General features: G+C 67.3%; 220 protein-coding genes, 3 tRNA genes and 4 pseudogenes (2 of these 227 cut by a window edge). 82 read left to right on the forward strand and 145 right to left on the reverse strand.

Going from position 1 to position 225,039, the window contains the following annotated elements:
• Positions 1-95 carry the 5' portion of a sigma-70 family RNA polymerase sigma factor gene (locus ACPP3B_RS02390; RefSeq protein WP_299018316.1) on the reverse strand. Its footprint begins 466 nt before the window's first position, so the window shows 95 of its 561 coding nt (coding positions 1-95); it begins with the start codon at positions 93-95; the stop codon falls past the left edge of the window.
• 13 nt (positions 96-108) lie between these two features.
• The gene (gene serS, locus ACPP3B_RS02395) at positions 109-1,437 is read right to left on the reverse strand and encodes a serine--tRNA ligase (protein ID WP_424859609.1); all 1,329 of its coding nucleotides are present in this window, start codon (positions 1,435-1,437) and stop codon (positions 109-111) included.
• A 70-nt stretch (positions 1,438-1,507) separates the two neighbouring features.
• Between serS and ACPP3B_RS02400 the strand changes: the two genes are divergently transcribed.
• The 7 genes from ACPP3B_RS02400 to ACPP3B_RS02430 all read left to right on the forward strand — a co-directional run bounded on the left by ACPP3B_RS02400 (position 1,508) and on the right by ACPP3B_RS02430 (position 10,151).
• Positions 1,508-3,058, forward strand: a complete 1,551-nt coding sequence (locus ACPP3B_RS02400) for a type I restriction-modification system subunit M (protein ID WP_424859610.1) — start codon at positions 1,508-1,510, stop codon at positions 3,056-3,058.
• Entirely contained in the window at positions 3,055-3,279 is a 225-nt protein-coding gene (locus tag ACPP3B_RS02405; RefSeq protein ID WP_424859611.1) for a hypothetical protein, read from the forward strand. Before ACPP3B_RS02400 ends, ACPP3B_RS02405 begins: the two co-directional genes overlap by 4 nt.
• A 90-nt stretch (positions 3,280-3,369) precedes the next feature.
• A complete protein-coding gene (locus ACPP3B_RS02410) occupies positions 3,370-4,737 on the forward strand; it encodes a restriction endonuclease subunit S (RefSeq protein WP_424859612.1) in 1,368 nt (455 codons plus the stop codon).
• The gene (locus ACPP3B_RS02415) at positions 4,734-5,564 is read left to right on the forward strand and encodes a hypothetical protein (protein WP_424859613.1); all 831 of its coding nucleotides are present in this window, start codon (positions 4,734-4,736) and stop codon (positions 5,562-5,564) included. Before ACPP3B_RS02410 ends, ACPP3B_RS02415 begins: the two co-directional genes overlap by 4 nt.
• A 1-nt stretch (position 5,565) precedes the next feature.
• Complete coding sequence (locus ACPP3B_RS02420) at positions 5,566-5,766, forward strand: hypothetical protein (protein ID WP_424859614.1); 201 nt, start codon at positions 5,566-5,568, stop codon at positions 5,764-5,766.
• Positions 5,767-5,964: 198 nt separating this feature from the next.
• Positions 5,965-6,966 carry a RhuM family protein gene (gene rhuM, locus ACPP3B_RS02425; RefSeq protein ID WP_424859615.1) on the forward strand — a complete coding sequence of 334 codons (1,002 nt, stop codon included), beginning with the start codon at positions 5,965-5,967 and terminating at the stop codon, positions 6,964-6,966.
• Complete coding sequence (locus tag ACPP3B_RS02430) at positions 6,966-10,151, forward strand: type I restriction endonuclease subunit R (protein ID WP_424859616.1); 3,186 nt, start codon at positions 6,966-6,968, stop codon at positions 10,149-10,151. Before rhuM ends, ACPP3B_RS02430 begins: the two co-directional genes overlap by 1 nt.
• A 48-nt stretch (positions 10,152-10,199) precedes the next feature.
• Here the strand turns inward: ACPP3B_RS02430 and ispH are convergent, their stop codons facing one another.
• Together ispH and ACPP3B_RS02440 are read right to left on the reverse strand one after the other, a co-directional pair.
• Positions 10,200-11,159 (reverse strand): 4-hydroxy-3-methylbut-2-enyl diphosphate reductase, encoded by a 960-nt coding sequence (gene ispH / locus ACPP3B_RS02435; protein WP_424859617.1) that lies wholly within the window; start codon positions 11,157-11,159, stop codon positions 10,200-10,202.
• On the reverse strand, positions 11,159-11,605 hold the full coding sequence (locus tag ACPP3B_RS02440) for an FKBP-type peptidyl-prolyl cis-trans isomerase (protein ID WP_299020707.1): 447 nt from the start codon (positions 11,603-11,605) through the stop codon (positions 11,159-11,161). The genes ispH and ACPP3B_RS02440 overlap by 1 nt, the downstream gene beginning before the upstream one ends.
• A 1-nt stretch (position 11,606) precedes the next feature.
• Here ACPP3B_RS02440 and radC point away from each other — a divergent pair, with 1 nt between their 5' ends.
• Entirely contained in the window at positions 11,607-12,320 is a 714-nt protein-coding gene (radC, locus tag ACPP3B_RS02445) for a RadC family protein (protein WP_299020712.1), read from the forward strand.
• A 51-nt stretch (positions 12,321-12,371) separates the two neighbouring features.
• Positions 12,372-13,034 carry a Smr/MutS family protein gene (locus ACPP3B_RS02450; protein WP_424859618.1) on the forward strand — a complete coding sequence of 221 codons (663 nt, stop codon included), beginning with the start codon at positions 12,372-12,374 and terminating at the stop codon, positions 13,032-13,034.
• 29 nt (positions 13,035-13,063) lie between these two features.
• On the opposite strand, the gene ACPP3B_RS02455 is transcribed toward ACPP3B_RS02450, so the two are convergent.
• Genes ACPP3B_RS02455 through ACPP3B_RS02495 form a run of 9 tightly spaced genes read right to left on the reverse strand, consistent with a single transcriptional unit; the run spans position 13,064 to position 22,775 of the window.
• Positions 13,064-15,595: an ABC transporter permease gene (locus tag ACPP3B_RS02455; protein WP_424859619.1), complete on the reverse strand. Its 2,532-nt coding sequence runs from the start codon at positions 15,593-15,595 to the stop codon at positions 13,064-13,066.
• Between the two features lie 49 nt (positions 15,596-15,644).
• Positions 15,645-16,289 (reverse strand): uracil phosphoribosyltransferase, encoded by a 645-nt coding sequence (upp, locus tag ACPP3B_RS02460; protein ID WP_424859620.1) that lies wholly within the window; start codon positions 16,287-16,289, stop codon positions 15,645-15,647.
• Positions 16,286-17,167 (reverse strand): formate dehydrogenase accessory sulfurtransferase FdhD, encoded by an 882-nt coding sequence (gene fdhD, locus ACPP3B_RS02465; protein WP_424859621.1) that lies wholly within the window; start codon positions 17,165-17,167, stop codon positions 16,286-16,288. Before fdhD (ACPP3B_RS02465) ends, upp (ACPP3B_RS02460) begins: the two co-directional genes overlap by 4 nt.
• A gap of 27 nt (positions 17,168-17,194) precedes the next feature.
• Entirely contained in the window at positions 17,195-17,533 is a 339-nt protein-coding gene (locus tag ACPP3B_RS02470; RefSeq protein WP_424859622.1) for a hypothetical protein, read from the reverse strand.
• Between the two features lie 16 nt (positions 17,534-17,549).
• Positions 17,550-18,701, reverse strand: a complete 1,152-nt coding sequence (locus ACPP3B_RS02475) for a formate dehydrogenase subunit gamma (RefSeq protein WP_424859623.1) — start codon at positions 18,699-18,701, stop codon at positions 17,550-17,552.
• Positions 18,702-18,717: 16 nt separating this feature from the next.
• On the reverse strand, positions 18,718-18,969 hold the full coding sequence (locus ACPP3B_RS02480; protein WP_424859624.1) for a hypothetical protein: 252 nt from the start codon (positions 18,967-18,969) through the stop codon (positions 18,718-18,720).
• 2 nt (positions 18,970-18,971) lie between these two features.
• On the reverse strand, positions 18,972-19,574 hold the full coding sequence (fdh3B, locus tag ACPP3B_RS02485) for a formate dehydrogenase FDH3 subunit beta (RefSeq protein WP_424859625.1): 603 nt from the start codon (positions 19,572-19,574) through the stop codon (positions 18,972-18,974).
• A gap of 10 nt (positions 19,575-19,584) precedes the next feature.
• Positions 19,585-22,551, reverse strand: a complete 2,967-nt coding sequence (locus ACPP3B_RS02490; protein WP_424859626.1) for a formate dehydrogenase subunit alpha — start codon at positions 22,549-22,551, stop codon at positions 19,585-19,587.
• Between the two features lie 11 nt (positions 22,552-22,562).
• On the reverse strand, positions 22,563-22,775 hold the full coding sequence (locus ACPP3B_RS02495) for a formate dehydrogenase (protein ID WP_424859627.1): 213 nt from the start codon (positions 22,773-22,775) through the stop codon (positions 22,563-22,565).
• Positions 22,776-23,188: 413 nt separating this feature from the next.
• Here ACPP3B_RS02495 and ACPP3B_RS02500 point away from each other — a divergent pair, with 413 nt between their 5' ends.
• The gene (locus ACPP3B_RS02500) at positions 23,189-24,574 is read left to right on the forward strand and encodes a sigma-54-dependent transcriptional regulator (RefSeq protein WP_424859628.1); all 1,386 of its coding nucleotides are present in this window, start codon (positions 23,189-23,191) and stop codon (positions 24,572-24,574) included.
• On the forward strand, positions 24,571-26,616 hold the full coding sequence (locus ACPP3B_RS02505; RefSeq protein ID WP_424859629.1) for a sensor histidine kinase: 2,046 nt from the start codon (positions 24,571-24,573) through the stop codon (positions 26,614-26,616). Before ACPP3B_RS02500 ends, ACPP3B_RS02505 begins: the two co-directional genes overlap by 4 nt.
• A 7-nt stretch (positions 26,617-26,623) precedes the next feature.
• On the opposite strand, the gene ACPP3B_RS02510 is transcribed toward ACPP3B_RS02505, so the two are convergent.
• Genes ACPP3B_RS02510 through ACPP3B_RS02525 form a run of 4 tightly spaced genes read right to left on the reverse strand, consistent with a single transcriptional unit; the run spans position 26,624 to position 30,679 of the window.
• Positions 26,624-27,256, reverse strand: a complete 633-nt coding sequence (locus tag ACPP3B_RS02510; RefSeq protein WP_424859630.1) for a TorD/DmsD family molecular chaperone — start codon at positions 27,254-27,256, stop codon at positions 26,624-26,626.
• Between the two features lie 14 nt (positions 27,257-27,270).
• The gene (locus ACPP3B_RS02515) at positions 27,271-29,373 is read right to left on the reverse strand and encodes a 4Fe-4S dicluster domain-containing protein (RefSeq protein ID WP_424859631.1); all 2,103 of its coding nucleotides are present in this window, start codon (positions 29,371-29,373) and stop codon (positions 27,271-27,273) included.
• Positions 29,370-30,059 (reverse strand): DUF3306 domain-containing protein, encoded by a 690-nt coding sequence (locus ACPP3B_RS02520; RefSeq protein ID WP_424859632.1) that lies wholly within the window; start codon positions 30,057-30,059, stop codon positions 29,370-29,372. Before ACPP3B_RS02520 ends, ACPP3B_RS02515 begins: the two co-directional genes overlap by 4 nt.
• A complete protein-coding gene (locus ACPP3B_RS02525; protein ID WP_424860130.1) occupies positions 30,056-30,679 on the reverse strand; it encodes a DUF3305 domain-containing protein in 624 nt (207 codons plus the stop codon). The genes ACPP3B_RS02520 and ACPP3B_RS02525 overlap by 4 nt, the downstream gene beginning before the upstream one ends.
• Before the next feature lie 173 nt (positions 30,680-30,852).
• Between ACPP3B_RS02525 and ACPP3B_RS02530 the strand changes: the two genes are divergently transcribed.
• Complete coding sequence (locus tag ACPP3B_RS02530) at positions 30,853-31,824, forward strand: IS481 family transposase (RefSeq protein WP_424859633.1); 972 nt, start codon at positions 30,853-30,855, stop codon at positions 31,822-31,824.
• Here ACPP3B_RS02530 and ACPP3B_RS02535 read toward each other — a convergent pair.
• The 9 genes and pseudogenes from ACPP3B_RS02535 to ACPP3B_RS02575 all read right to left on the reverse strand — a co-directional run.
• Positions 31,824-33,830 (reverse strand): annotated as a pseudogene (locus tag ACPP3B_RS02535) (ABC transporter permease); the annotation flags it as partial. The gene ACPP3B_RS02530 and the pseudogene ACPP3B_RS02535 sit on opposite strands and share 1 nt — an antisense overlap.
• Before the next feature lie 49 nt (positions 33,831-33,879).
• Positions 33,880-34,524 carry a uracil phosphoribosyltransferase gene (gene upp, locus ACPP3B_RS02540; protein ID WP_424859620.1) on the reverse strand — a complete coding sequence of 215 codons (645 nt, stop codon included), beginning with the start codon at positions 34,522-34,524 and terminating at the stop codon, positions 33,880-33,882.
• Entirely contained in the window at positions 34,521-35,402 is an 882-nt protein-coding gene (fdhD, locus tag ACPP3B_RS02545; protein ID WP_424859621.1) for a formate dehydrogenase accessory sulfurtransferase FdhD, read from the reverse strand. The genes upp (ACPP3B_RS02540) and fdhD (ACPP3B_RS02545) overlap by 4 nt, the downstream gene beginning before the upstream one ends.
• Positions 35,403-35,429: 27 nt before the next feature.
• Positions 35,430-35,768, reverse strand: coding sequence for a hypothetical protein (locus ACPP3B_RS02550; protein ID WP_424859622.1), 339 nt, complete (start codon positions 35,766-35,768; stop codon positions 35,430-35,432).
• Positions 35,769-35,784: 16 nt separating this feature from the next.
• Entirely contained in the window at positions 35,785-36,936 is a 1,152-nt protein-coding gene (locus tag ACPP3B_RS02555; RefSeq protein ID WP_424859623.1) for a formate dehydrogenase subunit gamma, read from the reverse strand.
• 16 nt (positions 36,937-36,952) lie between these two features.
• Positions 36,953-37,204 carry a hypothetical protein gene (locus tag ACPP3B_RS02560; protein ID WP_424859624.1) on the reverse strand — a complete coding sequence of 84 codons (252 nt, stop codon included), beginning with the start codon at positions 37,202-37,204 and terminating at the stop codon, positions 36,953-36,955.
• Positions 37,205-37,206: 2 nt separating this feature from the next.
• Positions 37,207-37,809 (reverse strand): formate dehydrogenase FDH3 subunit beta, encoded by a 603-nt coding sequence (gene fdh3B, locus ACPP3B_RS02565; RefSeq protein ID WP_424859625.1) that lies wholly within the window; start codon positions 37,807-37,809, stop codon positions 37,207-37,209.
• A gap of 10 nt (positions 37,810-37,819) precedes the next feature.
• On the reverse strand, positions 37,820-40,786 hold the full coding sequence (locus tag ACPP3B_RS02570; RefSeq protein ID WP_424859626.1) for a formate dehydrogenase subunit alpha: 2,967 nt from the start codon (positions 40,784-40,786) through the stop codon (positions 37,820-37,822).
• A gap of 11 nt (positions 40,787-40,797) precedes the next feature.
• Entirely contained in the window at positions 40,798-41,010 is a 213-nt protein-coding gene (locus ACPP3B_RS02575; RefSeq protein ID WP_424859627.1) for a formate dehydrogenase, read from the reverse strand.
• 413 nt (positions 41,011-41,423) lie between these two features.
• Between ACPP3B_RS02575 and ACPP3B_RS02580 the strand changes: the two genes are divergently transcribed.
• Positions 41,424-42,809 carry a sigma-54-dependent transcriptional regulator gene (locus ACPP3B_RS02580; RefSeq protein WP_424859628.1) on the forward strand — a complete coding sequence of 462 codons (1,386 nt, stop codon included), beginning with the start codon at positions 41,424-41,426 and terminating at the stop codon, positions 42,807-42,809.
• Positions 42,806-44,851, forward strand: a complete 2,046-nt coding sequence (locus tag ACPP3B_RS02585) for a sensor histidine kinase (protein WP_424859629.1) — start codon at positions 42,806-42,808, stop codon at positions 44,849-44,851. Before ACPP3B_RS02580 ends, ACPP3B_RS02585 begins: the two co-directional genes overlap by 4 nt.
• A 7-nt stretch (positions 44,852-44,858) precedes the next feature.
• Here ACPP3B_RS02585 and ACPP3B_RS02590 read toward each other — a convergent pair whose 3' ends face one another.
• From ACPP3B_RS02590 to apbC, 5 genes are read right to left on the reverse strand one after another with little or no spacing between them, the layout of a single operon-like run.
• Entirely contained in the window at positions 44,859-45,491 is a 633-nt protein-coding gene (locus tag ACPP3B_RS02590; protein ID WP_424859630.1) for a TorD/DmsD family molecular chaperone, read from the reverse strand.
• 14 nt (positions 45,492-45,505) lie between these two features.
• Positions 45,506-47,608 carry a 4Fe-4S dicluster domain-containing protein gene (locus tag ACPP3B_RS02595; RefSeq protein WP_424859631.1) on the reverse strand — a complete coding sequence of 701 codons (2,103 nt, stop codon included), beginning with the start codon at positions 47,606-47,608 and terminating at the stop codon, positions 45,506-45,508.
• Positions 47,605-48,294 (reverse strand): DUF3306 domain-containing protein, encoded by a 690-nt coding sequence (locus ACPP3B_RS02600; protein WP_424859632.1) that lies wholly within the window; start codon positions 48,292-48,294, stop codon positions 47,605-47,607. Before ACPP3B_RS02600 ends, ACPP3B_RS02595 begins: the two co-directional genes overlap by 4 nt.
• Positions 48,291-48,914, reverse strand: a complete 624-nt coding sequence (locus tag ACPP3B_RS02605; protein WP_424860130.1) for a DUF3305 domain-containing protein — start codon at positions 48,912-48,914, stop codon at positions 48,291-48,293. Before ACPP3B_RS02605 ends, ACPP3B_RS02600 begins: the two co-directional genes overlap by 4 nt.
• Positions 48,915-48,944: 30 nt before the next feature.
• Entirely contained in the window at positions 48,945-50,036 is a 1,092-nt protein-coding gene (gene apbC / locus ACPP3B_RS02610; RefSeq protein WP_299022660.1) for an iron-sulfur cluster carrier protein ApbC, read from the reverse strand.
• A 188-nt stretch (positions 50,037-50,224) separates the two neighbouring features.
• Here apbC and metG point away from each other — a divergent pair, with 188 nt between their 5' ends.
• From metG to ACPP3B_RS02640, 6 genes are all read left to right on the forward strand, one after another.
• Complete coding sequence (gene metG / locus ACPP3B_RS02615; RefSeq protein WP_424859634.1) at positions 50,225-52,312, forward strand: methionine--tRNA ligase; 2,088 nt, start codon at positions 50,225-50,227, stop codon at positions 52,310-52,312.
• Between the two features lie 192 nt (positions 52,313-52,504).
• Positions 52,505-54,175, forward strand: coding sequence for a SulP family inorganic anion transporter (locus ACPP3B_RS02620; protein ID WP_424859635.1), 1,671 nt, complete (start codon positions 52,505-52,507; stop codon positions 54,173-54,175).
• A gap of 35 nt (positions 54,176-54,210) precedes the next feature.
• Complete coding sequence (locus ACPP3B_RS02625; RefSeq protein WP_299022656.1) at positions 54,211-54,423, forward strand: DUF3460 family protein; 213 nt, start codon at positions 54,211-54,213, stop codon at positions 54,421-54,423.
• On the forward strand, positions 54,420-55,268 hold the full coding sequence (locus tag ACPP3B_RS02630; protein WP_424859636.1) for a segregation and condensation protein A: 849 nt from the start codon (positions 54,420-54,422) through the stop codon (positions 55,266-55,268). The genes ACPP3B_RS02625 and ACPP3B_RS02630 overlap by 4 nt, the downstream gene beginning before the upstream one ends.
• 36 nt (positions 55,269-55,304) lie before the next feature.
• The gene (gene nadB, locus ACPP3B_RS02635; protein WP_424859637.1) at positions 55,305-56,924 is read left to right on the forward strand and encodes an L-aspartate oxidase; all 1,620 of its coding nucleotides are present in this window, start codon (positions 55,305-55,307) and stop codon (positions 56,922-56,924) included.
• Positions 56,921-57,877 (forward strand): DMT family transporter, encoded by a 957-nt coding sequence (locus ACPP3B_RS02640; protein ID WP_299022647.1) that lies wholly within the window; start codon positions 56,921-56,923, stop codon positions 57,875-57,877. The genes nadB and ACPP3B_RS02640 overlap by 4 nt, the downstream gene beginning before the upstream one ends.
• On the opposite strand, the gene ACPP3B_RS02645 is transcribed toward ACPP3B_RS02640, so the two are convergent.
• On the reverse strand, positions 57,846-58,517 hold the full coding sequence (locus tag ACPP3B_RS02645) for a sulfite exporter TauE/SafE family protein (protein WP_299022645.1): 672 nt from the start codon (positions 58,515-58,517) through the stop codon (positions 57,846-57,848). The genes ACPP3B_RS02640 and ACPP3B_RS02645 overlap by 32 nt on opposite strands.
• Positions 58,518-58,560: 43 nt before the next feature.
• Positions 58,561-59,955, reverse strand: coding sequence for an oxygen-independent coproporphyrinogen III oxidase (gene hemN / locus ACPP3B_RS02650; protein WP_299022642.1), 1,395 nt, complete (start codon positions 59,953-59,955; stop codon positions 58,561-58,563).
• Between the two features lie 210 nt (positions 59,956-60,165).
• On the opposite strand from hemN, the gene fnr reads away from it, so the two are divergent.
• Positions 60,166-60,888: a fumarate/nitrate reduction transcriptional regulator Fnr gene (gene fnr, locus ACPP3B_RS02655; RefSeq protein ID WP_424859638.1), complete on the forward strand. Its 723-nt coding sequence runs from the start codon at positions 60,166-60,168 to the stop codon at positions 60,886-60,888.
• Here the strand turns inward: fnr and ACPP3B_RS02660 are convergent.
• From ACPP3B_RS02660 to ACPP3B_RS02705, 10 genes are all read right to left on the reverse strand, one after another.
• Entirely contained in the window at positions 60,863-61,186 is a 324-nt protein-coding gene (locus ACPP3B_RS02660; RefSeq protein ID WP_299022634.1) for a hypothetical protein, read from the reverse strand. The two genes, fnr and ACPP3B_RS02660, sit on opposite strands and share 26 nt — an antisense overlap.
• Before the next feature lie 35 nt (positions 61,187-61,221).
• Complete coding sequence (locus ACPP3B_RS02665; protein ID WP_299022632.1) at positions 61,222-61,515, reverse strand: nitrogen fixation protein FixH; 294 nt, start codon at positions 61,513-61,515, stop codon at positions 61,222-61,224.
• 66 nt (positions 61,516-61,581) lie between these two features.
• Positions 61,582-63,000, reverse strand: a complete 1,419-nt coding sequence (gene ccoG, locus ACPP3B_RS02670; protein ID WP_424859639.1) for a cytochrome c oxidase accessory protein CcoG — start codon at positions 62,998-63,000, stop codon at positions 61,582-61,584.
• Positions 63,001-63,085: 85 nt separating this feature from the next.
• Positions 63,086-63,991, reverse strand: a complete 906-nt coding sequence (ccoP, locus tag ACPP3B_RS02675; protein WP_424859640.1) for a cytochrome-c oxidase, cbb3-type subunit III — start codon at positions 63,989-63,991, stop codon at positions 63,086-63,088.
• 22 nt (positions 63,992-64,013) lie between these two features.
• Positions 64,014-64,151, reverse strand: coding sequence for a cbb3-type cytochrome oxidase subunit 3 (locus ACPP3B_RS02680; protein WP_299018954.1), 138 nt, complete (start codon positions 64,149-64,151; stop codon positions 64,014-64,016).
• Positions 64,152-64,163: 12 nt separating this feature from the next.
• Positions 64,164-64,859 (reverse strand): cytochrome-c oxidase, cbb3-type subunit II, encoded by a 696-nt coding sequence (gene ccoO, locus ACPP3B_RS02685; protein ID WP_299018952.1) that lies wholly within the window; start codon positions 64,857-64,859, stop codon positions 64,164-64,166.
• Positions 64,860-64,878: 19 nt separating this feature from the next.
• The gene (gene ccoN / locus ACPP3B_RS02690; protein ID WP_299018950.1) at positions 64,879-66,315 is read right to left on the reverse strand and encodes a cytochrome-c oxidase, cbb3-type subunit I; all 1,437 of its coding nucleotides are present in this window, start codon (positions 66,313-66,315) and stop codon (positions 64,879-64,881) included.
• Between the two features lie 72 nt (positions 66,316-66,387).
• Positions 66,388-66,525 (reverse strand): cbb3-type cytochrome oxidase assembly protein CcoS, encoded by a 138-nt coding sequence (gene ccoS / locus ACPP3B_RS02695; RefSeq protein WP_299018948.1) that lies wholly within the window; start codon positions 66,523-66,525, stop codon positions 66,388-66,390.
• A gap of 14 nt (positions 66,526-66,539) precedes the next feature.
• Positions 66,540-68,852 (reverse strand): heavy metal translocating P-type ATPase, encoded by a 2,313-nt coding sequence (locus tag ACPP3B_RS02700; RefSeq protein WP_424860131.1) that lies wholly within the window; start codon positions 68,850-68,852, stop codon positions 66,540-66,542.
• A 161-nt stretch (positions 68,853-69,013) separates the two neighbouring features.
• Positions 69,014-69,436: a winged helix-turn-helix domain-containing protein gene (locus ACPP3B_RS02705; protein ID WP_299018943.1), complete on the reverse strand. Its 423-nt coding sequence runs from the start codon at positions 69,434-69,436 to the stop codon at positions 69,014-69,016.
• Between the two features lie 77 nt (positions 69,437-69,513).
• On the opposite strand from ACPP3B_RS02705, the gene modA reads away from it, so the two are divergent.
• The 4 genes from modA to ACPP3B_RS02725 all read left to right on the forward strand — a co-directional run bounded on the left by modA (position 69,514) and on the right by ACPP3B_RS02725 (position 72,794).
• Positions 69,514-70,353, forward strand: coding sequence for a molybdate ABC transporter substrate-binding protein (gene modA / locus ACPP3B_RS02710; RefSeq protein ID WP_299018941.1), 840 nt, complete (start codon positions 69,514-69,516; stop codon positions 70,351-70,353).
• 19 nt (positions 70,354-70,372) lie between these two features.
• Positions 70,373-71,053 carry a molybdate ABC transporter permease subunit gene (gene modB, locus ACPP3B_RS02715; protein WP_299018939.1) on the forward strand — a complete coding sequence of 227 codons (681 nt, stop codon included), beginning with the start codon at positions 70,373-70,375 and terminating at the stop codon, positions 71,051-71,053.
• On the forward strand, positions 71,050-72,246 hold the full coding sequence (locus tag ACPP3B_RS02720) for an ABC transporter ATP-binding protein (RefSeq protein WP_424859641.1): 1,197 nt from the start codon (positions 71,050-71,052) through the stop codon (positions 72,244-72,246). Before modB ends, ACPP3B_RS02720 begins: the two co-directional genes overlap by 4 nt.
• A gap of 104 nt (positions 72,247-72,350) precedes the next feature.
• Positions 72,351-72,794: a universal stress protein gene (locus ACPP3B_RS02725; RefSeq protein WP_299018935.1), complete on the forward strand. Its 444-nt coding sequence runs from the start codon at positions 72,351-72,353 to the stop codon at positions 72,792-72,794.
• A gap of 16 nt (positions 72,795-72,810) precedes the next feature.
• Here the strand turns inward: ACPP3B_RS02725 and ACPP3B_RS02730 are convergent, their stop codons facing one another.
• Positions 72,811-74,355 (reverse strand): malonate--CoA ligase, encoded by a 1,545-nt coding sequence (locus ACPP3B_RS02730; RefSeq protein ID WP_299018933.1) that lies wholly within the window; start codon positions 74,353-74,355, stop codon positions 72,811-72,813.
• Positions 74,356-74,357: 2 nt separating this feature from the next.
• On the reverse strand, positions 74,358-75,152 hold the full coding sequence (gene lgt, locus ACPP3B_RS02735) for a prolipoprotein diacylglyceryl transferase (protein WP_299018931.1): 795 nt from the start codon (positions 75,150-75,152) through the stop codon (positions 74,358-74,360).
• Positions 75,153-75,259: 107 nt separating this feature from the next.
• On the opposite strand from lgt, the gene ACPP3B_RS02740 reads away from it, so the two are divergent.
• The gene (locus tag ACPP3B_RS02740; RefSeq protein WP_424859642.1) at positions 75,260-75,526 is read left to right on the forward strand and encodes a hypothetical protein; all 267 of its coding nucleotides are present in this window, start codon (positions 75,260-75,262) and stop codon (positions 75,524-75,526) included.
• Positions 75,527-75,542: 16 nt separating this feature from the next.
• On the opposite strand, the gene ilvD is transcribed toward ACPP3B_RS02740, so the two are convergent.
• Both ilvD and ACPP3B_RS02750 read right to left on the reverse strand, forming a co-directional pair.
• Positions 75,543-77,453, reverse strand: a complete 1,911-nt coding sequence (gene ilvD / locus ACPP3B_RS02745; RefSeq protein ID WP_424859643.1) for a dihydroxy-acid dehydratase — start codon at positions 77,451-77,453, stop codon at positions 75,543-75,545.
• A gap of 95 nt (positions 77,454-77,548) precedes the next feature.
• The gene (locus ACPP3B_RS02750; protein ID WP_299018925.1) at positions 77,549-77,788 is read right to left on the reverse strand and encodes a TIGR04438 family Trp-rich protein; all 240 of its coding nucleotides are present in this window, start codon (positions 77,786-77,788) and stop codon (positions 77,549-77,551) included.
• A 161-nt stretch (positions 77,789-77,949) separates the two neighbouring features.
• Between ACPP3B_RS02750 and ACPP3B_RS02755 the strand changes: the two genes are divergently transcribed.
• Positions 77,950-78,255 (forward strand): c-type cytochrome, encoded by a 306-nt coding sequence (locus ACPP3B_RS02755; RefSeq protein WP_299018923.1) that lies wholly within the window; start codon positions 77,950-77,952, stop codon positions 78,253-78,255.
• Positions 78,256-78,396: 141 nt separating this feature from the next.
• Here the strand turns inward: ACPP3B_RS02755 and acs are convergent, their stop codons facing one another.
• Entirely contained in the window at positions 78,397-80,391 is a 1,995-nt protein-coding gene (gene acs, locus ACPP3B_RS02760) for an acetate--CoA ligase (RefSeq protein WP_299019694.1), read from the reverse strand.
• A gap of 164 nt (positions 80,392-80,555) precedes the next feature.
• Here acs and ACPP3B_RS02765 point away from each other — a divergent pair, with 164 nt between their 5' ends.
• Complete coding sequence (locus ACPP3B_RS02765) at positions 80,556-81,149, forward strand: TIGR00645 family protein (RefSeq protein WP_299019692.1); 594 nt, start codon at positions 80,556-80,558, stop codon at positions 81,147-81,149.
• 44 nt (positions 81,150-81,193) lie between these two features.
• Positions 81,194-82,744 (forward strand): fumarate hydratase, encoded by a 1,551-nt coding sequence (locus ACPP3B_RS02770; protein WP_424859644.1) that lies wholly within the window; start codon positions 81,194-81,196, stop codon positions 82,742-82,744.
• A 68-nt stretch (positions 82,745-82,812) separates the two neighbouring features.
• Here ACPP3B_RS02770 and ACPP3B_RS02775 read toward each other — a convergent pair whose 3' ends face one another.
• Positions 82,813-83,436 (reverse strand): DUF6806 family protein, encoded by a 624-nt coding sequence (locus tag ACPP3B_RS02775; RefSeq protein WP_424859645.1) that lies wholly within the window; start codon positions 83,434-83,436, stop codon positions 82,813-82,815.
• Positions 83,437-83,511: 75 nt separating this feature from the next.
• Here ACPP3B_RS02775 and ACPP3B_RS02780 point away from each other — a divergent pair.
• Positions 83,512-83,596 (forward strand) — tRNA-Leu (locus ACPP3B_RS02780).
• Positions 83,597-83,630: 34 nt separating this feature from the next.
• Here ACPP3B_RS02780 and ACPP3B_RS02785 read toward each other — a convergent pair.
• Entirely contained in the window at positions 83,631-84,980 is a 1,350-nt protein-coding gene (locus tag ACPP3B_RS02785) for an RsmB/NOP family class I SAM-dependent RNA methyltransferase (RefSeq protein ID WP_424859646.1), read from the reverse strand.
• Positions 84,981-85,021: 41 nt separating this feature from the next.
• On the opposite strand from ACPP3B_RS02785, the gene ACPP3B_RS02790 reads away from it, so the two are divergent.
• On the forward strand, positions 85,022-86,641 hold the full coding sequence (locus ACPP3B_RS02790; RefSeq protein ID WP_424859647.1) for a peptide chain release factor 3: 1,620 nt from the start codon (positions 85,022-85,024) through the stop codon (positions 86,639-86,641).
• 37 nt (positions 86,642-86,678) lie between these two features.
• Positions 86,679-87,263, forward strand: coding sequence for a YqaA family protein (locus ACPP3B_RS02795; protein ID WP_132963671.1), 585 nt, complete (start codon positions 86,679-86,681; stop codon positions 87,261-87,263).
• A 52-nt stretch (positions 87,264-87,315) separates the two neighbouring features.
• Here ACPP3B_RS02795 and ACPP3B_RS02800 read toward each other — a convergent pair whose 3' ends face one another.
• On the reverse strand, positions 87,316-87,630 hold the full coding sequence (locus tag ACPP3B_RS02800; protein ID WP_132963670.1) for a cupin domain-containing protein: 315 nt from the start codon (positions 87,628-87,630) through the stop codon (positions 87,316-87,318).
• Between the two features lie 38 nt (positions 87,631-87,668).
• The gene (locus ACPP3B_RS02805; protein ID WP_279388356.1) at positions 87,669-88,055 is read right to left on the reverse strand and encodes a cupin domain-containing protein; all 387 of its coding nucleotides are present in this window, start codon (positions 88,053-88,055) and stop codon (positions 87,669-87,671) included.
• A gap of 172 nt (positions 88,056-88,227) precedes the next feature.
• On the opposite strand from ACPP3B_RS02805, the gene ACPP3B_RS02810 reads away from it, so the two are divergent.
• The 3 genes and pseudogenes from ACPP3B_RS02810 to ACPP3B_RS02820 form a co-directional block, all read left to right on the forward strand.
• On the forward strand, positions 88,228-88,617 hold the full coding sequence (locus ACPP3B_RS02810; RefSeq protein WP_132963668.1) for an AraC family transcriptional regulator ligand-binding domain-containing protein: 390 nt from the start codon (positions 88,228-88,230) through the stop codon (positions 88,615-88,617).
• A gap of 187 nt (positions 88,618-88,804) precedes the next feature.
• Positions 88,805-90,257 (forward strand): annotated as a pseudogene (locus ACPP3B_RS02815) (IS5 family transposase).
• Positions 90,258-90,382: 125 nt separating this feature from the next.
• Positions 90,383-91,342, forward strand: a pseudogene (locus tag ACPP3B_RS02820) (IS481 family transposase); the annotation flags it as partial.
• 271 nt (positions 91,343-91,613) lie between these two features.
• On the opposite strand, the gene ACPP3B_RS02825 reads toward ACPP3B_RS02820, so the two are convergent.
• The 7 genes and pseudogenes from ACPP3B_RS02825 to ACPP3B_RS02855 all read right to left on the reverse strand — a co-directional run bounded on the left by ACPP3B_RS02825 (position 91,614) and on the right by ACPP3B_RS02855 (position 97,154).
• Positions 91,614-91,988, reverse strand: coding sequence for a cupin domain-containing protein (locus ACPP3B_RS02825; protein ID WP_339584963.1), 375 nt, complete (start codon positions 91,986-91,988; stop codon positions 91,614-91,616).
• Positions 91,989-92,113: 125 nt separating this feature from the next.
• Positions 92,114-92,446, reverse strand: coding sequence for a quaternary ammonium compound efflux SMR transporter QacL (qac, locus tag ACPP3B_RS02830; protein WP_000800531.1), 333 nt, complete (start codon positions 92,444-92,446; stop codon positions 92,114-92,116).
• Between the two features lie 178 nt (positions 92,447-92,624).
• Positions 92,625-92,957, reverse strand: coding sequence for a quaternary ammonium compound efflux SMR transporter QacL (gene qac, locus ACPP3B_RS02835; RefSeq protein WP_000800531.1), 333 nt, complete (start codon positions 92,955-92,957; stop codon positions 92,625-92,627).
• Between the two features lie 377 nt (positions 92,958-93,334).
• On the reverse strand, positions 93,335-94,300 hold the full coding sequence (locus ACPP3B_RS02840; RefSeq protein WP_424859648.1) for an IS481 family transposase: 966 nt from the start codon (positions 94,298-94,300) through the stop codon (positions 93,335-93,337).
• 217 nt (positions 94,301-94,517) lie between these two features.
• A pseudogene (locus ACPP3B_RS02845) lies at positions 94,518-95,356 on the reverse strand (AadA family aminoglycoside 3''-O-nucleotidyltransferase).
• 36 nt (positions 95,357-95,392) lie between these two features.
• Positions 95,393-96,220: an oxacillin-hydrolyzing class D beta-lactamase OXA-2 gene (locus tag ACPP3B_RS02850; protein ID WP_001007673.1), complete on the reverse strand. Its 828-nt coding sequence runs from the start codon at positions 96,218-96,220 to the stop codon at positions 95,393-95,395.
• Positions 96,221-96,677: 457 nt separating this feature from the next.
• Complete coding sequence (locus ACPP3B_RS02855) at positions 96,678-97,154, reverse strand: DM13 domain-containing protein (protein ID WP_145867884.1); 477 nt, start codon at positions 97,152-97,154, stop codon at positions 96,678-96,680.
• Positions 97,155-97,427: 273 nt separating this feature from the next.
• Here ACPP3B_RS02855 and ACPP3B_RS02860 point away from each other — a divergent pair, with 273 nt between their 5' ends.
• Positions 97,428-98,468: an integron integrase gene (locus tag ACPP3B_RS02860; protein WP_132963361.1), complete on the forward strand. Its 1,041-nt coding sequence runs from the start codon at positions 97,428-97,430 to the stop codon at positions 98,466-98,468.
• Here the strand turns inward: ACPP3B_RS02860 and ACPP3B_RS02865 are convergent.
• Together ACPP3B_RS02865 and purN are read right to left on the reverse strand one after the other, a co-directional pair.
• On the reverse strand, positions 98,390-99,577 hold the full coding sequence (locus tag ACPP3B_RS02865; RefSeq protein WP_132963360.1) for an alpha/beta fold hydrolase: 1,188 nt from the start codon (positions 99,575-99,577) through the stop codon (positions 98,390-98,392). The two genes, ACPP3B_RS02860 and ACPP3B_RS02865, sit on opposite strands and share 79 nt — an antisense overlap.
• 132 nt (positions 99,578-99,709) lie before the next feature.
• A complete protein-coding gene (gene purN / locus ACPP3B_RS02870) occupies positions 99,710-100,339 on the reverse strand; it encodes a phosphoribosylglycinamide formyltransferase (protein WP_424859649.1) in 630 nt (209 codons plus the stop codon).
• A gap of 177 nt (positions 100,340-100,516) precedes the next feature.
• Here purN and ACPP3B_RS02875 point away from each other — a divergent pair, with 177 nt between their 5' ends.
• From ACPP3B_RS02875 to ACPP3B_RS02890, 4 genes are all read left to right on the forward strand, one after another.
• Positions 100,517-101,689 carry an acyl-CoA dehydrogenase family protein gene (locus tag ACPP3B_RS02875; RefSeq protein ID WP_424859650.1) on the forward strand — a complete coding sequence of 391 codons (1,173 nt, stop codon included), beginning with the start codon at positions 100,517-100,519 and terminating at the stop codon, positions 101,687-101,689.
• 25 nt (positions 101,690-101,714) lie between these two features.
• Positions 101,715-102,827, forward strand: a complete 1,113-nt coding sequence (locus tag ACPP3B_RS02880; RefSeq protein ID WP_424859651.1) for an acyl-CoA dehydrogenase family protein — start codon at positions 101,715-101,717, stop codon at positions 102,825-102,827.
• 235 nt (positions 102,828-103,062) lie between these two features.
• Entirely contained in the window at positions 103,063-104,721 is a 1,659-nt protein-coding gene (locus tag ACPP3B_RS02885; RefSeq protein ID WP_424859652.1) for a GMC oxidoreductase, read from the forward strand.
• 66 nt (positions 104,722-104,787) lie between these two features.
• Positions 104,788-106,254: an aldehyde dehydrogenase family protein gene (locus tag ACPP3B_RS02890; RefSeq protein ID WP_424859653.1), complete on the forward strand. Its 1,467-nt coding sequence runs from the start codon at positions 104,788-104,790 to the stop codon at positions 106,252-106,254.
• A 9-nt stretch (positions 106,255-106,263) separates the two neighbouring features.
• On the opposite strand, the gene ACPP3B_RS02895 is transcribed toward ACPP3B_RS02890, so the two are convergent.
• On the reverse strand, positions 106,264-108,408 hold the full coding sequence (locus tag ACPP3B_RS02895; RefSeq protein WP_424859654.1) for a hypothetical protein: 2,145 nt from the start codon (positions 108,406-108,408) through the stop codon (positions 106,264-106,266).
• Positions 108,409-108,507: 99 nt separating this feature from the next.
• Positions 108,508-109,065, reverse strand: coding sequence for an HNH endonuclease (locus ACPP3B_RS02900; RefSeq protein WP_144328744.1), 558 nt, complete (start codon positions 109,063-109,065; stop codon positions 108,508-108,510).
• Between the two features lie 77 nt (positions 109,066-109,142).
• On the opposite strand from ACPP3B_RS02900, the gene ACPP3B_RS02905 reads away from it, so the two are divergent.
• From ACPP3B_RS02905 to ACPP3B_RS02920, 4 genes are all read left to right on the forward strand, one after another.
• Positions 109,143-110,207: a bifunctional riboflavin kinase/FAD synthetase gene (locus ACPP3B_RS02905; protein WP_424859655.1), complete on the forward strand. Its 1,065-nt coding sequence runs from the start codon at positions 109,143-109,145 to the stop codon at positions 110,205-110,207.
• The gene (ileS, locus tag ACPP3B_RS02910; protein ID WP_424859656.1) at positions 110,204-113,104 is read left to right on the forward strand and encodes an isoleucine--tRNA ligase; all 2,901 of its coding nucleotides are present in this window, start codon (positions 110,204-110,206) and stop codon (positions 113,102-113,104) included. The genes ACPP3B_RS02905 and ileS overlap by 4 nt, the downstream gene beginning before the upstream one ends.
• A gap of 9 nt (positions 113,105-113,113) precedes the next feature.
• Positions 113,114-113,623, forward strand: coding sequence for a signal peptidase II (lspA, locus tag ACPP3B_RS02915; protein ID WP_424859657.1), 510 nt, complete (start codon positions 113,114-113,116; stop codon positions 113,621-113,623).
• A gap of 65 nt (positions 113,624-113,688) precedes the next feature.
• Entirely contained in the window at positions 113,689-114,084 is a 396-nt protein-coding gene (locus tag ACPP3B_RS02920; protein ID WP_299021631.1) for a hypothetical protein, read from the forward strand.
• 16 nt (positions 114,085-114,100) lie between these two features.
• Here ACPP3B_RS02920 and ACPP3B_RS02925 read toward each other — a convergent pair whose 3' ends face one another.
• Positions 114,101-115,090, reverse strand: coding sequence for a quinone oxidoreductase family protein (locus tag ACPP3B_RS02925; RefSeq protein ID WP_424859658.1), 990 nt, complete (start codon positions 115,088-115,090; stop codon positions 114,101-114,103).
• Positions 115,091-115,249: 159 nt separating this feature from the next.
• Between ACPP3B_RS02925 and ACPP3B_RS02930 the strand changes: the two genes are divergently transcribed.
• Positions 115,250-116,188, forward strand: a complete 939-nt coding sequence (locus ACPP3B_RS02930; RefSeq protein ID WP_424859659.1) for a DMT family transporter — start codon at positions 115,250-115,252, stop codon at positions 116,186-116,188.
• Positions 116,189-116,205: 17 nt separating this feature from the next.
• On the opposite strand, the gene ACPP3B_RS02935 is transcribed toward ACPP3B_RS02930, so the two are convergent.
• Positions 116,206-117,012: an SDR family oxidoreductase gene (locus ACPP3B_RS02935; protein WP_424859660.1), complete on the reverse strand. Its 807-nt coding sequence runs from the start codon at positions 117,010-117,012 to the stop codon at positions 116,206-116,208.
• A gap of 115 nt (positions 117,013-117,127) precedes the next feature.
• Here ACPP3B_RS02935 and ACPP3B_RS02940 point away from each other — a divergent pair, with 115 nt between their 5' ends.
• Positions 117,128-118,444 (forward strand): diguanylate cyclase, encoded by a 1,317-nt coding sequence (locus ACPP3B_RS02940; protein WP_424859661.1) that lies wholly within the window; start codon positions 117,128-117,130, stop codon positions 118,442-118,444.
• On the opposite strand, the gene ACPP3B_RS02945 is transcribed toward ACPP3B_RS02940, so the two are convergent.
• Genes ACPP3B_RS02945 through ACPP3B_RS02955 form a run of 3 tightly spaced genes read right to left on the reverse strand, consistent with a single transcriptional unit; the run spans position 118,441 to position 120,612 of the window.
• Positions 118,441-119,217 carry a spermidine synthase gene (locus ACPP3B_RS02945; protein WP_424859662.1) on the reverse strand — a complete coding sequence of 259 codons (777 nt, stop codon included), beginning with the start codon at positions 119,215-119,217 and terminating at the stop codon, positions 118,441-118,443. The genes ACPP3B_RS02940 and ACPP3B_RS02945 overlap by 4 nt on opposite strands.
• 1 nt (position 119,218) lies before the next feature.
• Positions 119,219-119,755: a DNA-deoxyinosine glycosylase gene (locus ACPP3B_RS02950; protein WP_299018910.1), complete on the reverse strand. Its 537-nt coding sequence runs from the start codon at positions 119,753-119,755 to the stop codon at positions 119,219-119,221.
• Entirely contained in the window at positions 119,752-120,612 is an 861-nt protein-coding gene (locus ACPP3B_RS02955) for a TatD family hydrolase (protein ID WP_299018912.1), read from the reverse strand. The genes ACPP3B_RS02950 and ACPP3B_RS02955 overlap by 4 nt, the downstream gene beginning before the upstream one ends.
• A 70-nt stretch (positions 120,613-120,682) precedes the next feature.
• Between ACPP3B_RS02955 and ACPP3B_RS02960 the strand changes: the two genes are divergently transcribed.
• Positions 120,683-121,672: a Bug family tripartite tricarboxylate transporter substrate binding protein gene (locus ACPP3B_RS02960; RefSeq protein WP_424859663.1), complete on the forward strand. Its 990-nt coding sequence runs from the start codon at positions 120,683-120,685 to the stop codon at positions 121,670-121,672.
• A 27-nt stretch (positions 121,673-121,699) separates the two neighbouring features.
• Here ACPP3B_RS02960 and ACPP3B_RS02965 read toward each other — a convergent pair whose 3' ends face one another.
• A complete protein-coding gene (locus tag ACPP3B_RS02965) occupies positions 121,700-122,440 on the reverse strand; it encodes a 2OG-Fe dioxygenase family protein (protein WP_299018916.1) in 741 nt (246 codons plus the stop codon).
• Positions 122,441-122,563: 123 nt separating this feature from the next.
• Between ACPP3B_RS02965 and ACPP3B_RS02970 the strand changes: the two genes are divergently transcribed.
• Entirely contained in the window at positions 122,564-123,433 is an 870-nt protein-coding gene (locus ACPP3B_RS02970) for a DUF2189 domain-containing protein (protein ID WP_424859664.1), read from the forward strand.
• Here ACPP3B_RS02970 and ACPP3B_RS02975 read toward each other — a convergent pair.
• Positions 123,423-124,418, reverse strand: coding sequence for an MDR family oxidoreductase (locus tag ACPP3B_RS02975; protein ID WP_299018921.1), 996 nt, complete (start codon positions 124,416-124,418; stop codon positions 123,423-123,425). The two genes, ACPP3B_RS02970 and ACPP3B_RS02975, sit on opposite strands and share 11 nt — an antisense overlap.
• Before the next feature lie 123 nt (positions 124,419-124,541).
• Here ACPP3B_RS02975 and ACPP3B_RS02980 point away from each other — a divergent pair, with 123 nt between their 5' ends.
• The 6 genes from ACPP3B_RS02980 (at position 124,542) to coq7 (ending at position 130,217) form a co-directional block, all read left to right on the forward strand.
• On the forward strand, positions 124,542-125,054 hold the full coding sequence (locus ACPP3B_RS02980) for a hypothetical protein (RefSeq protein WP_424859665.1): 513 nt from the start codon (positions 124,542-124,544) through the stop codon (positions 125,052-125,054).
• Between the two features lie 527 nt (positions 125,055-125,581).
• A complete protein-coding gene (locus ACPP3B_RS02985; RefSeq protein WP_424859666.1) occupies positions 125,582-126,886 on the forward strand; it encodes a TolC family protein in 1,305 nt (434 codons plus the stop codon).
• Between the two features lie 2 nt (positions 126,887-126,888).
• A complete protein-coding gene (locus ACPP3B_RS02990; protein ID WP_299019290.1) occupies positions 126,889-128,292 on the forward strand; it encodes a multicopper oxidase family protein in 1,404 nt (467 codons plus the stop codon).
• Positions 128,276-128,806, forward strand: a complete 531-nt coding sequence (locus tag ACPP3B_RS02995) for a cupredoxin domain-containing protein (protein ID WP_299019288.1) — start codon at positions 128,276-128,278, stop codon at positions 128,804-128,806. The genes ACPP3B_RS02990 and ACPP3B_RS02995 overlap by 17 nt, the downstream gene beginning before the upstream one ends.
• The gene (locus tag ACPP3B_RS03000) at positions 128,803-129,528 is read left to right on the forward strand and encodes a DUF411 domain-containing protein (RefSeq protein WP_424859667.1); all 726 of its coding nucleotides are present in this window, start codon (positions 128,803-128,805) and stop codon (positions 129,526-129,528) included. Before ACPP3B_RS02995 ends, ACPP3B_RS03000 begins: the two co-directional genes overlap by 4 nt.
• A 14-nt stretch (positions 129,529-129,542) precedes the next feature.
• Positions 129,543-130,217: a 2-polyprenyl-3-methyl-6-methoxy-1,4-benzoquinone monooxygenase gene (gene coq7, locus ACPP3B_RS03005; RefSeq protein WP_424859668.1), complete on the forward strand. Its 675-nt coding sequence runs from the start codon at positions 129,543-129,545 to the stop codon at positions 130,215-130,217.
• A 26-nt stretch (positions 130,218-130,243) separates the two neighbouring features.
• On the opposite strand, the gene ACPP3B_RS03010 is transcribed toward coq7, so the two are convergent.
• Complete coding sequence (locus tag ACPP3B_RS03010; protein WP_299019284.1) at positions 130,244-130,696, reverse strand: OsmC family protein; 453 nt, start codon at positions 130,694-130,696, stop codon at positions 130,244-130,246.
• A gap of 245 nt (positions 130,697-130,941) precedes the next feature.
• On the opposite strand from ACPP3B_RS03010, the gene ilvA reads away from it, so the two are divergent.
• A complete protein-coding gene (ilvA, locus tag ACPP3B_RS03015) occupies positions 130,942-132,537 on the forward strand; it encodes a threonine ammonia-lyase, biosynthetic (RefSeq protein WP_424859669.1) in 1,596 nt (531 codons plus the stop codon).
• 9 nt (positions 132,538-132,546) lie between these two features.
• Here ilvA and ACPP3B_RS03020 read toward each other — a convergent pair whose 3' ends face one another.
• Positions 132,547-133,038 carry a type II secretion system protein N gene (locus ACPP3B_RS03020; protein WP_424859670.1) on the reverse strand — a complete coding sequence of 164 codons (492 nt, stop codon included), beginning with the start codon at positions 133,036-133,038 and terminating at the stop codon, positions 132,547-132,549.
• Between the two features lie 21 nt (positions 133,039-133,059).
• Between ACPP3B_RS03020 and gspG the strand changes: the two genes are divergently transcribed.
• The 15 genes from gspG to ACPP3B_RS03095 all read left to right on the forward strand — a co-directional run bounded on the left by gspG (position 133,060) and on the right by ACPP3B_RS03095 (position 149,290).
• Positions 133,060-133,536 (forward strand): type II secretion system major pseudopilin GspG, encoded by a 477-nt coding sequence (gene gspG / locus ACPP3B_RS03025; protein ID WP_424859671.1) that lies wholly within the window; start codon positions 133,060-133,062, stop codon positions 133,534-133,536.
• Positions 133,511-134,017: a pilus assembly FimT family protein gene (locus ACPP3B_RS03030; RefSeq protein ID WP_424859672.1), complete on the forward strand. Its 507-nt coding sequence runs from the start codon at positions 133,511-133,513 to the stop codon at positions 134,015-134,017. Before gspG ends, ACPP3B_RS03030 begins: the two co-directional genes overlap by 26 nt.
• Entirely contained in the window at positions 134,014-134,412 is a 399-nt protein-coding gene (locus ACPP3B_RS03035) for a type II secretion system protein (RefSeq protein WP_424859673.1), read from the forward strand. Before ACPP3B_RS03030 ends, ACPP3B_RS03035 begins: the two co-directional genes overlap by 4 nt.
• Complete coding sequence (locus ACPP3B_RS03040) at positions 134,412-135,035, forward strand: PulJ/GspJ family protein (protein ID WP_424859674.1); 624 nt, start codon at positions 134,412-134,414, stop codon at positions 135,033-135,035. Before ACPP3B_RS03035 ends, ACPP3B_RS03040 begins: the two co-directional genes overlap by 1 nt.
• Entirely contained in the window at positions 135,035-136,000 is a 966-nt protein-coding gene (gene gspK / locus ACPP3B_RS03045) for a type II secretion system minor pseudopilin GspK (RefSeq protein ID WP_424859675.1), read from the forward strand. Before ACPP3B_RS03040 ends, gspK begins: the two co-directional genes overlap by 1 nt.
• Positions 136,001-136,030: 30 nt before the next feature.
• Positions 136,031-137,263 carry a hypothetical protein gene (locus ACPP3B_RS03050; protein ID WP_424859676.1) on the forward strand — a complete coding sequence of 411 codons (1,233 nt, stop codon included), beginning with the start codon at positions 136,031-136,033 and terminating at the stop codon, positions 137,261-137,263.
• Entirely contained in the window at positions 137,260-137,775 is a 516-nt protein-coding gene (locus ACPP3B_RS03055; protein ID WP_424859677.1) for a hypothetical protein, read from the forward strand. Before ACPP3B_RS03050 ends, ACPP3B_RS03055 begins: the two co-directional genes overlap by 4 nt.
• On the forward strand, positions 137,772-138,542 hold the full coding sequence (gspN, locus tag ACPP3B_RS03060) for a type II secretion system protein N (protein WP_424859678.1): 771 nt from the start codon (positions 137,772-137,774) through the stop codon (positions 138,540-138,542). The genes ACPP3B_RS03055 and gspN overlap by 4 nt, the downstream gene beginning before the upstream one ends.
• 5 nt (positions 138,543-138,547) lie before the next feature.
• A complete protein-coding gene (gspD, locus tag ACPP3B_RS03065; protein WP_424860132.1) occupies positions 138,548-140,668 on the forward strand; it encodes a type II secretion system secretin GspD in 2,121 nt (706 codons plus the stop codon).
• A complete protein-coding gene (locus ACPP3B_RS03070; RefSeq protein ID WP_424859679.1) occupies positions 140,665-142,080 on the forward strand; it encodes a GspE/PulE family protein in 1,416 nt (471 codons plus the stop codon). The genes gspD and ACPP3B_RS03070 overlap by 4 nt, the downstream gene beginning before the upstream one ends.
• 39 nt (positions 142,081-142,119) lie before the next feature.
• Entirely contained in the window at positions 142,120-143,328 is a 1,209-nt protein-coding gene (gspF, locus tag ACPP3B_RS03075; RefSeq protein WP_424859680.1) for a type II secretion system inner membrane protein GspF, read from the forward strand.
• Positions 143,329-143,351: 23 nt separating this feature from the next.
• Positions 143,352-143,963, forward strand: coding sequence for a 1,6-anhydro-N-acetylmuramyl-L-alanine amidase AmpD (gene ampD / locus ACPP3B_RS03080; RefSeq protein WP_424860133.1), 612 nt, complete (start codon positions 143,352-143,354; stop codon positions 143,961-143,963).
• Positions 143,964-144,145: 182 nt separating this feature from the next.
• Positions 144,146-147,052: a ribonucleoside-diphosphate reductase subunit alpha gene (locus ACPP3B_RS03085; RefSeq protein WP_424859681.1), complete on the forward strand. Its 2,907-nt coding sequence runs from the start codon at positions 144,146-144,148 to the stop codon at positions 147,050-147,052.
• 155 nt (positions 147,053-147,207) lie between these two features.
• Entirely contained in the window at positions 147,208-148,461 is a 1,254-nt protein-coding gene (locus tag ACPP3B_RS03090; protein ID WP_424859682.1) for a ribonucleotide-diphosphate reductase subunit beta, read from the forward strand.
• 73 nt (positions 148,462-148,534) lie between these two features.
• Positions 148,535-149,290, forward strand: a complete 756-nt coding sequence (locus tag ACPP3B_RS03095; protein WP_424859683.1) for a histone H1 — start codon at positions 148,535-148,537, stop codon at positions 149,288-149,290.
• 56 nt (positions 149,291-149,346) lie between these two features.
• On the opposite strand, the gene ACPP3B_RS03100 is transcribed toward ACPP3B_RS03095, so the two are convergent.
• The 6 genes from ACPP3B_RS03100 to accB are packed head-to-tail and all read right to left on the reverse strand — an operon-like array spanning position 149,347 to position 153,914.
• On the reverse strand, positions 149,347-150,234 hold the full coding sequence (locus ACPP3B_RS03100) for a carbohydrate kinase family protein (RefSeq protein ID WP_299019219.1): 888 nt from the start codon (positions 150,232-150,234) through the stop codon (positions 149,347-149,349).
• A gap of 30 nt (positions 150,235-150,264) precedes the next feature.
• Positions 150,265-150,804 carry a DUF3426 domain-containing protein gene (locus ACPP3B_RS03105; RefSeq protein WP_424859684.1) on the reverse strand — a complete coding sequence of 180 codons (540 nt, stop codon included), beginning with the start codon at positions 150,802-150,804 and terminating at the stop codon, positions 150,265-150,267.
• A gap of 49 nt (positions 150,805-150,853) precedes the next feature.
• On the reverse strand, positions 150,854-151,147 hold the full coding sequence (locus tag ACPP3B_RS03110; RefSeq protein ID WP_424859685.1) for a zinc-ribbon domain-containing protein: 294 nt from the start codon (positions 151,145-151,147) through the stop codon (positions 150,854-150,856).
• Positions 151,148-151,155: 8 nt separating this feature from the next.
• Positions 151,156-152,094 (reverse strand): 50S ribosomal protein L11 methyltransferase, encoded by a 939-nt coding sequence (prmA, locus tag ACPP3B_RS03115; protein ID WP_424859686.1) that lies wholly within the window; start codon positions 152,092-152,094, stop codon positions 151,156-151,158.
• Entirely contained in the window at positions 152,081-153,433 is a 1,353-nt protein-coding gene (gene accC, locus ACPP3B_RS03120; protein ID WP_299019212.1) for an acetyl-CoA carboxylase biotin carboxylase subunit, read from the reverse strand. Before accC ends, prmA begins: the two co-directional genes overlap by 14 nt.
• A gap of 10 nt (positions 153,434-153,443) precedes the next feature.
• Positions 153,444-153,914: an acetyl-CoA carboxylase biotin carboxyl carrier protein gene (gene accB, locus ACPP3B_RS03125; protein WP_299019210.1), complete on the reverse strand. Its 471-nt coding sequence runs from the start codon at positions 153,912-153,914 to the stop codon at positions 153,444-153,446.
• A 109-nt stretch (positions 153,915-154,023) separates the two neighbouring features.
• Here accB and pilB point away from each other — a divergent pair, with 109 nt between their 5' ends.
• From pilB to ACPP3B_RS03145, 4 genes are read left to right on the forward strand one after another with little or no spacing between them, the layout of a single operon-like run.
• Positions 154,024-155,751 carry a type IV-A pilus assembly ATPase PilB gene (pilB, locus tag ACPP3B_RS03130; RefSeq protein ID WP_299019208.1) on the forward strand — a complete coding sequence of 576 codons (1,728 nt, stop codon included), beginning with the start codon at positions 154,024-154,026 and terminating at the stop codon, positions 155,749-155,751.
• Positions 155,752-155,802: 51 nt separating this feature from the next.
• Entirely contained in the window at positions 155,803-157,017 is a 1,215-nt protein-coding gene (locus ACPP3B_RS03135) for a type II secretion system F family protein (protein WP_424859687.1), read from the forward strand.
• A gap of 2 nt (positions 157,018-157,019) precedes the next feature.
• Positions 157,020-158,717 carry a tetratricopeptide repeat protein gene (locus tag ACPP3B_RS03140; RefSeq protein ID WP_299019204.1) on the forward strand — a complete coding sequence of 566 codons (1,698 nt, stop codon included), beginning with the start codon at positions 157,020-157,022 and terminating at the stop codon, positions 158,715-158,717.
• Positions 158,714-160,360, forward strand: a complete 1,647-nt coding sequence (locus ACPP3B_RS03145) for a tetratricopeptide repeat protein (RefSeq protein WP_424859688.1) — start codon at positions 158,714-158,716, stop codon at positions 160,358-160,360. Before ACPP3B_RS03140 ends, ACPP3B_RS03145 begins: the two co-directional genes overlap by 4 nt.
• 9 nt (positions 160,361-160,369) lie before the next feature.
• On the opposite strand, the gene ACPP3B_RS03150 is transcribed toward ACPP3B_RS03145, so the two are convergent.
• From ACPP3B_RS03150 to ACPP3B_RS03260, 23 genes are all read right to left on the reverse strand, one after another.
• Positions 160,370-161,581: a urate hydroxylase PuuD gene (locus ACPP3B_RS03150; RefSeq protein ID WP_424859689.1), complete on the reverse strand. Its 1,212-nt coding sequence runs from the start codon at positions 161,579-161,581 to the stop codon at positions 160,370-160,372.
• A 174-nt stretch (positions 161,582-161,755) separates the two neighbouring features.
• The gene (nagZ, locus tag ACPP3B_RS03155) at positions 161,756-162,841 is read right to left on the reverse strand and encodes a beta-N-acetylhexosaminidase (RefSeq protein WP_424859690.1); all 1,086 of its coding nucleotides are present in this window, start codon (positions 162,839-162,841) and stop codon (positions 161,756-161,758) included.
• A complete protein-coding gene (gene acpS / locus ACPP3B_RS03160) occupies positions 162,838-163,233 on the reverse strand; it encodes a holo-ACP synthase (protein WP_299019197.1) in 396 nt (131 codons plus the stop codon). Before acpS ends, nagZ begins: the two co-directional genes overlap by 4 nt.
• On the reverse strand, positions 163,230-164,021 hold the full coding sequence (locus ACPP3B_RS03165; RefSeq protein WP_299019195.1) for a pyridoxine 5'-phosphate synthase: 792 nt from the start codon (positions 164,019-164,021) through the stop codon (positions 163,230-163,232). Before ACPP3B_RS03165 ends, acpS begins: the two co-directional genes overlap by 4 nt.
• On the reverse strand, positions 164,018-164,812 hold the full coding sequence (gene recO / locus ACPP3B_RS03170; RefSeq protein ID WP_299019193.1) for a DNA repair protein RecO: 795 nt from the start codon (positions 164,810-164,812) through the stop codon (positions 164,018-164,020). The genes ACPP3B_RS03165 and recO overlap by 4 nt, the downstream gene beginning before the upstream one ends.
• A 1-nt stretch (position 164,813) precedes the next feature.
• A complete protein-coding gene (gene era / locus ACPP3B_RS03175; protein WP_424860134.1) occupies positions 164,814-165,749 on the reverse strand; it encodes a GTPase Era in 936 nt (311 codons plus the stop codon).
• 2 nt (positions 165,750-165,751) lie between these two features.
• The gene (gene rnc, locus ACPP3B_RS03180) at positions 165,752-166,444 is read right to left on the reverse strand and encodes a ribonuclease III (protein ID WP_299019225.1); all 693 of its coding nucleotides are present in this window, start codon (positions 166,442-166,444) and stop codon (positions 165,752-165,754) included.
• 15 nt (positions 166,445-166,459) lie between these two features.
• A complete protein-coding gene (locus ACPP3B_RS03185; protein ID WP_424859691.1) occupies positions 166,460-166,834 on the reverse strand; it encodes a DUF4845 domain-containing protein in 375 nt (124 codons plus the stop codon).
• 41 nt (positions 166,835-166,875) lie between these two features.
• Positions 166,876-167,856: a signal peptidase I gene (lepB, locus tag ACPP3B_RS03190; protein ID WP_424859692.1), complete on the reverse strand. Its 981-nt coding sequence runs from the start codon at positions 167,854-167,856 to the stop codon at positions 166,876-166,878.
• Complete coding sequence (gene lepA / locus ACPP3B_RS03195) at positions 167,853-169,667, reverse strand: translation elongation factor 4 (RefSeq protein ID WP_424859693.1); 1,815 nt, start codon at positions 169,665-169,667, stop codon at positions 167,853-167,855. The genes lepB and lepA overlap by 4 nt, the downstream gene beginning before the upstream one ends.
• Positions 169,668-169,760: 93 nt before the next feature.
• Positions 169,761-171,284, reverse strand: coding sequence for a DegQ family serine endoprotease (locus ACPP3B_RS03200; RefSeq protein ID WP_424860135.1), 1,524 nt, complete (start codon positions 171,282-171,284; stop codon positions 169,761-169,763).
• A gap of 38 nt (positions 171,285-171,322) precedes the next feature.
• On the reverse strand, positions 171,323-172,342 hold the full coding sequence (locus ACPP3B_RS03205; protein ID WP_299021379.1) for a MucB/RseB C-terminal domain-containing protein: 1,020 nt from the start codon (positions 172,340-172,342) through the stop codon (positions 171,323-171,325).
• 18 nt (positions 172,343-172,360) lie between these two features.
• Positions 172,361-173,020 (reverse strand): sigma-E factor negative regulatory protein, encoded by a 660-nt coding sequence (locus tag ACPP3B_RS03210; protein WP_424859694.1) that lies wholly within the window; start codon positions 173,018-173,020, stop codon positions 172,361-172,363.
• Positions 173,021-173,057: 37 nt separating this feature from the next.
• Positions 173,058-173,693, reverse strand: coding sequence for an RNA polymerase sigma factor RpoE (gene rpoE, locus ACPP3B_RS03215; protein WP_424859695.1), 636 nt, complete (start codon positions 173,691-173,693; stop codon positions 173,058-173,060).
• The gene (locus tag ACPP3B_RS03220) at positions 173,690-174,199 is read right to left on the reverse strand and encodes a hypothetical protein (RefSeq protein ID WP_424859696.1); all 510 of its coding nucleotides are present in this window, start codon (positions 174,197-174,199) and stop codon (positions 173,690-173,692) included. The genes rpoE and ACPP3B_RS03220 overlap by 4 nt, the downstream gene beginning before the upstream one ends.
• A gap of 3 nt (positions 174,200-174,202) precedes the next feature.
• Positions 174,203-175,447, reverse strand: coding sequence for a beta-ketoacyl-ACP synthase II (gene fabF / locus ACPP3B_RS03225; RefSeq protein WP_424859697.1), 1,245 nt, complete (start codon positions 175,445-175,447; stop codon positions 174,203-174,205).
• Positions 175,448-175,453: 6 nt separating this feature from the next.
• A complete protein-coding gene (gene acpP, locus ACPP3B_RS03230; protein ID WP_068606668.1) occupies positions 175,454-175,693 on the reverse strand; it encodes an acyl carrier protein in 240 nt (79 codons plus the stop codon).
• Positions 175,694-175,778: 85 nt separating this feature from the next.
• The gene (fabG, locus tag ACPP3B_RS03235) at positions 175,779-176,528 is read right to left on the reverse strand and encodes a 3-oxoacyl-ACP reductase FabG (protein ID WP_424859698.1); all 750 of its coding nucleotides are present in this window, start codon (positions 176,526-176,528) and stop codon (positions 175,779-175,781) included.
• A gap of 40 nt (positions 176,529-176,568) precedes the next feature.
• Positions 176,569-177,522, reverse strand: coding sequence for an ACP S-malonyltransferase (fabD, locus tag ACPP3B_RS03240; protein ID WP_424859699.1), 954 nt, complete (start codon positions 177,520-177,522; stop codon positions 176,569-176,571).
• Positions 177,523-177,548: 26 nt separating this feature from the next.
• Entirely contained in the window at positions 177,549-178,568 is a 1,020-nt protein-coding gene (locus ACPP3B_RS03245) for a beta-ketoacyl-ACP synthase III (RefSeq protein ID WP_424859700.1), read from the reverse strand.
• Positions 178,569-178,608: 40 nt separating this feature from the next.
• Entirely contained in the window at positions 178,609-179,661 is a 1,053-nt protein-coding gene (plsX, locus tag ACPP3B_RS03250; RefSeq protein ID WP_424859701.1) for a phosphate acyltransferase PlsX, read from the reverse strand.
• An 84-nt stretch (positions 179,662-179,745) separates the two neighbouring features.
• Positions 179,746-179,928 (reverse strand): 50S ribosomal protein L32, encoded by a 183-nt coding sequence (gene rpmF / locus ACPP3B_RS03255; protein WP_234266733.1) that lies wholly within the window; start codon positions 179,926-179,928, stop codon positions 179,746-179,748.
• An 82-nt stretch (positions 179,929-180,010) separates the two neighbouring features.
• Entirely contained in the window at positions 180,011-180,643 is a 633-nt protein-coding gene (locus tag ACPP3B_RS03260) for a YceD family protein (protein WP_424859702.1), read from the reverse strand.
• Positions 180,644-180,702: 59 nt separating this feature from the next.
• Between ACPP3B_RS03260 and pdxH the strand changes: the two genes are divergently transcribed.
• Positions 180,703-181,335 carry a pyridoxamine 5'-phosphate oxidase gene (gene pdxH, locus ACPP3B_RS03265; protein ID WP_424859703.1) on the forward strand — a complete coding sequence of 211 codons (633 nt, stop codon included), beginning with the start codon at positions 180,703-180,705 and terminating at the stop codon, positions 181,333-181,335.
• Here pdxH and folK read toward each other — a convergent pair.
• From folK to ACPP3B_RS03290, 5 genes are all read right to left on the reverse strand, one after another.
• The gene (gene folK, locus ACPP3B_RS03270) at positions 181,332-181,820 is read right to left on the reverse strand and encodes a 2-amino-4-hydroxy-6-hydroxymethyldihydropteridine diphosphokinase (RefSeq protein ID WP_424859704.1); all 489 of its coding nucleotides are present in this window, start codon (positions 181,818-181,820) and stop codon (positions 181,332-181,334) included. The two genes, pdxH and folK, sit on opposite strands and share 4 nt — an antisense overlap.
• Positions 181,813-183,282, reverse strand: a complete 1,470-nt coding sequence (gene pcnB, locus ACPP3B_RS03275; RefSeq protein ID WP_424859705.1) for a polynucleotide adenylyltransferase PcnB — start codon at positions 183,280-183,282, stop codon at positions 181,813-181,815. The genes folK and pcnB overlap by 8 nt, the downstream gene beginning before the upstream one ends.
• On the reverse strand, positions 183,279-183,953 hold the full coding sequence (locus ACPP3B_RS03280; protein WP_424860136.1) for an HAD family hydrolase: 675 nt from the start codon (positions 183,951-183,953) through the stop codon (positions 183,279-183,281). The genes pcnB and ACPP3B_RS03280 overlap by 4 nt, the downstream gene beginning before the upstream one ends.
• An 80-nt stretch (positions 183,954-184,033) precedes the next feature.
• Complete coding sequence (hda, locus tag ACPP3B_RS03285) at positions 184,034-184,720, reverse strand: DnaA regulatory inactivator Hda (protein WP_299023143.1); 687 nt, start codon at positions 184,718-184,720, stop codon at positions 184,034-184,036.
• A gap of 1 nt (position 184,721) precedes the next feature.
• Entirely contained in the window at positions 184,722-185,822 is a 1,101-nt protein-coding gene (locus ACPP3B_RS03290) for an AI-2E family transporter (RefSeq protein WP_424859706.1), read from the reverse strand.
• 82 nt (positions 185,823-185,904) lie between these two features.
• Between ACPP3B_RS03290 and purM the strand changes: the two genes are divergently transcribed.
• Complete coding sequence (gene purM, locus ACPP3B_RS03295) at positions 185,905-186,936, forward strand: phosphoribosylformylglycinamidine cyclo-ligase (RefSeq protein ID WP_299023138.1); 1,032 nt, start codon at positions 185,905-185,907, stop codon at positions 186,934-186,936.
• 22 nt (positions 186,937-186,958) lie between these two features.
• On the opposite strand, the gene ACPP3B_RS03300 is transcribed toward purM, so the two are convergent.
• Both ACPP3B_RS03300 and murJ read right to left on the reverse strand, forming a co-directional pair.
• Complete coding sequence (locus tag ACPP3B_RS03300) at positions 186,959-187,810, reverse strand: SirB1 family protein (protein ID WP_299023136.1); 852 nt, start codon at positions 187,808-187,810, stop codon at positions 186,959-186,961.
• 4 nt (positions 187,811-187,814) lie between these two features.
• Complete coding sequence (murJ, locus tag ACPP3B_RS03305) at positions 187,815-189,377, reverse strand: murein biosynthesis integral membrane protein MurJ (RefSeq protein ID WP_299023134.1); 1,563 nt, start codon at positions 189,375-189,377, stop codon at positions 187,815-187,817.
• Positions 189,378-189,414: 37 nt separating this feature from the next.
• Here murJ and ACPP3B_RS03310 point away from each other — a divergent pair, with 37 nt between their 5' ends.
• The 5 genes from ACPP3B_RS03310 (at position 189,415) to ACPP3B_RS03330 (ending at position 193,103) form a co-directional block, all read left to right on the forward strand.
• Complete coding sequence (locus ACPP3B_RS03310; RefSeq protein ID WP_299023132.1) at positions 189,415-190,272, forward strand: 3',5'-nucleoside bisphosphate phosphatase; 858 nt, start codon at positions 189,415-189,417, stop codon at positions 190,270-190,272.
• A gap of 6 nt (positions 190,273-190,278) precedes the next feature.
• A complete protein-coding gene (locus ACPP3B_RS03315) occupies positions 190,279-190,914 on the forward strand; it encodes an L-threonylcarbamoyladenylate synthase (RefSeq protein WP_424859707.1) in 636 nt (211 codons plus the stop codon).
• A 34-nt stretch (positions 190,915-190,948) separates the two neighbouring features.
• A complete protein-coding gene (locus ACPP3B_RS03320) occupies positions 190,949-191,617 on the forward strand; it encodes a site-2 protease family protein (protein ID WP_424859708.1) in 669 nt (222 codons plus the stop codon).
• Between the two features lie 48 nt (positions 191,618-191,665).
• A complete protein-coding gene (locus tag ACPP3B_RS03325) occupies positions 191,666-192,958 on the forward strand; it encodes a tryptophan--tRNA ligase (RefSeq protein WP_424859709.1) in 1,293 nt (430 codons plus the stop codon).
• 52 nt (positions 192,959-193,010) lie between these two features.
• Positions 193,011-193,103, forward strand: a tRNA-Ser gene (locus tag ACPP3B_RS03330).
• Between the two features lie 106 nt (positions 193,104-193,209).
• On the opposite strand, the gene ACPP3B_RS03335 is transcribed toward ACPP3B_RS03330, so the two are convergent.
• From ACPP3B_RS03335 to ACPP3B_RS03375, 9 genes are all read right to left on the reverse strand, one after another.
• Positions 193,210-193,285: transfer RNA gene (locus tag ACPP3B_RS03335), tRNA-Thr, on the reverse strand.
• 88 nt (positions 193,286-193,373) lie between these two features.
• Positions 193,374-193,769 (reverse strand): ClpXP protease specificity-enhancing factor, encoded by a 396-nt coding sequence (locus ACPP3B_RS03340; protein WP_314227176.1) that lies wholly within the window; start codon positions 193,767-193,769, stop codon positions 193,374-193,376.
• Positions 193,769-194,380, reverse strand: a complete 612-nt coding sequence (locus ACPP3B_RS03345; protein ID WP_299023123.1) for a glutathione S-transferase N-terminal domain-containing protein — start codon at positions 194,378-194,380, stop codon at positions 193,769-193,771. Before ACPP3B_RS03345 ends, ACPP3B_RS03340 begins: the two co-directional genes overlap by 1 nt.
• A 97-nt stretch (positions 194,381-194,477) precedes the next feature.
• Positions 194,478-195,248: a cytochrome c1 gene (locus ACPP3B_RS03350; RefSeq protein ID WP_424859710.1), complete on the reverse strand. Its 771-nt coding sequence runs from the start codon at positions 195,246-195,248 to the stop codon at positions 194,478-194,480.
• Positions 195,249-195,271: 23 nt separating this feature from the next.
• Entirely contained in the window at positions 195,272-196,693 is a 1,422-nt protein-coding gene (locus ACPP3B_RS03355) for a cytochrome b (protein ID WP_424859711.1), read from the reverse strand.
• A gap of 41 nt (positions 196,694-196,734) precedes the next feature.
• A complete protein-coding gene (petA, locus tag ACPP3B_RS03360) occupies positions 196,735-197,334 on the reverse strand; it encodes a ubiquinol-cytochrome c reductase iron-sulfur subunit (protein WP_424859712.1) in 600 nt (199 codons plus the stop codon).
• Between the two features lie 137 nt (positions 197,335-197,471).
• Complete coding sequence (pdxA, locus tag ACPP3B_RS03365) at positions 197,472-198,530, reverse strand: 4-hydroxythreonine-4-phosphate dehydrogenase PdxA (RefSeq protein ID WP_424859713.1); 1,059 nt, start codon at positions 198,528-198,530, stop codon at positions 197,472-197,474.
• A complete protein-coding gene (locus ACPP3B_RS03370; protein ID WP_424859714.1) occupies positions 198,530-199,333 on the reverse strand; it encodes a Nif3-like dinuclear metal center hexameric protein in 804 nt (267 codons plus the stop codon). The genes pdxA and ACPP3B_RS03370 overlap by 1 nt, the downstream gene beginning before the upstream one ends.
• Before the next feature lie 63 nt (positions 199,334-199,396).
• The gene (locus tag ACPP3B_RS03375) at positions 199,397-199,543 is read right to left on the reverse strand and encodes a DUF3149 domain-containing protein (protein WP_424859715.1); all 147 of its coding nucleotides are present in this window, start codon (positions 199,541-199,543) and stop codon (positions 199,397-199,399) included.
• A 129-nt stretch (positions 199,544-199,672) separates the two neighbouring features.
• On the opposite strand from ACPP3B_RS03375, the gene ACPP3B_RS03380 reads away from it, so the two are divergent.
• Positions 199,673-200,812 carry a S1C family serine protease gene (locus tag ACPP3B_RS03380; RefSeq protein ID WP_424859716.1) on the forward strand — a complete coding sequence of 380 codons (1,140 nt, stop codon included), beginning with the start codon at positions 199,673-199,675 and terminating at the stop codon, positions 200,810-200,812.
• Here the strand turns inward: ACPP3B_RS03380 and tatC are convergent.
• The 28 genes from tatC to ACPP3B_RS03520 all read right to left on the reverse strand — a co-directional run.
• On the reverse strand, positions 200,809-201,600 hold the full coding sequence (gene tatC, locus ACPP3B_RS03385; protein ID WP_299020848.1) for a twin-arginine translocase subunit TatC: 792 nt from the start codon (positions 201,598-201,600) through the stop codon (positions 200,809-200,811). The genes ACPP3B_RS03380 and tatC overlap by 4 nt on opposite strands.
• Before the next feature lie 3 nt (positions 201,601-201,603).
• Positions 201,604-202,095 (reverse strand): Sec-independent protein translocase protein TatB, encoded by a 492-nt coding sequence (gene tatB, locus ACPP3B_RS03390; RefSeq protein WP_299020849.1) that lies wholly within the window; start codon positions 202,093-202,095, stop codon positions 201,604-201,606.
• A 16-nt stretch (positions 202,096-202,111) separates the two neighbouring features.
• Positions 202,112-202,351: a Sec-independent protein translocase subunit TatA gene (gene tatA, locus ACPP3B_RS03395; protein ID WP_299020850.1), complete on the reverse strand. Its 240-nt coding sequence runs from the start codon at positions 202,349-202,351 to the stop codon at positions 202,112-202,114.
• A 136-nt stretch (positions 202,352-202,487) separates the two neighbouring features.
• On the reverse strand, positions 202,488-202,847 hold the full coding sequence (locus tag ACPP3B_RS03400; protein ID WP_299020851.1) for a histidine triad nucleotide-binding protein: 360 nt from the start codon (positions 202,845-202,847) through the stop codon (positions 202,488-202,490).
• Positions 202,848-202,877: 30 nt separating this feature from the next.
• Positions 202,878-203,240, reverse strand: a complete 363-nt coding sequence (locus ACPP3B_RS03405; protein WP_299020852.1) for a DUF4870 family protein — start codon at positions 203,238-203,240, stop codon at positions 202,878-202,880.
• Positions 203,233-203,637, reverse strand: coding sequence for a phosphoribosyl-ATP diphosphatase (locus ACPP3B_RS03410; protein ID WP_299020854.1), 405 nt, complete (start codon positions 203,635-203,637; stop codon positions 203,233-203,235). Before ACPP3B_RS03410 ends, ACPP3B_RS03405 begins: the two co-directional genes overlap by 8 nt.
• Positions 203,638-204,036 carry a phosphoribosyl-AMP cyclohydrolase gene (hisI, locus tag ACPP3B_RS03415; protein ID WP_299020855.1) on the reverse strand — a complete coding sequence of 133 codons (399 nt, stop codon included), beginning with the start codon at positions 204,034-204,036 and terminating at the stop codon, positions 203,638-203,640. It abuts the gene before it with no gap.
• A 41-nt stretch (positions 204,037-204,077) separates the two neighbouring features.
• A complete protein-coding gene (gene hisF / locus ACPP3B_RS03420; protein ID WP_314227498.1) occupies positions 204,078-204,878 on the reverse strand; it encodes an imidazole glycerol phosphate synthase subunit HisF in 801 nt (266 codons plus the stop codon).
• Between the two features lie 16 nt (positions 204,879-204,894).
• Entirely contained in the window at positions 204,895-205,635 is a 741-nt protein-coding gene (hisA, locus tag ACPP3B_RS03425) for a 1-(5-phosphoribosyl)-5-[(5-phosphoribosylamino)methylideneamino]imidazole-4-carboxamide isomerase (protein WP_424859717.1), read from the reverse strand.
• 23 nt (positions 205,636-205,658) lie between these two features.
• Positions 205,659-206,351 carry an imidazole glycerol phosphate synthase subunit HisH gene (gene hisH, locus ACPP3B_RS03430; RefSeq protein ID WP_424859718.1) on the reverse strand — a complete coding sequence of 231 codons (693 nt, stop codon included), beginning with the start codon at positions 206,349-206,351 and terminating at the stop codon, positions 205,659-205,661.
• Between the two features lie 47 nt (positions 206,352-206,398).
• Positions 206,399-207,016 carry an imidazoleglycerol-phosphate dehydratase HisB gene (gene hisB, locus ACPP3B_RS03435; protein ID WP_299021819.1) on the reverse strand — a complete coding sequence of 206 codons (618 nt, stop codon included), beginning with the start codon at positions 207,014-207,016 and terminating at the stop codon, positions 206,399-206,401.
• The gene (gene hisC / locus ACPP3B_RS03440; RefSeq protein WP_299021821.1) at positions 207,013-208,110 is read right to left on the reverse strand and encodes a histidinol-phosphate transaminase; all 1,098 of its coding nucleotides are present in this window, start codon (positions 208,108-208,110) and stop codon (positions 207,013-207,015) included. Before hisC ends, hisB begins: the two co-directional genes overlap by 4 nt.
• Entirely contained in the window at positions 208,107-209,444 is a 1,338-nt protein-coding gene (gene hisD, locus ACPP3B_RS03445; RefSeq protein ID WP_424859719.1) for a histidinol dehydrogenase, read from the reverse strand. Before hisD ends, hisC begins: the two co-directional genes overlap by 4 nt.
• A 2-nt stretch (positions 209,445-209,446) precedes the next feature.
• Positions 209,447-210,139 (reverse strand): ATP phosphoribosyltransferase, encoded by a 693-nt coding sequence (gene hisG / locus ACPP3B_RS03450; RefSeq protein ID WP_424859720.1) that lies wholly within the window; start codon positions 210,137-210,139, stop codon positions 209,447-209,449.
• A complete protein-coding gene (murA, locus tag ACPP3B_RS03455) occupies positions 210,136-211,410 on the reverse strand; it encodes a UDP-N-acetylglucosamine 1-carboxyvinyltransferase (RefSeq protein WP_299021836.1) in 1,275 nt (424 codons plus the stop codon). Before murA ends, hisG begins: the two co-directional genes overlap by 4 nt.
• Positions 211,411-211,412: 2 nt before the next feature.
• The gene (locus ACPP3B_RS03460; protein WP_299021838.1) at positions 211,413-211,667 is read right to left on the reverse strand and encodes a BolA family protein; all 255 of its coding nucleotides are present in this window, start codon (positions 211,665-211,667) and stop codon (positions 211,413-211,415) included.
• Between the two features lie 44 nt (positions 211,668-211,711).
• On the reverse strand, positions 211,712-212,467 hold the full coding sequence (locus tag ACPP3B_RS03465; protein WP_424859721.1) for an ABC transporter permease: 756 nt from the start codon (positions 212,465-212,467) through the stop codon (positions 211,712-211,714).
• A complete protein-coding gene (locus tag ACPP3B_RS03470) occupies positions 212,464-213,390 on the reverse strand; it encodes an ABC transporter ATP-binding protein (RefSeq protein ID WP_299021843.1) in 927 nt (308 codons plus the stop codon). The genes ACPP3B_RS03465 and ACPP3B_RS03470 overlap by 4 nt, the downstream gene beginning before the upstream one ends.
• Before the next feature lie 12 nt (positions 213,391-213,402).
• The gene (locus ACPP3B_RS03475; protein WP_299021848.1) at positions 213,403-213,699 is read right to left on the reverse strand and encodes an STAS domain-containing protein; all 297 of its coding nucleotides are present in this window, start codon (positions 213,697-213,699) and stop codon (positions 213,403-213,405) included.
• Between the two features lie 6 nt (positions 213,700-213,705).
• Positions 213,706-214,392 carry an MlaC/ttg2D family ABC transporter substrate-binding protein gene (locus ACPP3B_RS03480; protein ID WP_424859722.1) on the reverse strand — a complete coding sequence of 229 codons (687 nt, stop codon included), beginning with the start codon at positions 214,390-214,392 and terminating at the stop codon, positions 213,706-213,708.
• A gap of 63 nt (positions 214,393-214,455) precedes the next feature.
• On the reverse strand, positions 214,456-215,175 hold the full coding sequence (locus ACPP3B_RS03485) for an MlaA family lipoprotein (RefSeq protein ID WP_424859723.1): 720 nt from the start codon (positions 215,173-215,175) through the stop codon (positions 214,456-214,458).
• Positions 215,172-215,642 (reverse strand): outer membrane lipid asymmetry maintenance protein MlaD, encoded by a 471-nt coding sequence (gene mlaD, locus ACPP3B_RS03490; RefSeq protein WP_299021861.1) that lies wholly within the window; start codon positions 215,640-215,642, stop codon positions 215,172-215,174. The genes ACPP3B_RS03485 and mlaD overlap by 4 nt, the downstream gene beginning before the upstream one ends.
• A 21-nt stretch (positions 215,643-215,663) precedes the next feature.
• Positions 215,664-216,446: a lipid asymmetry maintenance ABC transporter permease subunit MlaE gene (gene mlaE, locus ACPP3B_RS03495; protein ID WP_299021864.1), complete on the reverse strand. Its 783-nt coding sequence runs from the start codon at positions 216,444-216,446 to the stop codon at positions 215,664-215,666.
• Complete coding sequence (locus tag ACPP3B_RS03500) at positions 216,443-217,267, reverse strand: ABC transporter ATP-binding protein (protein ID WP_424859724.1); 825 nt, start codon at positions 217,265-217,267, stop codon at positions 216,443-216,445. Before ACPP3B_RS03500 ends, mlaE begins: the two co-directional genes overlap by 4 nt.
• A gap of 96 nt (positions 217,268-217,363) precedes the next feature.
• The gene (locus ACPP3B_RS03505) at positions 217,364-218,830 is read right to left on the reverse strand and encodes a glutamate synthase subunit beta (RefSeq protein ID WP_424859725.1); all 1,467 of its coding nucleotides are present in this window, start codon (positions 218,828-218,830) and stop codon (positions 217,364-217,366) included.
• 37 nt (positions 218,831-218,867) lie between these two features.
• Positions 218,868-223,655, reverse strand: a complete 4,788-nt coding sequence (locus ACPP3B_RS03510) for a glutamate synthase-related protein (RefSeq protein ID WP_424859726.1) — start codon at positions 223,653-223,655, stop codon at positions 218,868-218,870.
• Between the two features lie 90 nt (positions 223,656-223,745).
• Positions 223,746-224,483 carry a transposase gene (locus ACPP3B_RS03515; protein ID WP_424859727.1) on the reverse strand — a complete coding sequence of 246 codons (738 nt, stop codon included), beginning with the start codon at positions 224,481-224,483 and terminating at the stop codon, positions 223,746-223,748.
• 18 nt (positions 224,484-224,501) lie between these two features.
• Positions 224,502-225,039: the end of a deoxyguanosinetriphosphate triphosphohydrolase gene (locus ACPP3B_RS03520; RefSeq protein ID WP_424859728.1), read on the reverse strand. The gene runs 638 nt beyond the window's last position; 538 of the gene's 1,176 nt are visible here — the last part of the coding sequence; the start codon falls outside the window, past its right edge; the stop codon is at positions 224,502-224,504.

Genomic DNA, 225,039 nt, shown 5'->3' on the forward strand with positions numbered 1-225,039 from the left:
AAATCGTCCACCTCGGACGCCAGCGGCCAGCGCGCCGCTAGCCAGCGGCGCAACTCGCCCTCATGACGCGCCCACGCGGCGAGCAGGGTAGGCATGGTGCCCGCGCCTTCAGGGGGCCAGGCGTTCCAGCCCGCCCAGGTAGGGGCGCAACGCCTCGGGCACGGTGATGGAGCCGTCGGCGTTTTGATAATTCTCCAGCACCGCCACCAGCGCCCGACCCACCGCGAGCCCAGAGCCGTTGAGCGTGTGCACCAACTCGGTCTTGCCCTGCGCGTTGCGAAAGCGCGCCTGCAGCCGCCGGGCCTGAAACGCTTCACAGTTGCTCACCGAGCTGATTTCGCGGTACGTACCCTGCGCCGGCAGCCATACCTCCAGGTCATGCGTGCGCGCGGCGCCAAACCCCATGTCGCCCGTGCACAGCAGCACCACGCGGTAGGGCAGCCCCAGCCGTTGTAGGATGGCTTCGGCATGCGCCGTCATCGCCTCCAGCGCGGCGTGGCTGTGCTGCGGGTGCACGATCTGCACCATCTCCACCTTGTCGAACTGGTGCTGCCGGATCAGCCCGCGCGTGTCGCGCCCGGCCGCCCCCGCCTCGGAGCGGAAGCACGGCGTGTGCGCCGTCAGCTTGATGGGCAGGTCATCCTCGGCCAGGATGGTGTCGCGCACGAAGTTGGTCAACGTCACCTCGCTGGTGGGGATCAGGTACATCGCCCCGTCGTCTGCCCCTTCCGCGCCGCCCTTCTTCGCGGCAAACAGGTCGGCCTCGAACTTGGGCAGCTGGCCCGTGCCGCGCAGCGTCTCGGCGTTGACGATGTAGGGCGTGTAGCACTCGGTGTAGCCGTGCTCGGTGGTTTGCACGTCCAGCATGAACTGCGCCAGCGCCCGATGCAGCCGGGCGATGGGGCCACGCAGCACCGCAAAGCGCGCACCGCTGAGTTTGACCGCCGTCTCGAAATCCAGCCCCAGCGGCTCCCCCAGCGCCACGTGGTCACGCGGCTCAAACGGCAGTGGCGCCGGATCGCCCCCCAGCCCGCCCGTCGGGCTCCAGCGGCGCAGCTCCACGTTGCCGCTTTCGTCAGGGCCCACGGGCACCTCGGGCTGCGGCAGGTTCGGCACCGCCAGCAGCAGCGCTTGCAGCTCGGCCTGAATCTGCTCCAGCCGCGCGGCCGATGCTTCCAGCTCGCCCTTGATGGCGCTCACCTCGGCCATCGCGGCCTCGGCCTCGGCGTGCTGGCCGCGGCCCTTGAGCTGGCCGATCTGTTTGGACAGACTGTTGCGGCGCGCCTGCAGCTCCTCGGTACGCACTTGCAGCGCTTTGCGCTCGTGCTCTAGTGCGGTGAAGGCGGCGACGTCCAGGTAGGGTTGCGGGGATTTGCGGGTTTCGAGCCGCGCGACGACGGCGTCGAGGTCGCGGCGCAGGGTGGCGATATCGAGCATGGTGGCGCAATTGTAGGCGGGGCGTTGCGCTAACATGTCCACGACCCATGCACCGACATAGGGAGAACACATGCCCCGCACCGCCAAGGCGCCTGCCGGTCAAGGCGCCCAGCTCGGCTTCGAAGCCGAACTCTTCAAGGCCGCCGACAAGCTGCGCGGCAACATGGAGCCCAGCGACTACAAGCACGTCGTGCTGGGCCTGATCTTCCTGAAGTACATCTCCGACGCCTTCGAGGCCAGGCACCAGGCCCTTCTGGCCGAAGACCCGCAGGCAGCCGAAGACCGCGACGAGTACCTGGCCGACAACGTCTTCTGGGTGCCGAAAGAGGCGCGCTGGTCGCACCTGCGGGCCAATGCCAAGCGGCCGGAGATCGGCCTCCTGATCGACGAGGCCATGCGCGCCATCGAGAAGGAGAACGAATCGCTCAAAGGCGTGCTGCCCAAGGACTACGCCCGCCCGGCGCTCAACAAGGTGATGCTGGGCGAACTGATCGACCTGTTCTCCCGCATCGGCCTGGGCGATGAGGCCCACCGCGCCAAGGACGTGCTGGGCCGGGTGTACGAATACTTCCTGGGCCAGTTCGCCGGCGCCGAAGGCAAGCGGGGCGGCGAGTTCTACACCCCGCGCTCGGTGGTTCGCGTGCTGGTGGAGATGCTCGAACCGTTCCGGGGCCGCGTCTATGACCCCTGCTGCGGCTCGGGCGGCATGTTCGTGCAGAGCGAAAAGTTCGTGCAAGAGCACGGCGGCCGCATCGGCGATATTGCCATCTACGGGCAGGAGAGCAACTACACCACCTGGCGGCTGTGCAAGATGAACCTCGCGGTGCGCAGCATCGATGCCGACATCCGCTGGAACAACGAAGGTAGCTTTCACAAGGACGAACTGCCCGACCTGCGCGCCGACTTCATCCTGGCCAACCCGCCGTTCAACATCTCCGACTGGGGTGGCGAGCGGCTGCGCGAGGACAAACGCTGGGTCTTTGGCGTGCCGCCCGTGGGCAATGCCAACTACGCATGGCTGCAGCACATTTGGTGGCACTTGGCGCCCAACGGCACGGCGGGCGTGGTGCTGGCCAACGGCTCGATGAGCTCCAACCAGTCCGGCGAGGGCGACATCCGCAAGGCGATGGTCGAGGCGGACGCGGTGGACTGCATGGTCGCGCTGCCGGGGCAGCTCTTTTATTCCACGCAGATTCCCGCCTGCCTGTGGTTTTTGGCCCGCAACAAAAACCCTGGCAAAGGCTGGCGCGACCGGCGCGGGCAGGTGCTGTTCATCGACGCCCGCAAGCTGGGCGTGCTGGTGGACCGCACCCGGCGCGAACTCACCGATGACGAGATCAAACGCATCGCCGACACCTACCACGCCTGGCGCGGCGAACCCGGCGCGGGCGAGTACGCCGACGTGCCGGGCTTCTGCAAATCCGCCACGCTGGAGGACATCCGCAAACACGGCCATGTGCTCACGCCCGGCCGCTACGTCGGCGCCGCTGCCCAGGCAGACGACGGCGAGCCTTTCGCCGAAAAGATGGCGCGGCTGGTGGCACAGCTTCGCGAGCAGCAGACCGAGGGCGCGAAGCTCGATGCGGCGATCGCCGCCAACCTGCGGGAGTTGGGCTTTTGAACGCTGCGTTGACTATGGCTTCTGCTTGCGCCTGTATTCAACTCAGCGTTGATCATGCGCGGTCCGTTCAGAAAGATGCGCCGACGAGCGCCAACCAGATCGTGGCGCCGCTTACGGGTATCGGCTTATTCCGCGAGATCACCGGCTACGCCCGCAACCGGCGCTTTGGCTTCGAGCCCTACTTGCGGCTGTTCGAGGAGATGGGGGAGGGGGCGGTATGAGCGAGACGGGGGGCGCAATGCTCTGGGAACGACAGGCTGATGCGGCGAAGCTCGCTGCTGCGATGGCGGCCGACCTGAAGGAGTTGGGGTATGGCGGTTGAGGAATTGGTTGGGCCCGCTCCGAAGGGCTGGAAATACAAGACGCTCGGAGAGGCCTGCAAGGATGGCGGTGGAGATATCCAAACCGGTCCGTTTGGTAGCCAACTACATGCTTCGGACTATGTGCCCGTTGGCGTCCCATCCATCATGCCCCAGAACATTGGCGACAACCGAATCATCGAGGATGGGATCGCGCGGATTACTCCAGAGGATGCTCGGCGCTTGAGCCGTTATCTCGTCCGCAGGGGCGACATCGTCTACAGCCGCCGGGGGAATGTCGAGCGGCGCGCGCTGGTGGGGCATCACGAGGACGGGTGGCTGTGTGGAACTGGCTGCATTCGAGTTCGCCTTGGCGAAAACGGGGCCGATCCACGGTATGCGTCGTACTACCTTGGTCATCCAGTTGTTCGCGAGTGGATCGTCCGGCATGCGCATGGCGCGACCATGCCAAACCTAAACACGTCGATTTTGGCGGCATGCCCATTCTTGGAGCCGCCGCTGGCCGAACAGCGAGCCATCGCCCACATCCTCGGCACGCTGGACGACAAGATCGAACTCAACCGCAAGCAGAACGAGACGCTGGAGGCGATGGCGCGGGCGCTGTTCAAGGCGTGGTTCGTGGACTTCGAGCCGGTGCGCGCCAAGATGGAGGGGCGCTGGCGGCGCGGCGAGAACCTCCCCGGCCTGCCCGCGCACCTCTACGACCTCTTCCCCGACCGGCTCGTCGAATCGGAGTTGGGGGAAATTCCAGAGGGATGGGAGCTGGCGACGCTAGGTGATGTTGCGGAAAATCACCGTCGAGGTGTTCAACCGGAACAAATAGCGCCGGGCACGCCCTACATTGCTCTTGAACACATGCCCAGGCGGTGCATTGCCCTTTCGGAGTGGGGGACGGCCGACGAACTTGAGAGCAACAAATTCCGGTTCAAGAAGGGGGACATTCTGTTCGGGAAGCTCCGGCCTTACTTCCACAAGGTCGGAGTGGCACCAATCGATGGGGTCTGCTCCACCGACATCGTCGTAGCGGCGCCACGGTCCAGAGAGTGGTTTGGGTTTGCTCTCGGCCATGTTTCAAGCGTCGAGTTCGTGGAGTACACAAATGCTGGCTCGACGGGCACGAAGATGCCGCGGACAAGCTGGGCGGATATGGCGCGCTACGAAGTTGTGTTGCCGCCAGGTCCCGTAGCGACTGCGTTCACGGACCTGGTTCAGCCATTGGTCGAACGGATTGTTACCGGCATCCATGAATCCCGCACCCTCGCCGCCCTACGCGACGCCCTATTGCCCAAGCTGATCTCTGGTGAGATTAGGGTTGAGGATGCCGAGACCTTCCTGAAAGAAAGGGGCTTGAACGGATGAGCAGTCTGACGGATATCGAAAAGCGCTACCTCGAAAAAATTCTCGACATGCAGGGTGGGTGGGTACTCGACTACACTGACGCGACGTTCGCTGAATTTTTCAAGCGCCACAAGATCGATATCCACAGCCAGAGATACCAGACGTACGGAACATCGAAGGCCAAGAAGATGCGGGCCTTCTGGGATCAGGAACCCGATGCCGTGGTCGCGCCCGTGTTATCGGAAATGCTCGCCTCCTACACGGCGTACTGTGAACTCAATGGCAGAACGCCCGATCACGCCGTTTTGGAGAAATGCCAAGCGATCGTAGCCCGGCTGTACGGAGGTACAGCGACTACTGCGGCAGCCGAAACGGTCGATAGCTTCTTGAACCGGGAATTCATCATCCCCAATCTGCACAAGCTCCCCGTGGAAGCGCAGGTAGCGGACGTCATCGAAGCCAGGCTTGAAGAGGTGCGAAAGGCACTGGCCGCAGGCGCTCCCCTCGCGGTGATATTTCTGTGCGGAAGCGTTCTTGAAGGCGTGCTACTTGGTGCCGCCCAACAGCACCCGGAAAAATTCAATCGTTGTCCGAGTAGTCCGAAGACCCCAGAAGGCAAGGTCAAGCCCTTTCATGAATGGAGTCTTGCGCAACTCATTGATGTGGCTCATGACGTCGGCCTGCTCAAGCTGGACGTAAAGAAGTTCAGCCACGGGCTGCGGGACTTCCGGAATTTCATTCACCCCTATGAGCAGATGGCGTCGCGGTTTACGCCCGATCAGCACACAGCCAAGGTTTGCTTCCAGGTGCTGAAGGCAGCCTTGGCGAGTTTGGCGGGGGAACGGTGATATGTCTTCGGGTCGCGACTCGGATTGGTTCCCTGGCATCCGCGTGGCCTGTGCCCATTGGCGCGATGCGCCGATGCTGCACCAGACCTTCGAGGCGATGGAGCGCAATCTGGAGCCGAGCAAAGATGCGTGCGTCGACTGCGCCAAAGCTGTGGTCGAGGTGGTGTGTCGCGTGGTGGTGGAAAGTTTCCACACCCAGTAAGCCCTGCTCAAGCCCACGCAAGAGACGCAAGAGATGGAACGCTTTCTCGCGTGTTGTCACTCCTGCGTTCAGGAGAATTAAGACCAATGCGGAGACAATCGCTACCCTCGCCCAACTGCGCGACACCCTGCTGCCCAAGCTCATCTCCGGCGAATTGCGGGTGAAAGATGCCGAAGCCTTCCTGAAGGAGCGCGGATTGTGAAAGCCGATAACCAGGTGGTGATTTACGAAGGCGGCGAGGCGCGCGTCGAGGTGCGTGTCGAGCGCGAAAGCGTTTGGTTGAGCCTTCAGCAACTGGCGGAGCTGTTCGGGCGCGACAAGTCGGTTATCTCGCGGCACCTGAAGGCGATCTTTGCCAGTGGCGAGCTGGAGCGTGCGGCAACCGTTGCAAAAAATGCAACAGTTCAACGGGAGGGCGAACGCGAGGTGGTGCGGGAGATCGAGTACTACAACCTCGACGCCATCATCTCGGTCGGCTACCGGGTGAACTCCACGCGCGCCACGCGCTTCCGCCAGTGGGCCACGCGCGTGTTGCGCGAGCACCTCACCCGCGGGTTTTCGCTCGACCGCGCGCGCTTCGAGCGCAACGCCGCCGAGCTGGAGGCCGCGTTGCAACTGGTGAAAAAGGCCGCCGCCGGCGAGGCCCTCACCGCCGATCAGGGGCGCGGGCTGGTGGACGTGATCGCCCGCTACACGCAGACCTTTCTGTGGCTGCAGCGCTATGACGAAGGGCTGCTGGCCGAACCCCAGGGCAGCCCCGGCGGCGTGTTGCCCACGCTGGACGAAGCCCGCGCCGCGATTGCGCGGCTCAAGGCCGACCTGATGGCACGCGGCGAGGCCTCCGACCTGTTCGGGCGCGAGCGGGGCGATGCCTTCGCGGCGATTCTGGGCAACCTGGAGCAGACGGTGTTTGGCGAGCCGGCCTACCCCACGGTGGAGACCAAGGCGGCGCATCTGCTGTATTTCGTGATCAAGAACCACCCGTTTTCCGACGGCAACAAGCGCACTGGGGCGTTTTTGTTCGTCGATTTTCTGGCCCGCAACGGGCGGCTGATCCGCGCGGGCGAGCCGGTGATCAACGACGTGGGTCTGGCCGCGCTCGCGCTGCTGGTGGCCGAATCGGATGCCAAGAACAAGGACGTGATGATCCGCCTGATCGAAAACATGCTGGCGTTGCCGGTCACGCTAGGAGAACCGTAATGGCGTTTCTGTCGGAAGCCGCCCTCGAATCCGCGCTGATGGAGCAGCTGCACGCGCTGGGGTACGCCGTCGAGCGCGAGGAGGACATCGGCCCCGATGGACGCCGGCCGGAGCGGGAGAGTCACGATGAGGTCGTGCTCCGGAAGCGATTCGAGGACGCTGTCGCGCGGCTCAACCCCGACCTGCCACTGGCGGCGCGGCAGGAGGCGATCCGCAAGGTGACGCAGTCGGAACGGCCCTCGCTGCTCGAAGAAAACCGCCGCCTGCACAGACTGATGACGGAAGGCGTGGACGTCGAATACGACGCGGACGACGGCACGCTGACGGCGGGCAAGGTCGCGCTCATTGACTTCGAGCGCCCAGAGCGCAACGACTGGCTGGCGGTGCGCCAGTTCGTGGTGATCCACGGCCAGCACAAGCGGCGACCCGACGTGGTGGTGTTCGTCAACGGCCTGCCGCTGGCGGTGATCGAGCTCAAAGCGCCGGGCAGCGAAAACGCAACGCTCCTGGGCGCGTTCCACCAGTTGCAGACCTACAAGCAGCAGATTCCGCCGCTGTTTCACACCAACGCGCTGCTGGTGGCGTCCGATGGCATCGCCGCCCGGGTCGGGTCACTCTCGGCCGATTTCGAGCGCTTCATGCCGTGGCGCACCACCGACGGCACGGACGTTGCCCCGAAAGGGGCGCCGGAACTTTCGACATTGATTGAAGGCGTGTTCGAGCATCGCCGCCTGCTCGATCTGCTGCGCGATTTCACGGTATTTGCCAAGACCGGCGCGGGGCTGGTGAAGATCATCGCCGGCTACCACCAGTTCCATGCGGTCAAGAAGGCGGTGGAGCAAACCATCCGCGCGATGCCGCCCGCGAACCTTGTGCGGGAAGACCCGGCCCGCTATGGCCTGCCTTCGGTCAAGGATCAACGCCCGGGCGACCGCCGCGTCGGTGTCATCTGGCACACCCAAGGCTCCGGCAAAAGCCTGTTGATGGCGTTCTATGCGGGGCAGTTGGTCAAACACCCGGCACTGGAAAACCCCACGCTGGTGGTGCTGACCGACCGCAACGATCTGGACGACCAACTCTTTTCGACCTTCTCGATGTGCCGCGATTTGATCCGGCAGACGCCGGTGCAGGCCGAGGGGCGCGAACACCTGAAGGAACTGCTGAATCGCGCCTCGGGCGGGGTGATTTTCACGACGCTACAGAAGTTCGGCGAGATCAACGGGCCGCTCACCACGCGCCGCAATGTGGTCGTGATCGCGGATGAAGCGCATCGCAGCCAATACGGCTTCAAAGCCAAGGTGGACGCCAAGACGGGCGAAGTCTCCTACGGCTTTGCCAAATACCTGCGCGATGCGCTGCCGAACGCATCCTTCATCGGCTTTACCGGCACGCCGATCGAGGCGGCGGACGTCAACACCCCGGCGGTGTTCGGCCACTACATCGACATCTACGACATCAGCCGCGCGGTCGAGGACGGCGCGACGGTGCCGATCTACTACGAGTCGCGGCTGGCACGCATCGAACTCGCCGAGGACGAAAAGCCGAAGATCGATGCGGAAATCGAGGACCTGCTCGAAGACGAGGAAGAGCCGACCCGCGAGCGCGTCAAGCAAAAATGGGCCACGGTGGAAGCGCTGGTGGGGGCCGACAAGCGCCTGCGGCTGGTGGCCGAGGACATCGTGCGCCACTTCGAAGACCGCGTCGCCGCGCTCGATGGCAAGGCGATGATCGTCTGCATGAGCCGGCGCATCTGCGTCAAGCTCTACGACGCGATCATCAGGCTGCGCCCGGACTGGCACAGCGACGATGACAACGCCGGCGTGGTGAAGATCGTGATGACGGGCGCAGCCAGCGACCCGCCCGAGTGGCAGCGGCACATCGGCAACAAGGCGCGGCGGGATTTGCTGGCCAAGCGTGCGCGCGATCCGAACGACCCCTTGAAGCTCGTGATCGTGCGCGATATGTGGCTGACCGGCTTCGATGCGCCGTGCATGCACACGATGTACGTGGACAAGCCCATGCGTGGCCACGGGCTGATGCAGGCCATCGCGCGGGTAAACCGCGTCTTTCGCGACAAGCCCGCCGGCTTGATCGTCGATTACATCGGCATTGCGCAGAACCTGAAAAACGCGCTGGCGCAGTATTCGCCGCGCGACCGCGAACAAACCGGCATCGACGAGGCCGAAGCGGTCGCGGTACTGCTGGAGAAGGTGGAGATTGTGCGCGCCATGTTCCACGGGTTCGACTACCACCCAGCACTCACCGGCACGCCGCAGGCGCGGCTGGCGGTGCTGGCGGGGGCCATCGAGTGGATTCTGGATCAGCAGCATCGATGGGTCGCACAAGAGCACACGCCCGAGGGCAAGAAAGCGGCGCTGCGGCGCTTCCCCGACGCGGTGCTGGCCTTGTCCAAGGCGTTTGCCCTGGCCGCGGCCTCGGATGAGGCCCGCGCCATCCGCGAGGAAGTCGGCTTCTTCCAGGCCATCCGTGCCGCGCTGGTCAAGAGCGGCTCGGGCTCTGGCATCAGCCAACGGGAGCGCGAGTTGGCGATCCAGCAGATCGTCAGCCGGGCGGTGGTCTCGACCGAGATCGTCGATATCTTGAAGGCGGTGGGCATCAAGAACCCCGATATCTCCATCCTCTCGGATGAATTCCTCGCCGAAGTGCAGCAGATGGAGAAAAAGAACCTGGCGCTGGAGGCGCTGCGCAAACTGCTGGCCGACACGATCCGCGCCCGTGCCCGCACCCACGTGGTGCAGGCACGGGCGTTCTCGGAGCGGCTGGAGCAGGCGGTGGCGCGTTACCACAGCAACGCCATCACCACGGCCGAGGTGCTGCAGGAGCTCATCGCCATGGCCCGCGATCTGCGCGCTGCGCAGGCGCGCGGCGAGGAACAGGGACTCACCCCAGAGGAGCAGGCCTTTTACGAGGCCCTGGCAGAAAACCGCAGCGCCGTCGAGGTGATGGGCGATGCCAAGCTGCGCGTGATCGCCCACGAGCTGTTGATGAAGCTGCGCGACAACATCACCGTGGACTGGGCGCGTCGCGAATCCGCCCGCGCCCGCTTGCGGGTGCTGGTCAAGCGCATTCTGCGCAAATATGGCTACCCGCCCGATTTGCAGGATGCCGCCGTCCAGCAGGTGTTGGCGCAGGCCGAGGCAGTGTCGGCCGCGTGGTGCGCCTGACCCAAGCGGAACACCTCGCCGCGACCGGCGTGAGCCACCGCCCCCGCCTTACCCCGCCCGGGCGTCGTCGCCAATCTTGAGCCCCTTGGGCAGCGGAAAGCGCATCGTCTCCACCGGTCCGTCCATGCGCCGCACGGCAGTGGCACCCAGCGCCTTGAGGCGCTGCACGACGCCCTGCACCAGCGCTTCGGGTGCCGAGGCCCCGGCCGTGACACCCACGCGCGGGGCGTGCGCGAACCATGCGTCGCGCAGCTCGGAGGCATCGTCCACCATGTAGGTGGGCACGCCCAGGCGCTCGGCCAGCTCGCGCAGGCGGTTGGTGTTGGAGCTGCTCGGGCTGCCCACCACGATGACCACGTCCACCTGGCGTGCCAGCGCCTTGACGGCATCTTGCCGGTTCTGTGTCGCGTAGCAGATGTCTTGCTGCTTGGGCTCGCGCAGGTTCGGAAAGCGCGCACGCACCGCGGCCAGAATCTCGGCCGTGTCGTCCACACTGAGCGTGGTTTGCGTCACCACCGCCAGGCGCTCGGTCTGCGCGGGCTGCACGCGTGCGACGTCGGCCACCGACTCAACCAGGTGAACGCCGCCGTCGAGTTGGCCCATCGTGCCTTCGACCTCCGGGTGACCCGCGTGACCGATGAGGATGAACTCGTAGCCCTCGCGGCGCAGCTTGGCCACCTCCACGTGCACTTTGGTCACCAGCGGGCAGGTGGCGTCGAAGATGCGAAAGCCGCGCCGTTCGGCCTCGGCCTGCACGGCGCGGCTGACGCCGTGCGCGCTGAAGACGAGCACCGCACCGGCTGGCACATCGGCCAGGTCTTCGATGAAGACGGCGCCACGCTGGCGCAGGTCGTCGACCACATGGCGGTTGTGCACGATCTCGTGCCGCACGTAGATGGGCGCGCCAAACTTGGCCAGCGCGCGCTCGACGATCTCGATGGCGCGATCCACCCCGGCGCAAAACCCGCGCGGCTCGGCCAGCAGCACTTCCTGTACGACCGCCCCCATCACAACACCCCGATGATGTGGACCTCGAACCGCACCGGCTGGCCGGCGAGCGGGTGGTTGAAGTCGAACAGCACGGCGCCGTCGCCACGCACCTCGCGCACGACGCCGGCATACTGTCCCGCCCCATCTGGGGTGGGAAACTGCACCACGTCGCCAACGGCGTAGTGCTCGCTCGGGTCGCCCAGCTCGTCAAGCAGCTTGCGCGAGACCCACTGCAGCATCTCGGGTTGGCGCGGGCCGAACGCTTCGCCCGCGGGCAGCTCGAACGTGGCGTGCTCGCCTTCGGCCAATCCCAGCAGCCGCTGCTCCAGCGCCGGGGCCAGCTCCCCCGCACCCAGCGACAGGGTCGCGGGTTGGGCGGCAAACGTGTCGATAAATACCGCGCCGTCCGGGCCGGACAGGCGGTAGTGCAGCGTTAGAAAGGAACCGGGCTCGACGACGGGCATGATGGTGGGCCAAAATCGCCATTGTAGAAAACAGGGAGGAACCCCAGTGCGCGAATTGCCACCCGACGCTCGACCCCGAGAAAAATTGCTCAGCCGCGGCCCGCAGGCACTGGCCGATGCCGAACTGCTGGCGCTGCTGCTGCGCACCGGCGTCGCGGGCCAATCGGTGTTGCCGTTTGCCCAAAGCCTGCTGGAACGCTTTGGCGGTCTGGCCGCGCTGCTGCAGGCCACACCCGAGCAGCTCGCCGCCATCAAGGGACTGGGCCCGGCCAAACGGGCCGAGCTGCTGGCGGTGACCGAGATGGTGCGTCGCGCGCTGGCACAGCGCCTGCGCGAGCGGCCGGTGTTGGACTCCCCCGCCGCCGTGGCCGACGTGCTGCGGCTGCAACTGGCGCACCGCCCGCACGAGGTGTTTGCGGTGCTGTTTCTGGACACGCAGCACCGGCTGATCGCGCTGGAGGAGCTGTTTCGCGGCACCCTGGACCAGACCAGCGTCTATCCGCGCGAGGTGGCGCTGCGGGCACTGCACCATGGAGCGGCGGCCGTGGTACTGGCGCACAACCACCCCAGCGGGGCGGCCGAGCCCTCGCGCGCGGACGAAGCGCTCACACGCAACCTCAAGGCGGCGCTGGCGCTGTTGGACATCCGGGTGCTGGATCACTTCATCGTCACGCGCGCGGGCTGCACCTCGATGGCCGAGCGCGGCCTGGTCTGATTCGGCTGCCCCCGGCGCGGCCCGGTCGCTTGGCCCAAAATCGGCACCGCGATGAAAGTGCGAACACTGGCCGAACTGCGGCAAATCCATCAAGTGATGACGCAACGTGCGGCGCAAGCCGCGGCTGCGCGCGCCGCCGCCGAGGCCGCCCGCCGCGAGGCCGAGGAGCGCGCCCAGCGCGAGCGGCTGTTGTTCGAGCGTGCGGTCGGCCCTGTGCAGCGACTCGCGCCACATGGCCGCGTCGAGCTGCAACGCCCTCGGCCGCGCCCGGTGCCGCAGCAGCGCCAGGCCGACGAGCGTGCCGTGATGCACGAAGCACTCAGCGACGGCTTCGACGTCGAAACCCTGCTGCACACGGACGAACACTTGAGCTTTCGCCGCCCCGGCATCGGGCCAGACGTGGTCAGACGCCTGCGCCTGGGGCATTGGTCGATTCAGGCAGAAATCGATTTGCATGGCCTGCGCACCGACGAGGCGCGCACGCAACTGGCGACGTTCGTGCGCGAAGCCCAGCGGCGGGGACTGCGCTGCATACGCGTGGTGCACGGCAAGGGGTTGGGCTCGCCCGGCAAGACGCCCGTGCTCAAAGGACGGGTGCACAGCTGGCTCGTGCAAAAGAGTGAGGTGCTGGCCTTCGTGCAGGCGCGGCCGGCCGACGGTGGCGCGGGTGCCTTGATCGTCTTGCTGCGCGCCGGGGGACACCACCGGGCGTAACGGCGGGGGCCACGGCGCCGCAGCCCGCTTCACAGCGCCGCGCGGCGCAGGGTTTGCACCACCGGCGTGCGCAAGACGCCGCGCAGCGTCCACCACCCAGCCAGCAGCGCCAGGGCGGCACCAGCGCCGATGCCGGCCAACGGCACCCAGACGGAAACGCGCCACTCGAAGTCAAAGACGAACCGCGCCAGCGCCCAGCCGACGACGACCGCCACGCCCGACGCGAGCAGCCCAGCGAGTGCCCCCACACCCAACAGCTCGGCCCGCTGCACACGGCGCAACACGGCCGACTGCGCCCCCAGCGCACGCAAAATGGCGTAGTCGCGCTCGCGCTCGGCACGCGTGGCCCCCACCGTCGCCAGCAGCACCACCACGCCTGCCGCCAGGCTGAAAGCAAACAAAAACTCCACCGCGCGGATCACCTGCCCCAGCACGCGCTGCACCTGGGCCACGGCGGCGCTCGTGTCCACATTGGTCACGTTGGGAAAACGCCGCAACAGCTCGCGATCGAAGCCCGCCTGCTCGGGGGCGCGAAAGGCCGCGATGTACGTATAGGGGACGTCGCCCGGCATGGCTGCGACCGGAAAGAGCGCAAAGAAGTTGACGTGCATCGACGCCCAGTCCACCTTGCGCAGGCTCGTGATGCGCGCCTCGTGCGCCACGCCCGCAATGTCGAAGGTCAGGCGCTGGCCCAAGCGCAGCCCCAGTGTGTCGGCCAGCCCGGTTTCGATACTGATGGCACCGGCTTCGTCGGGCTGCCAGCGCCCAGCGGCCAGTGGGTTGTGCGTGGGCAAATCGCGGCTGTACGACAGGTTGAACTCGCGCTCGACCAGCCGCTGCGCGCGGTCGCCCTGGAATTGCTCTGGCCTTACTGGTTGGCCGTCGATGGCCACCAGCCGCCCCCGCACCATGGGGTACCAGTCGTAGCGTGCCACGCCGTGTTCGCGCAGATGAGCACGGAATGCCTCGGCTTGATCGGGCTGGATATTGATAACGAAGCGGTTGGGTGCGTCCGGGGGTGTGGCGCGCCGCCAGCTGTCGATGAGGTCGGTACGCAGCAGCACCAGCAGCAGCAGCGCCAGCAGCCCCACCGCCAGGCTGGCCACCTGCACCACTGCGTAGGCCGGCCGGGCCGTGATCTGGCGCGTCGCCAGCACCAGCCAACGCGGTGCGTGCGATTCGCGCACCAACACCCGCAGCAGCGACAGCGCCCCCCAGGCCACCCCGGCAAACACCGCGACGGCCACGGCAAAGCCCCCCACCGCGATGCCCCCTAGTGTGATGTCGCCGCTGGCAACGAGCAGCAACAGCGCAAACCCGAGCGCACCGCCCACGAGCACCGCGAGGGACGCGGCGCGCACCCCGCCGACGTCGCGCCGGATGACGCGCAGCGGCGGCACCCGCGCCAGTTGCAACACGGGCGGCAGCCCGAATGCCGCCATCAACGTCAACCCCACACCCAGCCCCAGCCCCACGGGGCGCCAGCCCGGCAGCGGCAGGTCGGCCTGCAGCAAGCCGGACAGCCACCACACGAACACGAAGTGCACCGCCCACCCGATGAGCGTGCCCAGGACGGCCGCCGCCAGACCGGCCAGGCCGAACGCCACGGTGTACGAGCGCGCCATCGTGCCTTGAGCCAACCCCAGCACGCGCAGCATGGCGCAATCGTCCAAGTGGCGCTGGGCATACTGGCGCGCTGTCACCGCTACCGCGACCGCCGCCAGCAGCGCCGTCAGCAGCGCCACCAAGCTCAAGAACTGCTCGGCCCGGCGCAGGGTTTGCTGCAACTCGGGGCGACCCGACTCCACGCTCTCGATCTGGGTGCCGCGCTCGCCCGTCGCGGCCACGCGGGCCTTGGCCCAGGCCTCGAAGCGGCGCACCGCCGCGTCGTCACCTGCCACGGCCAACCGGTATTGGATGCGGCTGGCCGGCTGAACCAGCCCCGTGGAGTCCAGGTCGGCCTCGGCGATCAACACCCGCGGCGCAAAGGTCAAAAAACCCGCGCCACGGTCGGGTTCGAACACGATGACGCGCGCGATGCGAAATACCCGCTCACCCAGCCACAAGGGCTGGCCCACGCGCAACCCTAGAATTTCGAGCAGCGCGGCATCGACCCACGCCTCCCCCTGGGCAGGCACGCCCGGGCCGGGTTGGCCCACGCGGTCGTCGGGGTCCAGCGCGGTGCGCAGCTCACCCCGCAACGGATACCCGGGCGCCACCGCCTTGAGCGAGACCAGCCGCGCCTCGCCGCCGTCGGCATCGTCGGCGCGCGCCATGGTTGGAAAGGTCGAGTGACGCGTCACCGACAGCCCGAGCGCTCGTGCCTGTTGCTCGTAATCGGTCGCCAAGGCATGGTCGCTGCGCAGCACCACGTCGCCCCCCAGCAACTGCCGCGCGTCGCGTTGCAGCCCCCCCTGCAGGCGGTCGGCAAAAAAGGCCACGGCCGTCAGCGCTGCCACCGCCAGCGCGATCGCCAGCACCAGCACCGTCAACTCCCCGGCCCGCCAGTCGCGCCACAGCGCGCGCCAGCCCAGCGCCCAGGCTGAGGGTGGGCGCAGCATGGACGGGTAAGCCGTGGATGGATTCACGCCGATACGACCGGCCCGGCGCTCACTTGGTTCCGAAGATACGGTCGCCCGCGTCACCGAGACCCGGGACGATGTAGCCGTGGTCGTTGAGCCCGCGATCCACCGCCGGCGTGTAGATGGGCACGTCGGGGTGATGGCCGTGGAAGTTGGCAATGCCTTCGGGGCACGCCACCAGACACACAAAGCGAATAGAGCGCGGCGTCAACCGTTTGAGCAAATCCACCGCCGCCACGGCCGAGTTGCCCGTCGCCAGCATCGGGTCGAGCACGATGACATCGCGCTCTTCCATGCCCGAGGGCATTTTGAAGTAGTACTCCACGGGCTTGAGGGTCTGCGGGTCACGGTACAGGCCAATGTGGCCCACGCGCGCGCTGGGCAACACCTCCAGCATCCCGTCCAGAAACCCGTTACCCGCGCGCAGGATGGACGCCAGCACGGTTTTCTTGCCATCGATGACGCGACCGGTGGTTTTTTCCAGCGGGGTCTCGATGTCGACCTCTTGCGTGGGCATGTCGCGCGTGACCTCGTAGGCCAGCAGGGCGCTCAATTCATGGATGAGCTGGCGAAAGGTCTTGGTGCTCGTGTCTTTGCGGCGCATCAGCGTCAGCTTGTGCTGCACCAGCGGGTGATCGATGATGTGTACTTGTCGCAGACTGGGTTCGCTCATGGCGGTGGAGTATCCCACACCAGCCGGTGCGCGTGGGTGTAGCACAAAAAGCGGGTGTGGGTGGCGCGGCCGATGGCGCATAGCCCCAGGCGCTCGGCCACCTCCAACCCCATCTGGGTGGTGCCGCTGCGCGACACGACGATTGGCACCCCCATCTGCGCAGATTTGATGATCATTTCGCTGGTCAGCCGCCCCGTGGTGTAGAACACCTTGTCATCACCGCGAGCCACGTCTTCCCCCTGCAACGCCATCCAACCCGCGATCGTGTCCACCGCGTTGTGTCGGCCGACGTCCTCGACGAACAGCAGCAGCTCGTCACCGCGAAACAGCGCGCAACCGTGCACCGAACCCGCCTGCTTATATACCGAATCTTGCTCGCGAATCACGCGCAGGATGCCGTACAACTCAGACTGGCGCAGCCGGGCGTCGGGGTTGAGACGGATGCGCTCGACCTCGTCCATCAGCCCCCCAAAGACACTACCCTGGCCGCAACCGGTGGTCACCACGCGCCGGGCGGTGCGATCCTCGATATCGGCCAGACCATGACGGGTGCGCACCGCCGCAGCCCCCACGTCCCAGTCCACCGTGATCGACTCGATTTCATGTACCGACTGGATCAGGCGCTGATTGCGCAAATACCCCAGCACCAGCCACTCGGGGTGGGCGCCCAACGTCATCAGCGTGATGAGCTCGCGCTTGTCCACGTACACCGTCAACGGCCGCTCGGCAGGGATGCGCAGGGTGCGCCGCTGGCCGTACTCGTCGACGATCTCGACGGCCCGGGTCATCGCAGCGCTGGCCGCACTGAGCCGAGGCAACGGAGGCGCCAACGATCGGGATGGCAGCCCGCCGAAAGCCAGTGGTTCATTGAGCCACATGGAAGACCATCCTTCGAGCGGGCACGTTCAGGATTTTTTCGCCGCGGGCGGCGTCGTTGCAGCCGGCGCCGGCATACCAGCGGCCGTCGGCGGCACGAATGGCCCAGGATCGACACAAGCGGGCGCGTTGGCCGGCTTGGCAGCCTGCGGGTGGTTCTTAAAATAGTGGGCCGCAGCCTTGTCGGCGGCCTTGCAGGTCAGATAGGCGTCGACCTTCGCCTGGTGCGCGGCCTTGGCCTTGGCAACCTCGGCCGCAGCTTTCTGCTCGTCGGTCAGGTTGGGCGCAGGCAATTTGGCATGGGCAATACCCGTACCGAGCGCCGCCAACAGCCCCAGCACCACCGACACACGCAAAGAAGTCTTCATATCTGCATCTCCTTCCTCAAGCGCGAACCTCTGCAGACGAGGCGGCCGAAGCGGTTGAACTGCGCTCGGCTGGAATCCGACCAGCGCGAATGTCTTCGTACCACAGCTCATGGTGTTCGCGCGCCCAGGTCTCATCCACGTAGCCGGTCTTCATCGCTTGATAGGCGCCCTCGGTGCCAAGCGTGCCCATATAGATGTGACCGATAAACAGCGCGATCATCAGAATGGCAGCGCTGGCGTGGATCATGTGCGCAATCTGCATATTGCCCCGAAGGTAGTCGAACCCGGGCACCAGCTTGTCGAGCACCAGGCCGGAGCCCACCACCACCAGCCCCAGCGCGAACACCCCCACCCAAAACACGATCTTCTCGCCCGCGTTGAATCGGTGGGAAGGAACTTCTTCGCCCCCGAACAGGCCGCCGAACCGCTTGATCCACGCCCAATCCTCCTTGCGCGGCAGGTTGTCTCGCACGAAAGTCGCGAACACGATCAGCAACGAGACCGCAAACAACGGCCCGACGAAGTTGTGCACGTTTTTCAGGGCATACGTCAACCAGCCAAAGAGCGTCTTGCCGATGATTGGCAACAGAAGGTACTGACCAAACGCCATCACCAAGCCCGACACGGCCAGCAAAACGAAGGCGCCGGCGTTGGTCCAGTGTGCCGCCCGCTCGAACGCCGTGAAGCGCTCGATCTTGCGTCCCGTCTCGGCCCCATGCAGCTTGAGAGGCCCATGGCTGAAATAGAAGATGGCCACTGCCAGCAGCGCGATGAAAACGAGCGCCCCCCCATACGGCAGGATCCAGCGGTTGCGCACTTGGCGCCATGCCTCACCCGCGTTGGTGGGCGCCACGCCAGGATACTGCACCGTGGGCTGGATCAGCACCCCGTACTCGCGGTACGGAAAGTTGACCGTGCCTTCGACACCCTGCCCGACTTGGCGCCACATAGGCGCGTTGTTGCCCGGCTGAACCTGGGCACGCTCCGCGTTGCTTTGTGCGGCATAGCCTGGCAGCGTGGAGGCGTCGGACACCGCACGCGCAGGGGCTTCCGGCAACGCTGCTGTCGGCGCTGACTGTGCCGACACGGTTGCCGCCGCGACCAAAGTCGCCACGAGCAACCCACTGCGCAACGCAGTGACGGCGCTGGAGAGAAACAGGGCGTTCATGGCCAAGCTCCCGGAATCATTGGGCCGCGCTTGCGGGGCGGCTGTACTCGTTTTGCCCGTACTGTGCCCGCGCGCGTAGGTGCTGCGCCCATGAGGTCTTGTCACCGGTTGTCCAGCCACGTTCGGCAAACGGGCTGCCGCCCGCGCCGGTGTAGGGCGGTTGATCCGACTTGATGCCGCTGGCGGTTTGGGGTTTTTCGCCACAACCTGCCAGGCTCAATGCGATGGCCACGGCCCCCATCATCCATGTCAAACGGCGTGCGCTCATGGTCATGCTCCTGCCTTGGACTGGGCGCCGTACGCGGTACCCCATCCCCACACCTCGGCACCTTTGCCGCGTTGCACGACGCGAGTGCGGAAAATATCGGCGATGACATCGCCGTCACCGGCCAGCAATGCCTTGGTCGAGCACATCTCGGCACACGCCGGCAACTTACCTTCGGCAAGGCGATTGCGGCCGTACTTTTCGAACTCGGCTTGACTGCCGTTGGGCTCGGGGCCGCCCGCACAGAACGTGCATTTGTCCATCTTGCCGCGCACACCAAAGGTGCCCTGCGCTGGGAATTGGGGGGCGCCAAACGGGCAGGCGTAACTGCAATAGCCACAACCGATGCACACGTCTTTGTCGTGCAGCACCACGCCCTCTTCGGTACGGTAGAAGCACTGCACAGGGCACACCGCCATGCACGGCGCGTCCGAGCAGTGCATGCACGCCACCGAGATCGATTTTTCACCGGGCACGCCGTCGTTGAGCGTGACCACGCGCCGGCGGTTGACGCCCCAAGGTACCTCGTGCTCGTTCTTGCACGCGGTCACGCAGCCGTTGCACTCGATGCAGCGCTCGGCATCACAAATAAACTTCATGCGGGCCATGGCGTGCTCCTCAGGCGCGTTCCACGTTGCAGATCGTGGTCTTGGTTTCTTGCATCATGGTCACGATGTCGTAACCGTACGTCGTGGCGGTGTTGACCGCCTCTCCGCGCACGATCGGGTAGGCCCCCTCGGGGTAATAGGGCAACATGTCCTTGCCCTGCCAGCGCCCCGAAAAATGGAACGGCAGAAAGACGTGATCCTGCGCGACCCGCTCGGTTACCAGCGCCTGCACGTTGATGCGCGCTCCGGTGGGGGTGGTCACCCACACGCGGTCGCCGTTGCGAATGCCTCGCTGCGCCGCCGCCGCGGGGTGGATTTCGACGAACATCTCCTGCTGCAACTCGGCCAGCCAGGGGTTGGAGCGTGTCTCCTCGCCGCCGCCTTCGTACTCCACGAGCCGCCCGGAGGTCATGACGAGCGGGAATTTCTCGTGCAGCCGCTCCTCGACGTTCTTTTGCTGCAGGGTTTTGTACAGGATGGGCAGGCGCCAGCGGTTCTTCTGATCGTCGTGCGTCGGGTACTTGGCGATCAAATCGGGACGAGTGCCGTAAATCGGCTCGCGGTGCTGCGGGATGGGGTCGGGGAAATTCCACACGACCGCGCGCGCCTTGGCGTTGCCGAAGGGATGACAGCCGTGGTTCTTCATGAAGACGCGAATCATGCCGCCCGACAGGTCCGTCTTCCAGTTTTTGCCCTCGGCCGCCTTTTTTTCTTCTTCGGTGAGTTCGTCCCACCAGCCCAGCTTCTTGAGCAGGATGTGGTCCAACTCCGGATAGCCCGTGGTGATGTCGGCCCCCTTGGAATGCGAGCCGTCTTCGGCCAGCAAGCTGACGCCGTCGCGCTCGACACCGAAGTTGGCGCGGAAGTTGCCGCCCCCCTCCATGACATGCTTGGACGTGTCGTACAAATTGGGCGAACCCGGATGTTTGAGCTCGGGCTTGCCGAAGCAGGGCCACGGCAGACCGAAATAGTCACCGGTCAAGTCGTATCCGGTTTCTTTGTCGACGACGGTACCCTTGCACTTGAGCGTCTTGACATCGAACGCGTGCATGTGGCGCATGTGTGCCTTGATGCGCTCCGGGCTCTGGCCCGTATAGCCGATCGTCCACACCCCGCGGTTGATTTCACGCAGAATGTCTTCGGGCACCGGCTCGTCCATGCCCTTGACTTTCTGGAACGTGTAGTTCTTGCACAGTTCCTTGTCGAAACCCAGCCGCTGGGCCAGCTGGTACATGATCATGTGGTCGGTGCGGCTCTCCCACAGCGGCTCGATGACTTTTTCGCGCCACTGGATGGAGCGGTTGGAGGCGGTGCACGAGCCGCTGGTCTCGAACTGCGTGGCCGCGGGCAGCAAGTACACCGCGCGGTTGGGGTTGAGATCGGCCGGATCCCCGGGCATGGCTGCCATCGCCGCCGTCGCCGAAGGATACGGGTCGATGACGACCAGCAAGTCGAGCTTGTCCAGGGCTTTTTTCATCTCCAGCCCGCGCGTTTGCGAGTTGGGCGCATGCCCCCAAAAAAACATGCCGCGGATGTTGGGCCCTTGGTCGATCAGCTCGTTTTTCTCCAGCACCCCGTCGATCCAGCGCGAGACGGTGATGCCGGGTTTGGTCATCATGCCCTCGGCGTAGCGGGACTTGATCCAATCAAAGTCCACGCCCCACACGGTCGCGTAATGCTTCCACGACCCCTCGGCCAGGCCATAATAGCCGGGCAGCGAGTCCGGATTGGGGCCGACGTCGGTGGCGCCTTGCACGTTGTCGTGCCCGCGGAAGATGTTGGCCCCACCACCGCTGACGCCGATATTGCCCAACGCCAGTTGCAAGATGCAGGAAGCGCGCACCATGGCATTGCCGATGGTATGCTGCGTCTGCCCCATGCACCAGACGATGGTGCCCGGCCGGTTCTCGTGCATCATCTTGGCCACTTTGAAGACCTGCTCCTCCTTGACGCCGCAGGCTTCTTCGACCTTGTCGGGAGTCCACTTGGCCAGCACCTCCTCGCGGACTTTATCCATGCCGTAGACGCGGTCGTGGATGTACTGCTTGTCTTCCCAGCCGTTTTTGAAGATGTGGTAGAGCACCCCAAACAGGAAGGGGATGTCGGTGCCTGAGCGGATGCGCACATATTCATCCGCCTTGGCGGCCGTGCGCGTGAAGCGCGGATCGACCACGATCATCTTGCAGCCCAGCTCCTTGGCGTGCAACATGTGCAGCATGGACACGGGGTGCGCCTCCGCCGCGTTGGAGCCGATGTACAACGCCACCTTGCTGTTTTGCATGTCGTTGTACGAATTGGTCATCGCCCCGTAACCCCAGGTGTTGGCCACGCCCGCCACCGTCGTCGAGTGGCAGATGCGCGCCTGGTGGTCGCAGTTGTTGGTGCCCCAAAAGCTGACGAACTTGCGCAACAAATAAGCTTGTTCGTTGCTGTGTTTGGACGAGCCGACGAAATACACCGAATCCGGCCCGCTTTCATCGCGTAGCGCTTTCATCCGGGCCACGATTTCGTCGTAGGCTTGATCCCACGTAATGCGCTGGTATTTGCCATTGACCAGCTTCATAGGATAGCGCAAGCGATATTCGCCATGCCCGTGCTCACGTATCGAGGCACCTTTCGCGCAATGAGCACCCAAATTGATGGGCGAATCGAAAACGGGCTCTTGCCGCACCCAGACACCGTTTTCGACAACGGCATCGATGGCGCAACCGACCGAACAATGCGTGCAGACGGTGCGCTTGACCTCGATCTTGCCGCCCACCTCGCCGGGTGCAGACTTTGCTGCGGCTTCGGCACGCCGAACCAACGACAACTGGGTGGCCGCCAAACCAACACCCAGCCCGAGCCCCGAGCGGCGCAGAAACGTTCGGCGATCGACCGTGGGAATGGCACGCGCCAGCCCCTGACGCAGACGATCGACCAGGGCCCCTTCGGCGCGCGACCCGTGGGTCCGTGCAGACGTTTTGGTCAGTAGCATGGCAGCGCTCCTCAAATGCGGGCAGTGCGGTAGTAGTGCTCGACGTGGGCAGAGACGTGATAGCCACCGCCGCGGTTCGGGGTGGGGCGGCTCGGCGATGACTGCGCGGGGGCCACCGGGGTGGCAGGCACGACACTGGCGACGGCGGCAGCGGCACCAAGAGTGCCCGCCGCGACGAACCAGCGTCGCCGGCCGGCAACGAAAGCGGATGACTTGGATTCCATGGGACTCTCCTCGGGCTGCACGCAAGTCGGCGCACTCACCTTGCGCCAACGTGTTTGGTGCAGTAAGGCTAACGCCGCTGGAGCCAGCGCGCAAGGTGAGAAATGTCAGGTACCTCCTCGTACGCCGCGGGAGGTCCGTCGAGAGGTCCATTCAAGCGATGCTTGGTTTTCGATTCAAGCAAACTTCATTCCATCAGCCGTCGATGATGAATGGATTTTTGACGCGATGCAACATATGAAACCATGGTGACGCGTTCACCGACCGTATGCCTGAACGCTGCGTTTGGCGCGTCCGATTTGACGGACGCGCTGCGACAATTTGTCGCAAGCGCGCCCGCCATGGCCACCCCATCACCCTGTCTCGTACGTGACACATTCCGACTTTTTTGGTCGGAATTCATACAATCCCGGGCATGACGATTCCCGCATCGCCCTCCCCCGCCGAAAACAAACCGGACGCGTGGCCCGAAGGCTCGATCCTGATCGTCGACGACGAGCCGGGCATGCGCAACTTTCTCATCAAGGTCTTGGCTCCGCGCTGCCGGTTCGTTGCCGCCGCGGGCAGCGCCGAAGAAGGGGCGCAGTGGATGCGGACCCAGCGCTTCGACGTCGTGATTCTGGACATTGCCTTGCCGGGCCAAAGCGGCGTGCAGTGGCTGCAGGCGCTGCGCGCGCAGGGTTATATGGGCGAGGTGATCCTGATCACCGCCTTCGCGGCACTCGACACCGCCATCGAGGCCTTGCGGGCAGGGGCGTCGGACTTCATTCTCAAGCCGTTTCGGGTACCACAGATTCTCAACGCCATTCGACAGTGCCACGAAAGGGCGCGCCTGCGGCGGGAAAACTTCGTGCTGCGGCGCGCCGCCACCGTCTCACGCTCCATCGGTACCCCCTTGATCGGCGAATCGCTGGCCACCCGCCAGTTGCGCGCCACGATCGAGCGCATCGGCCCCACGCCCAGCACCGTGCTGCTTCAAGGCGAGTCGGGCACCGGCAAGGAGCTGGTGGCGCGCGCACTGCATGCCTGCAGTCCGCAAGTCAACCGGCCCTTCGTGCCGGTGCAGTGTGGCGCGCTGTCGCCCGAGCACATTGCCCAGGAGCTGTTCGGCTTGGCCCGCGGCAACCAGATGGCCAGCGACGGTCTGTTCGTGTACGCGGAAGGGGGCACGTTGTTCTTGGACGAAGTGGCCGACCTGCCGCTGCCGGTGCAAGCCAGCCTGCTGCGCGTGCTGGAGGAGCTGCAGGTTCGCCCCGTGGGCAGCCAACAGACGATACCGGTAGATGTGCGCATCATCGCCGCGACCAACCGCTCGCTGGCGGACGAAGTAACGGCTGGCCGGTTCCGCGAGGATCTCTACTTTCGCCTGCGCGTGGTGGACATCACACTGCCGCCGCTGCGCGAGCGCCCAGAGGACATTCCGATGCTGGTCGAGCACTTCATTCACGTGTTGGCGCCAGCGCTGGGCGTGGCTCCGCTGCAGGTGAGTACCGAAGCCATGGCCCTGCTGCGTGCCTACCGCTGGCCGGGCAATGTGCGCGAGCTGCGCAACTGGGTCGAGCGCTCCCTCATCCTGGGCGAGGTCAACGTCTCGGCGCTGTATCCGCCGCTGCACGCAGCCGCGCCCGCGGTGGCAGGGGACGGGTTGGACCTCGAAACCCTGCAGCGCCGCCATATCTTGGCCGTGCTCGAATCGGTGGGAGGCGATAAAGCACGCGCCGCCCAACTGCTCGGGGTATCGCGGCGCACCCTGGAGCGCCGCGTGGCCGAGTGGGCAGCGCAAGGGGGAGCCGGAACGTGATCGCGATCGTGCAGCGCTGGCGCGAGCGCCTGGGCCGCTCGGTGCGGCTGAAGTTGCTCGCGATCGCGCTGGCGCCACTATTGATCGCGCTGCCGTTGTTGCTGCTGGCGCTGTCCGCGTGGACCGACTTTGCCTACGATCGCCTGTTGCACACCAAGGTACGCGCCGACTTGGCGGTGGCCCGGGGCTATTTTGGCCAGGTTCTGGCCGAAGTGGGAGCAGGCACGCGCGCGGCAGCCATCTCACACGCCCTGCACGAAAGATTGCGGACCGCCCGCGCACGCCAGTCGCGCGAGCCACGAGGTGCCCCGCTCGACGATCCGGCACTGCTCGACTGGCTCGAGCGCGAACGAGCGCGCTTGGGGCTGGACTTTTTGGTGCTGCGCCCCATACACGACTCCATGGCGGCGCCTGCCCAAACCCTTGACAGCGCCGCTCGCCTGGTCGTCTGGTCTGCGGCGCAACTGGAGACGCACGCACCGGGCCTGGCAGCGCGGGCGGCCATCCCGCTGATGCCCACGCGCAATGCCGCGCCCACCGACCGGACCATCGAAGACCGAGCGATGCTGATGCTGGCGAGCATGCCAGTGCCCCCGGATGCACCCGTGCCAGGACTGGTACTGCATGGAGGGCTGCTGCTCAACCATAACCTCGACTTGATCGATCACATCAACCGCATTGTCTATCCCGAGGGGGCGCTGCCTTTCGGTAGCCAGGGCACGGCCACGCTGTTCCTCGACGACGTGCGCATCAGCACCAACGTGCGGCTGTTTGGCGATCGGCGTGCCATTGGCACGCGCGTGTCGCAAGCGGTGCGCGACGCGGTGCTCGAACAGGGCCAGACGTGGCTGGATCGGGCCTTCGTGGTCAATGACTGGTACGTCAGCGCGTACGAACCCCTGCACGACGCATCGGGGCACCGCATTGGCATGCTGTACGTCGGCATCCTCGAAGCGCCGCTGCGTTGGGTACGCCTGGGGGTGCTGATCGGTACTGCGGCGCTGTTCGCGGCCGTCATGGTGGCGACGGTCGCGTGGTCACTGCGCTGGGCGCGCGCGCTGATCCAGCCGGTGGAGCGCATGCATGCCACCATGCGGCGCATCGAAGAGGGCGACACGACGGCACGGGTAGGCCCGCTGCCGTCGCAAGACGAACTCGGCACGCTGGCCCAGCACCTGGACCGACTGCTGGACGTGATCGCCGACAACACCCAACGCTTGCGATCGTGGGGAGAAACGCTGGACCGTGAAGTGGCCGAGCGCACACGCGAGCTGCGCTTGGCCCAGCAACAACTGGTGAAATCCGAAAAGCTCGCCGCCATCGGCCAGCTAACCGCCAGCGTCGCCCATGAAATCAACAATCCCATCGCCGTCATCCAGGGCAACCTGGACCTGATCCGCGAAACCCTGGGCCCCGCCGCCGATCCGGTCAAAGCCGAAATGGCGCTGCTCGACGCGCAGATCGAGCGCATGCGGCTGATCGTGACGCGCCTGCTGCAATACGCGCGTCCGACGGAGTTTGCGGGCTACGTGGAGCCGCTGACCCTGTCATCCGTGGTCGATGACTGCTTGGTACTCGTGGCCCACCTGGTGCAGCAGCGCCAGCTGGTCGTCACGCGTGACGACCGTGCAGACGTACGGGTAGCGTGCAACCGGCAAGAACTGCAGCAAGTGGTGATCAATCTGTTGGTCAATGCCATCCAGGCATCGCCTGCGAGTGGGCGGCTGGAGTTGAAGACGGGCGACTGGATAGAAAACGGCCGCCCAGTGGGCGCGTGGCTGGCCGTGATCGACGAGGGGCCGGGGCTGGATGCCACGGTGCGAGAACGGTTATTCCGCCCCTTCTTCACCACCAAGCCCGAGGGCAACGGGCTGGGCCTATGGATCAGTCTGGGATTGGTAGAGCGCTACGGGGGTCGGCTGGAGGCCGACAACCGAACCGATCGGTCCGGGGCGATCTTCCGCGTTTGGCTCTACAGCGAGCCGCAAGAACCAACGCCCGCCGCCGGCAGCGCAGAGCTGCCAACGGAGCCGGGTGCCTGACGCGGGGTCACAACAGGTCGAATGCCTGCGCCTCGACTTGCATGAAGGCGCGGGTGAAAGCGGCCAGCGCGGCGTAGAAACGGGCATTGGGTTGGGCCTCGATCGCATCGCACAGCGCGACCACCCACGGCTGCAGGTGGCGGGCGAAGAACGCTTGCTGGCGCGCCAGGTTGCACACGGCTGCATCGTCACCAGCGATGAGGTAGCGCATCACCTCGCACAGATAGGCGATGTGATCTTCGGTCTCCGGCATCGTCTCGCTGCGGCCCAGACCGAGCGCTGCCAAATCGTCCCGCAGCGCTGCCAGCGGCTTGTCGTTGAGAAAGCCGCACAAGTAGTGCGAGCCATAGAGGTGCACCTCGGGGCGCCCGACGCCGACGAACAGTGCCTCGTATTCGTCGCGGATGGCCGGCGCCGTTTGGGCGCGAGCCGCCGCCACCAGGGCACGCCAGGGTTCTTGCAGAAACGCGCCGTCGGCACCCACTTCGGTCACCGACACCCGCAGTCGCGCGAGCAGCGTCTCATCGGGCGGGGCATAGAACAGGGTCGCCAGCACGCCATAAATCTCGGCGCGTGCCGTCTCCTCGTCGAACGCAGAGCGTGAGGGCATCGGATGCACGGTGACGGTGGTGGACGACATGGTGGCACGGCTCCTCACAGATCGGTGATGCGGGCTTGCGGACCGGTGTGGATGTCGATCACCCGGCAGTCGCCGCACATACGCAGCCGTTCGGCGGCCGCGCCCTGAAACATCGCATGACCAGCCAGGCGCGCGATCATGGTCTCCACCCCTTTGAGCGTGCCGAAGGGCTTGCCGCAACGCACACATCGGAATGGCTCCTGCTCGTGCAGGATGCGGGCCTGCCGACGCTGCCCGTCCAGCCACAGCCGGGGCTGCAACCGCAGGGCCTGTTCTGGACAAGTCTTGACACACAAGCCGCACTGAACACAGTTTTTTTCGATGAAGCGTAACTGCGGCGCAGTGGGATTGTCCTGCAGCGCGCCCGTCGGGCAGGCCCCCACGCAGCTCATGCACAGCGTGCAGGCCTCGGTGTCGAGGTGCAGCGTGCCCAGCGGCGCCCCGGTGGCTGGCAACACGATCTCGGCACCGATGGGGGCAGGTGCCTGGGCGATCAGGTGCTCCAGCGCCAGTTCCAGCGTGGCCCGCTTATCCGCTTGCACCGCGTAGCTGGCCACCATTGCCACACCGCGCGCCGCCGGCACCCGAGCCGCTTGGTCGAGCGTGGCGATATCGCGCGCATCGCGCGCCTGCCACAGGCGGAAGTGCTCCCCCTCGTAGCCCAAGCCTTGCAAGATGGCTTCCGCCACGGCCATTTGGGCTTGCAACGCGTCGCGATACTGGGGCGCTTCCTCATCGGTCAGCAGCACCCAAACCTGGCTGGCGCCGTAGGCGATGGCGGTCAACCACAACTCCAGCCCGACGCTTGCGGTGTGCCACAGCGCCCACGGGAGCACACGGGCTGGCACGCCGTGCACGTCGCGGTCCAATTGCGCTGCCCGGCCCCAGGCTTCGATGAGGCGCTGTCCCGCCGTTTGGCTGTGCAACAGCAGCACCGCATCGCGCCCGCCTGCGGCGCGAAACGTCGACAGCAGGGTCTTGAAGACCCGTCCTTGGTACGTGGCATCCGGGTAGGCATAGGTCAGTGCCCCCGTGGGACACACCGTGGTGCAAGCACCACAGCCGACGCACAAATGGGGCTCGACGACGATACGGTGGTGCGCCACGTCGCTGCGCACGGCGCTGGCCGAGCACACCTCCACGCACGCGCTGCAACCCACTTTTTCGTTGCGTGCGTGCGCACACAGGCGCTGCTGGTAGCGGAAAAACTTGGGCTTCTCGAAAGTGCCAACCGCGTCGCGCAACCACCACAGGCGCTCCACGCGCTGCTCGGCCCCCAGCGAGGGCGGCACGTGCACGTAGCCCTGCGGGAGGGCGTGCTGGGTGAACGCCGGCGCCGGACGCAGGTCGAGCACGGCGTCGAAGGTCGCTTCCTGCGGCTCGGGCTCGCGCTGAAAGTCGATGGCACCCGGTGCCTCGCACACCCGTACGCAGTCGCGATGGCTGCGGCAGCGCGCCAGGTCGATCTGGTAGTCCAACCCGATGGCGCCTTCCGGGCAGGCCGCGATGCATGCATTGCAGCGCGTGCACAGGTCGAGTGCGATGGGGTTGTCCTCTGCCCAGCGCAGCGTGAACTGCCCCAACCATCCGGTCAGGCTCAGCACACGGCCGGCCAGCACCGGGTCGCGCCGGTATTGTCCGCCGTCCCCACCCGTTGCCAGCAGCGTGACCTGCCACACGTCACGCAACCGATCGGCCATCGCTTCCGCCTCGGGCAACGGACCGATGATGAGCAGCCGCCCCTGACTTTCGTAGCGCACCACGGGAACCGGTTCGGGATCCGGCAGACGGGCGACTGCCAACAGCGCGGCCATTTTCGGCATGGCGTGGGCAGCCTGCCGCGACCAGCCGCCGGTCTCACGCAGGTTGACGAAGCGGATCGGTCGCTCCTGCAATGGCACCGCACCCACGGTCGCCTCGGCCAGTTCGGTAAACAGCGGCTGCTCCTGCGTGCAGGCCACGACGAGCGCCTCCGGCAGGCGTGCTGCGCGCTGGAAAGCCGCGGCCTCGCGACGGCACAGCGTGGTGTGCACGTCCAGGTGTTCACCGAGGGCGCGGCTCAGGGCTGCGCCATCCAGCGGCATGGTGCGGTTGCAGTTGCAGACGAGCGTGGTCATGTCGCAGAAGCCTGGGGGCGATCGATGGGGTGGCGGGTGCACTCGGTCACGTCGGGGCAATCGGCGCCATCGGCCGTTTCGTCGCCCGACGGCGAGAGGGATGGCGGCTCCGCCCGTACCGCGTCGGCAGCAGCCGACTGTGCGGGGTTGGCCGCATGGGAGGCGTCCTCGGCCGACTTCGCCGACTCGGGGGCGGGCCGTTCGTCGAACAACCCCATGAACTGCGCCGCCACCATGCGGCGCGCCATCTCGGTCGGCAACGGATCGGGGCGCGAATAGTCGTCGATGTAGACGTCGAGCCCGTCCATCACGTTGAAGTGCGGGTCGGAAAACAGCTTGCGCAAGGCGGCATTGCGCACCTCAGGGGGCACCCGGCGGTCCACGAAGGGGCGGAAATCGGCGTCCAGCGTCAGCTGACGCACATCCTCCAGGGTGGGCGGCGGGGGGGACGTTGCGGGCGCCGGTGGCTGCGAACTCCCCTCGCGCCCCTGCTCGACCTGGGTCACATCATCAACTGGCACCACGGCCCGATCCACCGCTGGCGACACCGATGGCGGGCAGCCGGGCGCCAGCTCAGCCATCGGTTCGGGCGGGTGCCCCTCCTCGGGCGGCAGCGACTGCCCTGCGCGGGCCAGCGCCTTGCGGCGCGACCAGCGTGAGAAAAACCCCTCTTCATCCGCACTCATGTCCCCTCCTCGCGCGCAGGGCGTGCGCCGGTGCTGATGCGCACGGACTGCCCAAACCGATCCGTCAGCGGCTGAAAACTCGCCGGTCTGGCCCGACGTTTGGGCTCGGGCCGGTAGTGCCGCTGCACGAACCGCGCCATCCAGCCGATGACGTCGGCAGGCGCGGGCACCTGGTCCACCCGCTCTTGGGCATCGAGCCAGCGCCCCGCGTCGTGGTAGCTGAGCGTGACGATCTGGGGTTCGGGTAAATCGTCGTCGGTCTCCCCCGAGCGCCACATCACCCAAAAGCACGGCTGCGGCGCGGTCAGGTTCAAATACAAGCCCTCGGCATCCTCCGGGTGCAACGACACGACGTAGCCCGGAAAACCCCAATGACTCTGGGCGGCCGACGCGGGGGCATCACAAGGCTCGAGCGCCACCGGCCCGCGCCCGGCCAGTGTCGGCCAGACGGCGCAGGTCAGCTCGTGCGGCCCCTGCAGCACCTGCACGTCTGCCAGCGTCCAGCGCCACGGCTGCCAGCGCGCCATCGGGCCCGGCACGGGCTCGCGTCGCATCACGACGCCCGTCACGATCCGCTCCGCCGCCCGGGGGGCAGGAGAAGGGTTGCTGCCCGTCAGCATATCCATGGTCTGCACCGGAGCCGATGTCGCTTACGTCTCTCGACTGATGGTGATCGTGGGAAACTTACTCGATGTCAGGTCCCGGACGATTGCATTGATCCGCGACGTCGTGCATTATTCATAGGTCGCGAGACGATGCGTGAGCTGATCGAGGAGCTACGGAGGCAAAAGTCATGATGGTTCGACTGCACAAGAACGCCACCACGACCCCTGCGACCCGGCGCTACATCCAAAGCTCGAACCTGCCGGTGAGGCGTCTTGCCCGGGAACTCGGGGTGTCGGAGGACACCATCCGACGCTGGAAGAAACGCACCGACGTCGAAGATCGTCCGCACACGGCGCACCGTCTGCAGACGAACCTGACCCCGTTTCAGGAGGCGGTCGTGGTGGAGCTGCGCAGGACCTTGATGCTGCCTCTGGACGACCTGCTGGCTGTGGTTCGTGAGTTCATCACGCCGAACGTCTCTCGATCTGGCCTGGATCGCTGCCTGCGCCGCCACGGCGTCGGTTCGCTCAAGGCCCTGCAGCCCAAAGCGGAAAAGCCTGGGCACAAACCCTTCAAGTCCTATGAGCCGGGGTTCGTGCATCTGGACGTGAAGTACCTGCCGCAGATGCCCGACGAGGACAAACGCCGCTACCTCTTCGTGGCCATCGACCGGGCGACGCGCTGGGTGTTCGTGGCCATCTACCCGGAGAAGACAGCCGCCAACGCCCGGCGCTTTCTGAGCTCGCTCATCGAGGCGGCCCCCTTTCGTCTGCACACGATCCTCACCGACAACGGCAAGGAATTCACCGACCGCTTCATCACCCGGGGAGAGCGCACCCCCACGGGAGCACATGCCTTCGATGAACTGTGCCAGGCGCTCGACATCGAGCATCGGCTGACCAAACCGCGCCGCCCGCAGACGAACGGCATGGTCGAGCGCTTCAATGGGCGCATCAGCGAGGTACTCGCCACCCATCGCTTCGACAGCCGCGAAGCGCTGGAGGCAACGATTCATCGCTACGTCTGGCTGTACAATCACCACATCCCCCAGAAAGCCCTGGGACATGTCCCGCCCATCGAGGCCATGAAAAGATGGTACAAAGAAAAACCGGAACTTTTCATAAAAGTGCCACGTAATCGTCCGGGACCTGACATATAGGGGACGTCGCCCGGCATGGCTGCGACCGGAAAGAGCGCAAAGAAGTTGACGTGCATCGACGCCCAGTCCACCTTGCGCAGGCTCGTGATGCGCGCCTCGTGCGCCACGCCCGCAATGTCGAAGGTCAGGCGCTGGCCCAAGCGCAGCCCCAGTGTGTCGGCCAGCCCGGTTTCGATACTGATGGCACCGGCTTCGTCGGGCTGCCAGCGCCCAGCGGCCAGTGGGTTGTGCGTGGGCAAATCGCGGCTGTACGACAGGTTGAACTCGCGCTCGACCAGCCGCTGCGCGCGGTCGCCCTGGAATTGCTCTGGCCTTACTGGTTGGCCGTCGATGGCCACCAGCCGCCCCCGCACCATGGGGTACCAGTCGTAGCGTGCCACGCCGTGTTCGCGCAGATGAGCACGGAATGCCTCGGCTTGATCGGGCTGGATATTGATAACGAAGCGGTTGGGTGCGTCCGGGGGTGTGGCGCGCCGCCAGCTGTCGATGAGGTCGGTACGCAGCAGCACCAGCAGCAGCAGCGCCAGCAGCCCCACCGCCAGGCTGGCCACCTGCACCACTGCGTAGGCCGGCCGGGCCGTGATCTGGCGCGTCGCCAGCACCAGCCAACGCGGTGCGTGCGATTCGCGCACCAACACCCGCAGCAGCGACAGCGCCCCCCAGGCCACCCCGGCAAACACCGCGACGGCCACGGCAAAGCCCCCCACCGCGATGCCCCCTAGTGTGATGTCGCCGCTGGCAACGAGCAGCAACAGCGCAAACCCGAGCGCACCGCCCACGAGCACCGCGAGGGACGCGGCGCGCACCCCGCCGACGTCGCGCCGGATGACGCGCAGCGGCGGCACCCGCGCCAGTTGCAACACGGGCGGCAGCCCGAATGCCGCCATCAACGTCAACCCCACACCCAGCCCCAGCCCCACGGGGCGCCAGCCCGGCAGCGGCAGGTCGGCCTGCAGCAAGCCGGACAGCCACCACACGAACACGAAGTGCACCGCCCACCCGATGAGCGTGCCCAGGACGGCCGCCGCCAGACCGGCCAGGCCGAACGCCACGGTGTACGAGCGCGCCATCGTGCCTTGAGCCAACCCCAGCACGCGCAGCATGGCGCAATCGTCCAAGTGGCGCTGGGCATACTGGCGCGCTGTCACCGCTACCGCGACCGCCGCCAGCAGCGCCGTCAGCAGCGCCACCAAGCTCAAGAACTGCTCGGCCCGGCGCAGGGTTTGCTGCAACTCGGGGCGACCCGACTCCACGCTCTCGATCTGGGTGCCGCGCTCGCCCGTCGCGGCCACGCGGGCCTTGGCCCAGGCCTCGAAGCGGCGCACCGCCGCGTCGTCACCTGCCACGGCCAACCGGTATTGGATGCGGCTGGCCGGCTGAACCAGCCCCGTGGAGTCCAGGTCGGCCTCGGCGATCAACACCCGCGGCGCAAAGGTCAAAAAACCCGCGCCACGGTCGGGTTCGAACACGATGACGCGCGCGATGCGAAATACCCGCTCACCCAGCCACAAGGGCTGGCCCACGCGCAACCCTAGAATTTCGAGCAGCGCGGCATCGACCCACGCCTCCCCCTGGGCAGGCACGCCCGGGCCGGGTTGGCCCACGCGGTCGTCGGGGTCCAGCGCGGTGCGCAGCTCACCCCGCAACGGATACCCGGGCGCCACCGCCTTGAGCGAGACCAGCCGCGCCTCGCCGCCGTCGGCATCGTCGGCGCGCGCCATGGTTGGAAAGGTCGAGTGACGCGTCACCGACAGCCCGAGCGCTCGTGCCTGTTGCTCGTAATCGGTCGCCAAGGCATGGTCGCTGCGCAGCACCACGTCGCCCCCCAGCAACTGCCGCGCGTCGCGTTGCAGCCCCCCCTGCAGGCGGTCGGCAAAAAAGGCCACGGCCGTCAGCGCTGCCACCGCCAGCGCGATCGCCAGCACCAGCACCGTCAACTCCCCGGCCCGCCAGTCGCGCCACAGCGCGCGCCAGCCCAGCGCCCAGGCTGAGGGTGGGCGCAGCATGGACGGGTAAGCCGTGGATGGATTCACGCCGATACGACCGGCCCGGCGCTCACTTGGTTCCGAAGATACGGTCGCCCGCGTCACCGAGACCCGGGACGATGTAGCCGTGGTCGTTGAGCCCGCGATCCACCGCCGGCGTGTAGATGGGCACGTCGGGGTGATGGCCGTGGAAGTTGGCAATGCCTTCGGGGCACGCCACCAGACACACAAAGCGAATAGAGCGCGGCGTCAACCGTTTGAGCAAATCCACCGCCGCCACGGCCGAGTTGCCCGTCGCCAGCATCGGGTCGAGCACGATGACATCGCGCTCTTCCATGCCCGAGGGCATTTTGAAGTAGTACTCCACGGGCTTGAGGGTCTGCGGGTCACGGTACAGGCCAATGTGGCCCACGCGCGCGCTGGGCAACACCTCCAGCATCCCGTCCAGAAACCCGTTACCCGCGCGCAGGATGGACGCCAGCACGGTTTTCTTGCCATCGATGACGCGACCGGTGGTTTTTTCCAGCGGGGTCTCGATGTCGACCTCTTGCGTGGGCATGTCGCGCGTGACCTCGTAGGCCAGCAGGGCGCTCAATTCATGGATGAGCTGGCGAAAGGTCTTGGTGCTCGTGTCTTTGCGGCGCATCAGCGTCAGCTTGTGCTGCACCAGCGGGTGATCGATGATGTGTACTTGTCGCAGACTGGGTTCGCTCATGGCGGTGGAGTATCCCACACCAGCCGGTGCGCGTGGGTGTAGCACAAAAAGCGGGTGTGGGTGGCGCGGCCGATGGCGCATAGCCCCAGGCGCTCGGCCACCTCCAACCCCATCTGGGTGGTGCCGCTGCGCGACACGACGATTGGCACCCCCATCTGCGCAGATTTGATGATCATTTCGCTGGTCAGCCGCCCCGTGGTGTAGAACACCTTGTCATCACCGCGAGCCACGTCTTCCCCCTGCAACGCCATCCAACCCGCGATCGTGTCCACCGCGTTGTGTCGGCCGACGTCCTCGACGAACAGCAGCAGCTCGTCACCGCGAAACAGCGCGCAACCGTGCACCGAACCCGCCTGCTTATATACCGAATCTTGCTCGCGAATCACGCGCAGGATGCCGTACAACTCAGACTGGCGCAGCCGGGCGTCGGGGTTGAGACGGATGCGCTCGACCTCGTCCATCAGCCCCCCAAAGACACTACCCTGGCCGCAACCGGTGGTCACCACGCGCCGGGCGGTGCGATCCTCGATATCGGCCAGACCATGACGGGTGCGCACCGCCGCAGCCCCCACGTCCCAGTCCACCGTGATCGACTCGATTTCATGTACCGACTGGATCAGGCGCTGATTGCGCAAATACCCCAGCACCAGCCACTCGGGGTGGGCGCCCAACGTCATCAGCGTGATGAGCTCGCGCTTGTCCACGTACACCGTCAACGGCCGCTCGGCAGGGATGCGCAGGGTGCGCCGCTGGCCGTACTCGTCGACGATCTCGACGGCCCGGGTCATCGCAGCGCTGGCCGCACTGAGCCGAGGCAACGGAGGCGCCAACGATCGGGATGGCAGCCCGCCGAAAGCCAGTGGTTCATTGAGCCACATGGAAGACCATCCTTCGAGCGGGCACGTTCAGGATTTTTTCGCCGCGGGCGGCGTCGTTGCAGCCGGCGCCGGCATACCAGCGGCCGTCGGCGGCACGAATGGCCCAGGATCGACACAAGCGGGCGCGTTGGCCGGCTTGGCAGCCTGCGGGTGGTTCTTAAAATAGTGGGCCGCAGCCTTGTCGGCGGCCTTGCAGGTCAGATAGGCGTCGACCTTCGCCTGGTGCGCGGCCTTGGCCTTGGCAACCTCGGCCGCAGCTTTCTGCTCGTCGGTCAGGTTGGGCGCAGGCAATTTGGCATGGGCAATACCCGTACCGAGCGCCGCCAACAGCCCCAGCACCACCGACACACGCAAAGAAGTCTTCATATCTGCATCTCCTTCCTCAAGCGCGAACCTCTGCAGACGAGGCGGCCGAAGCGGTTGAACTGCGCTCGGCTGGAATCCGACCAGCGCGAATGTCTTCGTACCACAGCTCATGGTGTTCGCGCGCCCAGGTCTCATCCACGTAGCCGGTCTTCATCGCTTGATAGGCGCCCTCGGTGCCAAGCGTGCCCATATAGATGTGACCGATAAACAGCGCGATCATCAGAATGGCAGCGCTGGCGTGGATCATGTGCGCAATCTGCATATTGCCCCGAAGGTAGTCGAACCCGGGCACCAGCTTGTCGAGCACCAGGCCGGAGCCCACCACCACCAGCCCCAGCGCGAACACCCCCACCCAAAACACGATCTTCTCGCCCGCGTTGAATCGGTGGGAAGGAACTTCTTCGCCCCCGAACAGGCCGCCGAACCGCTTGATCCACGCCCAATCCTCCTTGCGCGGCAGGTTGTCTCGCACGAAAGTCGCGAACACGATCAGCAACGAGACCGCAAACAACGGCCCGACGAAGTTGTGCACGTTTTTCAGGGCATACGTCAACCAGCCAAAGAGCGTCTTGCCGATGATTGGCAACAGAAGGTACTGACCAAACGCCATCACCAAGCCCGACACGGCCAGCAAAACGAAGGCGCCGGCGTTGGTCCAGTGTGCCGCCCGCTCGAACGCCGTGAAGCGCTCGATCTTGCGTCCCGTCTCGGCCCCATGCAGCTTGAGAGGCCCATGGCTGAAATAGAAGATGGCCACTGCCAGCAGCGCGATGAAAACGAGCGCCCCCCCATACGGCAGGATCCAGCGGTTGCGCACTTGGCGCCATGCCTCACCCGCGTTGGTGGGCGCCACGCCAGGATACTGCACCGTGGGCTGGATCAGCACCCCGTACTCGCGGTACGGAAAGTTGACCGTGCCTTCGACACCCTGCCCGACTTGGCGCCACATAGGCGCGTTGTTGCCCGGCTGAACCTGGGCACGCTCCGCGTTGCTTTGTGCGGCATAGCCTGGCAGCGTGGAGGCGTCGGACACCGCACGCGCAGGGGCTTCCGGCAACGCTGCTGTCGGCGCTGACTGTGCCGACACGGTTGCCGCCGCGACCAAAGTCGCCACGAGCAACCCACTGCGCAACGCAGTGACGGCGCTGGAGAGAAACAGGGCGTTCATGGCCAAGCTCCCGGAATCATTGGGCCGCGCTTGCGGGGCGGCTGTACTCGTTTTGCCCGTACTGTGCCCGCGCGCGTAGGTGCTGCGCCCATGAGGTCTTGTCACCGGTTGTCCAGCCACGTTCGGCAAACGGGCTGCCGCCCGCGCCGGTGTAGGGCGGTTGATCCGACTTGATGCCGCTGGCGGTTTGGGGTTTTTCGCCACAACCTGCCAGGCTCAATGCGATGGCCACGGCCCCCATCATCCATGTCAAACGGCGTGCGCTCATGGTCATGCTCCTGCCTTGGACTGGGCGCCGTACGCGGTACCCCATCCCCACACCTCGGCACCTTTGCCGCGTTGCACGACGCGAGTGCGGAAAATATCGGCGATGACATCGCCGTCACCGGCCAGCAATGCCTTGGTCGAGCACATCTCGGCACACGCCGGCAACTTACCTTCGGCAAGGCGATTGCGGCCGTACTTTTCGAACTCGGCTTGACTGCCGTTGGGCTCGGGGCCGCCCGCACAGAACGTGCATTTGTCCATCTTGCCGCGCACACCAAAGGTGCCCTGCGCTGGGAATTGGGGGGCGCCAAACGGGCAGGCGTAACTGCAATAGCCACAACCGATGCACACGTCTTTGTCGTGCAGCACCACGCCCTCTTCGGTACGGTAGAAGCACTGCACAGGGCACACCGCCATGCACGGCGCGTCCGAGCAGTGCATGCACGCCACCGAGATCGATTTTTCACCGGGCACGCCGTCGTTGAGCGTGACCACGCGCCGGCGGTTGACGCCCCAAGGTACCTCGTGCTCGTTCTTGCACGCGGTCACGCAGCCGTTGCACTCGATGCAGCGCTCGGCATCACAAATAAACTTCATGCGGGCCATGGCGTGCTCCTCAGGCGCGTTCCACGTTGCAGATCGTGGTCTTGGTTTCTTGCATCATGGTCACGATGTCGTAACCGTACGTCGTGGCGGTGTTGACCGCCTCTCCGCGCACGATCGGGTAGGCCCCCTCGGGGTAATAGGGCAACATGTCCTTGCCCTGCCAGCGCCCCGAAAAATGGAACGGCAGAAAGACGTGATCCTGCGCGACCCGCTCGGTTACCAGCGCCTGCACGTTGATGCGCGCTCCGGTGGGGGTGGTCACCCACACGCGGTCGCCGTTGCGAATGCCTCGCTGCGCCGCCGCCGCGGGGTGGATTTCGACGAACATCTCCTGCTGCAACTCGGCCAGCCAGGGGTTGGAGCGTGTCTCCTCGCCGCCGCCTTCGTACTCCACGAGCCGCCCGGAGGTCATGACGAGCGGGAATTTCTCGTGCAGCCGCTCCTCGACGTTCTTTTGCTGCAGGGTTTTGTACAGGATGGGCAGGCGCCAGCGGTTCTTCTGATCGTCGTGCGTCGGGTACTTGGCGATCAAATCGGGACGAGTGCCGTAAATCGGCTCGCGGTGCTGCGGGATGGGGTCGGGGAAATTCCACACGACCGCGCGCGCCTTGGCGTTGCCGAAGGGATGACAGCCGTGGTTCTTCATGAAGACGCGAATCATGCCGCCCGACAGGTCCGTCTTCCAGTTTTTGCCCTCGGCCGCCTTTTTTTCTTCTTCGGTGAGTTCGTCCCACCAGCCCAGCTTCTTGAGCAGGATGTGGTCCAACTCCGGATAGCCCGTGGTGATGTCGGCCCCCTTGGAATGCGAGCCGTCTTCGGCCAGCAAGCTGACGCCGTCGCGCTCGACACCGAAGTTGGCGCGGAAGTTGCCGCCCCCCTCCATGACATGCTTGGACGTGTCGTACAAATTGGGCGAACCCGGATGTTTGAGCTCGGGCTTGCCGAAGCAGGGCCACGGCAGACCGAAATAGTCACCGGTCAAGTCGTATCCGGTTTCTTTGTCGACGACGGTACCCTTGCACTTGAGCGTCTTGACATCGAACGCGTGCATGTGGCGCATGTGTGCCTTGATGCGCTCCGGGCTCTGGCCCGTATAGCCGATCGTCCACACCCCGCGGTTGATTTCACGCAGAATGTCTTCGGGCACCGGCTCGTCCATGCCCTTGACTTTCTGGAACGTGTAGTTCTTGCACAGTTCCTTGTCGAAACCCAGCCGCTGGGCCAGCTGGTACATGATCATGTGGTCGGTGCGGCTCTCCCACAGCGGCTCGATGACTTTTTCGCGCCACTGGATGGAGCGGTTGGAGGCGGTGCACGAGCCGCTGGTCTCGAACTGCGTGGCCGCGGGCAGCAAGTACACCGCGCGGTTGGGGTTGAGATCGGCCGGATCCCCGGGCATGGCTGCCATCGCCGCCGTCGCCGAAGGATACGGGTCGATGACGACCAGCAAGTCGAGCTTGTCCAGGGCTTTTTTCATCTCCAGCCCGCGCGTTTGCGAGTTGGGCGCATGCCCCCAAAAAAACATGCCGCGGATGTTGGGCCCTTGGTCGATCAGCTCGTTTTTCTCCAGCACCCCGTCGATCCAGCGCGAGACGGTGATGCCGGGTTTGGTCATCATGCCCTCGGCGTAGCGGGACTTGATCCAATCAAAGTCCACGCCCCACACGGTCGCGTAATGCTTCCACGACCCCTCGGCCAGGCCATAATAGCCGGGCAGCGAGTCCGGATTGGGGCCGACGTCGGTGGCGCCTTGCACGTTGTCGTGCCCGCGGAAGATGTTGGCCCCACCACCGCTGACGCCGATATTGCCCAACGCCAGTTGCAAGATGCAGGAAGCGCGCACCATGGCATTGCCGATGGTATGCTGCGTCTGCCCCATGCACCAGACGATGGTGCCCGGCCGGTTCTCGTGCATCATCTTGGCCACTTTGAAGACCTGCTCCTCCTTGACGCCGCAGGCTTCTTCGACCTTGTCGGGAGTCCACTTGGCCAGCACCTCCTCGCGGACTTTATCCATGCCGTAGACGCGGTCGTGGATGTACTGCTTGTCTTCCCAGCCGTTTTTGAAGATGTGGTAGAGCACCCCAAACAGGAAGGGGATGTCGGTGCCTGAGCGGATGCGCACATATTCATCCGCCTTGGCGGCCGTGCGCGTGAAGCGCGGATCGACCACGATCATCTTGCAGCCCAGCTCCTTGGCGTGCAACATGTGCAGCATGGACACGGGGTGCGCCTCCGCCGCGTTGGAGCCGATGTACAACGCCACCTTGCTGTTTTGCATGTCGTTGTACGAATTGGTCATCGCCCCGTAACCCCAGGTGTTGGCCACGCCCGCCACCGTCGTCGAGTGGCAGATGCGCGCCTGGTGGTCGCAGTTGTTGGTGCCCCAAAAGCTGACGAACTTGCGCAACAAATAAGCTTGTTCGTTGCTGTGTTTGGACGAGCCGACGAAATACACCGAATCCGGCCCGCTTTCATCGCGTAGCGCTTTCATCCGGGCCACGATTTCGTCGTAGGCTTGATCCCACGTAATGCGCTGGTATTTGCCATTGACCAGCTTCATAGGATAGCGCAAGCGATATTCGCCATGCCCGTGCTCACGTATCGAGGCACCTTTCGCGCAATGAGCACCCAAATTGATGGGCGAATCGAAAACGGGCTCTTGCCGCACCCAGACACCGTTTTCGACAACGGCATCGATGGCGCAACCGACCGAACAATGCGTGCAGACGGTGCGCTTGACCTCGATCTTGCCGCCCACCTCGCCGGGTGCAGACTTTGCTGCGGCTTCGGCACGCCGAACCAACGACAACTGGGTGGCCGCCAAACCAACACCCAGCCCGAGCCCCGAGCGGCGCAGAAACGTTCGGCGATCGACCGTGGGAATGGCACGCGCCAGCCCCTGACGCAGACGATCGACCAGGGCCCCTTCGGCGCGCGACCCGTGGGTCCGTGCAGACGTTTTGGTCAGTAGCATGGCAGCGCTCCTCAAATGCGGGCAGTGCGGTAGTAGTGCTCGACGTGGGCAGAGACGTGATAGCCACCGCCGCGGTTCGGGGTGGGGCGGCTCGGCGATGACTGCGCGGGGGCCACCGGGGTGGCAGGCACGACACTGGCGACGGCGGCAGCGGCACCAAGAGTGCCCGCCGCGACGAACCAGCGTCGCCGGCCGGCAACGAAAGCGGATGACTTGGATTCCATGGGACTCTCCTCGGGCTGCACGCAAGTCGGCGCACTCACCTTGCGCCAACGTGTTTGGTGCAGTAAGGCTAACGCCGCTGGAGCCAGCGCGCAAGGTGAGAAATGTCAGGTACCTCCTCGTACGCCGCGGGAGGTCCGTCGAGAGGTCCATTCAAGCGATGCTTGGTTTTCGATTCAAGCAAACTTCATTCCATCAGCCGTCGATGATGAATGGATTTTTGACGCGATGCAACATATGAAACCATGGTGACGCGTTCACCGACCGTATGCCTGAACGCTGCGTTTGGCGCGTCCGATTTGACGGACGCGCTGCGACAATTTGTCGCAAGCGCGCCCGCCATGGCCACCCCATCACCCTGTCTCGTACGTGACACATTCCGACTTTTTTGGTCGGAATTCATACAATCCCGGGCATGACGATTCCCGCATCGCCCTCCCCCGCCGAAAACAAACCGGACGCGTGGCCCGAAGGCTCGATCCTGATCGTCGACGACGAGCCGGGCATGCGCAACTTTCTCATCAAGGTCTTGGCTCCGCGCTGCCGGTTCGTTGCCGCCGCGGGCAGCGCCGAAGAAGGGGCGCAGTGGATGCGGACCCAGCGCTTCGACGTCGTGATTCTGGACATTGCCTTGCCGGGCCAAAGCGGCGTGCAGTGGCTGCAGGCGCTGCGCGCGCAGGGTTATATGGGCGAGGTGATCCTGATCACCGCCTTCGCGGCACTCGACACCGCCATCGAGGCCTTGCGGGCAGGGGCGTCGGACTTCATTCTCAAGCCGTTTCGGGTACCACAGATTCTCAACGCCATTCGACAGTGCCACGAAAGGGCGCGCCTGCGGCGGGAAAACTTCGTGCTGCGGCGCGCCGCCACCGTCTCACGCTCCATCGGTACCCCCTTGATCGGCGAATCGCTGGCCACCCGCCAGTTGCGCGCCACGATCGAGCGCATCGGCCCCACGCCCAGCACCGTGCTGCTTCAAGGCGAGTCGGGCACCGGCAAGGAGCTGGTGGCGCGCGCACTGCATGCCTGCAGTCCGCAAGTCAACCGGCCCTTCGTGCCGGTGCAGTGTGGCGCGCTGTCGCCCGAGCACATTGCCCAGGAGCTGTTCGGCTTGGCCCGCGGCAACCAGATGGCCAGCGACGGTCTGTTCGTGTACGCGGAAGGGGGCACGTTGTTCTTGGACGAAGTGGCCGACCTGCCGCTGCCGGTGCAAGCCAGCCTGCTGCGCGTGCTGGAGGAGCTGCAGGTTCGCCCCGTGGGCAGCCAACAGACGATACCGGTAGATGTGCGCATCATCGCCGCGACCAACCGCTCGCTGGCGGACGAAGTAACGGCTGGCCGGTTCCGCGAGGATCTCTACTTTCGCCTGCGCGTGGTGGACATCACACTGCCGCCGCTGCGCGAGCGCCCAGAGGACATTCCGATGCTGGTCGAGCACTTCATTCACGTGTTGGCGCCAGCGCTGGGCGTGGCTCCGCTGCAGGTGAGTACCGAAGCCATGGCCCTGCTGCGTGCCTACCGCTGGCCGGGCAATGTGCGCGAGCTGCGCAACTGGGTCGAGCGCTCCCTCATCCTGGGCGAGGTCAACGTCTCGGCGCTGTATCCGCCGCTGCACGCAGCCGCGCCCGCGGTGGCAGGGGACGGGTTGGACCTCGAAACCCTGCAGCGCCGCCATATCTTGGCCGTGCTCGAATCGGTGGGAGGCGATAAAGCACGCGCCGCCCAACTGCTCGGGGTATCGCGGCGCACCCTGGAGCGCCGCGTGGCCGAGTGGGCAGCGCAAGGGGGAGCCGGAACGTGATCGCGATCGTGCAGCGCTGGCGCGAGCGCCTGGGCCGCTCGGTGCGGCTGAAGTTGCTCGCGATCGCGCTGGCGCCACTATTGATCGCGCTGCCGTTGTTGCTGCTGGCGCTGTCCGCGTGGACCGACTTTGCCTACGATCGCCTGTTGCACACCAAGGTACGCGCCGACTTGGCGGTGGCCCGGGGCTATTTTGGCCAGGTTCTGGCCGAAGTGGGAGCAGGCACGCGCGCGGCAGCCATCTCACACGCCCTGCACGAAAGATTGCGGACCGCCCGCGCACGCCAGTCGCGCGAGCCACGAGGTGCCCCGCTCGACGATCCGGCACTGCTCGACTGGCTCGAGCGCGAACGAGCGCGCTTGGGGCTGGACTTTTTGGTGCTGCGCCCCATACACGACTCCATGGCGGCGCCTGCCCAAACCCTTGACAGCGCCGCTCGCCTGGTCGTCTGGTCTGCGGCGCAACTGGAGACGCACGCACCGGGCCTGGCAGCGCGGGCGGCCATCCCGCTGATGCCCACGCGCAATGCCGCGCCCACCGACCGGACCATCGAAGACCGAGCGATGCTGATGCTGGCGAGCATGCCAGTGCCCCCGGATGCACCCGTGCCAGGACTGGTACTGCATGGAGGGCTGCTGCTCAACCATAACCTCGACTTGATCGATCACATCAACCGCATTGTCTATCCCGAGGGGGCGCTGCCTTTCGGTAGCCAGGGCACGGCCACGCTGTTCCTCGACGACGTGCGCATCAGCACCAACGTGCGGCTGTTTGGCGATCGGCGTGCCATTGGCACGCGCGTGTCGCAAGCGGTGCGCGACGCGGTGCTCGAACAGGGCCAGACGTGGCTGGATCGGGCCTTCGTGGTCAATGACTGGTACGTCAGCGCGTACGAACCCCTGCACGACGCATCGGGGCACCGCATTGGCATGCTGTACGTCGGCATCCTCGAAGCGCCGCTGCGTTGGGTACGCCTGGGGGTGCTGATCGGTACTGCGGCGCTGTTCGCGGCCGTCATGGTGGCGACGGTCGCGTGGTCACTGCGCTGGGCGCGCGCGCTGATCCAGCCGGTGGAGCGCATGCATGCCACCATGCGGCGCATCGAAGAGGGCGACACGACGGCACGGGTAGGCCCGCTGCCGTCGCAAGACGAACTCGGCACGCTGGCCCAGCACCTGGACCGACTGCTGGACGTGATCGCCGACAACACCCAACGCTTGCGATCGTGGGGAGAAACGCTGGACCGTGAAGTGGCCGAGCGCACACGCGAGCTGCGCTTGGCCCAGCAACAACTGGTGAAATCCGAAAAGCTCGCCGCCATCGGCCAGCTAACCGCCAGCGTCGCCCATGAAATCAACAATCCCATCGCCGTCATCCAGGGCAACCTGGACCTGATCCGCGAAACCCTGGGCCCCGCCGCCGATCCGGTCAAAGCCGAAATGGCGCTGCTCGACGCGCAGATCGAGCGCATGCGGCTGATCGTGACGCGCCTGCTGCAATACGCGCGTCCGACGGAGTTTGCGGGCTACGTGGAGCCGCTGACCCTGTCATCCGTGGTCGATGACTGCTTGGTACTCGTGGCCCACCTGGTGCAGCAGCGCCAGCTGGTCGTCACGCGTGACGACCGTGCAGACGTACGGGTAGCGTGCAACCGGCAAGAACTGCAGCAAGTGGTGATCAATCTGTTGGTCAATGCCATCCAGGCATCGCCTGCGAGTGGGCGGCTGGAGTTGAAGACGGGCGACTGGATAGAAAACGGCCGCCCAGTGGGCGCGTGGCTGGCCGTGATCGACGAGGGGCCGGGGCTGGATGCCACGGTGCGAGAACGGTTATTCCGCCCCTTCTTCACCACCAAGCCCGAGGGCAACGGGCTGGGCCTATGGATCAGTCTGGGATTGGTAGAGCGCTACGGGGGTCGGCTGGAGGCCGACAACCGAACCGATCGGTCCGGGGCGATCTTCCGCGTTTGGCTCTACAGCGAGCCGCAAGAACCAACGCCCGCCGCCGGCAGCGCAGAGCTGCCAACGGAGCCGGGTGCCTGACGCGGGGTCACAACAGGTCGAATGCCTGCGCCTCGACTTGCATGAAGGCGCGGGTGAAAGCGGCCAGCGCGGCGTAGAAACGGGCATTGGGTTGGGCCTCGATCGCATCGCACAGCGCGACCACCCACGGCTGCAGGTGGCGGGCGAAGAACGCTTGCTGGCGCGCCAGGTTGCACACGGCTGCATCGTCACCAGCGATGAGGTAGCGCATCACCTCGCACAGATAGGCGATGTGATCTTCGGTCTCCGGCATCGTCTCGCTGCGGCCCAGACCGAGCGCTGCCAAATCGTCCCGCAGCGCTGCCAGCGGCTTGTCGTTGAGAAAGCCGCACAAGTAGTGCGAGCCATAGAGGTGCACCTCGGGGCGCCCGACGCCGACGAACAGTGCCTCGTATTCGTCGCGGATGGCCGGCGCCGTTTGGGCGCGAGCCGCCGCCACCAGGGCACGCCAGGGTTCTTGCAGAAACGCGCCGTCGGCACCCACTTCGGTCACCGACACCCGCAGTCGCGCGAGCAGCGTCTCATCGGGCGGGGCATAGAACAGGGTCGCCAGCACGCCATAAATCTCGGCGCGTGCCGTCTCCTCGTCGAACGCAGAGCGTGAGGGCATCGGATGCACGGTGACGGTGGTGGACGACATGGTGGCACGGCTCCTCACAGATCGGTGATGCGGGCTTGCGGACCGGTGTGGATGTCGATCACCCGGCAGTCGCCGCACATACGCAGCCGTTCGGCGGCCGCGCCCTGAAACATCGCATGACCAGCCAGGCGCGCGATCATGGTCTCCACCCCTTTGAGCGTGCCGAAGGGCTTGCCGCAACGCACACATCGGAATGGCTCCTGCTCGTGCAGGATGCGGGCCTGCCGACGCTGCCCGTCCAGCCACAGCCGGGGCTGCAACCGCAGGGCCTGTTCTGGACAAGTCTTGACACACAAGCCGCACTGAACACAGTTTTTTTCGATGAAGCGTAACTGCGGCGCAGTGGGATTGTCCTGCAGCGCGCCCGTCGGGCAGGCCCCCACGCAGCTCATGCACAGCGTGCAGGCCTCGGTGTCGAGGTGCAGCGTGCCCAGCGGCGCCCCGGTGGCTGGCAACACGATCTCGGCACCGATGGGGGCAGGTGCCTGGGCGATCAGGTGCTCCAGCGCCAGTTCCAGCGTGGCCCGCTTATCCGCTTGCACCGCGTAGCTGGCCACCATTGCCACACCGCGCGCCGCCGGCACCCGAGCCGCTTGGTCGAGCGTGGCGATATCGCGCGCATCGCGCGCCTGCCACAGGCGGAAGTGCTCCCCCTCGTAGCCCAAGCCTTGCAAGATGGCTTCCGCCACGGCCATTTGGGCTTGCAACGCGTCGCGATACTGGGGCGCTTCCTCATCGGTCAGCAGCACCCAAACCTGGCTGGCGCCGTAGGCGATGGCGGTCAACCACAACTCCAGCCCGACGCTTGCGGTGTGCCACAGCGCCCACGGGAGCACACGGGCTGGCACGCCGTGCACGTCGCGGTCCAATTGCGCTGCCCGGCCCCAGGCTTCGATGAGGCGCTGTCCCGCCGTTTGGCTGTGCAACAGCAGCACCGCATCGCGCCCGCCTGCGGCGCGAAACGTCGACAGCAGGGTCTTGAAGACCCGTCCTTGGTACGTGGCATCCGGGTAGGCATAGGTCAGTGCCCCCGTGGGACACACCGTGGTGCAAGCACCACAGCCGACGCACAAATGGGGCTCGACGACGATACGGTGGTGCGCCACGTCGCTGCGCACGGCGCTGGCCGAGCACACCTCCACGCACGCGCTGCAACCCACTTTTTCGTTGCGTGCGTGCGCACACAGGCGCTGCTGGTAGCGGAAAAACTTGGGCTTCTCGAAAGTGCCAACCGCGTCGCGCAACCACCACAGGCGCTCCACGCGCTGCTCGGCCCCCAGCGAGGGCGGCACGTGCACGTAGCCCTGCGGGAGGGCGTGCTGGGTGAACGCCGGCGCCGGACGCAGGTCGAGCACGGCGTCGAAGGTCGCTTCCTGCGGCTCGGGCTCGCGCTGAAAGTCGATGGCACCCGGTGCCTCGCACACCCGTACGCAGTCGCGATGGCTGCGGCAGCGCGCCAGGTCGATCTGGTAGTCCAACCCGATGGCGCCTTCCGGGCAGGCCGCGATGCATGCATTGCAGCGCGTGCACAGGTCGAGTGCGATGGGGTTGTCCTCTGCCCAGCGCAGCGTGAACTGCCCCAACCATCCGGTCAGGCTCAGCACACGGCCGGCCAGCACCGGGTCGCGCCGGTATTGTCCGCCGTCCCCACCCGTTGCCAGCAGCGTGACCTGCCACACGTCACGCAACCGATCGGCCATCGCTTCCGCCTCGGGCAACGGACCGATGATGAGCAGCCGCCCCTGACTTTCGTAGCGCACCACGGGAACCGGTTCGGGATCCGGCAGACGGGCGACTGCCAACAGCGCGGCCATTTTCGGCATGGCGTGGGCAGCCTGCCGCGACCAGCCGCCGGTCTCACGCAGGTTGACGAAGCGGATCGGTCGCTCCTGCAATGGCACCGCACCCACGGTCGCCTCGGCCAGTTCGGTAAACAGCGGCTGCTCCTGCGTGCAGGCCACGACGAGCGCCTCCGGCAGGCGTGCTGCGCGCTGGAAAGCCGCGGCCTCGCGACGGCACAGCGTGGTGTGCACGTCCAGGTGTTCACCGAGGGCGCGGCTCAGGGCTGCGCCATCCAGCGGCATGGTGCGGTTGCAGTTGCAGACGAGCGTGGTCATGTCGCAGAAGCCTGGGGGCGATCGATGGGGTGGCGGGTGCACTCGGTCACGTCGGGGCAATCGGCGCCATCGGCCGTTTCGTCGCCCGACGGCGAGAGGGATGGCGGCTCCGCCCGTACCGCGTCGGCAGCAGCCGACTGTGCGGGGTTGGCCGCATGGGAGGCGTCCTCGGCCGACTTCGCCGACTCGGGGGCGGGCCGTTCGTCGAACAACCCCATGAACTGCGCCGCCACCATGCGGCGCGCCATCTCGGTCGGCAACGGATCGGGGCGCGAATAGTCGTCGATGTAGACGTCGAGCCCGTCCATCACGTTGAAGTGCGGGTCGGAAAACAGCTTGCGCAAGGCGGCATTGCGCACCTCAGGGGGCACCCGGCGGTCCACGAAGGGGCGGAAATCGGCGTCCAGCGTCAGCTGACGCACATCCTCCAGGGTGGGCGGCGGGGGGGACGTTGCGGGCGCCGGTGGCTGCGAACTCCCCTCGCGCCCCTGCTCGACCTGGGTCACATCATCAACTGGCACCACGGCCCGATCCACCGCTGGCGACACCGATGGCGGGCAGCCGGGCGCCAGCTCAGCCATCGGTTCGGGCGGGTGCCCCTCCTCGGGCGGCAGCGACTGCCCTGCGCGGGCCAGCGCCTTGCGGCGCGACCAGCGTGAGAAAAACCCCTCTTCATCCGCACTCATGTCCCCTCCTCGCGCGCAGGGCGTGCGCCGGTGCTGATGCGCACGGACTGCCCAAACCGATCCGTCAGCGGCTGAAAACTCGCCGGTCTGGCCCGACGTTTGGGCTCGGGCCGGTAGTGCCGCTGCACGAACCGCGCCATCCAGCCGATGACGTCGGCAGGCGCGGGCACCTGGTCCACCCGCTCTTGGGCATCGAGCCAGCGCCCCGCGTCGTGGTAGCTGAGCGTGACGATCTGGGGTTCGGGTAAATCGTCGTCGGTCTCCCCCGAGCGCCACATCACCCAAAAGCACGGCTGCGGCGCGGTCAGGTTCAAATACAAGCCCTCGGCATCCTCCGGGTGCAACGACACGACGTAGCCCGGAAAACCCCAATGACTCTGGGCGGCCGACGCGGGGGCATCACAAGGCTCGAGCGCCACCGGCCCGCGCCCGGCCAGTGTCGGCCAGACGGCGCAGGTCAGCTCGTGCGGCCCCTGCAGCACCTGCACGTCTGCCAGCGTCCAGCGCCACGGCTGCCAGCGCGCCATCGGGCCCGGCACGGGCTCGCGTCGCATCACGACGCCCGTCACGATCCGCTCCGCCGCCCGGGGGGCAGGAGAAGGGTTGCTGCCCGTCAGCATATCCATGGTCTGCACCGGAGCCGATGTCGCTTACGTCTCTCGACTGATGGTGATCGTGGGAAACTTACTCGAATAGTCCTTGGCGCGCGCCGCCACTGCGATGGCCACCTGCCGCGCCGCTGCAGCGTATATCTTGGCGATCTCGCCCTCCGGGTCGGCCACCACGGTCGGGCGCCCGGTGTCGGCCTGCTCGCGGATCTGCCGGTTCAGCGGCAGCGCGCCCAGGTAGGCCGCGCCCAGCTCCTGGGCCATGCGTTTGCCGCCGTCGGCACCAAAAATGTGCTCCGTGTGTCCGCACTGCGGACAGCAATAGACGGCCATGTTTTCCACGATGCCCAGGATCGGCACGCCCACCTTCTGAAACATCGTGATGCCTTTGCGGGCGTCGAGCAAGGCAATGTCCTGCGGGGTGGTCACGATCACCGCCCCGGTCAGCGGCACGCGCTGCGACAGCGTGAGCTGGATGTCGCCGGTTCCCGGTGGCATATCCACCAGCAGGTAGTCCAAATCCTTCCAGTTGGTCTGCCGCAGCAGCTGCTCCAGCGCCTGGGTGGCCATGGGGCCGCGCCAGATCATGGCCTCGTCCTTGTCCACCAGAAAACCAATCGACATGACCTGCACGCCGTAGTTCTCCAGCGGCTCCATGGTCTTGCCGTCCAGGCTTTCCGGCCGCCCCTCGATGCCCATCATCATCGGCTGGCTGGGCCCATAGATGTCGGCATCCAGGATACCCACACGGGCCCCTTCCGCCGCCAGCGCCAGCGCCAGGTTGACGGTGGTGGTGCTTTTGCCGACGCCACCCTTGCCGGACGCCACCGCGATGACGTTCTTGACCTGCGGCAGCAGCTGCACGCCGCGCTGGACCGCATGGGCCTGGATGCGGGTGACGATCTGCACCGACACGTTGTCCACGCCGGGCACGCCCTTGGCGGCCGCGATGAGCGCGCGCCGCAACTCGGGCCACTGGCTGCGCGCGGGGTAGCCCAGCTCCACCTCGAACGCCACATCACCGCCGCTGATTTGCAGGTTGCGCAGCGCCTTGGTGGAAACGAAATCCTTGCCGGTGTTGGGGTCGACGACGGTTTGCAGCGCGCGCTGCAGCACTTCGGGGTTGATGCTCATGGATCGGGTGTCTCCTGGTAACGGGTCAGTGTGGCCGATAACCGTGCAGTCTAGCCGCTGTCGGGCGATTTTCGCGCCGGCGCCGGCGAAGTGCCCTCAGTAAAATCGCGGACTTGTGCGACGGGTCACCTTTGCCCCTTGCCGGCCGCCCGATGGTCCGGCCCCGTTCGCCGTCACAGGACTGCCCCATGCCACAGCGCCGACTGTTCGTCACCACTGCCCTGCCCTACGCCAACGGCCACTTTCACATCGGCCACATCATGGAATACATCCAGGCCGACATCTGGGTGCGCACCCAGCGGCTGTTGGGGCACGAGGTGCATTTCGTCGGCGCCGACGATGCGCACGGCGCGCCGATCATGATCGCCGCGGAGAAGGCCGGCAAGACGCCCCAGCAGTTCGTGGCCGAGATTGCCGCCGGCCGCCAGGCCTACCTGGACGGCTTTCACGTGCGCTTCGACAACTGGCACAGCACCGACGCACCCGAAAACCACCAGCTCGCGCAGGACATCTACCGGGCGCTCAAGGCGGCGGGACTGATCGAGACCCGCACCATCGAGCAGTTCTACGACCCGGTCAAGGGCATGTTCCTGCCCGACCGCTACATCAAAGGGCAGTGCCCGCGTTGCGGTGCTGCGGATCAGTATGGTGACGCCTGTGAAGCCTGCGGCGCGGTTTACACGCCCACGGAGCTGCGCCAGCCGTACTCCGCGCTGTCGGGCGCCACGCCGGAGCTGCGCCAGTCTGAGCACTACTTCTTCAAGCTGTCCGACCCGCGCTGCGTGCAATTTCTGCAGGACTGGACCAGCACCCCCGGGCGCCTGCAGCCCGAGGTGGTCAACAAAATACGCGAGTGGCTGGGTGACGGCTCGGGCGGGGCACTGAGCGACTGGGACATCAGCCGCGACGCACCTTACTTCGGCATCGAAATCCCCGACGCACCGGGCAAATATTTCTACGTCTGGCTCGATGCTCCCATCGGGTATCTGGCCAGCCTAAAAAACCATTTCGACAAGGGACAGGCCGCGCAGCACTGGCACGCCCCGTCGCGCACCGCACAGAGCTTCGACGAGTTCGTGGCCGACCCGGCAGTGGAACAGGTCCACTTCATCGGCAAGGACATCACCTACTTTCACACGCTGTTTTGGCCGGCCATGTTGCATTTTTCGGGCCGCAAAACGCCCGCGCACGTCTTCGTGCACGGCTTCATCACGGTCAGCGGCGAAAAGATGAGCAAGAGCCGCGGCACCGGCATCGACCCCATGCGCTACCTGCGCCTGGGACTCAACCCCGAGTGGCTGCGCTACTACCTGGCAGCCAAACTCAACCCGCACGTCGAGGACGTGGACTTCAACCCGGACGATTTCGTCGCTCGCGTCAACAGCGACCTGGTCGGCAAATACGTCAACATCGCCTCGCGCGCGGCGGGCTTCATCACCAAGCGCTTTGGCGGGCAACTGGGCGCCATCTCGCCCGACGGCGAGGCGCTGCTGGACACCCTGCAGGCCGCGCTGCCTGCGGTGGCGCAGCTGTGGGCCGAGCGCGAATACGGCAAGGCCGTGCGCGACATCATGGCCCTGGCCGACCGCGTCAACGCCTACGTGGATCAAAACAAGCCCTGGGAGCTGGCCAAGGACCCGGCCCTGAGCGAGCGCCTGCACGACGTCTGCACCACCTGCCTGGAGGCATTCCGGCTGCTGACGGCGATGCTCAAGCCGGTGTTGCCTGCCACCGCCGAGCGGGTGGAGGCCTTCCTGCGCTGCGCGCCGCTGGACTTCGACAACGCACGCCAGCCCTTGGGGGCCGGACACGCCATTGAGCCCTACAGTCACTTGATGCAGCGCGTCGATGCGAAGACCCTGGACGCGCTGTTCGAGCCGGCTGCGGCCCCAGCGGCAGCCCCGTCCGCGCCCGCGCCGGGCGGGGAGCCGATCGCCCCCACCATCACCATCGACGACTTTGCCAAGGTGGACTTGCGCATCGCGCGCATCGTCGCGTGCGAGCGGGTCGAAGGCTCGACCAAGCTGTTGCGCCTGACGCTGGACGTCGGCGAGGGCCGCACGCGGCAAGTGTTCTCTGGCATCGCCTCGGCCTACACGCCCGAGCAACTGGTGGGGCAACTGACGGTGATGGTGGCCAACCTGGCACCGCGCCAGATGAAGTTTGGCGTCAGTGAGGGCATGGTGCTCGCCGCGAGCGCCGCCGACGGCGGCCAACCTGGGTTGTTTCTGCTGCAACCCCACGACGGGGCCACCCCCGGCATGCGGGTACGTTGAGCATCGCGTTGTGGATGGCGTACACTGCGGTCCGAATGGGTCCCACTCAGCGCCACCCCTCCCATCGCCGCTCCACCGGTCTGACGGCAAGGCGGCGTTTCATCACGCGGCTGCGCCACTGCGGCCCGCCCCATCCCCATCTCGCCGCCGAGGGGCTTTTCGCTTGCCAAACGTGGAATGGAGATGGGGATCATGGCGCAATGCAATGTTCACCGGTTTCGTCCCCGGCTGCTGGACGATCTTTCGGGTTATGACCGCACACGCCTGTGGCGTGACATCGGTGCAGGATTGACCGTCGGCGTGGTGGCACTGCCACTGGCCATGGCGTTTGCCATCGCCAGCGGGCTGTCGCCCCAGGCCGGGTTGTGGACAGCCATCGTCGCGGGTTTCGTCATCGCTGCGCTGGGCGGCACATCGGTGCAGATCGGGGGTCCTGCGGGTGCCTTCATCGTGATCGTCTACGGCATCGTGGAACGGCACGGGGTCGGCGGGTTGCTGGTGTCGACCTTCTGCGCCGGGCTGCTGTTGTTTGCCATGGGGTGGTTGCGGCTGGGCACCCTGGTGCGCTTCGTCCCCGTGAGCGTCGTGACGGGCTTTACCAACGGTATCGCCGTTCTCATCGGTCTGTCGCAGCTGCGCGATGCGTTGGGCCTGCAGGTGAGCAAGATGCCGGCGGATTTCGTGGGCATCGTGCGCACCGTCGCACAGGCGCTGCCCACGTTCAATCCTTACGCGGTCACGCTGACCGCCCTGTGTGTGGTCGGCCTGTTCATCTGGCCCCGGCTCTGGGCCCAGGATTCCGCCTTTCGCCAGCGGCTGCAGGCCCTGGAGGGCGTGTCGGCGCTGCGTGCCACCTCGCGCCTGCCCGCCCCCGTCGTGGCACTCATCACGCTCAGTGCACTGGCAGCATGGTTGGACTGGCCGGTGGAGACCATCGGCAGCCGCTTCGGCGGCATTCCCCAAAGCTTGCCAGCGTTGGTGTGGCCCGATGTCAGTTGGGACACCGTTCGCCAACTGGTCATGCCCACGCTGACGATCGCCGCGCTGGGCGCCATCGAATCCCTGCTGTGCGCGCGCGTCGCCGATCAGCTACACGCCGGGCGCAAACACGATCCCAACCAGGAGCTCATGGCGCAGGGCGTGGCCAACGCCTTGGTACCGTTCATCGGCGGCATGCCGGCCACCGGCACCATCGCGCGCACCGTCACCAACATCCGCAGCGGTGCGACCAGCGGGGTCGCCGGCATCGTTCACGCAGTCACGCTGGCCCTCATCGTCCTGCTGGCCGCCCCTCTGGCACGCCACATCCCGCTGGCGGTGCTCGCTGGCATCTTGTTGTTCGTGGCCTGGAATATGGGCGAGTGGCGTGCGTTTGCGCACATGCGGCGCTTCAGCCCCCATTACCGGCTGATGCTGCTGTCCACGTTCGTGGTCACCGTCGTGTTCGACTTGACCCTGGCAGTGGAACTCGGTCTGGTGCTGTCGGTGGTGCTGTTCGTGCGTCGCCAAAGCAGCCTCTTTCGCGTCACGGTGCAGCGCCGCGATGCGCAGCACGTCGACGCCCACTTGTACGGCTCGCTGTTCTTTGGTGCCATCACCAAGCTCGATCCGCTGATCGACGCCGTGGAAAGCGCGGCCGACGGCGTGCAGGTGCGGCTCGACGCGCGCGACCTGCAACTGCTCGACACGACGGGGCTCGATGCGCTGGAATCACTCGCCCAAACGATCGAGCGGCGCGGCGGTACCCTCGTCATCGAGCAGCTGCACGCGCAGCCGCTGTCGCTGATGCAGCGCAGCGGTTTTCTCGAGCGCGTGCATGGCTGGTCTGCCTGCGCCGACCCATCCACGGCGGGGCCCGCCTAAAATGCGCGCGTCGTTTTGTTGGATTGCGCACCACCATGAACCCGCTTGGTTTGCCTGATTACGTCTCGGACGCCACCCAGTTCCTCGAATCGCTCAAGCGCAACAAGCCCAGCCTGGAGGCCGAACAGCGCGCGGGCCGAGCCCTGCTGTGGGATCGGCCGCAGGATCGCGACTTCTGGCGCGAAGCGCAGCACGCCCGCGTGCCGCAAAAGCCCTACGTCTACCAAACCGAGCCGTCGCTGAAGTGAACGGCCCATTGGCCGAGCTCCCGCCTGCGCCCGCGCCAGCGACCGACCCACCGGCCGTGGTGGATCAGGTCGCGATCGCGCGCCTGTACGGCGAGCCCCTGTTTGCGCTGCCGCAGGACCTGTACATCCCGCCGGATGCGCTCGAGGTCTTTCTCGAGGCGTTCGAGGGACCGCTGGACCTGCTGCTGTACCTGATCCGGCGGCAAAACTTCAACATCCTCGACATCCCCATGGCCGAGGTCACGCGCCAGTATCTCGGGTATATCGAGCAGATTCGTCAGCGCAACCTCGAACTCGCTGCCGAATACCTGCTGATGGCGGCCATGCTCATCGAGATCAAGTCGCGCATGCTGCTGCCCCCGACGCCCAGCGCCGACGGCACGGAGCCCGAGGACCCGCGCGCGGAACTCGTGCGCCGCCTGCTGGAGTACGAGCAAATCAAGCTGGCCGCGCGCCAGCTCGAGGCGCTGCCGCAACTCGGGCGCGATTTCTGGCGCGCGCAGGTGCACATCGAGCAGTCGCTCACCCCGCGCTGGCCCGAGGTGTGCGTGGACGACCTGCGGGCGGCCTGGCGTGATATCCTGCGCCGGGCCCGACTCGCGCAGCGGCACACCATCACGCGCGAGACGCTGTCGGTACGCGAGTCGATGAGCGCGGTGCTGCGCGCGCTGCAGGGGCGCCGCTTCGTCGAGTTCACCGAGCTGTTCGACCCCGCGCGCGGTGTGGCGGTGGCCGTGGTCACCTTCGTTGCCATGCTCGAGCTGGCCAAGGAACACCTGATCGAGCTGACGCAGGCCGAGGCCTACGCCCCCATCTACGTCCGCTTGGCCTACGTGCCCTCTTGACCGGACACGCCCATACCGCTTGACCACGCCGCCACCATGACCGATTCCACCCCGAACCCGGCCCCACCACGCGACTACGACGTGCTCATCATCGGCAGCGGTCTGGCCGGACTGGCCACGGCCCTGCTGCTGCCCAGCGACTGGCGCGTGGCCATCGTCACCAAACGCTCCATCGCAGACGGCTCCAGCGGCTGGGCCCAGGGGGGGATCGCCGCCGTGCTGGCCGACGACGACAGCTTCGAGCAGCACATCCAAGACACGATGATCGCGGGTGCCGGCCTGTGCGATCCGGCCGCCACGCGCTTCACGGTCGAGCACGCACCCGAGGCGATCGCCTGGTTGCGCGAGTTGGGCACGCCCTTCACGGCCGAAGGCGACGGCCTGCACCTGACGCGCGAGGGTGGCCACAGCGCGCGCCGCATCGTGCACGCGGCGGACGCGACCGGCGCGGCCATCCAGCAAACACTCATCGAGCGGGTGCGTGCCGCCCGTCACATTGACGTGTTCGAAACCCACGCGCTGGTCGACCTGATCCTGAGCGACCGCCACGCCGCGCGCCGCGAACTGCCGCGGCGGGTGCTGGGCGCGTATGTGCTGGACGAGGCCACCGACACCATCGAGGTCTTTGCCGCCCCGCACACGGTGCTGTGCACGGGGGGCGCAGGCAAGGTGTATCTCTACACCTCCAACCCGGACACGGCCACGGGAGACGGCATCGCCGCCGCCTGGCGAGCGGGCTGCCGGGTAGCCAACATGGAGTTCATCCAGTTCCACCCCACCTGCCTGTACCACCCCAAGGCCAAGAGCTTTCTGATCAGCGAAGCCGTGCGCGGTGAAGGCGGCATCCTCAAGCTGCCCCCCCACCTGGGCAGCCACCGCTTCATGCCCGACCACGACCCGCGCGCCGAGCTGGCACCGCGCGACATCGTGGCACGCGCCATCGACTTCGAGATGAAAAAGCACGGCATCCCGTGCGTCTATCTCGACATCTCGCACCAGCCCGCGGCGTTTTTGCACGAGCATTTTCCCAACATCCTCCAACGCTGCGCCGAGCTGGGCATCGACATCACGCGTGAGCCCATCCCGGTGGTGCCTGCTGCCCACTACACCTGCGGCGGGGTGGTGACCGACCTGCGCGGCCGCACCGACCTGCCCGGCCTGTACTGTGTGGGCGAGGCCAGCTACACCGGGCTGCACGGCGCCAACCGGCTGGCCAGCAATTCGCTGCTGGAATGCCTGGTGTTTGCCCGCGCCGCCGCGCGTGACATGGCGGCGCAAGCGCGCATCCCCACAGCGCCCGTGCGGCCGTGGGACGACAGCCGCGTCATCGACGCCGACGAGCAAGTCGTCATCAGCCACAACTGGGACGAGCTGCGCCGCTTCATGTGGGACTACGTGGGCATCGTGCGTACCGACAAGCGGCTGGAGCGCGCCGCGCACCGCATCGCCCTGCTGCAGGCCGAAATCCAGGAGTTTTATGCGCGCTTTCACGTCAGCCGCGACTTGCTGGAGCTGCGCAACCTGGTGCAAGTGGCCGACCTGATCGTGCGCTGCGCCCAGCTGCGCAAGGAAAGCCGCGGCCTGCACTATAGCCGCGACTACCCCTACACCCTGCCGCAGGCGCGACCCACCCTCCTCACGCCCGACGCCCGATGAGCGCCCGCCCTGCTACCCCATGGCTGGCCTACGGGTCGCTGGCGGCCAGCATGGCACTGGTGGGCAGCTACGTGGCCCTGTCCAAACCGCTGGTGGCGGCGCTGCCGGTGTTCCTGCTGGCGTGGCTGCGCTACCTGATCGGCGCGGCCGCCATGGTGCACTGGCTGCGCAAACCGGCGTCGGAGCCGGCGCTCGACCGGCACACGCACGGGCTGCTCTTCCTACAGGCCCTGCTGGGCAATTTTTTGTTTTCGCTGTGCATGCTGTTTGGCGTCAGCCTGACCACGGCCAGCGCCGCTGGCGTCATCATGGCGGCCATTCCCGCCGTGGTCGCGCTGCAGTCGGCGCTCTTCCTGCGCGAGCGGCTGGATGCGCGCTCCGGTGCAGCGGTGGCCTTGGCGGCCGTCGGCATCGGGCTGTTTTCGCTCGACAAGGCCGCCCCCGGCGCCGCCGCGGCGCACGGCACGTGGCTGGGCATGCCGCTGCCACTGTGGGGCAACGCACTGGTCTTTGCCGCTGTCGTGTGTGAGGCCGCCTACGTCGTCATCGGCAAGCGGCTGACCGGTCAACTGGGCGCGCGGCGCATCGCGGCGATCATCAACCTGTGGGGCCTGGCGCTCATGACGCCGCTGGGCCTGTGGGCCGCGCTACGCTTCGACGGCTGGGCGCTGCTGTCGCTGGGCCTGTGGGCGCTGCTGCTGTTTTATGGCCTGGCCGCCAGCGTCTGGACGGTGTGGCTGTGGATGACGGGCCTGCGGCACGTACCCGCCGCCCGGGCTGGGGTGTTCACCGTGATGCTGCCCATCAGCGCGGCCACGATCGGTGTGCTGTTCATGGGCGAGCGGCTAACGCCGCTGCAGTGGCTGGCGTTTGGCGTGGCGCTGGTGGGGCTGGTGGTGGCGACCCTGCCCGGGCGCACGCCTACGCGCACCACAGACCCGTCGGCTGGGTGATGCCCATCCACAACGCCCAGCCGGACGTGGCCGCCAGCGCCAGCCCGGCCAAGCGGATGCCCCAGCCACCGGAGCGCGCCTGCGCCAGCCGCAGCAACAGCCACGGCCCTGCCGCCAGCGACACCATGGTCCCGATGGCAAACGCGGCCATGATGGCAGCGCCCGATAACGCCGACGCCGACAACGACGCCACCAGCAGCGCCGAGTAGAGCAGCCCACAGGGCATCAACGCCCAGCCGAGCCCGAGCGCCACGGGCGCGCGCGCGCCCAAGCGGGCCATGACCGGGCGCACCCGCCGCCAGACGGCCTGCGCCCAGCCATCCAGAAAGGCCGGCTGCCGCGCCTGCCACAGCAGCACCAGCCCGAGCACGAACGCCGCCACGTGCATCATGGTCCACACCGGCCGCAGCACCGCGGTCTGCTGCCCCAGCCAGCCCATGCCCTGTACCGTGCCGCCCGCCAACGCCCCCAGCAGCGCATAGCCGGCCAGCCGGCTGAACTGCCACGTCCACAGCGCCCGCTGCGGGTGCGGGCCAGCGGCACGGGCAATACCCGCGCAGGCGGCACCACACATGGTCACGCAGTGCGGGCCGCCGACCAGCCCCATCACCAGGGCCGACAGCGTCATCGAGGTCAGCATGGCACGATGCTAACAGCCCGCGGCTGGGCCTGCCGGTAGCACCTCAAATGATCTTGGAAAACCGCGCCCGGTCTTGATCGACCTGCAAGTAGCGGTCGAACACCATGGCGACGGCGCGCACCAAATACCAGCCCGTGGGCGTCACTTCGATGTGGGCATCGCCGATGCGTACCAGCCCATCGCGCTCGAACGCGCGCAGCTGCTCCAGCTCGCGCGCGAAGTGCTGGCGAAAATCGATCAGGTGCGCCAGATTGATCGACTCGAAATCGACCAACCCCTGGCACATGATGGCCATGATCACACTGCGGCGCAACAGATCCTCGCGCGTCAGCGCCAGCCCGCGCACGATGGGCAGCCGCCCTTGGTCGAGCGCGTCGTAGTACTCCTCCAGCGTCTTGGCATTTTGGCTGTAGGTGGCGCCGATGCGGCCAATGGCCGATACCCCCAGCGCGATCAGGTCGCAATCGGGCTGCGTGCTGTAGCCCTGAAAGTTGCGGTGCAGCCGCCCCTGCCGCTTGGCCACCGCCAGCGCATCGTTGGGCAACGCAAAATGGTCCATGCCCACGTACACATAACCCACGGCACTCAGATGGTCGAGCGACAGCGACAACATGGCCAACTTGTCCGCCGGACTGGGCAACTCCGCCGCGTGGATGCGCCGCTGCGGCTTGAAGCGCGCCGGCAGATGCGCATAAGCGTAGAGCGCGATGCGATCCGGCCGCAGGCGCTCGACGAGCTCGAGCGTGCGCCGAAACGACTCTGGGGTCTGCTGAGGCAGTCCGTAAATGAGGTCGACGTTGACCGACTCAAAGCCGATCTCGCGCGCCGCGGCCACGAGGGCGAACACCTGCTCGGCCGGCTGAATCCGGTGCACCGCCCGCTGCACCGCGCCATCGAAGTCCTGCACGCCAAAACTCAGGCGGTTGAACCCCAGTTGGTGCAGATGGGCCAAGCGCTGCGCGGTCACCGTGCGGGGGTCGACCTCGATCGAATACTCGCCCCCAGGGACGAGTTCGAAGTGGCGCCGGATCATCGCCATCAGGTCGGACAACTCCGCGTCGCTGAGGAAGGTCGGCGTGCCCCCCCCAAGGTGCAGCTGCGTCACGCGGTGCCCGCGCCCGACGTGTTCGGTCTGCAATTCCAGCTCGCGCGACAGGTAGCGCAGGTACTCCGCCGCGCGTTCGTGGTGCTTGGTCACCACCTTGTTGCATGCGCAGTAGTAGCACAGCGACTCGCAAAACGGGATGTGTACATACACCGACAGCGGCAGCGCCAGCGACCCCGCTCGCCGCTGTTGCAGGGCTTGCACGTAGTCACGCTCGGTAAACGCTTCGACAAACCGGTCCGCCGTCGGGTAGGACGTGTAGCGCGGGCCCGGAATGTCGAACCGGCGCAGCAGATCTTCGTCGATGACGTGTTTCACGGCGGGCAGCTCCATAGGCGACGAACTGTGCACCAGCGTAGCCTTGCGTGGGTTGACGTGAGTCAAACCCCCTGCGGGAGCGACGTTCCCCAAAACCCTGCAGGGCATGGGCCCACCGCACGGGGCGGCACGCGCATCGGGTTGTTATGATCGGGCGCATATCGTTCATGGCGAGTCTGCGCCTCGTTTCACCCACCTCTGCCTCACACCGGCCCCCATCGCCTCATGGATCTGCACAGCATCAAGGTCGCCTGCTCCAGCTGCAACCTGCGCGAGCTCTGCATCCCGGTCGGCCTCAAGCCGGACGAGATGGAGCAGCTCGACAACCTGATCAGCACGCGTCGCCGGGTGCGGCGGGGCGGGACCCTGTTTGCCGCGGGCGACGGCTTCACGTCGCTGTACGCGGTACGATCCGGATTTTTCAAGACCGTGGTCACGACGGCGGACGGCCGCGATCAGGTCACCGGGTTTCAAATGGCGGGCGAAATCCTGGGGCTCGATGGCATCGTGCAGGACAAGCACTCGTGCTCGGCCGTGGCGCTCGAAGACGCCGAGGTGTGCGTGCTGCCATTCGACAAGCTCGAGCAGCTCTCGCGCGAGTTCAGCACGCTGCAGCACCACGTACACCGCATCATGAGCCGCGAGATCGTACGCGATCAAGGCGTCATGCTATTGCTGGGCAGCATGCGCGCCGAAGAACGACTGGCGGCTTTTTTGCTCAACCTCGTGCAGCGCCTGCATTCGCGCGGCTTTTCACGCACCGAGATGGTGTTGCGCATGACGCGCGAGGAAATCGGCAGCTACCTGGGAATGAAGCTCGAGACGGTCAGTCGTACGTTTTCGCGCTTTCAGGACGAGGGCATCATCGAAGTCAAGCAGCGCTACGTTCGCATCCTCGACCCGGACGCGCTCGCGGCCATTGTCAACCAGAGCCGCGAGGAGAATTAAGCGGGGAGTTGAGCGGCGCGTTGCGCGCGCAGTCAGCCGGGCGCTGATCTGGCGGCACCGGGCAGCGGTTGATTTCCCACGGCGACAGCGACAACAGCGTGGTAAGCGCGCTCGACGCCATGGTCAGCGCCCAAAAAATGAAGAACGCGACCGTGTAGACCGCCTGCCGCGACCAACCGAGCGATTCGCCCGCCCAGTGCAGATCGTGGGGATCGACGAAGGCGAACACCACCATTTCGATCACAGCCGCCATCAAAAAAGCGGGCCAAGCAATCCACATCACGCGTTGGGCCAGCATCGACAGTCTCCTCTTTGTTGTTGCCCCGCGCCGCCTCAATCGTCTTTAGGCAACGTCGGGGACACGACGTGGTTACGCGCCTGGTTGGCAGGCAGCACCGCTTTTTCGGCCTGCAGGCGCTCCTCCGGCGTCATGCGCTCCGGCGCGACCGCGACCGGCGCCGGCATCGCCTCGCGCGGCAGCACGGGGTCTGGATTGCGCACGGCGATCGTGACCGTCACGATGGACGCGATCACGACCACCAAGGGGCCACCGATGACCATCCAGACCATGGGCTCGCGGTACCAGGGTCGGGAAGGGGCGGATGACGCGGAGGGCGTACCAGACATGGTGGACATAGTGTAGGCCTTTGGCGAGTACTTTGGGATACGGATCAACCCGAATACCCTGGGGGGTCATCGGGGTATCAGGAAGGTGGTTTTCTCGCGCACGGCGATCGAGCCGTCGGCGGTGCGGAAAGTCATAACGATGGGGTGAGAGCCGGGCTGCAACCCCGGGGGAACCTGCACACGTACCGGCACCGAGCGCACCTCGGTGGGCAGCAGATGTACGACGGGATCCGACGCGAGCGTCACCCCCGGCAAGCCCTCGACCGCCACCTGCAGCTCGCGCTCGGACTCGGACGCGTTCATGAACTGCACGCGGTAGACGTTTTCGATCCGGCCCATCTCGACCATGCGGGCCAGCGCGCCACGGTCCCGGATGACGTCGACCTTGAGCGGTACCCGCATCCACAGACTGACACCGAGCGCCGCCACGATGGTGAGCAAAATGGCACTGTAGATCAAGACGCGCGGACGAAACGCCCGGCGGATCATCTGGGCGCGGCTCCAGTGGTTGGCCATGCCGTTTTGGGTCGAGTACTTGACCAGCCCCTTGGGATAGCCCATCTTCTCCATCACCTCGTCGCAGACGTCGGCGCAGGCACCGCAACCGATGCACTCGTACTGCAGACCATTGCGGATGTCGATGCCGGTGGGGCACACCTGCACGCACAGTGTGCAGTCAATGCAGTCACCTAATCCCAACGCCTTCGGGTCAGCCGACTTCTTGCGCGCGCCGCGCGGCTCGCCGCGCTCGGCGTCGTAGGTCACGATCATCGTGTCCTTGTCGAACATGGCGCTCTGGAAGCGCGCATACGGGCACATGTATTTGCAGACCTGCTCGCGCATGTAGCCCGCGTTGCCGTAAGTGGCAAAACCGTAGAAGAAAATCCAGAAGGTCTGCCACGGACCCAGGTTCCACTCGAGGACGGCAGCGCCCAACTCACGGATGGGCGTGAAATAACCCGCAAACGTAAACCCGGTCCAGAGACCGAACACAATCCATGCGATCTGTTTGCCGCCCTTGCGTGCCAGCTTACGCAGGCTCCAGGGCTCTTGGTCCAGTCGCATGCGCGCCGAACGGTCACCCTCGAAGAGCTTTTCCATCCACAGGTAAATCTCGGTGTACACCGTCTGCGGACACGCGTAACCGCACCACAGCCGGCCGGCGATGGCGGTAAACAGGAACAGCGACAGCGCCGACACCACCAAAATACCCGTCAGGTAGATGAAATCCTGCGGATACAGCACGAGCCCGAAAATGTAGAACCGGCGCGCCTCCAGATCGAACAGCACCGCCTGCCGCTGCCCCCATTGCAGCCAGGGCAACCCATAGAAGACGAGCTGCGTCAGCCAGACGAAGACCCAACGCCAACGAGCGAACGTACCCGTCACCGAACGCGGGTAGAGCTTTTTGCGCGCAGCGTACAGGGAAATCTCCACCGCTTCGTCGGTGGAGGCAGAGCTGGGAATGTTGGCGGCCGTGTTCATGGAGTCACCTCGTGCCGGCGAAACAAAAACCGGTCGGAGTATGGTACCCCGACCGGATGCCCAAGGGTTTGACTTTGAACAAACCTCAGTTCGCGTTCGACAGCTTCCAGACGTAGCCCGTCAGCACGTGGATCTGGTCCGGCGTCAGTAGCGCGTTTTGCGCCGGCATCACGTTGTTGATACCCTTCTCGATCGCGCGGACGATCGCCTCCTCTCCCCAGCCATGCAGCCAGATCTGGTCGGTCAGGTTGGGCGCGCCGGTCGCGTGCATGCCCTTGCCATCTGCCCCGTGGCAAGCCGCGCACGCCCCCCACTTGGCCGCCCCCTGCGAAGCACGAACGCTGTCGTGTGGGCTACCTGAGAGGCTCAACACGTAGTGAGCGAGGTTGCGGACATCCTCAGCCGTGCCGACGGCGGCAGCCATCGGCGGCATGATGCCCTGCCGGCCCTCGACGATTGTCTTGTGGATGTACTCGGGGCTACCGTCACCGCCCAGCCAGTCGGCGTCGGTCAGATTGGGAAAGCCTTTACTGCCGCGGGCATCCGAACCGTGGCACTGCGCGCAGTAGTTCATGTACAGGCGCTCCCCCACGGCCATGGCCTGCTGGTCTTTGGCCAAGTCCTTCGGGTCCATGCCGCGAAACTTGGCGTACAGCGGCTCCACCGCTGCCAGCGCCTTGTTGCGCTCCACTTCCCACTGACCATGGGACGACCACTTCAGCACCCCTTGCCACTGGCCGAACATCGGGTACAGCAAGCCGTAGCCCAATGCAAACAGCACCGTGATGATGAACAGGTACACCCACCACCGCGGCAAGGGGTTGTTCATCTCGCGCAGGTCGCCGTCCCAGACGTGCCCGGTGGTGTTGTCGGCCGCGGCGATCACCCGCGTCTTGCCGCTCGCCCATAGGAAGAAGGCGCACGCCAAGATGCTGACGAGGGTGACCCCGGCCACGAAGAGATGCCAGAAATCGCTGATGAAATCGCTCATGATGATGCTCTCCTGTCAGGGCTCACTCGTCCTGGAACGGCAGCCGTGCCGCTTCCTCGAACCGGGCCCGGTTTTTCTTGGACCAGGCCCATGCCCAGATGCCGACGAAAGTCACGAGGCTCAGCACCGTGACGATGACGCGCAGGTCATTGACGTCCATGGTCGGCCTCCGTCATTGCTGGGTCACGGTGCTGGGCGCATCGGCCTGTGCCGCCTGCGCTGCCTGGGGCTTGGCCAGCTTGTCCCACGAGCGCGCGGTGCCCAATCCCTGCAGGTACGCAATCAGCGCCTCCATTTCGGTCTTACCCTGCACCTCCTCGACCGCCTTGGCGATCTCTTCATCCGTGTAGGGCACGCCCAGCTTGCGCAGCGCCTGCATCTTGGCGGGCAGCGACTCGGCGTCCACCGTGCGGCGCTCCAGCCACGGGTAGGCGGGCATGTTGGACTCGGGCACCAAGTCGCGCGGGTTGATCAGGTGCACCCGGTGCCACTCGTCCGAGTAGCGGCCGCCCACGCGCGCCAGATCCGGACCCGTACGCTTGGAGCCCCACTGGAACGGGTGGTCGTAGACGAACTCACCCGCGACCGAGTACGGGCCATAGCGCAGCGTCTCGGCATGGAACGGACGCACCATCTGCGAATGGCAGACATAGCAACCCTCGCGCACGTAGATGTCGCGCCCGGCCAGTTGCAGCGCCGGGTAGGGCTTGACGCCCTCGATCGGCTTGGTGGTCGAGTGCTGGAAAAACAGCGGGACGATCTCTACCAACCCCCCGACCGATACCACCAGCGTGATGAGGACGATCATGAGGAAATTGTTGGTCTCGATGCGCTCGTGACCGCTGGGCTTGTGGTCTTGTGCAGCCATGGTGTTTCCCTTTCCTCCATCAGTGAGCCGGGGCGGGGATGGCCACGGGCTCGATCTTGCCCTGCGTGGCGGTCTTCCAGACGTTCCACGCCATCACGAACATGCCAGCCAGGTACAGCACGCCACCCAGCAAGCGGATCACATAGAACGGATAGCTGGCCTTGACGGACTCGACGAAGGTGTAGGTCAGCGACCCATCGGGGTTGACGGCACGCCACATCAGGCCCTGCATGACGCCGGCGATCCACATGGCGGCGATGTAGAGCACGATGCCGATGGTGGCGACCCAGAAGTGCAGCTCGATGGCCTTGACGCTGTACATCTGCTTTTGCCCAAACAGGCGCGGAATCAGGTAGTACATCGAGCCCATGGTCACCAAGCCCACCCAGCCCAGGGCACCGGAGTGCACGTGGCCGATGGTCCAGTCGGTGTAGTGGCTCAGGGCGTTGACGGTCTTGATCGACATCATCGGTCCTTCGAACGTGGACATGCCGTAGAACGACAGCGACACGATCAGGAAGCGCAGGATCGGGTCATCACGCAGCTTGTGCCACGCGCCGGACAGCGTCATGATGCCGTTGATCATGCCGCCCCAGGACGGCGCGAGCAGGATGAGCGAGAACACCATGCCCAGCGACTGCGCCCAGTCGGGCAGCGCGGTGTAGTGCAGGTGGTGCGGACCCGCCCACATGTAGGTGAAGATCAACGCCCAGAAGTGCACGATCGACAGCCGGTAGCTGTAGACGGGGCGCTCGGCCTGCTTGGGGATGAAGTAGTACATCATGCCCAGGAAGCCGGCCGTGAGGAAAAAGCCCACGGCGTTGTGGCCGTACCACCACTGCACCATGGCGTCTTGCACCCCGGCGTAGGCGGAATAGGACTTCCAGAAGCTCACCGGGATGGCCGCGCTGTTGACGATGTGCAGCATGGCCACGGCGATGATGAAGGCGCCATAGAACCAGTTGGCCACGTAGATGTGGCGCACCTTACGGGTGCCGATGGTGCCGAAGAAGACCACCGCGAAGGCCACCCAAACGGCTGCGATCAGCAGGTCAATAGGCCATTCGAGTTCCGCGTACTCCTTGCCGCTGGTGATGCCCAGGGGCAGAGTGATCGCGGCCAGCACGATGACCGCCTGCCAGCCCCAGAACGTGAACGAGGCCAACGCCGGCGCGAACAGAGTGGTCTGGCAAGTGCGCTGCACCACATAGTACGCGGTGGCGAACAGGGCACTGCCGCCAAAGGCGAAGATCACCGCGTTGGTGTGCAGCGGTCGCAAGCGGCTGTACGTCAGGTACTCGATGCCGAAGTTGAGCTCGGGCCACGCCAGCTGGGCGGCAATGATGACGCCGACCAGAAAGCCGACGATGCCCCAGACCACGGTCATGATGGCGAACTGCCGCACGACCTTGTCGTTGTAGACCCCTCCGTGGGATCCCGCAGTGGTTGCAGACATAGGAACACTCCTGTTGAGAAAATCTTTCGCGCGCAGTATCCGGGACGAGGCCTTGCGCGCCCTTGACTTAAGTCAATCCTGGCGCAGGATGCGCTCGCCCTCGCGCTCGATGTTGTCGAACTGGCCAGACTGCAGCGCCCACCAGAACACGCCGATGATGAGCAGCACGAGCACGACCGACAGGGGAATGAGCAGGTACAAGATTTCCATGGTGGGGGGCGTCGTCAGACAGGGGTGGGGGTGGGAGCGGCAACGGCGGGGAGGCCGTTGGAGAGTGCCTTGGCCACCATGCGCGACAGCCGCATGGCATTGCCGATGACGAGCAAGGAACTGGCCGCCATCCCCAGGCCTGCCGCCCAAGGAGGCATCCAGCCCACCAAGGCCAACGGCACGCTGATGGCGTTGTAGCCGGCGGCCCAGGCCAGATTTTGGCGCACGATGCGCATCGTCGCGCGCGCCTGCTCGACCACGAACACGACGTCGCTGAGCCGACCACTTTGCACCACGAAATCGGCCCGGGTCTGCGTCAACGGCGCGCCATGCCCCAGCGCAAACGACACGTCGGCGCGGGCGAGCACCGGCCCGTCGTTGAGTCCGTCGCCCACCATCGCCACTCGGTGCCCCCCCGCCTGCCAGCGGGCGACTTGTTCGAGCTTGCGCTCGGGGCTGGCCTCGGCGACCACGGTGTCGATCCCCAGCGGACGAGCTACGCGCAGCGCCGCCCCGAGCCGGTCACCCGACAGCAAGTGCACCCGCAAACCAAGTGCGCGCAGCCGCTCGATCGCTGCACGCGCATCGGGGCGCACCCCTTCGTCCAGCACGAATGTCGCCACCCAGCCATGCGCATCGGCCAGATACGCACACGGCATGTCGGCGACGCTGCGCCCGGCCTGAACCAACGCGGCCTCGTCCAACCCGCAGTGCGCGGCCGACCCCAAGCGCCACTCGTGCCCCTCGGTGTCGCGGGCGGTCAACCCGCGCCCTGGGGTTTCCGCCACCTCCAGCAGCGGCGCCGGGCCATCGCCGGCGGCGGTGTCTTCGAACCGCGCCACCAGGGCGCGCGACACCGGGTGCAGCGAAGCGCGGGCCAGAGGCGCGGCCGCGCGCAGGGCACGCTCGACCGTCCAGCCGTCGCGCACGCGCACTTCGCGCACCACCACGCGGTCTTGCGTCAGGGTGCCGGTCTTGTCGAATACCACGGTATCGACGGCGGCCAGCGCCTCGAAGGCTTGCAGGCGCCGCGTCAAGATGCCGCGCCGCGCCAGCGCCCCTGCCGAGGCCAACATGGCGGCTGGCGTGGCCAGCGACAAGGCGCACGGACAGGTGACGATGAGCACCGCCACCGCAGTGGCCACCGCGCGGTGCGGATCGACGCTCCACCACAGCAGGGCCGACAGGGCGGCGGCCAGCAACACCAGCCCCAAGAACGGAGCGGCGATGCGGTCCGCCAGCCGCGCCAGGCGCGGTTTTTCGGTGCTCGCCTGCTCCATGAGCGAGACGATTTGCGCAAACCGCGTGTCGCGGCCCAGGCGGTCGATGCGCACGCGCACGGTGCCGCCGAGGTTGTAGCTACCGGCAACGACCGCGCCACCCCGGCGGCGCGTGATGGGATGCGACTCGCCAGTCAGCAGCGCCTCGTCCACGGTGGCAGCGTCGCTGAGCACTGTGCCGTCACCCGGAAACGCTTGTCCCGCTTCGACGCGAACCACGTCACCCACCTGCAAACGCTTGAGGGAGACGCGCTCGACCGTGCCGTCGGGGCGCTCCCGTTCGCACTGCTCGGGCAGGCGATTCATGAGCGCGTCGAGCGCGCCGGCCGTGCGGTCGCGCAACTTGAGCTCCAAGTAGCGTCCGCCGAGCAGAAAGAAGACGAACATGGTGAGCGAATCGAACCAGATGTCCTGCCCCCAAGGCCCGGTCGGGTCGAACGTGGCCAAGCTGCTGGCGACGAACGTGACCAAAATGCCGATCGACACCGGCGTGTCCATGCCGATGCGCCCCTGCCGGAGATCGCGCCACGCGCTGGCAAAAAACGGCCCGCTGGCAAACAGCATCACGGGCAAACTGAGCACCCACGACGCCCAGCGCAACAGTTGCACGATGTCGGCGGGAATTTCCCCCGGCGCGGTGACGTACTCCGGCCAGGTGTACATCATCACCTGCATCATGCAAAAACCGGCGACGAAGAGCCGCCACAGGGCCTGGCGGGTTTCCTTCACCCGCTCGCTCACGCCCAGCGCCTGCTGCATCGGCAGCAGCCGGTAGCCGGTGCGGCCGACGGCCTGCGCCAGCTCGGACAAACGGGTACGCGCCGGATCCCAGCGCAGCGTCAGGCGCCGAGTGGCAGCATGGACTTGCGCCTCGAGCACACCGGGGCAGCGCGCCAGGGCAGACTCCACCGTATCGGCGCACGCCGCGCAGTACATGCCTTGCACCATCAGGACCGACTCGTTGACGAAACCGTCGTCGGCCTCGCTTGCCTGGGTGAATGCCTGTTGCTCCAGGGGGTCGTCGAGCACCGCAAAATCGTCGGCCACCACGAGCGGCCCTCGGTGCTCACCGAGTAAATGCGACGTCCCGTCCGCCTGCACAACGGATGCAGGTACATGATCCGCGGAAGGCGCAACTCCAGACATGCGCGGAGCTTACGGAAATGACATCAACCTTGGTTTGATTAGTGTCAAATGACGAATCGGGGTTAACCCCCACCGCGTTCGATTCGCGTCGCTTGGCGCGTCTGCGGTACCACGTCGGTACGGATCAAGCCCTCCAAGCGGGACAGATAGGGGGTGATCGCCCGCGCCGCTTCGGACTCGATCTGGCGGTACAGCTGCAGCACTTCCCTCCCCAGCGGGGTCAGTTGGGCACCGCGCGCTTGCCCTCCCCCCCGGTGCTTGGCGACCAAAGGGCCAACGAAATGCTGGTTCATGGCATGGACCAACGTCCAGGCGCGCTGATAACTCATGTCCAACCGACGTGCGGCTTGGGCGATCGAGCCGCACTCGTCGATCAGCGCGAGCAGCTGCGCCTTGCCAGGTCCGATGGCGATCGCGTGTTTGACCTGAATGCGAAAGCGCGGGCGGTCCGAACCGTCCGCCGCTGCAAGGAGTTGAGATGTCATGGCAGTGCAGCCCCCCATATGCACGTCCGATTTTATGGTTATACTTAGCTGTAGATATCGCCTACAGGAGATATTGGATGAACCACGCTCGCGCCGACGCGTCTGTCGTCCGATGCTCGGGTGCCACGGTTTCCCTCCACCGCCGCGCCTTCGTGCAATGGGCCGCCGCCACGCTGGCCATAGCCTCTCCCGTCGCGGCACGCGCCCAATCGCCCACCGCTTTGACGGTGGCCGCGGCGTCGGATTTGAAGTTCGCGCTCGAGGAGGTGGGTGTGATCTTTGAGCGCCAGACGGGGTACAAAGTGCGGTTGGTGCTGGGGTCTTCGGGCAATTTTTACTCACAGATTCTGCAAGGCGCGCCGTTTCATGTATTCATGTCGGCCGATGAGGGGTTCGTCTTCAAGCTGGCCGATGCGGGCAAAACGCGCGACCGCGGTCGGCTCTACGCCTACGGGCGCATCGGGATCATGGTTCCACACGGCTCGCCGCTCAAAGCCGATGGCAGCCTCAAGGATTTGGGCGCTGCCCTGCGTGATGGCCGGCTCAAAAAATTTGCCATTGCCAACCCGGAGCATGCGCCCTACGGAATGCGGGCGCGCGAAGCGCTGCAGCACGCCGGACTGTGGTCTGAGATCCAGCCGTTTCTCGTGCTGGGTGAAAACATCTCGCAGACGGCGCAGTTTGCCACTTCTGGCAGCACTCAGGGCGGCATCATCGCACTGTCGCTGGCGTTGGCGCCCCAGGTGGCGCGCACCGGGTCTTTCGACCTGATCCCAGCCCAGTGGCATCAGCCGCTGGCGCAACGCATGGCGGTCATCACCGGGGCGCCGCCGCAAGCGGATGCGTTCTACGATTTCATCGCGTCGCCCGCCGCACAGGCAATCATGAAGCGATACGGTTTCGAAATGCCCCGCTGAACGCCAGTTCGGAGGCAGGATGGATTGGCAGGCGTTGACCCTATCGCTGGAGTTGGCGACGGCTACTCTGCTCGTGCTGCTGCCCGTGGGACTGTGGCTGGGTCGTTGGTTGGCGTATCGCCAGTTTGCGGGCAAGGTACTGATCGAAGCGGCCGTGGTGCTGCCCCTGGTTTTGCCACCCACGGTGCTGGGCTACTACCTCTTGGTGGGGTTGGGCGGCGCGTCGCCTATCGGGCGCTGGGCGCAGGAGACATGGGGTGTCGCGCTGACGTTCAATTTTCTAGGGCTGCTCATCGCCTCGATCGTTTTCAATATTCCGTTCATCGTGCAGCCGATACAGCGCGCCTTCGAGTCGATCGATCCGCGGCTGATCGAGGCCGCGCACGTCAGCGGTTTGGGGACGTGGTCGACACTGTGGCGGGTGGAACTTCCGCTGGCGTGGCCGGGTATCCTTTCGGCGTGCATCTTGACGTTCGTGCACACCCTGGGTGAGTTTGGCGTGGTGTTGATGATGGGCGGCAACATCCCGGGCGAGACCAAGACCATCGCGATTGCGATCTACGACCGCGTGCAGGCGTTCGACCTGGAGAATGCCAATCGCATGGCGGGACTGCTCTTTTTGCTCTCCTTGGTGGCCGTGGCGGCCTCTTTCGTGGCCACTGCGCGCTTGACGCGCGCCCGCGGGGAGCGCCAGTCATGAGCGCAGCGTCCGTGTCTCACGATGCGCACGGAGCGTATGCCCTTGCTGCCTCGCAGGCGGCAGCAACGCAAGGCCTGTGGGTCGAGGTACAGCAAGATCGACCGATGCGCGTGCACGCCCGGCTGCACTGCCCGCCCGGCGAGCTGCTGGCCCTGGTGGGGCGCTCGGGTGCGGGCAAGACGTCGCTGCTGCGCATCCTGGCCGGGTTGCTGCGCCCTAGCGAGGGCCACGTGGCCGTGGATGGCCAGGTGTGGTCCGACACGCAGGCTGGCATCCACCTGCCGCCGCAGCAGCGCCGCGTCGGCTTGATGTTTCAGCACTATGCCCTCATGCCGCACCTGAGCGCACTGGACAACGTGGCGCTGGCGCTGTTGCATCTGCCGCGGGCGCAGCGCCTGGCGCAGGCACGGCAGTGGCTGGACCGGGTACAGCTGACGCGCGAGCAGCAGGCGCGCCGCCCCGCAGCCCTGTCCGGGGGGCAACAGCAACGCGTCGCGCTGGCGCGCGCGCTGGCGCGCGCGCCGCGGCTGCTGCTGCTCGACGAGCCGTTTTCCGCCGTGGACCAGATGCTGCGGCAAGACCTCTATCGCACGCTGGCCGACGTGCGCGCCGACCTGCACATCCCCATCGTGCTGGTCACCCACGATTTGCAGGAGGCCCGCCACCTGGCCGACACGCTGGCCGTCATGGATGGCGGCGAGGTGCTGCAACAAGGCAGCCCGGCGCGCCTGTACCGCAGCCCGCGCAACGCCCGCGTGGCCGACCTGCTGGGGGTACAAAACCGCTTTCAGGGCGTGTGGCTGGGCCCGTGCGAGGACCAACCTGGCATGGGCTGGCTGGGCTGGCTGGCCGACGACAGCGACGCCGACGCCCCCGTACGGCGCCTGCGCGTGCCTGACAAGGGCCGGATCCCCGCGGGTCAGCGGGTCAGTTGGATCATCCAGGCCGACGGGCTGCACCTGCTCGATGCGCCGGTCGCCCCTGGCAACCCCAGCGTGCTGTGTGCCCAGGTCGCCGAGCTGCGCTACCTGGGCGACTTGTCGCTGGCGACCCTGACGCTGACCGAGGTGCCGGGCACGCGGCTGCGCCTGACGCTGGCCGGGGCGCAACGCACGGGGCTGAAGCAGGGCCAGCGGTTGTGCGTGCGGCTGGATCCCGATTGGGTGCACGTCATGCCCACGCGGCGCCCCTGAGACGTGGACACGCGCGCTCTGCGCGGCGCTTGACGTGGGTCAAATCGGTGACGGGCGGCGCGGTTACGCTGGCGCTGTCTCAAAAAACGGATGAGGAGTCACCCATGTACCAACGCATTCTGGTAGCCACCGATGGCTCGGAGCTGTCGGACCGTGCCGTCGATCACGCCATCGCCCTGGCCGACCTGACCGGTGCCGAGCTGGTGGCGCTGCGCGTGGTGCCGCGCTACCCACAGACCTACTTCGAAGGGGGGGTGGCGCTGGGCACGGCCGAGGTGCGCCAGATCGAAAAGCAATGGGAAGACGAAGCGCGCGCGACGGTGCAGGCGGTCAAGACCCGGGCCCAGCCGCGGCAGGTCAAGGTCAAGCCCCTCACGGTCAAGTCGGACCTGGTCGCCGAAGCCATCATCGCTGCGGCCAAGCGCCACAAATGCGACCTGATCGTGATGGCCTCGCACGGGCGCCGGGGGCTCAAGCGCCTGCTGCTGGGCAGCGAGACGCAACAGGTGTTGACGCACTCCCACACGCCCGTGTTGGTGCTGCGCTGACGGCACGCGGGGCGCTTCAAGCAGTGAAGGTGTCGCGCCAACGCTCGCGCAGCAGGTTCTTTTGCACCTTGCCCATCGCGTTGCGCGGCAGCTCGTCCACGATCACGCAGCGCTTGGGGATTTTATAGTTGGCCAGCCGCGTGCGCAGCGCCGCCAGGATCGCCTCCGGGTCGGGCTGGGCGCCGGGGCGGGGAATCACCAACGCGACCCCGACTTCGCCGAAATCGGGGTGCGGCACGCCGATCACCGCGCTCTCGGCCACGCCGGGCAGCTCGTTGATGGCGCCCTCGACCTCGGCCGGGTAGACGTTGTAGCCGCCGCTGATGATCAGATCCTTGCTGCGCCCGACCAGCGTCAGATACCCGCGCGCGTCGACGAAGCCAACGTCGCCCGTGCGAAACCAGCCATCGGCGGTGAACTCGGCGCGCGTCTTGTCGGGCAGGCGCCAGTAGCCCTGAAAGACGCTGGGGCCGCGCACCTGCACGCCGCCCACGTCACCCACCGGCAACGGGCGGTCGTCGTCGCCCGCGATGCGCAACGCCACCCCGGGCAGCGGAAAACCCACCGTGCCGGCGCGGCGTTCGGCCTGCCCGCCATAGCGCGGATCCGGCCCATACGGGTTGGAGGTCAGCATGAGGGTCTCGCTCATGCCGTATCGCTCCAGGATAGTGTGGCCGGTGCGCGCCTGCCAGGCGTGGAAGGTCTCGGTCAGCAGCGGGGCCGAGCCGGAGATGAACAGCCGCATGGACGCGCAGCGCTCGGGCGTGAGGTCTGGCTCGGCCAACAAGCGGGTGTAGAGCGTGGGCACGCCCATGAAGACCGTGGCGCGCGGCAACCAGCCCAGCACGGTGCGCGCATCGAACCGGGCCGCCCACAGCATGGGGCTGCCGTTGAGCAGCGCGCCATGCACCGCCACGAACAACCCATGCACGTGAAACGTGGGCAGCACGTGGATGAGCACGTCACCCGCACGCCAGCCCCAATAGTCGTGCAACACCTGAGCATTGGCCAACAGGTTGCCGTGCGTGAGCATGGCGCCCTTGCTGCGCCCCGTGGTGCCGCTGGTGTAGATGATGGAGGCCAGCGCCTGCGCGCCCACCGCCACCGGACCCTGTTCGTCCGACTGGTGCGCCGCGCGCTCCAGCAGCGTGCCACTGCGATCGGCACCCAGCGTGAACACCGCGCGCGCACCGGCCCGGAAGGCGAGCTTGCTGACCCACCCGAAGCGCTCGGGCACGCACACCACGACTGCCGGTTCGGCATCGGCGATGAAGGATTCGACTTCTGCCGGCTGGTAAGCGGTGTTGAGCGGCACGTAGACGTGACCGGCGCGCAGCGTCGCCAAGTACAGCATGAGCGCCTCGACCGACTTGTCGACCTGCGCCACCACACGAGACGCGGGCGGCAAATCGAGGCTGGCCAACAGGTTGGCAATCATGGCGCTGCCCCGGTCGAGGTCGCGCCAGGTGTAGACCAGGCCATCGCCGGTCTCGATGGCCCAGGCATCCCCGTCCGCCGGAAAGGCCGCACGCAGGGCGTCGTACAGATTGGTCATGGTCATGGTCATCGAGCAGCCCGGCGCGCCCAGAACCACAGAACCACGCCCGCCAGCACCATCGGCAGGCTCAGCCACTGCCCCATGCTCAAGCCCAGCGACAGCAGGCCCAGGTGGGCGTCGGGTTCACGAAAATACTCCGCCGCGAATCGCAGCAGCCCATAGCCCGTCAGAAAGGCCGCCGAGACCTCGCCCAGGCGGCGCGGCTGGCGCGCGTAGAGCCACAGCAGCACGAACAACAACACCCCTTCCAGCACCGCCTGATACAGCTGCGAGGGGTGTCGCGGCAGGGGGCCAGCGCCCGGGAACACCATCGCCCACGGCAGGTCCGGACTGGCCACCCGACCCCAAAGCTCACCGTTGATGAAATTGCCGATGCGCCCGGCCGCCAGCCCCGTCGGCACGCACGGCGCGATAAAGTCCATGACTTGCAGCCACGGCCGCCCGTGCCGACGCGCCCATAAGGCCAGCGCGATCAGCACCCCGAGCAGCCCACCGTGAAAGCTCATCCCCCCCTGCCAGACGGCAAAAATCTGCAGCGGATCGGCCAAATAGTCGAGCGGCTTGTAGAACAGCACGTAGCCCAGCCGCCCGCCCAGGATCACCCCGAGCACGCCCCAAAACAGCATGTCCTCCACGTCACGCGGCTGCCAGCCCAGGCTGCGGTAGGGTTCGTGCCGCAGGCGCCGCCGCCCCAACCACACGAACAGCGCAAAACCGACCAGGTACATCAACCCGTACCAGTGCACGGCCAGCGGGCCGATGCGCACCGCCACGGGGTCCCAGCCCGGATGCATCAACATCCCCGGCCTCCTGAAGCGAACGGGTTTGGGCACCGGGGCGGTTCCGCGCTACCATGACGCGCAGACCCGAACCACAACGACCCACAACCAACCTGACGGGAGTCACCATGCCCACCACGATTGCGGACAAGGCGCCACGCGAACGCCGCCGGGACACGGCATTGCGCGACATCTTCGAGGATGCTTACGAACGTTGTCTGCCCTTCCTCGATCCGCAGCGCGGCATTCGGGGGGTTCCCCTGGTGCATCAGGCCATCCTGACCCTGCGCGAGCACTACCCCCATTTGGACATGCTGCAAGTGTACGTGCTGGTGCAGGCGCTGCAGCGCACCCACCAGGCGCGTCGGCGCCAGAACCACACCGACGCCGGATGACGGCGGCAGCGGCCGCTCAGTCCAGCCGGCTGAGGTCACGCACCGCTCCCTTGTCGGCCGACATGGCCAGCATCGCGTAGGCCTTGAGTGCGGCCGACACTTTGCGGGCGCGCGGCTGCGCGGGCTTCCAGCCCTTGGCGTCCTGCTCGGAACGCCGACGGGCCAGCTCTTCGTCGCTGACCAGCAGCTCGATCGAGCGCCCGGTGACGTCGATGCGAATGCGGTCGCCGTCGCGCACCAAGCCGATGGTGCCGCCCGCCGCCGCCTCGGGCGAGACATGCCCGATCGACAGCCCCGAGGTGCCGCCCGAGAAGCGCCCGTCGGTCAGCAAGGCGCACACCTTGCCCAAGCCCTTGGACTTGAGGTAGGACGTGGGGTAGAGCATCTCTTGCATGCCCGGCCCGCCGCGCGGCCCCTCGTAGCGAATCACGACCACGTCCCCCGGGCGGATCTGGTCGCCCAAGATCGCTTCGACCGCCGCGTCCTGGCTCTCGAACACGCGCGCCGGCCCCTCGAAGACACGCAGCACCGAGGTCGGCACGCTGGTCGTGTAGCGCAGCTGCTCGACCTCGAACATGCTCTCGTCGATGCCCGCCGTCTTGACGATACAGCCATCGACCGCCAGGTTGCCATAGAGCACGGCCAGCCCGCCATCGCGGGAATAGGCGTGCTCGACGCTGCGAATGCAGCCCGAGCGGCGGTCCAAGTCCAGCGACGGCCAACGCGTGTCCTGGCTGAACGGCGTCTGGGTCGGAATGCCGGCGGGTCCCGCGCGGTAGAAGGTTTGCACCGCCTCACTGGGCTGACGCATCACGTCCCAGGCGTCGAGGGCGTCTTTGAGCGTGGCGCTGTGTACCGTGGGAACGTCGGTGTGCAGCAAGCCAGCGCGGTCGAGCTCGCCCAGTATGCCCATGATGCCACCGGCGCGGTGCACATCTTCGATGTGGTACTTGTTGGTGTTGGGCGCCACTTTGCACAGGGTGGGCACGCGGCGCGACAGGCGGTCGATGTCGGCCATGGTGAAGGGCACCTGTGCCTCCTGCGCAGCGGCCAGCAGGTGCAGCACGGTATTGGTCGAGCCGCCCATGGCGATGTCGAGCGTCATCGCGTTTTCGAAGGCACGCAAAGTGGCGATGCTGCGCGGCAGCACGCGCTCGTCATTCTGCTCGTAGTAGCGCCGTGCCAGCTCGACGATCAGGCGCCCGGCGCGCCGGAACAGCTGCTCGCGGTCGGCGTGGGTGGCCAGCACCGTGCCATTGCCGGGCAGCGACAGGCCCAGCGCCTCGGTCAGGCAGTTCATCGAGTTAGCGGTGAACATGCCGGAACACGAGCCACAGGTCGGACACGCCGAGCGCTCCACCTCGGCCACCGTGGCATCGTCCACGTCGGGGTTGGCGGCCATGACCATGGCATCGACCAAATCGAGCTTTTTGATCTGCACCGTCTGCTCACCCGGCACGGCCAGGCGCACCTTGCCAGCCTCCATCGGCCCGCCCGAGACGAACACCACCGGAATGTTCAGGCGCAGCGCCGCCATCAGCATGCCGGGCGTGATCTTGTCGCAGTTGGAGATGCACACCAGCGCGTCCGCGCAGTGCGCATTGACCATGTACTCGACGCTGTCGGCGATGAGCTCACGGCTGGGCAGCGAGTACAGCATGCCATCGTGGCCCATGGCGATACCGTCGTCGACCGCAATCGTGTTGAACTCCTTGGCGACCCCGCCGGCCGCCTCGATCTCGCGAGCCACGAGTTGGCCCAAGTCCTTCAGGTGCACGTGCCCCGGCACGAACTGGGTGAACGAATTGGCCACGGCGATGATGGGTTTGTCGAAGTCGCCATCCTTCATGCCGGTGGCGCGCCACAGCGCGCGGGCGCCAGCCATGTTGCGGCCGGCGGTGGTGGTGCGGGAACGGTAGGTGGGCATGGTCACGCTCGGGTTTTGCAGTCAAGCCAAGATAACGCGGCGCTCCATCGTCCGATGGCACAGCCGCTTGGGCCGCATTGTGCCAGCAGCCGTCCTCAACGGCGCGACACGGGGGGCTTGAGCCGGTCGCGCGCCTTGGCCAGCCGCGCCGCTTTGCGCGCCTCTTCCTTTTCCACGGCCTTGCGCTGCGTATAGCCGGACCAGTCGGCCCACCACCACCAAACGGCCGCCAGACCAAAGGGGGCCAGCACCCAGCCCCAGCCCCACTGCGCCACCGGCCCGACCTCGGCCCACTTCAGGGCCAGCAACACCACCCCGACCAGCAACAAGGCCATCGTGCGTCCCTTCGAAAACCCACCGGGTGCGGCCTAGGCTCCGCGTACCGGGTCGTATCGTTTGCAACAAACTGTGACCAAACATTGTGCCCGAGGACCGCCTCATTAGAATGGAAATACCGAAACGCCGATTCCCTCAATCCACAGTGAGGACTGAAACCATGAAACACGCTCTGCTCATTCTGGCGGCAACCGCTGCCATCTCTGGCCCCGCCCTGGCCGACGAGGCCCTGGCCAAGGCCAAAAACTGCATGGCCTGCCACGCGGTGGACAAAAAGCTTGTGGGCCCGGCATACAAAGACATCGCCAAAAAGTACGCCGGCGACGCCAAGGCCGCCGACATGCTGGCCACCAAGATCCAGAAGGGCGGCGCGGGCGTGTGGGGCGCGATCCCCATGCCGGCCAACCCTCAGGTCAGCGACGCCGAGGCCAAAAAGCTGGCCACCTGGGTGTTGGGCCTGAAGTGACGGCAGTGTGCGCGTCGCCGCCGGGGCGGCCACGCGCACCTGATGAAAGGCTTGCCGCACGGCAAGCCTTTTTTCTTGGCGCCCGCCTGGCCCACGCAGGCACCGCGGCCCGCGCCGCGGCGCAGCAGCCGCTGCCGTGGCTCAGTTGGTCTTGGCCAGCTGCTCCAGGATGTGCGGATTTTCCAGCGTCGAGACGTCTTGCGTGATGGCCTCGCCCTTGGCGATGGCGCGCAGCAGGCGCCGCATGATCTTGCCTGAGCGCGTCTTGGGCAGGTTTTCGCCGAAGCGAATGTCCTTCGGCTTGGCGATCGGTCCGATCTCCTTGGCCACCCAGTTGCGCAGCTCGTTGGCGATGGCTTTGGCTTCCTCCCCCTGCGGCAGCGGGCGCTTGAGCACGACGAAAGCGACGATGGCCTCACCGGTGATGTCATCGGGTCGACCGACGACGGCGGCTTCCGCCACCAGGTCGGTCTTGGCCACCAGGGCGGACTCGATCTCCATCGTGCCCATGCGGTGGCCACTGACGTTGAGCACGTCGTCGATGCGGCCGGTGATGCGGAAGTAGCCGCGGTCTTCGGAGCGCACCGCTCCGTCGCCCGCCAGGTAGTAGCCCTTGAGCTCCTCGGGGAAGTAGCTCTTCTTGAAGCGCTCCGGATCACCCCAGATGGTGCGGATCATCGACGGCCAGGGCTTTTTGATGACCAGGATGCCACCCTGTCCGTTGGGCATGTCGTTGCCTTGCTCGTCGACGATTGCCGCGGCGATACCCGGCAGCGGCAGGGTGCACGATCCGGGCACCAACGGCGTGGCGCCCGGCAGCGGGGTAATCATGTGGCCGCCGGTTTCGGTCTGCCAGAAGGTGTCGACGATGGGGCAGCGCTCGCCGCCGACGTGGCGGTAGTACCACATCCAGGCCTCGGGGTTGATCGGCTCGCCCACCGACCCCAGGATGCGCAGCGTCGACAGACTCCAGTTCTTCGGGTGGACCTTTTCGTCGGTGTCGCTGGCCTTGATGAGCGAGCGGATCGCCGTCGGCGCGGTGTAAAAGATGGTGCAGCCGTGCTTTTCGATCATCTGCCAGAAGCGCCCGGCGTTCGGATAGGTGGGCACACCTTCGAACACGATTTGCGTCGCGCCCGCGGCGAGCGGCCCGTAGGCGACGTAGGTGTGGCCGGTGATCCAGCCGATGTCGGCCGTGCACCAGAACACATCGCTGTCCTTGAGGTCGAAGGTCCACAGCATGGTCTGCTTGGCCCACAGCAAATAGCCGCCGGTGCTGTGCTGCACACCCTTGGGCTTGCCCGTGGAGCCGGAGGTGTAGAGGATGAACAGCGGATGCTCGGCGCCCACCATCTCGGCCGGGCATTCGGTGGGCTGGCCCGCAAGCGCGTCGTGCATCCAGACGTCGCGGCCGGGCTCCATGTGGCACGCGGTGGGCGTGCGCTGAAACACCACCACCTGGCGCACGGTCTCGCAGCCGCCAAGGGCGATGGCTTCATCCACGATGGCCTTGAGCGGCAGCTCCTTGCCGCCGCGCATCTGATAGTTGGCGGTGATCACGGCGACCGCGCCCGCGTCCTGGATGCGGTCTTTGAGCGCGCCGGCCGAAAAACCGCCGAACACCACGCTATGGGTGGCGCCAATGCGCGCACAGGCCTGCATCGCCACCACGCCCTCGATCGTCATCGGCATGTAGATGACCACGCGGTCGCCCTTGCGCACGCCCATGGCCTTGAGCGCGTTGGCAAACTGGCTCACGCGCGCCAGCAGTTCTTTGTACGTGATGCGCGTGACCGCGCCATCGTCGGCCTCGAAGATGATGGCGGTTTTATTTTCGACGGGGGTGCCGATGTGGCGGTCCAGGCAGTTGACCGAGGCGTTGAGCTCGCCGTCCTGGAACCACCGGTAGAAGGGCTTGTTGGACTGATCGAGCACCTGGGTGAACGGTTTGTGCCAGACCAGCAACTCGCGCGCGCGCCGGGCCCAAAATCCTTCGTAGTCGGCCTCGGCCTCGGCGCACAGCGCGTGGTACGCCTCCATGCCCGAGACACGGGCCTGCGCGACCAGCTCAGGGTTGGGTTCGAAGACGCGGTTTTCCACCAGCATCGAGGCAATGGCGGCGGTCGATTCAGCCATGTCGGGGTCTCCTCAGGGACGTTGGGATGCAAAAAACGACAGCCTAAGACTGTGCAGCGGGTCTCTGACGAGGCCCTTACGCACGGCACGCCGACCGCCGTGGGGCCCCGCCGAATGTGCCCCGCCACTACAATTGGCCCGCCCAATCCGTCACCGAGCGTGTCATGACTCAGATCCACAAGCCGATTCCGCCCTTGCCGAAATTGATCTTCGCGAGCCGTTGGCTGCAGTTGCCACTCTACATCGGGTTGATCGTGGCGCAAATGGTGTACGTCTACCACTTCTGGGTGGAGCTGGTGCACTTGATCGAAGCGGCATTCGGCAACCAGCAGGCACTGGACAAACTGGTGCGCTCCATCGGCTACGTGGCCGAAACCCAGCTCGACGGTCTCAACGAGACCATCATCATGCTGGTGGTGCTGGCGCTCATCGACGTGGTCATGATCAGCAACCTGCTCATCATGGTCATCGTCGGCGGCTACGAAACCTTCGTCAGCCGCCTGCGACTGGAGGGCCACCCGGATCAGCCCGAGTGGCTCAACCACGTCAACGCCGGGGTGCTCAAGGTCAAGCTGGCCACCGCCATCATCGGCATCAGCTCGATCCACTTGCTCAAAACCTTCATCAACGCCGCCAACTACACCGACAAGGTGCTGCTGTGGCAGACGGTGATCCATGCCGTCTTCTTGCTCAGCGCCCTGGCCATCGCCCTGACCGAAAAGCTCATCCACCAAACCACGGACGGCGAGGCGCATTGACACGACTGGTGTCAGTAAACACCGACCGCCCCCAGGAGTCCCCCATGACTGCCATTCGCCAGGAAGACCTGATCCAATCGATCGCCGACGCCTTTCAGTACATCAGCTACTATCATCCGCTGGACTACATCCGGGCGCTGGGCCAGGCGTACGAGCGCGAGCAGTCGCCCGCAGCCAAGGATGCCATCGCGCAAATCCTGACCAACTCGCGCCTGAGCGCCGAGGGGCATCGGCCCATTTGCCAGGACACGGGCATCGCGGTCGTGTTCTTGAAGGTGGGTATGAACGTCACCTGGCCCGACGCGACGATGAGCGTGCAACAGATGGTCGACGAAGGCGTTCGCCGCGCGTATCTGAACCCGGACAACCCGCTGCGCGCCTCGGTGCTGGCCGACCCGGCGGGCGCGCGCAAGAACACGCGCGACAACACCCCCGCCGTCGTGCACTTCGAGATCGTGCCCGGTGACGGCGTCGAGGTGATCTGCGCTGCCAAAGGCGGCGGCTCGGAAAACAAGTCCAAGATGGTGATGCTCAACCCGTCAGACTCCATCGTGGACTGGGTGCTCAAGACCGTGCCGACCATGGGCGCGGGCTGGTGCCCGCCGGGCATTTTGGGCATCGGCATCGGCGGCACGCCAGAGAAAGCCATGCTGCTGGCCAAAGAAGCGCTCATGGCGCCGGTGGACATCCATACGCTCATCGACAAGCAGCGCAGTGGCGCGGCGCTCACGCGCGTGGAGCAGCTGCGGCTGGAGCTATACGAAAAGGTCAACGCGCTGGGCATTGGCGCGCAGGGGCTGGGGGGGCTGACGACGGTGCTGGACGTCAAGATCCTGGACTACCCGACACACGCGGCGTCGCTGCCGGTGGCCATGATCCCCAACTGCGCCGCGACGCGCCATGTTCACTTCCACTTGGATGGGAGCGGCCCGGCGCGGCTGGAGCCGCCGCGGCTGGAGGATTGGCCGGCCGTCACCTGGACGCCGGACACGCAAAGCGCCACGCGCGTCAACCTCGACACCCTGACCAAGGAAGAAGTCGCGTCGTGGAAAGTGGGCCAGAAATTGCTGCTCAACGGCAAGATGCTGACCGGCCGCGACGCGGCGCACAAGCGCATCGCCGACTTGCTGGCGCGCGGGGAGCCGCTGCCCGTCGACTTTACCAACCGCGTCATCTACTACGTGGGCCCGGTGGACCCGGTGCGCGACGAGGTGGTCGGCCCCGCTGGCCCCACGACCGCCACGCGCATGGACAAGTTCACGCGCATGATGCTGGAGCAAACCGGGCTGATCGCCATGATCGGTAAGGCCGAACGGGGCCCGGTGGCGATCGAGGCCATCCGCGACAACCGCAGCGCCTACCTGATGGCCGTGGGCGGCGCGGCCTATCTGGTGGCCAAGGCCATCAAGGCGGCGCGCGTGGTGGCCTTCGAAGACCTGGGCATGGAGGCGATTTATGAATTCGAGGTGCGCGACATGCCGGTGACGGTGGCGGTGGACGCGACCGGCACCAGCGTGCACGAAACCGGCCCCGCTGAGTGGCGCGAGCGCATCGCGCGCGGCGAATTCAAAGGCATTGCGGTCACGGCCGCTTGACGGTAGGGCGCCCGGTACTGCTGTACCCCAGTCGCGAGCCGGGTGTCGCGGCTAGGTACCGCTGCAGTTCAGTGCAAGTGGCGCGGCTTGCGCGGCCCGCCGTGGCCGCCGCTCGGTCCCGCGCCGCGCGGCGGGCGGCCGAGTTGCAGCGAGTTGACCATCGCGTCGAACCGGTTGGCAAACAGCTGGTCGATCGCCTCGACCACGCCGCCCAGCTCGGAAGCGTCGAAGTGGCGCTCCATCAGCTGCACCACGTCTTGCACCAACAAGTCGCGCTGCACCTGCATGATGGCCGCGGGCGTCGGCCCCACGAAGCACATGACAAAGTCGTCGCGCGCCTGCGCGTCCTCGGGGGCCTCGTCTTCGTCGAACTCGAGGTCGTAGAACGACACCTCGATGGCCGCACCGGCGGCCGCGATGTCGTTGAGGCCCATGCAGGCCTCTTCGATGGCGAGTCGAAAATCCTCGTCGCCCTCGATGGTCCAGCACATCTGCAGGACGTGCGCCTGCGGATCGAAGCGGATGCCGGGCTCTTCCTCGTAGGCGCTGGCGGCAGCGTCGACGAGCGAGCGCGCACCGACATAGCTCCACAACGGGCGCAGCGCCTCCTGGATGTGGGTGTAGTCCACGTCGTCGCGCAGCGGGACGTCGCCGTGGACGTGGATCTCGAACGGAGGGTTGTCTTGGCTCATGGTCGCGACCCGACTCAAAACGCGCATTGTACGACCTGGGCCATCGGTAGAATCTGGCCCGCACCTACTCTTGCGGCGAGTGTGATGGAATCGGTAGACATACAGGACTTAAAATCCTGAGGCGCAAGCCGTGCGGGTTCGAGTCCCGCCACTCGCACCAAACTGCGCCCCATGCGCGGCCGACAACGCACCGCTCAGCGCCGCTGCCAGACCGCGGCAAAAAAACCGTCCGTCCCGTGGCGGTGCGGCCACAGGCGCAGAACCCTCCCCTGCACCAACCCATCCGGGGCGTTGACACGCGCCTGCGCGAGCAGCGGCGCAGCCTCGAGCGGCACGAAGTCCCCCGCCGCGGCACGCTCGAACGCCTCGGCCACGGCTTCGTTTTCCTCTGGCAACAGGCTACAGGTGGCGTACACCAGCCGCCCTCCCGGGCGCACCAGCCGCGCGGCCGATGCCAGGATGCGCTGCTGCAGCGCGGCGAACTCGCTCACCGCAGCCGGGGTGTGGCGCCACAACAGTTCCGGGTGGCGGCGCACGGTGCCCAGCCCGCTGCAAGGCGCGTCCACCAGCACGCGGTCGATTTTGCCCGCCAACCGCAACAGCCGCTCGTCGTGCTCGTGCGCCAGCGCCATCGTGTGCACCTGGGTCAGGCCCGCGCGGCGGGCGCGCTCGGGCAGCGCTTGCAAGCGCGCGGCCACGGAGTCGAAGGCGTAGAGCCGCCCGGTGTCGCGCATGTCGGCGCCCATCGCCAGCGTTTTGCCGCCGCCGCCTGCGCAAAAATCGACCACCGTCTCGCCCCGGCGCGCGCCCACCAGCGCGGCGATCAGTTGGGAGCCCTCGTCTTGCACCTCGACGGCGCCACGCGCGTACGCATCTAAGCGCTGCAGCGGCGCGCGCAGGGGCAGGCGGATGCCCCAGGGCGCGTGCGGGGTAGGCTCGGCGGGCAGGCCGGCCGCTCGCAGCTCGTCCAGCACGGCCGCGCGCTTGGCGCGCAGGGCGTTGACGCGCAAATCCAGTGGGGCGCTCTGGCGCAACGCCGCCGCCAGCGCCTCCCGCTCATCCCCCACCACCTCGTGCAGGCGTTGCAGCAGCCACGGCGGCAGGCCGAGGCGGACCGACTCGGGCGCCGACGCCAGATCGACGCCCGCCACCTGCTGCTGCCACTGCTGCACGTCCGCGGCCGCATGCGCGTCAGCCTCGGCCAGCGCAGGCAGCGCCGCCGACGGCCAGGCGAGCCGGACGATGTCCTCGCACCAGCCGGGCTGTTGGCGCCATTGGGCGACGTCCAGCGGCGTCGCCGCCCGCCCGCGCACGTGGGCGGCCAGCCAATGCCAGCGCGGCAAGTCACGCAGCGCGGCAAAGAGCGCGTCGGCCACGGCCGTGCGCAGGCGTGCGCCCAGCCGCGACGGCCCGCGCATGGCGTGGGCCAGCAAGGCGTCGGGCGGCTGCTGAAACTGCAGCGTTTGCTGCAACAGGTGCGCGGCCAGCGCCAGGGGCGAGGCCGAGACCGGCGGGCGTGCCGATGGGCGAGACGATCGCGACATGGCCGCGATTGTCGCCCAGCGCTGCGGGATAATCGCGGCCCATGCCAGACATCGCCTCCGAGGTGCGGCGGCGCCGCACCTTCGCCATCATCTCCCACCCCGACGCGGGCAAGACCACGCTGACCGAAAAGCTGTTGCTGTTTTCGGGGGCCATCCACATTGCCGGCAGCGTCAAGGCGCGCAAGGCCGCGCGTCATGCCACCAGCGACTGGATGGAAATCGAAAAGCAGCGCGGCATTTCGGTGGCCAGCTCGGTCATGCAGATGGAGTACCGCGACTGCGTGATCAATCTGCTCGACACCCCCGGCCACCAGGATTTTTCCGAAGATACCTACCGTGTGCTCACCGCGGTGGACGCAGCGCTGATGGTGATCGATGCTGGCAACGGGGTCGAGCCGCAGACGCGGCGGCTGCTGCAGGTCTGCCGCGCGCGCAACACGCCGATCCTGACCTTCATCAACAAGATGGACCGCGAGGTCAAGGCACCGCTGGACCTGCTCGATGAGATCGAACGCGAGCTGGGCATGACGGTGGTGCCGTTCACCTGGCCAGTGGGCATGGGCAAGCGCTTCCACGGGGTGTGGGACCGGCGCACCGATCAAATGCGCGTCTTCACGGCGGGTGAGGACCGTCGCGGCGGCGACGAGGAGGTGCTGGCTGGCCGTGACAACCCGGCGATTGCCGAGCGCTATGGCCTGGAGTGGCAGCAGGCCCGCGACGAGCTGGAGCTGGTCGAAGGCGCCACGCCGGCCTTCGACCATGCGGCATTTTTGGCCGGCACGCAGACGCCGATGTTCTTCGGCTCGGCGATCAACAACTTCGGCGTCAAGGAGGTGCTGGACGCGTTGGTGGAGCTGGCGCCGCCGCCTGGGCCCAAACCGGCGCTGCAGCGCGAGGTGGCGCCGACCGAGCCCAAATTCAGTGGCGTGGTGTTCAAGATTCAGGCCAACATGGACCCGGCACACCGCGACCGCATCGCCTTCGTGCGGGTGGCCAGCGGGCGCTTCGAGCGCGGCATGAAGCTGCGCATCACACGCACGGGCAAGGAGTTCAAGCCCAACACCGTGGTGTCGTTCCTGTCGCAACGGCGCGAACTGCTGGAGGAGGCCTACGCAGGCGACATCATCGGCATTCCCAACCATGGCTTGCTGCAGTTGGGCGACACGCTCACCGAGGGCGAGGCGCTGCAGTTCACGGGGCTGCCGTTTTTCGCGCCCGAGATCATTCGCAGCGTAGAGGTGGCCGACCCGCTGCGCACCAAGCAGCTCAAGGCGGGGCTGCAGCAACTGGGCGAGGAAGGCGCGATCCAGGTGTTTCGGCCGATGGCAGGGTCGGTTCTGCTGCTGGGCGCGGTGGGGCAGCTGCAGTTCGAGGTGGTGCAGCACCGGCTGGAGACGGAGTACGGCGTCAAGGCGCGTATCGGCGCCAGCCCCTACCACGTGGTGCGCTGGGTGACCTGCCCGCCGGAAAACGGCGGCGAGGCGGAACTCAAGCGCTTCATCGACGCCAACGTCCACCGCATGGCCTGGGATGCGGTGGAGGCGCCGGCCATCTTGCTCGATCACGCTGCCACGCTGCGGGCGGTGGAGAGCAACTGGCCCAAGATCCGCTTCCACGCGATGCGCGAGCACGCGGGGCTGGTTTTTCACGGCCACGCGTGAAGGCGCGCAGGAATGGCCTCTTGTTGGTGAGCGTTTTATGGCATCAATGTTTCGGCAGCTATACGACCGCGCGCTGGGCTGGGCACGGCACCGGCACGCGCCGCGCTACCTGGCCGCGATCAGCGTCGCCGAGTCGTCGTTTTTTCCGGTGCCGCCCGACGTCATGCTGGCGCCGATGGTGCTGGCGCAGCCGCAGGCAGCCTGGCGGCTGGCTTGGCTGACGACGTGGACCTCGGTGCTGGGCGGCCTGATCGGCTACGGCATCGGGGCGCTTGCCTTCACCGCCATCGAGCCATGGCTGCTGGCCAGTCGCTACGCGGCCGCGTACCAACAGGCGGTGGCCTGGTTCGGCCAGTGGGGCGTGTGGGCGGTGTTCGTGGCCGGCTTCTCGCCCATACCCTACAAGGTATTCACCATCGCGGCCGGCGCGCTGTCGATGGCGGTGCTACCGTTCACGCTGGCCTCGCTGGTCGGACGTGGGGCGCGCTTCTTCCTGGTGGCGGCCCTGTTGCGCTGGGGGGGCGCGCGGATGGAGGCACAACTGCGGCGGCATATCGACCGCGTCGGCTGGGCCATCGTGGCGCTGGTGGTGGTGGGCGCGGTAGCGTACGCCGTGCGCTGACCCGCTACCCGATTCGGTGACGCTGGCCCTGACGATCCGATCGTCTCGGCGCTTATACCGACCCGGCTCGCTCCACCACCAGGATGCGCGCTGGCCCCTGCGGATGGGCCACGTGCTCACAGCCCGTCTCGGCAAAGAAAATATCGCCCGGCGCGAGCAGCGTGCAGCGCTCCTGGCCGGCCTCGCGCCAACGCATCTCGACACGACCGTCGAGCACGGTGAACACCTCCGAACCGTCATTGACGTGCCAGTGGTAGGGTGCATCGGTCCAGTGCAGACGCACGGTGACGCCGTCGAGCTGGGCGATCTGGAGGGCCCCCCAAGCGCGCTCGGCGGTGAAATCACGGGGATGGGTGATGGTGGGCATGAAACGCTTTCGGGGTCACGGGGGATCGGCACACGACCTCAGTAGGGTCGGCCGTCCTTGTGGGTAAAAACCCAGCGCCCGTCGATGTGCACGGCTCGTAGGTCATCGTCGGGGTAGTACACCGTATCCTGCGGGGTTCGATCGCCGACCTCCAGATAGATCACCGTCTCGGCCGTCGGGTTGAAGAGCTGGTGCGCATCGCCACGCCCCGCGGCAAAACCGGCGCACATGCCGGGAGCCAGCGGCGTGTCGCCAGCGTCGGTGCGCAGCACGGGGTAGCCTTGCAAAATGTAGATGAACTCGTCCTGATGGCTGTGCGCGTGACGCAGCGACGACAGCGCACCAGGCGCCAGTTCGGTGAGGTTGACACCAAACCGCCTGAGCCCGAACACATCGCCCAGCGCGCGCTTGACCCGGCCGGCCATGCGGGCCGCAAACGGTGGCGGATAGAGCGATGGCTGGGTGCGGGGTGGAACATGTGCGGCAACAACGGCCGCACTGGTCGGACCTGGGAGATGAGGTGTCATAACGATAGATTCCTGCCGGCTGGCGCTGCCGGATGGGGTTCTTTGCTTTCGCCGTGGTCGATTTTCAATCATGAAGCATTCCGCCGCGACCGCGGCGTCCCCCTCTGCAACGGTGTCTGCCCGCATGGGCGCCATGATCGTGGCCGCAGCTGCGGCGCGCGGTGTGGCAGCCGACGGGCTCATGGCTGCGGCCGGCTTCGACCCCGCCTGGCTGCACGACCCCGACGCGCGCATACCGCTGACGGTCGAGACGCGCCTGTGGGACGAGGCGGCGCAGCGCAGCGCAGACCCGGCTTTCGGTCTGCATGTGGCCGCCGCGATCCGTCCCGGGATGTTCCAGGTGTTGGACTATGCGGTGCGCACGGCGCCGATCTGGGCACAGCCCTGCAGCGGCTGGCGCGTTACAACCGGCTGCTGCACGATGTGGCCACGTTCGACATCCAGCCCGAGGGCACGGTGACGCGCATCGAACACCGGTTTGCCGACCCGAGCGTCCGCCCCAGCCGACATGCAGTGGAATTCGTCAGCCCTGCAAAACGCCCTGAAGCCGCATGGACACTGAGTTGGTGAGGTGATGTTGCGGGGTTGGAACTCCCGAAGATGAATCGGCTCGATGCGAATTTCTGGGAGTTTGGAGAGGGATTTCGATGAGCACGCCGGACTTTTTCCGCGCCCGACTGGACCAGATGATCGACCTGCGCCACCCGCTGGCGGTGCTGGCCACGCGCATGCCGTGGCAGCAGATCGAAGCGAGCGTGGCGCCGCTGCTGGCGCGCAAGGACCGGCGCGGGCGCAGCATCGAAGGTACAGACCTGTTCGGCCCCACGCTGCAGGTGGTCGGCGCAGGCGTGAGCGCGGCAGGCCGCCCGCGCCTGGCGATCCGCTTGGATGGTGTCGCTGCTGTACCTCAAGCACGCCTATGGCCTGAGCGACCAGGCCGTGGTCGAGCGCTGGGCCGAGAACGTGGTGTGGCAGTTCTTCAGCGGGCAGGAGTACTACGAGCCACGCCTGCCGTGCGATGCCACGCAGATCGGGCGCTTCAGGCGGGTGCTGGGCGAGGCCGGCGTGCAGGAGTTGCTGGCCAAGACGATCGAGGCGGCCGTGCAGATGCAGGTGGTGCGCAAGAGCGAACTGCAGCGTGTGATCGTGGACACCACGGTGCAGGAGAAGGCGGTGGCCTATCCCACCGACAGCCGGCTGCTGGAAGTGGCGCGGGCCAAGGTGGTGCAACTGGCGCAGCGCGCCGGGCTGCGGCTGAAGCAGACCTTCGAGCGCGAGGGCCGCAGCCTGCGCCGGCGTGCCGGCGGCTATGCGCACGCCAAGCAGTTCAAGCGGCTGCGCCGGGTGCTCAAGCGCCAGCGCACCGTGCTCGGGCGCGTGCTGCGCGACGTGCAACGCCGCCTGCTGGCAGCGCCGCAAGACGTGCGTGATCGCCTGCAGCCATGGCTGGAGCGCGCCGAGCGCATCCGCTCGCAGCGCCCCAAGGACAAGCACAAGCTGTACGCGCTGCATGCGCCGCAGGTCGAGTGCATCGGCAAGGGCAAGGCCCGCCAGCCCTACGAGTTCGGCGTGAAGGTCAGCGTGGCCGTCACGGCCAAACAGGGCTTGATGGTCGGTGCGCGCAGCCTGCCGGGCAACCCCTACGACGGCCACACGCTGGCCGAGCAACTGGAGCAGACCACCGTCTTGCTGCAGGAGCTGGGCGTCAAGCCGCACACGGCCATCGTCGACCTGGGCTACCGGGGGGCGGATGCCCACATTGGCGCGGTGACATTGATCCATCGCGGCAAGAGCCGCTCGCTCACGCGCAGCCAGCGGCGCTGGCTGAAGCGGCGTCAGGCGGTCGAGCCGGCCATCGGGCATGCCAAGCACGATCACGGCATGAAGCGCTGCTGGCTCAAGGGCGCTGAGGGTGACGCGCTGCATGCGGTGTTGTGCGCAGCCGGCTTCAACATCCGCTGGCTGCTGCGTGCCATCGCCCGGCGGGGCATTGCTCCAGCCTTTTTGCGCTCGCTTTGGCTGCTGTCAGCGCTCGCAGCGTCCGCGAATCGACTCGCTACTCTTGCACGTCCGGCGCTTCTCGTCGGCGCCGCGAGATGAATTTTGCAGGGCCGACTACCTACGTGTAGGGTTCCGGACGATTGCATAGATCCTTCGCGTCGTGCACTCTTCGTTAGTCGCGCAGTGATGCGAGAGCTGATCGACAACCTCCGGAGCGCTCAACCATGATTATTCGCCTACACAAAAACGCCACCACAACCCCCGCCACCCGCGCCTACATCCAGTCCTCGTCCTTGTCGGTTGCGGCCTTGGCAGCCGAGTTGGGCGTATCCGAAGACACCATCCGCCGCTGGAAGCGTCGGGACTTTGTGGAAGATCGCCCGCATACCGCGCATCGTTTGCAGACGACGCTCACCCCGGCGCAGGAGCTTTTGGTGGTGGAGCTGCGCAAGACCCTCCAGCTACCCCTTGACGATCTGCTGGTGGTCACACGGGAGTTCATCAACCCCCGGGCCTCACGTTCTGGGCTGTATCGTCTGCTCAAGCGCCATGGCCTATCCCAACTGCCCAGTGAAGCCAAGGATGCGCCTGCTTCCAAGCCATTCAAGACCTACATGCCGGGCTACCTGCACATCGACGTCAAGTACCTGCCGCAGATGCCCGACGAACATCAGAGGCGTTATCTCTTCGTCGCCATTGACCGCGCCACCCGTTGGGTCTTCATCCAGATTAAGCCAAACAAGACCGCAGCCGCGGCCAGAAGCTTCCTGAAGGCCTTGCACAAGACCTGCCCGGTCAGAATCACGCACATCCTCACCGACAACGGCAAGGAGTTCACGGATCGCCTCTTCGCCTCAGGCGCGCGCGCACCGTCCGGGAAGCACGAGTTCGATCAGCTCTGCCAGGCCCTTGGCATCGAGCATCGCCTCACCAAGCCCAGACACCCTCAGACCAATGGCATGGTCGAACGCTTCAACGGCCGTATTGCCGAGGTCCTTGCCACCCATCACTTCAACAGCGCCGAGGACCTCGAGACTACCTTGACCCGTTATGTTTGGCTGTACAACCATCATTTACCCCAGAAGGCAATCGGACACATAACACCTCTGGAGGCCTTGAAAAAGTGGTACGCTCAACGCCCCGATCTTTTCATCTTCAAACCACGTAATCGTCCGGGACCTGACACCTACGCATGTCCAAGCTCAAGCACCTGCCGGCCAGTCCGTTCGCGCCAGCCATGCCGACATGACGCGAAGCGTTTCCACACAAAACGGCATAGAGCCCCTAACGAACGAGTTAACTGGCGCCGGAGCCCGAAGGGCGCAGGGCACCAACAGCGGCCAATAAAATGCCGAAGGCATGGCCGCTGTTGGCGTCCACGTTGAACTAACAGTTAGGCTGCGCGGAGTGGAAGGTCTTCATAGTAGTTCGACCTGAAGCTTTGAGTGTTGCACTTCACGTGTCAACCCGCGCGCGTGGTGGAAGAAGAACATAACCTGCTTCGAATGGTGCGACTACGGAAATGAAACGCAATGGTTCTCTGCTCGTGCAAGTGACGCCATGCACTTGGCCTCGTTTGGCTACGACAACATCGCCTGATGTGACCACAACGGTGTTGCCTTGTTCGTCGATTTGATAATCGCCGTGACCGGACAGAATTGTCCAGGTATCTTGGCCTTCTGGATGCGTATGCGCAGCTATCGTTTGTCCCGGCTCAACGTGCCAAGCGACGATCACTGAATGTTCAGACTCTTGGACAACGGAGCGGATCGGCTCACCGTCGCTTACTTGCATGTGGTCACTTGATTTGAATACGCGCTGACTGCTCATGGCTGCTCCGAGAGTTATGGTGCAAAGCAAGCAAGAACTACGCCGCGCACCAAGCGCCTAACACCTGAGTTAAGCCGCGCCGCGAAGCGGCGTCGGCTTGAATGAATTGTTAGATGCCAGCCCGGTCAATGTGCGCTGACCTTGGATAGCAGATTTAGAACGGCGACGCCACTAACGATAAGTCCCATGCCAACGAACGCCCACAAGTCTAGTTTCTGGCCATGGAAGATCCAAGCGATAGCTGCCACAAGTACGATGCCGAGGCCAGCCCAAACAGCATAAGCAATGCCGACCGGGATGGACTTGAGTGCGAGAGAGAGGAAATAGAACGCAAGCCCGTAGCCAGCCACAACTACAACAGAAGGAACTAACTTGGTGAATCCATGGCTGGACTTCAGTGCGGAAGTTGCGACGACCTCACCAAAGATTGCAATAGCCAGAAAGAGCCAGTTCTTCACGTGCAATCTCCTCTACGGCATGAAGGAGAAATAGTAGTGGCTATGAGTTGCCAAAAACAGTCTTGCGGCTATCGATTTTCTGTGAGCATACGCAACGCCAAATCTGGCATCTAACACCTGAGTTAAGCCGCGCCGCGAAGCGGCGTCGGCTTGAATGAATTGTTAGATGCCAGCCCGGTCAATGTGCGCTGACCTTGGATAGCAGATTTAGAACGGCGACGCCACTAACGATAAGTCCCATGCCAACGAACGCCCACAAGTCTAGTTTCTGGCCATGGAAGATCCAAGCGATAGCTGCCACAAGTACGATGCCGAGGCCAGCCCAAACAGCATAAGCAATGCCGACCGGGATGGACTTGAGTGCGAGAGAGAGGAAATAGAACGCAAGCCCGTAGCCAGCCACAACTACAACAGAAGGAACTAACTTGGTGAATCCATGGCTGGACTTCAGTGCGGAAGTTGCGACGACCTCACCAAAGATTGCAATAGCCAGAAAGAGCCAGTTCTTCACGTGCAATCTCCTCTACGGCATGAAGGAGAAATAGTAGTGGCTATGAGTTGCCAAAAACAGTCTTGCGGCTATCGATTTTCTGTGAGCATACGCAACGCCAAATCTGGCATCTAACGTGAAAGCTCAGCCGACGGCAAAAAGCGCAGCTTTTTGACGGTCGGCTGGAGCGGCCAGTTAGGGGTTTTGTGTTTGATCATCGACTTCTTCCGAGCGGAATAGTGGGCGAGCCCCGTGAGCAAAGGTAATAGCTGCGCCGATGAATACCGGCCAACTCTGAAACACGAAAACCGTTAGGTAACCTAGCGCAGTGCCGAATATTGCAAGTAGAAAAATTGCTGGAATTGCCATTTGGCCTGGAGCCTCGAAGCCTTCCTTGACTAGCTGTCAGGTCCCGGACGATTACGTGGTTTGAAGATGAAAAGATCGGGGCGTTGAGCGTACCACTTTTTCAAGGCCTCCAGAGGTGTTATGTGTCCGATTGCCTTCTGGGGTAAATGATGGTTGTACAGCCAAACATAACGGGTCAAGGTAGTCTCGAGGTCCTCGGCGCTGTTGAAGTGATGGGTGGCAAGGACCTCGGCAATACGGCCGTTGAAGCGTTCGACCATGCCATTGGTCTGAGGGTGTCTGGGCTTGGTGAGGCGATGCTCGATGCCAAGGGCCTGGCAGAGCTGATCGAACTCGTGCTTCCCGGACGGTGCGCGCGCGCCTGAGGCGAAGAGGCGATCCGTGAACTCCTTGCCGTTGTCGGTGAGGATGTGCGTGATTCTGACCGGGCAGGTCTTGTGCAAGGCCTTCAGGAAGCTTCTGGCCGCGGCTGCGGTCTTGTTTGGCTTAATCTGGATGAAGACCCAACGGGTGGCGCGGTCAATGGCGACGAAGAGATAACGCCTCTGATGTTCGTCGGGCATCTGCGGCAGGTACTTGACGTCGATGTGCAGGTAGCCCGGCATGTAGGTCTTGAATGGCTTGGAAGCAGGCGCATCCTTGGCTTCACTGGGCAGTTGGGATAGGCCATGGCGCTTGAGCAGACGATACAGCCCAGAACGTGAGGCCCGGGGGTTGATGAACTCCCGTGTGACCACCAGCAGATCGTCAAGGGGTAGCTGGAGGGTCTTGCGCAGCTCCACCACCAAAAGCTCCTGCGCCGGGGTGAGCGTCGTCTGCAAACGATGCGCGGTATGCGGGCGATCTTCCACAAAGTCCCGACGCTTCCAGCGGCGGATGGTGTCTTCGGATACGCCCAACTCGGCTGCCAAGGCCGCAACCGACAAGGACGAGGACTGGATGTAGGCGCGGGTGGCGGGGGTTGTGGTGGCGTTTTTGTGTAGGCGAATAATCATGGTTGAGCGCTCCGGAGGTTGTCGATCAGCTCTCGCATCACTGCGCGACTAACGAAGAGTGCACGACGCGAAGGATCTATGCAATCGTCCGGAACCCTACAACTAGCCCCCATACGAAGAAGGTGAGGATGGCTGTTAAGTAGCCGAGGAACAAGCCGCCAGCAAACGAGCTTAGCAGTAGCACGATGTCTTTCATGCGTAACCCCTAACGCCGGAGTTAAGCCGCCGCGCGTAGCGCGGTCGGCTTGAACGAATTGTTAGACATCATTTACCAACTGACTTGATGATCTCGCCTTTCACAAAGCGAATAAATTCTTCCAAGTGATCTGCGCGTGAGGCCAAGTGATCTTCTTTTTGTCCCAGATAAGCTTGCTTAGCTTCAAGTAAGACGGGCTGATACTGGGCAGGTAGGCGTTTTATTGCCCAGTCGGCAGCGACATCCTTCGGCGCGATTTTGCCGGTTATTGCGCTGTACCAAATGCGGGACAACGTAAGCACTACATTTCGCTCATCGCCGGCCCAGTCGGGCTGCGAGTTCCATAGCTTCAAGGTTTCCCTCAGCGCCTCGAATAGATCCTGTTCAGGAACCGGGTCAAAGAATTCCTCCGCTGCCGGACCTACCAAGGCAACGCTATGTTCTCTTGCTTTTGTAAGCAGGATAGCTAGATCAATGTCGATCATGGCTGGCTCGAAGATACCCGCAAGAATGTCATTGCGCTGCCATTCTCCAAATTGCAGCTCGCGCTTAGCCGGATAACGCCACGGGATGATGTCGTCATGCACGACAAGGGTGACTTCTATAGCGCGGAGCGTCTCGCTCTCGCCAGGGAAAGCCGAAGCCTCCATAAGATCATTGAGCAATGCTCGCCGCGTCGTTTCATCAAGCTTTACGGCCACAGTAACCAACAAATCAATATCGCTGTATGGCTTCAGGCCGCCATCCACTGCGGAGCCGTACAAATGCACGGCCAGCAACGTTGATTCCAGATGGCGCTCAATGACGCTTAGCACCTCTGATAGTTGGTTCGAAATTTCGATGGTCACCGCTTCCCTCATGATGTCTAACGTTGAAGTAACCGGCGCTGCGCGGTTTTATCGCGCAGCGTCCGAGTTGACTGCCGGGTTGGGCGGTAACGCTTCAATAGAGCGAAGGATTGCCCGCACGATTGCCTCCCTCTTGAAAAGATCATCCATTCTGTTTGGCGTATCAATATTCAGTGCGAAGAATACGGAGCCAGTCGGCCACTCAACCCATCCTACCCACCAACCCATACGGCCTTCCCAGCCCGTCTTTGCACGCAGTATCCAGTTGCGACCGGCTTCCACAATCATGAGATCCTTGACCAAGCGCTGATGTTCTACCCGAAAGGGCAGCTCGTTACGATAGAGCTTCCTGAGAAATGCAATTTGCTCCTGCGCCGAGATTGCAAGGCTGCCTTCTATCCAGTAATCGCCATTACTTGTCGAAGGATCGGCGTTGCCATAGTCGATTTTCTTCAAATAGCGCCGAGCTTTGTCATCACCAATTTCCTTTGCAAATAGCTCATACACCCAAACAGTAGAATTCCGCATTGCTGATCGCAAATCTTGGTCTTGATTGTGGCCTGCAAAGCCCCTGTTAACGCCGTCCCATCGAAAAATCTGGAACTCATCACGAACAGCGCCTGCATCAAGTGCAAAAAGTGTATGAGGTATCTTGAATGTCGATGCAGGCGAGTAGCGTTTCTTCGATCGCACAGGATCAAAAACCAACATGGCACGATCCGCTTGGCGTTCGTCTGCCACAACTATCGTGCCTTTGGCTTGAAATTCGCTGAAAAACTTCCTCCAGTCAGAACGTTCTAGCGTGCCTTCTTGCGCATGCGCGAAAGTGGCAAGAGAAAAAATGGAGAAAAGTATCGCGAAGATTCGGATTGCCATTAACTTTTCCTTAATGCCCAACGCCTGAATTAAGCCGCGCCGCGAAGCGGCGTCGGCTTGAATGAACTGTTAGGCCGCACTGTAGCGCGGCGCGACAGCAATGGGTAGACGAGAGCGCCCCAGCGCCACGGCCCGAGATCCGACCAGAACCGGGCGCCCGGCGAAGAAGCCGCGGGAAACGCTGTCTGGAGCAAGGAAGCCACGGTGCCCAGCTGCCGCGACACCATCCGGGCGCAACCGCGAGCCAGTGCAGAAAAGAGCCGGAGCACGTGATCCGCCACGATGCGAGCTACTCCACTGATCAGGAAGCCCATGCGGCCTAACGTTCGAGGTAAGCTGGCGCCAACGGCAGGACGCCAGGCCCGAGCCACAGAAAATGTACACCGTACCTGTGGCTCGGGCCTGGTGGCCTGCCGTTGGTGCTCAGCTTGACCGAGGGGTTAGGCGGCACCTTGCACTACCTGTACTTTGCTGCAGTGATGAACTGCCCAAAGCTCTCGCACCAGACAATAACAGCGCTGTACTTGGCTGGATCGATGCCGCCAGGAACTGTGACCACGAAATTCTCGAAGGTCTTCACGTCGCCTACTCGAACCATCTGGTTCTTCAGGCGGTTGAAGTCTGACTCGGTTTCCACAAACTCGGGTGAAAGGTAGAGCTTGTAGTCTGGCCCCGGTGCTAGTTTTCCTACGAAGGATATGGAGCTAGACCCGATGGTGACGGTGCCTTCGCCCCAATGCAGCGCGTCGCTGTCTTTGAGCTCACGTTTGAACTCTCCTGAGAACAGAGCTTGCCCAGTAGCTGCTTTGATCTCGTCCATCGTTGGTGGGGCTGGCGCCGTGAGGATTGGCAGCGCGTAGATGCCTCCAGCAAAGCCAGCTGCCGCTACGGCTAGGTGGGTTGCAACAAGCAGGATGGCTGTTCGTGTTTTCATCGGTACGCGGAGGTGAACAGGTGGTCAGATGTGACGCCTAACGTGTTATAGGGAGCAAAACTGCTGCATAACACCGACGGCTGTCTCCCTAACACCGGCGGCTCGATCGGGCGTAAAGCCGCGCCCAGCCTGCGTTTCCAGGCATTGACTGGATGTTTGTACAGTACTAAATTTCATGCAAATTGGCGCAACGTTCGTACCACGCACTTTACCTGTGCGCGCGGGCGTTGGCAACCCCCCCCCCCGAAAGGGGGCCCCAAGGGAGAGAACAAGATGCATGAAACCCATCCGGCGGCGGGCAGGCCGCCACGGCGCGGTGAGGCACTGCCGCCGTTGAAATCGACGCGGCTGCTCGATCAACTGCGGGAGCGCATCCGCGCCCTGCATTACAGCCTGCGCACCGAAGAGGCCTATGTGTACTGGTGCCGCGCCTTCATCCGGTTTCACCGGCTGCGTCACCCGGCCGAGATGGGTGGGCCGGAGGTTGAAGCCTTTCTCACCTGGCTGGCGAGCGAGCGGGGGGTGTCGGTCAGCACCCACCGGCAGGCGTTGTCGGCGCTGCTGTTCTTGTACGGGAAGGTGCTGGGCGTGCAACTGCCCTGGATGGACACCATCGCCCGGCCGCAGCCGCGGCGGCGGCTGCCGGTGGTGTTTTCGGCGCAGGAGGTGGCCGCCGTGCTGGCGTTGATGGAGGGCGAGCACCGTTTGCTGGCCCAGGTGCTCTATGGCACCGGCATGCGGTTGACCGAGGGCTTGCGCCTGCGGGTGAAAGACCTCGACTTTGCCCACCGGGCCATCGTGGTGCGCGACGGCAAGGGCGGCAAGGACCGCGTGCTGATGCTGCCGCGCACGCTGGAGCAACCGTTGCGCGAGCAATTGGCCCGGGCCCATGCCCTGTGGGTGGCCGACCGGCAGGCCGGCCGCGGCGGGGTGGAAATGCCTGATGCGCTCGCCCGGAAGTACCCCCGGGCCGGCGCCTCGTGGCCCTGGTTCTGGGTGTTTCCGCAGGCACAGCACGCGGTGGACCCGCGCAGCGGCGTGGTGCGGCGCCACCACCTGTACGACCAGACGTTCCAGCGCGCCTTCAAACGCGCATTGCAGGCAGCAGGTATCCACAAGGCGGCCACACCCCACACCCTGCGCCACAGTTTCGCCACACACCTGCTGCAGGCCGGCTACGACATCCGCACCGTGCAGGAACTGCTGGGCCATTCGGACGTGAGCACCACCATGATCTACACCCATGTGCTGAAGGTGGGCGGGGGCGGTGTGCACAGCCCCCTCGACCGCCTGGACACCCTGCTGACACACTGAGCCCCGCGCCTGGGCGACACGGTCCCGGCCGCTGTTCCCGCCCCGTTCCCATGCCCCGCTACATCGCCCACCTCGACATGGACGCCTTCTACGCGTCGGTGGAGCTGCTGCGCTACCCGGACCTGCGCGGTCAGCCGGTGGTGATCGGCGGCGGCCACCGGCATCAGCCCGAGCTGCTGGCCGACGGCACCCGCCGTTACGCTCGGCTGGTCGAGTACGCGGGACGGGGTGTCATCACGACCGCCACGTACGAGGCACGGGCGCTGGGTGTGCATTCGGGCATGGGCCTCATGAAGGCCGCGGCGCTCGCGCCCGAGGTGGTGCTGCTGCCGACCGACTTCGACGAGTACCGTCGCTACTCGCGACTGTTCAAGGCGGCGGTGGCCGAGATCGCGCCGCAGATCGAGGACCGCGGCATCGACGAGGCCTACATCGACCTCACCGACGTGCCCGGGGCTCAGGACGCCGTGGGTGGCGACCCGCTGGGCGGCGTGCGCCTGCGCGTGGTCATCCGGCTTGCGCAGGGGAAAGAGGCTATCCCAAAACGCCAACCAAAACGCGGTACGCCATGGCCCGGCAAAGCCGACGGCCACCGCCGCCCGCGCCCACCACGGCGGCTCGCCGTCGCGCACCACGGGCCCCAGCAGCACCACACCCGTGACCGACGCCGGCCCCTCGTGCGCGGCCCACAGTGCCGAGCCGGCGGCGAACGAGTTGCCCAGGATCACCGCCGGGCCGGCCTGCAGATGCGCGATCAGGGCCAGCGCATCGTGCCCGATGGCGTAAGCCGAATAGTCGTCCCACGCGACCGACGACTCACCGTGACCACGGATGTCCATCGTCACCACCCGGTAGCCGGCACGCCACAGCAACGGCCGCAGGGTGCGGTATTCGTGGCGCAAATCGCCCATGCCGGGGATGGCCAGCACCAGCGGCCCGGATCCGCCGGTATCGTCATAGGCGATCCGGCCGTGGGGCAGCGTCAGGTAACGGGTGACGGCTGGCGGAATGGGGCTCGTCACCGCCCCTGCCTCCAGGGGCAGGGTCAGGGGTAGGGTCAGGGCGGCAGCGGCCCCGATGCGAGTCAACAGACGGCCTGTGGCGGACATGCAAACGGCTCCAACGACAAGGGGTCAAACGAGACCCCCACTGTGCCGGATGCGGCGCGCCTGGGCGATCACCGATGACGCCAGACAATGGACTTCAGGCGCCAGCGATGCGTTCAGGCGCCAGCGGTGCGTTCAGGCGCCAGCACCGCGCAACCAACGCTCGATGGCGCGCGGATAGATCAGGTGTTCTTGCGTGAGCACACGTGCGGCCAAGGTCTCGGCAGTGTCGCCGGGCAGGATCGGCACCACCGCCTGCTCCAGGATCGGGCCGTGGTCCAGCTCGGCCGTCACCAGATGCACGGTGGCGCCGGCAAAGCGACAACCGGCCTCGATGGCGCGGCGGTGGGTATGCAAGCCGGGGAAGGCCGGCAGCAGCGACGGGTGGATATTGACGATGCGCCCCGCATAGCGCTGCACGAAATCCGGCGTGAGGATGCGCATGAAGCCGGCCAGAACGACCAGCGCGTTGCCCAGCGGGTCGAAGCGATCGAGGGTGCGCGCCAGCTCGGCGTCGAACGCCTCCCGGCTGGGGTAGGCCTTGTGGTCCACCACCGCGGTCGGCAGGCCCTCCCCTTCCGCCCAGGCCAGCCCTTTGGCGTCGGGCCGGTTGCTGATGACGGCGGCGACGAACGCCCCATGGCGCTCGCGCCAGCGCTGCGCCTGCGCCGCGCGCACGATGGCCTGCATATTCGAGCCCGTGCCGGAGATCAAGATGAGCAGCGGCCGCGGCGGCCGCGCTTCGTGCTGTGTGCTCACACCCATGCCGACAGTGTAACGGCGCGCGCAGCCCGAGCCACCCCAGCGCTGCGCCCGGCAGGCGGTAGAAGTGGCCTGCGCGGGCGGCGCCGGGCGCGGCCCGCGCGCTGTCACCCGTCCGACAGGTACGGTGCGGCGTTTGCGGCATAAAGTCGGTCATCACACGGCAGAGGAGACAACGCGATGGAGCTGGCGTTCACGCCCGAAGAGCGGGCGTTTCGCAACGAGGTACGGGCCTGGATCGACGCCCATCTCGACCCGGCCCTGGCCGCCAAGGTGCTCGCTGGCTTGCGTCTGAGCAAAGACGAGATCCAGGGCTGGGCACGCACCCTGGGCCGGCAAGGCTGGCTGGCGTACCGCTGGCCGCGCGCCTTCGGCGGCCCGGGCTGGTCGCCGGTGCAACAGCACCTGTTCGATGAGGCCCTGGCCGAAGCGGGTGCACCGCCCATATTGCCCTTCGGCCCGGTGATGGTGGCGCCGGTCATCATGGCCTTTGGCACGCCCGAGCAGCAGCAGCGCTTTCTACCCGGCATCGCCAGCGGCGACGTCTGGTGGTGCCAGGGCTACAGCGAGCCGGGCTCAGGCTCCGACCTGGCCAGCCTGCGCACACGCGCCGAGCGCGTGGGTGACCACTACGTCGTCAATGGCCAGAAAACCTGGACCACGCTGGCCCAGCACGCCGACTGGATTTTCTGCCTGGTGCGCACACGCGCCGAAGGCAAGCCGCAAAGCGGCATCAGCTTTTTGCTGATCGACATGAAGTCACCGGGCGTGACCGTGCGCCCCATCCGGCTGCTGGATGGTGAGTACGAAGTCAATGAGGTGTGGTTCGACAACGTGCGCGTGCCGGTGGACAACCGCATCGGCGAAGAAAACCAGGGCTGGACGATCGCCAAATATCTGCTGTCGCACGAGCGCGCCAACATCGCCGACATCAACCGCAGCAAGCGCGAGCTCAAGCGCCTGAAGCGCCTGGCGCAAGCCGAAGGGGTCTGGGACGACGCCCGTCTGCGCGACCACATCGCGCAGCTGGAGGTGGATATCGTGGCGCTGGAAATGCTGGTGCTGCGGGTGCTGGCCGCCGAGCGCAGCGGCAAGCCCGCGCTGGACATCGCCGCGCTGCTCAAAATCCGCGGCAGCGAAATCCAGCAGCGCCTGACCGAGCTGATGCTGCTCGTAGCCGGGCCGATGGCGCTACCCTACTTGGAGCCGGCGTTGAGCGGCCTGCCGGTGGACGCGGCGGATGCGTCGCTTGCCCCGCTGGCGCCGCGCTACTTCAACATGCGCAAGACCACCATCTACGGCGGCAGCAACGAGGTACAGCGCAACATCGTCGCCCAAACCCTGCTGGGCTGACCCCCACGACACCGGAGCACGCACCATGGATTTCGACTTCACCGACGAGCAGCTGCAGCTGCGCGATGCGGTGGCGCGCTGGGCCGAGCGCGCCTACACCTTCGAGCGACGCCGCGCCCACATCGCAGCCGGTGGCTTTGACTCGGGCGTTTGGCAGGCTTTGACCGAACTCGGCTTGACCGGACTGACCGTCCCCGAGGCGCACGGCGGCATGGGCCAGGGCCCGGTGGAGGCCCTGGTGGTCATGGAGACGCTGGGCAGCGCGCTGCTGCTGGAGCCGCTGGCTGCCGCCTGGGTGGCGGCGGCCATGCTGCAGCACGGCGGAGGTTCGGCACTGCAGGCGGTGTGGCTGCCGCGGCTGGCGGCGGGCGAACTGGTGGTGCCGGCGTTGCTGGAGCGGCGCAGCCGTCACGACCTGGGGCGTGTGGCCTGCCAAGCCAGTGCCGACGGCGACCATTGGCGCTTGAGCGGCCGCAAACACGTGGTGCCCGCCGGTGATCAGGCCGCCGCTTGGATCGTCTCGGCGCGCGCGCCCGACGGGTTGGCGCTGTTTTGGGTGGAGCGCAGCGCTGCCGGGGTGCATCTATCGCCCTATCCCTTGCAAGACGGCAGCCGAGCCGCCGACTTGGTGCTGGAAGCCACACCGGCGCAGCGCTTGCCGGGCGATGGTGCTGCCACCCTGCAGTGGGGCGCCGATGTCGGCGCTGCCTTGGCCTGCGCACAGGCGGTGGGGGTCATGGAGCGGGCGCTGGCCCTGACCGTCGACTATCTGAAGACGCGCCACCAGTTTGGTGTGCCCATCGGCAGCTTCCAGGCACTGCGGCACCGTGCTGCCGACATGAAGATGGCGCTGGAGCTGGCGCGCGGTATGGCCGTCTATGCGCTGCTCAAACTCACCGCACCCGAGGCCGAGCGCCGCCAGGCCGTGGCACGCGCCAAGGTGCAGGTGGGCCAGTCGGCCCGTTTCATCGGCCAGCAGGCGGTGCAATTGCACGGCGGCATCGGCGTCACCGACGAATACGCCATCGGTCACTGCTTCAAGACGCTGACGCAGCTGGAGCTCAGCTGGGGCGATACCTCACATCATCTGGGCATCGTTGCCGCCGGCATGACCGAAGAGGCTACCGTTGGCGCCTGAATCGCGGCCAGCGGCAGAGCTCCGGCGGTGGCCGGGACGGGGCCAGGGGACGCCGGGCAGCGCCAGCGCCCAGGCGCTGGATCGATAGGGGCCAGTGGCGCGGCCTCACACGGCGCGCAGACGGTCGAAGCAACACGGATGTGGATCGCGGGTGTCGGCGCCGCGACATCTGAGCCATCGGTCTGCGGGTTTTCCCGCTGGCAGCACGCAGCGGGCTCGCCCGACGATGCGTGGCATGCACGCACATGAGGTCGATTACGCGATCATCGGCTCGGGCTTCGGCGGCGCGGTGGCGGCTTTGCGTCTGGCCGAAAAAGGCTACCGTGTCGTGGTGCTGGAACAAGGGCGGCATTGGCGGCCCGAGAACTTTCCCGCCACCAACTGGCATTGGCGCCGCTGGCTGTGGCACCCGGCGCTGGGCTGCCAGGGATTTTTCAGCCTGCGCCTTTTCCGCCACGTGGTGGTGCTGCACGGCAATGCGGTAGGCGGCGGGTCGATCACCTACGCCAACACGCTGCTGGTGCCACCGGCCGAGGTATGGACCCAAGGCAGCTGGGCCGCGCTGGATGACTGGGCCCGCGTGATGCCAGGCCACTACGCCACCGCCCAGCGCATGCTGGGCGTGACCCGCAACCGGCGCGCCGCCGCCGCCGACGAGCGCCTGCGTGCCATGGCCGAGGCCTGCGACGTGGCCGACAGCTGGCAATTGACCGACGTTGGTGTCTTTTTCGGCGATGATGCCGACGACACCGGTGGTCGCCTCTACCCCGACCCCTACTTTGGGGGCGAGGGCCCGGCCCGCACCTCGTGCACCGGCTGCGGCGCTTGCATGGTGGGCTGCCGCGTCGGCGCCAAAAATACGCTGGACCGCAACTACCTGTACCTGGCGCAACGGCGCGGTGCCGAGCTGCGAGCGCAAACCCGTGTGACGCGCATCGTGCCCCTGCCCGCCCCCGACGGAAGCGCCGCCCCCGGGGGGCAGTATGGCTATGCCGTGCACACGGTCGGCAGTGACGGCGGCACCCGGCAGCGCGCGATCGTGCGGGCACGCGCCGTGGTGTGCGCCGCGGGCTCGCTGGGCACCCAGGCGCTGCTGATGGAGGCGCGCCGCCGTGGTGATCTCCCGTTTCTCTCACCGGCCTTGGGACGCCACGTGCGCACCAACGCCGAGTCGCTGATCGGCATACGTTGGCCGGGCTGTGCCGAAGACCTCTCGCGCGGTGTGGCCATCGGCTCCAAGATCCGGCTCGACGCCTACACGACCGTGGAGGCCACACGCTACCCTGCGGGTTCAGACGCCATGGCGCTGTTGTCCACCGTGATGGGGCGCGACAACACCCGTTTGGGTTGGCTGGCGACGCTGGTGCAGCAGCTTGTGCGCCACCCACAGGCCACGGCGCGGCTGCTGTGGCCCGGCCGCTGGGCCCGCGAATCGATGATTTTGCTGTGCATGCAGACCCTGGACGGCACCTTGACCCTGCGTTGGGAGCGCCCCTGGTGGTGGCCCTTTGTCCCCCGGCTGCGCAGCCATGGCGCGCCGCTGCCCCACACCATCGCGGTGGCGCAGGCCTTTGCGCGGCGCGCCGCTGCCGCCACCGGCGGGGTGCCGATGGCGTCTCTGCCCGAAGTGTTGTTTCACATCCCCATGACCGCGCATTGCCTGGGTGGCGCCGTGATGGCGGCCCACCCCGACGCCGGCGTGTGTGACGCGCAGCAGCGTGTCTTTGGTCAGCACAACCTGTACATCATGGACGGCTCGGTGATCGCGGCCAACCTGGGAGTCAACCCCAGCCTGACCATCGCCGCGTTGGCTGAGCGCGCCTGCAGCTTGATTCCCCCGGCCCATACGGCGCACGCGGCCAACGCCCACGCCGCCGCCGAATCTGCGGTGTAATTGGTCCCATGGCGCCGCCGCCGCGAAGGCGACCGCATCGCTCACCCCCCACGCGTACCGTCCACGATGAATGCCTGGCGACACGATTTCAGCCACTTGCCCCCTGGCGATCTGCCTGCGGCCTTGCAAGCCCAGTGCGAGCGCATGCGCGCGGCCTGGCGTGTCTCGGCTGCGGCCAGCGCCGATGCGCGGCGCGAGCGCTTGACGCGGCTGCTGGAAGCGGTGCTGGACCATGAAACCGAATGGGTACGCGCCATCGATGCCGACTTTGGCGGGCGCAGCGGCACCGAGACGCGCTTGCTGGAGCTCGCACCACTGGCCGATGAAATTCGCCACCTGCGGCGCCACGTGGCGCGCTGGATGCGCCCACGCCCGGTGCGCGTCAACTCCCTGTTTTGGCCCGCGCGGGCACGCATCGTGCCGCAGCCGTTGGGAGTGGTGGGCATCATCGGCGCCTGGAACTACCCCGTGCAGCTGACGCTGTCGCCGCTGGCCAACGCCTTGGCCGCTGGCAACCACGTTCTGCTCAAACCCTCGGAGTTGGCGCCACAGACGGCAGCCCTGTTGCGACGGGTGCTGGCCGACACCTTCGCCCCCGACGTGGTGTGCGTGGTCATCGGCGGTGCCGACGTGGCGGCAGCGCTGGCCGCTGCCCCGTTGGACCACTTGCTGTTCACCGGCTCGACCCGGGTCGGTCGCTGGGTGATGCAGGCCGCTGCCGAGCGCCTGACCCCGGTGACGCTGGAGCTGGGCGGCAAGTCGCCGGCCGTCGTGGCCGACGACGCCGACCTCGACGAAGCCGCCGATCGCATCGCCAGCGCCAAGGGCTGGAATGCGGGGCAGACCTGCATCGCCCCGGACTATTGCCTGGTGCCGCGCGCGCGGCGTGACGCCTTCGTTGCGGCGCTGCGTGCGAGTGTGCGGCGGCGCTGGCCACGCGGCCTGGCCGATGCGGACTACACGTCCCTGCTGTCCAGTGCCGCCTGGCAGCGCATGCAGCGCCTGGCGCAGGAAGCAGCGGCCGCTGGCGCCACCCTGGTGCCGCTGATGGCAGACGAGTCACCGTATGGCGACGCCAATGCGCACCGTATGGGCCCGATCGCGGTGTTGGAGCCACCGCCGCAGTGCGCCCTGATGCGCGAGGAAATCTTCGGTCCGCTGCTGCCGGTGCTGGGCTACGACGGCGATATCGAAGCCGCCATCGCACACGTCAACGCCGGCCCACGGCCGCTGGCGCTGTATCTCTTCAGCCAGCGCCAAACCACCATCGAGCGGGTGCTGCAGGCCACCACCAGCGGCGGCGTGACGGTCAACGACTGCATGCTGCACCAGCCGCAGCATGGGCTGCCGTTTGGCGGCGTCGGCCTCAGTGGCATCGGGGCCTACCACGGGCGTCATGGCTTCGAGCGTTTTTCGCACCTCAAGGGGGTCTACCTGCAACACCCCCTGGTAGGCGCGATTTTCGACCGCTGGGTGCGTCCGCCCTACGGGGCCTGGACACAGCGCTTACTGCGCTGGATGCTGCGGCGCTGAGCCTGCCGCTCACGACCCGGCCAGGCTCGCCCACCCACCCAGTCGCCACCCCAGCGCTGCCAGCGCCAACACCGCCACCGCAATGATCCAGCCCCAGGGTAGCCCACGGCTGGCATCGGGGTCGGCAGCGCTGCGCTCGGCACCCTCTGGCAAAGCAGCCAGCGCCGTCAGGCGCCGCCCGAAAACCGGGCCAATGCGGGCACGGGTATTGACGGCCCAGCCATTGGCATCGAGCAAGGGGCCGATGTTGCGCGCGCGCAGCTTGAACCAGGCCAACAGCACCGACGGCCCCGAAATCAACAGCATGACGCCGACGACGACCAGCGGCATTTGCCACCAGGCCAGCTGCACGAAGCCGGTGACGACCGCCACCAGGGCCGAGCCCAGGGCGCCCAAGGCCAGCCCGATCGCGGCAAAAATGCCGGCAAAGCGCGCGATGTCGAACGTCGCCGAGCCCTCTTTGCGCGCTGCGCCGGCCGCGGCCTCGGCCTGGCCTTCGACCTGCTGCGCCGCGCCGGTCTGTACCTGCTGCTCGCGCGCTGCGGCCCACTTGCGCACCTGCTCGCCCACCAGCCGCGCCACCCGTTTGTACGGCGCCCAGAAGGCCTGCCGCAGGCTGATCGGGTTTTCCACCACCTTGACGACGCGCGCGTGCCAATCGCGGCCCTGTCGGTCGATGAATACGCCATTGCGCCCCGGCACCATGAAGTCCGGTGCATCGCCGGCCGTCAGCGCCGCGACGATGGTCTGAGGCGCTTGGTCAGCGCGCTCGCAGTGGCAGTACACCAAATACAGTCCGCTGTAGCCCGCCAGCTGGGCATGCGCGGCCGCATCGGCCACCGGTAGACACAACAGGCACTCGCGCCGGTCAATATAGAGCCGACCGCACTGGAACAGGCCGTCTGCGGCACCGTAAAAATCCGAAAAGTTGACGAAATTGCGCAACAGCCGGACCAGATCACGGCGCAACGCCAGCAATTTGACGAGATCGTCGAGCCGCTGCGCCAAGGTGGCTGCACTGCGGTCGTGCTCGATGAGCGCGCCCAAACGCTCGCCCACGCGCTGCGCCTCCCACGCCTGCAGCAGCGCTTCGTCCCAATCGGCCACCGGCGTATCCGGACGCTGCGCGCGCCATGCCTCCCAGTCCGCCAGGCGCGCCCGCAGCGCCTGCCAATCGGCCCAGCTCAGATGATCGCGCGCACCCAGCAGCGGCAGCACCGCGTCGGCGTACAGGCGCGCCATCGCCGCTTGCCATGCGGGGTTGAGTCCCCGAGTGAGCGGCAACACCGCCTCGGCATCGACGTGCGCCAAGGGCAACGCCACCAGCTCGGCCTGCCCTGCGGCCAAGGTGGTGGCCGCCAGCGCTTGTATCGGCTCCAGCGGCACATCCAGGGCGATGGCCGCGCGCGCGTCGAACGCCGCCAACTGGCAGCGCACGAAATGATCGTCCACCTTGGCCGCCACCGCTTGCAGCGCCGCCAGCGCGGCATCCAGCACCGCCGCCACCCCCTCGGGCTGGGCGGCGCGCCACGCGCGCACCGCCCGCACGGCCTCGGCGCAGCGCAGCAGCGCATCGGCATCGATTCCCTGCTGCCCACTGCGGTCGGGCATCCACCCCACCGCAGCGCCAACGCGCTCGAGCCATGGCACCGTGTCGGGGTCGATGGCCTGGGCCAAGGCGGCCGACACGACACCGTCGCCATTGGGCTGGTCGGGCGGGAAAAGACGCACCGGCTCGGCCACATCGGCTGGCGCAAGAACGGTGGGTGGCCGCCCCAGGCGCTGCAGCAACGCGCCGGCTGCCGTGCGCAACGCCTGCCCTTCGCCATCGGTGGCCAGCGCGTCCAGAGGCAGCGCATCGCCGGGTTGCCACAGCAGCCCGGGGTCATGCAGGCGCTCGCACACCCATTGCACGGCGGCCACGACCTCGGGCCGGCGCAGACGCCCATCACCATCGTGGTCCAGCAGCGCCAGCGTCTGCGGCGCCATGTCCAACCCTTTGACGGGGCATGCGAGCGCCGCCCACAGCTTGGCATCGAGCGTCGGCAGCGCGCGCAGGTCATCGGCGCCGTCGATACGCGGCTGATCAACCCCGCCCGCGCGAAAAAACCGCCATCGATGGGCGATCGGGGGGCGTGGGGGCATGGCACTCATCGACGTCTCCTCGGCAGCCCGGTTGTCAACACCGTGCCGAGCCGGGGTGTGCCCGATCGGCGACGACCATGGCCACAGTGTAGGGCATGGCGCCGGTCATCAAGCGCACAGCCGCGAATGGCGCGGCAGGTGCGCCATCAAAAATTCCATCTGATCGGCCAGGATACGGCGATTGCGCAGGATGAAGTCTTCCCACAGACTGGGCACGTAGGGGGCATACAGGAGCGCCATGCGCGCCTGCTCGGGCGTGCGGTTGCCTTTGCGGTGGTTGCAGGCCCGGCAGGCCGTCACCACGTTCATCCAGTGATCGCGCCCGCCCTGCGCCAGCGGCACGATGTGCTCGCGCGTCAGCAGCGCCTCGTCGAAGCAGTCGCCGCAGTAGGCGCACAGGTGGCGGTCGCGGGCAAACAGCTTGGCGTTGGTCAGGCTGGGCACCACGTCGAACGGATTGACCGGCATATGCCCGCGGGTGCCGATGATCGAATGCACCTCCACCATCGATAGCCGTCCGGTGCGGGCATTGACGCCGCCACGAAACGTGGCAATGTGCGCCCCGGCCACCCAGCGCACGTCGCCGGCGGCATAGTGCAACACGGCCTCCTCCAGCGTGAGCCACGCCTGCGGCAGGCCTTGCGCGGTGAGTTTGAGCACTCTCATGGCTGTGTCATAGTAGCGCGCTTTGGCGACACGCGCATGACACGCGCCCTTGCCCCCTGCGAGCGTTTTGGGTCCCGATGAAAATACTGTATGGTCTGCACAACCTACGCCGCCGCCCGCGCGGCGCGCGTGCGCTGACGATCGGCAATTTCGACGGCGTGCACCGCGGCCACCAGGCCATGCTGGCGCTGCTCATCAACGAGGCGCGGCACCGCGGCGTGCCCGCCTGTGCGGTGACGTTCGAGCCGCACCCGCGCGATTTCTTTGCGGCGCGCCAGCGCCGCCCGGAGCTGGCCCCGGCGCGCATCGCCACGCTGCGCGACAAGCTGGCCGAACTGCGCCGCTGTGGCATCGACGAATGCGTCATCTTGCCGTTCGACGATGCGCTGGCTGCCCTGTCAGCCGAAGCCTTCATCGACCAGGTGCTGCTGCAGGCGCTGGGCGCCTGCTATGTGTTGGTGGGCGATGATTTTCGCTTCGGTGCACAGCGCCGCGGCGACTATGCGCTGCTCGACGCAGCGGGCGCGGCACGCGGCTTCGACGTCGCGCGCATGCTCAGCTACGAGGTGCACGGTGTGCGCGTCTCCAGCTCCGAGGTGCGCGCCGCGCTCGCCGCCGGCGACATGGCGCGCGCCGCCGCGCTGCTGGGACGCCCCTACGCCATCAGCGGGCATGTGGTGCACGGCCGCAAATTGGGGCGTGCGCTGGGGGCCTCGGCGCCCGAGCGCGGCGACGGCTTTCGCACGCTGAATCTGCGCTTCGACCACTGGAAGCCGGCCGCCAGCGGCATCTTCGTGGTGCAGGTGTACGGGCTCGATCCCACCCCGGGGGCGGCGCCGTTGCCGGGTGTGGCCAACCTGGGCGTGCGGCCCTCGCTGGATCCGAACGACGTCAACGGCGGGCGCGTGTTGCTGGAAACCCACTGCCTGGCGTGGCCCGAGCGTGTGCAAGCGGCGTTGGCGCGCGCGCCAACGCCCGGGGAAGCCTACGGTAGAATCATTCGCGTCGAGCTGCTGCACAAGCTGCACGACGAGCGCCGCTACGACAGCCTCGATGCGCTGACCGCCGGCATCGCCCACGATTGCGCCGATGCCCGCGCTTGGTTTGCCGCGCACGGCCCCACGCCCGCCCGCCCATCATGACCGAACGCCGCGCCGCCGACACTTTGCCCGATTACAGCCACACGCTCAACCTGCCCGACACGCCGTTTCCGATGCGTGGCAACCTGCCGCAGCGCGAGCCGGATTGGGTGCGCCAGTGGGAGGAACAGGGCATCTATCGGCGTCTGCGCGAGGCGCGCGCCGGCGCGCCCAAGTTCATCCTGCACGACGGACCACCCTACGCCAACGGCCGCATTCACATCGGGCACGCCGTCAACAAGATTCTCAAGGACATGATCGTCAAGGCGCGCCAGCTCGCCGGCTTCGACGCGCAGTACATCCCGGGCTGGGACTGTCACGGCCTGCCGATTGAAAACGCCATCGAGAAGCTGTACGGCCGGGGCTTGAGCCGCGATGAAATGCAGGCCAAGGCGCGGGCATTTGCCACCGAGCAGATCGCGCAGCAGATGGCCGACTTCAAGCGCCTGGGCGTGCTGGGCGATTGGGAGCGCCCCTACCGCACGATGGACTTCAAAAACGAGGCCGAGGAAATCCGCGCCTTCAAGCGCGTGATGGAGCGCGGCTTCGTGTACCGGGGCTTGAAGCCCGTGTATTGGTGTTTCGACTGCGGCTCGTCGCTGGCCGAGTTCGAGATCGAATACGCCGACAAACAAAGCCAGACGCTGGACGTGGCGTTTCGCTGCGCCCAGCCCGATGCGGTGCTGCAGGCGTTTGCCAGCGCCAGCCCGCTGCCGCACGCCGACCTGGCCGCGCTGGCCGGGCGCGACGTGTATGCCGTCATCTGGACCACCACCGCCTGGACCATTCCCGCCAACCAGGCGCTCAACGTCAACCCCGAGCTGCCGTATGCGCTGGTGGACACGCCGCGCGGCCTGCTGATCCTGGCCGAGGCCCTGGTCGAGTCGTGCCTGCAGCGCTACGGGCTGACAGGCCAGGTACTGGCCGTGGCGCCGGGCCGGGTGCTGGATCGCATCGCGTTCCACCACCCGCTGGCACACGTGCACCCGGGATACGACCGCCTGTCCCCCGTGTACCTGGCGGACTACGCCACCGCCGAGGACGGCACCGGGATCGTGCACTCGGCCCCGGCCTACGGCGTGGAAGACTTCCATTCCTGCGTCGCGCACGGCCTGGCGCTGGCCGACATCCTCAACCCCGTGCAGGGCAACGGGGTGTACGCCGGCGACCTGCCACTCTTTGGCGGCCAGTCGATTTGGAACGCCACCCCGCTCATCATCGACACGCTGCGCCAAGCCGAGCGGCTGCTCGCCACCCAGACCATCACGCACAGCTACCCGCACTGCTGGCGCCACAAAACACCGGTCATCTACCGCGCGGCGGCGCAGTGGTTCGTGCGCATGGACGCCCCGACCGAGGCCACGCGCGGCATCTTCGCCACCGACCCGGCGCCGCAATCGCTGCGCGAAATGGCGCTGCACGCCATCGAACACACCCAGTTCTACCCGGAAAGCGGGCGCGCCCGGCTGCGCGACATGATCGCGCATCGGCCCGACTGGTGCATCAGCCGCCAACGCAGCTGGGGCGTGCCGCTGCCCTTCTTGCTGCACGTGGACAGTGGCGAGCCGCATCCGCGCACACCCGAGATCATCGATCTGGCGGCCGAGGTGGTCGAGGCTGGCGGCATCGAGGCCTGGAGCAAGCTCACGGTGACCGACATCCTGCAGCGCATCGGCGACCCGACCGACCCAAGCCTCTATACCAAGAGCACCGACATCCTGGAAGTGTGGTTCGACTCCGGCACCACGCACACCACGGTGCTCAAGGGCAGCCACGCGGGCGCCGGGCACGACGAGGGGCCCGAGGCTGACCTGTACCTGGAGGGCCACGACCAGCACCGCGGCTGGTTCCACTCCTCGCTGCTGACCGCCTGCGCCATGTACGGCCGCGCGCCCTACCGCGGCTTGCTCACCCACGGCTTCACGGTGGACGGCCAGGGCCGCAAGATGAGCAAGTCGCTCGGCAACGTGGTGGCCCCGCAGGAGGTTAGCGACAAGCTCGGCGCCGAGATCATCCGCCTGTGGGTGGCCGCTACCGACTACGCGGGCGACCTGGGCATCGACGACAAAATCCTGGCGCGCGTGGTGGACGCCTACCGGCGCATGCGCAACACGCTGCGCTTTTTGCTCGCCAACATCAGCGACTTCGACCCGCAGGCCGACGCGGTTCCGACAGCGCAGTTGCTGGAGATCGACCGTTGGGCGCTCGCCCGCACCGCGCAGCTGCAAGCCGAGGTGCTGGCGCACTACCAACGCTACGAATTCCACCCGGTGGTGGCCAAGCTGCAGGTCTTTTGCTCGGAAGACCTCGGTGCGTTTTATCTGGACGTGCTCAAAGACCGGCTCTACACGACCGCGCCCAAGAGTCTGGCGCGCCGCAGCGCGCAAACCGCCCTGCACCAGATCACGCACGCACTGCTGCGCTGGATGGCGCCGTTCCTGTCCTTCACCGCCGAGGAAGCGTGGGCCCTGATCGGGCACACGCCCAGCATCTTCACCGAAACCTATTGGGCCCTGCCCAGCCCGGATGAAGCGCTGCTGGCCAAGTGGGGCCGCATCCTGGCCATCCGCGATGCGGTCAACAAAGCCATCGAGGACGAACGCGCCGCCGGCCGCATCGGCCCCTCGCTGCAGGCGGAAGTCACGCTGACGCTGCCGCCGGAAGACCACGCGCTGCTGGCCAGCCTGGGCGACGACGCCCGGTTCGTCTTCATCGTCTCGGCGCTGACGTTGCACGCGGGCGCCGCGCTGGCGGTGTCGGTCACGCCCTCCCCCCACCCCAAGTGCGCGCGCTGCTGGCACTGGCGCGCCGATGTCGGGCACGACCCCGCCCATCCCCACTTGTGCGGCCGCTGCACGAGCAACCTGTTCGGCGCGGGCGAGCCGCGCCACGCCGCCTGAGGGCACGCCATGGCCAAGGCATCGTCGCGCGGCATGCTCACCTGGCTCGGACTGGCATTTGCCATCGTCCTGCTCGATCAGTTCACCAAAACACTCATCGTCGGCTTCTACCGACTGGGCGAGGTCACCCCGGTGACGTCGTTTTTCAACATCGTGCGCGTGCACAACCCCGGGGCGGCGTTTTCTTTCCTGGCCAACGCCGGAGGCTGGCAACGCTGGCTCTTCACCGCCATCGGGCTGGCGGTGGCCGTCTTCATCGTCTGGACGCTGCGCAGCCACGCGCACCAGCGGCTGTTTGCCTTTTCGCTGGCGTGTCTGCTGGGCGGCGCGCTGGGCAATGTGATCGATCGCCTGCTGCGCGGCTACGTGGTGGACATGCTGGACTTTCACTTTCGCTGGCTTGCGCCCCTGTTCGCGGGGGGGCACTTTCCCTCCTTCAACGTCGCCGACGCCGCCATCACCGTGGGGGCGGTCGGCCTGATCGTCGACGAACTGTTGCGCGTGCGCCGCAGTCGTTGACGGCCACCTCCAGGCGCGACGGAGCCGATGGACCGCGATCCTTGACTGTCGGTTATAACGTCGGCATGAAACGTGTCTTCGTCTGGTTGGGGTTGATCGGGGCGCTGGCATGTGCGGGCGCCTCGGCGCAACCCGTCGCTTGCCACGTGGCGTACGCCGGCGCGGTCCGCACCGTTGTCGTTGCGCCCAGCGCGCACGCCGAACCGACCGATCCCCAACTCACCAGTTCGTCCATCGCCGTCGAAATCGTCAACCGCTTGCCCCCGGCCCCCGGTGCCGGCGTGACCGTGCGCACGCTGAGCGTGCGCGAGGGACAACCACAGCTGTTGCATCAGGCCAGCTATCTGCCCGGTGCCCCCGTCACCGGGCCGCACGGCTTTACCGGCCTGCAGGTGGTACGCGAGCCGGTGCGCGGCAACGAACTCACCTACTGGTGCGAACATCTGCCGCCGCGGCAGTGATGGGTGACGCGGCCCTTCAGGGCAGCAGGATGGTCGAGCCCGTCGTCTGGCGCGCCTCCAGCGCCCGGTGTGCCTCCTGCACCCGCTCCAGCGGATAGCGCTGCTCGACATGGATGCGCACCTGGCCCGACGCGACCACGGCGAACAGATCGTCGGCCATGGCCTGCGTGCGCTCGCGGCTCGTGATGTGGGTGAACAGCGTCTGCCGCGTCACGTACAGCGACCCCTTGGGACCCAGAATGCCCGGCGCGAATGGCGGCACCGGCCCACTGGCGTTGCCAAACGATACCATCAGCCCGAACGGGGCCAGACAGTCCAGCGAGCCGTCCCAAGTGTCTTTGCCGACCGAGTCGTACACCACCTTGACGCCCTTGCCGCCGGTGATGGCACGCACGCTTTCCACGAAGTTTTGGGTGCGGTAGTTGATGCAGTGCTCAGCGCCGTTGGCGATGGCCAGTGCGCATTTGTCGTCGGTGCCCGCGGTGCCGATCAGGCGCAGCCCCAGCACGCGCGCCCACTGGCAGGCGATCAGCCCGACGCCACCGGCCGCCGCGTGGAACAAGACGAAATCCCCCGGTTGTAGCCCCTCGACCGGGCGGCAGTGTTTGAGCAGGTATTGCGCGGTCAGGCCCTTGAGCATCATGGCCGCCCCCTCCTCGAACGAGATGGCATCGGGCAGCCGGCACACGTTCATCGCCGGCATCACACGCACGTCGCAGTAACTGCCCGGTGGCTGCGCGGCATACGCCACGCGGTCGCCCACAGCCAGGTGCGTCACGCCCTCGCCCACCGCCTCCACCACCCCCGCGCCCTCCATGCCCAAGCGGGCCGGCAGCGGCAGCGGGTAGAGCCCGGTGCGGTGATAGACGTCGATGAAGTTCAGGCCGATGGCGTGGTGGCGGATGCGTGCCTCCCCCGGACCGGGGTCTGCGACAGCCACATCGACGAGGCGCAGCGCCTCCGGGCCGCCGGGGGCGTCGATTTGCACGGCACGGCTGAGCGTCATGGGAACTCCTACCAATGAGTCGTGGACCACGCGCTGGCGCGCGAAACGCGGCGGACAGCGCCCAACCCGTGATGGTGCCACGATTGGCGGCCAACCTCGGGGCTCGGGGTGGCGCGCAGGCGACGTGGCGCTACCCGACGGCTCGGCTACAGTCGGAATATGACGCGCGCCACGCCTTCGCCCTTGAACGCCTCCACCATTGTGCTGCTGACCATCCCGCCCCTCATGTGGGCTGGCAACGCCGTGGTGGGCCGACTGGCGGCGGCGTGGATTCCACCCATCACTTTCAATCTGTTGCGCTGGGTCATCGCCTTTGCGCTGCTGCTGCCGCTGGCGGCATGGGTGCTACGGGCAGACAGCCCGCTGTGGCGGCAGTGGCGGCGCTTTGCCGTGCTCGGGCTGCTCGCCGTGGCAGGCTACAACATGCTGCAGTATTTGGCGCTGCACACTTCCACGCCGCTCAACGTCACGCTGGTGGCCTCCAGCATGCCAGTGTGGATGATGCTGGTGGGTCGGCTGTTTTTTGGGGCTGCCGTGCAGCCGCGGCAGTTGGCGGGCGCCGTGCTGTCACTGACTGGGGTGCTGGTGGTGCTGTCGCAAGGTCAGTGGGAGCGGCTGCTGCAACTGCACTTCGTGCCCGGCGACGCCTGGATGCTGGCCGCCGCCTTCACCTGGGCCTGCTACAGCTGGCTGCTCACGCGCCGCGACGAGGCGCCCGAAATCCGCCACGACTGGGCCGCCTTCTTGCTCGCCCAGACCACGATGGGGCTGGTCAGCGCAGCCGCGCTGACGGCTGGCGAATGGGTGTGGCTCGCGACCGCGGCGCCCACCGACATGCCCACCACCATTCACTGGAGCGGGGCACTGGCGGCGGTGCTGCTGTTCGTGGCCGTGGGGCCGTCGATCATCGCCTACCGCTGCTGGGGCGCCGGCGTGCAGCGCGCCGGCCCGACGGTGGCCGGCTTTTTCACCAACCTGACGCCCCTGTTCGCGGCCATCATGTCTGCGGCGTTTCTGGGCGAGCCCCCGCAGGCGTTTCACGCGGTGGCGTTCGCACTCATCGTCGCCGGCATCGTGGTGTCGTCGCGGCGAGGGTGACGGCGGCGCAGCGGCGCTCAAAACGTCCCCGGATAGGCACCGCCGTCGAGCAAGATATTCTGCCCCGTCAAATATCCGGCCTGCACACTGCAGAGGAAAGCGCAGAAAGCGCCAAATTCCTCGGGTGTGCCAAAGCGCCCGGCGGGGATGACCCTGAGCTGCTGGTGCTCGATGGCCGCCAGCGGCTGGCCGGTCTTGTCGGCCATGGCCTGCAGCGTGGCGCGCAACCGGTCGGTGGCGAACTTGCCCGGCAGCAGGTTGTTGAGGGTCACGCCCCGCGCCGCCAGCGCGCTGCGCGCCAGCCCGGCGACGAAGCCGGTCAAACCGCTGCGCGCGCCGTTGCTCAGGCCCAGGATGTCGATCGGCGCCTTGACGGCGCTGGAGGTGATGTTGACGATGCGGCCGAAACCGCGCGCGGCCATGCCGTCCACCGTCGATTTGATGAGCTCGATCGGGGCGAGCATGTTGGCGTCGATGGCGCGCAGCCAGGCGTCGCGGTCCCACTGGCGAAAATCACCCGGTGGCGGCCCGCCCGCGTTGGTCACCACGATGTCCACGTCCCGCCCTGGCCCGCCCGGGGCCGACAGCAGCGCCGCGCGCCCCTCCGGGGTGGTCACGTCGGCCACGACGGCCAGCACCCGGTTGGTGGCACCCGCGGGCAGCTCGGCACGCAGCCGCGCCGCGGCCGCCTGCAATGCCTCGGCCCCGCGCGCGGCCATGATCACGTGTACCCCTTCTAGCGCCAACGCCCGCGCGCACCCCCAGCCCAGCCCCCGGCTGGCCCCACACACGATGGCCCAACGGCCTGCGATGCCCAAGTCCATGACCGACCTCCTCGTTTGCCATTTCGGGTTGGTTATGATTTCAGCGTCGCGCCATCATAAAAACCGATCGACCTCAGGGGGCAGACATGCGCGACACGCCCGTTAGCCGACCACCATGACGACGCCCACCCCCACACTACAAACCCTGCTGGTCGACCCCAATGAGGCAGCATCCCTGGTGTTGGAGAAAAAGCTCCAGCAGTTCGGCCTGGGTGTGTTGCGTGCGGCCACCATGGCGGATACCCTGTCGCTTGCACGGCGCCAGCCGTTCGACCTGGTGCTGACCGCCGGTTTGCTGGCCGATGGCGACGGCGTCACCTTGACCCGCCAGTTGCGAACGGTGGTGCGCGAGTCCACGCCCATCGTGCTCGTCAGCGCCAGTCCCTCGCCGCTGCTGCTCGACGACGCGTTTCGGGCCGGGGTGACCGACGTGTTCACCCGCGACGATCTGGAGCACCTGGACAACTTCCTGCGCTACTTCCTGTCGTCGCTGACCGACACGGTGCAGGGCGCGCGGCTGCTGTTGGTCGAGGATTCGGCCGCGCAGCAGCGGCACCTGGCTGCGATCCTGCAGCACCGCGGGTATGTGGTCGATACGGCCAGCAGCGTGGATGAGGCGCGCGAATGCATCGCCGCGCACGAATACGAGCTGTACCTGATCGATCTGGTGCTCATGGGCGCACAAAGCGGCATCGGTCTGATCCGCCAGCTGCGGCGCAAGCCGGAGGATTTCGTGCAGCACCCGATCATCGTGCTGACGGGTTACCACGACACGGCGCGCAAGAACGAGCTGTATCGACTGGGCGTCAACGATTACGTCGTCAAACCGCCGGCGGACGTCGAGCTGCTGGCGCGGGTGTACAACCTGGTCTACATGCGGCGGCTGTACCAGCAGCTGCGCGACCGCGAACGCTTGCTGCAAGCGATGGCGCTGACCGACCCGGTGACCCAGATCGCCAACCGCCACACCTACGACCAACTCGGCCCAAGGCACCTGCAGCGCGCGCGGCGGGACGGCAAACCGATAGCGCTGCTGGTGGTGGACATCGACCATTTCAAGCGTGTCAACGACCGCTTTGGCCATGCGTTCGGGGATACGGTGTTGGCTGCCGTGGCGCAGGCGCTGGCCACCGGGGTGCGGGCGCACGACCTGGTGGCTCGCTACGGTGGCGAGGAGTTCGTCATCCTGCTGGCCGACTGCCCACAGGAAGTGGCGCTGCGCAAGGCCGACGCGCTGCGCGAACGGGTGGCGCGCGGCGTGCGCACGCCCGACGGGCCGGTCACCATCAGTGTCGGGGTGGCCGTCATCCCGCCCGACAGCCAGGAAACCCTGGAACAAGCCTTCACCCGTGCCGACGCCGCCCTGTACGAGGCCAAAGCGGCGGGGCGCGACACCGTCCGCCTGGCGCCTGCATCGCGCCAGCCCAGTTAGGGTTGATACGGCTGCAAGCTGCGCAACCAGTGGGGGGCGGGCAGACGCCAGCGGCTGCGGATGATCTCGGCTCGGGCCTGCAAGACTTCGCGCGCGGGGCGTTGCGGTGTGCGCTGGGCGAGCACGACGGTGTTACCCTCGCGCGTGGGCTTGAAAACCCATAGCGCTTCGGGCCCGAACGCCTGCGCCAAGGCGTCGAGAGAACGGGCCAAGCTGGCGCGCCGGCCAAACAGGTTGACCGTCAAGCACCCGTCCGGGGTGAGCAGGCCACGTGCGTCGGCGTAGAACGCCGCACTGTCCAGCACGGGCGCGCCGGCGTCGTGGTCGTACAGATCCACCGCCAGCGCATCCACCGTGCCCTGCCAGTCCGGATGGTGCACCCAGTGCGCCGCATCGCCCAGCACCACCCGCAACCCAGGGCCATCGGGCGGCAGGCGAAACCACGTCCGGCAAGCCGCCACCACTTGCGGGTTGAGCTCCACGGCCGTGGTATCCATGCCCAGGCGACGGTGGCAAAACTTGGTGAGGGCACCTGCCCCCAGCCCCAGCTGCAGCGCCCGACGCGCGGGGACGGTGTCGGACTCCACAAACAGCAGCCACGCCATCATGCGCTGCACGTACTCCAGCACCAGATCCGTCGGGCGGTCGATGCGCATGCTGCCTTGGATCCACGGTGTGCCCAGGTGCAGGTGGCGCACTCCACCTTCTTCGGACAGCGTGACCGGCGGCAAAGCAGCAGCCGGTTGGCGAGCCGGGGCAGCTCGGGGCGCCATGTCAAACTCCTTGCGAGGTTACCGCGATCCGCACCGGGACGCCATGGCGAGCCAGCACCGCGCCCCAGGCGGCGGTTTTGCGCGCCAGGCTCCAGGAGGCGTTGGCAGGGCTGGTGGAAGGCAGCCGCTCCACGGCCACCCCCAAAGCGCGGGTCAGATGGGCATGGCGCCAGCTTTCACCGCCGTTGTGGGCAATGGCGCGCAACGCCGGGCAGTGCTGGCGCAACGCCGCCAGGTCGTTGAGGCGCGGCGCGCGAATGGCGCTATCCAGGCTGCCTTCGCGCTCGCACTCGGCGTACACGTCCCACAACCCCAGGCCATGTTCCAGCAGCGCGGCCAGCCGGTCGGCATAGGGCCAATCGCGCAGCGGCAAGCCCCACAAGGCGCCCAGAATCGTCCAGAACTGGTTGTGCGGGTGGGCGTAGTACTGCTGAGCACGCAGCGACGCCGCGCCGGGGAAGCTCCCCAGCACCACCAGTCGGGTGCGGGGATCCAAGACGGGGGGCAGGCCCTGCAAACGGGTGCCGCCCGCGATCATGCCCAGCCCTCCCGCGCCAACCACGCCGCCAGGCGCGGCAGCGCCGCGCAGGCATTGGCGGTGGTGGCCTGGGCCAGCTCGCCGGACATCAGCCCGCGCAGCTGGGCCAAGACGGCGCCGATGCGCGGCAACTCGGCGGGGGTGTTGCGCCCCTGGGGCCGCCCCGCGGCCCGCTCGGCCGCCGGCACGTACAGCCACTGCGGTGGGATGTCGGGCGCGTCGGTCTCCAGCACCAGCGCATCCAGCGGCGCGGTGCTGGCCAACGCGCGCAGCCGCCGCGCGGTGTCGAACGTCACGGCCCCGCCCACCCCGATGCGCAGCCCCAGGGCCTGCATGGCCTGCGCCTGCGCCAGGCTGCCGTTGAACGCATGCGCGATGCCACCGCTCAAGCGCCGGCCCGCGCGGGCTTGCTCGCGCAGCCCGGCCAGCACGTCGTCCACCGCGCGGCGCACGTGCAGAATCACGGGCAAACCTGCCTGCTGCGCCAGCCGCAGCTGGGCGCGATAAAAATACCGCTGACGCGTCCGCATCTCGGGGGTGCACAGGGCAGGTTCGAAGTAGTCCAGTCCAATCTCGCCCACCGCCACCAGTTGCGGGTCGTCACGCCAGTCTCGCAGGGCTTGCGCGAGACGCTCCAGGTCATCGTCGCTGGCCTGCGGAACGTAAAGCGGGTGGATGCCCAGCGCATACACGTCGCCCCACGCGTGCGCCAGCGCGCGCACCGTGGCGAAATTGGCCACCTGTACCGCTGGCAGCACACAGCACGCCACGCCAGCCGCACGCGCCTGCGCCCGCACGGCCGGGGCATCCGGCCCGAACTCGGGGGCGTCTAGATGGCAGTGGGTGTCGATCCACATCGTACGCACGATTATCGACCAGCGGCGCCGCTCGGCGTTACCATCTCGGGTGTCGCTTGGAGGATCACCGATGACTGCGTCCCGATTCACACGCCGCCACCTGCTGGGCGCCGCCTTGGCCGGCGCCACCGTGGGGCTGGCAGCCCCCGCCGCGCCCGTTTGGGCCGACAGCCGCACGGTCAAACTGCTGGTGGGCTTTCCGCCCGGCGGCGGCACGGACGCCATCGCTCGCCTGCTGGCCGAGCCCCTGCGCGAGGCGCTGGGTGTGCCGGTGGTGGTGGAAAACCGCGCGGGTGCCGGCGGGCAGATCGCCGCCCAGGCCCTCAAGGCCGCGGCCCCCGATGGCAGCACGCTGTTTCTGACGCACGACCACACGATTTCCATCCTGCCGCAGGTGCTGCGCAACCCGGGGTTCGATCCGGCCAAAGATTTCGTCGCAGTGGCAGGCTTTGCCACGTTCGTCAACGCGCTGGCGGTCTCTGGCGCCACGCCCGCGCGCAGCTATCGGGACTTCATCGCCTGGGTGCGCCAGCAGGGTGGGCGCGCCAACGTGGGCATTCCGGCACCGGCGTCGGTGCCGCAGTTCCTGGTGCAGTCGCTGGCGCGGCGCGAGCAGCTCGACCTCGTGGCCGTGCCGTACCGCGGCAGCGCGCCGATGATGGCCGACATGCTGGGCAACCAGATTCCCGCAGGGGTGGGCTCGATCCCTGACTTCATCGAAAACCACAAAGCGGGCAAGCTGCATGTGGTCGCCGTGATGGGCCGCGCGCGCCAAGCGCTGTTGCCCGAGGTGCCCACGCTGGCCGAGCTGGGCATCACCGGCTTCGAGGAGGTGCCCTACTACGGCCTGTTCGCACCCGCCGGCACACCACGCGCGGCACTGGAGCCGATCAGCGCCGCCCTGGCCAAGGCGCTGGCCCAGCCCACGGTGCGCGATCGGCTGACCGCCATGGGGTTGGCGGTGGGATTCATGAGCGGCGAGCAACTCGCCCAGCGCGAGCGCGCCTACACCGAGGTATGGGCGCGCATCATTCGCGACAGCGGCTTTCAGCCCCAGTGACGGCGTACCGCCCGCGCGCTGCGCGCGTCAATCGCCCAAAAACCCACTTGCCCGGTAGGTCAACACCAGGGTATCGCGCCAGCCCACCTCGCCCTCGGTGACGGGCTGGATGGGCGTGGTCTCATGGATGACGCGCGCATCGTCGAGCAGCAGTACCGACCACGGCTCGGTGAGGGTGAAGCGCTGACCATTGGGGCCGTCGGCCTCGAAGACGCGGCTCTCGCCCCCCTTGATGCGCTCGCGCGCCACCAGAAAGACGGCCACCAGATCGACCCCATCGCGGTGCGCCCCTTCGGGCGTGGGACGACCAATGCCCCCCGTGGTGTCGATGCGAAACGGGTGCGCCTCGACGTACCAGGGCTGCGCCCCGCGCAGTCGCGAGGCGACCTCTCCCGTGCGCTGCAACAGACGCGTCCACGCGGGCTGCGCCGTCAGCACATCGGTCAGCGGCGCAAACCAGCGGTACATCCCCCCGTGCAGGGCGTTGTATTCCACAGGCTGGTAGTGCGCGCGCTCGGGCATTCGCTGTACGCGCTCGCCATCCACCACATAGCAGCCGTGCCGACGGCGCCGATAGCGCCCCCCGTCTTTCAAGTAGCGGTCGGGGGGCAAGTCGTCCCAAGCCGGCTGTAGCGCCGCCAGCGCGGCCGCCTCCAGCCCCAGCCACGCCCGCACGGCCGCCGCATCCAGCACTGCATAGCCTTGGCGGGCCAGCGTGGTATCGAGCGCATCGGCAGCAACGGCGGGGGGCGGGAATTGAACGGTCATGGTGGCGCAAGTGTAGCCGCCCACACCGCCGACATGCGGGTAAACGCTATGGACGCCGCAGCCGCGCTGGCCTATCGTTTCCGGTTGACAAAAATCAACTGTTGGTTTGCTTGGAGGGACCCGATGGCCGTCACGCACCCCGAATCTGACGCGACGCCCGAGACGTCGTCGTCGTCGACCGAGGCCACTGCCCCACGCGAGTCGGTCTTTTCGCTGCCGCTGGCGTCGCTGCGGCCCAGCGACCCGCTGCGCTGGCTGGCGCTCGGGTGGCGCGATTTTCGGCGCTGCCCGCGTATTGGACTTTTCTACGGGGCGTGTTTCGCCCTCATGGGACAGGCGCTGTGGCAGGTGTTTCAGCATGCCCCCGCTTACGTACTGGCGCTCAGCGCCGGGTTTTTGCTGCTGGGGCCGTTTCTGGCGCTGGGGCTCTATGACGCCAGCCGGGCGCTGGAGCAGGGGCGGCAACCATCGCTGCGCGCGTCCCTCTTGGCCTGGCGTCCGACGCTGTCGACCATGGCCATCTTTGCCGGTGTGCTGTTGATCCTGGAAATGCTCTGGGGCCGCGCCTCGCTGGTGGTTTTTGCGGTCACGATGAACACCATGCCCTCGAACGAAAACATGCTGGCCGCGCTGGTGAGTCTGGACAACCTGGAGTTTCTGATCACCTATGTGATCGTCGGGGCGATCTTTGCCGGTCTGATCTTCGTCAGCAGCGCGATCTCGATCCCCATGATCCTGGACCGGCAGACCGACGCCGTCTCGGCCGCCCTGATGAGCTTTCGGGCCTGCCTGCAAAACCCGGGGGTGATGCTGCTGTGGGGCGCGCTGATCACGCTGCTGTGCGCGCTGGCGATGCTGCCCGCCTTTTTGGGGCTGTTGGTGGTGGGGCCCGTGCTGGGCCACGCCACTTGGCACGCCTACCGGCACATCGTACCGCCGCCTGCCACCGTGGCCGAAGGCGCCGGACCGGCGGCGGCCTCCGTCACGCGTTGACGTCGACCCGCAGCCGCCCCCGCACCCGGCCAGCGAGCACGTCGTGCGCGGCGCCGATGGCGTCGGCGAGTCCAATGGTCTGCGTCATGCGCGCCAGCACCGCCCGATCCAACTCCGCCGCCAGCCGCGACCATGCCTCGCGGCGCCGCGCCATCGGCGCCATGACGCTGTCGATGCCGTAGAGCGTGACCCCGCGCAGAATAAAGGGCGCCACCGTCGCCGGAAAGTCCATGCCCTGCGCGAGCCCGCACGCCGCCACCGCACCCCCATAGCGCGTGCTGGCACAGGCGTTGGCCAACGTGTGGCTGCCCACCGCATCGACGACGCCGATCCAGCGCTCCTTCTGCAACGGCTTGCCCGGCGCGGAAAGCTGGGCGCGATCGATGACGTCGGCCGCGCCGAGCGCGTGCAGGTAATCCGCCTCATGGGGCCGACCGGTGGAGGCCACCACCCGGTGCCCGGCACGCGCCAGCAGCGCGATGGCCACGCTACCCACGCCACCACCGGCGCCGGTGACCAACACGTCACCGCTGCCGGGCGTCACGCCCTGTGCCTGCCAGTGCGCCTGCAGCGCCATCACACACAGCATGGCGGTGTAGCCGGCAGTGCCGATCGCCATCGCCTCGGCCGCCGACAGTCCCGCGGGCAAGGGCTGCAACCAATTGGCCTTGACGCGCGCGCGCTGTGCCAGACCGCCCCAGTGCACCTCGCCCACGCCCCAGCCATTGAGCAACACCGCGTCGCCGGGTGCGAAGCGCGGGTCGTCACTCGCCTCCACCGTTCCGGCCAGATCGATGCCGGGCACCATCGGAAACTGCCGCACCACTGGCGCGCGTCCCGTGATCGCCAGCGCGTCCTTGTAGTTGAGCGTCGAGTGCGACACGCGCACCGTCACATCGCCCGGCGGTAGGCGCTCCTCGGGCAACTCGGCCAGCGTACAGCCATAACCAGCGTCGGTTTTGTCGATCAGCAGGGCTTTGAACATGGCAGCAGCCACTCCATGACACGATCCTGGGGCATTGTGGCACATCGACGGTGGCGGGGCGAATGCCCCCGCGTCACCTGCGTACCACCCCAGCCTGGCAGGGGTGGCCTACCATGCGGGTAGATGAGCCGTCCCTCCTCCTCCACCACCGCCGCTAGTACCCCCGATCCGGATGATCCCCGCACGCTGCCCGGGCTGCTGTGGTGGTTTGCGGCGTGCAATTTCGTCATCGGCACGGGCGCCTTTGGCATGTCGGGCTACCTGGGCCCGCGGCGCACGATCGCGCTGCTGCTGGGCATCCTGTCGCTGGTCATGGTGGCCGTGCCATGGACGGCCGGCCACCTGGCGTGGACGGCGGCCGTGTTTGCCGTGTGGACGGTGTGCGGCTTCGGGCTCATGACGCCGCAGCAATCCCGCCTGGCAGAGCTGGCCTTCACACAAGCCCCGTTGTTGCTGAGCGTGAATGCCTCCATGGTCTATATCGGCACGGCGCTGGGTTCGGCCATCGGCGGTGCCGCGCTGGCCGTCGTCGGCTTCGAACGCTTGTCCTGGCTGGGCGCACTATTCGTCGCAGCGGCGCTGGCCACGCTCGCGCTGCCGCCCGGCGGACCGCAGCGGCCGCGCCGCGCCGAATGAACTCGTCGCCCCCCGGACATCCGAAAGCCCGCTATCATCGCATTCATGCGGCGATGGATGCTTTGGTGCTTGCTGGTACTGCTGCCCTGGCGCTTGTGGGCGGCGGGCACCATGCCGCTGCAGCCGTGCGCCGCTGACGCGTCGGCCGGGTACGTCGCCGCCAGCATGGCACTGGCGCCAGCGCATGGCCCTTCTCACGCCGATCATGGATCGCTTCACGGCGCCCCTGAGGACGCCTCCGTGCAGCCATCCGCAGGCACACACGCGGGCTGTGACCCGTGGGCAGCTGCAGGCCATGCCGCGTGCGCTGTGTGTGACGTCTGTCACAACCCGCGGCTGGTCCTGTCTCACCCGGCCCGGGCGTCCGACAGCATCAAGCACCACTGGGCGCTGACCCAGGTGCCCCTGCCCCCCACCCTCCTTCCGGCACCGCCGCGCAAGCCCCCGATCGCCTGAACACCGCTGCACCGTCTCGGCCGCCTACGGGCTGCCGTGCGTTCTGAGGTTTTTTCAGGAGATCGACCATCATGCCGTACCCCCCGATGGGCTGGCGCCTGCTGGGCCTGTTGGCCCTGGCTTGGCTGCCGACCGCCCATGCCCAAGTCCACAGCCACCCGGCCCCCAAATCAGACCGGGTACCCGACACCCCACACACAGCGGCTGCGGCCCCTTTGCCCACTGCTGATCCGGCCGCCGCCTGGCGTGCCGCCAACGACACGGTGGGCGCGTTCCCGCGCGGGCATGCAGACCTGCTGCGCTGGGAACAGGCCCAGGGCTGGACCGGTGCGCCGGCCGACGACGAACCGCCGCGGGATCCGCTGACCCTGGACGCCGCCGTCCAGCATGCCCTGCGCGCCGATGCCGCCTGGCTGCTCATGCCCACCTTCAGCGAGCGCGAGCGGCGCCAGCGCGCCCAAGCCGCCACCCGCGTGGCGCTGGCGGCGCAAACGGCCTGGATCGACGCCGTGGCGGCGCGTGAGCAAAGCCGCCTGGCCGAACGGATGGCCGAGGCGGCCGACATCGGCCACGAGCTGGCTCGGCGCATGCACCAGGTGGGCCACTTCAGCGCCGAGCGCCTGCAGCGCGAGGCGCTGGTGCTAGAGAACGTGCAGGCACGTCTGCAGCAGGCACGCTGGCGCGAGCAACAGGCACTGCTTCGGCTGCGCCAGCGGCTGGGGTTGGCCGACCCACCCACGGCGCTGGCGCAACGCTTGCCCCTGACCTTGCCCGCCCCCCCTGCGCCCCCCGACGAGGGGCAGCGCCCCCAGTTGGCCACCCAACAGCGCGACCACGACCCGGCATGGGAGCAGGTGCGACAAGACGCCGAGCGGACGCGGGCCGCGCTGGCGCCGGCCACCTGGGCGCTCATCGAGCGCGCGCTGGCCGATGCGACCCGCGCTAACCTCGACGCCGCGCTGGCCGACCGCGATCCGCCCACGCGCCGCTGGCCCCACGCGTGGGGAGAAGCACTGCTCGCCCAGCAAGCGCAAGCGCAGCGGGCGCAACAGCTCGACACCGATCTCGAGCTGGCGCTCGCTGCAGCGCACCACCAGACGCAGCGCTGGCAGCAGACCCAGCAGCGCCTGCTCCCGCTGGCCCAAGCGCTCGAAGACGAAACCCTGCTGCGCGTCAACGGAATGCTGGCCAGCACCTGGGATTTGCTGGCGGCCACGCGCGAGCGCTTGGCCACCCAACAAGCCAGCGTGGCCGCCGCACGCGATGCCTGGCTGGCCTGGTTGGACTTGCAAGCGGTGCTGGCCGCACTGCCCTACACACCGCGCGCCGACGGCCCCGTCGGTGACGCCGCCACCCCCGCCGCGAAAGGACACTGATCATGCAACGACGTCGTTTTTTCACTCAAGCGCTGGTGGGCACCGCCGCGGTGGCCAGCGCCGCGGTGGGCCGCCACGCGCTGGCGGGTCTGCCCGAGCCCGTCATCCGCACGAGCACGGACACCGCCGCGCCATGGACGCCGCCGGGCGTGACTGGCGCCGGTCGACCCTACCGGCCCGTCGTCACCCTCAACGGCTGGACGCTGCCGTTTCGCATGAAGGACGGGGTCAAGGAGTTCCACCTGGTGGCCGAGCCCGTGGTGCGCGAATTCGCCCCCGGCTTTTCGGTCAACCTGTGGGGCTACAACGGCAGCAGCCCCGGCCCCACCATCGAGGTGGTCGAGGGTGACCGGGTGCGCATCTACGTCACCAACCGACTGCCCGAGCACACCACCATTCACTGGCACGGACAGCGCCTGCCCAACGGTATGGACGGGGTGGGCGGCCTCAACCAGCCACAAATCCCGCCGGGCCAGACGTTCGTCTACGAATTCGTCGCCCGCCGCCCCGGTACGTTCATGTACCACCCCCATGCCGACGAGATGGTGCAGATGGCCATGGGCATGATGGGCTTTTGGGTCACCCACCCCAAGGGCCGACACCCCTGGATCGCCGACGTCGATCGCGACTACTGCTTCTTGCTCAACGCCTTCGACGTCACGCCCGGAGCGCGCACGCCCAACGTCAACACCATGCTCGACTTCAACATTTGGGCCTGGAACAGCCGCGTCTTTCCCGGCATCGACCCGCTGGTGGCGCGCCTGGGCGAGCGGGTGCGGGTACGCGTCGGCAACCTCACCATGACCAACCACCCCATCCACATCCACGGCATCGAGTTCGAGGTCACCGGCACGGACGGCGGCCCCACGCGGCCCGAATCGCGCTGGCCCGAGGTCACGGTGGACATCGCGGTGGGCCAGATGCGGCAGATCGAATTCATCGCCGACGAGGAAGGCGACTGGGCCATGCATTGCCACAAGAGCCACCATACCATGGGTCCGATGGGGCATGGCGTGCCCACCATGATCGGTGTCGACCACCGCGGGCTGGTGCACCGCCTGCAGCGGCTGGTGCCCGACTACATGGTCATGGGCGAGCGCGGCATGGCCGACATGGGCGAGATGGAAATGCCGCTGCCCGACAACACCGCCCCCATGATGACGGGCCGCGGCCCCTATGGCCCGATCGAGATGGGCGGCATGTTCACCACCCTGAAGGTGCGGCGCGACCTGGCACCCGGCGACTACCGGGACCCGGGCTGGTACCGACAGCCGCCCGGCACCCAAGCCCGGCCCGCTGCCAACGTGGCTGCCCCGGCCGACGCGCGGTCGCCGCAGCCCGCGCCCGCCGCTGCCCCCTACGACGCCCGCAAACCCCAAGGAGCTCACCATGGTCATCACCATTGAACGTCTGGCGGCACTGGCGCTGGCCGCTTGGCTGCCCTTGAACGCCGCCGCCCACGGCCCCCAGGGCCACCACGGCAGCCATGGTGCCCCCGCGCGCGCCGCCATGCTAGCCGAGCAAAAGCCCTGGGGTATCGCTGGCGATCCGGCCCGCGTCAGCCGCACCATCGAGATCCGCATGAGCGACGACATGCGCTTCACCCCCGACCGGCTGACCGTGCGCGAGGGCGAGACGGTGCGGCTGCGCGCGGTCAACCGTGGCCGCGTCCTGCACGAAATCGTCATCGGCACGCCCGAGGAACTCGCCGCCCACGCCGAACTCATGAAAAAACACCCGGGCATGGAACACGACGAACCGTACATGGCACACGTGGCCCCGGGCCAGACGGGCGAGATCGTGTGGCATTTCAACCGCCCCGGTGACTTCGAGTTCGCCTGCCTGATACCGGGCCATTTCGAGGCCGGCATGGTCGGACGTATCCGGGTCGAACCCGCGCAGAAGGGGAACACGCGATGAAACGACGCGACTGTCTCAGACTGAGTGCAGGCTGGATCGCCGCCAGCGCCGCGGGGTTGGCGCTGGCACAAGCGCCCGAAGCCCCGCAGGTGGAGGTGTGGAAAGACCCCAACTGCGGCTGCTGCAACGACTGGATTCGCCACCTGCAAGCGCACGGGTTTCGGGTACGGGCGCACGACGTGGGCAACACCGCCGCACGCCAGCGGCTCGGCATGCCCCAGGCGCTGGGTTCGTGCCATACCGCACGCGTGGGGGGCTATGTGATCGAGGGCCACGTGCCCGCCAGTGACATCCAACGGCTGTTGCGCGAGCGTCCGGCGGCGCTGGGGCTGGCCGTGCCGCGCATGCCGGTCGCCAGCCCCGGCATGGACGGCCCCGAGTACGGTGGCCGCCGCGACCCGTACGATGTATTGCTGGTGCAGCGCGACGGCACTACCCGGGTCTATGCCAGCTACCACCAGACACAGGCGCCGACCGCTGCCACACCGGGGGCGGAGCCCGGTTGGGCCGACGGCGAGGTGCGTCGCCTCGACCCGAGCGCGGGCAAGATCACGCTGCGCCATGGCGAGATCGCCGAGTTGGATATGCCGCCCATGACCATGGCCTTTCAGGTGCGTGACCCGAGTATGCTGCAAGGCCTGCAAGTGGGAATGAAAGTGCGCTTTCGCGCCCAGAAACACCAGGGCGCGTATGTCGTGACCGAGATCAAACCCGCGCCATGACGGTTTGGGCTAGCATGCTTGCCATGACGACCGTGACCGACGCCTTGCTCATCACCGCGGACAACGCGCTGCGTACGCTGCTGGCCCCGCACCACGCGGCACGCCCCACACCGGGTGCCGCGTCGGGGCAACGTAGCGAGGCGGCGCCACTGTCGCCCGAGGAGCGGCGCTTGTCGGGGGCGCTCATGCGCGTCAACCACGTCGGCGAGATCTGCGCCCAGGCACTCTACACCGGCCAGGCGCTGGCCGCGCGCTTGGGACCGGGCGACGCCCGCACGCGCGAGCGCACCGCCCGCCATCTGGAGGCTGCCGCGCAGGACGAAACCGACCACCTGGCGTGGTGTCAGCAGCGGCTGGACGAACTGGGCGACCGCCGCTCGCTGCTGTGCCCGCTGTGGTATGCCGGGGCGCTCGCCATCGGCCTGGGTGCTGGGCTGGCTGGGCGCGGCATCAGCCTGGGCTTCGTGGTGGAGACCGAGCGCCAGGTCGAGGCTCACTTGGACGGCCACCTGGAGCGCCTGCCCGTGCCCGACCAGGCCTCACGCGCCATCGTGGCGCAGATGAAAGCGGACGAAGTCCGCCACGCACGCGAGGCGCAGCAGGCCGGCGGGGTCGAGTTGCCGGCCCCCGTCAAATGGGTCATGCGCGCCGCCGCCAAAGTCATGACCACGGTCGCGCACCGGATCTGACGCCGGCGCTCTGGCACCGCTGCCCGTCAAGCGACGTCGACCACCTCGTAGCTGGTGGTGATGGCGGCCGTTTTGCCCAGCATGATGCTGGCCGAGCAGTATTTTTCGTGACTCAGCGCGATGGCGCGCTCCACCGCAGTGGCCGGCACGCCCTTGCCGTGCACCACGAAGTGCATGTGGATGGCGGTGAACACTTTGGGGTCGGTCTCGGCGCGTTCGGCCTTGAGCTGCACCTGGCAGCCGCGCACGTCGTGGCGGCCCCGGCGCAGGATCAGCACCACGTCATAGGCGGTGCAGCCACCCGTGCCTGCCAGCACCAGCTCCATCGGGCGTGGGGCCAGATTGGCGCCACTGGTCTGCGGCTGGGCGGGGTCGACCGCGCCGTCCATCGCCACCACGTGCCCGCTGCCCGTCGCGGCCACGAAACCCATGTTCGAGCCGGCACCCAGGGCGCCGGTCCAGGTCACCGAGCATTCCATACGACTGTCTCCAGAACGACACGAGCACCGCCTCGTGACGCCAAAAATGTTGCACCGCAATATCAGCCAGCTATAATAGAGGGCGTGGGCGACGCGAAAAGCGCTCAGCCTCCAACGGTTGTCTCCTCTGCCCTCTATGGGTGGTTCCAAGCCCAGGCATCGCGCCTGGGCTTTTTTTTGAACACCGGCGGCGGGCCGCAGCGCCGACGGCACCTTATGATAGACGCAACGCTCACGTCATCGTCATGCCCGCCAAAGCCCCTCCATCTCACCCTGCTCTAGGCTCGGCCACCGAATTGACCCCGGCCGACTATCTGAAAAAGATCGTCACCGCGCGCGTATACGACGTGGCGCGCGAGACACCGCTGGAGCCCGCGCGCCATCTCAGCCGCCGCCTGCACAACAAGGTGCTGCTCAAGCGCGAGGACCAGCAGCCGGTCTTTAGCTTCAAGTTGCGCGGCGCCTACAACAAGCTGGCGCACCTGTCGCCCGAGGAGTTGCAGCGCGGCGTCATCTGCGCCTCGGCTGGCAACCATGCGCAAGGGGTGGCGCTGGGCGCGCACAAGCTGGGCGCGCGCGCAGTCATCGTCATGCCCACCACCACGCCACAGGTCAAGATCGACGCCGTGCGCGCGCTCGGTGGCGATGTGGTGCTGCACGGCGACAGTTACTCCGACGCGGCCCAGCACGCCACCGCGCTGGCCCAAGCGCAGGGGCTGACCTTCGTGCACCCCTTCGACGACCCGGACGTCATCGCTGGCCAGGGCACCATCGCCATGGAAATGCTGCGCCAACTGCAGGGCCTGGGGTCGAACCGGCTCGATGCCGTGTTCGTCGCCATCGGCGGCGGCGGCCTGATCGCGGGCGTGGTCAACTTCTTCAAGGCGGTGCGACCCGACATCCGCGTCATCGGCGTGCAAATGAGCGACTCCGACGCCATGCTGCGCTCGGTGCGCGCGGGCCAACGGGTGCAGCTGGATGAAGTCGGGCTGTTTTCCGACGGCACCGCGGTCAAGCTCGTGGGTGAGGAGACCTTTCGCATCGCACGGGAACTGGTCGATGACTATGTCACCGTCGACACCGACGAAGTGTGCGCCGCCATCAAGGACGTGTTCGTCGACACGCGCAGCATCGTCGAGCCCGCGGGCGCGATGGCGGTGGCAGCGATCAAAAAATACGTCGCCCAGCACAAGACGCGGGGTGAGACGTACGCCGCCATCCTGTGCGGCGCCAACATGAATTTCGACCGCCTGCGCTTCGTGGCCGAACGCGCTGAGGTCGGCGAAGAGCGCGAGGCGCTGTTTGCCGTCACCATTCCCGAGGAACGCGGCAGCTTTTTGCGCTTTTTGCAGGCCATCGGCAGCCTGCCCGGCGGGCCGCGTAACGTCACCGAGTTCAACTACCGCATCCATGACGCGCAGCAGGCCCACGTCTTCGTGGGCCTGACCACGCACGGCCGGGGCGAAAGCGCCAAGATCGCGGCGGCCTTCGAAAAGCACGGCTTTGCGACGCTGGACCTCACCCACGACGACCTGGCGCAAGAGCACATCCGGCACATGGTCGGTGGCCACTCGCCGCTGGCGCAGGACGAGCGGCTGCTGCGCTTCGTCTTTCCCGAACGGCCCGGCGCGTTGCTGAAGTTTCTCACCCTCATGCGGCCGAGCTGGAACATCAGCCTGTTCCACTACCGCAACCAGGGCGCCGACTACGGCCGCATCCTGGTCGGCCTGCAGGTGCCCCCAAAGGACGACAAGGCATTCCAGCGCTTCCTGCGCGAACTGGGCTACCCCTACGTCGAAGAAACCGACAATCCCGTGTACCGGTTGTTTTTGCGCGGGTGAGGAAATACCTCAACGGGGCGGTGTCGGCAATGCCAGCCGCAGCGCCTCGCCACCGCCCGTGGGTACCAGCCACACCTCGGTGCGCGCCACCCGCTCGAGGCGCCACCCGTCGGGCAACGTCGCCCCCACCCGGTAAGCACGGGCGACCATCCCGTCACGCGCCAACACGGCGGCGCCCGCCCCTTGGCGGTCGGCAATCACGCCCACCAAGCGCCAGCCCGCACCGCTGCCCTCAGCCGCCGCGGACACCGGCGCGGTGGCCGTTGCCGTGCTCGGCTCGACACCCAAGGCGCGCGCGATCCGCACCGGGTCGATGACCGGCTCGGATGTCGGCGGCAACGCCGACACGAGCGGCATCCCGGCTCCCCAGAGCCGTCCAGCCCAGTACGCGCCTTGCAGCCCCACCCCGAGCCAAATGGCAAGCGTCACCAGCGCCACGGCGGCGGCGCGACCGTGATGGCCTGCGTGGGGCCGCGGCAATCGGTTCAACGACGACATCACGCCGAGATTATGATTGCTTTCATGCTGCCTCCTGTCCCCACGCTCACCAACGTTCCCGTCTCTCTTGCCCGACGCCCGACGATCACGTCCGGGCAGCGCGGCTTCACCCTCATCGAGCTGATGGTGATCCTGGTCATCATCGGCGTGCTGGCGGCGCTGATTGTGCCCAATGTCATCGACCGGGCCGATGAGTCGCGCGTGACGGCAGCGCGCGCCGACGTCGCGAACCTGATGCAGGCGCTCAAGCTCTACCGGCTGGACAACCAGCGCTACCCAACGCAGGAGCAGGGCCTGCAAGCGTTGGTGCAACGCCCCACGAGCGGCCCGCCGGCACCCAACTGGCGCCCCTACTTGGAAAAATTACCTACCGACCCTTGGGGGCGTCCGTATCAGTATCTCAACCCCGGCGTGCACGGTGCGGTGGATGTGTTTTCGTTCGGCGCCGACGGACAACCCGGCGGCGAAGGCAACGATGCCGACATCGGCAGCTGGCAGTGACCGCGCCGCCGCATGCCGGCTGCGCACGCCCGTGGGCGCCCAGCGACCGAGGCAGACACGCTTGCCTGGCCCCAGCCGCGGCTTGACGTTGCTGGAGATGCTGGTCGTGTTGACCATCTTGGGCATCGCCATGGGCGGAGTCGCCTGGGCCTTGCGCGACACCGACCACAACCGCCTGGAACAGCAGGCGGTGCGGCTGCAAGCGCAACTCGAGGTGGCTCGCGCGCTCGCGCGCGCCTCGGCATCGACGGCGCGGCTGCGCTGGCTGCCCGACGGCTACGCCTTCGAGGGTTTGCCCGACAACGATACCGCGCTGCAGCGGCCCCAGCGCTGGATGGACGCGCACATCACCGCCCGCGAAACCAACGCGGTGGTGTTGGGCCCCGAGCCGATGGGCACACCCTGGCGCATCGAGCTGTCGCTGGGCGCCGCGCGCTTGGCGCTGGTGAGCGACGGCTGGTCGCCCGTGACCATCGAATGACTGCGATGCGCGCCGCGCCAGCCCGGGCCACCCATCGCCAGCGGGGGTTTACGCTGGTCGAGGTGCTGGCGGCGCTCACGGTAATGGCGGTGGCGCTGGCCGCTGGCAGCCAGGCGGCAGACGTGCTCGTGCGACTGGCCGAGCGCCAGACACAGCAATGGCTGGCCCAGCACTGTGCCGATCAAGCGCTGATCGCGCTACGGCTGGCACCCACCTTCCCCGAGCCGGGCCAGCGCTCGCTGGCCTGTGAGCAAGGCGGCACCGTCTTTGCCGTCGTGCTCGATATCGGCACGACGCCCAACCCCAGTTTTCGGCGCGTGCAAGCGCGCGTGGCGCCGGCGGCGCAGCCGCAGCAGACGCTGCTGCGTACCACCACCATCCTAGGCCGACACTGATGCGCGGGGAGCAGAACCGAGGCTTCACCCTGATCGAGCTGTTGGTCGCGCTCACCGTCTTGGCCCTGATGGCCGTGATGGGCTGGCGCGGGGTCGATGGCTTGCTGCGCACGCGCGAGACGGTGCAGACGCACACGGCCACCGTGCTCGGCTGGCAAACGGCATTGGCCCAATGGCAAGCCGACTGGGATGCCTGGGCCGCAGCGGCGGTCGACCTCGGTGACGACGTGCCGCGCTGGTCAACCAGTGGGCAGACGGTACGCCTGCTGCGCCGCAGCGTGGCCGATGCGCAACACCCGCCTGGCTGGCAAGTCGTCGCGTGGGCGGCGACGGATGGCGGCACCCGCTGGACGCGCTGGCAGTCGCCCGCGCTGACCGATACCATGCAACTGGCGCAGTACTGGGCCGCTGCCCCCCAGCGCGTGCGCGACGATGGTGTGCGCACCGTGGCAATCGATGGCTGGAACCTGCAGGTGTGGACCGACGGCGCGTGGCAGCCCGCCGCCGACACCCTGCGGCCCGTCGCCGTGCGACTGGCTTTGACCCCGCGGACGCCTGGCCCCTTGAGCGGCCCGGTGCAGGTGGACTGGCTGGCCCCCTGGGTGGCCGGAGGCAAGCGCTAATGCGGCGCCCCCGTGCTCTGCGTTTCCAGCGCGGTGCCGCGCTGCTGATGGCCATGCTGACCGTCGGGCTGGTGGCCGCGCTGGCGGCAACCGCCTACTGGCAACAATGGCGGGCCTGGGCCGTGGAGCGCGCCGAGCACGACCGCGCGCAAGCAGGCTGGTTGCTGACGGGTGCGCTGGACTGGGCGCGCTTGATCGTGCGCGAGGACGGGCGCGCCAGCTCGGTGGACCATTTGGCCGAACCGTGGGCGCTAGCGCTACAACCCACCCGCCTTGCCGCCTTTCTGGAACGACCCTCTGATGGCGGCGACGAGGCGGACGACGCGTGGCTGGCCGGGCGCATCGAAGATGAACAAGGCCGCCTCAACTGGCGCAACCTCATCGAAGTGGTGGGCGCTCAGCCGCGGGTGGTGGCGGCTGAGCGAGCCCGGTTCGAGCGCTTGTTCGTCCAACTCGGCCTGCCTGCACGAGAACTGGAAGCGGTCATTCAGGGCCTGCTGCAAGCCTGGCGCGCACCCGACGATGCGATGGCGCGTCCGCTGCGCCCCCAGCGGCTGGCTGATTTACAAACGCTGGGCCTGTCGGTATCGACGCTGCGCGCGATCGAGTCGCTGACCACCTGGCTACCCGCGGCCACGCCGCTCAACGCCAACACAGCGCCGGCGCTGGTGCTGCAGGCCGCCGTGCCGGGGCTGGATGCGGGCGCTGCCCAGCGGCTGATCGAGCAACGCGCACGCCAACATTTCGCCACCACCGAATCTTTCCTAGCTGCACTGGGCCGCGCGGGGCAATCGCTCGATCCGACCCGCTGGAGTGTGGCGAGCCGCTATTTTCGGGTGACAGGGCGCGTACGCGTGGGGGATCTGGAGGTCGAACAGCGCGCGCTGCTCGAGCGCGATGGCACCCGCGTGCAGATCGTGTGGCGCGAGCAGCGTCCCATCCCCACAGTGGTCAACGTCGAGTGATATGCTTGCCGCGCTCCACCGTTCAACCTCATGTTGCTGATCCGCCCGACGCCAGCCTCCTCTTCGACGGCGACCGCAAGCGCGCGGTCTGAGGCCCCCGCGTCGTGGCAGTGGGCGCGCAGCCTCGATGGCCAACGCATCGACGCGCACGGACAAGCGACGACGAACGAGCTCGACACGCTCGACACATCGGGCGGGTGCATCCTCGTCGTGCCCATCGACTGGCTTGCGTGGCACCGCGTGCAGCTGCCCCCCGGGCGTGCCGCCCGCCAAATTGCCGTCATCGCCGGCCTGATCGAAGACGCGGTGCTCGACGACCCGGCGATGCTGCACATGGCCCTGGAGCCACCCGCCCTGCGCGGGGCGGGACCGTCGTCCGCCTCGTGGGTGGCGGTGTGCCGCCGCGACGCGTTGCTCGCCGCGCTGCAGCCCCTGCTGGCGCGTGGCTGGCCAGTGCGTGCCCTGGTGCCCGAGCTGGCGCCGGGCCCGGACTGGGTGGTTTGGGCGCACGGCGTCGAGGGCGAGCCGCACATCACGCTGGCCGGGCCCGCGGGGGTGCTGACAGTGGCACTCGACGACGTCGCGGGCCAGCTGCCACTGGAGGCCACACCGCGCCATGTCTGGGCCGAGGCAGCGACACTGAACGACGCGCAACGACACCTACCCACGCTGAACTGGGCCCTGGCCCCCACGGCCCTGGTGTGGCTGCACACGGCCGAGCAGGGCTGGAACCTGGCGCAATTCGACCTGCGCGGCCGTGTGGGCCAGGCCGCTTGGCAGCGCGTGACCCAGTGGGCGCATGCGTGGTGGCACGCGCCGGCATGGCGACCCGCTCGGTGGGGCACCGCACTGCTGTTGGCCACGCCTGTACTGGCGCTGCCTGCGCTGGCGTGGCACCACCATCGCGTGGAGCGCATGCTGCGGGCCGAGCTGGACCAGCGCGCCCGTCAGGCCCTGCCGGGCGTGCCGGTGCTGCTGGACCCCGTGCGGCAGGTGCGCCAGGCCCTGGAACGCGAGCACGCACGCACGGGCACCCTACCCCCCCACGCCGTGGAACGCCTGCTGCACCTATGGGGCGGCAGCGACGGGCTGCCCGCCGTGCGCTCGCTGTCGGTGGACGGCAGCCAGATCCGGCTGCAAACCGAAGGTCCGGCGGAAGCGCAACGACTGCGCGACGCCCTAGCCCCGCACGGCTGGACCGTGACGCCAGACGCCGACGGCAGCTGGGCCGTGGCACCCGAGCGTACGGAGATGGCACCATGAGGTGGCGCGAGCGCCTGCGGCCGTGGGCCGACCGACACCGGCCCGGGCCGCCGGAAAGCGCGGGCCGACACCGGCTGACCGCCCTGTTGGCTGCCGTGGGCGTGGCCGCGGCTGCCTTGGCGATTGTCTATCCCGCCTGGCAGCAGATCGCCCAAAGCCCGGCACGCCAGGCACGTTGGCTCGAGGCCATCGCCGTGCTCGAGCGCGACGCTCGCGCGTTGGCACAACTGCGCTCTCTGCCCGATGCGCCCGCCGCCCAGCTCGACCCGACGGCGCTGTCGGCCGAGCTGCAAGTGCGCAGCCGCCGCTGGCTCGGTGCGTCGGCGCGCGTGGCGTCGGTCGGCGACGGATGGGAAGTCACGTTCGACGCGGCCACACCCGGCGGTCTGGCCGACTGGTTGATCGACGTGCGCCAAACACTGGGGCTGAGGCTGGTCCGCGCCCAGTGGGAGCGTCACGCGGGCCACTGGCGCGGCACGGCGGTCTGGCAAGCCACGGGGGCCGTGCGATGAGCCACCCGTGGCGGGCATCGGTGGCGGCCCTGCTGCTGGGTGTGGCCATCGGCAGCATCGTCTTTGCGCCCGCGCGCTGGTGGGCGGTGGCAGCGCAGGCGCTCACGCAGGGGCGCATCCAGTTGTGGCACCCGCAAGGCAGCCTCTGGCACGGACGCGCCGACCTGCGCCTGCGCGGTGACGGCGGCGAGTTGACCTTGCCCGGCGGCATCGCGTGGCGCATTGGCTTTGCGGTCGAGCCCTCACCCGCGGTGGTGCTGGATCTGCATCTGCCATGCTGTGCGGCGCAACCCTGGCACTGGCGCTGGGGGCACAGCGATGAAGGCTGGCGCCTGGAGAGCGCCGTGCACCACAGCACCTGGGACCTGGGCTGGTTGCGTGCGCTGGGCTCGCCATGGAACACCTTGGCGTTGGAGGGGACGCTGCGAGGGGAGGTGGGCCCCGTGCGATGGACACTCGACCAACCCTCGCGGGTGCAAGGCGAATGGCGCGCCGACGTGTTGGAGCTATCCTCGGCCGTCTCCACCGTGCGCCCACTCGGTAGCTACCGCTTACAAGGAACGCTCGCTGGCCCCGCCGGACCGGCGCTGACGCTCGCCACCCTCTCGGGCGAGCTGCGCCTGGAGGGCCGAGGCGGCTGGCGCGGCGGGCGCTTCTGGTTCGACGGGCTGGCCCAGGCCGCTCCCGAACGGCTGGATGCGTTGTCCAACCTACTCAACCTGCTGGGCCGACGCGACGGTGCGCGCGCCCATTTGCGACTCGGATGACCACGATGCCCCACCGCTTCCGCTCCCATTTGCACCGCAGCGCCGTCCTGGCCTGGGCGCTGTGCGCCGCCATCGCCAGCGCACAGACACCGCCCCCGGCCGTGCGCCCCGGCCAGCCCATCACCCTGAACTTCACCGATGCCGAGATCGAGGCCGTCGCGCGCGCCATCGGCCTGCTCAGCGGACGCCACATCGTCGTCGACCCACGGGTGAAGGGGACGCTGACGCTCGTCACCGAAGCGCCCGTCAGTCCGCAGGCGGCGTTGGCGCAGTTCGGCGCCGAGCTGCGCCTGCGCGGCTACGCGCTGGTGGAGTCGCAAGGCATCGTCAAGATCGTGCCCGAGGCCGAAGCCAAGCTGCTGGGCGGCCCGGTGCTGACCGACGCGCAAACCCCGCGTGACGGACAATTAGTCACGCAGATCTTTCGGCTGCAGCATGAGAACGCCAACCAGCTGCTGCCGGTGCTGCGCCCGCTCATCAGCCCCAACAACCTGATCACGGTCAACCCGGGCAGCAACGCCCTCGTCATCACCGATTACGCGGATAACCTGCGCCGACTCGCGCGCATCATCGCGGCGCTGGACGTTGCCGGTGGCACGGAACTGGAGGTCGTCCCCTTGCAACACGCACTGGCCAGCGACGTGGTGCCCCTGGTGCTGCGGCTGCTCGATGGCGAGGACGTGGCGGCCCGGTCGGCACCGGGCGCTGCCCCTGCCGCGACGGGGAGCGGCCCGCGCGTGACTCTGCTGGCCGAGCCGCGCAGCAACGCGGTGCTGGTGCGCGCGGCCAACCCGGCGCGGCTGGCGCTGGTGCGCTCGCTGATCGAAAAGCTCGACCGGCCGGGCGCAGGCACCGCCGCCACCAACGTGCGCGTGGTGTACCTGCGCAACGCCGACGCGGTGCGCCTCGCCGCCACGCTGCGCGCCGCCCTGGCGGCCGACGCCGCGCTGCAAAGCCCCGGCAGCGCGGCGACCCCACCCGCGGCGGTGGCCACCAACCCCGGCGGTGGCCGCACGGCCAACACCAACCCCGCGCCCACCGCCGCGGCCGCTGGCGCCGCGGGGTCGAGCCCCAGCGACGCCGTCAGCACGGGCGGTCTGGTGCAGGCAGATCCGGCCAGCAACGCCCTCATCATCACCGCGCCTGAGCCGCTGTATCGGCAGCTGCGCCAAGTGATCGACCAGCTCGACGTGCGGCGCGCCCAGGTGTATGTCGAAAGCCTCATCGCCGAGGTCAGCGCCGAGAAGGCCTCCGAAATCGGCATCCAGTGGCAGGGTCCGATCGGGCGCGCGGGCGACGGCACCATCGGCCTGCTGGGCACCAACTTCGGCAGCGGTGGCGCCAACATCATCAATCTCGCCACCCAAAATGGCGGCCAAGGTCAGCTGCCCGCGCCCGGCCTCAACATCGGCATCGCGCAGCGCATCGGCGGCGTCTACGTGCTCAGCGCCCTGGCACGGTTTTTGGAAACCAATGGCGATGCCAACATCCTGTCCACGCCCAATCTGCTCACGCTCGACAACGAGGAAGCCAAGATCGTCGTCGGCCAAAATGTCCCCTTCGTCACCGGCCAGTACACCGCCAACAACTCCAACCAGGGCGCGGTCAACCCGTTCCAGACCATCGAGCGCAAGGACGTCGGGCTGACGCTGCGCGTCAAGCCCCAGATCAACGAGCAGGGCACCGTCAAACTGCAGATCTTTCAGGAGGTCAGCAGCGTCGACCCCAAATCGCTCGGCTCGACCACGGGCCTCATCACCAACAAGCGCTCGATCGAATCGACCGTGCTGGTCGAAGATGGCGGCATCGTCGTGTTGGGTGGTCTGTTGCAAGACGAGTACGGCGGCAACCAGGACAAGGTGCCCGGGCTGGGCGACGTGCCCGTGCTGGGCAACCTGTTTCGCAGCGAAAAGCGCAGCCGCAAAAAAACCAATCTCATGGTCTTTTTGCGCCCGGTGGTGGTGCGCGACGCGCGCCAGAGCGAGAACCTGGCACTGGATCGCTACGAATGGATGCGCGGTTTGCAGCAAGACGCGCAGCCCGCGCCCAGCCGCGCCCATGCGGTCGACAGCGCCCCGGTGCTACCACCCGCGGCGGTCACCCCGCCTTCCTCACCCACGCGATGAGCGCCGCCTACCCCTTGCCCTACACCTACGCGCGCCAGCACGGCGTGCTGCTTCATATCGACCGCGGCGAATCGTGGCTTTACGTGCGCCACGCCTCGGATGACGAGCGCGTGGCGCGCTGGAGCGCGATCGGCGAGGTCCGACGCCGCCACGGACCCTGTCGTCTGCAGTGGGAGGAGGCTGACGCGTTCGAACGCCGCCTTCAAACCGCTTACGCCGACGGCAGCGGGGACAGCGCTGCGGCCATCGTCAGCGAGGTCCAAAGCGACGCCGATCTCTCGCGTCTGATGCAGGAGCTGCCACGGATCGAGGACCTGCTGGAATCGGCCGACGATGCCCCCATTATCCGCATGCTCAACGCGCTGCTGGCGCAGGCGGTGCGCGAGCGCGCCAGCGACATCCACATCGAACCCTACGAGCGCCACTCCAGCGTGCGCTTTCGCATCGACGGCGTGCTGCGCGAGGTGGTACAGCCCAACCGCGCCTTGCATGCCGCGCTGATTTCGCGCCTGAAAATCATGGCCGAGCTCGACATCGCCGAAAAACGCCTGCCGCAAGACGGCCGTATCGGCCTGCGCCTGGGTGGGCGCGCAGTGGACGTGCGAGTCTCCACGCTGCCCAGTGCGCACGGCGAGCGCGCCGTGCTGCGGCTGCTCGACAAATCCGACGGCGTACTCAGCCTCGAAGCCGTGGGCATGCAGGGCGAGACGTTACAGCGATTCGAGCGACTCATCCAGCAGCCGCATGGCATCGTGCTCGTGACGGGTCCTACTGGCTCGGGCAAAACCACCACGCTGTACGCGGCGCTGTCGCGCCTGGACGCACAGCACCTCAACATCATGACGGTCGAAGACCCGATCGAGTACGAGCTACCCGGCATCGGCCAGACACAGGTCAACCCCAAAATCGACCTCACGTTTGCCGCTGCGCTGCGCGCCATCCTGCGCCAGGACCCCGATGTCATCATGATCGGCGAAATCCGCGACAGCGAGACGGCGCAGATCGCCATCCAGGCGTCGCTGACGGGTCACCTGGTACTGGCCACGCTGCACACGAACGACGCACCCAGCGCCGTCACGCGGCTGGTGGACATGGGCGTGGAGCCGTTTTTGCTGTCGAGCTCGCTGCTGGGGGTGCTGGCGCAGCGCTTGGTGCGCCGCCTGTGTGCACATTGCCGCGGTGCTGGGTGCGAGGCGTGCAACCGCAGCGGTTATGCTGGGCGCACCGGTATTTTCGAGCTGCTGGTGGTGGACGATGCGCTGCGCGCCCGCATCCACGAACGCGCGCCGGAAGCCGCACTGCGCGAACACGCGCTGGCACACGGCATGGTACCGCTGCGACAGGCTGGCGACGCCTTGGTGGCGCAGGGCGTGACCAGTGCCGAAGAGGTTTGGCGCGCCACGCGCGACTAAGGTCAACGCCATCGACGCCGCCTGCCGGGACTGCACACCATGCCCCGCTTTCGCTACGAAGCCTTCGACCAGCGAGGACGCCGCCAGCGCGGACACCTCGACGCCGACTCGCCGCGTGCCGCCCGTGCGGCGCTGCGCGCACGCGGTCTGGCACCTGTTCTGGTCGGCGAAACGGGCCCCGAGTCGGCCGGGCCCACTGGCTGGCGACGTGCCCCGCTGTCACGCAGTCGGCGTGCCACGTGGACGCGCCAACTCGCAGCCCTGGTCGCAGGCGGGTTGCCACTGGAGCGCGCGCTGGCCAGCCTCGCCGACGAAGCCGACACCCCGGCGGAGCGCGAACTGGTCGCGCACCTGCGCGCCGAGGTCAGCGCCGGCAGCCCCCTGGCGACGGCCATGGCCGCCCACCCGCGCGTGTTTGATGAGCCCTACCGGGCCGTGGTTGCGGCAGGCGAGACCAGCGGCCGACTCGGGACAGTTTTGGAGCGCCTCGCCGACGAGCTGGAGGCCGGACAGGCCTTGCGCCAACGCGTGCTGTCGGCCATCCTGTACCCGGCGATCGTGACCGTCTTCGCGTTGGCCATCGTCGTCTTTCTGATGACCTATGTCGTGCCACAGGTGGCCCAGGCGTTCAGCAGCGGGCGCCGGGCACTGCCGACGCTGACGGTCGTCATGCTGCACGCGAGCCACGCGCTGCGCGAGTGGGGCTGGTTGGTGCCCCTGCTGGGCATGGCCGCGGCCGCTGGCCTGTGGTGGGCGCGCCAGCGCCCACCACTGCGCGAGCGCCTGGACCGCGCCTGGCTCAGACTGCCCGTGGTGGGGCGCCTGAGCCGCCAGTACGATGTGGCGCGCTTTGCGGCCTTGCTGGCGCTGCTGACGGGGGCGGGCGTGCCGCTGCTGCGCGCGCTGCAAACGGCCAGCGATACCCTGCGCAACCACGCCCTGCGCGCCGACGCACGCCAGGTGCTGACCCTGGTGCGCGAGGGGGCCCCACTGGCTGCCGCACTGGCCACCCGCCCCACGTTCGCCGGGCCGTTGATCACCTTTGCCCGTTTGGGTGAGCAAACCGGCCAACTCAGTGACCTGCTGCGGCGCGCGGCCACCCAAATCAGCAGCGAGGTGCAACGGCGCACGCTGCGCTTGGCGACGTTGCTGGAGCCCGCCCTCATCATCGCCATGGGCGCGATCGTGCTGCTCATTGTGCTGTCGGTGATGCTGCCCATCATCCAGCTCAACCAACTGGTGCGTTGACCCGCCCTAACGATCCCATGGCCATGCTCACTGCCGCCGACCACCCCGCCCCCACCGAGGGCACGTGGCTGGCCCAGGCACGCTGGGTGCCGTCGCCGCACCACGGCCCGCGCCCGCCCGGCGCGTCGCTCGATTTGATCGTCGTGCACTCGATCAGCCTGCCGCCCGGCGAATACGGCGGCGCCGCGATCGAGCAGCTCTTCACCGGCACGCTTGACTGGGACGCCCACCCCTACTTTCAGCGCATCCGCGGGCTGGAGGTGTCCAGCCACTTCCTGATCCGGCGCGACGGCGAGCTCGTGCAATTCGTCGCCTGCGAGCGCCGCGCTTGGCATGCCGGCGTCTCGCAATGGCACGGGCGGGCCAACTGCAACGATTTTTCCATTGGTGTGGAGCTGGAGGGGTTGGAAGGCGACACCTTCGAACCCGCACAGTACGACGCACTGGCCGAGCTGTGCCAAACCTTGCGCGCGCGCTGGCCCACCTTGTGCGCGGTGGCGGGCCACGAACACATCGCCCCGGGCCGCAAGCGTGACCCGGGCCCCGGCTTCGACTGGGCACGCTTGATCGCGCTGACCGGCTGGCCCACGCACGCCTTTGCCAGCACCGCAGGCGCGGCCCCCATGCCGCGCTAGTCGTCCCCTCCGGGGCAACCCGAGGATATCGGCGGGGCGTCGAGATTGAAAAATTTTCGCGCCTGACTTCTTGTCCCGCCCGCCATGCCCGCTACACTAGCGGTAGTGTTTTTTCTCAACGACGGACACTAGATCTAGTGTTTCGCCGTCGGCCCTGTGGACATCACCCTCAGCGAGGCTCCATGCAGACCACCCTCTCCACCCCCCCGTCCGGCGCCAGCGTCGCCGCCGTGCCCGAGGCCGCCCGCCCCCTCCCCGCCGGCACGTTGCCGCACTACCAGATCATTCGGCGCAACGGCGCCGTGGTGCCGTTCGAGCCCAGCAAAATCGCCGTCGCGATGATGAAGGCCTTCTTGGCCGTGCACGGCCCGCAGGGCGCCGCGTCGGCCAGCGTGCGTGAGACGGTCGATCAACTCACGCAGGCGGTCGTGCGCGCTCTCATGCGCTCGCGCCCTGGCGGTGGCACGTTCCATATCGAAGACGTGCAAGACCAGGTCGAGCTGGGCTTGATGCGCGGCGGCCACCACGAGGTCGCGCGCGCCTACGTGCTGTACCGCGAGCGCCGTGCCCAGGAGCGTGCCGCGCGTGGTGAAGCGCCGGCCGCGCCGGTGCAGCCCACCATCCACGTGCTCGACGGCGGCGAGCGCCTCCCGCTGGACCTGGATCGGCTCAAGGCGCTGATCCACTCCGCCGTCGAAGGCCTGGGGCCCGACGTGCAGGCCGAACCCATCGTCGCCGAAACGCTGCGCAACCTCTACGATGGCGTGCCGCTGGACGAGGTGCACAAAGCCGCCATCCTGGCCGCGCGCACCAAGATCGAGACCGACCCCGACTACACCTACGTCACCGCGCGGCTGCTGCTGCACACCATTTACAAAGAGGTGTTGGGCGAAGAAACCACGCACGCGCAGATGCGCGAGCGCTATGCCGAGTACTTCCCGGCCTTCATCAAAAAGGGGGTGGAGGCCGAGCTGCTCAACCCCGAGCTGCAGACCTTCGACCTCGCGCGCCTGGGCGCGGCGCTCAAACCCGAGCGCGACCTGCAGTTCGACTACCTGGGGCTGCAGACCCTGTACGACCGCTACTTCCTGCATGTGCGCAAGCAGCGCATCGAGCTGCCGCAGGCCTTCTTCATGCGCGTGGCCATGGGCCTGGCGCTCAACGAGATCGACCGCGAGGCGCGCGCCATCGAGTTCTACGAGGTGCTCTCCAGCTTCGACTTCATGAGCAGCACACCCACGCTGTTCAACTCCGGCACGCTGCGCTCGCAACTGTCGAGCTGCTACCTCACCACGGTGCCCGACGACCTCGAAGGCATCTACGACGCCATCAAGGAAAACGCGCTGCTGTCCAAATTCGCCGGCGGCCTGGGCAACGACTGGACGCGCGTGCGCGCGCTGGGCAGCCACATCAAGGGCACCAACGGCGAAAGCCAGGGCGTGGTGCCGTTCCTGAAGGTCGTCAACGACACGGCGGTGGCCGTCAACCAGGGCGGCAAACGCAAAGGCGCCGTGTGCTGCTACCTGGAAACGTGGCACCTGGACATCGAAGAATTCCTGGAGCTGCGCAAAAATACCGGCGACGACCGGCGCCGCACACACGACATGAACACGGCGAACTGGATTCCAGACCTGTTCATGAAGCGCGTGATGGAAAACGGCATGTGGACGCTGTTTTCGCCTTCCAGCGTGCCCGATCTGCACGACAAGGTCGGGCGCGCGTTCGAAGAAGCCTATCTCGCCTACGAAGAAAAAGCCGCGCGTGGCGAAATCCAACCCAGCAAGCAGGTGCGCGCCGTCGACCTGTGGCGCAAGATGCTGACCATGTTGTTCGAGACCGGGCACCCCTGGATCACGTTCAAGGACCCCTGCAACATCCGCAGCCCACAACAGCACGTCGGCGTGGTGCATTCGTCCAACCTGTGCACCGAAATCACCCTCAACACCAGCGACACCGAAACCGCGGTGTGCAACCTGGGCTCGATCAACCTGGCTCAGCACCTCAAAGACGGCCCCGCGGGCAAAGAACTCGACCACGACAAGCTGCAGCGCACCATCACGGTGGCCATGCGCATGCTCGACAACGTGATCGACATCAACTACTACGCCGTCAAGAAAGCGCGCGACTCCAACCTGCGCCATCGACCGGTGGGCCTGGGTATCATGGGCTTTCAAGACGCGCTCTACGAGCTGCGCATCCCCTATGCGTCACCGCAGGCGATCGAATTCGCCGACCGGTCGATGGAGGCGGTGTGCTACTACGCCTATTGGGCCAGCAGCGACTTGGCGGTGGAGCGCGGTCGGTACTCGACCTACAAAGGCTCGCTGTGGGAGCGCGGCATCCTGCCGCCCGACAGCTTGGACCTGCTGGCGCAAGAGCGCGGCGGCTATTTGGAGGTGGACCGCTCGCGCACGCTGGACTGGGACGCGCTGCGTGCCAAGATCGCGCGCGACGGCATGCGCAACTCCAACTGCATCGCCATCGCCCCCACGGCCACGATTTCCAACATCGTTGGCGTCGACGCCTCGATCGAACCGTGCTTTGGCAACCTGTCGGTCAAGTCCAACCTGTCGGGCGAATTCACCGTCATCAACCACTACCTGGTGCGTGACCTCAAGCGCCTGGGCCTGTGGGACGAGGTCATGATCATGGACCTCAAGCACTTCGACGGCTCGCTGTGGCCCATCGATCGCGTGCCGCGCGAGCTCAAGGAGCTGTACCGCACCGCGTTCGAAATCGAACCGGTGTGGCTGGTGGAAGCGGCCGCGCGGCGCCAGAAATGGATCGACCAGGCGCAAAGCCTCAACATCTACATGGCTGGCGCCTCGGGCAAAAAGCTCGACGAAACCTACAAACTCGCGTGGATTCGCGGGCTCAAGACCACCTACTACCTGCGCACCACCGGCGCCACCCACGCCGAAAAGTCCACCGTGCGCAGCGGCGCGCTCAACGCGGTGCCGACGGCGGGTGGCACGTCGGCGCTCGCCGCGGCCACCGTGCCGCCTGCCATGACGCCCAGGGTGACAGAGCCCGCGACCGACATCAAATTCTGCGCCATCGACGACCCGGGCTGCGAAGCCTGCCAATGACGAGAGCCAGCGCCCACGACACCCGTGCGGATGACCCGATTGATGCCCCGGCGCCACAGTCCGGGGCATCAAGCCCCCGCAAAAGTCGCAACGCCCCGTCAAACCCTTGTCATTTCGACGAGATTTTTCAATAATTCACCGAATCGGACACCACCATGTTGACTTGGGAAGACCACACCCCCACCGCTGCCCCCCAACCGGCACGTCCAGCGCCCGATGCCGCTCCAACGCACCGGCCGTCGGTGGCGGCCCAGCCCGTGTTTGGTGCACGCCCTGCGCAGACCGTCGCGGGTTTCGACTATGTGTCGCCGGTCAGCGCCACGATCGGCGCGCATCCTCCTGCCGCGGCCACTGCCGTTTCGCCAGCGTCGGCGCAGCCGGGCACCCAATACCGCCGCGTCAACGTCGCCGACAAGCGCATCATCAACGGCCAGACGGACGTCAACCAGCTCGTTCCGTTCAAGTACAAATGGGCGTGGGAGAAATACCTCGCCACCTGCGCCAACCACTGGATGCCGCAGGAAATCAACATGTCGCGCGACATCGCGCTGTGGAAAGACCCCAACGGCCTGACCGAGGACGAGCGCCGCATCGTCAAGCGCAACCTGGGCTTCTTCGTCACCGCCGACTCGCTGGCCGCCAACAACATCACCCTGGGCACCTACCGCCACATCACGGCGCCGGAGTGCCGCCAGTTCCTGCTGCGCCAGGCCTTTGAGGAAGCCATCCACACCCACGCCTACCAGTACATCGTCGAGTCGCTGGGGCTGGACGAAGGCGAGATCTTCAACGCCTACCACGAGATCCCATCGATCCGCGACAAGGACGAGTTCCTGATCCCCTTCATCGACGCGATCATGGACCCGGCCTTCAAGACCGGCACGCCCGAGGCGGACCAGACGCTGCTGAAGTCGCTGATCGTCTTCGCCTGCCTGATGGAGGGGCTGTTCTTCTACGTCGGCTTCACGCAGATCCTGGCGCTGGGGCGGCAGAACAAAATGACCGGTGCGGCCGAGCAATACCAGTACATCCTGCGCGACGAATCGATGCACTGCAACTTCGGCATCGACATGATCAACCAGCTCAAGCTGGAAAACCCGCACCTGTGGACGCCCGCCTTCAAGGCCGAGATCAAAGAGCTGTTCCTCAAGGCGGTGGATCTGGAGTACCGCTACGCCGAGGACACCATGCCGCGCGGCGTGCTGGGGCTCAACGCCAGCATGTTCAAGGGCTATCTGCGCTACATCGCCAACCGGCGCGCCACCCAGATCGGCCTGGAGCCGCTCTTCCCCAACGAGGAAAACCCCTTCCCCTGGATGAGCGAGATGATCGACCTGAAGAAGGAGCGCAATTTCTTCGAGACGCGCGTGATCGAGTACCAGTCCGGCGGCGCCCTGTCCTGGGACTGATCCCCCGCCAACGCCTGGGTCGCGCGGCCGTCACCGTTTTCCCCACCCGCCAACCTCAAGCAGGAGACCCCCCATGGCAACCGCGAAGAAGGCCGCCGCCGCGGCCACCGAGTCCGCGAAGAAAAAGACGGCCGCCGCTGCGCCGACAACCCAGAAGGTGACGGCCAAGAAAGCGCCCGCCACGGCTGCGGCGGGCGCCGAACCCGCGCCCTCCAAAGCGGCCACCAAGGCGTCATCCAAAGCCACACCCAAGGCGACGAGCAAGACCGCAGCCCCCACGGCAGCCAGCGCTTCCGCGCCGGCCAAGAAAGCCGCGCCCAAGAAAAAGGCCGCCGCGGTGACCGCCGAACCCGCGGCGACCGCCCAGAAGCCCACGACCAAGAAACCTGCGGCTAAAACGAGCGCAGCCGCCAGCGCGAGCGGCAAGACGACCGCAGCGAAGTCGACGTCCACCGCGGCCAGCGCCCCGGCGAAAAAGGCGGCCGAAAAAACGACCGAAAAGACGGCGGTGAAAGCACCGGCAAAAAAGACATCGAGCGCGAAGACGGCCACCCCGAGCGCCACACCGGCCGTCAAGGCCGAGAAAGTGGTCAAAGCCTCGAAGGCGACGGCCTCGAAGGACGAGGCGCCGAAGGCGAAAAAAACCGCCAAGGCAGGCAAAACGGACAAAGCCGCCAAAGGCGAATCCGCTGGCGACAAGGCTCCTACCCAAGCGTCTGGCGCCAAGGCCAAGTCCAAAGGCAAGGCCGAGGCCGCTGCCGCGCCCAGCGCCCAAACCAAGCTCAACCCCAAGGCGGCGTGGCCGTTCCCGACCGGTCCACGGCCCTGAGTGCGGGTGCCTTGCGCTTCCCTGCCGCGTGGCGGGGTGGCTTTGGCCCATCGGGCTCAAAGGCTGAAACGGTAGTTCTGCCCGCCTTGGGTGGCGATCTTGGCCGCGCCCATGCGGTTGCCCAGTCGCGCGGCCTGCTCGACACCCCAGCCGTGCGCCAGCCCGTACAGCAGGGCGGCCCGGAAGGCATCGCCGCAGCCGGTCGGATCGACGATGGCGCTGGCGCGCTCGCCGGCCACGCGCGTGCACTGGCCATCTTGCCAGACGTCGCAGCCGTGCTCCCCGAGCGTCACCACCAGCGCCCGCAACCGCTGTGACAGGGCAGCCAGCGACAGGCCCGTGCGATCGCACAGCAGTCGGGCCTCGTAGTCATTGAGCGCGGCCCAATCGGCCCACTCGACCAACTGTCGCAGTTCGGCGCCGTCGAACATCGGCAACCCCTGCCCGGGATCGAAGACGAACGGCACGCCCGCCGCGTGCAGCTGCTCGGCGTGCGTCCAGGTGGCCTGCTTGCCGTCGGGCGACAGGATGGCGATCGACACGCCGGCCGTCTCTGCGATCGGGTTGTGGTGCGCCAGCGCCATCGCTCCGGGATGAAACGCCGTGATCTGGTTGTTGTCCCGATCCGTCATGATCATCGCCTGGGCGGTGAAATGCTCGGGCGTGACCCGCAGCGCCGACACGTCCACCCCCATGGCCTGCAGGCGTGCCAGATAGGGCTGGCCGTCGGCACCCAGCGTGGCCACGGGCCGCACCGCCGCCCCCAGCTGCCGCAAGCCGTAAGCGATGTTGCCCGCGCAGCCGCCGTACTCGCGCCGCAACGCCGGCACCAAAAACGACACGTTCAGGATGTGCAGCTGGTCCGGCAGGATGTGGTCGGCAAAACGGCCTTCGAAGTCCATGATGGTGTCGAAGGCCAGGGAACCGCAAACGAGGATGGTCATGAAAAAGACTCGCGAGGAGACCCGAACGGGTCAGGGATAGAACAAGACTGCCCGGTAGCCCGCCATGCGGGCCGCCTTCGGGTGATCGAACGCCAACTCGAACTGCAGCGGCCACTCCTGCCCCGGTGCCAGCGTGGCCCGCGGCTGCGGCCATTCGGCCGGCAGCCACACCCGGCGCACCAAGACCCGATCCTGGGCATCGGTCAACGTCAGCTCCAGCGCCGGCGCGGCGATCTCGATGTCGGCATGGTTGCGCACCACCAGATGGAAGCTGTAGCGGTCGGGCGCGCGGCGCAGCAGCACCGACCCTTCGATGACCACGTCCTGTGGCCGCCGGGGCGGCGCGATCGTGCATCCGAGCACTTCGCAAAACACCTGCAGCCCGGGCCGCGATTCGGGGTAACGCGCCGCCAGCGTGTCCCGCCAGTGCCATACCGCTTGGCCCAAAAGCGATGCCGTCAACCCCAGCGCTGCAAGTATCAGCGTCGCCCGCACCCACGGCCGGCGCCAGAACGCCCGACGGCGCGCCTGCCGCACGAACGACCAGTCCGGCAACGACCCGTCTGACAAGGGCACGCTCGGCGGCGCGGCCTCGGGCAGGGATCCCGGTGGCGACTCGTCAGGGGGCTGCGACGGGCAATCTTCGGTCGGGGGGCGCGCCGTGTCGTGAGCGTCGGCGACATCGGGGGCCGCCACCTCGGGGGACGAGGAAGGCGGGGGGGGGTGGGGGATCTGGCGTCGCCGGGCGCGGCGCCTCGGTCGGCAGCGGCACGGAGGCCGGCTCCAGATCCAGCGTGGCATCGAATACGTGCTGGCACCGCCCGCAGCGCACCCAGCCATCGGCGATTTTGAGCTGATCCGCCACGACCTTGAAGGCCGTTCCACACGAGGGGCAGCGGGTAATGAAGCTCATGCCCCGGATTATGGCGGCGTTGCCCCCAGACGCTGTGCCGTCATCAGGATCCAACCCTCGTCCGCCTCCTGCACCTGCAACGCCAGCCACGGCGCGTAGGCCGCGCGCAGCTCCTCGGCCTGGCGCTCCAGGATGCCGGCCAACACCAGGTGCCCGCCCGGTGCGACGTGCGCACACAGCAGCGGCGCGAGCACCTTCAACGGCGTGGCCAGGATGTTGGCCAGCACCACGTCGTAGGTGCCTTGCGCCCGCTCGGGCAACCCGGCCGACAGCCGCACCCCATTGGCGGCAGCGTTGCGCTGGGTGGCTTCCACGGCCGCGGGGTCGATGTCGACCGCATCCACCGCCTGCGCGCCAAACCGCGCTGCCGCCATCGCCAAGATGCCCGAGCCGCAGCCATAGTCCAGCACGCGCCGTCCGCGCGGCGGATGCGCCGCGATCCAGCGCAGACACATGCGCGTGGTGGGGTGGGTGCCGGTGCCGAACGCCAGGCCCGGGTCCAGCCGCAGCACGGTGCGCGCTGCCGCTGGCGGCTCGTGCCAAGTGGGGACGATCCAGAAGTCGGGCGTGATGGCCACCGGCTCGAACTGCGACTGGGTCAGACACACCCAGTCGGTATCGGCCACCGGGCGCACGCCGACCACGGCCGCGTCGGCCATGAAGTCCTGCACCGCCAACAGCCCGGCCGCCTCGCGCGCCTGGGCTTCGGTGTCGAACAGCGCCACCACCTGCGAGCGCTGCCAACCCGCCGCCGGTGGCGGCAGACCCGGCTCGCCAAACAGCGCCCGCTCGGCGGGGGTGTGGGCGTCGGCATCTTCCACCGCCACGCTCAGCGCGTCGAGCGCCTCCAGCGCGTCGCAGACGGCTTCTACCTGGGCTTCGGGCACCTGCAGCACCAGCTCGTGCCAGCGCGCGGCGGGGGCGGGGGCGGCGTCAGCTGCGCTCACGTTGGGCCAACCAGCTTTCCAAGTAATGGATGTTGGTGCCGCCGGCCTCGAAGTTGGCGTCCACCATCAGCTCGCGGTGCAACGGCACATTGGTCTTGATGCCCTCGATGACCACCTCGGCCAGCGCCCCGCGCATGCGCGCCAGCGCCTGCTCGCGCGTGTCGCCGTGCACGATGATCTTGCCCACCATCGAGTCGTAGTGGGGCGGCACGGTGTAGCCGGTGTAGATGTGCGAATCGACCCGCACCCCCGGACCGCCCGGTGCGTGCCAGGCCGTGATGCGCCCGGGCGACGGGGTGAATTTGTACGGATCCTCGGCGTTGATGCGGCACTCAATGGCGTGGCCGCGCAGCTGGATCTGGCGCTGCGTGAACGGGAGCTTTTCCCCCGCGGCAATGAGGATTTGCTGGCGCACGATGTCGATGCCGGTGACCATTTCGGTCACCGGGTGCTCCACCTGCACGCGCGTGTTCATCTCGATGAAGTAGAACTCGCCGTTCTCGTACAGGAACTCGAACGTGCCCGCGCCGCGGTAGCCCATCTTCTTGCAGGCGGCCGCGCAGCGCTCGCCGATGCGCTCGACCAGGCGGCGCGGGATGCCGGGCGCAGGCGCTTCCTCGATCACCTTTTGGTGGCGGCGCTGCATCGAGCAGTCGCGCTCGAACAGGTACACCGCGTTGCGGTACTGGTCGGCCAGCACCTGGATTTCGATGTGCCGGGGGTTCTGGAGAAATTTCTCCATGTACACCTCCGGGTTGTTGAATGCGGCGCCCGCTTCGCTCTTGGTGGTCTGCACCGCGTGCAGCAGCGCGGCCTCGGTGTGCACCACCCGCATGCCGCGCCCCCCGCCGCCGCCCGCGGCCTTGATGATGACGGGGTAGCCGATGCTGCGCGCGATGCGCTTGATCTCGGCGGGGTCGTCGGGCAAGGCGCCGTCCGAGCCCGGCACGGTGGGCACGCCCGCCGCTTTCATCGCCTGCTTGGCCGAGACCTTGTCGCCCATGAGGCGGATCGACTCGGGCGTGGGGCCGATGAAAACGAAGCCGCTCTTTTCGACGCGCTCGGCAAAGTCGGCATTCTCGGACAGGAAACCGTAGCCCGGGTGGATGGCCTCGGCGTCGGTCACTTCGGCGGCCGAGATGATGGCCGGCATGCTCAGGTAACTCTGCGCCGACGGCGCCGGGCCGATGCAGACCGCCTCGTCGGCGAGCTTGACGTACTTGGCCTCGCGGTCGGCCTCGGAGTACACGACAACGGCCTTGATGCCCAACTCGCGGCAGGCGCGCTGGATGCGCAGCGCGATCTCGCCGCGGTTGGCGATCAGGATCTTCTTGAACATGCCCGCGCCCTCACTCGAGGACGAAGAGGGGCTGGCCGTACTCGACGGCTTGGCCGTTCTCGACCAGAATTTCCTTGATGACACCTGCACGATCGGCCTCGATTTCGTTGAGAATCTTCATGGCTTCGATGATGCACACCGGCTCGCCTTCCTTGACCGCCTGGCCCACTTCCACGAAGGGCTTGGCCCCCGGGCTGGGTGCACGATAGAAGGTTCCGACCATGGGCGATTTGATCACGTGTCCCTCGATCTGCGCCGGCGCGGCCGACGCCGCCGGCGGCACTGGCGAGGGCGCGGGCGCCGTGAGGGTGATGGGCGCGGCTGGCACGGCCTGGGCCGGGGCGGGGGCAGGCACCATCATGGGTGCTGCGGGAGCCGCCTTGACGATGCGGACCTTGCCTTCGGCTTCCGTGATCTCGAGTTCGGAGACGTTCGACTCCGAGACCAGGTCGATGAGCGTCTTGAGTTTGCGAAGATCCATGGTGACTCCGTATGATGCACCCAACATGCGTTGATCGTGCCGCGAACATCGCGGAAAGAGCGCGAAATATACACGAGCCCTTGTCCACCGTCGCCCACAGGAACCCCCGATGACCGATGACGACAGCGTCGCCACGATGGCCCTACCGGGGCTGGCGCGCGCCCTGATCGGCGCGGGCGTGCTCACGCAGCGCCAGGCCGAGACACTCTACGCCCAGGCCCAGGCGCGCCAGACCGGCTTCATCACCGAACTCATCGGCAGCCAGTCGGTGTCGCCGCGTGACTTGGCGCACGTGATGTCGGTGGCTTTTGCCGCGCCGCTGATCGACCTCGACGCCGTCGACCCGCAGCGCCTGCCCCACGGATTGCTCGACCCCAAAACCTGCCAGCAGTACCGCGTCGTGCCCCTGGGGCGGCGCGGTAACCGGCTGTCGGTGGCCACGGCGGATCCGTCGGACTTGCAGGCGGCAGAAAAAATCAAGTTCGAAACCCAGCTCAGCGTCGACTGGATCATCGCAGAGGTCAACAAGCTGGGCAAGCTGGTCGAATCCTTCACCGCGAGTGCCCAGCAGGTGATCGACCAGATCGTCGGCCAGACGTTCGACTTCGCGGCCGACGGTATCGAAATGACCTCGGACGAGCCCGCCGACAAGGTGTCGGCCGAGGTGGAGGACGCGCCCATCGTGCGGTTTTTGCAAAAAATGCTGCTCGACGCCTACACGATGCGTGCCTCGGACCTGCATTTCGAGCCCTACGAACACCAGTACCGCGTGCGTTTTCGCATCGACGGCGAGCTGCGCGAGGTCGCCTCTCCCCCGGTGGCGATCAAGGACAAGCTCGCGTCGCGCATCAAGGTCATCTCCAAGCTCGACATTGCCGAAAAGCGCGTGCCGCAGGACGGGCGCATGAAGCTCAAGGTCGGCCCCGACAAGGTGATCGACTTTCGCGTCAGCACCCTGCCCACGCTGTTCGGCGAGAAAGTGGTGATCCGCATCCTGGATCCGAGCAGCGCCCAGATGGGTATCGACGCGCTGGGCTACGAACCCGACGAAAAGGCCAAGCTGCTGGAAGCCATCAACCGGCCCTATGGCATGGTGCTCGTCACCGGCCCCACGGGGTCGGGCAAGACCGTCTCGCTCTACACCTGCCTGAATCTGCTCAATCAGCCCGGGGTCAACATCTCCACGGCCGAGGATCCGGCTGAGATCAACCTGCCGGGCGTCAACCAGGTCAACGTCAACGAAAAGGCGGGGCTGACCTTTGCCGCTGCGCTGCGGGCGTTTCTGCGTCAGGACCCCGACATCATCATGGTGGGCGAGATTCGTGACCTGGAAACCGCCGACATCGCGATCAAGGCGGCGCAGACCGGCCACCTGGTGTTATCCACGCTGCACACCAACGATGCGCCCTCCACCCTCACGCGCTTGCTCAACATGGGGGTGGCGCCGTTCAACATCGCCTCCAGCATCAACCTGATCACGGCGCAGCGCCTCGCGCGGCGGTTGTGCCCCAAGTGCAAAGTGCCGCACCATGACATTCCCGAGCGTGCGCTGCTGGACGCGGGCTTTCGGCCCGAGGACCTGGACGGCCAATGGCAACCGTACCGCCCCGTGGGCTGCCCGGCCTGCCACGAAGGCTACAAGGGCCGGGTCGGCATCTACCAGGTCATGCCCGTGACCGAAGCCATCCAGCAGCTGATCCTGCGCGGCGCCAGCGCGCTGGAGATTGCCGCCCAGGCACGCGCCGAAGGCGTGCGCACCCTGCGCGAAAGTGGGCTGCGCAAGGTTAAGATGGGCATCACGTCACTGGAGGAGGTTCTGGCGGTGACCAACGACTGACCGAATCATCGCCCGGCACGCCCCATCGTCCCGAACCGCAGCGGAGCACCCATGGCCACGACAGCCCCGACCATCAAAGAATACGTCTACGAGTGGGAAGGCAAGGACCGCAACGGCAAGACGGTCAAGGGCGAGCTGCGCGCGGCCGGCGAGGCCCAGGTGCAGGCGCAACTGCGGCGCCAGGGCATCCTGGTGCAAAAGGTCAAGAAGCGCCGGCTCGCCTCGGCCAAGCGCATCCGCCCCAAGGACATCGCCATCTTCACACGCCAGCTCGCCACCATGATGAAGGCGGGCGTGCCACTGTTGCAGGCCTTCGACATCGTCGGACGCGGCAACCCCAACCCGAGCGTGGCCCGACTGCTGTACGACATTCGCTCTGACGTCGAGACCGGCACCTCACTCAGCGCGGCGTTTCGCAAACACCCGGCGTACTTCAACTCGCTCTATTGCAACCTGGTCGAAGCGGGCGAGGCGGCCGGGATCCTGGAAGATATCCTGGACCGGCTGTCAACGTACCTGGAAAAGACCGAGGCGATCAAGAGCAAGGTCAAGTCCGCCCTGATGTACCCGACCGCGGTCATGGTGGTGGCCTTCATCGTCGTGTCGGTGATCATGATCTTCGTGGTACCGGCGTTCAAGGAGGTGTTCACCTCCTTCGGCGCCGATCTGCCGGCACCGACGCTGGCGGTAATCGCGATCAGCGAATTTTTCGTCGCGTACTGGTGGCTCATCTTCGGGGCACTGGGTGGCGGGTTGTACTTCTTCTTCCAGGCCTGGAAGCGCGACGAGCGGGTTCAGCGTTTCATGGACCGGCTGCTGTTGCGCGTGCCCATCTTCGGCCAGCTGATCGAAAAATCCGTCGTCGCGCGCTGGACGCGCACGCTGTCCACGATGTTCGCCGCCGGCGTGCCGCTGGTCGAGGCGCTCGATTCGGTGGGCGGCGCCGCCGGCAATTCGGTGTATGCCGATGCCACCGCCAAGATCCAGCAAGAGGTCGCCACCGGCACCTCGCTGACGCAGGCCATGACCAACGCTGGCATCTTCCCCTCAATGGTGCTGCAAATGTGCGCCATCGGCGAGGAGTCGGGCTCGCTGGACCACATGCTGGGCAAGGCGGCCGACTTTTACGAGCAGGAAGTCGATGACATGGTCGCTGGCCTGTCGAGCCTCATGGAGCCCGTCATCATCGTCATTCTGGGCACCATCATCGGCGGCATCGTGGTCGCGATGTACCTGCCGATCTTCAAGCTGGGCGCGGTGGTCTGACCATGTCCGCAGCCGGATCCGGCGCCCCCCTGCCGGCAGACCTGCGGCGCAACGCGGCACTGGTCGTCGATGCCAACCCGACCACGCGCATGACGCTGGCGGGCCAGCTGCGCAGCTTTGGCTTCACCTCCATCAGCCAGACCGGGCGCATTGCCGATGCGCGGCGCGAAATCGAGCGCCACCCGTTCGACCTGGTGGTGTGCGCCGACACCTTCCCGCGCGGTGGCTCCGGACAGGAGCTGCTCGACGATCTGCGCCGCTCGGGCCTGCTGCCGTATGGCACCGTGTTCATCCTGATCACCGACGAGGCCACCTATCTCAAGGTGGTCGAAGCCGCCGAATCCTCGGTGGACAGCTATATCGTGCGCCCCTACTCGGCCGCCACGCTGTACGACCGCATCGAGCAGGCCCAGCGGCGCAAGGCGGCGCTGTGGGAAATCTACCGCGCGCTCGAGGAGCGCCGCTACGACGATGCGATCGAGCGCTGCCTGGAGCGCGTTGCCACCCAGGGCCCCCAGTGGCTGTCGGCGGCCCGCTGGGGGGCCGAGATCATGCTGCGGCTGGGGCGCTTCGGGCAGGCGCAGGCGTTGTTCCAGTCGATCTGGGATGCGCAAGCCCAGCCTTGGGCGTTGCTGGGGGTGGCACGTTGCCAGCTCGACAGCGGCGCGCCCTCGGCGGCGCTGGAGACACTGCGCCAACTGATCGAAGTCGCGCCCGACTACCCGGATGCCTACGACGTGCTGGGTCGCGCCCAGATGGAGCTGGGCCGCTTCGACGACGCGCTCGACAGCCTGCAGCGGGCGCTCGAGGCGACGCCGATGGCGATCGGCCGCCAGCAGCGGCTGGGAATGCTGGCATTTTTTCTCGGCAACCGCGACAAGGCCGTCGAGCTGCTGCAGCGCGCCACCTACCTGGGACTGGACTCCAAGATGTTCGACGCCGAGAGCCTGGTGTTGCTGGCCATCGCGGCGTTCGAGCGGCACGACGCGGCCGAACTGGAGCGCCACCAGGCCGAGCTTGCCAAGCGCGCGCGCGGCTATCCCGACGACAACCGGCTGCAGCGTTTCGTCGCCCTCGTCGATCTGCTGGCGCAGGCCCTGCCCACCCCGGACGAGGAGCGCCGAACACGGGTGGCGACCGAGCTGACCGCGATGGCGCCCGGTGTGGGCACGCCCGACTTCGATATGGAGGCGGCGTGCAACCTGCTCGCCGCGCTGGCGGCGCTGGCGCACCAGGGCTACACGCCGGAACACGACGCGCTGGTGGAGCGGCTGGGGCTGCGCTTTGCCACCTCCAAGGCGATGGGCGAACTGCTGGCCAGCGCCGCCAGCCACCACACCCGCTACGCGCAGCGCCTGCGCGAATGCGAGACCACGATGGTGCAGCGCATCGAACAAGCGCTGCGCCGCGCCCACGACGGCGAGCCGGTGCTGGCACTGGCCGAGCTGTGCACACTCGCACAAGACACGCTCAACGCACGCGCCGTCGAGTCGGCCTGGCTGGTGCTGCAGCGTTACCAGCGTGACATGCCCAACCCCGAACGCTGGCAACAGCGCGTGCAGGCGCTGCGCCAGGGCTATGGCACCGCCCGCAACCGGCCGGCGCTGGGCGACCCGCGCCTGCGCCCCTCGGGTGGCGTGCATCTGGGCCCGATGGATCGCGCGCCAGCGCCAGTGCGGGTCGATAATGTGGCGGCATGAGCCCGATGGATCTCTACGGCGCCACGGCACTCGTCATCGACGGCAATCCCACCTCGCGCTCGATCCTGGTGTCACAGCTGCGCGACATGGGCGCGCGCACCGTCGCGCAAAGCCCGCGCATCGCGGATGCGCGCCGCCAGCTCGAATTTCGCACCTTCGACGTGGTGGTGTGCGAGCAGCACTTTCCCAACGACAGCGGCACCGGGCAAGCCCTGCTCGATGACCTTCGTCGTGCGGGGCTGCTGCCCTTTGCCACCGTCTTCATCATGGTCACGTCCGAGGCGTCGTACTCGAAAGTGGCCGAAGCCGCCGAATCCGCCCTCGACTCGTACCTGCTCAAGCCCTTCACCGCCAACCAACTCGCCCAGCGCATCGGGCAGGCGCGCCACCGCAAAGCGGTGCTCAAAGACATTTTCGAGGCGGTCGAAAAACGCGATTTCGAGCGTGCGGCCGAGCTGTGCCTGCAGCGCTTTCGCGAGCGCGCCGACTACTGGCTGTACGCGGCCCGGGTCGGCGCCGAACTGCTGCTGCGACTGGAGCGTTACGACGAGGCTCAGCGCCTGTACGAAGCCGTCGTCGAGGCCAAGGCCTTGCCCTGGGCACGCCTGGGTGTGGCGCGCGCGCAGCTCGAAGCCGGACAGCCACAGCGCGCCAGCCAAACCCTGCAAAGCCTGATCGACGACGACCCCGGTTACGCCGACGCCTACGACGTCATGGGCCGGGCGCAGATCGAGCTGGGCAACTTCGACGCCGCACTGGCCGTCTACAAAATGGCCACCGACCTGACGCCCGCCTCCATCAGCCGGCTGCAGCGGCATGGCATGCTGGCGCATTACTGCGGCCAAACCGCGCTGGCCGAGGAGCTGCTGGCGCGCTCGGTGCGACTGGGGCTGGACTCCAAGATGTTCGACGCTCAGTCGCTGGTGCTGTTGGGATTCATGCGTTTCGAGGCGGGCGACCGCAAGGGCTTGCAGCGCTACTGGGATGATGCCCTGCGCATGGTGGAGCGCCACCCGCAGTCGCAGCGCCTGCGCCGACTGGCCGAGGTGCTCGAAATCGCGCTGCTGCTGCACGACGCCCAAGTGGCCCGCGTGCTGCAACAGTTGCGCGCCATGATGGCCACGATCACCGACGAGGACTTCGACTTCGAGGCGGCGTGCAACCTGACGACGCTGCTGGCGTATGTGGCGCAGCGCGCGATCCAGATCGACGAGGTGCAAGAGCGACTGACCGTGCTCGGACGGCGTTTTTGTACCTCCAAGGCGCTGACGGCGCTGCTGGCTCAGGCCGCCAACGCCCACCCGCCGTACGCCGAGCGGCTGTCCAGTCTGCACACCGAGGTGCTGAGCATCATCGAGCACGCCATGCGCCAAAGCCTGGCGGGCAACCCGCGCGCCGCGGTGCTCGAACTCCTCGAGCAGGGGCGTGTCACCTGCAACGCCAAAATCATCGAGTCGGCCTGGGGCGTGCTCAAGCGCTACGAAGCGCGCATCGATGATGCAGCAGAACTGGCACAGGCGATTCAGCCGCTGCGCACCCGCTACCAGTCCTACGCCAACAAGCCCGTCATCGGCGACAAGGCGGCGCGCCAGGCCGGCGGCGTCAGCCTGCGCGTGATGGACGTCAAGACCGTCGAGGACTGACCCGCCTGGTCAGGGAACCGGTGCCCCCGCGCGCCACCAGGCGGCGATCAACGCCCGCTCCGCCTCGGTCAAACCCGTGGCGTTATTGATCGGCATCTGCCGCGTAACCACGACCTGCTGATACACCGCTGGCGCGTGCTGCGCCAGGGCCGGCGCGCTGTCGAGCCGCACGCCCTTGGAGGCCAGCGCCTCGCCGTGACACGGCACACAGCGCTGCTGCACCACGGCCAACACCTGGGCCGGCTCTACGTGGGGGACGGGCGTGTCGCCTGCCGCGCCCGCCTGCGGCGCCGCCGGGCGTATCCCGACGATGACGGCCCCGACCAGCGCCACCCCCACCGCTGCGTACGGCCAGGGGTGCGCGCAGCGGCCAAGCCGGTACCCATGTCGGGCCACGAAAAACTGCCGGATGGCCGCACCCCCCGCCATCAAGCCCAGCAGGGCGAGCCAGTTGGCCTCGTGCCCGGTCAGAAAGCCGTAGTGGTTGCTCAGCATCGCCAGCACCACGGGCAGCGTGAAGTAGGTGTTGTGCACGCTGCGCTGTTTGCCGCGCTGGCCATGGCGCGGATCCGGGGTCTGCCCCGCCTGCAGCGCCGCCACCACCTTGCGCTGGCCGGGGATGATCCAAAACAGCACATTGGCGCTCATCGCGGTGGCCAGCATCGCGCCAATGATCAAAAACGCCGCACGCCCCGCAAACCACTGGCACGCCAGCCACGTGGCCAGCACCACCAGCAGCGCCACCGCCAGCCCGACTTTACGGTCGCCACCAGGCGTCTGACCCCACCAGCGGCAGATGGCGTCGTACAGCAACCAAAACACGACCAGGAACGCGATCGCCGCCGCGCCCGCCATCCACGCCGCGGGCCACGCGTACACCCGCGCGTCCACCAGATAGATGTCGGCCTGCCACAGGTACGACACCGCCAGCAACGCAAAACCGCTGAGCCAGGTGGTGTAGCTCTCCCAGTAAAACCAGTGCAACCGCTCGGGCAGGCGGGGCGGCGCGACGGCGTACTTGACGGGGTGATAAAACCCTCCCCCGTGCACCGCCCACAGCTCACCGGTCGCGCCATCTCGCCGCAGGCGCTCGTCCGCGGGCGGCGTCAGGCTGCTGTCCAGAAACACGAAGTAAAACGACGACCCGATCCAGGCGATGGCCGCCACCACATGCAACCAACGCAACAACAGGTTGGCCCAGTCCAGAAGATAGGCATCCACGGCACGCTCCATGCGCCCGGTGGCGCACGTGGTGCGACCCCCACCACCGCGGGCGCTGTGGGGGCCCCAGGCCGCGACCTGCGGCGTCACGCCCCGGCGGATCCGAAGCGTGGCCGCTGCGCCGCTGCGACCAACCGTATTAGTGTACCGGCTGGCCAGCCACCGCGAGGGGGCTCAGGGCAAACACTCCAGCGCGTGCTGGTAACGCGCATCGGCCATGAGCGCATCCCAATCGAGCGCCGGCCCGTTGGGCAGCAACGCGCGGCGGCGCACCTCGGCCGTCTCGTCGGGCAGCCAGCGCTCCTCGTATACCGCGCGGCTGAGGCCTTCGATCAGGTCGTCGATCGCCACGCCGCCCGCTTGCGTGCTCTGGTTGCACAGCAGCACCAGGTCGCAGCCAGCCTCCAGCGCCGCCAGTGCGGCTTCGGTGTACGTCAGCGACTGCCCCCGCAATTGGCGGGCAGCGGCCATGGACAGATCGTCGCTGAAGATGGCGCCGGTAAAGCCCAGCCGCTCGCGCAGGATGTCGCGCAGCCAGCGACGCGAAAAACCGGCGGGGCCATCGTCCACCCGCGGATAGACCACGTGCGCCGGCATCACGGCGGCCAGCGATGCGCTGAGCCACCCGTACGGCGCGGCGTCGTCGTCCAGGATCGCTTCCAGCGGCCGGTCGTCGATGGGCAGCTCGACGTGCGAATCGGCCTCGGCCCAGCCGTGGCCCGGAAAATGTTTGCCGCAGTGGGCCATGCCCGCCAACCGCATGCCGTGCATCAGCGCTTGCGCGAGCAGCGTCACCACGCGCGCATCGGCGTCGAACGCGCGGTCGCCGATCACGTCGCTGCGGCCATGGTCCAGGTCCAGCACCGGGGCAAAGCTCAGGTCCACGCCACAGGCGCGCAGCTCGGCTGCCAACACGTAGCCCGCCGCCGTGGCGGCATTGCACGCGATCAGCGCGGCTTCCCCTGCGCGCGCCTCGGGCGCCTCGCGCCACAAGCGGCCGAACTCGCGCATCGGCGGCAGGTGGGTAAAGCCGTCACTGCGAAAGCGCTGCACGCGCCCGCCCTCGTGGTCAACGCAGATGAGCAGATCCTTGCGCACACGCTTGATTTGGCGGCACAGGGCCTGCAGTTGGGTGCGGTCGCGCCAGTTGCGGGCAAACAGAATCACGCCACCGACCAGCGGGTGGCTCAGCCGGGCACGGTCGGCCTCGGTCAGCCGGGTACCGGCGATGTCGATGATCAAGGGGGCATGCAGGGTCATGGGTCTTGCTCCACCACCACAAAGCTGGCGGCATGGTCGGATTCGTCGGTCAGGCTCAGGTGCGCGCGCCAGCGCCGCGCCTCGAACCACTGCTGCAGCGGTCCGTGCAGCCGGAAGGCGGGACGCCCGCCGGGCAGGTGGATGACCTCGCAGTCGCGCCAGGTCATGGGGGCGCGCAGGCCCAGGCCGACGGCTTTGGCGAACGCCTCCTTGGCCGAAAAACGCGTGGCCACGAAACGCACACCGCGCTCGGGCCAGCGCTGGCGCCGCTCGTGCCAGGTGGCCAGCTCGCCGTCGGCCAGCACCCGGCGCGCAAAGCGCTCGCCATGGCGCTCCAAGGCCGCGGCGATGCGGCGCACATCGCACAGGTCGGTGCCAATGCCGACGATCATGGCGCGTGCGCCGCGTCGATGCAGCGCTGGTACACCTGGACCGTGGCCGTGTAGCCGAGCTCGAGCGCGTCGGCGATCAAGGCGTGGCCGATGGAGACCTCTGCCACACCCGGGACGGCGCGCAAAAAGTCAGTCAAGTTGTCGCGGTTGAGGTCGTGGCCAGCGTTGACGGCGAGCCCGACGACGTGCGCCGCCTCGGCCGCGGCGCGGTAGCGCTGCAGCTGCACGGCGCGCGCCGCCGGGTCAGGCCAAGCAGCGGCGTAGGGTTCGGTGTAGAGCTCGACGCGGTCCGCCCCCACCGCCCGCGCCGCGGCCATTTGCTCGGGCACAGGGTCCATGAAAAGACTGACGCGAGCGCCCAGCGCGTGCGCCTGCTCGATGACCGGACGCAGGCGCTCGGCGTCGTCCGGAAAACGCCAGCCATGGTCGCTGGTGAACTGGTCCATCGCGTCGGGCACGAAGGTCAGTTGATGCAACGGCAGGCCTTGCTGCACCAGCTCGCGCGCCACGTCGAGCAGGTTGTGGAACGGGTTGCCCTCGATGTTGAACTCGCGCTGCGGCCAGGCCTGCATCAGGTGCCCCAGATCGAACACATCGTGCCAGCGGATGTGGCGCTCGTCCGGTCGGGGGTGGATGGTGATGCCGTCGGCCCCGGCCTGCAGGCACAGCGTGGCGGCCCGCGTGACGCTGGGAATGCCCAAATGCCGGCTGTTGCGCAACAGGGCGACCTTGTTGACGTTGACGGACAGCGCGGTGCGTACGGGCGCGGATGGCAGACCTGGACTCATGGTGTGGGCTCGCTCGTGGGCGGCAACGGACGGGGGGCGATGCGGCGCACGGCCCGCATCAGCTCACGGGTACGAAACGACGCGACCCCGCTATGGTAGTGCAGCAGGCCGGCGAGCCCCGTGCGCAGCGCGGCAGTGGCCAGCAGCGGCGCCTGCGTGCACAGCGCTGCCCACGGGTCAGGGCCGTCCAGCGCGGCCTGCAAAGCAGTCCACGCGGCGGCGGGCAAGGTGTCGGCCGACTCACCAGCGGCGGGCTGCAAGCCGGCGTGCGGCGAGAGCCGGCACGGCTGCGCCGGCTCCAGCGGCAGCAGCCGCAGGCCGTCGCGCGCCAAATCGGGCAGCCACCCCAAGGTGCGCAGCAGCAACAACTCGAACGCGCGCAACACCACCGCGGCGTCATCGCCCAGGGCCAGCGCGCACACCGCGCGCGCGTAGTGGTCGAACAGCACCGGGTGCGGGTCGTCGCGTACCATCAGGCGCAGCAGCAGCTCGTTCAGGTAGTAGCCCGCCAACAGCGCGTCACCCGCGGGCATGACGTGTCCGCCAGCGTAATGAGCAGCCTTGAGGGTGCGCACCTCGGCGTCGCCGGACCAATCCACGCGCAGCGGCTGCAGCGGCAGCAGCACGGCCCGAAACTGCGACGTGGGGCGTTTGACCCCCTTGGCCACCAGGGCCACGCGCCCATGGTGGCGGCTGAGCAGCTCCAGGATCAGGCTGGACTCGCTCCAGTCGTGCCGATGCAGGACGAAGGCGGGCTCGTCGTGCACCCGCGCGCGCGGCCGCGATCCCACGTCACTCGTAGCCGTAGGCGCGCACCCGCGCTTCGTCGTCCGACCAGCCGGAGCGCACCTTGACCCAGAGTTCCAGGTACACCTTGCCGCCCCACTGGCGCTCCAGCTCCTGCCGCGCTTCGGTGCCGATGCGCTTGAGCCGCTCGCCACCCTCGCCAATCACCATGCCCTTGTGGCTTTCGCGCTCGACGATGATGGTGGCAGCGATGCGGCGCAGCTCGCCTTCTTGCTCGAAGCGATCGACGACCACGGTGGAGGTGTAGGGCAGCTCATCGCCCGTGAGGCGAAACAGCTTCTCGCGCACCAGCTCGCCGGCCAAAAAGCGCTCGCTGCGGTCGGTCAGGTCGTCAGCCTCGTACAGCCAGGGCTGCTCGGGCAGGTAGCGCTCGCACAGCGCCAGCAGGCGCTGCACGTCGCGACGCTGCTTGGCCGACATCGGAAAGAACTCGGCAAACGGGTGGCGCTCCTGCATGCTGCGCAGCCAGGGCGCGATCTCGACGCGGCGGTGCACGCGGTCGAGCTTGTTGGCGACCAGGATCACCGGCACCCCGGGCGGCAGCAGGGCCAGCACCTTGGCGTCGGCCAGGTCGAAGCGGCCCGCCTCCACCACGAACAGTACCAGATCGACGTCGGTCACCGCACCCAGCACGGCCTTGTTGAGCGCGCGGTTGAGGGCGCTCGCGTGCCGCGTCTGAAAACCGGGGGTATCCACGAACACGAATTGGGTCGCGCCCTCGGTGCGAATGCCCGTGATGCGGTGCCGGGTGGTTTGCGCCTTGCGCGAGGTGATGCTGATTTTTTGGCCCACCAGGGCATTGAGCAAGGTCGACTTGCCGACATTGGGCTTGCCCACGATGGCGATGAAACCACAACGCTGCGCCGACGACGGCGCGGGCGCAGACGGGGAAGGCGCAGCAGACGACTCGGCAGGCAGCATGGTCATGGCGTAGGGGCGCGGCGGCTCGTGCCGCCCGTTTGCAGGAGTTCGAGCATATGCGCGGCAGCGGCTTGCTCGGCGGCGCGACGCGATGGCCCCCGCCCGACCGTGGGCCCAGCCCCCTCGACCCGACACGCGACCTCGAAGGTTTGGGCATGCGCTTCGCCGTGGATGGCCACCACCTCATATGTCGGCAGGGGGCGGCGGCGCGCCTGCAGCCACTCCTGCAGCGCGGTCTTGGCATCCTTGCCCTGCCCCGGGCGCAGTTCGAGCCCCTCGTACCAACGACGCGCCACGGCCTGCGCCACCTCGTATCCCGCATCCAGATACAGCGCGCCCAGCAAGGCCTCGACGGCGTCGGCCAGGATGGATGCGCGCTCGCGCCCACCCGAGCGCTGCTCACCCTCGCCCAGGCGCAGCAACGGCGGCAGCCCCAGGTCGAGCGCAATGCGATGCAGTGCATCCTGGCGCACCAGGCTGGCGCGCAGGCGCGAGAGCTCGCCCTCGGGCTGCTGCGGCAGCCGCTCGACCAGCAGCGTCGAGACGGCCAAGCCGAGCACCGCATCGCCGAGAAACTCCAGTCGCTCGTAATGATCGGCGCCATAGCTGCGGTGCGTCAGCGAGCGCAGCAGCAAACCCGGGTCGCGAAAACGGTGACCGAGGCGCCTCTGCAGGGCCTCCAGCCCAGGGGACAGGGGATCAGCCATGGATCACTGATTACGGCCGCGGAACTTGAGCAGCAGATACGCCGGGCCCGCCAGGTGGATTTCCTTGTCGTAGGCGAACTCGACCACGATGCGTTCGCCGTCCTTGCTGATCTCGAGATCCTTGCCCGTGACGGCTTCGAAGTAGTCGGCGGTGCGGGCGCGCTCGAAGGCGCTGCGGATTTCACCCACCGTGCTGCTACTCTGGGCGGCCCGGTTGACGGCTTTCTGGATTGCCAGGTATTCGGTCACCGCGGGCACGATCTTGGCCGCCAGCACCAGACACACGGCGACGACCACGCCGACGAAGAACATCCCGAACACGGTCACGCCACGTTGTCGCATCTGCACCACCCCCGGATCGTCGTGGGCCGCCGCCATGGCGGCCTGGGGCCATGATAGCGGCAAACCACGCTCAGGCGTCATTCGAAACGGCCGATGCGGCTCAGGTCGCGGAAGTTCATCCACACGAGCACTGCCTTGCCGACGATGTTGCGCTCGGGCACGAAACCCCAGTAGCGCGAATCGAGCGAGTTGTCGCGGTTGTCGCCCATCACGAAGTAGTGCCCCGCCGGCACACGGCAGGTCACACCTTCGACCGTGTATCGACACGCTTCGCGGCCCGGAAAATCGACCACCGCGGGGATGAACGCCGGTCGCTCGTCGTCGATCAGGGTGCGCACCCGCCGCCCACCGATCTCCTCGATGAACTGCTTGCGGTAGCGCATCGCCTCGGCGTCGTAAAAATCGTCGGTGGGCTGGCGCGGCACCGCCTGCCCATTGATGAAGAGCTGCTTGTTCAGGTACGCCACCTCGTCGCCGGGCAGGCCGACGACGCGCTTGATGTAGTCCAGGCTCGGCTGCGGCGGGTAGCGAAAAACGATGACATCGCCACGTTGCGGTTCGTGGTTGTCGATGACCTTGGTGTGCACCACCGGCAAGCGCACGCCGTAGTGGTACTTGTCGACCAGGATCAAGTCGCCGATGTGCAGCGTAGGAATCATCGAGCCGGACGGGATTTTGAACGGCTCGTACAGAAACGAGCGCAGCAGGAACACCGCCAGGATCACCGGGAACAGCCCCGCGGTCCAGTCCAGCCACCAGGGCTGCGCCATCAGCTTTTGGTGCAGTGCCTGCAGGTCGGTCGGCTCGGCGGCGATGCCCTGGCGCGCCAGCTCCTGCTGGCGGCGCTGGGCGTCGGCCACGGCGCGCTCAGCCGCCGCGCGTCGCCGGGGCAAAAAGACCCAGCGCTCGGCCGCCCAATACACGCCCGTCACCACAACTGCCAGCAGCAGCAGCAGCGAAAAATTGCCGTCGATGGCCCCGAGGTACCACGCCACCCCATAGCCGACGAAAGCACCCAGCACGACCCCGGTCAGCGTGCCCATGGTCTGGTCGTTCATGATTCCTCCACCTGCAGGATGGCCAGGAACGCCTCCTGCGGGACTTCGACCGTGCCGATCTGCTTCATGCGCTTCTTGCCCGCCTTTTGTTTTTCCAGCAGCTTGCGCTTGCGCGTGATGTCGCCACCGTAGCACTTGGCCAGCACGTTCTTGCGCAGCGCCTTGACCGTCTCGCGCGCGATGATTTGCGCCCCGATGGCCGCCTGGATGGCCACGTCGAACTGCTGACGGCTGATGATCTCGCGCATCTTGGACACCACCGCCCGCGCGCGCGACTGCGCCTGGCTGCGATGCACGATCATCGACAGCGCGTCGACCTTCTCGCCGTTGAGCAAGATGTCAACCTTGACCACGTCGGACGGGCGGTATTCCTTGAACTCGTAGTCCATCGACGCATAGCCGCGGCTGACCGACTTGAGCTTGTCGAAGAAGTCCAGCACGATCTCGGCCAGCGGCAGGTCATAGGTCAGCATCACCTGCTTGCCGTGGTAGGCCATGTTGAGCTGTACCCCCCGCTTGCCATTGCACAACGTCATGACCGGGCCCACATAGTCCTGCGGCAGGTAGATGTGCACGGTGACGATGGGCTCGCGGATCTCCTGGATCTTGCTCGGCTCCGGCATGCGCGAGGGGTTTTCCACCATCAGCACCTCGCCGTCGCCTTTGACCACCTGGTACACGACGCTCGGCGCCGTGGTGATGAGGTCCTGGTCGAACTCGCGCTCAAGGCGCTCCTGCACGATCTCCATGTGCAGCAGGCCCAAAAAGCCGCAGCGAAAGCCAAAGCCCAGCGCCTGCGACACCTCGGGCTCGAAGTGCAGCGAGGCGTCGTTGAGCTGAAGCTTCTCCAGCGCGTCGCGCAGTTGGTCGTACTCGCTCGCCTCGGTGGGGTACAGGCCCGCGAACACCTGGGGCTGCACTTCCTTGAAACCTGGCAGCGGCTCGGTGGCGGCCGTCAGGTTGGCGCCGCTGGCGGCCTTGAATGAGGTGATGGTGTCGCCCACCTTGGCGGACTTGAGCTCCTTGATGCCCGCGATCACATAACCCACCTCGCCGGCCTGCAAGCGGTCGCGCGGCTGGTTGGCGGGCGTGAACACGCCGAGCTTTTCGCACTGGTACTGCGCGCCCGTGGCCATCAGGCGGATGCGGTCGCCACGGTTGAGGCACCCGTCCACCACGCGCACCAGCATCACCACGCCCACATAGTTATCGAACCACGAGTCGATGATCATCGCACGCAGCGGACCATCGGGGTTGCCGCGCGGCGGCGGGATCTTGGCCACCACCGCCTCCAGGATATCGTCGATGCCCATGCCGGTTTTGGCCGAGCAGGGGATCGCCTCCGAGGCGTCGATGCCGATCACGTCCTCGATTTCTTGCTTGGCACGGTCGGGGTCGGCCTGCGGCAAGTCCATCTTGTTGAGCACCGGCAGCACTTCCACACCCAGGTCGAGCGCGGTGTAGCAGTTGGCCACCGTCTGCGCTTCCACCCCCTGGCTCGCGTCCACCACCAGCAGCGCCCCCTCGCAGGCCGACAGGGATCGGCTCACCTCGTAGGAAAAGTCCACGTGGCCGGGCGTGTCGATGAGGTTGAGGTTGTACACCTGCCCGTCGCGCGCGGTGTATTGCAGCGCGGCGGTCTGGGCCTTGATGGTGATGCCGCGCTCTTTCTCGAGCTCCATGGAGTCGAGCACCTGCTCGGTCATCTCGCGCTCGCTCAAGCCCCCGCAGCGCGCGATCAGCCGGTCGGCCAGCGTGCTCTTGCCGTGGTCGATGTGCGCGATGATGGAAAAGTTGCGGATGTGCTTCATGGCGACAGAAAAAGGGCGCGCTCCACCAGCAGCGCGCCCGATCAAATCAAACCCCCGATTGTAGGCGGTGCGGCACGCGCACGCCGCCACCCGTCAGGGACGCACCAGCACCCATTGGGCCCAATCGCCACGCCGGATCAGCAGGCCCAGGGGCCGCCCCTTGGGCCAGTCGGCGACGGCGCGCTCGAACTCGCGCACGCCCGAGACCTCCTGATTGCCCACACCCACGATCACATCGCCCGGGCGCACACCGGCGGCTGCGGACGGGCCCGCCACCTCGTCGACGCGCACGCCACCGCTGAGCTTGAGCTCGCGCCGCTCGGCAGCGGTCAGCTCGCGCACCGTCAGCCCGAGCGGCCCAGCCTTGGCGGCCTGCGGCTTGTCGGCGGGCGCGGCGGCGGTTTCTTCTTCGAACGTGCCCACGGTCACGGTGACGGTCTTGGTGGCGCCACGCCGCCAGAGCTCGACCGTGGCGCGCGTGCCCGGCTTGGTGTTGCCGACGATGCGCGGTAAATCGGCCGATTTTTCAATGGGCCGACCATCGAAGCGCAGGATGATGTCGCCCGGCTCGATCCCCGCCTTGGCTGCGGGCGAGCCGTCCTCCACCCCGCGCACGAGCGCGCCACCGGCACGCGGCAGGCCCAGCGCCTCCGCCACCTCTTTGTCCACCGGCTCGATCGCCACGCCGATGCGCCCGCGCGTGACCTTGCCCGTGGCCTTGAGCTGCTCGGCCACGCGCACCGCCTCGTCGATCGGGATGGCGAAGCTGATCCCCATGAAGCCGCCCGAGCGAGAGTAGATCTGGCTGTTGATACCCACCACCTCGCCGCGCATGTTGATGAGTGGCCCGCCGGAGTTGCCGGGGTTGATGGCCACGTCGGTCTGGATGAACGGCAAAAAGTCGCCCGTCTCGCGCTGCTTGGCGCTGACGATGCCCGCGGTGACCGTATTGTCCAGCCCGAACGGCGAGCCGATGGCCATGACCCATTCGCCCACGCGCAGCCGCTCGACGTCGCCGATGCGCACCGGCTTGAGACCGGTGGCGTCGATCTTGACCAAGGCCACATCGGTGCGTTTGTCGGCCCCCACGACGCGCGCCTTGAATTCGCGCTTGTCCGGCAGCGTCACGATCACCTCGTCAGCCCCGTCGACCACGTGGGCGTTGGTCATGATGTAGCCGTCTGCGCCATAGACGAAGCCCGAGCCCACGCCGCGCTGGCGCTCCTGGGGGCCGCCAGGCCCAGGACGCTGGGGCGAGCGCGGAAACGCGCCCGGCGGCAGCGGGATGCCAAAGCGACGGAAGAACTCGCGCATGTCTTCGTCGGGCCCGCCGGCATCGGGCTCGCGCTGCACGCGCTCGATGGTGCGAATATTGACGACCGATGGGCCCACCTCGTCCACCAGCACGGTGAAGTCGGGCAGACCAGTCAAGCGCGGCGCGTCGCCCGGCGTTGCCGATGCACTGGCTGCCGCAGCGCTGCGGGGTGCGGTCTGCGCGCCCACGCCGTGCTGGCTGGCGCCCCACACCAAGGCCACCGCCGCCAGCAGCGAGACGGCGGCCCAAACGGCCGAGCGGCGACGCGGCGACGCGGCCGCCGCGGCAGAAGGTTCACGCATGTCCATGATGTCCTATCCTTGGTCTTGTCGAAACACACTCACCGGCTACGCTCCAGCGTAGCCAGAAATCGCTCCAGGGTCTGCGGAGGCACTTCACCGAGGGCAACGACGAGCTGACCCGCCACGCGCCGCGACAGCATGTGCGTTGCCCCCGCCCGCACCTGGTTGACAGACGTGCCATCGCCCGCGGGGAAAAACAACGACACCGACGCCAAACCATCCGAGAACACGCACTGCAGCGGGGACCTCGGTCGATTCGACTCCTCGACCCGCTGCCAGCACGTCACCGGCCGAAAGCCTGGCACCTCCGCCCCCAGGCGCCAGCCCTCGGCTTCGAGCGTGGTTTTGCGCAACGTCGGCCGCTCGATGTGGTAGCCGCGCGTGTCCTCCATCTGGCGCGCCAACACGTCCAGCCGCAGGGGCGCGTCGATCTGCAGTTCGGTGAACGCCACCTGCTCCAACACCTGCGCGCCACCATCGAGGGTTTGGAGCTTGAGCGCAAGCCCCGTGCGCTTCTCGGACCAGATGCGGTAGCCATAGCGCAGGGCGTCCCTGGGCAAAAACTCCACCACCCACGCGTCGAAGCCGGCCAGGCGCTCGCTGCCGCGCAGCTCGGCGCGATAAAAATCGGCCACATCGATACCCGGCACCTTCAGCGGCCCCGGAAACAGGCGCAGCAGCTCGCGGCGGTCGCGCACGGCCCATTGGCGCTCCGGCATCAGCGTCATCACCTCGTCGTCGCGGCGCCACGTCACCCGCGCGGGGCCGCTGAGCGCCTCGATACGCTCGATTTGCTGGCGCCCATCGCAGACGTGGGCGATGCGGGCGCTGGCGATCTCGCTGCCGCGCGTGACCACATAAGTGCCACTGTAAGCACGGTTGCGCGTGGCCTCGTGCAGACGGGCGATCCATCCTTGAATGTCGCGCGGCGGCTCTGCCGCGTCGCGCCCCATCGATGGTGCAGCCGCCGTCCACACGACCAAACCCAGGAGCACGGTCCCGACGCGCCGCGCCCAGCGCCGGCGGAGAGGGTCGAGGGCGATCGACTCGTGCATCATCGCTTGGGGGCCAGGGTGTCAGCGCGCCGGCACGTCATAGCTGGCCGCGCGCAGAAAACCCGCGCTGGTCTGCAGCGCCGAAGCGCCCCCCCACTGGCGGTGCGCGGCCATCCATTCCTCGATCTGGGGATCGCGGACCACGCCGCTGCTGGCGCTGGCGGGCACCACCGGCGCGGACACCACGATGGGCACCGGGGCACTGTTGTGCGTACTCCCTGCCCACTGCGCCCCACCCGAGGGCGCACCGGACAGCGCCCCCGAACCCCACACGACCGCGACGATGGCGGCCACCGCGGTTACGCCTGCCACCACCTTCCAGCGAAACACCGCGTCGTTGGCGGCCGGCATCCGCGCGGACACAGCCCCCGGCGTGGCCGCCTCAGATACCGACGAGGCCGCCACAAAGGTCTCGCCGGTCTCGTGCGCTACGCGCGCCATCACCGCACGCACGAACGCCGGGTCCGCCCCGCCGTGCGCCGCGGCCTGTGCCCGCAACGCCTGGCCGATGCAACGGTACGCATCCCACGTGGCGCGGTCAGCCGCCGCGTCGCCTCGGGTCAACAGAGCCTCGACCTGCGGCATCGTGCATTCACCATCGAACAGCGCGGACAGCCACTCGCCACGGGTGGCGCTGGCGTCGTCCGTACGGCACTCGTTCGCAGAGACTTCAGGCTTCATGGTCATTCATCCAGTGGGGTGACGCCACACTGACATGTCACCAACGTTTGCCGCTTTGCCGCTCCAGCATCGGCTTGATACGCGCCGAAATCGCCTCTCGGGCGCGAAAGATGCGCGAACGCACCGTTCCGATCGGACAGTCGAGCGCTTGCGCGATCTCCTCGTAACTCAAGCCGTCGATCTCGCGCAAGGTGATCGCCTGGGCCAGCTCGGTCGGCAGCGCCTCGACCGCCGACTGCACGGCCTGGGCGATCTCCTTGCTCGCCAGTACCGCCTCGGGCGTCTCGGTGTCGGCCACCTGGGCGTTTAGTTCCTGTTCCAGGCTGGAAGTTTCATCGCCCTCGTCCCCGTTGTGCAGGCTGCTCATGGTCACCACCGGGTCGCGCTTGCGCTCCTGCAGCGCTTTCTTGGCGGTGTTGACGGCGATGCGGTAGAGCCAGGTGTAGAACTTGGCGTCGCCACGAAACTGGCCCAGCGCCCGGTAGGCGCGGATGAACGTCTCCTGCGCCAGGTCCTGCACCAGGTCGCTGTCGCGCACCAGGCGCGCGATCAGGCGCTCGACGCGACGCTGGTATTTGATGACCAGCAACTCGAACGCGCGCGGGTCGCCCTCGACCGCGCGCTGGACAAGCGCGGCGTCGGCATCAGGGGAGCGGGGCGGATCATCTTTCATGGCGCGGGCGTGGCGGGCCCGAATATACCCGATCGCCCCTCGCCAGCGCCGGCAGCCAGCGCCCGTCGCAGCGCCAGCCAGTCGGCCGGGGTGGAGGCCTCGCGCTGCCGACACCACAGCCACAGACGCAAACCATCGGGCGTCCGCGCGTCGATCAGCACGGCGTACGGCGTGTCGATGGCCACGCGCGGCGCCGTCAGCGCCACCCCGTGCGGCCGCGCCGGGCTGATCCAAAACCACCCACCCGTCACCCCGAGGCCCGCATCCGGCGGCGCGCGATACAGCAATGTCCCCTGCAGCGGACGCCGCCAAACCCACGACGTCCAGATCGCCGACAGCCCTGTCCCAACCAGCATCAGCCACCAAGGGCCGGGCAAATCCGGGCGCTGCACCGCCCACAGCGCCAGGGCCAGCCCGGCCAGCGACCCGCCGACGCCGCTCATCCACGCTTCTGGCCCGCGCGAGCGCACGGGCACGCGCACCTCGACGGTGTCGCCGTCGTCCATGCGTCAGACGCGCTTGAACACCAGCGTACCGTTGGTGCCGCCAAAACCGAAGTTGTTCTTCAGCGCCACGTCGATGCGCGCATCGCGTGCGGTGTTGGCGCAGTAGTCTAGGTCACACTCGGGGTCGGGGTCGACCAGGTTGATGGTGGGCGGAATCTTCTGGTGATAGAGGGCCAACACGGTGAAGACGCTCTCCAGCCCGCCCGCGCCGCCCAGCAGGTGACCGGTCATGGATTTGGTCGAGCTGACCACGACGCGGCGTGCGTGATCGCCGAGCGCCGCCTTGATGGCGTTGGTTTCGTTGACGTCGCCCAGCGGGGTGGAGGTACCGTGCGCGTTGAGGTAGTCCACTTGGTGCGGATTCAGACCCGCATTGCGCAACGCGCCCAGCATGGCGCGGCGCGGGCCGTCCATGTTGGGCGCCGTCATGTGCCCGGCATCCGCGCTCATGCCATAGCCTGCGAGCTCGGCATAGATGCGCGCGCCGCGTGCCTTGGCGTGCTCGTAGGATTCGAGCACCATCACCCCGGCCCCCTCGCCCAGCACGAAGCCGTCGCGCCCCTTGTCGAACGGGCGTGAAGCGGCCTGCGGATCGTCGTTGCGGGTCGACAGCGCGCGCATGGCAGCAAAGCCGCCAATACCCAGCGGTGAGACCGTCGCCTCGGTGCCACCGGCGATGACCACGTCGGCGTCGCCGTATTCGATCATGCGCCCCGCTTCGCCAATGCAGTGCAGGCCGGTGGTGCACGCCGTCACCACCGCCAAGTTGGGCCCTTTGAAGCCGTAGCGCATGGAGACGTGGCCCGAGACCATGTTGATGATGGACGCGGGCACGAAAAACGGCGAGATGCGACGCGGCCCTCGATTCGTGAGCTCGGTGTGTGTCGCCTCGATCAGGGGCAGGCCGCCGATGCCCGAGCCGATCACGCAGCCGATGCGGCACGCCTCGTCTTCGGACAGCGCCTCCCCCACCGGCAATCCTGCGTCCGCCACGGCCTGCGCCGCCGCAGCGATACCGTAATGGATGAAGGTGTCCATCGTCCGCGCCTCTTTGGGCGGGAGGTAGGACTCGAGGTCGAAGTCCTTGACTTCACCGGCGATCTGGCAGGCAAAGGCGCTGGCATCGAACTTGGTGATGCGATCGATGCCCGATCGCCCCGCGAGCAGATTGGCCCAGGCGGCATCGACCGTGTTGCCCACGGGGCTGATGCAGCCGAGGCCGGTCACGACGACACGGCGGCGGCTCATGGGCGATCAGGCTTTCTGGTGCGCCTTGGCGTAGTCGATCGCCTGCTGGACGGTGGTGATCTTCTCGGCGTCCTCGTCGGGGATCTCGATGCCGAACTCGTCTTCGAGAGCCATCACCAGCTCGACGGTGTCGAGGGAGTCGGCGCCCAGGTCGGCGACGAACGCCTTCTCCGGTGTCACCTGGCTCTCTTCGACGCCGAGCTGCTCGGCGATGATCTTCTTGACGCGTGCTTCGATGTCGCTCATGGATTCCCTCGTCGGGTGGTTGAAAAGCCCCGGCATTGTAGCGGCCCCGGCGCGGCATAGGCCAGGGCAGCGCGCCTGGCCGGTATCAGGCCATGAACATGCCGCCGTTGACGTGCACTTCCTGTCCCGTGATGTAGCCCGCCTGCGGGCTGGCCAAAAAGGCCACCGCGTGCGCCACGTCGGCCGGCTTGCCTAGGTGGCCCAGGGGGATCTGCGCCAGCAGCGCTTGCTGCTGCTCCGGCGGCAGGCTGGCGGTCATGTCGGTTTCGATGAAGCCGGGCGCGACGCAGTTGACGGTGATGCGCCGGCTGCCCAGCTCGCGCGCCAGCGCGCGCGTCATGCCCGCCACGCCGGCCTTGGCCGCCGCGTAGTTGGCTTGCCCGGGGTTGCCCGCCGCCCCCACCACACTCGTGATGTTGACGATGCGGCCGTAGCGCTGCTTCATCATCGGGCGGATCGCGGCGCGGCAGAGGCGAAAGACCGCCTTGAGGTTGGTGTCGAGCACGGCGTCCCAGTCCTCGTCCTTCAGGCGCATGGCCAGCATGTCGCGCGTGATGCCGGCATTGTTGACCAGGATGTGCAGCGCCCCGTGCTCCTTGACGAGCGCGTCGACCAAGCCTTCGGCTGCGGGGCCGTCCGTGACGTCCAGCCGCACGCCGCGGCACCCGGGATACGTGGCCAGCGCCTGCGTGATGCGTTGCGCGCCATCGTCGGTGGTGGCGGTGCCGATGACGCGCACGCCGCGGCTGGCCAGCTCGCGCGCGATGGCCGCGCCGATGCCGCGTGTGGCGCCGGTGACGAGGGCGATTTGCCCCTCCCAGATGGGTTCGGTCATGCGGTGCTCCTCCTGTGGATATCGGGAAGGGATACTGGCGTCAACGCGCCAGCATCGCCTTGACGTCGGTCAAACTGGCGGGATCGTACAGAGCGGCGGCGGCCACGTCGGGCGCGATGCGTTTGGTCAACCCCATGAGCACTTTGCCCGGCCCGCACTCGACGATCGCCTGTGCGCCACGTGCGCGCAGCGCCTGCACGCACTCCACCCAGCGCACGGGGCCAGCGGCCTGGCGCACCAAGGCGTCGCGGATGCGATCGGGCTCGGTCTCGACCGCCACGTCGATGTTGTTGACCACGGGAATGGCAGGCGGCCGCAGGGGAACGCTGGCCAAACGCTCGCGCAACGCCTCGGCGGCCGGCCGCATCAGGCTGGAGTGAAACGGCGCCGACACCGGCAGTGGCAGCGCCCGTTTGGCCCCCATGCCTTTGAGCACCTCGCACGCTTTGTCCACCGCGGCCTTGGAGCCAGCGATGACGGTTTGCGCCGGATCGTTGAAATTGACGGCCTCCACCACCTCGCCGCTGTCCGGGGCAAAGGCGGCTTGTGCCTGCGCGCAGCCCGTGCGCACGGCATCGGCATCCAGTCCCAGAATGGCGGCCATGGCCCCCGCACCCACGGGGACGGCCTGCTGCATCGCCTGGGCGCGAAAGCGCACCAGCGGCGCCGCTTCGGCCAGCGTCAGGGCACCGGCCGCCACCAACGCGCTGTATTCACCCAGCGAATGGCCGGCCAGCGCGATCGGGTCGGCGCCGCCCTCGGCCTTCCACACCCGCCATGCGGCGACCCCGGCCACCAGCATCACCGGCTGGGTGTTGGTGGTCAGCGCCAGGGCTTCCTTCGGGCCTTCATGGATCAGGGCGCCCAAGTCCTCGCCCAGCGCGTCGCTGGCTTCCTGCAACGTGGCGCGCACCTCCGGGTGATCACCCCAGGCGTCGAGCATGCCCACCGATTGCGAGCCCTGCCCCGGAAAAACGAAAGCAAATGCGGTCATCGTGTCTCCTAGAGTCGTTCGTCGCCTCATGCCCGCACCAGGGCCGATCCCCAGGTAAAGCCGCCCCCGACCCCTTCGAGCAGCAGCAGCTGGCCAGGCTGGATGCGGCCGGCGCGCACCGCGTGGTCCAGCGCCAGCGGAATCGAGGCCGCCGATGTGTTGCCGTGCTGATCGACCGTGACCACCACGCGCTCGATGGGCAGCCGCAGCTTGCGCGCCGTGCTTTGCATGATGCGGATGTTGGCCTGGTGCGGGATGAGCCAGTCCACGTCGGCCTCGGTCTTGCCCGCCTTGGCCAGCGTGGTGCGGGCCGTCTCCTCCAGCACATGCACCGCCAGCTTGAAGACCGCCTGCCCATCCATGCGCAGCAGCGGCTCACCCAGCACCTGCCCGCCGGCCACCCCGCCGGGCACACACAAGATGCCCGTGTGCCGACCGTCCGCGTGGATGTCGGTGGCCAGCACGCCCGGGCCGCTGCCGTCGTGCTCGGTGGCTTCCAGCACCACGGCGCCAGCGCCGTCGCCAAACAGCACGCAGGTCGTGCGGTCATCGAAGTCGAGGATACGCGAAAACACCTCGGCCCCCACCACCAACGCGCAGCGTGCCGTGCCGGTACGGATGAGCGCATCAGCCACCGTCAGCGCGTAGATAAAACCGGTGCACACCGCCTGCACGTCGAACGCGGGCGCACCGATCGGCCCGCGCCCGCCCTGGGCGCTGGCGGCCTCGTGCAGCTTGCGCTGCAGGATGGAGGCCGTGGACGGAAACACCATGTCCGGAGTGGACGTGGCCAGCACGATCAGATCGACCTCGTGCGGTTCGCGCCCCGCGGCCTGCAAGGCGCGCAGGCTGGCAGCCAGCGCCAAGTCGCTCGCCATCTCACCGTCGGCGGCGAAGTGGCGCGCGCGAATGCCCGTGCGCTCGACGATCCACTCGTCGCTCGTCTGCAGCCCGCGCTGGGCGAGCCACTCGGCCATGTCCTGGTTGGTCAGGCGCCGCTGGGGCAAATGGCTGCCCGTGCCAGTGATGCGGGCGTACAGACTCATCGGTGCTCCGGTGGTTGGCAACAGACCATGGACGACCTGCTCAAGTAAACGGGCCGGCCTCGACCCCGTGCGCGGCCGTCGCCATCAACGGGGCCGCGTGGGCGATGCGACGCTGCACACGATCCAGCAATCGGGCGTCGGCCGCATCATACGCACGCCGCAGCGCCTGCTCGAACGCAAACGCGTCGGCCGAGCCGTGGCTCTTGAACACCAGGCCGCGCAAGCCCAGCAGCGCCGCGCCGTTGTAGCGCCGATGATCGACCCGGCGCTTGAAGCGCATCAGCACCGGCCACGCCACCAGCGCCGCCAGCCGCGCATACGCGCTGCGCGCAAACTCCTCGCGCAAAAAGGTGCTGATCATGCTGGCCAGCCCCTCGCTGGCCTTGAGCGCGACGTTGCCGACGAACCCGTCGCAGACGACGATGTCGACCGTGCCTTTGAAAATGTCGTTGCCTTCGACGTTGCCGTGGAAGTTCAGGTCACCGCGCGCGGCGGCCTCGCGCAGCAACTGCCCCGCGCGCTTGATGACGTCGTTGCCCTTGATGACCTCTTCGCCGATATTGAGCAGCCCCACGGTCGGGTTCTCGCGACCGCTGGCGGCCACGAGCGCCGAGCCCATGACCGCGAACTGCAACAGGTGCTCGGCGGTGCAATCGACATTGGCCCCCAGGTCCAGCACGGTGGTCGCCCCACCGGCCGCGTTGGGCATTTGGGTCGCGATGGCGGGTCGGTCGATGCCATCGAGCGTTTTGAGCACGTAGCGCGCAATCGCCATCAGCGCCCCCGTGTTGCCAGCAGACACAGCCGCATCGGCCGCCCCGTCCTTGACCTGCGCGATCGCCACGCGCATGGACGAGTCCTTCTTGCGGCGCAGGGCCACCTCGACCGGATCGTCCATCGCCACGACCTCGGAGGCGTGCACCACGCTGCAACGGGCAGCGTCGAGCCCGGCAGGCAGCGACGACAACGCGTCGGGCCGACCCACCAAGAGCAAGCGCGCCTCGGGATGGCTGGCAAGAAACGCGGCACAAGCCGGCAGGGTCACCGAGGGGCCGTGGTCGCCCCCCATGCAGTCGACGGCAATCCGGATCACGGTGGCTTCATGCGCGCGCGGGCGGCCCGCTGCGCCCACCTCGGCGCGCGACCGTCACCCGCGTGACGGGAACCGTCGCGGAAATCAAGCCTCGGACTTGTTCTTGAGCACCTGACGGCCGCGATAAAAGCCGTTGGGGCTGATGTGGTGGCGCAGGTGCGTCTCGCCCGTGGTGGGCTCAACGGCGATCCCAGGCACCGACAGCGCGTTGTGCGAGCGGTGCATGCCGCGCTTGGACGGCGACTTCTTGTTCTGCTGAACGGCCATGATCGGCTCCTGGAAAAAGACAAGGATAGTCTAGGAAAACCCCGCATTATAGCCGGCCGCCCGTCATCGGGGCAACGCGCCCTCAGGGCCGACGCGCTTTGAGGGCGGCTAGCACCTCGAAGGGACGGCGTCGCGCCTCGGCCGATTCGTCCCCGTCTGCGGCGGCAGGCGTCAGCACCTCCCCGCTGGTCAGGGCAATCGGGTGCGGGCAGGTGTCGTGCATGGGCACCAACGGCGCTGCCAGCAGCAGCTCGTCCTCCACCAACTCGCGCAACGGGTAGCGCGTCCCCGCCAGCACCAGCAGGTCTTCCTCGCACGACTCGTCTTCGGCCTCGGCGGTCGCCTCGTCGGCCACGAAGCGAAACCAGCGATCCACCGCGAGCGGCTGCCAGTACGGCTCCAGGCAACGCTGACACACCAGTGGCACCGCGCCTGCCAAGCGCAGGTGCAGCCAGAGCTGACGCGGCACGGCCGCGCGCCGGCCGCCCGCCAATGCCCGCACGGCCGCCGTCACCGCGGGCGGCGGATCGCGCCACTCGGCGCGGACGTGCCAGTCGATCGCTGCGGGATCCCTGTCCCGCAGCCCGGGCGCGTCGAGCAGCAGGCGCGGCAGCCGGGACAGTGCAAAACGCCCCGCAAGCGGCTCGGCGCGGCGCGCCAAGGCCTCGACGTCGATCCAGTCGTGGCGGGCATCAGCGTTGTCGGGCTGTGACATGGGTGCGATTATCCCCCAGCCCCTGCGCGGCACAAAGGTCGCGTGCCATACTCTCGGGCATGGATATCGCTGCGCTGCGCAAGAGTTACGAAAAAGCCGAGCTGAGCGAGGACGCCTCGCACGCCGACCCGCTGCGGCAGTTCGAGCAGTGGTTGCACGAAGCCATCCGCGCCGAGCTGCCCGAGCCCAACGCGATGACACTGGCCACCGTGGGCAGCGACCTGCGCCCCAGCACGCGCGTCGTGCTCATCAAAGGCTGCGACGAGCGCGGCATCGTCTGGTACACCAACTATGACAGCCGCAAGGGGCGCGAACTGGCCGGCAACCCCTATGCCGCGCTGCAGTTTCACTGGGTGGAGCTCGAGCGCGTGGTACGTATCGAGGGCGTGGTGGAAAAGGTCTCCCCCGAAGAAAGCGACGCCTACTTTGCCAGCCGCCCGTTGGACCACCGCATCGGCGCCTGGGCCAGTCCGCAAAGCCAAGTCATCGACAGCCGCGCGGTGCTGGTGGCCAACGCGGCCAAGTACGCAGCGCAGTTTCTACTGAACCCGCCACGCCCGCCGCACTGGGGTGGCTACCGGCTCAAGCCCGACGCCTGGGAGTTCTGGCAGGGCCGCAAGAGCCGCCTGCACGACCGGCTGCGCTACCGGCTCGACAACGGGCGGTGGGTACGCGAGCGGCTGGCCCCTTAGTCGCCTGAGGCCCCACCCGAGGCCCAGCGCTCGATGCCCTGCCCCGCCACCGCCTGTAGGGCGTGTACGGGCACCAACGCGGGCGCCACCTCCGCCAGCGGCACCAGCACGAACGCGCGCGCCCACAGGCGCGGGTGCGGCACGGTCAAGTCGGGCGAGGCGATACGCGCCTGGCCGTAGAGCAACAGATCGAGGTCGAGCGTGCGCGGCGCATTGGGGTATGGGCGCTCGCGACCCGCGCGCGCTTCCAGCGCCTGCAGTGCGGCCAGCAGGTCCGGCGCCGTCAACCGCGTCGACACGGCCGCGACGGCATTGCAGTAGTCCGGGCCGCTGGCCTGCCAGGGCGCGGTGCGCCACAGGCTGGAGACCGCTACCCGCTGCGACTGCGGCAGCTCGTCGAGCCAGCGCAGCGCCGTGCGCACCTGCGCTTCCGGCTCGCCCAGGTTGGCGCCGACCCCGATGTAGGCCGTGACCGCCTCACGCATCGGGGACAGGCCCCGCTGCCTCTGCCGCGCTACCGCCCCCGGCGGCGGGTTTGCGGCGGCGCCGCGGGCGCTTGCCCGGGGTTTTGCTGCGCTGTTGCTCCAGCCGGATGGCCTCGATCATGTCGCGCCGCACTGCCTCGCCCGCCAGGCTGAAGGTTTCCCACCAGTGGGCCAACTCCTCCTCCACCTCGCCCACCTGAGCGCGCAGGCGCAAAAAGTCAAAACCCGCCCGAAACCGCGGCTGCTCCACCAGCGTGAAGGGGCTTTGCCCCGTGCGCTTGTCGAAGCGCGGCTGCATCATCCAGATCTCGCGCATGTCGGCGCCCAGCTTGCCGCGCCCGGAGACGTCGCCGATGCGCGACTCGAACACCTCGTCCACCGCTTCCGCCAGCGCCGGGAACGTCGGCACGCCCTCGCCCAAGCGGCGCTGCCACGCGGCACGCACGTCCTGCCACAGCACGCACGCCAGCAAAAAGCTCGGCGCGACGGGCTTGCCTTCGGCCACCCGCCGGTCGGTGTCCAGCAGCGCCGCGCGCACGAAGGGTTCGTCGCCGCGCGCCACCACCACGTCCAGCAGCGGATAGATGCCGCGCGCCAGCCCGTTGGCCCGCAGCGCCTCGATGCTGGCGATCGCGTGCCCCGTCTGCAGCAGCTTGAGCATCTCGTCGAACAATCGGCTCGGCGGCACGTCCGCCAGCAGCGGCAAGCACGGCAGCATGGGCGCGCGGGTTTTCTCATCGAGCTTGAAACCCAGGTGGCTGAGCTTGGCTGCGAAGCGCACCGCGCGCACGATGCGCACCGGATCCTCGCGGTAGCGGGTCGCGGGGTCGCCGATCATGCGCAGCACGCGCTTGCGCGCGTCGCGAATGCCGTGGTGGAAATCGACCACGGTTTCGGTCTCCGGGTCGTAGTACATGGCATTGATGGTGAAATCGCGCCGCGCCGCATCCTGCTCGATCGGGCCCCAAACGTTGTCGCGCAGCACGCGGCCACTGGCATCGACCGCGTGCGACACGCCGGCCAGCTCTCGCTTGTGGCTGCGCTCGTCGCCCGCCACGGCCTCGGCGGCGTTGGCATCCAGATAGGCGCGAAAGGTCGAGACCTCGATCACCTCGTGCTCGCGGCCGCGGCCAAACACCACGTGCACGATGCGAAAGCGCCGCCCGATGATGAAGGCGCGCCGAAACAGCGCCTTGACCTGTTCTGGCGTGGCGTTGGTGGCGACGTCGAAATCCTTGGGTCGCAGGCCCAGCAGCAAGTCGCGCACCGCGCCGCCGACGATGTAGGCCTCGTAGCCGGCCCGCTTGAGCGTGCGCACGACGTCGACGGCGCGCCCGTCGACCAGCGACGGGTCGATGCCATGCACCGTGGCCGGCACGTCCTGCCGCTTGCCAAAGCGCGAACGGCGCAACGTCGGACGCACGGTCTTGTCGAGCAGTTTGTCGATCAGGGTCTTGATCATGGGTGGGGTTCGAAAAGGTCGAGGATGCGCCAGCCGCGCGCACGCGCCAGCTCGCGCAAGCCCGCGCTGGGGTTGGTCGCCACGGGGACGTCGGCGCGCTCCAGCAGGGGCAGGTCATTGGTGGAGTCCGAATAAAACGTCACGTGCACGTCGTCCCAGCCCAAGCCCAGCTGCGCCAGCCACTGCGCCACGCGCGTGACCTTGCCCTCGCGAAACGAGGGCACGCCGTCGATCTCGCCGGTGATCCAACCGTCGGGCCCACGCGCCAGCTCCACGGCGATGAGTGCATCCACCCCGAACGCCTGCGCGATTGGGCGCGTGACGAACGCGTTGGTCGCGGTGACGATGGCGATGCGCTCGCCACGCTCGCGGTGGGCCGCAACCAAGGCGCGCGCCTCGGGCCGGATGGCGGGCGCGATCACCTCGGCCATGAAGCGCGCGTGCGCCTGCGCCGCGGCCTGCGGCCCGCGCAGGCGCACCGCCTCGGTGGCAAAGCGCACATAGGCATGCACGTCCAGCCGCCCCGCCTGGTAGTCGGCAAAGAACGCATCGTTGCGGCGCGTGAAGTCTTGCGGATCGGTCCAGCCGATGCGCGTGGTGAACTCACCCCACGCATAGTCGGAGTCGAGCGGCAGCAACGTGTGGTCGAGGTCGAACAGCGCAACGGCGATGCGCCCATCGCGCCAGGTGGAAGCAGCAGGCGGCACTGCCACAGGCGAAACAGAGGAGGAAGCAGACGACATCGACAACATCAATCGGTCGCGAGCATGGCGCGCACCAGTGGAATGGTGATGGCGCGCTGGGTGCGCAGCGCGTAGCCGTCCAGGCGATCGAGCAAGGCCATCAAACTGGACAGGTCACGCGCGAAGCGGCTGAGCAGAAAATCGATCACCTCATCGGATAGCGCGACGCCACGCGCATCGGCCGCGCGACGCAACACGGCACGGCGGGCGCGCTCGTCCAGCGGCTGCAGTTGGAAGACATGACCCCAGCCCAGGCGGCTGCGCAGATCGTCGCGCAGCGGCAGGTCGGCCGGGGGGCGATCCCCGCTGGCCAGCACGGCGCGCTGGCCGCCGCTGGCGGGTGACTGGGCGTTGACGAACCAGTTGAACGCCGCCGCCTGCTGCTCGGTCGTGTACCGATGCACGTCGTCGAACAGCACCGCCGACCAGCGCTCGTCGAACGGCCCCGGCGCGTGGACGTCGGGTGCAAGCCAGCCTACCGCCTCGCCACGCGCCTGCAGCGCCAGCGCAACGGCACGCAACAAATGGGTCTTGCCGCTGCCAGTGGGGCCCCAAAGGTACAGCGGCAGCGGCGAGCGGGGGCTACCCTGCAGCCACACACGCAGGTACTCCCAAGCGGACTCGTTGCCGTCGGGCACGAAATTGGCCAGCGTCGGCTGGGGCGCCAATCCCAGGTCGAGCACGAGCTGCTCCACTTTAGTCCTCCTGCCCCGCGCGTCCGGCCCCCGCCGCTGCCCGCCGCTCGCGATACAGCGGGCTGCGCACATACAGCACTTGCAACCGGCGCACCGCCACCAACAACACGGCGGAAGCCGGCAACGCGATCAACACGCCGACGAACCCGAACAAGTGCCCAAACGCCATGAGGGCGAAGATGACCGCGATCGGATGCAGGCCGATGCGCTCGCCCACCAAACGCGGGGTCAGGAAGAAGCTCTCCACCACCTGCCCCACTGCATAGACCGCCACCACCAGCAACACGCCCCCCAGACTCTGGAATTGCAGCAGCGCCGCCAGCAGCGCCAGCACCAGGCCGATCCCGTAGCCCAAGTAGGGCACGAACATCGCCAACCCGGTGAAGACCCCAATCGGTACCGCCAATTGCAGCCCCGCCAACCACAGCCCCGCCGCGTAGAACACGGCCATGATGCCCATGACCAGCAGTTGCCCCCGCAAATATTGGCCCAGCACCGCGTCCACATCGGCCAAAAAACGCCCCACCGAAGATCGCCACGCCGGCGGCACCAGCGCGGCGCTGCGCGCCACCACCGCGTCCCAATCCAATAGCAAGTAATACGCCACCACCGGCATGAGCACCAGGTTGCCCAGCAGCGCCAGCAGCGCGCTGCCGCCGATGCGCAGCGACGCCAGCACGTGCTCGAGCAACTGATCCTCGCGGCCGCTGACCATGCGCCGCAACAAGGCCCGCACCCCATCGACATCGATCGACAAATCGATCCCGTGGCGCCGCAACAGCGGCACCAGCCAGGCATTGAGCCGTTCCAGCAGCGCGGGAATCTGCTCGCGCAACAGGGGCCACTGCTGGCTGACCACAGGCACGATGATGAAGGCCACCGCCAGCAACAGCAGCATCAGCAGCGCGATGGCCAGTCCGGCCCCCAGCGCGCGCGGCACCCGGTGCGCCGCCAGCCACGCCACCGCGGGCTGCAAGGCATAGGCCAGCACCGCCGCCACCACGAATGGCAGCAGCACCGGCGCCAGCACCGACACGCCCCACCAGGCGGCGACGGCCAGCGCCAGCCACAGCAGGGCGTGTCGTTGAGATTCGGTCAGCATGGCAGGGTTGGCAGCAGCACAGCGCGCTTGCGGGCCCCGGGGGTCGGGACGCCCGTACAATCGCGGGGATTCTACCGACCCCATGAACACCACACCGCTTTCTTACAAGGATGCCGGCGTCGACATCGATGCCGGGGACGCGCTGGTCGAGCGCATCAAACCGCTGGCACGACGCACCCTGCGCGATGGCGTGCTGGCCGGCATCGGCGGCTTTGGTGCCCTGTTCGAGGTGCCCCGGCGCTACCGTGAGCCGGTACTCGTCAGTGGCACCGACGGCGTCGGCACCAAACTCAAGCTCGCCTTCGCCTGGAATATGCACGACACCGTCGGCATCGATCTGGTGGCCATGAGCGTCAACGACGTGCTGGTGCAAGGCGCCGAGCCGCTGTTCTTTCTCGACTATTTCGCCTGCGGCAAACTGGATGTCGACACCGCGGCGCGGGTCGTGGGCGGCATCGCGCGCGGCTGCGAAGAATCAGGCTGCGCACTCATCGGCGGCGAGACGGCCGAGATGCCCGGCATGTACCCTCCGGGCGAGTACGATCTGGCGGGCTTTTGCGTCGGCGTGGTCGAGAAATCGCGCATCCTCACCGGCGCCGACGTCTGCGCGGGCGACGTGGTGCTGGGGCTGGCCTCCAGCGGCGTGCACTCCAACGGCTTTAGCCTCGTGCGCAAGTGCATCGAACGCGCGGGGCACGACCTGCCCACCACGCTGGACGGGCGCCCGTTCCGCGAGGCGATCATGGCGCCCACTCGCCTGTACGTCAAACCCGTGCTCGCCGCGCTGCAGCAACACCCCATCAAGGCGCTGGCGCACATCACCGGCGGCGGCCTGCTGGAAAACATCCCGCGCGTGCTGCCGGACGGGCTGGCGGCGCACCTGGTCAAGGGCAGCTGGCCGCAGACCGAGCTGTTCGCGTGGCTGCAGCGCACCGCGGGTATCGACGACCACGAGATGAACCGCACCTTCAACAACGGCATCGGCATGGTGGTCATCGTCGACCCCACGCACGCCGACGCCACTGCGGCGACGCTGGCCGCCCAGGGCGAGACGGTCTACCGCATCGGCACCATCGCCCCGCGCGGCGATGGTGCCGCGGTGGTCGTCGGCTAAGATAGCCCAAACTGGCCCTGCCCTACCCGCCCGCCCGCCGCAGCGCAGCCACCCGGTCAGCGATCGCCTGCGCCTCCAGCGGATCGTCGGCGTGTGGCAGGTAGGCTTCCAAGTCTTGCAGCGCGCGCTGGGGCTGCCCCAGCTCGGCCCAGGCCAGGCCTCGGTCGCGCACCTCGGCCCAGGCGTCGGGCCGCAGCACGATCAGCCGATCGAGCACCGCAATCAGGCGCAACCAGTCCTCCTGTGAGTGGTGGATTTCCTTCAGATTGCGCAGCACGCGGGCCACGATGTCGCGTGGCGCTGCCGCCTGCAGGTACAAGCCCACCGGCACGTCGAAGTCGTCCACCAGCCCATGGCGGCGTTTGTACGGCTCCAGCCGCTCGGCCAAGTCTTCGCGGCTGAGTGACTGGCCAGTAAACGGGTCGAGGATGACCTGCCCCTGCGGCAGGTTGACCTTGACCAAAAAGTGCCCGGGAAAATTGATGCCCGCCGCGCGCAGGCGTATGCCCTGCGCCAGCTCGAGCCAAATCACCGCCAGGCTGATGGGGATGCCGCGGCGCGTGCGCAGCACCGTGTGCAGGTAGCTGTTTTCGGGGTCGTAGTAGTCGTTGACGTTGCCGCCAAAGCCCAATTCGTGAAAAAAGTACTGGTTGAGCACGCGCAGCCGGTGCAGGTGGCCCGCATCCGCCGGCAGGCGGCGGCGCAGCCGCTCGAGCATCCGGTCCACGTCGTCCAACACGGACTGGATATCGAGCTCCGGGTACTCATCCAGCGCCACGGCGGCGGTGGCCTCCAGCAACGGGAAGCCCTCGTCCTGCGCCACCAGCGCAGCAAAGTAGTCCAGCGACGACGGCACCCGTGCAGCCCAGTTCATGGCACTACTTTCGCACAAATTGCCGCAGCGGCAAACCCGCCAGCGCCAAGGCCCCGAAGTACACCGCCGCCGCACCGGCAACCCCCGCGGCCAACACGCCCGCCCGCAGGGCACGCGCGGATGTGCCGGTCCAATCGAATGCCTGCGCCAACCACAGCAGATACACCGCCAACAGCACCGCGCCCGCCAGCACCTGTCCCCCGAAGCGCCCCCACCCAGGCTGCGGGCGATACGCCCCCCGGCGCACCAGACCCACCAGCAGCCAGCCTGCATTGAGCAGCGCGCCCATGCCGATGGCCAGCGCCAGGCCAGCATGTGCCAGCCGCGGCACCAACACCGCATTCATGAGTTGGGTGAACACCAGCACCACGATGGCGATGCGTACCGGCGTGCGGATGTCTTGTCGGGCGTAAAACCCCGGGGCGAGCACCTTGATCGCGATCAGCCCCAACAGCCCCACGCCGTAGCCGGTCAGCGCCAGCGCGGTCTGGCGCACATCGTGCACCGTGAAGGCCCCGTAGTGGTAGAGCACCGCCACCAGCGGCTGGGCAAACAACAGCAGCCCCAGCGCGCTGGGCACGGCCAGCAGCACCACCCAGCGCAGCCCCCAGTCGAGCAGTTGGCTGTAGCGATCTGCGTCACCCGCCGCCTGCGCCGCCGACAACTGCGGCAACAGCACCACGCCCAGCGCCACGCCCAGCAAGGCGGTGGGGAACTCCATCAGCCGGTCGGCGTAGGTGAGCCACGACACGCTGCCTGCCCCCAGGTGCGAGGCGATCTGGGTGTTGATGAGCAGCGAAATCTGCGCCACACTCACCCCCAGCAGCGCAGGCGCCATGAGCGTGAGTATCCGGCGCGTGCCCGGATACTGCCAGCCCGCGCGCACGCCCGCCCACGACAGGCGCACGCGCGGCAGCAGCCCCAGCCGCGCCAGTGCCGGAATTTGCACACCCAACTGCAACACCCCGCCCAGCATCACGCCCCCGCCCAGCGCATAGATGGGCTCCACGCCCCAACGGGCGAGCGCGGGCGCCCCCCACCAAGCGGCGGCGATCATGGCCAGGTTGAGCAGCACCGGCGTGGCCGCGGGTATCGCGTAGCGACGCCAGGTGTTGAGGATGCCGGCACTCAGCGCCACCAGCGACATGAAGCCGATGTAGGGAAACATCCAGCGCGTCAGCACCACCGCGGTCTCGAAGCCCTGCGGGTGCTGCTGCAGACCCGCTGCCATGGCCCACACCAGCACCGGGGCGCCCAGCACGCCCACCACACAAGTCAGCAGCAGCGCCGCTAACAGCACGGTGGCCACGCGGTCGATCAGCTCCCGGGTGGCGGCGTCACCGTCGGTGGCGCGCGTCGCCGCCAGCACCGGCACGAAGGCCTGCGAAAACGCCCCTTCCGCGAACAGGCGCCGCAGCAGGTTGGGAATGCGAAACGCGACGTTGAAGGCGTCGGTGAGCGCGCTGGCGCCGAACGTGGCAGCAATCAGCAGCTCGCGCACCAAGCCGGTGATGCGCGACGCCAACGTCAGTAGCGAGACGATGGAAGCGGATTTGAACAGAGACACCGCGCGAGTGTAGCCGCGCGCCTACAATGGGCGTGCCATGCGCATCGTCAACGCCGACCTGCACTGCCACTCCATCGTCTCGGACGGCACGCTCACGCCCGAAGCGCTGGCCGCGCGCGCCCACGGCAACGGGGTGGAGCTGTGGTCGCTGACCGATCATGACGAGGTGGGCGGGCAACACCGGGCGGCAGCGGCCGCACAGGCGCTGGGGCTGCCGTATCTGTGCGGCGTCGAGATCTCGGTCACCTTCGCCGGGATGACGGTGCACATCGTGGGCCTGGGCATCGACCCGGACGATGCACAACTCGTCGCGGGGTTGGCGCACACGCGCGGCGGGCGCGAGCGGCGCGCGCGAGAGATGGCCGAGCAGCTCGCCGCCGTCGGCATCCGCGGCGCCTACGATGGGGCCCTCAAATACGTCGGCAACCCAGAGCTGATCTCGCGCACCCACTTTGCGCGCTATCTGGTCGAGACAGGCGTGTGCCACGACACGCACGAGGTGTTTCGCCGTTTTCTGACCGAGGGCAAACCTGGCTACGTCGAACACCGCTGGGCGGCCCTGGGTGACGCGGTGCGCTGGATCACCGACGCGGGCGGCGTCGCCGTAATCGCCCACCCGGCGCGCTACGCGTGGGCCAATGCAACGCAGGAGTATGCGCTGTTTGCCGAGTTCAAGGCGCACGGCGGCCGTGCGGTCGAGGTCGTCACCGGCAGCCACAGCAGCGCCGAGATCGTGCGCTACGCCGACATGGCGCGCGAGTTCGACCTGGCCGCTTCGCGCGGCAGCGACTTCCACAGCCCCGACGAGTCGCACACCGATCTGGGCGCGCTGCCCTATCTGGACGGGCGGCTCACCCCGGTGTGGGAGCTGCTGGCCCACCGCGTGCTGCACTGAGCGACCATGGCCCAGTTGTTCGAGGTCCACCCCGACAATCCGCAGCCGCGCCTGCTGCGCCAGGCGGTGCAGGCGCTCCACGCGGGCGCGGTGTTGGCGGTACCGACCGATTCCTGCTACGCGCTGGTGTGCCACCTGGACGATAAGGCTGCCGTCGAGCGCCTGCGGCGCATCCGCGGCATCGACGAACGGCACCACCTGACCCTGCTGTGCCGCGACCTGTCGGAGCTGGCCAGCTACGCGCGCGTGGACAACCGGCAGTACCGCCTGCTCAAGGCAGCCACACCGGGGCCCTACACCTTCATCCTGGAAGCGAGTAAGGAAGTACCGCGCCGCGTCAGCCACCCGCAACGTAAAACCATCGGCCTGCGCGTGCCCGCACACCGGGCGCTGAGCGAACTGCTGGCGCTGCACGGCGCGCCACTGCTGGGCACCACCCTCATCCTGCCGGGCGACGACAGCCCGCTCAACGACGCGGCCCTGATCCGCGAGCGGCTGCAACACGCCGTGGCGGCCGTCATCGACGCTGGCTCGTGCCCGCAAGAGCCCACCACCGTCGTCGATCTGACGCCCATGAGCACTGGCGGCGACCCCGAGGTGCTGCGCGTTGGCCGTGGTCCGCTGGCCACGTTGGGGCTGTGAGGCGGCGCCGCGGCGCACCTGCGACAATCCCACCATGGACATCGCCCACATCATCCAGACCGTCACGATTTACGCGCTGCCGGTCTTGTTCGCCATTACCGTGCACGAGGCAGCGCACGGCTACGCGGCACGGTACTTCGGTGACCCCACCGCCGAGCGGCTCGGCCGCATCACGCTCAACCCCATGCGGCACATCGACCCCATCGGCACCATCGCCATGCCGCTGTTGCTGTACTTTGCCACGGCGGGGGCCTTTCTGTTCGGCTATGCCAAGCCCGTACCGGTCGACTTTGGCCGCCTGCGCCACCCCAAGCGCGACATGGTGTGGGTGGCGCTGGCCGGGCCCGGGGCCAATCTGATCCAGGCGATCGCCTGGGCCGCCGTTGGCTACCTGCTCGTGGCGGGCGGCGTGCAAGAGCCATTTTTCAATGGGATGGCGCGTGCGGGCGTGCTGGTCAACATCGTGATGTTCGTCTTCAACCTGTTTCCGCTGCCTCCGCTGGACGGCGGCCGCATCCTGGTCGGCCTGCTGCCCACGCGCCAGGCCATCGCCGTGTCGCGCGTCGAGCCCTATGGTTTTTTCATCGTGCTGGCGCTCGTGCTCACCGGGGTGGTCAGCACGCTTTGGCTGCGCCCCCTCATGCGCGTGACGGCTCAGGCCATCGAAGTGCTGCTCACCCCGTTGCGCTGGCTGCTGTTTTGACCGAAGGCGGACCTGAAACCGCCGCTTTTCTCCCTACCCTGCCGCCCCATGACCACCGTTCGCGTCCTCACCGGCATCAAACCCTCCGGCACCCTCCACCTGGGCAATTACGTCGGCGCCATTCGCCCCACCGTGCGCGCCAGCCGCGAGCCCGGCATCGACAGCTACCTGTTTCTGGCGGACTACCACGCCCTCATCTCCACCCACGATCCCGCACGCGTGCAGCGCTCCACGCTGGAGATCGCCGCCACCTGGATCGCTTGCGGACTCGACCCGGAGCGCGTGACCTTCTACCGGCAGTCGGACATCCCGGAAATCCCCGAACTGACCTGGCTGCTGGCCTGTGTCTGCGGCAAGGGGCTGCTCAACCGCGCCCACGCCTACAAGGCGGCGGTGGACAAAAACACCGCCGACGGGCGCGACGCCGACGACGGCGTCACCATGGGCCTGTTCATGTACCCCGTGCTGATGGCGGCCGACATCCTCATGTTCAATGCGCACCGCGTGCCCGTGGGCCGCGACCAGATCCAGCACATCGAAATGGCGCGCGATCTGGCCTCCAGCTTCAACCACCACTACGGCGAGCACTTCACGCTGCCGGAGGCCGTGATCGACGAACAGGTGGCCACCCTGCCCGGCCTGGACGGCCGCAAGATGAGCAAGAGCTACGACAACGTCATCCCGCTGTTCGCCCCGCGCGAGCAGCTGCGGCGGCTCATCATGGGCATCGTCACCGACTCCCGCGCGCCGGGCGAACCCAAAGACACCGAGGGCTCGGCGCTGTTCCAGATCTACCAGGCCTTCGCCACGGCCGAGGAAACCGCCGCCCTGGCGCGCGACTTTGCCGCCGGCATCGCCTGGGCCGAGGCCAAAGAGCGGCTGTTCGAGCGCATCGACCGCGAAATCGCCCCCATGCGCGCCACCTACGACGCCCTCATGGCCGACCCGCAGCGCGTCGAAGCCATCCTGCGCGCGGGGGCGGCCAAAGCCCGTGCCCAAGCCACCCCCTTTGCCGCCCGGTTGCGCGCCGCCGTCGGTCTGCGGTCGCTGGACGCGCTCGCTCAGCCGCCAGCCGACACCGTCCGCACGAGCAAAAGCGCGCCACCCATCTTTAAACAATACCGCGAGGCCGACGGGCGCTTTTATTTCAAGCTCACGGACGCCAAGGGACACGTGCTGCTGCACAGCGCGGGCTTCGACTCGCCCAAGACAGCCGGTCAGGCTGTGGCGCGCCTCAAAACCGAGGGTTGGGCCGCCTGCGCCGACCTGCACACCCAGGTGCACGCGTTGGCCGACCCGCAGCGCATCGAAGCAGCGCTGGCCGCGCTGCGCGAAACCTGAGCCACCGCAGAACCCCCGACGGGCCTGCTACAATAGCAGGCTTGACACCTGCGGAGAGATGGCAGAGTGGTCGAATGCGCCGGACTCGAAATCCGGTATACGGGTCTTCCCCGTATCGAGGGTTCGAATCCCTCTCTCTCCGCCACTCAACCCTTTCCTGCATGGGTCGTGCGGAAAGGGTTTTTGTTTTTTTAGGGTGTCGCGACGGAGTGCGGGCCGTTCGTGGCCACCGTGCGCAAAGGTGCCATCGCTGGTGCCGCTTGTCTGACTCGAACAGACGACCTACCGCTTACAAGGCGGGTGCTCTACCAACTGAGCTAAAGCGGCTCGGGGGACGCACGACCGGACCGATGACGCCGATGGCCCCGCAGCGTTCGTTATTGTAGTGCCTTGTGCCGCCCCACCGCCGGGGCCCTCACTTGATGCGCTTGAGTGCCGGACGCTTGCTGCCCGGGGGCACCGGCGGCTCCCTATCGTCCTCAGCCGCCGAGGGCTCGGGTGCCGGAAATGCCATACCCTGGCCGTTTTCGCGCGCGTAAATCGCGATCACATGGTCGACAGGGACCACGACCTCGCGCGCCACGCCGCCGAAGCGGGCCTTGAAGCGAATCTCGTCGTTGCCCAATACCAGCCCGCCCGTGGCCTCGTAGCCAACGTTGAGCACGATCTGGCCGTCGCGCACGTACTCGCGCGGCACCTGCACGTGCTCGTCCACGGCGACCACAATATAGGGCGTAAAACCGCCGTCCGTACACCACTCGTGCATGGCACGGATCAGGTACGGGCGGGTGGAGGGCAGTTCGGCGTCCATCACTTGCGCATGACCTTTTCGGACGGGGTCAGCGCCTCGATGTAGGCCGGGCGCGAGAAGATGCGCTCGGCGTATTTGAGCAGCGGCGCCGCGTTTTTGTTGAGTTCGATACCGTAGTGGTCGAGCCGCCACAGCAGCGGCGCGATGGCCACGTCCAGCATCGAGAAATGATCGCCCAGCATGAACTTGTTCTTCAGGAACACGGGCGCGAGCTGCGTCAGCCGGTCGCGGATGTGCAGCTTGGCCTTCTCGATCTGCTTGTCCGTCGGCTTCGGGGTGCGCTGTTCCAGCACCGAGACATGCGTGAACAGCTCCTTCTCGAAATTGAGCAGGAACAGCCGCACGCGTGCGCGGTCCACCGGGTCGCCCGGCATGAGTTGGGGATGCGGAAAGCGCTCGTCGATGTACTCGTTGATGATGTTGGACTCGTACAGGATCAGGTCACGCTCGACCAGGATCGGTACCTGCCCATACGGGTTCATGACCGCGATGTCCTCCGGCTTGTTGTAGAGGTCCACGTCGCGGATTTCGAAGTCCATGCCCTTTTCGAACAGCACGAAACGGCAGCGGTGCGAATACGGGCAGGTGGTGCCCGAGTACAAAACCATCATGGTGTGTTCGCTCCTCGACAAAGCAAAGCAGTGGATGGCCGCCTGCCGGCTGGCGCACCCACTGTGCAGACCGCGCAGGCGCGCGGTCAGATGGGGATCATTTGACGTCTTTCCAGTACGCCGCGTTGAGGCGCCAGGCGATCACGGTAAAGATACCCAGGAAGATCAGCACCCACACACCCAGGCGGATGCGATCGTTTTTGACGGGCTCGCTCATCCACTCCAAGAACGCCACCAACTCGGCAACGGTGCGGTCGTACTCGGCTTCGGTCAGTTTGCCGGGTTTGACCACCTCCCAGCCGCGGAAGACCTCGGTCTCGTGCCCGTGGCTGACCACCTTTTCGAAGATGGGTTTGCGCTCGCCCTGCAGTTCCCACAGCGGATGGGGCATGCCGATGTTGTGGAACACGACGTTGTTCCAGCCCGTGGGGCGGTTGGGGTCACGGTAGTACCCGCGCAGCAGGGTATAGAGGTAGTCGCTGCCGCTGTAGCTCATTTGTGCCGCGCGCGAGCGCGCCACCAGCGACAGATCCGGCGGCTGGGCGCCGAACCATGCCTTGGCCTGCTTGGGATCGATGGTCGCGATCATCAAGTCCCCCACCTTGTCGGTGGTAAACATCAGGTTTTCCTTGATCTGCTTTTCGGTCAACCCCAGCTCGGTCAGGCGGTTGTAGCGCACGAACGACGCCGAGTGGCAGTTCAGGCAGTAGTTGACGAAGATCTTGGCGCCGTTTTGCAGCGCCGCCTGATCGGTGGTCAGGCGGGGGGCCTTGTCCATCGGGAAATTCGTCCCCGCCGCCAGGGCTGCGGTGGCCCCGCCCAGCATCGCACCCAAGGCCACCAGGCCGGTGGCAATCCATCGTTTCATGGAAATCGACTCCTGTGTGTCTGTCAATGGGCCTGGAAATTGACGCGGGCCGGAACGGGCTTGAACTCACCCAAGCGGCTCCACCACGGCATGAGCAGGAAGAACGCGAAGTAAAACAGCGTACCCACTTGCGAGACGCGCTCGCCGATCGGCGACGGCGGCAACACACCCAGGTAGCCCAGGATCAGAAAGTTGATGACGAACAGGCCGTACAGATACTTGTTCCAGCTCGGCCGGTAGCGGATCGACTTGACCGGGGCCTTGTCCAGCCAAGGCAGGAAGAACAGGATGATGACCGCACCCCCCATGACGACCACGCCCCAGAACTTGGCGTCGATGGTCAGCATGAGCGCCGACAGCACCACGGCGCCACCGAGTAGGCCCGCTTTGCCGACCATGCCCATGGGCGACTTGAGCGCGGCCAGCACGGCGCCGATGAGCACCACCGCCACCAAGACCACCATCATCTCGGACGTCGTGGCGCGCAGCATCGAGTAAAACGGCGTGAAGTACCACACTGGCGCGATGTGCGGCGGCGTCACCAACGGGTCGGCCGGGATGAAGTTGTTGTACTCCAAGAAGTAGCCGCCGAGCTCGGGCGCGAAGAACACGATCGCCGAGAACACGATCAGGAACACGGACACGCCCAGAATGTCGTGCACGGTGTAGTACGGATGGAACGGGATGCCATCCAGCGGCTTGCCGTCGGGGCCCTTCGTGGCCTTGATCTCGATGCCATCGGGGTTGTTGGAGCCCACCTCGTGCAGCGCGATGATGTGCGCCACCACCAGCCCCAGCAGCACCAGCGGCACGGCGATGACGTGGAAGCTGAAGAAGCGGTTGAGCGTCGCGTCGCTGACGACGAAGTCACCACGAATGAGGATGGCCAGATCGGGACCGATGAAGGGGATCGCGGAGAACAGGTTCACGATCACCTGCGCGCCCCAGTACGACATCTGACCCCAGGGCAGCAGGTAGCCCATGAAGGCCTCGGCCATCAGCACCAGGAAGATCGCGCACCCGAAGATCCACACCAGCTCGCGCGGCTTGCGGTACGAACCGTAGATGAGACCGCGATACATGTGCAAGTACACCACGACGAAGAACGCCGAGGCGCCGGTGGAGTGCATGTAGCGGATCAACCAGCCCCAGGGCACGTCGCGCATGATGTACTCGACCGAGGCGAACGCCACGGGCACGCCGGCAGCGTTGAGCGACGCGTCCGGTTTGTAGTGCATGACGAGGAAGATGCCGGTGACGATCTGGATAACCAGCACCAGCAGCGCCAGCGACCCGAAGAAATACCAGAAGTTGAAATTCTTGGGCGCGTAGTACTCCGCCAGATGCTCCTTGTAGAGCTTGGACAACGGAAAGCGGTTGTCGATCCAGGTCAGGAGCTGCTCGCCGCGGGACGCGTTGGGTGGGGCTTCCTTGAACTCGGCCATGGTGGTTCCCTCATGCGTGGAGACGGTGCGAAGGCGATGAATCAGGCCTTGGGCGGGTCTTCGCCGATCAGCACCACCGTGTCAGAGACATAGTAATGCGGCGGCACTTCGAGGTTGTCGGGCGCCGGTTTGTTCTTGAACACGCGCCCGGCCAGGTCGAACGTGGAGCCGTGGCAGGGGCACAAGAAGCCGCCTTGCCAGTCGTCGGGCAGCGACGGTTGCGCACCGGGCTGCAGCTTGTCGATGGGCGAGCAGCCCAGGTGCGAACAGATACCCACCGCAATAAGGTATTCCGGCTTGATGGAGCGGTGACGGTTCTTGGCGTAAGGCGGCGTGGGGTACGCCTTACGGTCGGAGTTGGGGTCGGCCAGTTGATCCTCCACCTTTTCCAGCGAGGCCAACATCTCTGGCGTGCGGCGCATGATCCACACCGGTTTGCCGCGCCATTCGACGACGATTTTTTCGCCCGGTTGCAGCTTGGAGACGTCCACCTCGACCGAGGCACCGGCGGCCTTGGCCCGCTCGGAAGGCGCGAAGGACGCAACGAAGGGAACCGCGGCGGCGGCCACGCCTGCGCCGCCCACAGCGCACGACGTGATCAGCCAAGTCCGGCGTTCTGGATCTGGGGTGGCTTCGCTCATGGGAGACTCTCTGGTAAAACGGGATGCGATGGACGGACTCTTGGCAGCATGGACGCCACGCCGCGTATAAACCATTTGGCATTGTAAGGGATCGCCACGGGGGCAAACCTTGACGAGACGCAAACAACCCCGTTGGCCTATGCCACTTCGCGCTGGCCCGCGCGCATCGCCCAAGCCGCCTCCAACGCCGCGATCAGGCTGGACGGATCGGCCCGGCCCCGCCCGGCGAGGTCGAACGCGGTACCGTGGTCGGGGCTGGTGCGCACGAACGGCAGCCCGAGCGTGGTGTTCACGCCGCGCTCCAGGCCCAGGTATTTGACCGGGATCAGGCCTTGGTCGTGGTACATGGCCACGACGACGTCGAACTCCCCGCGGCGCGCGCGCATGAACACCGTGTCCGGTGGGTGCGGGCCGCTGACCGCCCAGCCCGCTGCCTGAGCGCGCGCGATGGCCGGTGCGATGTGCTCGATCTCCTCGCGGCCGAACAAACCCCCTTCCCCCGCGTGCGGGTTGAGGCCCGCCACCGCGATGCGGCAGTGCGGCCAGCCCAGCAACCGGGTAAAGTGTTCGTGCGTGATGCGCAGCGTCTCCCACACTGCCGCTTCGGTGACGGCGGCGATGGCGTCGCGCAACGACACGTGAATGCTCACCAGCACCGTGCGCAGCTCGTCGTTGGACAGCATCATGCGCACGGGCAAATCGGCCGGTGCAACGCCACGGTGTTGGGCCGCCAGCGCCTGCAGCAGTTCCGTGTGTCCCGGCGCATCGACCCCAGCGGCCGCCAAGGCCGCTTTGTTCAGCGGCGCCGTCACCACCGCCGCAACTTCGCCGCGCAGCGCGGCCTGCGCCGCCACGATGACGGCGTCGGCCGCGGCACGCCCCGATGCCGCGCTGACCTCGCCGAAGCGGGGCAGGGCCGATAGGCTGACGGCAGGCCACAGCGGCACGCAGCGCGGCGGCGCGCGGTGCGCGTCGGCGGGCCCGTCGAGCACGGCGATGGGCAATGCGCCACCGGTGACTTGCACCGCGCGCCGCATGACCGCTACGTCGCCCACGACCACGCAGCGCGGCGACCACTCGGGGCGGCGGCGAAAGACCTCGGCGACGATCTCCGGGCCGATGCCGGCTGCGTCACCCATGGTGATCGCGAGCGGGAGGGTGCCTGCCACGGGCGGCATCGGGAGCGAGTCGGTCATCAGGCGGGATTGTCGATGTCGATGAAGCGGTGCTCGATGCCGAACTGCGCGGCCACGTGTGCCGCGAGCGCGGGGGCCCCGTAGCGCTCGGTGGCGTGGTGGCCGCAGGCCAAGAATGCCACCCCGCACTCGCGTGCCAAGTGCGCCTGCGGTTCCGAGATTTCACCCGTCAGAAAGGCGTCGGCACCCGCGGCGATGGCAGCCTCGAAATAGCCCTGCGCCCCACCGCTGCACCAGGCCACACGCCGGATCGGCCGCCCATCACCCGGCACGCAGACCACGGCGCGCCCCAGCACCCGCTGCACGTGGTCGGCCAGCGCCTGGGCGTGCGAGCCCTCCCACGCACCCAAAAACCCGAGCTGCTGCTCGCCAAAGCGCTGCCAGCCGCCTTCGTCGGGCACGAAGCCCAGGCGGCGCCCGAGTTGGGCGTTGTTGCCCAGCTCGGCGTGGGCGTCCAACGGCAGGTGGTAGGCGTAGAGGTTGATGTCGTGTACCAGCAACCGCTGCAGGCGCGCTTTCATCCAGCCGGTGACGGTGCCGCGCTGGCCGCGCCAGAACAGCCCGTGGTGCACAACGATGGCATCGGCACCCGCCTCGACCGCGGCCTCGATCAGCGCCAGGCTTGCGGTGACGCCGCTGACCAAGCGGCGGATGCGGGGCTTGCCCTCGACCTGCAGGCCGTTGGGGCCGTAGTCCTGAAAGCGCGTGGGCTCCAGCAGCGCATCGAACGCTGCCAGCAGCTCCTCGCGCGGCGCGCCGTCCGCTGGCGTCAACGCGTCGGTGACCGTGTTTCGATCAGACATGCCCGCATTGTCGCATCGCGGACGGCCCCGGCCCCGGACGGACCGCTGGCGCCACGCCGGGCGTCAGGACTTGCGCGCGGCTTGCTCCGACTCGGCGATCTTGCGCGCGAAGAATCGGTAGAACCACACCCCCATGACGATCACGAAGGCAATCACCCCGGCGCTCATGAGCCCATAGTCGGTCGAAAAAAGGTCCACAATCGCTTTCATGTTCGGCTCCTGCGTCGTTCGACAAACGCGACCTCCATTGAAGCGGTGCGCGCCCGCCGACGCATTGACCCATATCAACCCCGCTGCAAACAGGGGTATGAAACTTGCCTGCACCGGCCCGAGGAACCCATGAAACGCCACTGGCTGCTCTTTTCGCAAACCGTCACCGTGCTGCTGGCGGTGTGGTTCGTCGTCGCGACGCTCAAGCCGCACTGGCTCGCGCAGCGGCCCTCGCTGGCCAGCGTGGTGCCGGTATTCCAGATCGAAGGCGACCAACGCAGCCCCACCATCGCCAGCGCCAGCCTGAGCGCGGCCGCCCGCGCCGCGGCACCGGCCGTGGTCAGCATCAGCACCAGCAAGGCGGTGCGCCACCCGCACGCGCAGGAGCCGTGGTTTCGCTTCTTTTTTGGCGACCGACCCGAATTCGAGCCACAGACGGGGTTGGGCTCGGGCGTCATCGTCAGCCCAGCGGGCTACATCCTGACCAACAACCACGTGATCGAAGAGGCCGACGAGATACTGGTGCAGCTCAGCGACGGTCGGCAAGCGCCGGCGCAGGTCATCGGCACCGACCCCGAGACCGACTTGGCGGTGCTGCGCATCGCGCTGGACGATCTGCCCGTGATCGTGCTGGGGCGCTCGGAGTTGCTGGAAGTGGGCGACCGGGTGTTGGCGATCGGCAATCCGTTCGGTGTCGGACAGACCGTGACGGCGGGCATCGTCAGCGCACTGGGCCGCAGCCAACTCGGCATCAACACGTTCGAGAACTTCATCCAGACCGATGCCGCCATCAACCCGGGCAACTCAGGCGGCGCGTTGGTCGATGCCGAGGGGCATTTGGTGGGCATCAACACCGCGATCTACTCGCGCTCGGGCGGCTCGATGGGTATCGGGTTCGCCATCCCGATCGCCACCGCGCGCGAGGTGATGGAAGCGATCGTGCGTGATGGCGCGGTCACGCGCGGCTGGATCGGTGTGGAGCCGCAAGAGCTGACCCCAGAACTGGCCGACCACCTGGGCCTGCCAGGCGCGCAGGGCGTGGTGGTGGCGGGCGTGCTGCAAGACGGGCCGGCGGCGCAAGCCGGCATCCGCCCCGGCGACGTCATCAGCCGCGTGGGCGACACGCCCGTGCGCGACGTTGCCGGCCTGCTGGCGGCGGTGGCGGCACGCCAACCGGGAGTGGCCACCGAGGTCGAGGTGCTGCGGCGCGAAGGCCGCCGCACGCTGACGGTGATTCCGGCGCGCCGTCCGCCCCCTTCTGCCCGCTAGCGACTGTCTGCAGCGGCGGACTCGTCCTCGGCGGGCTTGGTTTTGACGAACCAGCGCGCTCCCCAGATGCCGAGCTCGTAGAGCAGGCACATGGGGACGGCCAGGGCCAGCTGCGAGATCACGTCCGGCGGCGTGACGATGGCGGCGATCACGAACGCGATGACGATGAAATAGCCCCGAAACGCCTTCAACTTGTCGATGGTGACCATGTCGAAGCGCACCATCAGCATCACCACCACCGGCACCTGAAAGGCCAGGCCGAACGCCAGGTACAGCGACAGAATGGCCTCGACGTAGGAGGCGATGTCGGGTGTGGCGTTGACGCTGGCGGGCGTGAAGCCCTGGATGAAGGCAAACATCTTGTCGAGCACGAAAAACTGCACGAACGCGATGCCGAGATAGGCCAACGCGCTACCGCTGATGATGAGCGGCAGGGCAAAGCGCTTTTCGTGGCTATACAGCCCCGGGGCGACGAAGGCCCAGATCTGATAGATGACCCACGGCAGCGCCAGCAGCAGGCCCGCCATCATCAGCACCTTCAGGGGCACGAAAAACGGCGTGAACACCCCCACCGCGATCAGCTTGGCGTCCGGTGGCATGTGGGCACGGATGGGCACGGCGATCAGATCGATCAGGCCGCTGGGGCCGGGCCAGATGGCCAGCAGCGCCATCGCCACCCCCACGCCATAGAGGGCATAGAGAATTCGGTCGCGCAATTCCATCAGGTGCGCGACGAAGGGCTGCTCGGTGCCGGCAAGCTCGTCGGCGGGCTCTTTGGAATCGGCCATGGCTCAGCGCGGGGGAATCTTGGGGCGGTAACGCGCCACCCGGGCCGCACCGGACAACGCCCGCGTGCGAACACCGGCACGAGCCTTGTACCACTGGGGGACGGCCTGGCGCTTGAGGCGGAAGTTTTTCTTCGGCCGGCGGTATTGGGGATAGACGGGGCTGCCGATCGAGGACGAGTCGGCCAACGAATCCGATGACGACGTGCCACCCAGCCCGGCGGTCACCTCGGCCCAGTCGCGCTCGAAGTCGCTGGCGGTGGCGCTGACTTGCGACTCCACCTCGCGCGCGGTCTTCTCGACCGTCTCCTTCATGCGCTTGAGCTCTTCGAGCTCGATGGTGCGGTTGACTTCGGCCTTGACGTCGGCGACGTAGCGCTGCGCCTTGCCCAGCAGCGCACCCACCGTGCGGGCCACGCGCGGCAGCTTCTCGGGGCCGATGACGACGAGCGCCACGACACCGATGAGGGCGAGCTTGGAGATGCCGAGGTCGATCATGCGGGAGTGGCCGCGATCACGACTTGGTCTTGGCGTCGACGTCGATGGTGGTCTTCTCGGCCGCCTTGTCCTGGCCGACCTGTGCCGTGGCGGTGGCGGCCGCGTCGGGGGCCGAACCCCCATCCTTCAGGCCATCCTTGAAACCCTTGACGGCGCTGCCGAGATCCGAGCCGATGTTCTTGAGCTTCTTGGTGCCAAACACCAGCACCACGATCAGCAGCACGACCAGCCAGTGCCAAATGGAAAAACTGCCCATGGTTCACTCCAATGACGGGGCTTGCGCCCCATAATGCCTTCGATCCGGTGCGGCCTCCGAGGGTTCACCGCACCGCCAATAGCGCCTGCCGTGATTGTGCCCGAAAGCGCGGCCGTGCGACGAAGACCGGCGGGGCTCACCCCTTGCGCCAGGGCCTCGGCCCGCCGATGACGTGCACATGCAGGTGATGCACCTCTTGCCCGCCGTGCTCGCCGGTGTTGCACACGATGCGAAACCCCCCTTTTGGATACGGCTCGCAGCCCTGCTCCAGCGCCAAGCGCGGGGCCAGCACCATCAGGCGGCCCATGAGGCGCTCGTGCTCGGGCGTGAGCTGCGCCATCGACGGGATGTGCGCCTTGGGCACGATGAGAAAGTGCACCGGCGCCCAAGGGTGGATGTCGTGAAAGGCGGTCAGCTCGTCGTCCTCGTACACCTTGCGGCTGGGGATCTGGCCGGTGACGATCTTGCAAAAGATGCAGTTCGGGTCGTGCGACATGGTCGGTGACATCGTAAGGATGCGGGCGCCTCAAACGGGCATGGGCTTGCGGTCGTTCCAGTACAACAGGCCCTTGACGAGCCGGTACAGCGACCAGATGGCCGCCGCGATCAAAATGACCGCTCCCACGCCGATGAACAGGGTGATGAAGCCGAGCACCGCCCACAACAGGCTCCACCAGAAGGTGCGGATCTGCCAGGTGAAGTGACTCTCGTAGAGGGTGCCGACGACGTCCTCGCGCTTGACGTAGTTGATGATGATGCCGATGAGCGCGGTGACCGCCAAAAACCACGACGCGGCATACAGCAGATACACCGCCAGCGTCAGGCGGCGCAGGCTCTCGAGCTGCTGCGGCGTCGTGGCACGAACGTCGATGATGCGGGGATCATCCATGGGCCGCTCCGGGGTGGGCCGCCTCGCGCTCGCGCGCCTTGCGCAGCGCTTTTTCGTCCAGGCCCGACAAACCCTCGCGGCGCGCGAGTTCGGCCACCACGTCGGCGGGCCCGAGGCCGAAGTGCGCCAGCACGATCAGGCTGTGGAACCACAGGTCGGCCACCTCGCCCACGAGCGCCTGGGCGCTGCCGGCGCCATGCTGCAGGTCCTTGGCGGCCATCACCACTTCGCCCGCTTCTTCCGTGATTTTTTTCAGAAAGGCGTCTGGCCCCTGGTGCAGCAGGCGCGCGACATAGCTGCGCTGCGGGTCGCCGCCAGCGGCGGGCTTGCGGCTGTCGATGACAGCGGCCAGGCGCAGCAGGGTGTCCAGCGGCGGGGCGGTGTCGGTCATGGCCATTCAGCGGTAGATGGTCTCAGGGTCTTTGAGCACGGGGTCGACCGCCTGCCACGCACCCTGCGCCGTATCCAGCCGCTGATAAAAGCAGCTGTGCCGCCCCGTGTGGCAGGCGATGCCCGGGGTGTGGCCGGTTTGCGTGACTTTGAGCAGCACGACGTCGTGGTCACAATCCAAGCGAATCTCGTGCACGCGTTGCACGTGCCCGGACTCCTCGCCTTTGTACCAAAGCCGGCCGCGCGAGCGGCTGTAGTAGACCGCGCGGCCCAGCTCGGCGGTCTTTTGCAGCGCCTCGCGGTTCATCCACGCCACCATCAGCACGTCACCGCTGTCGCGCTCTTGCGCGACCACCGGCACCAGCCCTTGCGCATCCCAGCGCACGTCGTCCAGCCACGTCGTCATGGGTCTAGCGTAGCACGTCCGTCAAGGGGATGGCGGCGGCGTCAGCGCCGCACCGGGATGCCCGCTTCGGCCATGCGCTGCTTGGCCTGGGCGATCGTGTAGGTGCCGTAATGGAAAATGCTGGCCGCAAGCACCGCGTCCGCGCCGCCCTGCTGGATGCCCTCGACCAGGTGCTCCAGGGTGCCGACGCCGCCAGAGGCGATCACAGGGATGTCCACCGCGTCGCTGACGGCACGGGTGAGCGCCAGGTCGAAGCCCGCTTGCGTGCCGTCGCGGTCCATGCTGGTGAGCAGGATTTCGCCCGCGCCCAGAGTGGCCATCTGGCGCGCCCAGGCCACGGCGTCCAGCCCGACGTTTTTGCGGCCGCCGTGCGAATACACGTCCCACCCGGGACCGATGGGCTGGCCGTCGGGGCCGGGCCGCGCCTCATCGGCGGGAGTGCGGCGCTTGGCGTCGATGGCCACCACGATGCACTGCGATCCGTACTTGCCCGAGGCGTCACGGATGACCTGGGGGTTGGCGATGGCCGCGGAATTGAAGCTGACCTTGTCCGCCCCGGCGTTGAGCAGGCGGCGCACATCCTCCACCGTGCGCACGCCACCGCCCACCGTCAGCGGGATGAACACCTGCGAGGCCACCGCTTCGATGATGGGCAGGATCAGGTCGCGCCCGTCGCTGGTGGCGGTGATATCCAGAAATGTGAGTTCGTCGGCGCCTTGGTCGTTGTAGCGCGCGGCGATCTCGACCGGGTCGCCGGCGTCGCGCAGTTGCACGAAGTTGACGCCCTTGACGACACGGCCACCCGTGACGTCCAGACAGGGGATGATGCGCTTGGCCAGCATGGCGTCGGGGCGGCCGTCAGGCGCCCAGTTCGTCGACCAGCCGCACCGCGGCGGCAAAGTCTAGCTCGCCGCTGTAGATGGCGCGGCCACAGATCACGCCCTCCACGCCCTCGGACTCGACCTCGCACAGTCGGCAGATGTCGTCCAGCCCCGACAGGCCGCCCGAGGCGATGACCGGGATGGACAGCGCCTGCGCCAGCCGCACGGTGGCTTCGACGTTGATGCCGGTGAGCATGCCGTCACGGCCGATATCGGTGTAGACGATGGCCTCGACGCCGTAGTCCTCGAACTTGCGCGCCAGATCGACGACCTCGTGGCCGGTGAGCTTGCTCCAGCCGTCGGTGGCCACCTTGCCGTCCCGCGCGTCGAGCCCGACGATGATGTGTCCGCCGAAGGCGCTGCAGGCATCCTGTAAAAAGCCGGGATTCTTGACGGCGGCGGTGCCGATGATGACGTAGCGCAGGCCGGCGTCCAAGTAGCGCTCGATGGTGTCGAGGTCGCGGATGCCACCGCCCAGCTGCACGTCGATGTCGTCGCCGACTTCGCGCAAGATGCTGCGCACGGCGGCTTCGTTGCGGGGCTTGCCCGCGAAGGCGCCGTTCAAGTCCACCAAGTGCAAGCGGGTGGCGCCCTGCTCGACCCAGTGGCGCGCCATGGCGGCGGGGTCGTCGCTAAAGATGGTGGACTGCTCCATGTCGCCTTGCTTGAGGCGCACGCACTGGCCGTCTTTCAGGTCGATGGCGGGGATCAGCAGCATGGCTTTCGGGCGGGGTTGAGGGTTCAGGGATTCCAGTGCAGGAAATTGCGGTACAGGGCCAGCCCTTGGGCGGCGCTCTTTTCTGGGTGGAACTGGGTAGCGAACAGGTTGTCGCGCGCGATGGCGCTGGCAAAGCGCACGCCATACTCGGTCACGCCCACCGCGTGGGCGGGATGCGCCGGGTGCGCATGGTAGCTGTGCACGAAGTAGAAGTAGCTGCCGTCCGGGATGCCCGCCCACAGCGGATGGGCCGGTGGCTGCTCGCTCGCGCCATGCTCGAAGCCGTACCAGACACGGTTCCAGCCCATCTGCGGCACTTTGTAGCGGCTGCCGTCGGGCTGGCGCTGGCCCTGCAGGCGAAAACGCACCACCTCGCCCGCGATCAAGCCCAGGCCGGGGGTGTCGCCTTCCTCGGAATGGTCGAGCAGCATTTGCATGCCGACGCACACACCGAACAGCGGTTTGGTGGCCGCCGCGTGCAGCACCGCCTCGCGCAGGCCGCTGCGCTCGAGCTCGGCCATGCAATCGGGCATGGCCCCTTGCCCGGGCAACACCACGCGGTGGGCGTCGCGCACCACCTGCGGGCTGGCCGTCACGACGACGTCGACCCGATCGCTGGCCCGCGCCGCGTGCATGACCGCCTGCGCCACCGAGCGCAGGTTGCCCATGCCGTAATCGACGACCGCGACCGTCTCGCGCCTGATCGGGGTATACATCGTGCTCGTGGAAGCTGCGTTCGCCTCGTGACCGGTGACGGTGGCGCTCACAAACTGCCCTTGGTCGAGGGCACGGCGTCCCCCAGGCGGGCATCGCGCTCCAGCGCGGCGCGCAGCGCGCGCGCAAACGCCTTGAAGATCGTCTCGCACTGGTGGTGTGCGTTGACGCCCTTGAGGTTGTCGATGTGCAGCGTCACGCCCGCGTGGTTGACGAAGCCCTGGAAAAATTCGGTCACGAGCTGGGTGTCGAACTGCCCGATCATGCCGGCGGTGAAGCGCACGTCCATGTGCAGCCCAGGCCGGCCAGAAAAGTCCACCACCACGCGCGACAGGGCTTCGTCCAACGGCACGTAGGCGTGCCCATAGCGGCGGATGCCGCGCTTGTCACCAACCGCGCGCGCCAGCGCCTGCCCGAGGGTAATGCCGACATCCTCCACCGTGTGGTGGCCGTCGATGTGCAGGTCGCCGCGGCACTCGATTTCCAGATCGATCAGCCCGTGGCGGGCGATCTGATCCAGCATGTGATCGAAAAACCCGATGCCGGTGTCGAGCCGGGCCTGCCCCGTGCCGTCGAGGTCGACGCGCACGCGGATACGGGTTTCGGCCGTGACGCGCTGCACCTCCGCGGTGCGCGGGGTGACGCTGGGAGCGGGTAAGGTAGTCATAGCGAGGGAGGCAGCGCCGCCAGCAGCGCGTCGTTTTCGGCGGGGGTGCCGACGGTCAGCCGCAGGCAGTTGGCCAGCAACGGGTGCATTGTAGAAACATTCTTGACCAAGACGCCACGCGCGCGCAAGCCTGCAAAGGCACGCGCGGCGTCGGGCACGCGCACCAGAATCATGTTCGCCTCGCTGGGATAGGGCCGCACGCCCGGCAGCGCGGCCAGTGCCCCTTGCAGGCGTTCGCGCTCGGCGCGGATGGTGGCCGCCTGCGCGGCGTACACGTCGGCGTGCTCCAGCGCAAACAGCGCGCACTCGGCGTTGAGGGCGCTCACGTTGTAGGGCGGCCGCACTTTGTCGATTTGGGCGATGAGGGGCGCCGCGCCGATCAGGTAGCCCAGCCGAGCGCCCGCCAGCCCGAATTTGGACAGGGTGCGCATGACGAGCACGTGCGCGTGCGCGTCGGGGTCAGCGCGCCATTCGTCCAGCCAGGTGTGGCTGGCAAAGGGTTGGTACGCCTCGTCCACCACCACCAGGCCGCCTGCCGCGCCGACGGCGGTGATGACGCGCCGCATCACCGCCGGATCCCAGCGGTTGGCGGTGGGGTTGTTGGGATACGCCAAATAGGTGATTGCCGGCCGCACGCGCGCGATCGCCTCGACCATGGCCGCCTCGTCAAGCGCGAAGTCGGGTGTGAGCGGCACGCCGTGGAAGGCCAGGCCCTGTAGCTGCGCGCTCATGGCGTACATGACGAAGCCGGGCACCGGCGCCACGATGGCGGCCCCGGGCCGATCGCACGCCAGGGCCAACAAGGCGATCAATTCGTCCGAGCCATTGCCCAGCATGAGCGCCGCACCCGCGGGCAGGTCGACGTGCGCGGCCAGCGCGCGCTTGAGGTCGTCGATGCGCGGCCCCGGATAACGGTGCACGGGCACGCGGCCCAGGCGCTCACCGAGTGCGCGCTGCAGCGGCTCGGACAGCGCGAAGGGGTTTTCCATCGCGTCCAGCTTGATGAGGCCCACGGCATCCTGGATCGCGTAGGCGTGCATGCCCTGCACGTCGTCTCGGATGCGCTGCAGGGCGGCGTCGAGCCGCGCGCTCATGCATCGCCCTCCGAGCACAGGCGCAGCTCGGCCGCGCGCGCGTGCGCAGTCAAGCCTTCGCCATGCGCCAGCACCGCCGCGATGCGGCCCAGCGTCTGCGCGCCGTCGGCACTGACTTCGATGAGGCTCGTGCGCTTCTGGAAGTCGTACACCCCGAGCGGGCTGGAAAAACGCGCCGTGCCGCTGGTGGGCAGCACGTGGTTGGGGCCGGCGCAGTAGTCGCCCAAGCTCTCGCTGGTGTAGGCACCCAGAAAGATCGCGCCCGCGTGCCGCAATAGCGGCTCCCAGCGCTGCGGCTCGCGGCTGGCGATCTCCAGGTGCTCCGGGGCAATGCGGTTGCTGATTGCGCACGCCTCGGCCATGTCGCGCGTGCGAATGAGCGCGCCACGGCCGTTGAGGCTCTTGGCGATGATGTCGGCGCGCGGCATGGTGGGCAACAGGCGGTCGATGGCTGCCTGCACCGCGTCCAGATAGGCCCCATCCGGACACAGCAGGATGGACTGCGCCAGCTCATCGTGCTCGGCTTGGCTGAACAGGTCCATCGCCACCCAATCGGGTGGTGTGGTGCCGTCCGCCAGCACCAGGATTTCGCTAGGCCCCGCGATCATATCGATGCCCACGGTACCAAAAACGTGCTTCTTGGCGCTGGCCACGTAGGCGTTACCCGGGCCGGTGATTTTGTCCACTTTCGGGATGGTGGCGGTGCCATAGGCCAGCGCCGCCACCGCCTGCGCCCCCCCGACGGTGAATGCGCGGCTGACGCCCGCCACGTGCGCCGCGGCCAGCACCAGCGGGTTGCGCTCGCCGCGCGGCGTGGGCACGACCATGACGATCTCCGGCACGCCCGCGACGTGGGCCGGTATCGCGTTCATGAGCACGCTCGACGGGTAGGCCGCCTTGCCACCCGGCACGTAAATGCCGACGCGGTCCAGCGGCGTGACCTTCTGCCCCAGCCGCGTGCCGTCGGCCTCGCGAATCTCCCACGAGCGGCCGCATGCGTCGAGCTGCGCCTCGTGGTAGCGGCGAATGCGCGCGGCCGCCTGTTGCAGGGCGTCGCGCTGCGCGGCAGGCAGGCCATCGAAGGCCTGGCGCAGGACGGGCGCGCCCAACTCCAACTCGGCCACGCTGGCCGCCTCGAGCGCGTCGAAGCGACGCGTGACCTCGAGCACCGCCGCATCACCGCGTGTGCGCACGTCGGCCAGAATTTGCGCGACGCGCGCTTCGATGTCCGCGTCGGTCTCGGCCGACCAGTGCAGGCGCGCCGCGAAGCGTGCCTCGAAATCCGCGTCCGTGGTGTCCAGCCGCAGTGGGCGGGCCAAGAGTCGATCTGCCATGGTCATGATTCCATTGTCGCAGAGCGCTGCGCGACCGCTTGCGCAAAGGCTTGCAGCATGGGGCGGATGCGCTCGCGCTTGAGCTTGAGCGCGGTCGGCCGCACCACCAGCTGCGACGAGATGTCCATGATGCGCTCGACCTCGACCAGCCGGTTGGCCTTGAGGGTATTGCCGGTGGAGACCAAGTCGACGATGGCGTCGGCCAGCCCGGTCAGTGGCGCCAGCTCCATGCTGCCATAGAGCTTGATCAAATCCACGTGCACGCCCTTGCTGGCGAAGAACTCGCGCGCGATCGCCACATATTTGGTCGCCACGCGCAGGCGCGCCCCCTGGCGCACTGCGCGCGCGTAGTCGAAATCGGCCGGCACCGCCACGCTCATGCGGCAGCGGGCGATGCCCAGATCGAGCGGCCGGTACAGACCCACCCGGGCCGCGTCGCCCCAGGTGGCCTCGTGCTCGATGAGCGTGTCCATGCCGCACACGCCCAGATCGGCGCCGCCGTGCTCCACGTAGGTAGGCACGTCGGTGGCGCGCACCAGCACCACACGCACCTCGGGCCGGTTGGTGGGCAGGATCAGCTTGCGCGAGGTCTCGGGGTCTTCGAGCACCTCGATGCCCGCCGCACGCAGCAGCGGCAGGGTCTCGTCGAAGATCCGGCCCTTGGACAGGGCCAGGGTCACGGTGTCGGCACTCATGCGATCCTCTCGATGTCGGCGCCCAGCGCACGCAGTTTGCGCTCCATCTGGTCGTAGCCGCGGTCCAGGTGGTAGATGCGGTCGACCACCGTCTCGCCGTCGGCGACCAATCCGGCGATGACCAGACTGGCCGAGGCGCGCAGGTCGGTGGCCATCACGGTCGCGCCCGACAGCCGCCGCCCCCCCTCGACGAACGCGGTGCGCCCGTCGATGCGGATCTGCGCCCCCAGCCGCACCAGCTCCTGCACGTGCATGAAGCGGTTCTCGAAAATGGTCTCGGTGATGGCGCTGGGCCCCTGCGCGATGGCGTTGAGGGCCATGAACTGCGCCTGCATGTCGGTCGGAAAACCCGGATATTCGGTGGTCCGAAAACTCTGCGCCCGCAACGCCGCACCGCCGGGTGAGCGCACGCGCATACCGTCGGGCTCGGCCTGCACCTGCACGCCGGCGTCGAGCAGTTTGTCGATCACCGCGTCCAAGTGCTCGGCGCGGGCCGCGCGCAGCCACGCCTCGCCCCCGGTAGCCGCCACCGCGCACAAGAACGTCCCCGCTTCGATGCGGTCCGAGACGACCGTGTGCTCGGCAGCCGCAAGCGCTGCCACGCCCTCGATGCGGATGCGGCTGGTGCCGTGGCCCTCGATGCGCGCGCCCATGGCAATCAGCAGCTGCGCCAGATCGACCACCTCGGGCTCCTGCGCGGCGTTTTCCAGCACGGTTTCGCCCTCGGCAAGCGCCGCAGCCATCATCAGGTTCTCAGTGCCGGTGACAGTAACCATGTCCGTGGTGATGCGCGCGCCACGCAGCCGGCTGCGCCCAGCGGGCAGCCGCGCCACGATGTCACCGTGCTCGACCACGATCTCGGCCCCCATGGCCTGCAAACCCCTGATGTGCTGGTCCACCGGGCGCGAGCCGATCGCGCACCCCCCGGGCAGCGACACGCGCGCCTGGCCGCAGCGTGCCAGCAACGGCCCCAGCACCAGGATCGAGGCGCGCATGGTCTTGACCATCTCGTACGGCGCCACCGGCTGCAGCGCGCCGACAGCGTGCAGCGTCATGCCGCCGCGCTCGCCATGCGTGCGCACCTGCACCCCCATGCCCTCCAACAACGCGCGCATGGTGGCCACGTCGCGCAGCCGCGGCACGTTGCGCAGCGTCACCGGCTGGTCGGTCAACAAGGCGGCGCACAGCTCGGGCAGCGCCGCGTTTTTGGCGCCCGAGATCTCCACCTCGCCGTGCAGCCGCTGGCCGCCCCGGATACTGAGCCGCTCCATCGTCACTCCTGCGCTGTGCGGCGGGCGGCCTGCCACTCGGCAGGTGTGTAGGTCTTCATGGACAGGGCGTGCACCTCGTCGGTGTGCATGCGCTGCCCCAGCGTGGCGTACACCATCTGGTGGCGCTGGATGGCGCGGCACCCCTCGAAGGCGGGCGAGACGACGATGGCCATCCAGTGACGGCCATCACCGCTGACCTCCAGGTGTTCGCACGGCAGTCCGGCCGCAATCAGGGCGCGCAGTTGGTCGGCAGTCATGGTCGGTGCTCTCGTGAGGTCTGGCGCTGCAGCGCCCAGCAAAATCAATGGCGTATCTTGTAGCCGATGCGCAGCAGGTGCAGCGTGAGCGCCGCCACGAGGACGAACGCCGTGCCGACCACCGCCAGGCTCAGCCAAGGTGAGACGTCGCTCACCCCAAAAAAGCCGTAGCGCGCACCGTCGATCATGTAAAAAAACGGGTTGAGGTGGCTGACCGCCTGCCAAAACGGCGGCAGCGAGTGGATGGAGTAGAACACGCCGGACAGAAACGTCATGGGCATGATGAGGAAGTTCTGAAACGCCGCCATCTGGTCGAACTTCTCGGCCCACAGGCCGGCGATCACGCCCAGCGCGCCCAACAGACCCGCCCCCAGCACCGCAAACACCCCGATCCACAGCGGATGGGCAAAACGCAACTCGGCCGCCCATGCCGTGACCAACAACACCCCCGTGCCCACGACCAGCCCGCGCAGCACGGACGAGCCGACGTAGGCGACGAACCAGGCCCAGTGCGACAGCGGTGCCACCAGGATGAAGACCAGGTTGCCCATGATCTTGCTCTGGATGAGGCTGGACGAGCTGTTGGCAAAGGCATTTTGCAGCAGACTCATCATCGCTAGCCCAGGCAGCAAAAACGCGGTGTAGCCCACGCCGTCGTAGACCTGCACGTGCTCTTCGAGCACGTGGCCAAAGATCAGCAGGTACAGCATGGCGGTCACGATGGGCGCGGCCACCGTCTGGAACGCCACTTTCCAGAAGCGCAGCACCTCCTTGCGCAGCAGGGTTTGCCAGCCACTCATGCCGGCGCCTCCGCAGTCGGCTGTACGGCCATGAAATCCAGAAACACATCTTCCAGGTCGGCCTTGTGCACCTCGATGTCTTCCATCACGACGCCCGCTTGGCGCAACGCCGCCAGCGTCTGCTCGACCTCGTAGGCGTCGTGCACCTTGATCTGCTTGATGCGCCCGGTCACGCGCGCGCGCGCCGCCAGCGCCGCCGGCAGCATCTGATCTGTCTTGAAGCGCAACACGTTGGCCGACGCGCGTTTGAGCAAATCCGCCGTGCGCTCCAGGGCGATCACGCGCCCGGCGCGCAGCATCGCGATGCGGCCACACAGCGCCTCGGCCTCTTCCAGGTAGTGCGTGGTCAACAGCACGGTGCTGCCCTCACGGTTGAGGCGCGAAATGAACGCCCACAGCGTTTGGCGCAGCTCGACGTCCACGCCCGCCGTCGGCTCGTCGAGCACGATGACCGGCGGCCGGTGCACCAACGCCTGCGCCACCATGACCCGCCGCTTCATACCACCGGACAATTGCCGCATATTGGTGTCGGCCTTGTCGGTCAAGCCCAGCCCGGCCAGCAGCTCGTCGATCCAGGCGTCGTTGCCGCGGATGCCGAAGTAGCCCGACTGAAAGCGCAGCGCCTCGCGCACGGTGAAGAAGGGGTCGAACACCAGCTCCTGCGGCACGATGCCTAAGCGCCGCCGCGCCTGCATGGGATCGGCATGCACATCGATCCCGAACACCGCCACGCGCCCGCTGCTGGGTCGGCTCAACCCGGCCAGGATACTGATGAGCGTGGTCTTGCCCGCGCCATTGGGGCCGAGCAGGCCGAAAAATTCGCCCGCTTCGATGTCGAACGCCACGTCTTGCAGGGCGTGCAAGAGCCCGCGTGGCGTGTCGAAACGCTTGCTGACGTGATCGAATCGGACGGCGGCGGACATAAACCCGCCATTCTACGACGGCAGCAGCTCCGCCACCCCATACAGGCCTGCCAGTACCCGCGCCCGGGGCGGCAAGCCGCTCACCTGCCAGTCGCCCCCGCGGGCGAGCACCTCGCGCCGCACGGCCAGCAGCGCCGCCAGCGCCGAGGAATCGAACTCCTGCAGCGCCGCGGCATCCACCCGCGCCACGAACGGGGCGGGCGACACGGCCGCGAGCGCGGCACGGCAGCGCGCCACGTAATCCTCGGCCTGTGCGTGGGTCAGGGTGGCGGGCAGCGGCGGCAGGGGAGTGACGAGTGCCTCGGCCATGCCGATTTAGCTCCGCTGCGCGTTGGCGTTGGCGCGGTTGCGCTCGGCCAGCGCGGCGATCAGCCCGTCGATGCCCTTGGCCGCGATCTCCTGCGCGAACTGTGTGCGGTACGTCTCGACCAGCCACACCCCCATGACGTTGAGGTCGTACACCTTCCAGCCGGTGGGCGTCTGTTCGAGCCGGTAGTCGAGCTGGATCGGGTCGCCCTTGCCGCCGCGAATCTCGGAGCGCACCACGACCTCGGTCGCGTCGGGTGCCGCACGCAGGGGGCGAATGACCAGCGTCTGGTCGCGAATCTGGGTCAGCGCGCCCGAGTAGGTACGCACCAGCAGGATTTTGAACTCCGCCATCAGGCGCTGGCGCTGCTCAGGCGTGGCTTGCCGCCAGAAGCGCCCGACGGCCGACGCGGTCATGCGCTCGAAGTTGACGTGTGGCATGAGCCGGGTGTCGACCAGCTCCATGATGCGCGCGATGTCACCGTTGCGCAGGGCGGGGTCGCGCTTGACGGCCTCGAACACTTCGGTGCCCACGCGCTGGATGAGCGCATCGGGCGCTTCCATCGCCAGGGCGCGGGCGTGGGGTTGCCACGCCAGGGTCGCCGCGAGCGCAACGGCCGCGCTGGTGATCCACCAGCGGCGGCGGTTCATCACGGCCGCTACCGGGCGGGTCGGAGATACAAGGGTCGTTTGCATATCCATTCGGTTCAGAAAAGACGCGCCGGGTTCCGGACTGTTACCACTGGTGACGTCGGCGCGTCACTCGTCGTCGCCACGCGAGGCATCGATCTGGCGCTGACGGCGCGCCAGGTAGGCATCGCGCGTAAACCCGTACTTGTCCAACGCCGCCTGCTCCAGCAGTTCCCCCGCGCGCAGCAGCGAGGCGCGCGTATCGACCAAGCGCAGCGCTTGCGCGCTATTGCGCGTGGCGACATCGTCCACCCCTTGCGAGACGGGGTCGCCGCGCCGGTCGACGGGCAGTGCGACCGTCTCGCGCACGGTGGACGGCCCCAGCAGCGGCAGCACCAGATAGGGGCCAGGCGGCACGCCCCATCGACCCAGCGTGTGACCAAAATCGAGCGTCGTGCGCGGGATGCCCATCTCACTGGCAATGTCGAGCACACCCCCGAGGCCCAGGAAGGTGTTGACGCTAAAGCGCATGAAATTCTCGGCCGCTGGCTGCGGGCGCGCTTGCAGCGCGGCGTTGAGCGCCGACCAGGCATCGCGCAGGTTGGCAAAGAAGTTGCCCACCCCCGTGCGCACGGGCGACGGCACCACCGCCACATATCCCTGCGCCACGGGCCGCAGCACGGCGGTATCGACCGCCTCGTTGAACTGGTAAACGCCGCGATTGAACGGCTCGAGCGGATCGCGCGGGTTGGCATCCGGCCCGGTGGCACAGCCCGAGATAGCGATCGCGGCCACCGCCAGCATCGCGGCACCCGACCGGCGCCAGCGGATGACCATTTCTCGGTTCATTGTGCACCTCCCGCTTCGGCGGCCTTGTTGAAGAGGAATTGACCGATCAGGTTTTCCAGCACCACGGCCGACTGGGTGTGGGTGACCACGTCACCTTCGGACAGGTTGGCGTCCGCGCCGCCGGGCTCGATCCCCACATACTGCTCGCCCAGCAGGCCGCTGGTCAGAATCTTGAGCGAGCTGTCCTTCGGGAAAGCATACCGCGATTCGAGCGCCAGCACCACGCGCGCCTGATACGTCTGGTCGTCGAACGCGATCGACTCCACCCGCCCTACCACCACACCGGCGCTGCGCACCGCCGCCTTGGGCTTGAGCGAGCCGACGTTGTCGAACGTCGCCGTGACGCGGTAGGTGGGGTTGAAGCTCAGGTTCAACAGGTTGGCGGCCTGCAGGGCCAAAAAAAGGATGGCGACCGCCCCGATCAGCACGAACAGCCCCACCCACACGTCGATTTTGGATCGCTGCATCACTCCACGTTCCTCGCTCAGTCAGATGGTGAACATCATCGCCGTCAGGATGAAATCCAAGCCCAGCACCGTCAGCGACGCCATGACCACCGTGCGCGTGGTGGCGCGCGACACCCCTTCGGGCGTCGGGTGCGATTCGAACCCCTGCAGCAGGGCAATGAACGTCACCGCGATGCCGAACACCACGCTCTTGATCATGCCATTGCCGACGTCGGCCCACACGTCGACACCGCCTTGGATCTGGCTCCAGAACGCGCCGCCGTCGACCCCGATCATGAGTACCCCGACCACCCAGCCACCGATGATCCCCATGGCGCTGAAGACCGCCGCCAGCAGCGGCATGACGATGACCCCGCCCCAAAACCGCGGCGCAAGCACGCGGTCGATGGGATCCACCGCCATCATTTCCATGACGCTCAACTGCTCGCCGGCCTTCATCAGGCCGATCTCGGCGGTCAGCGAGGTGCCGGCCCGCCCGGCGAACAGCAGCGCGGTGACCACGGGCCCCAGCTCGCGCACCAGGCTCAACGTCACGAGCAGGCCCAGCGCCTCGGACGAGCCGTAGCGCTGCAGCGTGTAGTAGCCCTGCAGCCCAAAGACGAAACCCACGAAGAGCCCCGAGACCGCGATGATCGACAGCGAATAGTTGCCCAAGAAGTGAATCTGGTCGCGGATCAGCCCGAAGCGCCGCCAACTCGCCCACGTGCCCAGCAACAGGCGCACGAACAACCGCGCGCCCAGCCCCAGGTCGGCCAGTTTGGCGCGCACGGCAAAGCCGATATCGGCGGGATGCCACCCTTTCATGCCTGTCGCCCTCCCCGCAGCGTGGGGCCGAAATCCTCGGCCACCGAAACGGCCGGATAGTGAAAACGCACCGGGCCGTCGGGCGACGCGGTCACGTACTGGCGAATGAGCGGGTCCTCGCTGTGCCGCACCTCGTCTGGCGTGCCCTGCATCGCCACGCGCCCGTTGGCCAGCACGATGATGTGGTCGGCCACCGCGAAGGTGGACTCCAGCTCGTGCGAGACCATGATGCTGGTCAGGCCCAGCGTGTCGTTGAGCTGCCGAATCAGCCGCGCAGCCGTGCCCAACGAGATCGGGTCCAAGCCCGAAAACGGCTCGTCATACATGATCAGCTCCGGATCGAGCGCGATGGCGCGCGCCAGCGCCACGCGGCGCGCCATGCCGCCGGAGAGTTCGCCCGGCATCAGGTCGCGCGCGCCGCGCAAACCGACGGCGTGCAGCTTCATGAGCACGATGTCGCGAATCAGCGGCTCCGACAGCCGGGTGTGCTCGCGCAGCGGAAAGGCCACGTTGTCGAAGACCGACATGTCGGTAAAGAGCGCGCCGAACTGAAACAGCATGCCCATGCGCCGCCGCACCGCGTACAGACCGTCGCGGTCGAGCGCGCCGACGTCTTGTCCGTCGAACAGCACCTGGCCGCTGCGGGCCCGCAACTGCCCACCGATGAGCCGCAGCAGCGTCGTCTTGCCCCCACCCGAGGTTCCAATCAGCACGGTGACCTTGCCACGGGGCACGTGCAAGCTCACGTCGTCGAGCACGGGACGCCCATCCCCGTACCCGAAGGTGACGCGGCGCAGCTCGACGAGGGGGGACTCGATCATGGATGCAAAAAATAACAACAGCCGGTGGCTCCGGCTGCCGAATCATACGGGATAACCCGCAAGCGCGTCGCACGGGCGCGATCGCGGGCTTGCGCGTCAGCGGGGCAACAAAGAGTGCCCCATCAGGTACTCGTCGACCGCGCGCGCGGCCTGGCGGCCCTCGCGGATCGCCCACACCACCAGCGACTGGCCGCGCCGCATGTCGCCCGCGGCAAACACCTTGGGCACGTTGGTCGCGTAGCCGCCGTTGGCCTCGGTGTGCGCCTTGGCGTTGCCGCGTGCATCCTTCTCGACGCCGAAGGCATCCAGCACGGTAGAAATCGGCGACACGAAGCCCATCGCCAGCAGCACCAAGTCGGCCTTGTATTCTTTCTCGGTGCCAGGAATCTCGACCAGCTTGCCGTCCTTGAGCTCGACGTGCACGGTGCGCACGCCCGTAACCTTGCCGTTTTTGCCGATGAAGGCTTTGGTGGCGATGGCGAACTCGCGCTGGCAGCCTTCCTCGTGACTGGTGCTGGTGCGCAGCTTCAGCGGCCAGTAGGGCCAGGTCAGCGGCTTGTTTTCCTGCTCGGGCGGCTGGGGCATGACCTCGAATTGCGTCACGCTGGCCGCACCGTGCCGGTTGCTGGTGCCCACGCAGTCGCTGCCGGTGTCGCCCCCGCCGATGACGATGACGTGCTTGCCGGTGGCGGTGATTTGCTTTTTGAGCTTGTCGCCGGCGTTGACCTTGTTTTGCTGCGGCAAGAACTCCATCGCGAAATGGATGCCATCGAGCTCGCGGCCCGGCACCGGCAGGTCGCGCGGCTGCTCGGCCCCGCCGCACAAGAGCACGGCGTCGAACTCGGCCTTCAGTTGCTCCGGCGCAATGACCTCGCGCGCGTCATTGTTCACCTTGACGCCCTCGGGCAGCGTGCCCACCAGCACCCGGGTGCGGAAAGTCACCCCTTCGGCCTGCATCTGCTCGACGCGGCGGTCGATGAGCCACTTCTCCATCTTGAAGTCGGGGATCCCGTAGCGCAGCAGCCCGCCGACGCGGTCGTTCTTTTCGAACACCGTCACGTCGTGCCCCGCGCGCGCGAGCTGCTGGGCTGCCGCCAGTCCGGCGGGACCAGAGCCGACCACCGCCACCTTTTTGCCGGTCTTGACCTTGGGCGGCTGAGGCAGCACCCAGCCCTCGGCCCAGGCGCGGTCGATGATGGCGTGCTCGATCGACTTGATCCCCACCGGATCGTCGTTGATGTTGAGCGTGCACGCCGCCTCACAGGGCGCCGGGCAGATGCGCCCGGTGAACTCGGGGAAGTTGTTGGTGGTGTGCAACACCTCGATCGCGTTCTTCCATTCGCCCCGATAGACGAGGTCGTTGAAGTCCGGGATGAGGTTGTTGACCGGGCAGCCGTTGTTGCAAAACGGCGTGCCGCAGTCCATGCAGCGGGCGCCCTGGATCTTGGCCTGCGCCTCGTCCAGCCCGATGACGAACTCGCGATAGTGCTTGACGCGCTCCTGCGGGGGCTGGTAGCCCTCCTCGACGCGCGCGTATTCCATGAAGCCAGTGATCTTACCCATGATCGATTGCCTCGTCAGTCGATGAACGGCGCCGCCTTCACGCGGCCGGCGCGGTCTTGCGGGACTTGCCCGCCGATTTGGCAGGCGCGGCCTCGGCCGCTACCTCGGCGGCCGACTGCTTGGCGGCCAGCTCGCCTAGGGCGCGCTTGTACTCGTGCGGGAACACCTTGACGAAGCGCGTGCGCGCCGTCGCCCAGTCGTCCAACAGGGCGCGCGCCTTGGTGGAGCCGGTCCAGCGGTGGTGCTCCTCCAGCAACTGGCGCAATTGCGCCTCGTCGGTCATGCCGCGGTGCCAGATGGCGCGATCGACCGTGGCCTCCTGCTCGGCGGCCGAGACCACGCGGTCGAGCGCCACCATCGCCGTGTTGCAGCGCTTGGCAAACAGGCCGTCTTCGTCGTAGACGTAGGCGATACCACCGCTCATGCCGGCGGCAAAGTTGCGCCCCGTCTTGCCCAGTACGACGACGGTACCCCCGGTCATGTACTCACAGCCGTGGTCGCCGGTGCCCTCCACCACCGCGGTGGCGCCGGACAGCCGCACGGCGAAACGCTCACCAGCGACGCCGCGGAAGAACGCCTCGCCGCGCGTCGCACCGTACAGCACCGTGTTGCCCACGATGATGTTGTGGCCCGCATCCCCGCGGAAGTCGATGCTGGGGCGCACCACGATGCGCCCACCCGACAGACCCTTGCCAGTGTAGTCGTTGGCGTCGCCGATCAGGTACAGCGTGATGCCCTTGCACAGGAAGGCGCCGAACGACTGGCCACCCGTGCCCTCCATCTGGATGCGGATGGTGTCGTCAGGCAACCCCTCCGGGTGGTGGCGCGTGACCTCGCCCGACAGCATCGCGCCCACCGTGCGGTTGACGTTGCGCACGCTCTCGATGAAGTGCACCTTCTCGCCACGCTCGATAGCAGGACGGGCCTTTTCGATCAGCCGCACGTCCAGCGCCCGATCCAGCCCGTGATCCTGGGTTTCGACGTGGCGGCGCGCCACGCCGTCGGCCACCGGCGGCTGGTGCAGCAGGCGGCTGTAGTCCAGCCCCTTGGCCTTCCAGTGCTCGATGCCACGGCGCATGTCGAGCAAGTCGGTGCGGCCCACCAGGTCGTCGAACTTGCGGATGCCCAGCTGCGCCATGATGGCGCGCACCTCTTCGGCCACGAAGAAGAAGTAGTTGACCACGTGCTCGGGCTTGCCGGCAAACTTGCGGCGCAACACCGGGTCTTGCGTGGCCACACCCACCGGGCAGGTGTTGAGGTGGCACTTGCGCATCATGATGCAGCCCTCGACCACCAGCGGCGCGGTGGCGAAGCCAAACTCATCGGCCCCCAGCAGCGCGCCGATAACGACGTCGCGCCCGGTCTTGATCTGCCCGTCCACCTGCACGCGGATGCGACCGCGCAGGCGGTTGAGCACCAGCGTTTGCTGCGTCTCGGCCAAGCCGATTTCCCACGGGCTGCCCGCGTGCTTGATGGACGACCAGGGCGACGCGCCCGTGCCGCCGTCATGGCCGGCGATGACCACATGGTCGGCCTTGGCCTTGGCCACGCCAGCGGCGATCGTCCCCACACCCGCCTCGGCCACCAGCTTGACCGAAATGTCGGCGCGCGGGTTGACGTTTTTCAGGTCGTGGATGAGCTGCGCCAAATCCTCGATGGAGTAGATGTCGTGGTGCGGCGGCGGGCTGATCAGGCCCACGCCCGGCACGGAGTAGCGCAAATAGCCGATGTAGGGCGACACCTTGCTGCCGGGCAGCTGACCGCCTTCGCCGGGCTTGGCACCCTGCGCCATCTTGATCTGGATCTGGTCGGCACTCACCAGGTATTCGGCCGTCACACCAAAGCGGCCAGAGGCCACCTGCTTGATCTTGGAGCGCAGGCTGTCGCCGTCTTGCAGCTCGATGTCGACCTCGACCTTGTCGCGGCCGATGATCGAACCCACGGTCTCGCCCTTGCGGATCGGGATGCCCTTGAGCTCGTTGCGGTAACGCGCCGGGTCCTCGCCCCCCTCACCGGTGTTGGACTTGCCGCCGATGCGGTTCATCGCGATGGCCAGCGTGGTGTGCGCCTCGGTGGAAATCGACCCCAGCGACATGGCGCCGGTGGCGAAGCGCTTGACGATCTCGGACGCGGGCTCGACCTCGTCGATCGGAATCGCCTTGGCCGGATCGACCTTGAACTCGAACAGCCCACGCAGCGTCATGTGCCGGCGCGACTGGTCGTTGATGAGCTGCGCGTACTCTTTGTAGGTGGCGAAGTTGCCCGCACGCGTGGCGTGCTGCAGCTTGGCGATCGCATCTGGCGTCCACATGTGCTGCTCGCCATGGGCGCGCCACGCGTATTCGCCACCGACGTCGAGCATGTCGCGCATCGGCAGGTCGTTGCTGTACGCCTGTCGGTGCCAGCGGATGGCCTCCTCGGCGATTTCGAACACGCCGATGCCCTCGACCCGGCTGGGCGTGCCGGTGAAGTACTTGTCGATGGTCGCGCTGTTGATGCCCACCGCCTCGAACAACTGCGCGCCACAGTAGCTCATGTAGGTGGACACGCCCATCTTGGACATGATCTTGGACAGCCCCTTGCCCACCGCCTTGATGTAGTTGGCGATCGCCTTGTCGGCCGATAGGTCACCGGGCAAATCCTTGTGGATGGCGCGCAGCGTCTCGAACGCCAAGTAGGGGTAGACCGCCTCCGCCCCGTAGCCGGCCAGCACCGCGAAGTGGTGCACCTCGCGCGCGCTGCCCGTCTCCACCACCAGACCGGTGGCGGTGCGCAGCCCCTCGCGCACCAGGTGCTGGTGGATGGCAGAGAGCGCCAGCAGCGCGGGCACCGCCACCCGCTCGCGGTTGACGCCGCGGTCACTGACGATGAGGATGTTGCTGCCGCTGCGGATGGCGTCGACCGCCTCCGCGCACAGCGAGGCGAGCTTGGCCTCCACCCCCTCCTTGCCCCAGGCAACCGGGTAGGTGATGTCCAGCGTGGTGCTGCGGAATTTGCCACCGGTGCGGCGCTCGATGTCGCGCAGTTTGGCCATGTCGGCGTCGCTGAGCACGGGCTGGCTGACCTCCAACCGCATCGGCGGGTTGACCTGGTTGATGTCGAGCAGGTTGGGGCGGGGGCCGATGAACGACACCAGCGACATCACGATCGCCTCGCGGATCGGGTCGATCGGCGGGTTGGTGACCTGCGCGAATAGCTGCTTGAAGTAGTTGTACAGCGGCTTGGGCCGGTCCGACAGCACCGGCAGCGGGCTGTCGTTGCCCATCGAGCCCACGCCTTCTTCGCCGTTCTGGGCCATTGGCGCCATCAGGAACTTGATGTCCTCTTGCGTGTAGCCGAACGCCTGTTGCAAATCGAGCAGGTTGGCGTCCACCCGCTCCATCGCCGCCTGGGACGATTCATCCGCCACCGCCTTGACGCTGGCCTCGTCGTCGCCGGCCACCGGGCGCTCCACGTCGTCTAGGCGGATGCGCAGGTTTTCGATCCACTGCTTGTACGGCTTGGCGTTGGCCAGGGTCGCCTTGATTTCCTCGTCGTCGATCATGCGGCCCTGTTCCAGATCGATGAGGAACATCTTGCCCGGCTGCAAGCGCCACTTGCGCACGATCTTGCTCTCGGGCACCGGCAGCACGCCCGATTCGGACGCCATGATCACCATGTCGTCATCGGTGATGCAATAGCGCGACGGCCGCAAGCCGTTGCGGTCCAGCGTGGCCCCGATCTGGCGCCCGTCCGTGAACACGATCGACGCCGGCCCATCCCACGGCTCCAGCATCGCGGCGTGGTACTCATAGAACGCGCGTCGGCGCTCGTCCATCAGCGTATGCTGCTCCCACGGCTCGGGGATCATCATCATCACCGCGTGCGCCAGTGGATAGCCCGCCATCGCCAGCAACTCCAGGCAGTTGTCGAACGTCGCGGTGTCCGACTGCCCGGCAAAACTGATGGGGTAGAGCTTCTTCAGATCCGGGCCCAGCACCGGCGAGCTCATGACGCCCTCGCGCGCGCGCATCCAGTTGTAGTTGCCCTTGACGGTGTTGATCTCGCCGTTGTGCGCCACGTAGCGGTAGGGGTGCGCCAGCGGCCACTCGGGGAAGGTGTTGGTGGAGAAGCGCTGGTGCACCAACCCCAGCGCCGAGACGCAGCGCGGGTCTTGCAAGTCGCGGTAGTACTCACCCACCTGGTTGGCCAGCAGCAGCCCCTTGTAGACGACGGTGCGGCTGCTCATGCTGGGCACGTAGTACTCTTTGCTGTGCGTCAGCTGCAGGCGCTGGATGGCGGCGCTGGCCGTCTTGCGGATGACGTACAGCTTGCGCTCGAGCGCATCTTGCACGATGACGTCGCTGCCGCGGCCGATGAACACCTGGCGAATGATCGGCTCGGTCTGGCGCACGGCGGGCGACATCGGCATGTCGCGGTTGACCGGCACGTCGCGCCAGCCCAGCAGCACCTGGCCCTCGGCCTTGATCGCGCGCTCCATCTCTTGCTCGCAAGCCAGGCGCGAGGCGTGCTCCTTGGGCAAAAAGATCATGCCCACGCCGTATTCACCCGGCGGCGGCAGGGTCACGCCCTGCTTGGCCATCTCCTCGCGGTAGAGCTGGTCCGGGATCTGGATCAGGATGCCCGCGCCGTCACCCATCAGCGGATCAGCCCCGACCGCGCCGCGGTGGTCGAGGTTTTCCAGAATCTTGAGCGCCTGGGTGACGATGTCGTGGCTCTTGTGTCCCTTGATGTGGGCGACGAAGCCGACACCGCAGGCATCGTGTTCATGGGCAGCGCAGTACAGCCCGTGCTGCTCGGCAGTGGATTGGGGGGTAGCGGTCACGCCTGACTCCTTGGCCGGGTTGACGAAAGACGAAGGGCCACAGGATAGTGCATTGCAGCATAACGGGCAAGCACTTTTTTTGGGGTCAGATCACAATTTCATTGACACCGCAGCCTTCTCGTAATTATTTGGGGACAGATCATTGACCACCTTGCGTGGGCGCCCAGGCCGCGCCGGTTCGGTGCGGCGGCCAGTCTGGGCCTGCAACGCCGCCAAAAAGGTGGCATCCCCTACCGGCCACCCCTTGAGAGCGGCCTCGCGCAGGCGCTGCGCCTGCTGCCGGGACAGCCCCTCCTGCACCAGGCGGCGGTAGGCCGCTTCGCGCGCAAACGGCGTGTCGCCCAGCGACCACCAGGCGGCAGGGGGCGTCACGGCCCGCTGCGGCTCGGCGCCCACGTAATGGCGGTGACTCGACCAACGCCAGGCCTCCGGCGTGGCGGCCAATCCCTCGCTCACCGGCTCCTGGTCCAAAAAGACCAATGCCGGCAGCACCCAGTCGGGCGCCAGCACCGCCGCCCGGTAGCGACCGTCCCACAGGGTGCCGCGCCGCCCATGGCGCTGGTTGAAGCGGCGCACATAGGTTCGCCCGAGCGCCTGCATCCAACGCGACAGCGCCCCGTCGAAGCACGGTGTGACCAGCATCCAAAGAGCCGACACCAGCAGCGCGTGGCCATGCCACTCCACGCCCTCGCGCACCGCGCCCTCCGCCATCGACGCCAGCCACGCTTGGCGGTCGTCGTCGTCGACAAAGACGGGCTGCCCGTTGTGCCCGCGCCACACCACCAGATGGGCCGCGTCCGTCACCGCCAGCCGGGGCAAGCGTGCCATGTCGCCGGGCTCCGTGCGTCAGGTAAACAGCCGCTCGCCGGTCAGGCGCTCGTGCTCACGGATCGCAAACCGGTCGGTCATGCCGGCGATGTAGTCCGCCACCTGCCGCCGCAGCGACAGCCCGGGGCGCCGGGCACCCGTTGGCAGCAGCGACGGATCGGCGCAATAGGCCTGGTACAGATCAGCCACGATACGCCGCGCCCGTCCGGTCGTCTCCAACACCTGGGGGTGGCGATACAAGTGCGTGAGCAAAAACCGCTTGAGGGCGGCGGACGCCTCGCGCATCGCGGGCGAAAAGCCCAGCAGGGGCGCGCGCGATCGCACGTCGTCGAGCGAGCGGACGTCGGCCTCGCGCAACGCCTGCCGCGTGGCGTCGATCACGTCGTACACCTGGGCACTGAGCATGCGGCGGATCGTCTCGTAGAGCAACCGCCGGCCCTGTAGCCGTGGATGATCGGCCAAGGCAGCACGCCGGTGGTGGTCGAACAGCGCCACCGCCTCCAGCTGCTCCAGCGTCAGCAGCCCGCTGCGCACGCCGTCGTCGATGTCGTGCGCG

Origin of the sequence: Tepidimonas sp. HKU77, assembly GCF_049728535.1 — a bacterium.
Taxonomy (GTDB): Bacteria; Pseudomonadota; Gammaproteobacteria; order Burkholderiales; family Burkholderiaceae_C; genus Tepidimonas.

Coding starts and splice junctions, on each gene's coding strand:
- serS (WP_424859609.1), bottom strand. CDS start 1,437: ATGCTCGATATCGCCACCCTGCGCCGCGACCTCGACGCCGTCGTCGCG.
- ACPP3B_RS02400 (WP_424859610.1), top strand. CDS start 1,508: ATGCCCCGCACCGCCAAGGCGCCTGCCGGTCAAGGCGCCCAGCTCGGC.
- ACPP3B_RS02410 (WP_424859612.1), top strand. CDS start 3,370: ATGGCGGTTGAGGAATTGGTTGGGCCCGCTCCGAAGGGCTGGAAATAC.
- ACPP3B_RS02415 (WP_424859613.1), top strand. CDS start 4,734: ATGAGCAGTCTGACGGATATCGAAAAGCGCTACCTCGAAAAAATTCTC.
- ACPP3B_RS02420 (WP_424859614.1), top strand. CDS start 5,566: ATGTCTTCGGGTCGCGACTCGGATTGGTTCCCTGGCATCCGCGTGGCC.
- ACPP3B_RS02430 (WP_424859616.1), top strand. CDS start 6,966: ATGGCGTTTCTGTCGGAAGCCGCCCTCGAATCCGCGCTGATGGAGCAG.
- ispH (WP_424859617.1), bottom strand. CDS start 11,159: ATGGGGGCGGTCGTACAGGAAGTGCTGCTGGCCGAGCCGCGCGGGTTT.
- ACPP3B_RS02440 (WP_299020707.1), bottom strand. CDS start 11,605: ATGCCCGTCGTCGAGCCCGGTTCCTTTCTAACGCTGCACTACCGCCTG.
- radC (WP_299020712.1), top strand. CDS start 11,607: ATGGTGGGCCAAAATCGCCATTGTAGAAAACAGGGAGGAACCCCAGTG.
- ACPP3B_RS02450 (WP_424859618.1), top strand. CDS start 12,372: ATGAAAGTGCGAACACTGGCCGAACTGCGGCAAATCCATCAAGTGATG.
- ACPP3B_RS02455 (WP_424859619.1), bottom strand. CDS start 15,595: ATGCTGCGCCCACCCTCAGCCTGGGCGCTGGGCTGGCGCGCGCTGTGG.
- upp (WP_424859620.1), bottom strand. CDS start 16,289: ATGAGCGAACCCAGTCTGCGACAAGTACACATCATCGATCACCCGCTG.
- fdhD (WP_424859621.1), bottom strand. CDS start 17,167: ATGTGGCTCAATGAACCACTGGCTTTCGGCGGGCTGCCATCCCGATCG.
- ACPP3B_RS02470 (WP_424859622.1), bottom strand. CDS start 17,533: ATGAAGACTTCTTTGCGTGTGTCGGTGGTGCTGGGGCTGTTGGCGGCG.
- ACPP3B_RS02475 (WP_424859623.1), bottom strand. CDS start 18,701: ATGAACGCCCTGTTTCTCTCCAGCGCCGTCACTGCGTTGCGCAGTGGG.
- ACPP3B_RS02480 (WP_424859624.1), bottom strand. CDS start 18,969: ATGAGCGCACGCCGTTTGACATGGATGATGGGGGCCGTGGCCATCGCA.
- fdh3B (WP_424859625.1), bottom strand. CDS start 19,574: ATGGCCCGCATGAAGTTTATTTGTGATGCCGAGCGCTGCATCGAGTGC.
- ACPP3B_RS02490 (WP_424859626.1), bottom strand. CDS start 22,551: ATGCTACTGACCAAAACGTCTGCACGGACCCACGGGTCGCGCGCCGAA.
- ACPP3B_RS02495 (WP_424859627.1), bottom strand. CDS start 22,775: ATGGAATCCAAGTCATCCGCTTTCGTTGCCGGCCGGCGACGCTGGTTC.
- ACPP3B_RS02500 (WP_424859628.1), top strand. CDS start 23,189: ATGACGATTCCCGCATCGCCCTCCCCCGCCGAAAACAAACCGGACGCG.
- ACPP3B_RS02510 (WP_424859630.1), bottom strand. CDS start 27,256: ATGTCGTCCACCACCGTCACCGTGCATCCGATGCCCTCACGCTCTGCG.
- ACPP3B_RS02515 (WP_424859631.1), bottom strand. CDS start 29,373: ATGACCACGCTCGTCTGCAACTGCAACCGCACCATGCCGCTGGATGGC.
- ACPP3B_RS02520 (WP_424859632.1), bottom strand. CDS start 30,059: ATGAGTGCGGATGAAGAGGGGTTTTTCTCACGCTGGTCGCGCCGCAAG.
- ACPP3B_RS02525 (WP_424860130.1), bottom strand. CDS start 30,679: ATGCTGACGGGCAGCAACCCTTCTCCTGCCCCCCGGGCGGCGGAGCGG.
- ACPP3B_RS02530 (WP_424859633.1), top strand. CDS start 30,853: ATGATGGTTCGACTGCACAAGAACGCCACCACGACCCCTGCGACCCGG.
- upp (WP_424859620.1), bottom strand. CDS start 34,524: ATGAGCGAACCCAGTCTGCGACAAGTACACATCATCGATCACCCGCTG.
- fdhD (WP_424859621.1), bottom strand. CDS start 35,402: ATGTGGCTCAATGAACCACTGGCTTTCGGCGGGCTGCCATCCCGATCG.
- ACPP3B_RS02550 (WP_424859622.1), bottom strand. CDS start 35,768: ATGAAGACTTCTTTGCGTGTGTCGGTGGTGCTGGGGCTGTTGGCGGCG.
- ACPP3B_RS02555 (WP_424859623.1), bottom strand. CDS start 36,936: ATGAACGCCCTGTTTCTCTCCAGCGCCGTCACTGCGTTGCGCAGTGGG.
- ACPP3B_RS02560 (WP_424859624.1), bottom strand. CDS start 37,204: ATGAGCGCACGCCGTTTGACATGGATGATGGGGGCCGTGGCCATCGCA.
- fdh3B (WP_424859625.1), bottom strand. CDS start 37,809: ATGGCCCGCATGAAGTTTATTTGTGATGCCGAGCGCTGCATCGAGTGC.
- ACPP3B_RS02570 (WP_424859626.1), bottom strand. CDS start 40,786: ATGCTACTGACCAAAACGTCTGCACGGACCCACGGGTCGCGCGCCGAA.
- ACPP3B_RS02575 (WP_424859627.1), bottom strand. CDS start 41,010: ATGGAATCCAAGTCATCCGCTTTCGTTGCCGGCCGGCGACGCTGGTTC.
- ACPP3B_RS02580 (WP_424859628.1), top strand. CDS start 41,424: ATGACGATTCCCGCATCGCCCTCCCCCGCCGAAAACAAACCGGACGCG.
- ACPP3B_RS02590 (WP_424859630.1), bottom strand. CDS start 45,491: ATGTCGTCCACCACCGTCACCGTGCATCCGATGCCCTCACGCTCTGCG.
- ACPP3B_RS02595 (WP_424859631.1), bottom strand. CDS start 47,608: ATGACCACGCTCGTCTGCAACTGCAACCGCACCATGCCGCTGGATGGC.
- ACPP3B_RS02600 (WP_424859632.1), bottom strand. CDS start 48,294: ATGAGTGCGGATGAAGAGGGGTTTTTCTCACGCTGGTCGCGCCGCAAG.
- ACPP3B_RS02605 (WP_424860130.1), bottom strand. CDS start 48,914: ATGCTGACGGGCAGCAACCCTTCTCCTGCCCCCCGGGCGGCGGAGCGG.
- apbC (WP_299022660.1), bottom strand. CDS start 50,036: ATGAGCATCAACCCCGAAGTGCTGCAGCGCGCGCTGCAAACCGTCGTC.
- metG (WP_424859634.1), top strand. CDS start 50,225: ATGCCACAGCGCCGACTGTTCGTCACCACTGCCCTGCCCTACGCCAAC.
- ACPP3B_RS02620 (WP_424859635.1), top strand. CDS start 52,505: ATGGCGCAATGCAATGTTCACCGGTTTCGTCCCCGGCTGCTGGACGAT.
- ACPP3B_RS02625 (WP_299022656.1), top strand. CDS start 54,211: ATGAACCCGCTTGGTTTGCCTGATTACGTCTCGGACGCCACCCAGTTC.
- nadB (WP_424859637.1), top strand. CDS start 55,305: ATGACCGATTCCACCCCGAACCCGGCCCCACCACGCGACTACGACGTG.
- ACPP3B_RS02640 (WP_299022647.1), top strand. CDS start 56,921: ATGAGCGCCCGCCCTGCTACCCCATGGCTGGCCTACGGGTCGCTGGCG.
- ACPP3B_RS02645 (WP_299022645.1), bottom strand. CDS start 58,517: ATGCTGACCTCGATGACGCTGTCGGCCCTGGTGATGGGGCTGGTCGGC.
- hemN (WP_299022642.1), bottom strand. CDS start 59,955: ATGGAGCTGCCCGCCGTGAAACACGTCATCGACGAAGATCTGCTGCGC.
- fnr (WP_424859638.1), top strand. CDS start 60,166: ATGGATCTGCACAGCATCAAGGTCGCCTGCTCCAGCTGCAACCTGCGC.
- ACPP3B_RS02660 (WP_299022634.1), bottom strand. CDS start 61,186: ATGCTGGCCCAACGCGTGATGTGGATTGCTTGGCCCGCTTTTTTGATG.
- ACPP3B_RS02665 (WP_299022632.1), bottom strand. CDS start 61,515: ATGTCTGGTACGCCCTCCGCGTCATCCGCCCCTTCCCGACCCTGGTAC.
- ccoG (WP_424859639.1), bottom strand. CDS start 63,000: ATGAACACGGCCGCCAACATTCCCAGCTCTGCCTCCACCGACGAAGCG.
- ccoP (WP_424859640.1), bottom strand. CDS start 63,991: ATGAGCGATTTCATCAGCGATTTCTGGCATCTCTTCGTGGCCGGGGTC.
- ACPP3B_RS02680 (WP_299018954.1), bottom strand. CDS start 64,151: ATGGACGTCAATGACCTGCGCGTCATCGTCACGGTGCTGAGCCTCGTG.
- ccoO (WP_299018952.1), bottom strand. CDS start 64,859: ATGGCTGCACAAGACCACAAGCCCAGCGGTCACGAGCGCATCGAGACC.
- ccoN (WP_299018950.1), bottom strand. CDS start 66,315: ATGTCTGCAACCACTGCGGGATCCCACGGAGGGGTCTACAACGACAAG.
- ccoS (WP_299018948.1), bottom strand. CDS start 66,525: ATGGAAATCTTGTACCTGCTCATTCCCCTGTCGGTCGTGCTCGTGCTG.
- ACPP3B_RS02705 (WP_299018943.1), bottom strand. CDS start 69,436: ATGACATCTCAACTCCTTGCAGCGGCGGACGGTTCGGACCGCCCGCGC.
- modA (WP_299018941.1), top strand. CDS start 69,514: ATGAACCACGCTCGCGCCGACGCGTCTGTCGTCCGATGCTCGGGTGCC.
- modB (WP_299018939.1), top strand. CDS start 70,373: ATGGATTGGCAGGCGTTGACCCTATCGCTGGAGTTGGCGACGGCTACT.
- ACPP3B_RS02720 (WP_424859641.1), top strand. CDS start 71,050: ATGAGCGCAGCGTCCGTGTCTCACGATGCGCACGGAGCGTATGCCCTT.
- ACPP3B_RS02725 (WP_299018935.1), top strand. CDS start 72,351: ATGTACCAACGCATTCTGGTAGCCACCGATGGCTCGGAGCTGTCGGAC.
- ACPP3B_RS02730 (WP_299018933.1), bottom strand. CDS start 74,355: ATGACCATGACCAATCTGTACGACGCCCTGCGTGCGGCCTTTCCGGCG.
- lgt (WP_299018931.1), bottom strand. CDS start 75,152: ATGTTGATGCATCCGGGCTGGGACCCCGTGGCGGTGCGCATCGGCCCG.
- ACPP3B_RS02740 (WP_424859642.1), top strand. CDS start 75,260: ATGCCCACCACGATTGCGGACAAGGCGCCACGCGAACGCCGCCGGGAC.
- ilvD (WP_424859643.1), bottom strand. CDS start 77,453: ATGCCCACCTACCGTTCCCGCACCACCACCGCCGGCCGCAACATGGCT.
- ACPP3B_RS02750 (WP_299018925.1), bottom strand. CDS start 77,788: ATGGCCTTGTTGCTGGTCGGGGTGGTGTTGCTGGCCCTGAAGTGGGCC.
- ACPP3B_RS02755 (WP_299018923.1), top strand. CDS start 77,950: ATGAAACACGCTCTGCTCATTCTGGCGGCAACCGCTGCCATCTCTGGC.
- acs (WP_299019694.1), bottom strand. CDS start 80,391: ATGGCTGAATCGACCGCCGCCATTGCCTCGATGCTGGTGGAAAACCGC.
- ACPP3B_RS02765 (WP_299019692.1), top strand. CDS start 80,556: ATGACTCAGATCCACAAGCCGATTCCGCCCTTGCCGAAATTGATCTTC.
- ACPP3B_RS02770 (WP_424859644.1), top strand. CDS start 81,194: ATGACTGCCATTCGCCAGGAAGACCTGATCCAATCGATCGCCGACGCC.
- ACPP3B_RS02775 (WP_424859645.1), bottom strand. CDS start 83,436: ATGAGCCAAGACAACCCTCCGTTCGAGATCCACGTCCACGGCGACGTC.
- ACPP3B_RS02785 (WP_424859646.1), bottom strand. CDS start 84,980: ATGTCGCGATCGTCTCGCCCATCGGCACGCCCGCCGGTCTCGGCCTCG.
- ACPP3B_RS02790 (WP_424859647.1), top strand. CDS start 85,022: ATGCCAGACATCGCCTCCGAGGTGCGGCGGCGCCGCACCTTCGCCATC.
- ACPP3B_RS02795 (WP_132963671.1), top strand. CDS start 86,679: ATGGCATCAATGTTTCGGCAGCTATACGACCGCGCGCTGGGCTGGGCA.
- ACPP3B_RS02800 (WP_132963670.1), bottom strand. CDS start 87,630: ATGCCCACCATCACCCATCCCCGTGATTTCACCGCCGAGCGCGCTTGG.
- ACPP3B_RS02805 (WP_279388356.1), bottom strand. CDS start 88,055: ATGGCCGGCCGGGTCAAGCGCGCGCTGGGCGATGTGTTCGGGCTCAGG.
- ACPP3B_RS02810 (WP_132963668.1), top strand. CDS start 88,228: ATGAAGCATTCCGCCGCGACCGCGGCGTCCCCCTCTGCAACGGTGTCT.
- ACPP3B_RS02825 (WP_339584963.1), bottom strand. CDS start 91,988: ATGAGCAGTCAGCGCGTATTCAAATCAAGTGACCACATGCAAGTAAGC.
- ACPP3B_RS02840 (WP_424859648.1), bottom strand. CDS start 94,300: ATGATTATTCGCCTACACAAAAACGCCACCACAACCCCCGCCACCCGC.
- ACPP3B_RS02850 (WP_001007673.1), bottom strand. CDS start 96,220: ATGGCAATCCGAATCTTCGCGATACTTTTCTCCATTTTTTCTCTTGCC.
- ACPP3B_RS02855 (WP_145867884.1), bottom strand. CDS start 97,154: ATGAAAACACGAACAGCCATCCTGCTTGTTGCAACCCACCTAGCCGTA.
- ACPP3B_RS02860 (WP_132963361.1), top strand. CDS start 97,428: ATGCATGAAACCCATCCGGCGGCGGGCAGGCCGCCACGGCGCGGTGAG.
- ACPP3B_RS02865 (WP_132963360.1), bottom strand. CDS start 99,577: ATGTCCGCCACAGGCCGTCTGTTGACTCGCATCGGGGCCGCTGCCGCC.
- purN (WP_424859649.1), bottom strand. CDS start 100,339: ATGGGTGTGAGCACACAGCACGAAGCGCGGCCGCCGCGGCCGCTGCTC.
- ACPP3B_RS02875 (WP_424859650.1), top strand. CDS start 100,517: ATGGAGCTGGCGTTCACGCCCGAAGAGCGGGCGTTTCGCAACGAGGTA.
- ACPP3B_RS02880 (WP_424859651.1), top strand. CDS start 101,715: ATGGATTTCGACTTCACCGACGAGCAGCTGCAGCTGCGCGATGCGGTG.
- ACPP3B_RS02885 (WP_424859652.1), top strand. CDS start 103,063: ATGCACGCACATGAGGTCGATTACGCGATCATCGGCTCGGGCTTCGGC.
- ACPP3B_RS02890 (WP_424859653.1), top strand. CDS start 104,788: ATGAATGCCTGGCGACACGATTTCAGCCACTTGCCCCCTGGCGATCTG.
- ACPP3B_RS02895 (WP_424859654.1), bottom strand. CDS start 108,408: ATGAGTGCCATGCCCCCACGCCCCCCGATCGCCCATCGATGGCGGTTT.
- ACPP3B_RS02900 (WP_144328744.1), bottom strand. CDS start 109,065: ATGAGAGTGCTCAAACTCACCGCGCAAGGCCTGCCGCAGGCGTGGCTC.
- ACPP3B_RS02905 (WP_424859655.1), top strand. CDS start 109,143: ATGAAAATACTGTATGGTCTGCACAACCTACGCCGCCGCCCGCGCGGC.
- ileS (WP_424859656.1), top strand. CDS start 110,204: ATGACCGAACGCCGCGCCGCCGACACTTTGCCCGATTACAGCCACACG.
- lspA (WP_424859657.1), top strand. CDS start 113,114: ATGGCCAAGGCATCGTCGCGCGGCATGCTCACCTGGCTCGGACTGGCA.
- ACPP3B_RS02920 (WP_299021631.1), top strand. CDS start 113,689: ATGAAACGTGTCTTCGTCTGGTTGGGGTTGATCGGGGCGCTGGCATGT.
- ACPP3B_RS02925 (WP_424859658.1), bottom strand. CDS start 115,090: ATGACGCTCAGCCGTGCCGTGCAAATCGACGCCCCCGGCGGCCCGGAG.
- ACPP3B_RS02930 (WP_424859659.1), top strand. CDS start 115,250: ATGACGCGCGCCACGCCTTCGCCCTTGAACGCCTCCACCATTGTGCTG.
- ACPP3B_RS02935 (WP_424859660.1), bottom strand. CDS start 117,012: ATGGACTTGGGCATCGCAGGCCGTTGGGCCATCGTGTGTGGGGCCAGC.
- ACPP3B_RS02940 (WP_424859661.1), top strand. CDS start 117,128: ATGACGACGCCCACCCCCACACTACAAACCCTGCTGGTCGACCCCAAT.
- ACPP3B_RS02945 (WP_424859662.1), bottom strand. CDS start 119,217: ATGGCGCCCCGAGCTGCCCCGGCTCGCCAACCGGCTGCTGCTTTGCCG.
- ACPP3B_RS02950 (WP_299018910.1), bottom strand. CDS start 119,755: ATGATCGCGGGCGGCACCCGTTTGCAGGGCCTGCCCCCCGTCTTGGAT.
- ACPP3B_RS02955 (WP_299018912.1), bottom strand. CDS start 120,612: ATGTGGATCGACACCCACTGCCATCTAGACGCCCCCGAGTTCGGGCCG.
- ACPP3B_RS02960 (WP_424859663.1), top strand. CDS start 120,683: ATGACTGCGTCCCGATTCACACGCCGCCACCTGCTGGGCGCCGCCTTG.
- ACPP3B_RS02965 (WP_299018916.1), bottom strand. CDS start 122,440: ATGACCGTTCAATTCCCGCCCCCCGCCGTTGCTGCCGATGCGCTCGAT.
- ACPP3B_RS02970 (WP_424859664.1), top strand. CDS start 122,564: ATGGCCGTCACGCACCCCGAATCTGACGCGACGCCCGAGACGTCGTCG.
- ACPP3B_RS02975 (WP_299018921.1), bottom strand. CDS start 124,418: ATGTTCAAAGCCCTGCTGATCGACAAAACCGACGCTGGTTATGGCTGT.
- ACPP3B_RS02980 (WP_424859665.1), top strand. CDS start 124,542: ATGAGCCGTCCCTCCTCCTCCACCACCGCCGCTAGTACCCCCGATCCG.
- ACPP3B_RS02985 (WP_424859666.1), top strand. CDS start 125,582: ATGCCGTACCCCCCGATGGGCTGGCGCCTGCTGGGCCTGTTGGCCCTG.
- ACPP3B_RS02990 (WP_299019290.1), top strand. CDS start 126,889: ATGCAACGACGTCGTTTTTTCACTCAAGCGCTGGTGGGCACCGCCGCG.
- ACPP3B_RS02995 (WP_299019288.1), top strand. CDS start 128,276: ATGGTCATCACCATTGAACGTCTGGCGGCACTGGCGCTGGCCGCTTGG.
- ACPP3B_RS03000 (WP_424859667.1), top strand. CDS start 128,803: ATGAAACGACGCGACTGTCTCAGACTGAGTGCAGGCTGGATCGCCGCC.
- coq7 (WP_424859668.1), top strand. CDS start 129,543: ATGCTTGCCATGACGACCGTGACCGACGCCTTGCTCATCACCGCGGAC.
- ACPP3B_RS03010 (WP_299019284.1), bottom strand. CDS start 130,696: ATGGAATGCTCGGTGACCTGGACCGGCGCCCTGGGTGCCGGCTCGAAC.
- ilvA (WP_424859669.1), top strand. CDS start 130,942: ATGCCCGCCAAAGCCCCTCCATCTCACCCTGCTCTAGGCTCGGCCACC.
- gspG (WP_424859671.1), top strand. CDS start 133,060: ATGCTGCCTCCTGTCCCCACGCTCACCAACGTTCCCGTCTCTCTTGCC.
- ACPP3B_RS03030 (WP_424859672.1), top strand. CDS start 133,511: ATGCCGACATCGGCAGCTGGCAGTGACCGCGCCGCCGCATGCCGGCTG.
- ACPP3B_RS03035 (WP_424859673.1), top strand. CDS start 134,014: ATGACTGCGATGCGCGCCGCGCCAGCCCGGGCCACCCATCGCCAGCGG.
- ACPP3B_RS03040 (WP_424859674.1), top strand. CDS start 134,412: ATGCGCGGGGAGCAGAACCGAGGCTTCACCCTGATCGAGCTGTTGGTC.
- gspK (WP_424859675.1), top strand. CDS start 135,035: ATGCGGCGCCCCCGTGCTCTGCGTTTCCAGCGCGGTGCCGCGCTGCTG.
- ACPP3B_RS03050 (WP_424859676.1), top strand. CDS start 136,031: ATGTTGCTGATCCGCCCGACGCCAGCCTCCTCTTCGACGGCGACCGCA.
- ACPP3B_RS03055 (WP_424859677.1), top strand. CDS start 137,260: ATGAGGTGGCGCGAGCGCCTGCGGCCGTGGGCCGACCGACACCGGCCC.
- gspN (WP_424859678.1), top strand. CDS start 137,772: ATGAGCCACCCGTGGCGGGCATCGGTGGCGGCCCTGCTGCTGGGTGTG.
- gspD (WP_424860132.1), top strand. CDS start 138,548: ATGCCCCACCGCTTCCGCTCCCATTTGCACCGCAGCGCCGTCCTGGCC.
- ACPP3B_RS03070 (WP_424859679.1), top strand. CDS start 140,665: ATGAGCGCCGCCTACCCCTTGCCCTACACCTACGCGCGCCAGCACGGC.
- gspF (WP_424859680.1), top strand. CDS start 142,120: ATGCCCCGCTTTCGCTACGAAGCCTTCGACCAGCGAGGACGCCGCCAG.
- ampD (WP_424860133.1), top strand. CDS start 143,352: ATGCTCACTGCCGCCGACCACCCCGCCCCCACCGAGGGCACGTGGCTG.
- ACPP3B_RS03085 (WP_424859681.1), top strand. CDS start 144,146: ATGCAGACCACCCTCTCCACCCCCCCGTCCGGCGCCAGCGTCGCCGCC.
- ACPP3B_RS03090 (WP_424859682.1), top strand. CDS start 147,208: ATGTTGACTTGGGAAGACCACACCCCCACCGCTGCCCCCCAACCGGCA.
- ACPP3B_RS03095 (WP_424859683.1), top strand. CDS start 148,535: ATGGCAACCGCGAAGAAGGCCGCCGCCGCGGCCACCGAGTCCGCGAAG.
- ACPP3B_RS03100 (WP_299019219.1), bottom strand. CDS start 150,234: ATGACCATCCTCGTTTGCGGTTCCCTGGCCTTCGACACCATCATGGAC.
- ACPP3B_RS03110 (WP_424859685.1), bottom strand. CDS start 151,147: ATGAGCTTCATTACCCGCTGCCCCTCGTGTGGAACGGCCTTCAAGGTC.
- accC (WP_299019212.1), bottom strand. CDS start 153,433: ATGTTCAAGAAGATCCTGATCGCCAACCGCGGCGAGATCGCGCTGCGC.
- accB (WP_299019210.1), bottom strand. CDS start 153,914: ATGGATCTTCGCAAACTCAAGACGCTCATCGACCTGGTCTCGGAGTCG.
- pilB (WP_299019208.1), top strand. CDS start 154,024: ATGACCGATGACGACAGCGTCGCCACGATGGCCCTACCGGGGCTGGCG.
- ACPP3B_RS03135 (WP_424859687.1), top strand. CDS start 155,803: ATGGCCACGACAGCCCCGACCATCAAAGAATACGTCTACGAGTGGGAA.
- ACPP3B_RS03140 (WP_299019204.1), top strand. CDS start 157,020: ATGTCCGCAGCCGGATCCGGCGCCCCCCTGCCGGCAGACCTGCGGCGC.
- ACPP3B_RS03145 (WP_424859688.1), top strand. CDS start 158,714: ATGAGCCCGATGGATCTCTACGGCGCCACGGCACTCGTCATCGACGGC.
- nagZ (WP_424859690.1), bottom strand. CDS start 162,841: ATGACCCTGCATGCCCCCTTGATCATCGACATCGCCGGTACCCGGCTG.
- acpS (WP_299019197.1), bottom strand. CDS start 163,233: ATGATCGTCGGCATTGGCACCGACCTGTGCGATGTGCGCCGCATCGCC.
- ACPP3B_RS03165 (WP_299019195.1), bottom strand. CDS start 164,021: ATGAGTCCAGGTCTGCCATCCGCGCCCGTACGCACCGCGCTGTCCGTC.
- era (WP_424860134.1), bottom strand. CDS start 165,749: ATGCTGCCTGCCGAGTCGTCTGCTGCGCCTTCCCCGTCTGCGCCCGCG.
- ACPP3B_RS03185 (WP_424859691.1), bottom strand. CDS start 166,834: ATGGCGGCGGCCCACGACGATCCGGGGGTGGTGCAGATGCGACAACGT.
- lepB (WP_424859692.1), bottom strand. CDS start 167,856: ATGAACGACCAGACCATGGGCACGCTGACCGGGGTCGTGCTGGGTGCT.
- lepA (WP_424859693.1), bottom strand. CDS start 169,667: ATGAAGCACATCCGCAACTTTTCCATCATCGCGCACATCGACCACGGC.
- ACPP3B_RS03200 (WP_424860135.1), bottom strand. CDS start 171,284: ATGCGTGAACCTTCTGCCGCGGCGGCCGCGTCGCCGCGTCGCCGCTCG.
- ACPP3B_RS03205 (WP_299021379.1), bottom strand. CDS start 172,342: ATGATGCACGAGTCGATCGCCCTCGACCCTCTCCGCCGGCGCTGGGCG.
- ACPP3B_RS03210 (WP_424859694.1), bottom strand. CDS start 173,020: ATGAAGCCTGAAGTCTCTGCGAACGAGTGCCGTACGGACGACGCCAGC.
- rpoE (WP_424859695.1), bottom strand. CDS start 173,693: ATGAAAGATGATCCGCCCCGCTCCCCTGATGCCGACGCCGCGCTTGTC.
- ACPP3B_RS03220 (WP_424859696.1), bottom strand. CDS start 174,199: ATGGACGACGGCGACACCGTCGAGGTGCGCGTGCCCGTGCGCTCGCGC.
- fabF (WP_424859697.1), bottom strand. CDS start 175,447: ATGAGCCGCCGCCGTGTCGTCGTGACCGGCCTCGGCTGCATCAGCCCC.
- acpP (WP_068606668.1), bottom strand. CDS start 175,693: ATGAGCGACATCGAAGCACGCGTCAAGAAGATCATCGCCGAGCAGCTC.
- fabG (WP_424859698.1), bottom strand. CDS start 176,528: ATGACCGAACCCATCTGGGAGGGGCAAATCGCCCTCGTCACCGGCGCC.
- fabD (WP_424859699.1), bottom strand. CDS start 177,522: ATGACCGCATTTGCTTTCGTTTTTCCGGGGCAGGGCTCGCAATCGGTG.
- ACPP3B_RS03245 (WP_424859700.1), bottom strand. CDS start 178,568: ATGAGTCTGTACGCCCGCATCACTGGCACGGGCAGCCATTTGCCCCAG.
- rpmF (WP_234266733.1), bottom strand. CDS start 179,928: ATGGCCGTTCAGCAGAACAAGAAGTCGCCGTCCAAGCGCGGCATGCAC.
- ACPP3B_RS03260 (WP_424859702.1), bottom strand. CDS start 180,643: ATGTCACAGCCCGACAACGCTGATGCCCGCCACGACTGGATCGACGTC.
- pdxH (WP_424859703.1), top strand. CDS start 180,703: ATGGATATCGCTGCGCTGCGCAAGAGTTACGAAAAAGCCGAGCTGAGC.
- folK (WP_424859704.1), bottom strand. CDS start 181,820: ATGCGTGAGGCGGTCACGGCCTACATCGGGGTCGGCGCCAACCTGGGC.
- pcnB (WP_424859705.1), bottom strand. CDS start 183,282: ATGATCAAGACCCTGATCGACAAACTGCTCGACAAGACCGTGCGTCCG.
- ACPP3B_RS03290 (WP_424859706.1), bottom strand. CDS start 185,822: ATGCTGACCGAATCTCAACGACACGCCCTGCTGTGGCTGGCGCTGGCC.
- purM (WP_299023138.1), top strand. CDS start 185,905: ATGAACACCACACCGCTTTCTTACAAGGATGCCGGCGTCGACATCGAT.
- ACPP3B_RS03300 (WP_299023136.1), bottom strand. CDS start 187,810: ATGAACTGGGCTGCACGGGTGCCGTCGTCGCTGGACTACTTTGCTGCG.
- ACPP3B_RS03310 (WP_299023132.1), top strand. CDS start 189,415: ATGCGCATCGTCAACGCCGACCTGCACTGCCACTCCATCGTCTCGGAC.
- ACPP3B_RS03315 (WP_424859707.1), top strand. CDS start 190,279: ATGGCCCAGTTGTTCGAGGTCCACCCCGACAATCCGCAGCCGCGCCTG.
- ACPP3B_RS03320 (WP_424859708.1), top strand. CDS start 190,949: ATGGACATCGCCCACATCATCCAGACCGTCACGATTTACGCGCTGCCG.
- ACPP3B_RS03325 (WP_424859709.1), top strand. CDS start 191,666: ATGACCACCGTTCGCGTCCTCACCGGCATCAAACCCTCCGGCACCCTC.
- ACPP3B_RS03340 (WP_314227176.1), bottom strand. CDS start 193,769: ATGGACGCCGAACTGCCCTCCACCCGCCCGTACCTGATCCGTGCCATG.
- ACPP3B_RS03345 (WP_299023123.1), bottom strand. CDS start 194,380: ATGATGGTTTTGTACTCGGGCACCACCTGCCCGTATTCGCACCGCTGC.
- ACPP3B_RS03350 (WP_424859710.1), bottom strand. CDS start 195,248: ATGAAACGATGGATTGCCACCGGCCTGGTGGCCTTGGGTGCGATGCTG.
- ACPP3B_RS03355 (WP_424859711.1), bottom strand. CDS start 196,693: ATGGCCGAGTTCAAGGAAGCCCCACCCAACGCGTCCCGCGGCGAGCAG.
- petA (WP_424859712.1), bottom strand. CDS start 197,334: ATGAGCGAAGCCACCCCAGATCCAGAACGCCGGACTTGGCTGATCACG.
- pdxA (WP_424859713.1), bottom strand. CDS start 198,530: ATGACCGACTCGCTCCCGATGCCGCCCGTGGCAGGCACCCTCCCGCTC.
- ACPP3B_RS03370 (WP_424859714.1), bottom strand. CDS start 199,333: ATGTCTGATCGAAACACGGTCACCGACGCGTTGACGCCAGCGGACGGC.
- ACPP3B_RS03375 (WP_424859715.1), bottom strand. CDS start 199,543: ATGAAAGCGATTGTGGACCTTTTTTCGACCGACTATGGGCTCATGAGC.
- ACPP3B_RS03380 (WP_424859716.1), top strand. CDS start 199,673: ATGAAACGCCACTGGCTGCTCTTTTCGCAAACCGTCACCGTGCTGCTG.
- tatC (WP_299020848.1), bottom strand. CDS start 201,600: ATGGCCGATTCCAAAGAGCCCGCCGACGAGCTTGCCGGCACCGAGCAG.
- tatB (WP_299020849.1), bottom strand. CDS start 202,095: ATGATCGACCTCGGCATCTCCAAGCTCGCCCTCATCGGTGTCGTGGCG.
- tatA (WP_299020850.1), bottom strand. CDS start 202,351: ATGGGCAGTTTTTCCATTTGGCACTGGCTGGTCGTGCTGCTGATCGTG.
- ACPP3B_RS03400 (WP_299020851.1), bottom strand. CDS start 202,847: ATGTCGCACGACCCGAACTGCATCTTTTGCAAGATCGTCACCGGCCAG.
- ACPP3B_RS03405 (WP_299020852.1), bottom strand. CDS start 203,240: ATGGATGATCCCCGCATCATCGACGTTCGTGCCACGACGCCGCAGCAG.
- ACPP3B_RS03410 (WP_299020854.1), bottom strand. CDS start 203,637: ATGGCCATGACCGACACCGCCCCGCCGCTGGACACCCTGCTGCGCCTG.
- hisI (WP_299020855.1), bottom strand. CDS start 204,036: ATGACGACGTGGCTGGACGACGTGCGCTGGGATGCGCAAGGGCTGGTG.
- hisF (WP_314227498.1), bottom strand. CDS start 204,878: ATGCTGGCCAAGCGCATCATCCCCTGTCTGGACGTCACGGGTGGCCGT.
- hisA (WP_424859717.1), bottom strand. CDS start 205,635: ATGCTGCTGATCCCCGCCATCGACCTGAAAGACGGCCAGTGCGTGCGC.
- hisH (WP_424859718.1), bottom strand. CDS start 206,351: ATGTATACCCCGATCAGGCGCGAGACGGTCGCGGTCGTCGATTACGGC.
- hisB (WP_299021819.1), bottom strand. CDS start 207,016: ATGACTACCTTACCCGCTCCCAGCGTCACCCCGCGCACCGCGGAGGTG.
- hisC (WP_299021821.1), bottom strand. CDS start 208,110: ATGAGCGCGCGGCTCGACGCCGCCCTGCAGCGCATCCGAGACGACGTG.
- hisD (WP_424859719.1), bottom strand. CDS start 209,444: ATGGCAGATCGACTCTTGGCCCGCCCACTGCGGCTGGACACCACGGAC.
- hisG (WP_424859720.1), bottom strand. CDS start 210,139: ATGAGTGCCGACACCGTGACCCTGGCCCTGTCCAAGGGCCGGATCTTC.
- murA (WP_299021836.1), bottom strand. CDS start 211,410: ATGGAGCGGCTCAGTATCCGGGGCGGCCAGCGGCTGCACGGCGAGGTG.
- ACPP3B_RS03460 (WP_299021838.1), bottom strand. CDS start 211,667: ATGACTGCCGACCAACTGCGCGCCCTGATTGCGGCCGGACTGCCGTGC.
- ACPP3B_RS03465 (WP_424859721.1), bottom strand. CDS start 212,467: ATGAGTGGCTGGCAAACCCTGCTGCGCAAGGAGGTGCTGCGCTTCTGG.
- ACPP3B_RS03470 (WP_299021843.1), bottom strand. CDS start 213,390: ATGTCCGCCGCCGTCCGATTCGATCACGTCAGCAAGCGTTTCGACACG.
- ACPP3B_RS03475 (WP_299021848.1), bottom strand. CDS start 213,699: ATGGCCGAGGCACTCGTCACTCCCCTGCCGCCGCTGCCCGCCACCCTG.
- ACPP3B_RS03480 (WP_424859722.1), bottom strand. CDS start 214,392: ATGCAAACGACCCTTGTATCTCCGACCCGCCCGGTAGCGGCCGTGATG.
- ACPP3B_RS03485 (WP_424859723.1), bottom strand. CDS start 215,175: ATGAACCGAGAAATGGTCATCCGCTGGCGCCGGTCGGGTGCCGCGATG.
- mlaD (WP_299021861.1), bottom strand. CDS start 215,642: ATGCAGCGATCCAAAATCGACGTGTGGGTGGGGCTGTTCGTGCTGATC.
- mlaE (WP_299021864.1), bottom strand. CDS start 216,446: ATGAAAGGGTGGCATCCCGCCGATATCGGCTTTGCCGTGCGCGCCAAA.
- ACPP3B_RS03500 (WP_424859724.1), bottom strand. CDS start 217,267: ATGATCGAGTCCCCCCTCGTCGAGCTGCGCCGCGTCACCTTCGGGTAC.
- ACPP3B_RS03505 (WP_424859725.1), bottom strand. CDS start 218,830: ATGGGTAAGATCACTGGCTTCATGGAATACGCGCGCGTCGAGGAGGGC.
- ACPP3B_RS03515 (WP_424859727.1), bottom strand. CDS start 224,483: ATGGCACGCTTGCCCCGGCTGGCGGTGACGGACGCGGCCCATCTGGTG.